The following is a 230,686-nucleotide window of genomic DNA, read 5'->3' as shown; positions in this document are numbered from 1 at the left end:
TCGGGTTTGGTTATAGCGAATCAGGAGACTCGCCACAACTCAAAACTTTTACTGTGAGGGTAAATGAAAAAGAACAAAGTTTCTACTTTCCATTAGAAACTAAACCACAATTTATCAGCTTTGATGTGGGGAATAATTATCTCAAAACTGTAACTTTGGAATATCCGATTCCCGAATTAAAAGCACAGTTAGAATTTGATCCCGATCCCCTCTCTCGCATTTATGCAGCTGAAGCTTTAGCGAAAAAAGGTAGCTTAGAAGCCACAAAAACATTATCTGCGGCTTTAAAAAACGATCCATTTTGGGGTGTGCGTGTTGAAGTTGCGAAACAACTAGCCGAAATCAAATTGGATCAAGCCTTTGATGGTTTAGTCGTTGGTTTAGAAGATAAAAGTCCTTATGTGCGTCGTGCGGTTGTCGATGCGCTAGCTACAATCAAAACCACCGAAAGCTATAAAGCTTTGAAAAGCTTAGTTCAAGATGGCGATCGCAGTTACTATGTAGAATCAGCAGCTTGTCGTGCAATTGGCGCGATCGCCTCAGTTAACCTAGACGAAAAACCCAGAGAAGAAAAGGTACTGAAACTTCTCAAGTCGGTTTTAGAAGAAAGAAGCGGCTGGAATGAAGTAGTTCGCAGTGGTGCGATCGCAGGTTTAGCAGAACTCAAAACCTCTGAAGCAGCTTTAAACTTGTTGCTGGAATATACCAAACCTGGCGTACCCCAAGCCTTACGCTTGGCGACAATTCGCGCTTTAGGTAAAATATCTGTCGGTCAAACTCCAGTCAATTTAGAACGAATTTTAGAAAGATTAGGAGAACTAGCCAAAGAAAGCTTCTTCTTAACCCAAGTCGCAGTCGTCACCGCATTAGGACAAATGGAAACACCCAAAGCCATTGGAATTTTGCGATCGCTAGCCGATCAAACTCCAGATGGACGTGTGCGTCGCTATGCGGATGAAGAAATTACGCGAGTGCAAAGCAATATTGGTACCGATAATGCGCTGCGGACTTTGCGCGAGGAACTTGATCAACTCAAACAGCAAAATCAGGAATTGAGAAGCCGCTTAGAAAATTTGGAGGCTAAATCTCAGAGTCCTGCATCGTAAATTAGCAGGTAGAATACCACACAATACTCCTCGGTTAAGGATTTACACCAAATCCGCTTAAATAACCCCTTTTTTATCGAACCGCATTCGCGTAGCGTCTCGCAGAGAAGACACAAAGAACACAAAGAGAAGAGGAGTAAGAAGATAAAGGGGTAAAGAAGCCGGATTTGGTATTACAACAGATTCTATGTTTATGAGGGACAGCAACTAATTGAAAAAAGTAATGAGTAATAAGTAAATTTCCTACTCATTACTCATTACTCATTACTCATTACTCACGATGTCCCTCACTTACTTCAAAAGTGCTGTTTTTGAATGGTGTTATTAGGAACAGAATAAGAGATATCAAGTTTTTGTTTTTTAATTTTCTTGACAGGAACTCTCACCAAATAATAAGCACCTTTACTAGCAATATGCTTGTATTCTTCTGGTTCCAAGTCCATTGCTAAAAATCTGTCTTTTTCCGCTAGCAGTAGCAAAGAATTAAGCTTGGCTGGTTGAGCATTTTGTTTGTGAATATAGTCTACAACTTCCGGTGCAGATGAGATGTAATTGACTGTTTTATGGCTGTAAAACACCACACTAGGTTTTTTGAAACCCAGCATAATTAATTCTTCTTTTGGTTGTTCTACTTGGGCAGCGATTGTAGCTAATTCTCGTAAAGGTTGCTGACGCTGCTGATCCATGACAAACAAAGTAGGCATCAAAACAACTGTAAAAAATATCACAAACCCTAATAAGTTAGCCGTGATAATCCATTGCCAACGGCGAGTTAGGGTAAACGCAGCAATAATGATGGCTACCAATAGCCAAATCATCCCCCCGATCGCTGGTAAACCCATCTGTTGAATCGACTGATACAACTCAGGTGCAGCAGGATCGTAACCTACTAACTGGGCGAGGTGAAATAATGCTGCAGCAACCGCAGATAAAAAGATGACATTGATCCAGCTACTCCACACAAAAGATTTGGCGGCGATGACAGATTTATGATTGTCGGTTTCGGGTTCTGGGATCAAGTCACTCCATAACAGCGCCACCAGAATCGCGGCGGCTGGCATTAACGGTAATACATAGCTAGGAAGTTTGGTAACAGCGATGGTGAAAAAGCCAAAAACCGCTAGAAACCAAATGCAAGCAAATAAACCTAATTGCTGAGAACGTTCTTGAGAACGCCAGTGCGATCGCTGCCAAAACTTCAGTCGAATCATTGCGGCAGGTAAGTAGACTGAGTATGGAGCAAAGCCTAATAGCACTACTAAAAAGTAAAAATACCAGGGTGCTGAATGTCCATTAACTACTTCTGTAAACCGTTCTATATTGTGATAACCAAAGAAAGAATTAATATAATTCCAGCCATTACGCCAAATCACTAGCGCATACCAGGGAACTGATAATCCTAAAATAATTAGCAACCCCACTAGGGGACGCATTTGCCGCCATACTTCTACTAAGTTGCCTTGGTAGATAACAAACGCACCGATAATTAACGCTGGTAATACAATTCCTACCGGGCCTTTAGTTAAAATTGCCCCAGCAACTAGCACATAACAAGCCCAGTACCATTTATTCTTGGGGAATTGTGAATTCTGTGCGTAACCTAAAAAGAAGCATAGCAAAGCTGATGCGATACACCCAGTCAGCAGCATATCTGAGACACCAATACGTCCCCAGGCGATCATTTCTGGAGTTAGCGCCATCACAGTTGCAGCCAACCCAGCCGTTAAGTAACGGCGAACAGGGCGGGATACTTGTTCTAATTCATCTTTTCTCGCTAGCGACCAATGTACTGTGTAAAAAGCTAAAGCGACTGTCCCCATCGCCGCCAGTGCTGATGGGATGCGCGCCGCCCATTCATTCACACCCAAAATGCCATAGGCGATCGCTTGACACCAATAAATTAACGCTGGTTTATCAAAGCGTGTCTGGGCATTAAAGAAGGGAGTGATCCAATCTCCTGTAATGAACATTTGACGGGAAGCCTCGGCAAACAGTGGTTCTGTTTCATCAACTAAGCCAATGTTGCCTAAATTCCAACCATAAGCTATCCAACCAATCACAATTAACCACAGAACCGATACAGTCACAGCCAGCGCCGGACGCGTAAGTATATTTTTGCACCACTGGCCAACAGTGTGGGGAAGGCTCAATTTCATGTTCATTTGTTATCAGTCAATGCTCAAAAGTCTACAGTCAAACAGCACTTTGTTAATAGTCGTTGACTTGGTAGATTTTGTTCTTGGGAAATGGGGAATAGGGCATGGGGCATGGGGCATGGGGCATGGGGCATGGGGCATGGGGCATGGGGCATGGGGTAATGAGTAATGAGTAATGAGTAATGAGTAATGGGTAATGAGCAATGGCTATTCTCCTCTGCTCCCTCATCTCCCTCATCCTCCTCATCCTCCTCATCCCCAGTCCCCAATCCCCAGTCCCCAATCCCCAGTCCCCAATCCCCAATCCCCAATCCCCAATCCCCAATCCCTACTTACTAAGTACTAGCCGCCATTCCTGGCTTTGAGAATTCCATACTGGTGAAGATGTTTCCCCAACTACATAAGGCCCCCAGTAGCGACGTGAACCATCTTGGGCAAAGGCTACGAGAATATCTCCCTTCTCTAGTTTTAAGTTACCGTTAGGCAGAGATAGGAGTAGGCCTTTTTCACTGCCTTCTTGAGGTTCAAAATCCCAATGGGCGGGAATATCTTGCTGAGTTTTAGACGCACCTTTAGCTGCTGACTTTCTTGCTAGTAAAGCGAGGCGCACAGGCTGATTGGTTTGATTACTCATCCGCAATTTGCCTTCTCCTGCTTTGATACTTCCAGAAGATTTTTGACTATATGCCAATAGAGAAGTATCTTTATTAGTACTATTTTCTACCGCTTCAGCAGGTAGAGTTACTGAAGCAGAAACATTAGTTGAGCTAACGGTTTCATGAGCAAAAGATGGAGAAGAATTGCTGGGTAGTTGAGGCGTTTCATTTGGTTGTGACGAAGTTGAGTTTGGATCTGTAGTTTCAAAAGAAACACTCATGCCAAAGCACCCCACCAGTAACCCTAACAGTCCCAAAGAACAAGCTAGAACAGCAGCGTTACGATACACTGACGTTTTCATATTGATAGTTATTTAGAAATAAGTATTTGTTTAGGCTTGTCCAAATCCTAGCCTATTCTCCGCAAGGGCAATTACTGTAATTGCCTACTATAGAGCCTCTTGAAAGCAAGTTATGCAATGTATCATAAATAGCATTTTCAAGAAACATACTGACAAAAATAATCACCTTGATTCTCTAACGAAAAATCAGGTGTAAGCCTGATTAATCAAGGCCATCTTTTGTTGAGAATGTGAAAAAGCACAAAAAATATAATACATCACTAGCAGATTTCTTCGGAGAAGCGCAAACAGTAATTTTTGTTTTACAAGTAGTGACAGTAACAAAGATTATGGTGACAAACCCCCAGATTTCTCTGTGGAATGTACTTCATTTTTCTTAATATTTCACACTACATATTTTAAGATAACTCTGATTGTTAAGGGGTGGAACCCTACATTCAACAATTTTTGGAAAAGTTTTACTTACCTGCAGATGACACCCTGTATAAAATTTCATCAACACTGAAAGCCCACTAGATAGTTCAATTACTGCTCAAACAAGCTTATGCTAAAACCGATATCCTCTAAAAGAGGAATATTTCATGATTTCTTGACTTTTGGCTTGTGTCCCAATTATGCAAAATACTCGTATAAATAATTTAGTTGATGCTACTACCAGGCAAATAGGGTTATGGTTTGTTAACCCTTGGCGGCGATTATCGCTACTAATAATTTGTTTTTTGTTTGGTTTCTTTCTCGGATCGGCAATTTCTACCAGTGCTGGACAAAAGGCAGAATTGGATATTTGGGTAGCAGCGGTTTTAGTTGTACTAACCGAAGTGAGTAGCAGAATCTTCTACAGTGGTAACTTTTTCTTGAGGCGATCGCTATGGGTGGAAGCACTCAACTTTCTCAAGGTTGGTTTTACTTACAGCCTGTTTCTGGAAGCGTTCAAGCTGGGATCGTGATTAGGGGATTGGGGATTGGGGATTGGGGAAAGGGGAAAGGGGAAAAGGAAAATTACCAATTACCAATTACCAATTACCAAATGACAAATGACAACTCTTTTGGAATTACGGCAGAAAATGTGGATGAGGTGATTCAAAGGCGATCGCATTTACTCAAATCTATCGAACCAGCTTTTAACGAGTTTTGCCAAACCACGCTGCAAGTGGAACCCGAGGTGATGTTACATACCTTGCGGGAGTTATGGTTACCTTTGGCAATTAACATTGCATCGCAGCGTCAAAAGTTGGGACATCCCTTAATTCAAGGAATTTTGGGCGTACAAGGAACTGGTAAAACTACTATGTCCCAAGCGTTAACTTTGATTCTGCAGGAGTTGGGATATCACACTGTCACTTTATCTTTGGATGACTTATACAAAACCTATAGCGATCGCTTACTTCTATCACAACAAGACCCCCGTTTAATTTGGCGCGGCCCTCCGGGAACTCACGATATTGATCTAGGCTTAAATTTACTCGACCAGATTCACCAATCACAAAGTCCAGTTGTGATCCCCCGGTTTGATAAATCTGCTTACAATGGTGCAGGCGATCGCACTACTCCAGAAGTCGCCGCAAATGTGGATATTTTGCTCTTTGAAGGGTGGTTTGTGGGTGTAAGACCAATTGATCCCCAAGCCTTTGATCATGCGCCAGCGCCGATTTTTACAGATGCAGATCGCACGTTTGCCAGGGATATGAATAGTCAGTTGGAGAATTATCTTCCGCTTTGGCAGAGGTTGGATAGTTTAATCGTTTTATACCCTACTGATTATCGCTCATCCTTACTATGGCGCAAACAAGCAGAACAAAAGATGATTGCATCTGGTAAATCGGGAATGAGCGAACAACAGATAGAAGAATTTGTACATTATTTTTGGCGATCGCTGCACCCGGAATTATTCATCAAGCCTTTGGTTAACTCTCCGCAATGGGTTGATTTGGTAATTGAAATCAATAGCGATCGCAGTTTTGGTAATATCTATAGTTTGTAGTGGCGTGGCAAGCCTTAAATGTTGCATTAAAAATCAATTTTATCCGCGTTTATCTGCGTTCATCTGCGGTTAATTTTTTCTAATCTAATGCACTATTTTAGCCTTGCCACGCCAGTAGGGTGCGTTATGGCTTTAGCCTAACGCACCGTCAACAATTCAAGGTACTGGAACCTTACCATCACATAATTATTGTCTTGATTGCAGCTTCTCAATTAATTCATAAAATGGTTGCCAATTATCTTCTTGCGCGATTGGTTCCCAAATAGATTCAATTACTGGTCTTAACAAAGCCGTTTTCGGATTAGCAACTGCAAGAGTTGCCGCAATTATATCTATTTGTTCAGGAGCAAAATTATTTAAAATTTTATGGTACAAAATACACCAGTTATCAAAAATTGGTGATGCTCCGTTAGCTGGTAAAATATCGGAATCATGTAAAACAAAGGCGGGATCGTTACGCCAGTTGATCGAAAAAGTCCGGGCAATTTCAGCGAAAAAGTGATGATAACCGACTTGGCTAGCTTGCAAAAATTCAATTGTCATTTCCAACAAATCATCAACTTCTGGAACTTGCAACTCATCAAAACCTAACTTTTTCAACATTAACGAGCGATATTCCGCATAATAATATTCTTCAAATTTTGCTAAACCAGAATCCAAATCAGCTTTACCAATTATTGCTTTTAAGGGTTCTTGGAGCATTTCTAGATTCAATCTACAAATACTCGGCTGATGTCCATAACAATAGCGTCGATAATAATCAAAATAAGCAGCAGTAAAATAGGGATCGTAAGTTGGAATAAAGGCATAGGGGCCATAGTCGAAGCTTTCCCCGGTAATTGACATATTGTCAGTATTTAAAACTGCATGGCAAAAACCAGCCGCCATCCACTGTGCTACAAGTTTCGCAACTCTTTTAACTAATTCTGCATAAAATAAAGTATATTTATCTGGTTCTGCAGCTAAGTGGTGATAATATTGCTCAATTACATGGTCTAATAATTTTTGGGTTAAATCTGGACGACGTAGGTAATGCGATCGCTCAAAAGTGCCAAACCGAATATGAGAACGGCTCATTCTCACCATGACAGATGAACGAGTCGGGGAAGGTTCATCACCCCGCCACAAAGGTAAACCAGTTTCAATCATGGTTAAACAGCGGGAGGTGCGTACACCCAAAGAATGCAAAGCCTCCGCAGCCAAAACTTCCCGCACTCCACCTTTGAGTGTTAGCATCCCATCGCCACCACGAGAGTAGGGAGTTCTCCCAGAACCTTTAGTGCCAAAATCGTACAATTCGCCATCTATACCCCGCACTTGTCCGTAGAGAAAGCCTCTACCATCACCCAAGCCAGAATTATATTCACCAAATTGATAGCCGTGATAACGCAACGCCAACAATGGTTGACGTTCTTGAAATTTACCAAAGGCGTTGATAAAGTCTTCATCGGTGACAGCTTGGGGATTTAACCCCAAATTAGGCAAAACTGCGTCATTACGCCAGCGCAGGATATGTTGCGGAAATTCTGCTGCTGCTACTTCGTCGTAGTAGTCGTTCCCTAGAGATTCTAAGGCGGGTTCGTATTTGAGGTGAAGAAAAGGATTGCGAGAATTGGTTTGGTTGGGAGTTTCAGCCAGAGTCATTAGCAGTAAAGCTTTGTTAATTCTTCTCTTAATACTAACTCTGGGCACTAGCATCAGCGTCAGTTCTGCAAGCAGTCCCAATTAAACAGGTTTCACCGCCAAGTTATGAGTATGCTATTTTACTTGCGGAAAACACCAAAATGAGTAAGTGATTTACCCAAATGAGAACTCATTACAGCTTTTTGAGTAAGCATTATGCCATTTTACCTAGGGAAAACACAAAAATGAGTGCGTGATTTACCACAATGAGAACTCATTACAGCTTCTTGAGTAAGCATTACGCCATTTTACTTGCGGAAAACACCAAAATGAGAAAGCAGTAAGGCATTTTGAGTAAGCATTGAGAGAAAATGAGTAGGCAAAAAGGCATTCTCAGTAAGCAAAGAGGCATTTTGCCAAATAATTTTAAAGCTTATATTAAAGATAGAGCCGTAAAAGAAATATAAGTAGAGTGAGCATGGAGCGCTAAAACCTATAGGACTCATATTTGATTTTTGAAATACACGTAGGGGAGCCAGTGCGTTGCGGAGGTTCCCTCCGTTATAGCAACTGGCGTTGTGTTGTCGCGCAGCGCAACGCACCAAAGCCCAGAATACGGTGCGTTACACTTCGTGATAACGCACCCTACACATACTTAGATTTTTTCAATAATCAAATCGGATTTCTATAGATATGGTAAGTATTACCGACTCTACAATGAAGATTAAAGATTATGTAATTTTTGCAATAATTAAAACGGATTCTGGGATTTTATGATTAAGGAACTTCTAGAAATTCAATGATTCCTCAGCCTCAAGATGCTAATTGAATATTCCAGAATCATGATTGTTCCCTAGTATTTACTTTAACCAAACAATACTGAAGAAAAAAGTGGGGAATTAGATACAGGTTATCCACTTCCCCCTTCACCTGGTGTTGCTGAAGCAACTTGGTATGAACACTAATAACTATTACAGTCTGTTGTGGAGCTACTGTGTCTCTGGTATGGATTTACTATGAAATTTTCTAGAACTCATAATTCTACCCATTTCCTACGATTTTGGCATTTCCCAGTGAGGATTGGTCAGACTAGTCATAATATGATCTTGCCATTGCCCATTAATTAATAAATAGTCCCTAGCATACCCTTCAACAACAAAACCCAGCTTTTTGAGGACATTGCCACTGCGCTGGTTGTGTGGCATATAATTTGCCATAATGCGGTGCATATTTAATTCTTGAAAGACATAGTTAGTAGCTGCTTTCAAAGCTTCTGTCATATAGCCTTTACCCTGTTCATCTTCTGAGAGGCTATAACCGACGTAGCAAAAATAAGCTGCACCTCTGACAAAATTCGTAAAATTAATCGTGCCAATAATATCTGTAAGGCTGCTTTTGGGATAAATAAATAGTTTTAGGGAGTGTCCATTAATAAATTCTAGTAAATTACCTTCAACTTGATATTGCCAATATTTGACTGTGAAAAAATCGTTAGCCCATTTGGGGTAATATGGGGTAAGATAATCTTTGTTCGTAGTAAAATATTTGAGAATTTGCGGTATATCCTCTTGAATACCGATTCTTAATAACAGGCGATCGCTCGTTATCAATGGTAGTTCTGATTTCATACAACTAGATAACTAACGTGAGTCTTATCAGGAAATTTTGCAGATGCAGAAGTTTGAATATCCCTTGTGGCTAGGGAAAAGTACAAGGGAAAAAGGGGAAAGGTTTAAATTTACCATTTTTCTTTCTCTATTAACTAAAACATCTTGATGATGTCAGCAGCTTGATGCCTAATTCATGAAATTGCACAGATAAATGTAATCTAGGTTACAGAAATCTGTGGAAGATTGTACACAATTCAATTTACCAGCAGTCAGCCTTGCTGTCTTACCCTTTTGTGCTGAAAAGCGCAAATTGATGGATTAATTAAGTTACCAAAGGTGCTGTACTCTCGCCGCTAACCCACCCTACTGGCGTGGCAAGGCTAAAATGTTGCAATAATTTTTCTTGTGGGGTGGACATCTTGTCCGCCCCGGACGGGCAAGATGCCCATCCCACAAGAGTTTTTTTCATGCAATATTTTTGGCGTGTCAGTCCACTACGCACCAATAGCACTTACATTAAGTAAACATTGCTGCCCAGATCCCCGACTTTTTCAAAAAGTCGGGGATCTAAATCTCCCTAAAGTAAGTGACATTCCACCCTACGCACTTTATCCTTTTTTGACTGTGAATCTATTGGACAAGCAGAATAATTGATAAGCTGATTTTTAATATCTACAACAGCATGGTGAAAAAGCGATCGCAACTTCAGCACAATACGCAACGTAAATTTGTGCGATCGCTTCGCCTAAATGCTGTATCTTAGGATATTCAACAAAAAGACAGCTCTTGGTAAATCCAGTCTATTAACTAAGGATAAGTGATGTCGGTGGGAAGAATACGCTACGATTGGCAGGAAGCAGAAATTGAGGCGATATATAATACGCCATTGCTAGAGCTTATTTATCAAGCTGCTAGTGTACATCGCCAATATCATAATCCCAAACAAATTCAAGTCTGTAAGCTAATCTCTATTAAAACTGGGGGTTGTCCCGAAGATTGTAACTATTGCGCCCAATCTTCCCGCTACAAAACAGAGGTAAAAGCACAAGCACTTTTAGAAAAAGAAACTGTAGTTAGCATTGCCCAAAAAGCTAAGGAAACAGGTGTTAGCCGGGTTTGCATGGGTGCAGCTTGGCGTGAGGTAAAGGATAATTCCCAATTTGAAACAGTGTTAGAAATGGTGCAAGAAGTCACCTCGATGGGTTTAGAAGTCTGTTGTACCTTAGGGATGCTAACGGCGGATCAAGCCAAGCGCTTAGAAGCAGCAGGACTCTATGCTTATAACCATAATTTAGATACTTCGCGGGAACATTACAGCACCATCATCACCACCAGGACTTACGACGATCGCCTGAATACGATTGAAAATGTCCGCCAAACCAATGTTACCGTATGTTCTGGTGGCATACTCGGCTTAGGTGAAACTGCCAGCGATCGCATCGCCATGTTACATACCTTGGCAAACCTCAGCCCTCATCCCGAATCTGTACCAATTAACATTCTCTCCCAAGTCCCAGGCACACCCTTAGAAAATCAGGCTGATGTTCCTATCTGGGATGTAGTCAGGATGATTGCAACAGCACGTATGATTATGCCAGCTTCAGATGTGCGTCTTAGCGCTGGTAGGGCGAGACTTTCCGAAGTAGAACAAGCCTTCTGCTTTATGGCTGGAGCTAATTCTATCTTCTCCAGCGATGACAACAAAATGCTCACAGTCACCACACCATGTCCAGATTACGATAGCGATCGCGAAATGCTCAACCTGCTGGGCTTAGAAATGCGTCCGCCAGCCCGAATAAAAGTTCAGGTTTGATTTTTTCCTGACAGCACAATCTGAATAAACATTAATGCCTAATAAGCTGAGTTACAGATTGTTGTAATTTCTTTACAGAAACCTCATAGAACACTATTATCATATTCTGTACGATCTAAAAAGAAGCTTCTAGTGTTACCTGCACTAGAAGCTGATGAAACGTACTAAAGCATAGTAAAGCCTTGTTGTTAAACAACAAGGCTTTACTTCCCGTTAGGAATCAAATAGCCCAAATAAGCAGCTACGCTAACTTTTGCTACTTCAATAAACACAGGCCTAGTACTTTCATCAATAAACGCGAACCCCAATAATCCAAGCATTGATACAACTACAACAAATGCCAGGATCAGATTAGATACATTACTGTCGGAATTCAGTTTTTGACTCATAGCACTCATATTCCTTAAGTAGAAAACGTCAAGATTTGCACTGAAGTGCATTATTAAAATCCCTGACACCATAAGTTTTTCGTCAATATTAACGAAATCACAGAGGTTCCAAGGTTTAATTACACAGCCAGCGTTAATCTAGTACATACAATTTTGATCTGTAACTCAGGGGTTTTCCCTATACTTACTATAAACTTTATGTTTATTTCATAAACGCTAATTTGTAAACTCAAGTAAAGTCTTCGTATCGTAAGGGTTTCAGGAATTTGAACTAATCAAGCCTTTATCTTGCGAAAGCTATACCCAGTAATGAATTAGGTGTCCTTAAGATTTTATTTACGAATCAGCTCTAATTGCTTTGCTCTTACTTCACACAAGTATTAAACTTCATGTAAATATACGGAATAAAATATTTGTATATAGATAAATTTAGTATTCGGTAAACATTAGGGTGATACTCGTAATTATCAGAAAAAGCCTGGTTACCCAGGCTTGAAAGAAAATAGGACTTACCCAAGTGTCATATTTTTCCCGCCAAAGCTGTCAAGGGTCAAATGTACAAAAAACTTTGACCATTGACTCTTGACTCATGACCCGAATATATGTACTAGTTGCCTCATTCCTAGAAAATTCTCCCTTATAGTATCTTGGCTGAACGCAGACCGAACAACAGCCCAACAGCGATACCAGTGAACACAGCCAAGAAACCGATATAAGATACAACTCCAAGCATTATTCTTTCTCCACAAGACTTTAATAAATCTATCTTAATGGAGTGGGAGTACTCCCGTTACAGTCGTTCGCCCATTCGGTATTTTTGTAGCCTGTGTTACGGCTAGGAAAGGATTTGGGACTTAGAGATCATGAGATTTAGCCGGAACGCACCGCCGTATGGATGGTGCAAGGCGGGCGCTGCCAGTATTTACGAGTTAGAAGAGAAGTAGTGATATCATATCGGCTTAAAGCACTAGAACATAGTGGATACAAAAAAGGATTGTGATAGTTTTAGAAATTACGTCAAAAATTTTTCTGGCTTTCCAGCCTATTACTTAATTATTGGCAAATATAGCAGATTGTAAGTTGGTGATGTACAGATAATTGTCAGGGCACGGCACTGCCCACCTGTGTCAACTTAAGCTAAAAGCTATATAGGGCGAGTGTTGTACAAAAACCCTCGCCCTCATCCCCTAACCCCTTCTCCCGCAGGAGAAGGGGAATTAAATCTCTTGCTCCCCTCTCCTGGTGGGAGAGGGGTTGGGGGTGAGGGCGAAACCTTGCACAAGAGCGGGTTTCACGTTAAGTTGACACCACTGGGCACTGCCATGCCCCTACCCGCATACCTTATTTATCTGAAATATGATGTAAATATTTGCTATCAGAAAAGCTCGGTAATTTACCATTTTTGTTTTTGTTTTCAAACTAAATATTTACTATATTTTGAAATTTAAACTCAAAAAATTAGCATGATGTAACCATTGATGAATACTAAAACCAATTATTGAGATAAAAGCCCATGATCAACAAAATTCGTCGCAGTCGTCATGCTAATAAAGAGTCGTTTATGCGAGATTTTTTTCACCAGCCTGGAAATGTACCTGGAACCCTCGTGATCGATGAGAATGCTTATTATCCAGAAATTATTTTAATTGATTACAACGCAAATAATTATACAAAACAAGAAATAGCATCTCCAGAAGAATGTCTACAATTTTTGGATGCAAATTCTGTATCTTGGGTTGATGTTAGAGGTTTAGGAAATATAGATATTTTACAAAGAGTTGGTCAAGTTTTTGATTTACATCCTCTAGTTTTAGAAGATGTCGTAAATATGGCAGAGCGTCCTAAAACTGAAGACTATGACGACCAATTATTAATAATTGCGCGGATGGTAGTACCGAAAAAAAATGCATTTGGATTTTTCAGTGAACAAGTGAGTTTAGTATTAGGAAAAACCTATTTACTAACAGTACAAGAAGAACCAGAACATGATTGCTTTGATGCTGTGCGATCGCGCATTGAAAAATCGAAAGGAATTATCCGCAAATCAGGAGCAGATTATTTAACTTATGCCCTATTAGATGCCATTATTGATGGCTTTTTCCCCGTATTAGAGCGCTATGGCGAACAAATAGAAGATTTAGAAGAAGAAGTAATTACTAGACCTACTCAGAAAACACTCCAGAAGATTTATAAAATCAAGCGAGAATTACTGCAACTACGTCGCGCCATCTGGCCCCAGCGTGATGTGATTAATTCTCTGATGCGTGATAGCGGAGAAAATATCAGTGATGAAGTGCGAATCTATCTGAGAGATTGTTATGACCACGCAGTGCAAGTAATTGACATGGTAGAAACCTACCGGGAACTGACTTCAGGATTAATGGATGTTTATCTGTCGGCAGTGAGTAACAAAATGAATGAAATCATGAAAATCTTGACAGTGGTTTCCTCTATTTTTATTCCCTTAACTTTTGTAGCAGGAATTTACGGGATGAACTTCAATACCGAAAAATCACCATATAATATGCCTGAACTGAATTGGTATTGGGGGTATCCACTGTGCTTGGCTGTGATGGCTGCGATCGCAGGCGGATTACTTTTCTTTTTCTGGCGGCGAGGCTGGCTAGAAAGGTCTTTAACGATTAAGCAAGACTAAATATGGTACATCAGTATGGATCGGATATACAAAATTATTACAGGGAGTCTGTATTCTAAATTATGAGAAGCGGTGACCAAAATTTAGTTGTCTTGACGCTTTATATCATCGGTGTCTCTTACATCTTTAACCTGATGATTGAATCAATTGACGACAAAATTAAATTTGAGTATCAGAAAAAAGATGTTGACGATCAACTCGCACAAAAAGAAATAGGCGATAAAGTGGGAATTTCTTTTAAACTCAATCCCTCCTATTCGTTTGACGAATTGAAAGAGTTATCGGTTAGCATTGAAAATAAATCTAGCGATTATGCTATCTATGTTGACTGGGATAATAGCTCTTTGGTTGTTGAATATAGTAAGCAATCGCGCCGAGTAATTCGCAAATCACCAGACTTAACCCGTGACTTGGCTGTACCACAAAGTCCTAGTCTAGTGGCACCCAAGAAAACACTTTCAGCAACAGTCACAGCAGAAGATGTATTTGCTCGTGATGCAACTACAGGTACTTACTCAACCAAACAACCCCTAATTAATATTAGTAGCTTGGAAAAAAGCCCTGTAAAAGCATTAAGAAAGTTGTACAACAATTTTGTTAACAGAACTATAAAATTAGATTTCTCACTACAACTAGTGCTGCGCGTATCTGAAGAACTGCGCGTTGGTCTGGCTCCAGGTCAAAACGTCCCACCCATGTACATTATTAATTGCCCTTTCACAATTAGAAAACTACCCTGGACATACGCCCTACCTTGGAATAAAAGGAAGTAACTTAAATTCAGACACACAGCTCCATCCAAGATTACACTGGATCTAAGGAGAGAGTAGGCGTAGGCGGTTGCAGATCAGTCACAAAAACTGATTTGAGGAAAGTCCGGGCTCCCGAAAGACCAAACTTGCTGGATAACGTCCAGTGCGAGCGATCGTGAGGATAGTGCCACAGAAAGATACCGCCAATTAGTCATTAGTCATTTGTCATTAGTCATTTGGAAAAACACAAAGGACAAAGGACAAAGAACAAATGACCAAATTGGTAAGGGTGCAAAGGTGCGGTAAGAGCGCACCAGCAACGTCGAGAGGCGTTGGCTCGGTAAACCCCGGTTGGGAGCAAGGCGAAAGGAACTATGGTTGGTCTTTTACCAGTTCCGCTAAAACAGAGCCGCTAGAGGCGTTTGGTAACAAACGTCCCAGATAGATAACCGCCCTCATGTAGAGAAGTTACTTGTAACATTTCTACATTCGAGAACAGAACCCGGCTTACTACCAACTCTTTCCCTTTTTAGTCATTTGGTGTTTGTCATTTGTAATTTGTCATTTGGTAATGGGTAATGGGTAATGGGTAATGGGTAATGGGTAATGGGTAATGGGTAATGGGTAATGGGCATTTCTCCCCTTGTCTCCCTTATCCCCCTCATCTCCCTTATCCCCCTCATCTCCCTTATCCCCCTCATCTCCCTCATCTCCCTCATCTCCCTTATCCCCTCTGCTCCCCCCCTCCCTGATTTAATGTCCCTCGCTTATCCACGCCGTCAGCGTCAGCTGGAAAATTTAGTTCAAAAATTAGGTCTGCCAAAAGAAGCACCTATACAATGGCATCTGTTGGACTTAGCGCTAACTCATCCTACTGTCTCAGAGTCAGCAAATTATGAACAGTTGGAATTTGTGGGTGATGCTGTGGTGCGGCTAGTCGCAGCTATTGTGTTGTGGGAACATTATCCAGATTGTCCGGTGGGGGATTTTGCCGCAATTCGTTCGGTGCTGGTGAGCGATCGCATTTTGGCTCAGTTAGCCAGAGAATATGGTTTGGAACTTTATTTATTGGTTGCTGGTAGTGCGACTGCTGATAAAGTAGGTCAAGAATCTCGGCTAGCAGATGCTTTTGAAGCTGTTCTCGGGGCATTGTACCTCAGTACCAGCAATCTCAATCTCATCCGTCCTTGGCTAGACCCTCACTTCAAACAACTAGCCGCAGAAATTCGTCTCGATCCAGCTAGGCTAAATTACAAAGCTGCTCTGCAAGAATGGACTCAGGCTCAATTTAAAGTTTTGCCAGAATATCGAGTTGTAGAAGTAACTCAACCCCACCGCAACCAAGAACGTTTCCTTGCTGAAGTGTGGTTGCATGGTAAACAATTGGGTCAAGGTAAGGGACGCTCGATTAAAGCTGCGGAACAAGCAGCAGCTAAGGTAGCATTTTTATCCATTAGTAATCCGGAACAACCCTGAACTCAATAGAGAATATCAGAGTTGATAATGCAGTTATGACTCAAGAGTCTAAACTCCAGTGTCAAAATTTTGACTCTTGGCAAATAACTAATGACTAATCAAATTACAATTGCTGTCCTCGGTGTTGGGCGTTGGGGAGTGCATTTGCTACGGAATTTTTTAGAACATCCCCAAGTACGGATTGGTGCGGTTGTAGACCCCAACCCGGAAAGATTAGCAGCCGTCAAACGGCAATATAAATTAGATGAAAATGTCTTATTAACAACTGAGTGGCAGGATATCAAGCAAGTGCCAGATTTAAAGGCAGTGGCGATCGCAACTCCAGCTACCACTCATTATCACTTGATTAAAGATGCCTTGAATCAGGGATACCATGTTTTAGCAGAAAAGCCCTTAACTCTAGATCCTGTAGAATGTCACGAACTTTGCGAGTTAGCACAGCAACGGCATTTAATATTAATGGTAGATCATACCTATTTATTTCATCCCGCCGTCGAACAAGGACAAGCTGTAGTTCAGGCGGGTAAGTTAGGTGATTTACGCTACGGCTACGCCACCCGCACCCATTTAGGGCCAGTCCGCCAAGATGTAGATGCACTATGGGATTTAGCAATTCACGATATTGCTATTTTTAACAATTGGTTAGGTCAATTACCAGTAAAAGTGCAAGCAACCGGTACAGTTTGGCTACAGGGTGACAAACCCAACCACAGCGATTCTCCCACCCTACGGGAAGCCGCTATCGCGTCTACACCCCCCTCACCTCTCTACCCAGGACTTGCTGATTTAGTCTGGGTGATGCTGACATACGCAGATGGTTTTCAAGCCTATATTCATCTCTGCTGGTTGAATACCGATAAACAAAGAAGGTTAGCGGTTGTGGGTAATCGTGGTAGCTTGATTTTCGATGAAATGTCTAGCCAATCGCCTTTAACGTTATTAAATGGGCAATTAGAATATCAAAACAATCAATTTCTGCCTCTTAATCAAAGCCAAGAGGCTTTGCAAGTAGAAAAAGGCGAACCCTTGCAACGAGTTTGCGATCGCTTTATTACTTGTATCTTCAACAATACTCCCTCTATTGTTTCCTCTGGCTGGGTTGGTGCAGAGTTGGTAGAAATTCTGGCCGCACTGACAGCCTCTCTTGAGCAAGGTGGACAACCTATGGTGTTGGGTAATGGGTAATGGATAATGGGTAATGGGTAATGGGTAATTGGGAAAAACTTTGAATTATTATCTAACTTTTGATTACAGACGCGATTAATTGTCTCTCTACGACTTTTGACTCTTACTTCATACCCAATGCCCCATGCCCCATGCCCCATGCCCAATCCCTCACCTTTCCACAACAGTGCCGTTAGCACAAGCTTCTCCCGCAGTTCGGCTAGACAAAATACTTTGTGGAGTTAACAAAGTCAGTTGGCAAGTATCTTCTAAAAGCGGTAGTTTGTCTTCGGTGTCGTCTTTTTCTGTTGTGGGAGAGTCTTCAATTTCTGTAGCGTCAAGTAGCGGTTCTGCTTGCAGGTTAATATAGCCGTTAACTTCGCTTTTTACCTCATCTGTAGTGGTGATTTCAATATCCTCTAAATTTCCTTTTTCTTCTGGAGGGGATAATAGAGAAATATCAATTAAAGGTAACGCGATCGTCACTGTTGTACCTTGATTAAGTCCCGCACTTGTGAGAGTAATGGTACCTTTCATGAGTTCGATTAAGTTGCGTGAAATCGCCAACCCTAATCCTGTACCTTCAATTTTGCGGGTACTGGCACCATCTACCATCACAAAGGGGCGAAATAGCTTGTGCTGTTGGGCGGGATCAATCCCCATGCCTGTATCGGTGACATGAATTAACACCTGAGATTGATCGTTATTTGATTGCATTTCACAAGCGATCGTAATGCTTCCTTGTTCGGTGAATTTAGTTGCATTACCAATAACATTAATTAATACTTGCTTCAGTTTTGCTGCGTCTGCTTTCACAGGAATCAGTTCGCTACCCAAATCAGTTTTTAATTGCAAGCCTCTTTGTTGCACATTTACTGATTGAATATTGATTACTTCCAGCAGTAATTTTCGCAGGTCAAGCGGTTCTGTAACTACAGAAAGTTTACCAGCTTCAATTTTAGAAATATCAAGCAAATCATTAATAATTCCTAATAAATGAATTGCTGTTTCATCGGCACGCTTGAGAAATTCCATTTCTTCTTCCCGGTTATCACACAAACCATCGTGAACCAGGCGCACACAATTGATAATAATATTTAGCGGATTTCGCAATTCATGGGAAGTTGTGGCTAAAAATTGGCTTTTAACTTGGTTAGCAGTTTTTGCTTCTTTCCATGCAATTTCTAATTCTTCTGCCCAAGCTTTCAACCTCTCAACCATTTGGTCGAGGGCTTGTGCTAGTTGATTAAACTCCCGGATTTTAAAGTTATGTGGAACTGGTTGGGCACTGTGGTGGTTATAAATATTGAGTGCGTAATCGCGTAATTCTTCTACAGGGTTGGCAAGATAAGGCGCTAAATATAAAGATGCTAATAAGCTGGCACCTATTAAACCAACTGTTAAAACAATGAGAATTAGTTTGATTTCTTCTAAACCAAACAGAGCGCTATCTGTAGTAGTAACAGCTAAAACAATCCATTTTTGTGGAGATTGTTCTTGAAGAGGATTGCTAATTATTTTATAACCAGCTAATAGTTCTTTTCCTTCTTTAAAATACAAATTTGTAGAGCCAGTTTCCCCGATCACAGTATTTTTAATTGTGTTTTGGAGTTGGGTAGCATGACCATCTTCTTGAATGTTACTGCCCACTCTTTCTGGTGCTGGGTGCGCTAAAATTGTGCCATCTTCAGCAATGACTATCATCGAACCTGTCAGCGATCCCGGCTTACTAGCAGTTTGTTGATACAATGCCGACTGAAGACTTAAGCTATAAACTAATTTACCCCCCTGATCGTAAACTGGGGCAGTAAGTAATAGTTGCAATTGATTTTTGGTATCTCTTGTACCAGTTGTGCCTAGCTTAGGCGGTAAAACTACCTTAATATCAACTCCTTGGCTAGGTACAAATGAATTTTCTTCTCCTATGGGTTTGCCGTCACAACTACTAGCAACTATTTTGTTGGTTTGCAAATTTTTTAATTGAATACAATCAATTTTGCTTGGTAGTTGTTGTGATATTTTATTCAAAAATTCTTCCGTCTCTGCTGGAGAAGGAGACTCGATAATTTTTGTTTTGCTAATAATCAGCAAACTAGTCTTGAGGGTAGCGATCGCATCTGCAATCTTCTCCCCCTTCATAACGGCACTTTCGGTTAAATTTTGTTTAGCATTTTTTAATAGGCTATTCCGCGCCTTATTTAAGGCGGCCATCTCACCTATCAATAATACTGGCACAAACACCAGCAAGATTCTTGTCAATAATATACGCCGAAAGGATGATTGACGGGACTTAGCCATCTAACGTCTCACTTCGCATCTGCAAACCAAAACAGCCAAAGATATGCAATTAAACCAGCTAGATGAGACATTGCATTAAGTTATGACTACTTTATTGACAAATTCTAAAAATAACAAAGTTTGCATCTGCAAAATGAAACCTGGTATACCAAAACCTCCGGAGGTTAGATTTAAACAAGACTTGTGTTGCATATCTCTACAATAGGGAAATCACTAAACAGCAGCTTGCATATATGAATTTTTGGTAAATAACATACAGCAAGAAAAAATTCCAAATCTCAAAACAACTAAATGGTGCAACATCGTCCTCATACCACAGTGGTTTTGGCAATGAGTGCAGATGGCAAGATAGCAGATTTTAGGCGATCGCCTGCTCGTTTCGGCTCAAAGGCTGATAAAGCACACCTGGAAAAACAAATCGCTGCCTCTGATGCCACTCTCTTCGGTGCCAGTACTCTCCGTGCATACGGTACTACATTAACCGTATCACATCCAACATTGCTGCAAAATCGAACAAAAGCGGGCAAATCTACTCAGCCAGTTCATATAGTCATTACACAATCTGGTAACCTTAATCCGGAAATTCACTTTTTTCAACAACCGGTTCCACGTTGGTTGCTCACGACTACTGCCGGGGCAAGTTTTTGGCGAGGACGCTCAGAGTTTGAGCAGATTTTAGTTTTTGAAACACCACAGGGCAAGATAGACCTTCTTGCCACGCTGCAACACCTGGTTCTTCTACATATAACACGCTTAGTGATACTGGGAGGCGGGGAATTGGTAGCTTCAATGTTGGAATTAGACTTAATAGATGAATTATGGTTAACCGTATGTCCACTGATTTTGGCTGGTGCTACCGCACCCACACCTGCGGAAAGTACTGGATTCCCTGCTAATTTAGCACCCCGCCTCGAACTTCTAGAGGTTAACCAGGTCGATCAAGAAGTGTTTTTACACTATCGCCTGCAACGACCAGCATCTTAGATTACCCTAAAAAAGATTGGGTATTGGAAATTGGGCATGGGGCATAGGGCATAGGGCATAGGGCATAGGGCATAGGGCATTGGTAATTGCTAACAGTAATTTTTCCATCTCCCTCATCTCCCTCATCTCCCTCATCTTCCTCACCCCCAGTCCCCAATCCCCAGTCCCCAGTCCCCAGTCCCCATTCCCTGAGACGATGGTAGAAAAACTGAAACCTCGCTATTCTATTGCTTGGATCAGCAAAATTGCTGAGATACCTCAAGAAGCTTGGGATGCTTTAGCATTGCCCCTCAAAACTCCGTTTTTAGAGTGGGAGTGGCTGAATAATCTGGAAACATCCCACAGTGCTACCAGAAAAACTGGTTGGTTACCAAATCACTTAACCTTATGGCGCGACAGAACCCTGATTGCTGCGGCTCCACTTTATTTAAAAGGACATAGTGCAGGGGAATTTGTCTTCGATCACCAGTGGGCAAGTTTAGCAGAACGCATTGGGGTAGATTATTACCCGAAATTGTTGGGAATGACACCTTTTACTCCAGCTGAAGGCTATCGCTTTTTAATTGCGCCTGGCGAAGATGAGGATGAAATTACAGCCATGATGGTGCATGAGATAGACTCTTTTTGCTCCCAACATCGCATCTCTGGGTGTCATTTTCTCTATGTCGATCCCAAATGGCGTGCTGTGCTAGAACGGCAAGGTTTTAGCAGTTGGTTGCATCACAGTTACATTTGGGAAAATGATGGATTTAAGAATTTTGATGATTACCTAGCTGTATTCAACGCCAATCAACGCCGCAATATTAAGCGGGAACGCAAAGCAGTGGAAAAAGCAGGTTTAATACTGCAACCACTGACGGGTGATGAAATTCCCCATTCTTTGTTTCCCTTGATGTACCAGTTCTATGCCGATACCTGTGATAAGTTCGGTTGGTGGGGTAGTAAATACCTGACAAAACGCTTTTTTGAGCAATTACATAGCAATTATCGCCATCGCGTCGTGTTTTTCGCTGCTTATAGCGAGCAAGATAATCGTCACCCCATAGGAATGTCTTTTTGTTTATATAAAGGTGATAGATTATATGGTCGCTATTGGGGCAGTTTTCAAGAGATAGATTGTCTACATTTTGATGCTTGCTATTACTCGCCAATTGAGTGGGCGATCGCTAACGATATTCAAATGTTTGATCCTGGTGCTGGTGGAAGACACAAAAAACGGCGCGGCTTTCCCGCCAAGGCAAATCAGAGTTTGCACCGCTTTTACAATGCCCGTTTAGAGCAAATTTTACTGCCTTATATTCGGGAAGTTAATCAACTCGAACAGCAAGAAATTGAAGCGATGAATGCCGAGTTACCTTTTAGTAACCGCAATTCTTAGCTATCAGAAATGGCAAAATTATGCAGAATCTACAGGAAGTGATGAACATAAGAATTACACTGGAAATGGAGTAGAAAAAAATTTGCAGAAATCTGATTTAAATAATGACTATGGATTTGATGGTAGAAGACTTGGCTGCAATTGACGATCAGCTGTCTCAGCGTCATATTGACCTTGACCCTAGCGGATATTTCATTATCTACTTGGATCGGGAGGCAAAGTTAATTTATGCCAAGCATTTTACAAATGTAATTGATGAGCATGGTTTAGCTGTAGATCCCGAAACCGGGAAGGTAATTCCGGCTAAAGGTAAAGTCCAAAGAACTCATACAACTGTATTTAGTGGGAGAACAGCTAAAGAACTTTGCGTCAAAATATTTGAAGAAACTCAGCCCTGTCCAGTCAGTTTTTTAGACCATGCAGCCTATTTAGGTAGAGAATTTGTGCGCGCTGAGGTCGCTTTAGTGACAGGGCAAGAGTACATTCAAGATTAAACTGAAATGCTCATTGTTGACCGTTAACAGTTGACGGTTAACAGTCAACAGTCAACTATTAACCATTATTTGATGGTTGATTAACTTGGTAAAGATAGTAAGTTGCCATTGGGATAACAGTAGCGGCAATTAATAGCCCTACTACCCAAGCAGTAGCATTACCTTTATCTTTGTTAGTTTCTTCTGCTGTCTTAAATGTGCCTTCTACCTGCACATTCTCAACTATTTTTGGCGGGCCGGGATCGGTTTCTCCAGAGAGAACAGCGACTAGGCGATCGCTCGCATCTAAAAACGCTTGGTTGTATTTGTTACCATCGCGTAATGGTGCCATCACGGTTTCAGAAGCGACACTCTCAGCAATAGAGTCTGTCAGCAAGGACTTGACTTTATCACCTGTAATAATGGCAGTACCATTTGTCACAGTGTCAATCACCAATAAAGTTTGATTGGCTTGCGCTTCTTTGGTGGGGAACCATTTTTCAAACAATGCTTTGGCGAAACTTTCTGGTGTTTCTCCATAGTCAAGTCGGCGGATGGTGACAATTCGGGTTTCGTATCCAGTTTTTTTCGCTAAATCCGATAAAGTGCTGCTAATCTTACCTTCATTGATCCGGCTGATTGCGTCGGCTTCATCTACAACCCAGGTGCTATTATCAGCTGCTAGGTCAGGTATTTGATATGCACCAGTAGCTAACGCCGATGGTACAACTAGAAAAGAAACTAGAGCGATCGCTATAAGTGGCAGAAGTAGCCTAATGAGGTATTTTTGAATGATGATTACTTGGTTGAGGAGCTGTTTCATTGGGTAAACCTTAAGACAGTCTTGCACCAAAAATACTACACAACCAATGTCAAAATCACCTGGTTGATAGGTTTTTACTTGGGGAAGTTTTCGCGACACCCCAAAGATAGATTTTATAAAAGAAATTTTTGTGGCTTAGTTACGGACTAGCTACCAAAAAGGAACACCGCCCTATTTAGGGATTTATCTAAATTGGGCGGAATTTGCAAACCATGACGGCATAATATCACGTAATTGACATTTATTGTTAAATAGCTAAGTTTATTTAATATTTGCGGCTCTTTACCTGCTTAATTCTCACCAAGGTAATATCTGCATTTTGCTGAGAGTGAGGATTTGTGCTTTTTTGCTATGTTCTTGAGAAAATATTAATCATAAAAATTGCGCCACAGCATTGAAGCAAAACTTGAGGAGTAATACAGAAGCGATCGCTCTTTTACTTGTTTTCCCTTAATTGCTGCACAAACTCATAATGTTCTGGTGACTTTAATCCAGCTTGCACTAACTCTAAAACCTGCGCCATCTGATTATTTAATAGTGCCTCAACTGCTAACCACAAACCTGGAAACACCTGAGAGCGAATAATTCCATCTGTATCGGGAGATAGTAATTGATAGTCGCCATCGGTGAGGTAAAACCATTCAATTTGATTTTCGTAAGATTGCCAGATTACGTACTCCAGCACCCCGTTACGGCGATAAGCCTGTTTTTTGCTACCCCGATCAATCGCGGCGCTACTGGCGGCAATTTCCACAATTAACTCAGGTGCGCCTTCAATATAGCCATCGCTACTCAATCGCGTTTGCCCACCTACAGCAGATTCAAGAAACAGTACTGCATCTGGTTGTGGTTCGTTATCTAGATCCAGGCGTACCGTGGGTTCAACGCTTAAGTCCACACCAGGAGTCAGGGATTGGTAAACTCCTAACCAAGTTAGGACTCGGCTGTGAGGTTTGCCATGCTGTTCATGTCTTAAGGGAGATGCCACGTAAACAATTCCTTCAATCAGTTCTGCTTTCTTGATGTGGGGTGCAGCTTCATAGCGCCGTTCAAATTCTGGACGAGTCAGGCGATCGCCACTTTGAAGCGGCGGTAGATTTCGTTGTGACGAATTGGATTGTATTTCGGGTGAGTACTCTCTAACCATTTGCCAATCCTCAAAGTTGCCGAATCATCCTCACTCTAGCAAAGCTGTGTATGAAGAAAAAGAGATTAATTTACACTGCTAAACTTGTAGCTAAAGGCAACTAACGTTAGCAAAAAAGCACGAGGAAAAGTTTAATGAATACTGTTGTCCTCAATCTCGAACCGATTGCTCATTTAACTGATGAGCAATTTTATCAATTGTGTATTGCTAATAAAGATTTAAGCCTAGAAATGAATGCAGCAGGAGAATTAATCATTGTGCCACCAGTAGGAGGAGAAAGCGGAAATCAAGAAGCAGACTTAATTACAGACTTAAATAATTGGAACCGTCAAGCCAAATTAGGCAAAGTTTGTAGTTCTTCAACTATTTTTATCCTGCCAAATGCTGCCAAACGTTCTCCTGATGCAGCTTGGGTAAAGTTGGAACGCTGGGAAGCTTTAACACCAGAACAGCGAAAAAAATTTCCGCCACTTGTACCTGATTTTGCCATTGAACTGCGTTCTGAAACAGATAGGCTAAAAACTCTGCAAGACAAAATGCAGGAATATATAGAAAATGGTTTGCGTTTAGGTTGGCTGATTAATCTTCAAGATGCAAGAGTAGAAATTTATCGCCTCAATCAAGCTGTAGAAATTGTACAAATGCCAGCAATTCTTTCTGGAGAAGATATATTACCTGGGTTTGATTTGCAAGTTTAGCTAATAAAAAAGGCTAAAGTATCAAGTCTAAAGTCTGAAATGAAGAAACTGATACAAGTAAGGCAATGGCATCTGTTGCAGGAGATGATTAGACTCTGGCGGCGGTTGGCGATAGAATTCCATAGCAATTGATGCTTGGCTCATCAGATAAATTTTATGACTATCATCCTCACTAACGACGACGGTATCGATGCTCCTGGAATTAAAGCACTGCTCAAAGCTGTCAAGGACAAAAATGTAATTATTGCTGCGCCAAGAGATCATCAATCTGGCTGTGGACATCAAGTTACCACAACTCGCCCCATCACCCTCCAGCGACGTTCGCAAACTGAATATGCGATCGCAGGTACTCCCGCTGATTGTGTGAGAATTGCAATATCACAAATTAGTGAAGATATTAAATTTGTGTTGTCGGGAATCAATGCTGGGGGAAACTTAGGCGTAGATGCCTATATTTCTGGTACTGTGGCGGCGGTGCGAGAAGCAGCGATGAATGGGATTGGGGGAATTGCGATTTCTCACTATCGCAAAGCCAAGCAAAATTTTGACTGGGAATTCGCGGCTAAGTTAACAGCCGAAGTTTTAGCTGACTTACTCCAGCGTCCCCTAGAACTTGGAACTTTTTGGAACGTCAATCTCCCGCATCTACAACCAGGAGAACCAGAACCAGAAGTAGTCTTTTGCCAACCCTGTACCAAAGCTTTACCAATTAACTATCGGGTTGAAGGGGATGATTTTTATTATGTCGGCGAATACGGCAAACGCGATCGCACCCCCGGTAGCGATGTCGATATTTGTTTCTCCGGGAACATTGCTGTTACCAAATTAAGGGTTTAATTTTGGGGTTTGGTAATGGGTAATTGGTAATTGGTAATGGGTAATTGGGTGTTTGAGAGAGAAGAGGGTATTCTTTGGAATTTTGAATTGTTTCATATTCCCAATCCCCATTACCCCTTATCCCCAGAGGGGGCCCCGAGTTCCCCAGTCCCCAATCCCCAGTCCCCAGTCCCCAATCCCCAATCACTCCTCATCCGAACCTTGTAACAGAATCATCAGTTTATCCAAGGTTTGTGTTAGTTGGCTGAGTTTTTGTAAGGAATCATCTTGAGATTCTGCCAAGGTTTGTACCGCATCACACAAAGCAAAAATTTGATAACCCTGTTGCTGTAGCTGCTTTCCTTGTTCTTCTACTTGTACGCTGAGAGTCTCCAATCTTTGCGCGAGACTCTCAATTGTCTCTGTTGTAGAAAGTACTGCTTCTCCGATTTGTTCAACAATCGATTCTAAGCGAGTAATTTTAACTTCCACACTTGTTGAAACCATTTATTTACCACCCCAATTTTGAGCGCCCAATACAGTCATATCCTTACGGATATTGAATAATTTAATATACGCATTAACACCAGGTATCTGCCACGTTATCAAAGATAATTGATAGTTCTTAGGTATTCACTCGGTTGTTAATTCAGGGAGAATTAACTTGATTCCGGATAGTGATAATTATGTAGTCAAATTTCACTAGATAGATTTAATCAACTTTATCCCAAAAATATAAAAAAGCAGAAGATCAGCGAGCTAATTAAAGATTAAGTAAATTTACGGTAAAAACACAAATTGTAAATACACTTAAGTATATATTCAAATAAAGGTTAGGTAATTCTACTTTTTTACCTTGGTATTAGGCGGGATCATGTACCCCACACACTCACACAGCATTGTTCACAATGCAAATTTAACAGCTTGGGAATTACAATTTATTCCTCACCCATCTTTAAAATCAAAATTTAAACGGTTTCTAGACATTTTAGGTAGCTTAGTTGGGCTATTGATTTTAGCAATTATATTTGTACCAATAGCAATTGCGATCAAACTCGATAGTCCAGGGCCAATTTTCTTTGTCCAAAAGCGCTATGGTCTGCGAGGTAAACCATTTATTATACGGAAATTCCGTTCAATGGTTACAAATGCAGAGCATTTAAAATCTTTAGTTAAAAATGAAGCAAAAGGACTCATATTTAAAAATCAAAATGATTTTAGAGTCACTAAGGTAGGACGGTTTTTAAGACGCACCAGCTTAGATGAATTGCCTCAATTTTGGAACGTTCTCATCGGTGAAATGAGTTTAGTAGGTACACGTCCACCAACCTATGATGAAGTGGCTAACTACACACCACGTCATTGGCAACGCTTAAATGTCAAACCTGGTTTAACTGGCGAATGGCAAGTCAATGGTCGTTCTCAAATCACAGATTTTGAACAAATCGTTGATTTAGATCTGCGTTACCAGCGAAATTGGCATATATTTTACGACTTATTTTTGATTGGAAAAACATTTTATGTGATTTTCCATAAAGTCGGAGCCTGCTAATTACCAGATAAAACGTAAAGTTTATCAGTCCTTCAGTAGCACCTAAAAAATCAAGTTTTTTGGGTGCTACTCGCTTTAGCTTAGGAAGGAAAACATTACAGAGTAAATTGCATTGCCTAAAAATGCCATACTAATGGCACAAACCGCTAATCCCACAAAATCAATTTTATTTAATAGCATGGGGTAAGTTTTTTTGGCACTCATGATCACTGCACATTGAGTTACAGTAACGCCCAGTATGTAAATAACTAAGGGCATTATTTCTGTATTAATGAGCGATTCAGCACCAGCATAACCGTGAAACAAGCCTGCGATCGCACCCAGCACTGAAAGTAACAGCCAATTCGGTTGAATTGACATGATTAACATAGCGCCAATAGCGATAGTGGAAGCTGCAATCCCGATTTCCGCACCTACTAAATTGGCATAGAACAGATGAATCACTGTCCCAAACACCGAGGCTGACAAAAAAGATGCAGCAATCAAAGCACCACGATTCATTCCGGCGCAGAGTAAGCCAATGGCTACAAGGCTAGCCAGACTATTCAAACTAACCACTGGATTCGCGATTCCCCAAAGCAAGCCTTCCCAGGAGTTAGAGATAGACTGATGAATCGGCAATCCGCTCAACGAACATAGTAAGCTCAGTAATATTAAAGCTGCGATCGCTCCAGCATAACGACGCTTTAAGGCTGTAGCAGATGTTGATAACTCAATTGTTAACATCAATTTATACCAAATAAATTTTTTGGTACTTTATATTGCCCAAATTTCTCTAAAAGTTAACATGGTATTTATAAACTTCTTTTCTATTTCCGTAATAATACTGGTATCGAGTATAAAAAACTAGGACTTGCTCATCAAGGGACAAATTCCCATTACCGATTACCGATTACCGATTACCGATTACCGATTACCGATTACCGATTACCGATTACCGATTACCGATTACCGATTACCGATTACCAATTACCAATTACCAATTACCAATTACCAATTACCAATTACCAATTACCAATTACCAATTACCAATTACCAATTACCAATTTTGAATCGGAAGCTTCATCAAAATCGGAATCTGAATTTGGAATTCTGTACCTTCATCTGGTGCTGAAAGGCAGAGTAAATGACCATTATGCATCTGAATAATTTGGTAACTTGCTGTCATTCCAAGGCCTGTCCCCGAACCAACAGGTTTATTAGTAAAGAAGGGATCGAAGACTTTTTTTCTGACCTCTTCGGTCATCCCACAACCATTATCAATAATCCGAATCATTATTTCATCACTATTTAAAGCTTCAGTAATAATCGTAATTTTTCCCTGATATGCATCTAAACTATTAATTTTTGTCTTTATTACTAAATTTATAGCATCGATAGCATTATTTAAAATATACATAAACACCTGATTAAGTTGCCCAGGGTAGCATTCTATTTTGGGTAAATCACCATATTGTTTAATAAGTTGTATATCTGGATTACCAGCTTTACCTTTCAAGTTACTTCTTAACAGTAGCAGTGTACTATCAAGTCCTTCATGAACATTTACTTGTTTGATTTCCGCTTCATCTAATCGTGAAAAAGTTCTTAAAGATTGAACTATTTCACTAATACGATTTGCTCCATTGGTCATAGAATACAAGACTCTCGGTAGGTCTTTTTGAATAAAATCTAAATCAATTTCATCAGTATAATCTTGAATCTCTGTTGGAGGTTGGGAATAGTTTTCTTGGTACAGTGAAATCAAATTAATCAAGCTTTCAGAATATTCATTAGCAATAATAGTATTGCCATAAATGAAATTCACTGGATTATTGATTTCATGGGCAACACCTGCAACTAATTGTCCCAGAGAAGACATTTTTTCAGTTTGTACTAATTGAGCTTGGGTATTTGCCAGTTTCTGAAGCGCAATTTGCAACTGTGCAGCTTGCTCTTGGGCTATCGCAGCATTTTCCTGAGATTGTGTCATAGCTGCTTTTAATTCAGATGTTCGTTCTTCTACTCTAATTTCTAACTCTTGTTTGGCTTTCAAAAGTGCTTCTTCTACCGATTTTCGCTCAAGAATTTCCATTTTGAGTTGAGAGTTAGCTGCTTCTAATTGAGCTGGGCTTGGTAAAGCTAATGCTTGGGGAACAATTGGTACTAAAATAATAGCTGTGTAAACCGAAACTGACGCTGTAAAAAATTTAATAGCGCCAGATAACCAATAAGTCGGATGCCATAGTGTCCACACTTCCATCACATGGGTTGTACCGCAAGAAACAATAAATGTTCCAAATAATAAAAGTATCCATTTGAAGGGGAAATCCTCTCGTTTCTGTGCAAAGTAAACAAGGGTAATAGGGATAGAATAATAAGCTATGGCAATTAAAGAATCAGATATAATGTGCAACCACACTAATTTCGGTTGCCAAAGATAACAATGACCATGTGGGATAAATAAGCCATCACCAAAAAAGCTTTGCAATAATTCCAGCATTGATGTGCTATTAAGTATAATTTGTGCTACATTTCACACAAATTATACGCGCACTAGAAACAATTGTCTTTTAGTTATATGAGGTAGGGTGTGTTGTCGCGCAGCGCAAGGCACCAAAAGCTTGCTGACAAAGCAATTTTGCGTATTAGAAAAGTTGGGAGATGTGCGTTACGCTATTTATCTTGAGATAAATGCCAAATCTTAATAATATTATCAGCACTACCACCGCTAGCAATAGTTTTACCATCAGGGCTGATTGCCACAGAATAAATATAACCAGAATCTCGCTTCAAAGTCCTAATTTCTTTTCCTGTTGCTGTATCCCATAATTTGATAGTGTTATCACTACTGCCACTGATCAGGGTAAAATTATTTGTGGTTTTACTATCTCCTATTTTGGGTACATAAACCACAGAATTTACCTTATCAGTATGACCCTTTAAAGTACGAATCGTTTCTCCTGTTACCAAATTCCATAATTTAATTGACTTATCTTTACTGCCACTAGCTAAAGTCAAACCATCAGGGCTAAAAGCTACAGAAATAATTAACTCTGAATGTCCTACAAAATTCCGAATTTCTTTTCCTGTGGCTACATTCCACAATTTAATTGTTTTGTCCCAACTGCCACTAGCAAGGGTGCTACCATCAGGACTAAAAGCCACTGCAGAAACTGCCTGTTTATGTCCTTTTAAGGTGCGAATTAGCTGACCGTTTGAGACATTCCAGAGGTTAATTGTCTTATCGATGCTGCTACTAGCTAATGTTTTACCATCCGGGCTAAAAGCTATCGATGAAATTCCATCAGTATGTGCTTTTAATGTGTGGATTACTTCCCCATTAGCAAGATTCCACAGTTTAATAGTCTTATCTGCACTACCACTAGCTAAGGTTTTACCATCAGGACTAAAAGCCACAGCCCAAATCCATTTTTTGTGTCCCTTGAGAGTTCTAATTTCCTGATTGCTGCTCAGATTCCACAACTTAATTGTATTATCATCACTGCCACTAGCTAGAGTTAAACCATCAGAGGCAAAGGCGACAGTATTAACATCACTAGCATGACCTTTAAGAGTTTGCGGTTGATCAGCATTTTCTGTAACGTTTGCTGGTTGACTAGGGTTAGCAAATCTAGTTACTTGTTGGGGACGAGATTGTAAATACCAAATTCCACCTAATCCCAGTAGTAAAATAGCAGTACTGATGAATAGTCGATGTTGAAGATAGAAGTTTTGAGTAGGGGATGCAGGTTCGATAATTGTTGGTGGTACTAGTAAAGGCTTATATGTTAAGTCTTGAATCACTTCATCGGCTGAATGATAACGCTGGTTAATTTCTGTTTTTAAAAGTTTGTCTAGCACCTGATCCACATTGACATTTAAAGCTACTCCATCCCTATCTTGATTTGCTAAATATTCGTGCCAAGAATTAACCCAACTGTAGCCTTTTTGCATCCACAGTTGCGACGGTCGAATTCCACTGAGTAAATGAAAGCAAGTTACACCCAAACTAAATAAATCGCTCGATGGATAAGCTTTCCCATCCTGCATTTGTTCAATGGGAGTATAACCATGAGAGCCAATAGTAGTGCCAATTTGAGTATGTACTGTTGCTGTTAATTGTTTTGAGGAACCGAAATCTATTAAGACTAGTCGCCCATCAATTTGACGGCGAATAATATTTTGGGGTTTGATATCCCGATGAATGACACCACGCTCATGAATAAACTTGAGCACGGGTAGTAAATCTAGCAAAAGTTCGACTATTTTACTTTTGTTGTAAATTATCCCTTGTCGTAATTCTTGGAGTAAATTATGCCCATTGATATATTGCTGTACTAAAAACAGATAATTATCTTGTTCAAAGTATGCTAAAAGTGTAGGAATTTGCGGATGTTCCCCTAATTTTTGCAGTTGTTTAGCTTCATCTTTAAATAGCTCAACAGCTTTCTTTAATGTAGAAGAATCCTGGATTTTAGGTGCAAATTGTTTAACTACACACCATTCGTTTAGCTTGTCCGCATCTTCCGCTAGATAGGTTCTACCAAATCCCCCCTCATCAGATAGTACTTTAATTACACGATAACGGCCCCTTAATAACGAGATCAATGGTTGATGACAACTTAGGCAAACTTCTTGCCTATCTTGATTTAGAGGATTGGGGCAATCGGGATTCAGACAGCAGATCATACTGGGAACCCATTTGCAGTTTGTGTATATATTAATTCATGACTAATAATTTTGCTATTAAGTTGCCAAAATTATTTTTTTGTAATCAGAAAGTAATCTATAGGTAACTTAGCAATTTAGAATTAAAAAATAAATTCTTTTTAGAGTACTACCAGCAGCATCCTCACTGTTGAATATGGTTTGTTGTGGATGAGCATATATACTCTCACTATTTCAGGGTGAAGTAATTTTGCATTTTGAATGGGATGACACCATTCAGATTTTTTGGGTTGGGCAATGATTTTTAGCCCAATTGCAGTGCCTAGCCTCAGCTTAATTGAGGCAATAAATGAGGAGTGAAAAATGCTAGAGAAAAATCATAAAAAATATCTTTTGCGATCGCACTTAGGTGTAATATTTTCCCTGAGTAGTAGCTTGTTACTAACCAGTTATTCTCTACCTATTGGTGCTTTAACAATTCCCCAATCTACAGTAAAATTTACTATCGCTAAAACACCAGATGAAAGGCAACCGGAGGCTGTAGAACAAGGAATTGAACAGATTCCTACTACTCCACCACCTGCATCTTCACAGCCTAAGCAACCTATTGATTCACCCATACCGCCACGTGTACCCCCTGCAACCACAAATTCTGCACCAGCGCCTACTTCTCAGCCTAGTCCATCTCAACCAGTAGATACCACACCAGCACCTACTCCCAAACCGAGAACTTCTCAACCAGTAGATACTGCACCCGAACCTACTCCCAAACCGAGGACTTCTCAACCAGTAGATACCACACCAGCGCCTCAACCCTCAAATAATGGTTCTACCCGTCCTAGTCCTAGTCGTTATCAACCAAGTACTCAACCATCAACAGGTAACAGGCCAAATCGCCAGCCTGCGCCAGTTTCTCCACCGAAAAATCTCAAATACAAGCCAATTAACTTTGTAGATTTCGCCTTCGGTATTTTAGGTAAAGGTGATTTCCAGTCTCAAGGTAGGTATTTTCACTTCTATCAATTTGAAGGGAGAGAAAACCAACTCATCCAAATTCGCCTAGGTGGTAGTACTGATACACGCCGTTCTAATAACTTGAGTCTCACCCCTTATATGTTTCTGCTTGACCCCGATAATAATGTTATTGTCAAACGCAGCAGCGCCCAAACAACAGGCGGGATTAAAGATGCATTTGTATTTGTGAGACTACCTGTTCAAGGCACATATACCATCGCAGTTACTAGTAGTAACCCAGGAGATACAGGCCGCTATAGTTTAGCACTGAGAAATGATAGGGCTAGCTATAATTTAGACGAATCTGGTGAACTAACCGCCCAAAGTCTTACCCTCAAGCAAAATAAAAACCCCTACAATGTATCTAAGTTTGAGGGGAAAAAAGATCAGCTAGTTAGTATTCGTGTAGATAGCGTTTTTGAAGAATTTTCTCCTTATCTAGTCTTATTAAATTCTCAAGGCAAAATTGTTGCTACGGATAATGGTAAAGATGGTAAGTATAGCGCCCTGATTGACAGAGCTAGGTTGCCTGAAGATGATACTTACTATGTCGTGGTAGTTTCTAATAATCCGCAACAACGTGGTAGATATCGCTTGACGATGTATTAGGGATTGGGGACTGGGGAACTCGGGGCCCCCTCTGGGGATAAGGGGTAATGGGGATTGGGGATTGGGGATTGGGGAACTCGGGGCCCCCTCTGGGGATAAGGGGTAATGGGTAATGGGTGAAAATATCAAACACCCGACACCCAAACCCAAGCAAAATAAGTTCTTAGGGACTTCCTGAAAATAAATTATCCAAATATAGTCCGAGAATATTTTTATTTTCCCCCTGCTCCCTGCTCCCCAGTTGTGTCAACTTAAGCTAAAAGCTATATAGGGCGGGCGTTGTACAAATACCTCGCGCCCTCATCCCCTAACCCCTTCTCCCCCGGGAGAAGGGGAACTAAATCTCTTGCTCCCGTCTCCCTGTGGGAGAGGGGCTGGGGGTGAGGGCAAAACCTTGCAACCAAGCGGGTTTCACCTTAAGTTGACACCACTGCCTGCTCCCTGCCCCCTGCCAAGAAAAGTTGGAAGTCCCTTACTGTACTACTGGCCAAACTTTGATAGTGGTGTCTTTGCTAGCACTCACAACAGTCTTGCCATCTGGGTTAAAGGCTACAGCCCAAATTTTGCTTTTATGCCCTGTTAAAGTCTGTATTTCTTGCTTTTCTGGGACATTCCACACTCTGACGGTACCATCCCAGCCACCACTGACTAGATGTTTGCTATCGGCACTGAAGGCTACAGACCAAACTCTTTTGTTATCACCTCTGAGGGTAGTGATTTCTCTTCCTGTTGAGGCATTCCATAGTTTGATTGTGCCATCCCAACTACCACTAGCTACGGTTTGACCATCTGGACTAACGGCTACGGAATTAACTACATCAGTATGACCACTGAGGGTATGTATGACTTCTCCAGTGGAAATATTCCACAGTTTGACATTCTTATCAAAATGATTGCTACTAACAACAGTATTACCATCTGGACTAAAAGCTACAGAATTAAATATGTCGCACTGTCCTTTGAGTGTGCGTATCACTTCTCCAGTAGCCACATCCCAAACTTTTAGGGTTTGATCCCAGCTAGCACTAGCCAATTTAGTACCATCTCGGCTGAAGGATATAGATTCAACAGATAAGAGATGTCCTTTGAGAGTGCGGATTTCTTTACCACTAGCCACATCCCACAACTTAATCGTCTTATCTAAGCTACCACTGGCAAGAGTTTTGCCATCTGGGCTAAACACTACGGAATTTACCCAGTTAGTATGACCTTCTAGAGTCCGAATTTCTTTGCCTGTAGCTAAATTCCACAGTTTGATCTGATTATCTGTACTTACACTAGCCAAGGTCTTACCATTGGGGCTGATAGCAACGCCTTTCACCGATCCAGAATTGCCTTTGAGAGTTAAGACATCTGATACTGGAAGTTTTGGAGAAGATGTCTCACCAGTGGCAACGGAGGGAATGTCCGAAGACACAACGCCCCCGACTCCCGAAAGCAGGAAGACTGTGGCTGTGAGGACTCGCAGTGCGGAGTTAGTTTTATTTACAGACATCGCAGATCTCCCAGTGGCATTATCCTTATGCTGCACAATATAGCAAGCATTTCGATAGAATTACTGACTGTATAAAAGAGTATTATATTGTAAGCTCAGATTTTTTACTTACGTATATACCAAATCTTTATAGTATTGTCCTCACTACCGCTAATGATGGTTTGACCATTAGAACTAAAAGTAATAGAGTTTACAGTATTTCTGTGCCCATTTAGTGTTAAGATATTCTCCCCATTAGATAGATTCCACAGTTTAATTGTGCGATCGCGGCTCCCACTAGCTAAGGTTTTACCATCTGGACTCATAGCTAGAGATGTAACTGTATTTACATGACCAGAGAGGGTGCGAATTGCTGTTCCATTAGATAAGTTCCAGAGTTTAATTGTGCGATCGCGGTTGGCACTAGCTAATATTCTGCCATCCGGACTAATAGCAAGCGATGTAATAGTTTTTCCATCCCCTACGAGGGTACGAATTGCGTAGCCTTTAGCGACATTCCACAGCTTGATAGTCTTGTCAAAACTACCGCTAGCCAAAATTTGACCATTTGGACTCATAGCAATCGATCGCACCCAAAATTCATGTCCTACCAAGGTGCGGATATGCTTACCCGTTTCCAGATTCCACAGTTTGATGGTGTTATCATCACTTCCACTAGCAAGGGTTTTACCATCGGCGCTAATTACTAAAGCATGAACCGAATCTGTATGTCCTTCCAAGGTACGGATTAATTTACCTGTGGATAAATTCCAAACTTTGATAGTGCTGTCCTCACTACCACTCACCAAAATTTTGCCATTAGGACTAATCGCCACGACATTCACCCGTTGGGAGTGGCCCTTCAAGTTGGAGACTTCCTTACCAGTGGCGAGATTCCATACTTGGATTGTGCGATCGCTATTACTTGCTAGCAACCGACCATTAGGACTAATAGCCACAGATACAATGCCATTGTCGTTGGTTTGTAAGGTATTAGCCAAGGAAATGTTCCCCAAAGCTATCTGTGGCTGATCCAAAACTGCATCGCTGCGATCGCGATGATTATGAACTTGAGTCAGGCGAGAAGATAAATTGGTTTGGAGTTTGTATAGTTGTTTATACCAAGATTCGCCAAATCCAAACAGTAGAGTTGCTGCAGATGTTAAGACCAAAAGTCTGAAGAAGTTATGTTTTTTAGGTAAACGTTGGGTTTGAGTTTTTGGGGTTTTACCAGTTAATTTAACAGAAGGCAGCAGTCGCAGTGGTTGTTTAAATGACAAATCTTTGATGACTTCATCAACTGATTGATAGCGGTGGCGGATATCTTTTTGTAACAGCTTATCCAACAGCTTATCCAATTCTGAATTCAGGGGACTACGCAAATATTGTCGCCAATTTGTCACCCAAGAATATCCATGTTCTGTCCACAATTGAAAGGGAGAAATTCCTGTTAATAAATGAAAGCAAGTAGTCCCCAAACCAAATAAATCACTAGCAGGATAAGCTTGACCATCTCTAATTTGTTCAATTGGCGAGTAACCATGAGAACCAATAGAAGTACCAGTTTTATTTTGGACTCTGGCTGTTAACTGCTTTGAGGAACCAAAATCTATTAAACATAAGCGTCTATCACTATGACGGCGAATAATATTTTCTGGCTTGAGATCGCGATGAATAACTCCGCGAGCGTGAATAAATTTCAGAATCGGGAGTAAATCATTTAAGATTTCGATAATTTCTTTATCTTTATAGGTTTTGCGTTTGTGTAACTCCGTTAACAAATTATGCCCATTAATAAACTGCTGCACTAAATATAGGCAGTGATCTTGCTCAAAATAAGCTAAAAGTGTGGGAATTTGCGGATGTTCTCCGAGTTGTTGCAGGCGTTTAGCTTCTTCTGCAAATAACTCCATCGCTTTTTTTTGTGACCAAGTTCCTTGGAACTTCGGAGCTAATTGCTTGATCACGCAACGTTCATGTAGTTTATCTACATCTTGTGATAGGTAAGTTCTACCAAATCCCCCCTCATCAGAAAGCACGCGAATAACACGGAAGCGATTTCTTAAAAGGCTGATGAGTGGGGTATTACAAGATTGGCAAAACTTATTTTCATCAGGATTTAAAGGATTTGAACAATCGGGATTTAAGCAGCAGATCATGATGTGACAGGCGCTACTGCATGACAATTTATGCTAAGTTTGACCCGCAATTTCCCTGTTGGTAGATTGGCTCTGTTGTAGTGGTGGTAGAAAATCCCTGTATTGGGAATGGGGAATTACTTAATATAGTCAGCGTTTGTAGATTATAGTCAATTTTCCTCAATTTGGGGAAAACCAAAAGAGCCAGTAGAATTATTTCTCGATTATATAATAATCTAATTTGGCAGTATTGTAAAAAAGCAAGTCAGAGAATATTTACTTGGCTATGGCAATCCGATTTGATGTCTGAAATTATGGGTTTGGGTAGGAAAACGAGAATAATTGGTATAAAGTATACGGATTTTTTCACCAATCAAATATCAGATCTATATCATTCGCTACCCAAAAATTTAAATATTACTGAAAACCCGAAATAAAAAGATGGCAGTATGGAACGAAAAGTAAATTAGCTTTAACACCTGTTCCCTTTTGCTTACTGCCTTTTACTTAACTTTATGTAAGCATTGTTTCAAATTATTGTATGCTTCTTTTTCCTTACGTTTTTCTTTCCATTCTCGAATCGCGATCGCAGTTCTTTGAATAGAAGGTAAGTACATCTGTGAAGTAGACTCTTTTGCTTTGGTTTTATTAATAACTCTAGGGGTTTGGATAGCTAAACATCCAGTTAATGCGGGTGCATACTCTTCCCACTCTAAAGCTCTTTTCAATTCTTCAACTGTTTGAAAACGCTCTTTTAAAGAAATCTTGAGCATTTTACCTAAAATTTTGGCAAAATTGCTGCTAACATTAACTTCTTGTTGCCAGCAAACTTCATCATTATTGTGATCGTAGGCAAATTCTAGAGGCCCTTTACCAGTTAGTAAATAAAGACAAGTCATACCTAGCGCATAAATGTCACTAGCATAAACAGAATGTAGAGAAAACTGTTCTGGTGGTGCAAATCCTATCGTCCCCACAAAAGTACCAGTAGCATCATCATCGCGAGAATTTCCACAAACATCAGCTAATTCTTCTTTGACTGCACCAAAATCAATCAGCACAAACCTTTGGTCATATTTGCAACGTAATAAGTTCTGAGGCTTGATATCACGATGCATGATTTGATTTTCGTGCAGATACTCTAATACTGGTAATATTTCCTTTAAAAACTGCTTAACTTCAGCTTCGTTTTTTGGCCCGTTGCGTTTCACATCGAAGGCTAAATTATAACCATGTATATACTCTTGAACTAAATAAAAGGTGCCATTAACCTCAAAGTAGTCTAACAGCATAGGTATTTGAGGATGACTACCCAATTTTGCTAAAGTTTGTGCTTCTTTTTCAAATCTCTGATAAGCTTTTTCCCAAATACTGGTATTAGTTACCTTAGGAGAAAGTTGCTTAATTACACACCAAGGTTGACCTGGTAATATTGCATTTTTTGCTAAATAGGTGATCCCAAAACCACCTCTACCTAAAATTCTGACAATTTCATAGCGATCGCGAAATAGCTCTTGAGTTCCGCACATCTGACTCAGTCGAGTTTGCTGCAATATAGACTCGTGGAAATACTTCATTTGCGGGGAAATTATATTCATCTCTCAAGAATTACTACTCTCTGCTTGCCTTTAATTTACAGATAAAGACAACTGAGCGCTAGTAGAAATACTATATCTTTGCTAAATCATGATATTTGACACTGTATAAATACAAAACAGCCCGTAAAAATTTTAAAAAGATATAATATTTTTCAAGAGAAATTAAGTGGCTTACTAGTAAGCAGTAAAACGCTGCATATTAAATGGTTATATTCCTGCTAAATAATTTAATTCACCTATTGTAAAAGACTTCACAAATGTCCAGGTGATTATGAGTTTTTAATAAAAAATGCGAAATCCACTAAATATTTACGTAATTACCGAATATAAAGGCGTATTCTATTGTTTAATAAAATACAATTTAGGACACAGTCTAGGCTCGAATAGCACTTACTTAAGTAGACGAGGTGGGGAAAGGGAAAAGGTTAAAGGGGAAGGGTAAAACACAAAACCTTTCCCCTTTACCCCTTCCCCCAACTTCTTGCTGCCAAATCCCTTTGTTTTGAAACCCTTTTGTATGCTTGAATTTCACACAATGGCGTACAAATGTACTATAATGATAGTATAGCGCCCACAAAGCCTGTTGAAGTGCAAAATGGCTCTGTAGCAGTTTTCTGGAAGATGGATTAAAAATTCTATGATGAAGCACTACATTCTCAACCTTAATCCCACTGCTAAACATGAATGGGATCGGTGTATTTTGCGCGATCCACTCACTGCAAAACGCCCAGATATTGCCAAAATAATTGCTGATGCGGTTGGTGCTGATACAGGCAGTTATTTAGTGAGTGTGAACATCGAAGTAACTGTTTTGGAACAAGCGGCTGTACCACAAGCTGAACAACTATCGCTCTCATTCTCAGAGATAAATAATCAATCGCAACTAAGAGAAGTGGCGTAATTACTGCGAAAGGCAAAGTGCTGAATTTTTACCCCTCATTTCTAATTATATATCAATCACAAATTAGCGGTGAAAGATTAAAGTTTGCTCCCAGAATTTTTCACCAATTCGCTAGTAAAGCTATAGCAATATAGCTAGATTTTCGGTCAATATTTTTGGCAAGGAAGATTATTTGATGATGCAACTGAGTTATTATCCAGATGCAATAGTTCAAGCTGCCCAAAGAGTGAATGAAATAGACTCTCAGTTAATGGCAGTTCAACAGCAAATTAACCGATTTGAAGGCAATGCTGATCGTAGCGCCTCTTTTGATATGGATTTGAAAAACGATGCTCAACGCAAAGCACGTCGTTTTGAAGTGCTGCTGGTGAATCAAGAATACCAAAAAGCAATCGACACCCAAATTAGATTAACTGGTGATAAAGCAAATGCGATCGCTCATTTGGAATATTTGCGTAACCAGTTTAGTGTCGCTAAGTTGGAAGCGAGATTAGCGATTGCTCAACAATTAACTAATTTTGAATCTCGCGAATTAGTTGGATTGTAATTAATTCAGCTAAATCCATCTAATTTGTAGTAAAAAAATGTAGCAAAAAACGTAGGTTTGGTTTTCTTGCTGCAACCAAACACTGATATCCAATTGGGTTTATAAATTCTTCGATGCGTTACGAAGTTCGTCACGCATCCTACTGGGCCAATACTTGTCGGTTAAGGGCAAAAGGGGAAGGGGAAAAGGGGCAAGATAAAACCTTTAACCCTTACCCTTTCACCTTTTCCCCAAACCAAATTTCGAGTTAAAAATCCTTAACCGAGAAGTATTGCCTACTGGGCTGACACGCCTAAAATAGTGCATAAAAAAAACTCTTGTGGGATGGGTGTCTCACGCGTCCAGGGCGGACAAGATGTCTACCCCACAAGAAAAATTATTGCCACATTTTAGCTATGTCAGTCCACTACTTTATTTATAAATTTGCTAGAAGTGATGGCGATATTTGTTCAGGAAATTTAGAGGATAATAATTGAGCAATTTGTTGATTAATATTTGTCACATCAAAACGCTGACTAGCAATATTTCTCGCATGATTCGCCATAGCAGTAATTTTATCTGTGTCTTGCAAACAGATATTAATTACTTGTGCTAATTCCTCAGCTTCGCCAGGATTAACTAAAAAACCATTAATTCCCGGTTCTACTAATTCTATTGCACCCCCAGCTTTGGCTGCGACTACAGGTGTACCGCATAGCATCGCCTCAACAATGACTCTACCAAAGGGTTCTGCAAAAGTGGAAGTATGAGCAACCAAGTTACAAGCTGCCATTAATTGCGGAATATCAGCACGAAATCCTAAAAACTTGATGCGGTTTTCTAGCCCTAATTTAGCAATTTGTTGGTGTAATTGTTGCACATAATCTTGTTCACCAAAAAGTGCATCGCCAACTAAAATTGCTGTTACTTCTTCGGGACATTTGGCAATGGCATCTATTAAAATATGTTGCCCTTTCCAAGGTGAGAGACGGCTAAAATGTCCTACTACAAATTTTCCTGTCAGCCCTAATTCTGCTTTTAATTTTTGTATATCAGACTCACAGGTTTGATAAATTTTTGAGTCAAAGCCGTTATAGACAACTGCAGTAATATCTTCCCGTCCGCCTGCTTCTATAAATGCTTTCTGACTCGCTTGAGAATTAGCAATAACTAAAGATGCAAAATAATTAGCTAAGTTAACAGCAATGCTGCGGTTAGTTTGGCTGAAATGCTCTTTTGAGAGAATATCATGCAAATGATAGACCAGAGGACGACGAGCGAAAAAACTTGCGATCGCACCAATAACTAATGCCTTTTGAGTATTGGCGTAAATAACATCATAATCTTGAGCTATCTGTACTACCTTGGCGATGAGAGGTATAAGTTGCTTAAAACTGGCTAATCCTTGCAGAAAGCTGCTAGATTTTTGCACAGAGATAGCTTGATTGGTTAAAACCTCCACCGGAATCTGATGCTCTTGGAGTAAAGTTTTAAAAGGCCCATCAGCAAATAACCCAACAAGAGAGCGATCGCGGTAAGGTTTAGCAATATCTATCAAACATAATTCTGCGCCCCCTGGCTTACCACTTTGATCTAAAAACAGAATTTTCATAATTGGTGTTTGGTGTTTGTTGATGGGTAATGGGTATTTCTCCTTCATCTCCCTCATCTTCCTTATCCCCAGTCCCCAGTCCCCAGTCCCCAGTCCCCAACCTCCTCTCACGCCAATAAAACTTCCCTCACCTGCTGGGCTATTTTTTGCCAGTTGAAATGCGTGGCTGCGTACTGGTGACAGGTTTCTCTGGAAGGGATTGGTAACTTTTGCAGTAGTGCTTGTTCTAATTTTTCAGCAATGGCTGAGGCTGCGGTGGAAGTGGTAAGTAAATCTGGTGAGAAGGATGATAGAATTTCTGGCATTCCGCCAACGGGGGTACAGATAACGGGAGTACCACAGGCTAAGGATTCTACGACTGCTAATCCAAACCCTTCAAAAGATTGGCTGGGCATGATTGTGAGATCAGCAGCTTGGTAAGCTAAGGGTAAATCCTCATCAGGTAAAAAACCTAAAAATTTAACGTTATCCTCTAGTCCTAATTCTGTAGCTTGCTGTTGTAGTGCAGCTTGGATATGACCGCGCCCTGCGATCGCTAACCACACATCAGGTATTCTGGGCTTAATAGTTGCGATCGCTTCCAATAATTTATCTACCCCCACTCGATGCACTAAGCGGCGGGATGTAAATAATATTGGACGGTTATCAGGCCAGTTTAATTTACTTCTGGCATCTTGCCGTGATAAGTTGGCTTGAAATCGCTGAATATCAACGCCACCGGGAATAACGTGAATTTTGCTCCAGGGAATTTGATATTGTTGATGGAGAAGATTGCCAAAGGCTTTGCTGAGGACAATAAAGCGATCGCAGCGTTTATAGGTGCTTTGTTCTATCAGCCAGCGCTTTAGCAAAACTTTCAACATTTGATTTGCTACTTCTTGCTGACTTTCAGAAGCCCAAGGGCCATGAAAATTAAAAGTAATTGGTACTCCTTTGGGCAAAATATCTAAAATTGGGAAGCTATATAATGCAAAATGCAAATTAATAGCATCCGGTTTGCCGATTCTAGTTTTGCGAAAATTACTACGAATTGACCATAAACGTTGCCAAATTGGAACATCAGGTTCAGCTAAGTTAGTTAATTTTATAGGCAGATTTTCTATATTTGGTAAACCAACTCCACATAATTCTACATGGTCTTGATTCGCTGCTAATTGATGAGTTAGTTCGTAAATATACCGTTCTAAGCCTCCAGGTGTTTTGGGAAACCAGCCCATTCCCAGAGTGAGAATAGATGCTGAAGCGAAATTGTCTGTGTTACCTTCCACCTATGTTACTCCTGTGTTCTGTTGAACTGGCTTCCTCGCATTTTCATACCAAGCTCAACCCTGCTTTTGAATTCAACAATAAATTGCTGTTGCTAGTACTTTTATTCGGCGCTTTAGCATATCATCAGCACTTTTCACTGCTATTGCTATGAATATTTTTCAGCCAATTTATAGCATCATCAAATTTGTTTTTAACAATTTTTTCAAAAATTGCCAAACATCAATTAAGAATAATTTAGATAGAATTTTCTGTTATAAGCGATATATTTTTCGCTGTCAAGAACTTTTTATTAGTGTTGTTATTAACTGTTTAACAGCATCAAAGATTAATATTATACTTTTATAGCTGGTATATAATGCATTCAAAATATTGCAAATATGGGGTTTTATATTTTTAATAACTAGCTATTATGTCATCTTCATCACCATCAAATAACAATACCAGGATAAATTATTGTCAGAGCTTTTGGTAAAAATTGATGCATTTAACAAAAATCTGTATTGATTTTTACTATATTTTTAACTCATAGAGTAAAGATTAATACTGATAAAATTTACCTTAAAAAAATAATGTGTTTTTTATAAATTTTTGGTGAACATAAAATTATATCTGTCAAGTTTTTGTTATTTATGTGTATATTCTTTTAAAGGAAGATTAATCATGATGATTCAATAATCTATGCTCTACAGGTAGACAAATTTAATTAACAGACCGCAAAATAAGTAAAAGAATCAATAAAAGTTAATCTTCTATTAAATACACCAGGGTTTTGACAGTTAATTTTAATTGGTGCTGACCTATAACGCCGATTCAGTATTCGGTCAATTTTAGCAAATTCTAGAGCGGGTAATAGTTCTTGTCAGGGTTGTAACAAAACATCTAGTACAAGTCGGCGTAAATAGCGCAAAGTTGGCGGTGTCGGTTTCCGTCCCGCCAAACTTTGTAAGAGAAACAGACCATCTGTAATTGCTAAAAGGCTTGTGCTATAACTATTCTTTCTTTTGATTTTGACTCCTGCGGAGTCTGACTTTTCACGGGAAGTCCTCAAGCCTCCAAAAAGCGTGGCTTTTTCCACAGGTTGATTCTCAATAACTCTAAGTTAATGAAAATAGCTAACGGAGAAATCAGGGCTTGGGAAACCATCAAAATGACCTTTTCCACATGCCGTGAAAAGTCAGCTGCGGAGTTCGCCAGTTGCTTTATGCCGACGGCACTTCCTTCAAGTCGGCAAAGCCGCCCAACGGAGTGCCTTGGGAACCCGTCCACCGCACTGGCTCACTTTTGACTTTTGCCTTGTTGTACTAGTATTACCCAACAGATAATATGCTTGGGTTGTATTCATGAATCGGGGTTATAGTAGTCTGCTAACCCAACTTTAAAAGCTGATCATCAGTCAATTTATTGGCGTTGAGCAGCCATAAAGTGCTGACTATATAACTGGGAAAGTTTTGTTATTTTATCACTAATTAAATATCTAATTATTTAGATAATCATGATTCAAAAAAGCAATGTATGAAATAGTACACTGCAGTTAGCTAATTGATTAATTTAGGTTTTAATTGCTAAGTAATAGGTTGCGATATGCTCTGCCACGCTACAAATAAAATTTTAAGCATCAGCACCAGATACCATTGGAGATTTTATGAACTTTAGCTTCGTGCAGAAAATTCAACTTATCTGCTACAATTTTGCAAATTTTATTAAAACGCTGTTTCTCCAACGTAATTCGCGACAGAGAAAAATGTTGACATTTTTACTCTGTCTCACAATGGGAGTTGTTTTCGCTTCTTTTAGCATGACAACACGTTGGACTGTGAGTGGTTCGCCAACCAGCACTTACAAAACATCGTGGATTGGTAATACTTTTGGCGGTGGAAAATATTGGGTACAAAATAATATAGATGCAATGTATGTTGCTGCTAATGGCACTGTATATACCAATAGTATTTGGGATGAAGCAGGTAGAGAAGCAGGAATATATAAAGATGGCAAGATTGTGGGTATGCTGGATGATACCCACGGTTGGAGTCGTCTGGGTGGCAAAGCTATAGCAGTTAATCACAAATATATTTACTTAGCTATAACCCAAGGTTCTATAGGTAAAACTGAGAAAGATTATCCTCCAGATGGCACAAATTGGTATTGCGTTAGAAGGTATGATTTATCTGGTAAACCTGCGCCATTTTCTGGGGGTCGTGGTTGGGATAAAAGTATGTTAATTATCAGTCAGAAAGCTGAATTGACAGGATTAGCAACTTTTAAAAAAGAATTATATATAAGTGATGCTGCGGCAAATCGGATTCGCGTTTATAGTACCGAAACGATGAAGGAATTACGCAGCTTTAGCTTTGCTAGACCTGGTGGAATAATTGTCAATAGCCAAGGTAATCTGTGGATTATTCAAAATAAAAATAGTAGTAATTCTGCCAAGATTTTGCATTATTCCCAGGATGGAAAAAAACTCCCACAAGAGATTACGAAAGTTGTCGAACCAACTGCGATCGCACTCGATCCTCAAGGCAGACTGTTAATAGCCGATAATGGGCCGCGTCAGCAAATATTGATTTATAACGTTACTGAAAAGCCAACACAGGTTGGGACTTTCGGCATTAAGGGGGGGATTTTTGCAGGTAATCCGGGGGAAGTTCAAGATTTGAAACTTTACGGGATTACAGCAGTAGGTACAGATGCAGCTGGAAATATCTACGTTAGCAATAATGGTTTCCACAGACCGGGGACTGATTTAAGGAAGTTTTCACCCTCAGGAAAAAAACTATGGCAATTGTTGGGATTGCTATTTGTGGATAATGCAGATGCAGATCCTCAAACTGATGGCGTTGATGTGTTTGCCAAGCAAGAACACTTTGTCATGGACTACAGCCAGCCGGCTGGGAAGAAATGGACTTTTAAAAATTACACTCTCAATCCCTTCAAATATCCTCAAGATCCACGTCTGCATACATCCCCAGATGGAACATTTATCAGGCGTATCAAAGGTAAGCGCTTTATGTTCCTCACAGATATGTATAGCAGCTTTTTGCAAATTTATCGTTTTGATAATAGCAACAAAAGCAAAATCGCGATCCCATCGGGAATGTTTGTAGGTACGAACGCCGAAGGTAAACAATCAATCGCTGGTAACTGGCCACCAAATCAACCAAAAAAAGGCGAATGGATTTGGCGCGATCGCAATGGTAATGGTGGCTTCGATTCAGGAGAGTATGATACTAGCGAAGATTATCCCTACTTCGGCGGCTGGTGGGTAGACAGTAAAGGCGATGTCTGGAAAACCTTGCGGACTCAAGATGGTATTGGTATTCGCCACTATCCCTTAAAAGGACTAGATGAGCATGGCAACCCCATCTATACTTATAGTTCCATGCAAAAGTACAAAACCCCCAGCCTATTTACCGATTTGCGGCGGATTGAGTATTTCCCGGATACAGATACGATGTATTTGTCAGGCTTCACCACCGATCATCCCCCAGTTGGTGATGATAGTGGGGTGGTTGGTTCTGAGATTGTCCGCTTTGATAATTGGAGTCAACAAAAAGACAATCCTACTCCCCGATGGCGCACCGTAGTACCTCATGACACCACAGGGAAGCGCGAAGTCTCTACAATGTCCATGAGTGTAGCCGGAGACTATGTATTTGCTGTGACATTAAAGACAGCAGAAGTCCATGTATACAACGCCGCCACCGGAGTACAAGTAAAACAGTTTAAACCCGGCCCAGAAGTTGCAGGTGAAAGCGGTTGGATTGATATTCCCCACGGTATCCGCGCTTTTCGCCGTTCAGATGGTGAGTATTTAGTGTTTGTAGAAGAAGACTGGAAAGGCAAAGTACTGATCTATCGCCTGCGAGGATAATCTTAATTTCCATCTTCCAAGTTTTTAGATACCCAACTTATTCAAAAAGTTGGGTATCTAGACACCGCTAAATTTCACAAATTCTTTATGAATTTATATACATAATTTTGCAATTATATATAACCCATATTTGATTTTTGAAGCTCAAGTAGTCCAAGTAGGATGCGTTAGCGATAGCGTAACGCATCAGTCCAAAAGCTTTTCTTGCGTTACTAATATAGAACTCGCCATATTTATTACAAAATTATATTCATAAGTATAAATTTTATTGCACAGTTTATATGACTCATATTTGATTTTTGAAGTTCAAGTAATGGACTGACACAGCTAATTTGATGCAATAGCAAAAATTCATCGGCTTACCCTGCGGGCGCGTCTAAATCGGCGTTTATCTGCGGTTAATTTAATCAAACCTAATGCACTATTTTAGCCTTGCCACGCCTAGGATGCGTTAGCGATAGAGTAACCATTTCAAAAACTTTTTTGCTGAGATTTTTTCAGAAATCGACTTGCATTAATATATATGTATAATTTATGTTTATTATTTTGCGTAATTGGCTATTTTGAATTATCTACAAATGAGTAACATCAAATTTTATCATTTGTATTTGATGTATTGATGTTTAAGCTAACTTCATATTTTGCTTTTTTAAAATTAAATTCTTTTTGAAAACAATAAATATGTTTAGTGACAAATAATTTGTACTTGAATTATGATTTTAGAACAACGAAAGCAACGCAGAAGGAGCGATAAATCCTCCTAAGATACGAGAGTATTGATTTAATAATCACCAAATAACCAAAACTGTAACTATGAATTACAAAACCCTAAATCTAATCAATTATTATGAGTATCAAAATTTATTTACAGCGATTACAAAAATTAATTCCGCATACTTGGCTGGAGCAAATACAAGATATTCACTCTAGCTTACTATTTCGCTGGATTGTGCGAAAAGGCAGTCAGCCAATAGCATTCACCCAGAAATCGGCTATGGTGTTTTCTCCGCACCAAGATGATGAAACATTTGGCTGTGGTGGAATGATTGCTCTGAAACGAGAACATAATATTCCCGTAGTAGTAGCTTTTCTCACAGATGGACAGGGAGCAGGTACTTCTGAAGTCAATACACCAAATAAAATTATCCAAATCCGTAAACAAGAAGCGGTCAATGCATTAGAAATTTTGGGTGTTAAATCTTCAGAAATCCATTTTTTAGAAAAGCCTGATGGCACTTTACCTTATTTAGACGAGCGCGAAAGAGCACAGACAATTACACAGGTAGCAGCGCTACTAAAGCAGTATCAACCTGAAGAAGTTTATGTTCCTCATCGTAAAGATTGTCATCGAGATCATGAAGCAACTTACCAATTAGTCAAGGCTGCGATCGCTCAAGCTGGAATCACAGTAGATTTGTTGCAATATCCAATTTGGCTATTTTGGAGAGCGCCATTATTTATTCTGCTTAAATTGCAGGATATCGCAGCAGCTTACTACCTGCCAATTGCCTCAGTCCAAGATAAAAAAACTCAAGCAATATCTTCATATTGTTCTCAAATCGAGAGTCTTCCTCGTGGATTTATTCAGCGATTTTCTGGTTCCCATGAAATCTTCTTTAAATCTGAGTCTTAATCGCTGAATACCAATATATTTTTTAATTAAAAACTACCCATTTATGGGTAGTAAACAACCACTATCCTCAGCATCAAAGACTATTTTCGTCTTTGTGCTACTTTTTTGCGCTACAAAAATCATCAATCAGCAACTAAAAATTCTGTGGAGAAAATATGCGGATACTACATATTACTAATCATGTACAACAAATTGGCAACGGAATTGTCAATGTGGCTGTAGACTTAGCTTGTTTACAAGCCAAAAATGGTCATACTGTTGCTGTCGCATCAGCTGGTGGAGAATACGAAACCTTACTAGCAAATCACGACGTGCAACACTTTCACCTTGATCAATCAAGAACACCCATCAATCTAATTAAAGCGGCTTGGCGTTATCGCCAGATTATTCAAGAGTTTCAGCCAGATATTGTTCATGCACACATGATGACAGGAGTTGTGCTAGCAGGACTGTTAAGAAACTGTGGTGAATATAGTTTAGTTTCTACTGTACACAATGAGTTTCAGCGCAGCGCTATTTTGATGGGATTAGCGGATCGAGTGATTGCAGTTAGCAATGCTGTCGCTGATTCTATGGTACGGCGTGGGATATCTAAGAGTAAGTTACGCGTAGTAGCCAACGGTACATTAAACAGTCCCCGAAATCGTAGTATTAAAGATTGTCAACCCATGTCTTTATGCCATCCAGCAATTACTACAGTAGCTGGAATGTACACCCGCAAAGGAATTGTGGAATTAATAGAAGCCTTCATCAAAATTGCTGCAGAAGTTCCGCAAGCACATTTATATTTAGTCGGAAATGGCCCCGATCGCGCTATGTTTGAGGCGATGGTGCAAAATACCCCTTTTGCCAATCGCATTCATTTTGAAGGCTTCCAGTCAGAACCGCAACGCTATATGCTGTCCTCTGATATCTTTGTCCTCGCTTCTCACTGTGAATCCTTTGGATTAGTACTGACAGAGGCGCGAGAAGCAGGTTGTGCAATTATTGCTAGCGATGTCGATGGTATTCCAGAAACTTTGGATCGCGGACAAGCCGGGTTATTAGTACCACCAAAAGATAGTCAAACTTTGGCAAATGCTTTAATGTATTTGCTCAACGATTCAGAACAACTACAAAAATTGAAATCCCAAGCGAAACAAAACCTCGAACGCTTCAGCGTCACCCGCGTTCATGAGGAAACGCTAAGTTTATACTATGAACTACTTGATAACTACAGAGTATTTAATTTGAGCCTCAGCCAAGAACTTTTAGTTAGCAAATAGCAATTTTCTTTTATTAGAGTTTTACCAATTATCTAAAATCAGCTAACAGATAATTATACAAATACATGGGTAGAGGGTTTAGCATTGCTAAACCCCTACAGAAAATGACAAAACAGGGTTATGAATGATGCAAATGAAATCATAAAAATTAGAGTCCCAAACTCTTGACGAACTTGAGACTCTTACAATTAAATTTATATGGGAATAAAGACCTAATAAGAAATTTTTTAAAATGCTCCAATTCTCGCAAATAGTACGTAGAATGTTTTGACAATTAACTGTAAATCATACATTGGACTCCATCTGGCTTGATACTGTAAATCTAAGTCAACTATTTTCTCAAAATTATTCACCTGAGAACGTCCGTTAACTTGCCATTCACCAGTTAAACCAGGTTTGACATCTAAACGCCGCCAATGTCTTTTTGTATATTTACTTACTTCATCACCTGTAGGTGGCCTTGTACCTACTAAGCTCATTTCATTGCATAACACATTCCAAAATTGCGGTAGTTCATCCAAACTACTGCTTCGTAAAAAGCGACCTACTTTAGTGACTCGGAAATCATTTTTATTTTTAAATATTAGCCCTTTAGCTTCGTTACTCACTAAAGTCTTTAATTCCTCTGCATCAATAACCATTGAGCGAAATTTATAAAGACGGAATGGTTTTCCCTGTAATCCATACCGTTCTTGAGCAAAGAAAATTGGGCCAGGACTGTCGATTTTAATTGCGATCGCAATCGGCACAAACAAAATAGCTAGAACTAACAGCCCTATCAAGCTGCCTACAATGTCTAAACAGCGTTTGAATTTAGATTGAACTGAAGGATGGGAATTAGACTCTAATTTCCAAGATAAGAAAGAGGGTGCCGGAAGAACTTTTTGTAATTGTGTTTGTTGCATTATCCTGCCTCAAGTGATGAAGGTAGAATTATTGATTTATAATCTACGATTGTGAAAATTAACTTTTTAAGAAGGAGAAAACTCAGTTTTTATTCTTTAGGGTAATACAGTACTTTATGAGGTAATTTCGGGAAATTGCTGAATGTTCATCTATTTTTATTACCTCCATATTTATCTGTACATCTGTGGGTGATTGCGGCATTCTCAATCCAAATACTTATGATTTCAGGCTAAAAAGGCAAGAGAAAATGGGGGAAAATCTTTTACCTTTTCCCTAAATTAAATTCGGACTGAAAATCTTTAACTCAGCAGTATTGGTTCTTAATTACGCTGTATCTGAATCGCCAACTTGACAACTTTCAAGACGCGAAAACAAAGCCACACATAATTCCCACCACGAAGCTGTTGCGATCGCACTATGCCATTCCCACACACCTAACAGCCTGACACGCCAAACCTGTTCTAAAAAACCGAAATAGGGTAAATGTCCTATAGGTGCATCTCCTTGCCAGACTAGATTTTCATAATCAACCCATGAGTCTTTCAAACGCCAACCAACACGATTAGCAAAATCAATGCAGGTTTCGGAAGCAGCAACTTTGGCAGATCCAATCATCAAAGCCAACAGCGGATCGGTTGCAGAAGTATCTTTAATACTCTGCCAGATACGTTGTTGAACACTAAAGCCAAAGTGCCCATAACTATAATTTACCCACAGATTATCAATAGTAGAAAGGTCTTTACAAGAAAAATTTATTACATCGCTAATTTCAAGAAAACTTTCCTCTTTTCTTCCGGATGCTTTAAGTATAAGTTTTGTAGTCTCTTGATCCGCCTCTAACCACCTTTTATTTTTAAGTAAATCGCGCAGATACGTGTAGTCAATTCCTAATGCTGAACTCAAATCATCAGGTTTGGAATTGTCAGTATTTTCTGGTTTAGTATTTAAATTTTCAACAGAAAATACAGTTTTTCCTGGTAATATTTCTATAATTCCTTGAGAACCAGATAACCAAAAATATAATTGGATATTGGTTTGTGCTAACTGCACTTGCAATTGTGTAATCCAAGCTGCGGCGGTGAGTCCCGTTGGCTGCATTCCTTGATTGAGGGTTTCTACCAAGGTATAAGCAAATACTTCACTGTCATTAGCTGGTACAGCAGCCGTAATTAAACACTGTCCTGCATCTAATCCAATTTGCAGTTCTTCTACCCAATCGCGTACTGAGACTGTCCCCAAACCCTGTTGTTCTGGACAATCTAAAATAATAATTTGTTGCGATCTACATCGGCGTAGTTGTTTTCTTAACCATGAACGCTCAATAAAAATATCTTCGGACAGTATTAATCTCGCTTCTCCTGGTTCTGTCTCGCGAATTTGCCCACGCAGATATAAAAATACTGTTGTGGCTGCTTCTGGCGTAGTAGTTTCCGCAAAAGATGGTGATAGTAAACACTTTTGGATAGCTTTGCGGACATCCGACTGAGAATTTTTGCCCCGCACAGTCCAATAATTGACTTCAAAGCTTCCCGCACTGCTCAGTATTTTACTCAAATCCAAGGAATTTTTACTTTTGGGAAGTCCTTCTACAATTAATGCTTGTCGCGGATGTTGCGAAGATTGTATTTGCTGAGGTTTTAGTCCTAAAATTACTTCTCCTACTCCTTCCACAATCCGCTTGGGTGTTTGTGAAGGATATTCAGAATGGATGGAATTGTCTCCCCGTCCTTTTTTTAGCTGATTAATCACTCGCAACTGCTGATTAGCTTTATCTATATATGTCAGTGTTTGGTGGTAAACATAGCGATAAAGTCCATCGGCTTCGATGACACCAACAGAGTCAGCAGCTTCTCCCCTTAACCCTTGAATTAAATAGTATGTGAATACACCATGCCCTAATTGCGGAAATTCCCAAGATTGCTGGCCGCGATCGCAAGATAATAAAGCATAAAATCCTTTTCTTTGGGAGGCTCGTTTTCGCAAAACTTCCACCAATTCTGGTGTCGGGTTGAGTTGGGGATCTGTTTCGCCTCTTGCACCCAACAGCGTCATCCCCCCGCTATGACAAGCATCTAATATTAGTAGTTGCTGTTGAGCAGAACAATTCTCTAACAGTTGCAACAATTCCTGCAACTTTAAACCCGTGTCAGTTAATTGTTCTTTTTGAGTATCTTGGAGACATAGCACCACCTGCTGACTCAAAGAGTCTAGCATTCCATGCCCAGAAAAATAAAATATAACTGTGTCAGTAGGTTTACTAGCCGCTGCAATTTGTTTGAGGCTGGCGCGAATATTTGCTAACTTGGGTTGCTTTTCCCCAAAATCGTGATAAATCATCACCTCTTTTTGTGGAAATCCCTGTGTTGCGGCGTTTAATGCTTCTCCTAAGCCTTGACAATCCAACGCCGAGTAATGCAAACCAGGTATTTGCTCATCCTCGTATTGGTTGACTCCCACTAGTAATAGCCAAAGTTTTGCTACCCCAGTTTCTAAAGCATGAGTTGAGTGACTAGTACGAACCCCAACTGGACACATTTAAAAAAATTAAAACCCTGTATAGTAAAGCAATTTAACTGTTGACTGATGGCAAATTATCAAGTCAACAGCTTTGATAAAAATGGTATCAGATTAAACTAGACGCGTTGCGCTTCAACTTAGTTCCGCATCCGGAAACACCAAAAAATCAATAACTAACAATTCGTAATTCGTAGTTACTAATTCGTAATTATGTTACGGTTGGGGTCTAAATCCCCAACTGTAAAAGCACGACTTATATAATTCGGGGACTCTAACTCTCAGTTTAATTACGAATTAAGAATTACGAATTAGTAATTATTTTGATGTGTAGCCTACTTTAACAAAGTGTAAAGCATTTATATACTTCCTAATGTTTTTACTCCTAAAATTTACTTAAAAATAGCAGGTAGCAAACTCGGCGCTAACCACAACCCATAACCAATAAATGCAAAGATTCCTGTAATTAATATAGTAATTACGTAGCTAATACACATCAATAAGCCATCGGATTCGATTGTGGCAATTGCTAACAGTAAAATTCCGATAGTAGGGATGGGATTAGTGAAGGGAATGGGCGAGATTAGTAATAGTGTTAGCCACGAAATGCAAAACCCATTAAACCGCCAAGCCCAAGAACTATTGGCGATTTTTGATAACCGAGGGCTGGCAATTTTCTCTACTATTCTGGTGACTCGACGTAGGTTATGTAACAAAACATGGGCGAAGCGGCGAGGAAATTTGTAGTTAGCCATTTTTTTGGGTAACCAAGGCGATCGCCTGCCTAAAACCATCTGCATTGATAATATCAAGCAAGCAGCACCAAATGGCCCAGTTAAACCCGGTGGCATCGGAAACAAAAATGGCAACACTAATAATGCAATTACCAAGCTAAAGCCCCTCTCTGAGGTTTCTGCCAAAATATCTCCTAGAGTGAGCGGTTGTTCAGCTAAGTGTTGCAACAATGATTTAATTTCTTGAGAAAATCTTAAATGCTTTTGGCTTGAGTCTATGCGAGTTTCCACAATCCCCAGCTTTATCTCAGTAAATTATTTAATATATGTATACAATGGCTCTACAAGTAATTCCGTAAAAAATTAAATTTTCTTTAATTGCACATATATTAACCTCTCAAAAATATATTACTTGTGATTAATTTAACATTCACAAATTAACTTTGTGGTGTTGGAGAGACAAAAACACTTACAGCTTTAGGGATAACACGGAAATGGGCAGGAGTATATGTAGTGATTTCCCCATCAGTATTAATAGGACGTGGTTTTCGGGTATATACTTCCATTTCTTGACCCTGATAGGCACGTACTTCTCGCCATTTTATGTGTTTTCCTTCTCGCATTGATGGCAGCAGCAGTATAATTTGCCACCAATTTTTAATTTCTAAACTGTAGAGATCCAGCCTTTGGTCGTCAATTGTCGCATCGTGAACCACTGCCATACCACCGCCATAATAGCGACCATTACCCACTGCAATCTGCACCGTCCGTACGCGAATAGATTCCCCATTCATGCGGATTTCTGCACTAAATGGTCGAGATTCCCATATTACCTGCAATGCCGTAGCTACGTAAGCGAATACACCCCAGCGACGTTTGGCTTCTTTGGTTAGTCGTTCAGTAATTTTGACACTCAGTCCCATACTCGCAACGTTAAAGAAATGCTTGCCATTCACCCACCCTAAGTCAATGCGTCGCTGTTCCCCAGAAGCAATGATTTTGCAGGCTTCAGGTAAGGAATTAGGAATTTCTAAAGTCCTAGCTAAATCATTAGCAGTTCCCAAAGGTAAGATACCTAAAGGCAACTGAGTATCAACCAAACCATCTACAGCAGCATTGAGTGTACCATCACCACCGCCCACAATTACTAAGTCAACTTGATTTCGGTAGTGTTGAATGATCTCTGTCAGCCGTTGGGGATTTTCTGTTGATTCCTCAATCAAATCCAAGCCCAATTCCTTGAGACATTGAATTGCTTCCGTAAGGCGCTTTTGCCCTTGACGAGCATGATGATTGACTAACAGCAGTGCGCGGGGACTCATGGGTATTACCTTTTATAGGTGAAATATGGCATTCTCAGCGTATAGATATTTTGCGTGAATTTCATGGTAACCCCCTGCAATAAATGTTATGAAAGTTACCAAAAACTCAAGTATTCATCGTTTTTTATGTGGTTGTCACCGTTATTTGTTTCGAGGATGTTTATTTAGCTTATCTTTATTAGCAATTGGTGTCTTCATACCTAGGAAATGGGGAACTCAGCCAAAAGATAAATGCAATTTGGACGTTTGTATTTCTAATACAGGTATTCATTCTAATATTATATTGCCAATTAAAAATGATATTTTTGATTGGCATCAGTATCTGCCCATCGATAAAATTGGTATAGATAATTTCTATGATTACAATTACTTAAGTTTTGGGTGGGGTGACCGGGAATTTTATATGTCAACTGTCACTGTGGCAGATTTAAGATTGTCTACAACTTTCAAAGCTTTATTTTTACCAACCCCTTCTGTAATCTATGTTAAAGGTTATCAATTAATACCGAACTCTCTTGAGGTTAAATGCATTAAAGTTGATAAAAATAACTACCTAAGTTTAATCCACTTTATCCAATCTACCTTTCAGTTGAATTCTCAAGGAAGAGTAGTTCGGATTGGAGATGGTCATACTACTAATGCTGGATTTTATGATGCAGTTGGTAGTTATTCAATAATCAGAAATTGTAATAATTGGACAGGAGAAGCTTTGAGAAAAGCTGATGTCAACACTCCGCTTTGGGATGGATTATCTGCTGCGATTATTTGGCATTTAAGAAGTAATTGTGAATAATACAAGAATCTAGTTTAGTTGAATTATTCAAAGAAAAAGGAAAAACTAATAAAGTAAAAATACGGTAAGTAGAAAAATCCAAAAAATCCAGATCACTTTATCTTAGAGAGATATACTGATATTCGGCAAAATACAACATTATGATTTTCTGAAATTACTTACGCAACTTCAGGCTTTTAAAGCTAAAATAAAGCGAATTTAAGTATCAGCAAAAGCTACGTACAATTAGATATCAATCTGTACTTATAGCTGATACAAAACGAAAATTAATCATAATTTCAGCTATAGTATAAGCTTCATAAAAATTGACAATATTTCTACATAGTATTTATAGTGAGTTTGAGAAAAAATTCATTTATAGATGCTTATTTCTGTTTTATGCTTGCCTAGACTAGTAATTTTAAAGCTTTGAATTATCATTTGCGATCGCTTTTGACTGCTCAATAATTTGGGAATACTGAGATGGTAATCATATAAAGCCAAATCAGTGATTCATGCAATGATGTTGACGTTATTGAAAGACTTCTATTCAATCGGTTTCATTCCCCACGGACATTGTTATCTCTGGCAAACAGGGTTGGTATGGCTAAACATCATAGGGGATGCAACAATCGCCTTAGCCTATTATTCGATTCCCTGCCTACTGGTTTACTTTATTTCCCAACGCAAAGATGTTCCTTTCAATGGAGTTTTTTTGCTGTTTGGTGGTTTTATTATTGCTTGTGGTACAGGACACCTAATGGACATTTGGACATTATGGTATCCAGACTATTGGATTGCGGCCGGACTGAAAGCCTTCACTGCTTTAATTTCTATATATACAGCATTTGCATTAGTTCATCTTATTCCCCTAGCTTTAAAACTACCCAGTCCTGCACAGTTAGAAACTGCTAATCAAGCCCTGAAAAGTGAAATTGTAGAGCGTAAGCGAATAGAGCAAGAGTTACGTATAGCAGAAGAAATTGCTACTAATTCCAGCCAAGCTAAAAGCGAATTTTTAGCTAATATGAGCCACGAACTACGCACACCCCTCAATGGCATTTTGGGTTATACACAAATTCTACAACGCACAGAATCGTTAACCGAGAAAGGATACAAAGGGGTAGAGATTATTCAGCAGTGCGGTTCCCATTTATTGACTCTAATTAATGATGTACTAGATCTCGCCAAGATTGAAGCGAGAAAGCTGGAACTGAACCCAATTGATTTTTACTTTCCCGCATTTATTGATAGCGTGACAGAAATTTGTCGTATCCGCGCAGAACAGAAAAGTATCGGGTTTCATGTGCAACTATCAGCAGATTTACCTATAGGCATTCGTGCCGATGACAAACGTCTACGTCAAGTGTTGATCAATCTACTTGGTAATGCCATTAAATTTACCGAAAAAGGTAGTGTTACTTTCAAAGTTGAGGTTAAAGCCACTAAAGAAGAATTTCAGCAATTACCAATTCACCAAATTAGATTTGAAGTAACGGATACCGGAGTGGGGATGAACCCTGAGCAACTGCAAAAAATCTTTTTGCCTTTTGAACAAGTAGGAGAACAGAAACGTCAGGTTGAAGGTACAGGGTTAGGATTAGCAATTACCCACAAAATTATGACATTGATGGGTAGTCAAATAGAACTGAAAAGTGAGTTGGGTCAAGGTAGCAGTTTTTGCTTTGATCTAGAACTACCAGAAGCTAAAGATTGGGCAAAAGCTTCGAGAGCAATTCGTCAGGGAACTGTTGTTGGCTATGAAGGGAAAAAGCGCACGATTTTAGTAGTTGATGACAAATGGCAAAATCGCTCGGTAGTAGTCAACTTACTAGAGCCAATCGGATTTATAGTCATAGAAGCTAGTAACGGTAAGGAAGCAATAGCACAAGTCAGTGCAGAACAACCAGACTTAATTATTACTGATTTAATGATGCCTGTAATGAATGGATTTGAATTCATTACTCAGTTACGGCAGGTTTCCCAATTTGGGAATACCGCTGTTATTGCCTCTTCAGCTAGTGTTTTTGAAACCGATCAATATAAAAGCATTGATGCGGGTGCCAATGCATTTTTACCAAAACCTATAGATGCTGAAATGTTGCTTGAGCTACTGCGAAAATATTTGCTATTGCAATGGATTTATGATGATGCATCCAAGGACAATATTGCCAGTGTTAACGCCACTCCAGATAATCAAGAAGATATAATTCCTCCTAATAATGAAGTCTTACATAAATTACTAGAACTAGTAAGAGATGGTGATATTGAAGGAATTATAGAAATAGCTCATCAAATTTCTATGTTTGATGAAAAATTCAATAATTTTGCCCAGAGAATTACTCACTTTGCCAGTAATTTTCAAATCAAACTTCTAGAAGAATTTGTACAACAATATCTACCTCTAACTTAAAAGGAAAATTTGATATGTGGGGGTTAGGTGTTTGGAGTTAATGATTTCTCTCCTGCTTTCTTCCAGTACCCAATCCCCAGTACCTCTAATCCCCACGACCACAGGTAATGGGGAGTTATCTATTCCCCGAATCCCAAACAGATATATATGACAACAACTTCAGAAACTGGATTTATTTTGATTGTTGATGACAACCCAACAAATCTATCCGTTCTTTCTGCTGCTTTAAGTAGTGCTGGGTTTAAATTTCGAGTAGCAGTTAATGGAGAAAGTGCGATCGCACAAGTCGAACGCAACCCCCCAGAGTTAATTTTGCTAGATGTGCAAATGCCAGGAATTGACGGATTTGAAACCTGTCGTCGCCTGAAAGCAAATCAGGATAGTCACAATATTCCGATAATTTTTACCACGGCTTTAGCAGATATAGATAGCAAAACTAAAGGATTTTCTCTAGGCGCAGTCGATTATATACCCAAACCCTTTTCCCAAGAGGAAGTAATTGCTAGAGTGCGGGTACATTTACAACTGAAACGGCTGACAGAATCATTAGAACAGCAACTTAGCGATCGCACTATTGCTTTACAACAAGCTCAGATTCAATTAGTGCAGCAAGAAAAACTATCAACATTGGGAGAGTTAATCGCCGGAGTTGCTCACGAAATCAATAATCCGATTAGCTTTATCTCCAGCAATATCGAACATTTAGAAGAACACATTGCCGCTATTACCGAAATTCTGCGACTTTATCAAGAAGAATATCTCCATCCTTCGGCAAAAATTACAGGTGCTACTGAAGAATTAGATCTAGAATTTGCCCTCAAAGATATAGTAAAAATTATCGATTCATTCAAGTTAGGTACAGATAGACTGAGAAATCTTTCTTTCTCACTTCGCAACTTCTCCCGTGCAGATGTTGATACCAAACAACCTGCGGATTTACACCAAGGGCTTGATAGTACGTTGTTGATTTTACAACATCGTTTGAAAAGTGTAGGCGATCGCCCTCGCATCGACGTTATCAAGTCTTATGGCCAGTTACCAGAGGTAGATTGTTATCCAGGGCAAATCAACCAAGTTTTCATGAATATTCTGGCCAATGCCATTGATGCCCTGGATGAAGCCATGATACATGGCAAAATGAGCGCTTCTATCCCCCAAATCCAAATTACAACAGATATAGATGCTCAAAACTGCGTCAGCATTCGGATTGCTGACAATGGTATGGGTATCCCTGACTTAATTCAAGAACGATTATTTGAACCTCTATTTACGACAAAGCCTGTGGGTAAAGGCACTGGACTAGGTTTATCAATCGCCCATCAAATTATTGTAGAAAAACACAATGGCACATTAAAAGTAAATTCTCAACTCGCTCAGGGAACTGAATTTAGTATCAAAATTCCTGTGAGGGACTAGGGATTGGGCATTGGGTATTGGGCATTGGGTATTGGGCATTGGGCATTGGGCATTGGGCATTGGGCATTGGTAATAATTTCCCCTCATCACCCTCATACCTATTCCCCATTACCCCTTATCCCCAGAGGGGGCCCCGAGTTCCCCAGTCCCCAGTCCCCAGTCCCCACTCCCCAGTCCCCAGTCCCCAGTCCCCAGTCCCCACTCCCCAGTCCCTTAGTCATCATAAATAGACAACTGACTCCCAAGACCTACCAAACTAGCTGCAATTAGATCTAGGATCGTTTTAACAAAGCTAAAAAATACAATTTTAGGAAGTAGCTTTATAGTAGTGAGTTAGCTCGACTATAGACTAATTCCCCATCCTCTTAGTTAACTTACAGGTCTGAAACTATGGAACTGACGATTGACAACGTGGAAACAGTATTGGATGAAATGCGCCCTTATTTAATATCGGATGGCGGTAACGTGGAGCTTGTAGAACTAGATGGGCCTATCGTGAAATTACGCTTGCAAGGAGCCTGCGGTTCTTGTCCTAGCTCTACCATGACTTTAAGAATGGGTATTGAACGTCGTCTGCGGGAAATGATTCCCGAAATTGCTGAAGTAGAGCAAGTTATCTAGGGATTAGGGATTGGGGACTGGGGACTGGGGAATAGGGATGAGGGAGATGGGGGAGATGAGGGTGATGAGGGTGATGAGGAGAAATTATTACCAATACCCCATGCCCAATGCCCCATGCCCCATGCCCAATGACGGCAGTTGCTACAACGGAGGAGACCTCCGCAATGCACTACCTCCCCCATGCCCCATGCCCCATTCTCAATTCTCAATGCCCAATGCCCATTACCCCATAATTCCCTATGACCCAACCTCTGTACGTTGCCTTTATTTGGCATCAACATCAGCCGCTGTACAAATCTCCTGACAGCGGCGTTTCTTTATCTTCTAGTCAACAGTACCGTTTACCTTGGGTGAGGTTACATGGCACTAAGGATTATCTAGATTTGGTGTTACTTTTGGAGCGATATCCCAAGTTGCACCAAACTGTAAATTTAGTACCATCTCTAATACTGCAACTGGAAGATTACATTGCTGGCACTGCTTTTGACCCTTATCTCACTGCCAGTTTGACACCAGTGGAACAGTTGACTCTACAACAAAGGGAATTTGTTGTTAAACATTTTTTTGATGCTAATCACCACACCTTGATTGACCCCCATCCCCGCTATGCCGAGTTGTATTACCAAAAGCAGGAAAAAGGGGAAGCTTGGTGTTTAGAGAATTGGCAACAACATGATTACAGCGATTTGCTGGCTTGGCACAATCTGGCGTGGATCGATCCGTTGTTTTGGGACGATCCAGAAATTGCCGCTTGGTTAAGTCAAGGTTGCAATTTTACTTTAAGCGATCGCCAGCGGATTTATTCTAAACAGAAGGAAATCCTCAGCCGCATTATTCCCCAACACCGCAAAATGCAAGCGGCTGGTCAGCTAGAAGTCACAACTACGCCTTACACTCACCCGATTCTGCCCTTATTAGCTGATACTAATTCTGGTCGGGTAGCTGTGCCCCAAATGAATTTACCACAGCAGCGTTTTCAGTGGGCGGAAGACATTCCCCGTCACTTAAATAAAGCCTGGGAGTTATATAAAGACCGCTTTGGGCAAGAACCGCGAGGCTTATGGCCTTCGGAACAATCAGTTAGCCCAGCTATATTACCGTATATTATCAAACAAGGCTTTAAGTGGATTTGCTCAGATGAAGCTGTTTTAGGCTGGACGCTAAAACACTTTTTCCATCGGGATGGGGCGGGGAATGTGGAGGAACCAGAATTACTCTATCGACCTTATCGCCTCCAAACTCCAGCCGGGGATGTGTCAATTGTCTTCCGCGATCATAGATTATCCGATTTGATTGGCTTTACCTATGGGGCGATGCCGGCAAAACAAGCTGTAGCAGATTTAGTCGGACACCTGCAAGCGATCGCTAAAATGCAAAGAGATCGACAAAGTGAACAACCTTGGTTAGTAACTATTGCTTTGGATGGCGAAAATTGCTGGGAATTTTATCCCCAAGATGGCAAACTCTTCCTAGAGGCTTTATATCAAACTCTGAGCAACGAACCCCATTTAAAACTCGTCACAGTTTCAGAATATTTGGAAAAGTTTCCTGCTACAGCCACTATTCCTGGAGAACAACTGCATAGCGGTTCTTGGGTTGATGGTAGCTTTACAACTTGGATTGGCGACCCTGTGAAAAACCGCGCCTGGGATTACCTGACACAAGCTAGGAATATGCTTGCTAGTCACCCAGAAGCTACAGAAGAAAATAACCCAGAAGCGTGGGAAGCTTTATATGCAGCCGAAGGTTCCGATTGGTTTTGGTGGTTTGGCGAAGGACATTCCTCAAATCAAGATGCCATTTTTGACCAGCTATTTCGCGAACACCTCTATGGCATTTACAAAGCATTAAATGAGCCGATACCGCCTTATCTCAGACAACCATTAGAAATCCACGCAGCCCGCACAGACCATACTCCCCAAGGATTTATTCATCCGATTATCGATGGTAAAGGTGATGAACAAGACTGGGACAAGGCCGGGCGCATAGAAATCGGCGGCGCACGGGGTACAATGCACAACAGCAGTACTGTTCAGAGGCTGTGGTATGGGGTAGATCACCTCAATTTCTATTTGCGGATGGATGTCAAAAGCGGTATTGTACCAGGGCAAGGTTTACCCACAGAGTTGAATTTGCTGTGGTTTTATCCCAACAAAACCATGCACAATAGCCCCATTCCTTTGGCAGAACTCCCAGATGTAGCGCCGGTTAATTACCTGTATCACCACCATTTAGAAATTAATTTACTGACGCAATCGGTACAGTTTCGCGAAGCCGGAGAAAACCTTCAATGGTATCCGCGTTTTAGCCGCGCGCAAGTAGCATTTGACCATTGTTTAGAAGTGGCAATACCTTGGGCCGATTTGCAAGTTCCACCGGATTACCCCTTGCGTCTAGTGTTTGTCTTGGCTGATGAAGGACGCTTCTGCAATTATTTACCAGAAAATGCTTTGATTCCGATTGAGGTTCCTTAATATTAGGGGCACAACAAAGAAAGACTTTCGGTGGCACTAAACCGATATCTGCGCCTAGGCTGGAATGTCACTGTTCTGTTAGGGTGTATCACCTCCTATTCGCTAGCTGTATCCCAATACTACTCGGTTAAGCGTTTTGAACTCAAAATTGATTTTGGGGAAAAGGTTAAAAGTTAAGGATTAAAGGTTTTTTCTTTTCCTTTTCCCATTCCCCTTTTTCCCCTTAACCGACAAGTATTGAGCTGTATCCCTAAAGGACTCATCTGGCGAATAGAGGGTTACACCCCTCAATTAACCGAAAAAACTAGTACAGTACGGCGGAAATAAGCAGACCATTAAATAGCCAAAACTTTGCTCTTATATGTCCACTTAAAAGGTTTAGCCATTGTTTGATTAAAGTAGTCGATAAACTTGAGGATTCGATTTTTCAAATCATCCTGACTGACGAAACTGGCTCTTCTGAGTAACTTGCGAACCAAAATACTGAACCAAATCTCAATTTGATTGAGCCAAGAGGAATGTTTAGGTGTGTAATGAAACACAATCCGGTGTGTTGGATCACTCAAAAAGCAGTGCGGGATTTCATTGATTTAAGGATGCCACTTTCTCCCTTAATACCCAGGTCAATATTCAAACCTTCAATTTGTGCAACTAAACGAACTAGAGACTCAGACTGATGAGTGTTAAGGCAGTCCATAATCAGATGCCATTTTTTAGCATCACTGTCAGTTTCAATTGTTCGGCGAACATGAAGGGCAAAATCAACTTCCGTTCTGGTATCTGAACAAGTCGGCTGGACAATTTGACCAGTGGCAACATCAAAGCTGGCAATTAAGCTTTGCGTGCCGTGACGAATATACTCAAATTCCCTTCTTTCGACTTTGCCTGGTCGCACAGGTAAGTCTTTTTCTAAGCGCTCAGTAGCTTGAATTCCTGTCATTTCATCAATGGATATTGTACGTTCTCCCTGAAGATGCCGCTCAATCGCATTGATGTATAAACCAGTAATATCTTCAACTTTTGCGTCAAATTCTTCGTCCTCAGGGGGGGGTTAACCAGTAGCGGCTCTGGTGAGGTTTAAGTTCTGCTTCTTCAAGTAATCTTCCAACATGGCGGACAGATATGCTTTCAATAATTCCAAGTTTGATGATTTCGTTCGCTAGTTCTCTTGCTGTCCAATGACTTATTGGTCTTCCATAATCGGATGGTGGGGAACAAGCTAATGCAAACAACTCGATTACTTGTTCCATACTAAACTTCGGGCGTGCGCCAACACGCTCAGAGTCTTGTAATCTCTGCTCAATTGATAATTCTTTCCCCTCAGTTTCCAACCACCGATTTCGCCATAAACGCGCCGTTTGACGATTTATGTCTAAATTTCGGGCGATTTCACGATGATTTTGACCCTCTGATCCCATGACAATTATTTTGGCTCGTAGCGCTATCTGTTGCGGCGTGTTGTGTCTGTTTATCAACTGTTGGAGTTGATCCCGCTCGCCATCGCTTAAATTTAATATTTTAGGATTTAATCTAGCCACACCTTGATTCCTTAATCCGCGCCCAAAACGGGTTTTAACCTGATTATTTATTCTCCCACCAATATGGTCTATTTATTTATGCCGTGTTGTACTAGGTTTTGCGGGTGCGATCGCATTATTTAGATTGCGTCATAAACCCTATAAAAGTTGCATTTATAAACTAATACAGTTCAGATAAGATCATTAGTGATTGGTCAGTTGTGGAAACAGCTAGCTCAATTGGGGGATTCTCCCCCAAGCCCCCGATTGGGTGACGGTTGCGTCCCCCAAACCCCCTCCAAAATTATTGTTTTTGTTGTCAATTTATTTTTTTAACCTCAGTTCGGGTTCAGGAGGTTTATTCAAGCTTAAATGCCTGAAACAACGCAAGCTCGTTGACAGATTCTAGAATCAAGCTATGGCTTAATCAGGGTTTCAGCTTATCCCGAACTCAGGTTTTTTAATTGAACTGTATTGATTTATAAACAAGTATTAAAGCAGGTTATTTTTATCAATATAAATAGCTAATTAATTTTTGGTGGCAATGATATGTAAATCAATATTTTGTTGCCGAATTAATTCCATTAATCGTTGAGTAAAAGGTCTTTTAAAGAACCTTTTCCATCTGGGTTGTTGGCTTTCACCGATGACTATTTGCGTGATGTGATAATCTGCTGCAACTTGAGCAATTGTTTGGGCGACAGTTTGACTTTTTACGTGCAAAAATTCACCCCCAAATTCACGGCACAGTTTCTCACAAGTATCGATGTGTAGGCTTTCTTCTTTAGTAAGAAAACGTTCTGGATCGGCAACAAAGACGGCGTAAAGTCGCGCATTCATATAATTGGCAATGCGTGCCCCTCGGCGCAGCAATTGCACGGAATTGGGATAGGTAGAAATACAAACTAAAACTCGTTCGTGGATATTACAAGTTTGTCCAGCAACGACAGAGGTGTTTGCTTCTTCTTCTACTGTGTCAGCGACTTCTCGTAATGCTAATTCCCTTAAAGCAATTAAGTTGCGACGCTGAAAGAAGTTTTCTAAAGATTGCTCAATTTTATTAGCTCCATAAATCTTACCTTCTCGCAAGCGCTCTTCTAGAGTTTCCGGTGTCACATCAATCACCACAACAGCATCAGCTTCCTCAAGCAGGCGATCGGGAATTCGTTCGCGCACTACTACACTGGTAATTCTGGCGACTACATCATTCAAACTTTCTAAATGTTGAATATTGACAGTAGAGTAAACATCAATTCCGGCAACTAAAATTACTTCTACATCTTGGTAGCGCTTTTCCCGTGGGGAACCTGGGATATTAGTATGAGCGAGTTCATCAACTAAAACCAGTTGGGGCGATCGCACTAAAATAGCCTCTGTATCCATTTCCTCTAAGGTAATATTCTGGCGGATACTAGCTTTGCGGGGAATTACCTCGAGTCCAGTAGCTTTCTGAGCTGTATCTTTGCGTCCGTGGGTTTCCAAAATGCCAATTACCACATCAATACCATCCTGCTTCAGCTGATGTGCTTCTTCCAACATTTTGTAAGTTTTGCCCACACCAGGAGCCATACCGATGAATATTTTATGTTTCCCCCGTCGCTGCGGGCGATTGTAAGAAGCGTCAGGGGATGAATTAGAGGAATTAAACATGAATGGGGATTGGGGAACTCGGGGCCCCCTCTGGGGATAAGGGGTAATGGGGACTGGGGACTGGGGAACTCGGGGCCCCCTCTGGGGATAAGGGGTAATGGGGATTGGGGGATGAGGAAGACAGAAAAATAACAAATTCCTATTACCAATTACCCATTATCCAATGCCCAATGCCCAATGCCCAATGCCCCATTAACTCTGAATTACAGATGCAAGCGCTTGATCGATTGCTGCTTGTACATCAGCATCTAGTTCTACACCGGATGCAGCAGCATTATCAACAATTTGATCGGGACGGCTAGCACCGATAATGGCTGAAGCTACGCGTTGATCGCGCAGTACCCAAGCTAAAGCTAACTGTGGCATACTTAAGCCTAAGTCTTGAGCGATGGGTTTGAGTTGTTGTACTGGGGAAAGGATGCGATCGCTAAATAAATCTTTGGTAAAAAACATATTCATTTTCTCGTTACCCGCACGAGAATCTGATGGTGGCGCTTCTCCTGGGCGATATTTGCCAGTAAGTATGCCCTGAGCTAGTGGTGACCACACAATCTGACTGATACCGTTATCTGCACATAATGGAAATACCTCAGCTTCCGGTTTGCGCCACAACATAGAATACTGGGGTTGACTGGAAACAAAGCGCTCAACACCAGGAAGATTTAATGCTGCTTGAATTTGCTGGGGACTCCACTCGCTAAAGCCGATGTAACGCGCCTTTCCTTGACGTACTACCTCAGTTAGTGCCGTCATTGTCTCTTCTAGGGGTGTGTTGACATCGTAGCGATGACATTGGTACAAATCAACGTAATCTGTACGTAAGCGTTTCAACGAAGCATCAATTTGTTTGTGGATTTGGGCTGCTGATAGTCCTCTGTCATCAGGTGACATAGGAAAAAATACCTTAGTAGCTAAGATATATGAGGAACGGTCAATTCCTTGTAATACTTGGCCTAAAAATGATTCAGCTCCACCAGTTGCGTAAACATTAGCAGTATCTAAAAAATTGATTCCTACTTCAAAAGCTTTGTGAATACAAGCTTCTGCGTTTTGCTGCTCTACTGCACCCCCATAAGTGAGCCATGAGCCAAGGCTAATTTCCGAAACGCGCAAATCGCTGTTACCGAGTTGGCGGTATTTCATCTGCGTTTCTCGTTTGACTATTGATCTCATCGTTATTACCTCCAAAAAGGGATTTTGAGAATTTTCCCTGTACTGATTCAGATGTGCTAGGTGTTGTTAGATCAGCATTTTTTCCCTTAATTTGGGAAAGAGGGAAATATTAAACCGTATTGCTAGAAAGCGTCAAAGCGGATGCCAGCAATCTTAAGGAAGGTAAAACGAAAGTTCATCAGCTTTAAGTAATAGAAGTAATTAAAAAATTGGTCAAAGCGCCAATAGGGGACTTCCAAATAAAAAATAACTAATACAAATCAATACCTTTGCCAATTTACGAGGGTAATTTCATGTATTAACCTCCTTTCCTCTAGGGTTGGGCAAAAACAATAAACCGTAAAAATTCCTTCTGGATTTATCGCAAGGTTTTTTTGGCGCACTAATGCAGTATCAAGGGTTTGAGCCTCTAACCTACCTTGTAAGCTCAAGGCTTATATATCGGTTATTTTGGCAAAAATGGCAAAATTTTTTTACCCTCTTATTTTGGCTAAGGTATTGACAAATCAAATAATTTTTGCAACACATCAATAATATTCTAGAGGTCAAGGCAGTGCCTTGCCCCTACAATCTGTCGTATTGTTTTTTCAAATTGGTATAATTGCTTTGGTGAGCAGAGGGAGAAACAATGACATACAAAAATAAGTAGGGGCACAATATGTTACGCCCCTACGATTATCTGTACTTCAATGCTTTGTAATTTGCGGCAATTTTTCAATATTTTTGGAATACTTTATTTAACGGTTTAATTTTTTTGGCGTTATTATTTTTTTATATCAACTCTTTGTATCAAGCATATGAAAACATTGATTTTTGCCAAATTTGACAAAATTCGGTTGCCTATCATATTCAACAATGCTAAGTTCTGTCAATTTTCCTCACTACGCTAAAAAAATCACCAGTTAAGAAAAATATTATCAGAAGAGATTTATTAAATATATATCTAGAGAAGTATTATAGATATGACAATTTTATGACATTCATGTTTCTGGGATGACATATCTAGAGTATATAAATACAGGTAAGGAGAATTATGTAATTTGAAAATACCCACCCCTAATTTCTTGCTGTTTTGTAGAAAGAGTTAGAGGTGGGTTTAGTGCTTAATTTATAATGATTTAAGCCTATTAAATCTTGATTACAACCAAGCGCGATCGTATTGTACTGGCCAAAGTTTTTCGTGTCCTAGCTGTTTGGCTGCAAGATGTGGCCAGTAAGGATTACGAAGTAATTCCCGCCCTAACAATACTATGTCCGCTACTCCTGTACTAATAATTTTGTCAGCTTGTTCAGGAGATGTAATTAAACCGACGGCTCCTGTTTCAATCTTGGCTTCTTTGCGGATACGCTCGGCAAATTGAGTCTGATAACCTGGTTTTGAGGGAATATTAATTCCTGGGATAATGCCACCAGATGAGCAGTCAATGAGATCCACACCCAAAGACTTCAACTTGTCACTTAAAGCGATACTTTGCTCTATATCCCAACCTTTATCTACCCAATCCGTAGCGGAGATTCGCACAAACAATGGATTGCTTTGCGGCCAGATTTCTCGCACTCCTTGAACAACTTCCCTTAGCAGCCGAGTTCGGTTTTCAAAACTACCGCCATAATCATCTGTGCGAGTGTTTGAAAGTGGTGAGAGAAATTGATGCAGCAAGTAGCCATGAGCTGCATGAATTTCAATAACTTTAAACCCAGCTTGCAAGGAACGTTGAGCAGCTTGGATAAAAGCATTAGTAACTTGTTGAATACCTTCTAAAGTCAAAGCTTCTGGGATGGGAGCATCTTTACTAAAAGCGATCGCACTGCTGGACACAAGAGGTCGCCACCCCTCCTGGGATTCATCTAAAAATTTTCCTCCCTTGCTGGGTTTGGCGGTGCTGGCTTTTCTCCCCGCATGAGCTAGTTGAATTCCCGCCACAGCACCAAAGTTATGAATTAATTCCACAATCTGGGCTAAATTTTCGATGTGTTCATCTGACCAGATTCCCAAATCTTGCGGACTAATACGTCCCCGCGCCTCTACTGCTGCTGCTTCTGTTAGCACCAACCCCGAACCGCCAACAGCACGAGAAGCTAGATGAATTTTGTGCCAATCATTAGCAAAACCATTCGTACTAGAATATTGGCACATAGGTGAAACAGCAATGCGGTTGCGAAATGTCACATCACGAATACTAAATGGTTCAAACAGGTGTGCCATTACTATTGATTCCTTCTCTTGCTACGTAAAAGAAATTCCGGACGGACTTACACAATAGACTCAGGTTGGCTGCAACTGCTGTAGATGTGCGAATCGGCACACTTAATTGAGTGAGCGAACCATCAACAGAAATAATTCGATAACATCAACATCATTCACTGCAAAACTCCGCAGCTATTAGTAACAAGGCAAAAACCAAATCTACCACTGATACAAATAGTGATTATTTATACATTTGAATTGGCTTTTAGCATTTGTTACCAAGCTAAAGACGCGGATTTGGTTTAAGCGAACAGTGTTATGCATTTCTTAATTAAGGAAAAGCACGCTTATTAAGGAACTCATGACTGAGTTCCATTTCTCCAAGCTATGGCAAAAGCGTAGAAAGTGAATCTACTAGATAGCCTAACTAAAATTTCTCGATTCTGGAAGGCAACTAATCTTTTAAGAATGGGGAAGGGGAAAAAGGGGAAGGGGAAAAGGGAAATAAAAAAACTTTAACCTTTAACCTTTAACCTTTAACTTTTTCCCCAAAACCAATTTTGGGTTCAAAACGCTTAACCGGGTAGTATTGGGATGGGATGCAGAGTTGAAAAACACGATATGGGCAAAAATTACTCAAAAACCCCTGATATCTTAATTATGTTAAAAAAAAGTTTATTTTTTAAAATGTCTTAAACCATAACGGTCTTGATATTTGGCAATATAATCTACATTTTGCTGTTCTAATTTTGTAAGTAATTTACTCGGAAATTCTTTAGGGGAATAAGTCGGTTGATACCACGATTGCTGATTAAAATAATCCTGTATACCTGGAGTGTCAAACCGCCGACCATGAACGGCAAATATCCAATTTCGCATAATATCTAATTCCAACCCGTCTTTACCTTGCAAATCTGCATCGGTGACGTATCTTTGAGAAAGCCAAGAGTAATTGCTGGTTGTGGTATTAGTACTTGCTGCGGTAGATGGCGTAGGGTCGGGTGTAGATGTACCTGCAATTTGTTTAAAATAAAATCTATCCGCCGATACATTGGCATTTTTACTAGCAAAAGCACAATAAGCGTTAGGATTAGCTTGTCCGTAAGTTTTGAGTTGGTCTATGCAACTGTTGCGATCGCTAAAATGACCTACATAAACTACATATAATTGCTGCCCTGATAAATTGGGATAGTCTGGTACCCAAAAGCTACCCGCTTGAGGGTAACCTTGATTATATAAAGCTTTCACTCGCAGATTTGCCGCAGGTAATTTAGCATAGGCTGAATCTGATAGGAAATAAAACGCACTAGGCTGTGCATTATTATAGACCTCTGTTTGCTGAGGCACAGGAGTATCGCTTGCAGATGCACTTGGCGATGGGGAAGTGACAGCAGGCGTAGATTGATTTAAAGATGTTGGTGTCGGTTGTGGTAAAACCTGACTAATAATTACAGCCGCACCAATTAACCCACCTGCAATTAAACCACCCATCACCAAACCATTATTGCGATTATTAGTTTCTGGTTTTGGTGGTTCAGTTTTTGGCGGTTCCGTGGGGCGAGGCGATACAGGCACAGTAGGCGGTGGTACAGTCACCACAGGCGGTTGATGGAAAACTGGTTGTGTTGGTGGAATAGGACTTGCTATACTCTGCAAAGCATCCAGCATGGTTCTAGCTGTAGGAAAGCGATCGCGTGGATGATAGGCGATCGTGCGATCAAGTATATCTGCCATCATCGGACTCAAATGAGGAGCATATTGTCGCCACATAATCTCAGCCGTCTGGGGATCTGCTTCTATTTGTTGCGGTTGTCTCCCAGTTAGCAAATAAATTGCTGTCATCCCCACACTATATAAATCGCTGGAATAAACTGGTCTTCCCGCAGCTTGTTCGCTGGACATATAGCCTGGTGTACCAATGACTATTGAACTGGTAGGTAAACCTTGAGAATTCACCACTGTTCCCATCGATTCCCGCACCGCACCAAAATCAATTAATACAGGTTTGCCGTCCCGATGCCGCACAATAATGTTATCCGGTTTAATATCGCGGTGAACAATATACTTACCGTGGACATATTCTAATACGGGTAATAAATTGAGCAATAATTCCTGTATAGCTTTTTCGCTAAATAACCCCTGCTGTTGCAATTTTGCTGTGAGGGTATCACCTTCTACCCATTCCTGAACTAGGTAAAATTGCCCTGCTGCTTCAAAATAAGCAAACAAAGTGGGGATTTGGTCAGTTGCACCACCAAGTTCTTCTAAAATCGCCGCTTCTCGCTGAAACCGTTCTTTGACTATTTGGTAAATCTGCGGATTATTTTGAATTGGTCTAAGCTGTTTGACTACACAACGGCGCTTAGAAGGCATATAGCTATCTTCTGCCAGAAAGGTTTCGCCAAACCCACCAGCACCCAAAGTGCGAATAACTTGATAGCGATCGTTCAACAGGTTCATTCTTAATTTATAATTCGTAATTCGTAATACCCTACAGAAAGCGCAAAGCACTACGTAATTCTTAATAAGACGTAGGGTGTGTTACGCCGTAGGCTAACGCACCTATAATATTCGATGGTACTTTACTATACAGCAATACAACACTCAATCTAGTTGGCATCAACAATCTTCATCACCCGAACCTTTTTGAGCGTGTAATAGCTTAGTTCTACCTAGACACAGGGCATACAGTAGCAACAGGGTGAGATGTTGGTGTAGCTTGAGGTGCATTCGTCACCAAAGCTATTTCACCATTAGCAGTTTTGACCATACCTTGCGCTTCGATAATTTCCGAAATTGCATTGTTACTTACCGGAACAACACCATCTATTGATGTAGCTGTTTGCTCCTCTAGAGTCGCTAGGGGAATGTGAATATTTGTACCCGTCAACAATTCCAATGGGCTAGGTGGTAAACTACCGCGTCCAGTAACAACAAATTTTGCTAACGGCTTTGGGTTGGGGTCTGTGGGGCAGATTTGCGAAAATTTAGTACTAGCATCAATGAATTCATTGGGTAGTTGGATTAATTCTTGCGTTGGTTGGACTTCTGGTTGCTGAATCTCAATTTGTCCTTGTACGCCTAATTCAGAACTAGCCGTAATATCATTTGTTTGCAGTGATGGTTTGAGGCGGGAGTCTATACCGAAAATATTCTGAGTAAAGATGTTAATATTACCACCCGCACCAGAAAACGCGTTAGCTGTGATATCACTGTTTTCGTTAGGTACAGCAACTATGAAAGGTGTATTTATAGTTATGTTACCGCCATTGCCGCCAGCTTGGGTAGTGCCTGCGGTGGTGGAAATCTGAGCACCACGACGCATCAGCAAAAAGTCGTTAACATTAAGTTTAATATTGCCACCATTAGCATCAGCGATCGATTCCGAAGTGATAGAGCCTCGATTATTCAGGGTAAGCCGAGATGCATTGATATTAATATTCCCAGCTGCATTTTGAATTTCTGTATTAGCTGATAGCTTTGCACCATCAGTTACAAGTAGGGAATTTGTAGAGATATTAATATCTCCGCCTTTACCTAAGGTTCCTGAAAGCCGTCCGTCTTGACTAGCCCCACTGGTAATAAAAACATCAGAACCTGCAATAGCGATAGAGTTTGCATTAATCAATATATTCCCCGCATCTCCTTGTCCTTGAGTTCTGGTATTTATTTCTTGGTTGCCAGAAACAGATAAATTAGGTGTATTGATGATGATATCACCACCTTTACCAACTGCTTCAGGTTCAACTTGGGTATAGGCACCACCCCAAAATGGTTTTAAATCTCCGCTAAAGGTAACACTATCTCGTGCATTGATGATAATGTTGCCGCCATTACCACGAGCCTCTGTATCTGCACGTAAATTAGCACCTATATCTAGCAAGAAGGAACCTGTTGTAATCTGGATATCTCCTCCATTCCCAATTCCACCTACACCTCCTCCATTGTCTTCACAAGCACAGGTCACTTCAGAGAACATATCTGATCCTTGTACTAGGGCTACTTGGTCTCTTGCCTCAATTATGATGTTACCGGAATTACCTGTTCCTGCTGTACTGGCATTGATTTGAGAACTATCTAAGCGTAAAGTGCCGGTTTTTATAACTACACCACCACTGTTGCCTACACCCCCAAAATTAACACTGCTGGAGAATATAGTTCCATCTGCATCAAAATTAGTTCTACCAAGATTAAGGTCGCCTACTCCTGTTAAGGAAACAGTATTACGGGCTTCAATGAATATTCCTCCCGAATTTCCGCGTCCAGAAATACTTGATAAAATTCTGGCTTCATCACTGGCAAATAGTGAACCTGTATTAATGCTAATACCTCCACTGTTACCTACTCCTCCAGAATCAACACTATTTAAAATCCGGCTGAAGCTTTTTCCCGATAAAGAAACTGTATCACGGGCTGTAATAGAAATTTTACCTGCATCACCTTCACCAAAGGTGCTAGAACTTATTACTGCACCATCTTTGATAAAAACATTTTCAGCAAAAATGTTAATGTCACCGCCATTACCAAATGCGCCAGATTCTACATTACTAAATAAACCACTTGGCGATTCATCAATATCTAACCCAACAAAAGAAACTGTATCTCTTGCTTGAATTGTGATATTTCCTCCATTACCTCGTCCGCGAGTAAACGAGTTTATTTGAGAACCATTAGTTAGAGAAAGTGAGCCAGTAGAGATGTTGATATTCCCAGCACTTCCCTCAGCATCAATACTCTGAATATTGTTGATAATATATGATGTAGCATCTAGAGAAATTGCATCACGACCTGTTATAAAAATATTACCAGAATTCCCCTTCCCAAAAGTGCTAGAAATTATTTCTCCACCTTCTTTTATATTAATATTTCCAGCTTCAACCTTAATATTTCCAGCACTTCCACTTGCACCATCACCTAAACTACCAAATATTCCACTATTTGCACCAGAAATTGCAAATACATCACGCACGTTAATATTTACAGTTCCACCAATACCTTGGGCACCTGCAAGAGTTCCAGATGCTCTATTGAGACTAACGCCTAAGATTCCACTATTTGTCAAAGATAATGAACTAGCAGTGATATTGATGACCCCTCCATTACCTACTGCACCAGCAAATACATTACTCAAAGAAGCACTGGGAAATCCATTACTATCTACCCCATCAAAAGTAACTGCATCTCTGGCTTGAATTGTGATATTTCCCGCATTACCTTGTCCGCGAGTAAACGAGTTTATTTGAGCGCCATTAGTTACAGAAAGCGAACCAGTAAGAATATCGATATTGCCAGCATTTCCTTCAGCATCAATAGCCTGAACATTGTTGAGAATATATGATGAATAATCTAGAAAAATTGTCTTGTCGGCTGTTATATAAATATTACCTGAATCGCCTTTACCAAAAGTGCTGGCTGAGATTTCTCCACCATCTCTTACAAAAATATTTCCAGCTTCAACTTTAATATTTCCACCACTGCCAATTGCACCAGCACCTAGACTACCAAATATTCCACTATCTGTACCGGAAATTGTAAATGCATCACGCACATTAATATTTATAGTTCCACCAATACCTTGGGCACCTGCAAGAGTTCCAGATGCTCTATTGAGACTAACGCCTAAGATTCCACTATTTGTCAAAGATAATGAACTAGCAGTGATATTGATGACCCCTCCATTACCTACTGCACCAGCTGATACATCACTAAAAGAACCACTAGGAAATCCATTACTATCTACCCCATCAAAAGTAACTGCATCTCTGGCTTGAATTGTGATATTTCCCGCATTACCTTGTCCACGAGTAAAGGAATTTATTTGAGCGCCGTTAGTTGCAGTCAGTGAACCAGTAGCGATGTCGATATTGCCAGCATTACCCACAGCATCACTACTTTGAACATTGTTGTAAATATATGATGCAGCATCTAGAGAAATTGCATTTGCTGTGATGAAAATATCACCTGAATCGCCTTTACCAAAGGTACTGGAACTTATTTCCCCACCATCTTTTATAAATAAATTTCTAGCTTCAACTTTAATATCTCCAGCACGTCCAGTTGCACCAGTACCTAAACTGCCAAAAATTGTGCTACCTGCACCGGAAAGTGTAACTGCGTCACGCACATTAATATTTACAGTACCACCAATACCTTGCCCACCTAGTAGAGTATTAGAAGCTTCACGTACAGCAACCTGTATATTTCCACCATTTGTTATAGACAAAGAACCAGAAGTAATGCCAATATTGCCACCGTTACCGACACCTCCGGTTGCAACATTACTAAATACACCACTGGGAAATCCATTACTATCTACCCCATCAAAAGTAACTGCATCTCTGGCTTGAATGGTGATATTTCCAGCATTTCCTTCTCCACGAGTAAAGGAATTTATTTGAGCGCCATCTGTTATCTCAAGAGAGCCAGTTTTAATCGTTATATTACCTGCATTACCGACTGCTTGAGATTGTACTGAGTTAAAAATTAGGCTATCTGTCCCTGCAAGGAGAATTTTTCCTGTAGCATCAACTGTAATATCTCCCGCTTGAGCGTTAGCATTTCCTAAACTTAACCCTATGCCAGCAAAAAACTCACTACCTGCTAAAATCTCGATATTTCGACCATGAGCAGCGATACTACCACCACCATCGCCAATAACGCCAACTACAGCTGCATTATTGAGCGATATGTCTCCCCGTTGTACACCATCAGGAAAACTTAAACTGAAATTATCCCCATTAGTTTGAATTCCAATGCTTCCCGCTTCTTTCAAACCGCCTAACTCGATGCGTCCACCATTTGCGATCGCCCATCCTCCATCCATGCTCACATTACCGCCGACCAAAAGCAAACTTTTGCCATCGGGAACGCGCAAACCTAATACATTCACACCTGCAGGGTCTATTCCTGCTGCTGCAACAGAATTATTTTGAATCGCTGCATTTTGATTAATTTGATTAAACAACAACGCCGAAGGATTCACAGTCAACAATGGCGGTGCTTGGGGATTAGTTGCACTAAAAATTCCCTGATTGCCAAACTGTAAAGCATTCGCAGTTGTTGCTAAAAATGAACCCCGAATATCTAAACTGGCATTATTACCAAATACAATGCCATTAGGATTAATTAAAAATAAATTTGCAATTCCATTGACACCCAAAGTCCCTAAAATATTCGATGCATTTACACCTGTCACCCGTGTCAAAATATTTTGTACACCAGAGGGATTGCCAAAATACACTCGTTGCCCATCATTAATATTAAACTCAGTAAAACTATGAAAAAGATTGCTACCCCTTTGAGCGCCACCATTAATTAAATCTGCATTTTCACCATTAATCAGCGTGTTTGGCGTAATACTAGAAGCCTCTGCACCCAGGGTATTATCAGGCGTGATTTGTGCCTTAGCTGGTGTGCTGACAATAACAAAAAGGGAAGGTATGAAAAATTTTTTGAAAAAATTTTGGATCTCAGGCATTGTGATTACCTTAAGAGATTTATAGATGCACTATCTCATGGCATTACATATATCACTATTTCTGCCTGAACATCTGCAATAATAAATCATAAAAAATCGTGAAATCCGCTTCTGTTTTCAAGAAAGAGGCTGTGCGATCGCACTCAATTCATCAATTGTGCTAGGGTGACTCTCATATCCATTCTCTATAGAAATCCGATTTGATGTCTGAAAAAATCTCAGCTTTGGTGCTGATGTCGTACTCTCGCTGCTAAAGCATCCTACGCGAACCTCAAAAATCGAATATGAGTCCTATAAAATCACGCAACAGATCCAAACGACTCAACCTTTTATATATCTAGCTTTCTTAATTACGAATTACAAATTACGAATTACAAATTAGTATAATTTCCATCTTGAATATTCTGAAAAAATACACCCCACAGTTTAACTGTAGAGTGTATTTTATAGCTATTATCCTTGATTAATTTCAGTAATTTTCTGGAACAATTAACTAGCTAACAGTAGATAGTTGCCGCTCAAAGAAAGCTTGCAAAACTCTTTCTGCTATTTGATGACTAGTTAAACCTAATTCAGTCTTAGATTCATCTGGTGTCGCATGATCTACTAAGATATCTGGTACACCGATGCGCTTCACGGGAACGACAACATCGGCATCGAGTAAAGCTTCAGCTACCGCAGAACCAAAGCCACCCATGACGCAGCCTTCTTCTAAAGTCACGACGCGACCAATTTTCTTAGCTAAAGGCAAAATTAACTCAGTATCTAATGGTTTAGCGAAACGGGCATTAACTACAGTAGCTTCAATACCATGTTCGCTGAGAATTTCCGCAGCTTGCATACTGGGGTAAACCATTGTGCCATAGCCAAGAATTAACACATCATCTCCTGTGCGGAGAATTTCGGCTTTACCGATTTCTAAAGGTTCCCAGCCTTCTTCCATCAAGGGTACGCCATGGCCGTTGCCACGGGGGAAACGCATAGCGATCGCACCTTTGGTATAGTTAATACCTGTGACTATCATCCGTTGTAGTTCGGCTTCGTCTTTGGGTGCCATCAAGACCATGTTAGGAATACAACGCAGATAAGCAATGTCATACATACCTTGATGGGTGGGGCCATCAGCACCCACAATTCCCGCCCTGTCTAAGCAGAAAAATACGGGCAAGTTTTGAATGCAGACATCGTGAATAATCTGGTCGTAAGCACGTTGCAAGAAAGTAGAGTAGATAGCAGCTACGGGGCGCATCCCTTCACTAGCAAGTGCAGCCGCTAAAGTAACGGCGTGCTGTTCGGCAATACCAACATCAATATATTGATTGGGTAATTTAGCTTGGAGTTTATCTAAGCCTGTCCCTGTAGCCATCGCCGCCGTAATCCCAATAATTTTGGGGTTTTGTTCAGCGAGTTTAACTAAAGTGTGGGCGAAGACTTTAGCATAAGCAGGGGGTTTAGGCTTGCTAGAAGGAATCGCTTTACCAGTTGTGAGATTGAAAGGATTTTGAGCATGGTAGCCAACTTGGTCTTGTTCGGCAAGTTCATAACCTTTGCCTTTGACAGTCGCCACATGCACCAAAACTGGCCCTGGGATCTGATGTGCTTGTTGGAAGGTAGCAATTAATTCTTCTAAATTATGCCCATCTACTGGCCCGATATAGGTAAAGCCGAGTTCTTCAAAAACAGCCCCAACTTTGGGAACCGCCAGTCGCTTCATCCCTTCTTTGATGCGTCCCAGTTCTGGAGATAAGGATTCGCCAACAAAGGGAATATGTTTGAATTGTTCCTCAAAATTATCCTTAATAAACTGCACAGGTGGGCTGAGGCGCATTTTATTCAGGTAGCGGGGAATTGCACCCACATTGGGCGAGATAGACATCTCGTTGTCATTGAGAACAACTAGTAGGTTAGTTTTTGGCAAGTGTCCTGCATGGTTGATGGCTTCTAAGGCCATCCCACCAGTTAAAGCACCATCACCAATTACAGCTACGGCTTTAAATTTTTCCCCCTTTAAATCACGGGCTAAAGCCATACCCAAAGCTGCGGAGATACTGGTAGAAGCATGTCCTGCACCAAAGTGATCGAACTTGCTTTCACACCGTTTGAGATAACCAGCAATTCCCTCTTTTTGTCTTAAGGTGTGGAAATTGCTGTAACGACCTGTAATTAGTTTATGGGGATAAGCTTGGTGCCCTACATCCCAAATAACTTTATCCCGATCTAAGTCCAGTGTCTGGTAAAGCCCTAAAGTTAACTCTACAACACCCAAACCTGGCCCCAGGTGTCCCCCAGTTGCTGCTACTGTTTGTAAGTGCTTATCTCGGATTTGACGCGCAATCTGTTGTAGCTGCCGAATCGATAAACCGTGCAACTGGTTAGGATGGGTGATTTCGCTCAGATGCATATTATAGGGTTTTCCTCTCTAATCTCTACTTCTGAATATTCTTTGATTTTCCCACGGTAATGTTGCTTGCAGAAGCATACTTAAAATAACTTGCTGTCTCAAAAAGTCATTCGATAATTGCCCATGTTTTACTATTAATTTCCTCATTGATAAACAACCCCATCGTTCTCAACAAGAAGTTGGGGAAGGTTGGCTCTATTTAATTTAACAAAATGTAATAAAAGTTGCTGGCAGGAATGCATTCATTACAATATTTTTTTACTAGCTTTACCGTAGAATTACTTGCTTATCCTGCTGACAAACCTTTGAAATTATTGTGAAAATAAATCAACAGCCAAATCCAATAATTTGCTAAATAGTCAGTAAATTGTTCAATTTTTTCAGTTTATATGCAACATATTTATCCAAGAAATATTTATCACGATCTATTTAAGTGGCGAAGTATCTCATGATACTGATTTTTCAGAATATTAAATATTTATGTCTTGCTATATTTCAGAATATAGTTCTGAGAAATATCAGCAAGGCGAGGTTGAATATTTACTCATTGACAAAATAGGCAACAAGTGAAGCGTAGGCGAGTGGGTAAATTTTCAGGCGATCGCAAAAATTGCTTGCCTATAGTAAATAGATCTGCTATATTCATTAATCGTGTGTTAAGGACGTATAGCTCAGTTGGTTAGAGCGCTACGTTGACATCGTAGAGGTCACTGGTTCGAATCCAGTTACGTCCATTGCTATAAAATTTTGTTAGCCTGAGAGCTACTTTTGATTAACTGTTTTTGTAAAGCAACAATCACAGCTTGAGTGCGATCGCTCACTTCTAATTTCTGTAAAATCGCATGGATATGCACTCGCACTGTTCCCGGCGCAATATATAGTGCATGAGCAATTTCTTGATTAGTTTTGCCAGCAGCTAACAATGATAGAATTTCTTGTTCGCGTACAGTTAGGGGATTTGAAGGCTTTGTGAGGCTTTCTAACTCAGATGGTGATGGTTCAGCAGTCAAAGAAGAACGAATTTCTTGGGTTGCAGTTGCATCCCACCAAGAAGCACCTGCAGCGACAGAACGCAGTGCTAACACTAATTTTTCTGCCGCTATTCCTTTGAGACAGTAGCCTTGCGCGCCTGCTTCAATTAACCGGGTAATTAGCGGCTTTTGGGAATGCGAAGTAAGAACTAAGATTGGTAGTGAGGGATTTTGCTGCTTAATTTGTCTGCAAGCTTCGATTCCGCCAATTCCTGGTAAACCCACATCTAACAGCACCACATCTAGAGGCGTTTGCTTAACTAATTCGATAGCTGTTTCACCATCTTCAGCCTCAGCGACAATCTCTAACCCTGGTTCTTGTTGCAATCGCACGCGCAAACCCAAGCGGAAGAGTTCATCGTCCTCGACAAGGAGAATTTTGATTGGGGTAGAGGACATTTCACACAGTAACAGATTGAAATGGGTAAACAGGCAGTTTGAAAGCAAACATTGCACCAGTGGGTACTTTGTTCTCTGCCCAAATTATACCTCCGTGAGCTTCAATAATTTGCCGAGATAGGTAAAGCCCCAATCCTGAACCTTTGGCTTGGCGATCGCTATGTCCTTGGTAAAATCTTTCAAATAAATAAGGAAACTCTTCTGGTGCAATACCTGCACCTGTATCCAAAATTTTGACTACTTGGTAAGAGGCTTGGGGTTCTAAAACTACTTCCACCCTTGCACCCCGCCGGGAATGATTAATTGCGTTCACTAACAGATTATTAAAAACTCTTTGGAGTTGTAGTGCATCACCTTGAACCCACAATTCACTTCGCCAATCAGAATCACCATAACTCACTGAGAGATGAACGCGGCGATTAGCAGCTAATTCGATTAAACTACTTGATGCATCCTCTGCTAAGTTGGTTAAATCTACAGGTGCTAAGTCCAGCTTTAAGCCTTCAGTATCGTTGCGATAGATATCTAATAAAGTTTCTAAAAGTTGTAGGGAAGTTTTGTGGCTGCGCGCCATTGTTGCTAAAACTTGTTGCTGGGTTGGTAATACTGGGCCAAATTTTTCTTGTTGAAAGGCTTTGATTGTTTCAATTGCACCTAGCAATGGTGTTTTTAAATCATGGGTAAGCGTTGAGGCGAAATCTTCTCGGAGTTTGACTAATTCCTCTTGCGATTCTAATTTGGCACGGGTGAGGGCGATCGCATCTTGAGAACGACGCAGGCGATCGCTTAAAATACCTGTGACAATCAAAGCCAAAACTGCGATCGCACGACTGGCAATTGTGGATGCTTTGATAACTCCACCCTCTGGTAACCAAAGATTTAAAATGGTTAAGCAGACAGCAATCAAGGTTGCTTGTAAGGTTGCAATCCCCCCAAACCATGAGTTTGTTAATAATATTGGCCCTGTATAAAGATATCCAAATACATATTCAGTTGGTGTAGAAAACTCCATCAGCATGACAGCAACAAACAGGCTTGATATGACTGTCAATCTGCTAAATTGGGAGTTATTAGATAGTAATTTCGCTGAAAATATGGAATGGGGCATGGGGCATGGGGCATGGGGCATTGGGAATTTGTCAGTTATCCTTCATTCTGAGATTTTCTACAAAACTTTGGTGTTCTGCACTTGTTAAACCTTGCTGCAAAACTTCTAAGACTCTAGCTAAATTTCCGGTTAATAATGCTGCTTTTTCTAACCATAAACCCGGAAATATTTGGGAACAAATCACACCATCGGCATTAGGTGTCAGCTGTATATATTCTCCTTCCTGTAACTTGAACCAATCAAATTCACCGTCATAAACTCGCCAAACTAAATATTCTTGCACTTGATTGCGTCGGTATACTTTTAACTTGTCGTGTAAATCTAAAGAAACACTACTAGCTGCAATTTCCACAATTAACTCTGGCGCACCTTCAATATAGTCATCATCGCTAACACGCGTTTGTCCCCCGTTGGCGATTCTTAAACAGACATCTGGTTGAGGTTCGTTATCTGCATCTAGGCGTACAGTGGAATTATCAGCGAGTTTAACGCCTGGTGTAGCCACTTTGTAAAGTCCCAACCAAGTAATAATATCAGCATGGGGTTCACCATGACCTGTAACTCGTAACGGAGATGCCATATATACAGTTCCTTCAATCAGTTCCGCTTTTTTCACTTCTGGCATAGTATGATAACGACGCTCAAATTCAGCGCGGGTAAGTTTATCACCGTTTTCCAAAGGTGGAAGGGTTGATAGAGGAATGATAATGGCGTTAGGGCGTGTAATCATATTTTGATCCACAGCAATTTAACTATTAAGTATGTCGGCGAAATTAAAGATAACTGGCTAAGGCTGTCATTCTTACAAAGTTCTGATCGGAGGAAACCTCCGCTCAGACTTTGCGCTTTGTCATTGGTCATTTGTCATTGGTAAGGATTTTAAACCTATTTACGTTTATTAACATAGTCGGGTTTATTTCCACTGACTTACTTAATTTCATTTTAAAGAGGCAAGATTTATGTCGGCAATGCCCAGCCTACATATACTTGCTGTGAATATTTTTGTTTAGTTACTTATCTAAACGCTCTAAACGCTAGATATAGAAATAATAAACGCTCCCTAAATCAAAAATAAACTTGTTTTTATATCTTCTATATCTTGTATTTCATCAAAAGCCAATTGATGATGGAAGTAAATTAACAATTTGTATGAAAAATTACGAATTAGGCATTATCAATTGGTATAACTCATGCTACAAGGATGGATTCAAATAGCATTAACGCTATTAATTGTGGTAGCAATTACTCCCTTTTTTGGGCGATATATGGCGCGTGTCTATCAAGAACAGCGCACTTTTCTTGACTCAGTTTTAAACCCAATTGAACGAATACTTTATTCTTTGGTTGGTGTTGCCACAAAAGAAGATATGACAGGATGGCAGTATGCAAGAGCTATTCTGTACAGCAATGTGGTGATGGGGTTGCTGATATTCTTCATTATTATGAGTCAAGGATGGTTGCCCTTTAATCCTAATAAGATAGGTGCGCCAACTTGGGATACAGCATTACACACAACCATATCCTTTATTACTAACACCAACCAGCAGCATTATTCTGGTGAAACTTATCTGAGCTATGCCAGTCAAATGTGGGGGCTGGGATATCATATGTTCACCTCAGCCGCCACAGGATTGGCGGTAGGAATTGCTTTTATTCGAGGGTTGACTGGTAGACCTTTGGGCAATTTCTATGTAGATTTAATTCGCACAATTACGCGGATTTTACTACCTATTTGTATTGTCGGCGGTATTGCTTTGATGGCGGCGGGTGTTCCCGAAACCTTAGCAGGGGCAGTTGTATTACCCACCTTAGAAGACCCTAACATTAGTCAGGCGATCGCACGCGGCCCGGTGGCTCATTATGAAATCATCAAGCAATTAGGAGAAAACGGCGGCGGCTTTTTCGCTATTAACTCAGCACATCCTTTTGAAAATCCCAACGGGTTTTCTAACTTAATTCAGGTTGTGGCAATGCTTTCAATTCCCACATCTCTGATTTACACATACGGTTTGTTTGCTAACAACACCAAGCAAGCTTGGTTAGTTTACGGGATGGTGGGTGTAATTTATATCGCCTTTATTATCGTCGCTGCTATTGGCGAATATAACGGTAATCCAGCAGTGAATGCACTTTTGGGCAGTACGCAACCGAACTTAGAAGGTAAAGAAGTCAGGTTTGGGTGGGCGCAGTCAGTGCTATTTGCAGTTAGTACAACCGGAACTATGTGCGGTGCTGTTAATAGTTTGCATGACTCCTTTATGCCTAACGGTGGTTTTGTCACCCTGTCGAATATGTTTCTGCAAATTATTTGGGGTGGACAAGGTACAGGCACAGCTTACTTATTTGCTTACTTGATTTTGGCTGTATTTGCTACAGGTTTAATGGTAGGACGCACACCAGAATTTCTGGGACGGAAAATCGAAAAGCGGGAAGTGGTACTGGCGAGTTTTTTGATTCTCTTAGTTCATCCCATCGCTATTATGATTCCGGCAGGAATAGCTTTAGCATTTCCCGAACAACTAGCAGGAATTAGTAACCCCGGGTTTCATGGTTTCGCCCAAGTCATTTACGAATACGCCTCCGCAGCAGCTAATAATGGTTCGGGATTTGAAGGTTTAGGAGATTCTCAACCTTCACCGTTGGCGATCGCAGCTGGTGCAAAAACTACCGCAACTGCTTTGTGGTGGAACCTAAGTACTTGCTTCAGTCTCCTGGCTGGACGCTACATCCCTATTATCGGTTTGCTGTTGTTAGCAGATAGTATGTCCCGCAAAAAGCAAGTTCCTTTCAACGTCGGCACATTACGAACTGACACCGGACTATTTACAGGCGTAACCGCAGGCGTAATTTTAATCCTCGGCGCACTGACATTCTTCCCAGTTTTAGCATTCGGCCCCATCGGTGAAGCTTTTTATTTGGGGCATGGGGGATAGGGCATTGGGCATTGGGCATGGGGCATGAAGCATTGGTTTTAAAGGTGCAACGTTCAGGCTCAAAGGTGCAACTTCCGACATCAAAGACGCAACTTTCAGGGTTAAAGGTGCAATTTCCAGGCTCAAAGGCTCAACGTTCGGGTTCCAAGGCTCAATCGTCAGGCTCAAAGGCTCAACGTTCGGGTTCCAAGGCTCAACATTCAAGTTCCAAGGCTCAATGTTTAGGTTCTAAGGCTCAATGTTTAGGTTCTAAGGCTCAATGTTCAGGTTCTAAGGCTCAATGTTCAGGTTTTAAGGCTCAATTGTCAGCCTCAAGGCAGCAAAAGACCTCATAAATTTATCACACAGTTGGTTTTACAAGTTTCTTTTCTACTCCTGTTGTCTTCCTTATCTCCTCAGTTCCCATAATTTATGACAACTAATATAGACTCATCCCCTTCACCTCGCCCGCCTCGTGTTCCCCAGGGAACGCGTGATTCGCGCAGACACACGCCTAAAGCAGATATGCGGGGGCTTTATCAAAGGGCAATTAAAGAATCATTTGTCAAACTGCATCCCCGAGTTGCTGTTAAGAACCCAGTGATGTTTGTGGTGTGGGTGGGGACAATTGTGACTTTCTTAGTTACTCTCAACCCCAGTTTATTCGGTACTTTACAGGTAGATGTCAATCAGCAACGCTTGTTAAACGGGTTAATTACCTTAATTCTGTTTTTGACAGTGGTGTTTGCTAACTTTGCGGAAGCTGTTGCGGAAGGAAGAGGTAAAGCCCAAGCAGATTCTTTAAGGTCAACACGTTCTGATACGATCGCTCGCAAAGTTCTTCCTGATGGTACGATTCAACAAGTTAATTCTACGGAATTACGCCGCAACGATTTAGTAAAAGTCATTGCTAATGACATGATTCCTGCCGATGGCGAAGTCATTCAAGGCATCGGTTCGGTGGATGAGTCGGCAATTACGGGGGAATCTGCACCTGTACTCAAGCAACCGGGTACAGATATTGCTAGTTCTGTAACTGGAGGTACACGCTTACTTTCAGATGAATTAACGATTCGCATCACTGCTGATCCCGGTCAGGGCTTTATTGACCGGATGATTTCGCTTGTGGAAGGGGCTGAAAGAACTAAAACTCCAAATGAAATTGCCTTAACAGTATTGTTAGCAGTACTTACCCAAGTCTTCTTAATTGTCGTGGCAACCATGCCGCCCTTTGTTAACTACATTGCTAACTTTATTAGTACTGTGTTTGGGGCGGAAGCCAGCAACAGTTTACGTGCAGGTGCTAGCGTTGCCATCTTAATTTCACTGTTGGTAGCTTTAATACCCACAACTATCGGTGGTTTGCTCAGTGCAATTGGGATTGCCGGGATGGATAGAGTTGCCCAATTTAACGTCATTGCTACCTCTGGACGGGCAGTAGAAGCTTGCGGTGATATTAACACCTTAGTGCTAGACAAAACTGGGACAATTACCTTGGGTAACCGCATGGCTGATGAGTTTATCCCTGTAAATAGTTACACTCTTCAAGATGTAGCCAGAGTTGCTTTAGCTGCCAGTGTATTTGATGAAACACCAGAAGGCAGATCAATTGTCTCACTAGCCGATAGTTTGGGGGTCAGGGTTGATTTCGACTCCAAACAAGCCGAAGGAGTGGAATTTTCCGCCAAAACTCGGATGAGTGGGACTAACTTACCCAATGGGAAGGAAGTCCGTAAAGGTGCAGTCGATGCGATTAAAGGCTTTGTCCGTTCTCGCGGTGGTCGAATTCCTGATGATGTCGATGCAGCTTATGAGCGAGTTTCTCGTTTAGGTGGTACACCCTTAGCAGTCTGCCAAAATGACCAAATTTTCGGCGTGATTTATCTCAAAGATATCGTCAAACCTGGCTTAAAGGAAAGGTTTGACCAACTGCGGCGCATGGGTGTGAAAACTATCATGCTGACTGGTGACAACCGCATTACGGCTAGTGTAATTGCTCAAGAAGCCGGAGTTGACGACTTTATCGCCGAAGCTACACCAGAAGACAAGATTAGCGTGATTCGTGGCGAACAGTCTCAAGGTAAGCTGGTGGCAATGACAGGTGATGGTACTAACGATGCACCTGCATTAGCCCAAGCTAACGTCGGGTTAGCCATGAACTCTGGGACTCAAGCCGCCAAAGAAGCTGCAAACATGGTGGACTTAGATTCTGACCCCACCAAGTTAATTGATTTGGTGACTATTGGTAAACAGTTGCTCATTACCCGTGGGGCGTTAACTACTTTCTCTATCGCCAACGATATCGCTAAATACTTCGCTATTATCCCCACTATCTTTGCTGCAGCAGGTATTGGCGCACTGAATATTATGGCGTTAAAAAGTGCCCAATCGGCAATTATCTCAGCGTTGATTTATAACGCTTTAATTATCCCTGTACTCATTCCCCTAGCACTTAAAGGCGTGAAGTTTCGCCCTTTAACAGCGGATCAACTCTTAAAACGCAACATTTTTATTTATGGTGTGGGCGGAATTATTGCACCTTTCATCGCCATTAAACTCATCGATGTAATTTTACCTTTGTCTTAATTACAAATTACCAATTGTTATGAAATCGCTCCAAAAATCTACCCAAATAATTGCAGATATTACCGAAATATTTTCAGACTGGCGTAAACAAAAACTGCCCTTATCCATATTTCTGGGAATGTGCTTCAACCTGGTGGTTGCGCCTGTTGTATATGCAGCCACAGGTGAGGAATTTTCTCGCACACAAGCCTGGGCTTTGGGATTGTTAGGACTAGTAACCCTGAGTCTTTCTATTTATTTATTTTTTGTGATGTTTGTACCGGAGAAATTCTAATGAGTTTTACCAGAGAAGCCAGCAGAGCAATTCGTTCTACCTTTGTACTTTGGATAATTGGCGCAATTATCTATCCATTGATGATGATTGCTGTGGGACAGATTGTATTTCCCTATCAAGCCAATGGTAGTTTAATCAAAGATAGCCAAGGTCAAGTTGTCGGTTCTGCTTTAATTGGTCAACCATTTAGTAGCGATCGCTATTTTAACTCTCGCCCCAGCACCACCAGCTACAGTACCGCCGATCCTGCAAAAGATGATGCTAAAGTCTTACAAACAGGGGTTTCCGGTGCTAGTAACCTTGCTCCCAGCAACTCCGCCTTACTAGAACGCATCAAAGGTAAAGACGATCCCGATCCCAGCAAACGGGTTGAAGGCGATTTAAACCGTTTGAAAAAAGCCGGTGTCCAACCTACCGCAGATTTAGTTTACACCTCTGGTTCTAGCCTTGACCCCCACATTACCCCTGAAGCAGCCAAAGCACAAATTGCCCGTGTCGCTAAAGCGCGAGGAATATCATCCCAAGAGTTAGAAACTTTAATTAATCAAAATACTGATGGTCGTTTTCTGGGAATTTTTGGTGAGCCTGGGGTCAATGTCTTGCAATTAAATCTCGCTTTAGATGCTTTAAAATCTGCCAGTTAAAGCCTATCAATTGTGATGGTTATACCAATTCAAATAATGTTGGCGACACATCAATATATTCTAGAGGGCAAGGCATTGCCCATACGTGTCAACTTAAGCTAAAAGCGATATAGGGTGGGCGTTGTACAAATACCTCGCGCCCTCATCCCCTAACCCCTTCTCCTGGGGGAGAAGGGGAATTAAATCTCTTGCTCCCCTCTCCCGGCGGGAGAGGGGTTGGGGGTGAGGGCGAAACCTTGCACAAGAGCGGGTTTCACGTTAAGTTGACACCAATGGGCATTGCCTTGCCCCTACAATCTGTCGCATTCTTTTTTAAAATTAGTATTAATTATTAAATGGGGACGAAAACTCAAAAATAAAGGCGACGCTGTTTTATCACAATTTAAATGCACAACAGCTTATTACTTTACATGTGATAATTTTCCATTACCCATTACCAAACCTAAAAAATATCCTTCCGCTTTTGCAATAACAAGGTAAGCAATAAATAAACGGCTGTATGTAATAATAACAATCCCCAATTTTCAGTTAAATTTTCCCATGTGGCATTGTAAACTGCTGAAGGTTTAAAGGGTTGGGGAATTGTACTACCATCAGGTAATTGGGTTGGTAATGGTACAAGGTTATTAACATTAACTAAAGTCCCATAAGCTCCCACTGACCAACGGCTGACCATCAGCCAGGACAATAATTTATTGATAGCACCTTCAGTTTTAAATAAAACTCCAGAAAAGATAATTTGTGGTAGCAGTAGTAATGGTAAAGCGCTATTCGCTTGACTACTGTTTCTCACAATTGTCGAGACAAGTAAGCCTAAACTAAAACTTGCTAATAAGGTGAGAAATGTAGTAATTGCTAATCCTAATGACCAAGAAATAATTTTGGGGTCGGGCGATTTAAAACCTAAGAGAATTACTGCTACCATTAATAGGGTTTGCACAATTGCCAAAGCTGATAAAATTGTGACCTTGGAAGCAAGATAAGCTAATAATCCTAAATTAACTAAGCGTTCTCTTAAGTAAATTGCTGACTCTTTGACTATTTCTTGCAGAGAACTGGAAAGTCCTACCCATAAAGCTGCACAAGTAAAGACAAATAATACTTGCAAGGCTAATGATGCGAGGGTGGGATCGGCTTCGTTTCCTTCCACAAAGGGGGTTTTATCTCGCAGCGCTAACATAATCAAGCTTATACCGATGGGTGCGGTGAACAGCGCTAACCCCAAATTCACGCGATCGCGTACAATTAATTGCCAGTAACGTTGCGTTAATAACAGCCACTGCTGCCAAAATGATATTTGCTTGGGAGTCGGTGCAAAGGATTTAGTTGACTGGATATTACCAAAGCTGATTTGACTAGCTATGTATTTTTGATAATAGCTAGATTGCTGGAATTGCATCGCATATTTAACTACTTCTAACTCTTGTTCGAGTTTGATATAAATATCTGCAAAGTCGTTAACACCAAAAAACTGTAATGCATCTTGGGGTGTACCAAAATAGCAGAGTCTCCCACCCAAACCGAGAAACACTATGCGATCGCATTCGGTAATGTTGGCTGTCGCATGAGTGACTAAAATGATTGTTCTCCCGCCTTGATGCGCTAAGTCTTTTAATAGCTGCATCATCTGTTTATCTAAGCCGGGATCGAGTCCGGAAGTGGGTTCATCGAGAAAGAACAATTTGGGATCGGCTAGCAATTCTACGCCAATGCTAACTCGTTTGCGTTGTCCACCACTCAAATCACTAATTAAAGCATGACGGCGATGCGTCATTTTAATCGCTGCTAAAGCCTGTTCTACCACAGTTGGCAAATTACTATCCGGTGGTAAACGCAGCTTGGCTGCATAGGTTAGCACTTCCGCCACGGTCAATTCTCGGTGAATAATATCATCTTGGGGGACATAACCAATTTGAGTGCGGTACAAATTAAAGTTTTTCTGCAAATCTACGCCGTTAATCTGCACAGCACCTTGAGTAATTTTCTCAATTCCCAACAATGTCCGCATCAAAGTTGACTTCCCCGCACCACTACCGCCAACTAAAGCCACAAACTGTCCCGGTTCAATAGCAAAAGTTAAATCATCAAGTCGCCGTTTACCTTTGGTTTCCAGAATTAAGTCATGCGCTTCTAGACGAATGCGATCGCCTTGGTCGAGAATTTCTAAATTATCATCCCGCACTACCAATGTATAAGGGCCAATGCGGATTTTCGCCCCATTTGTCAATACCACAGAACCAACGACTTGTTTACCGTTGACGAAAACTCCGTTAGTACTGTAGTCCCGCAGAATGTAGCGTCCTTGATTATCCGTATCTATGATGGCGTGGCGACGGGAAACCGTAGGCGTATCTAACTGCAAGTTAGCTTGGGGATCGCGTCCTAATAACACCGAACGCTGTTTTATCGGAATTGTATAAGTTGTTGGTGTAGTAACTGAATGTGCGTTGTTGGGGTTGAAATATCTTACCTGAATTAATTGATTTGGGTTTTGGGCAATTTGCAGTTCAACACCGTGGTTTAAGTAATAGCCTTCTGTGGGGGTAACTAGAGAATGACTGACATATAGCTTATTACTACTGGGTTGTTGTCCATCACCATCATAGATGCGGTAGTCAACGCCATCTTGTCGTAAGACTGCTTGACAACGAGACACAACATTCCACTGTTGGGGAACCACTAAATCAGCTACATTGGGATCGCGTCCCAAAATATGCTGTGGCTTTTTTAGCTCAAAGTATAAAACCTCACCTTGATTATTTAATTCTAAATAAGGATTGGTGCTGAGAACAGTCTGACTTTGTGAAGGTAGCTGTACCATAATCTTTGGGGACTGGTGACTGGGGATTGGTGATTAGGGACTGGGGATTAGGGACTGGGAATTGGGGGACAAAAAGAAGTAGGACGATAACTCACTTTTGACTCTGGACTCTTAATAAATACCAAACACCAACTGCAAGCATCAAATAACATCATCAAAAAGTGCGATGTAGTTCATGCTCTGTAATTACTATGAATCTTAAACTGATTGAATCTAATACTTATTTACTTATCAAAAATTAATTTTATTTGAAGAGAATATATTCAATTAATATATCAAAAGTTTATGATATTGAAAAGCTAATTACAAATTATACATAAACACTGACCAGCCCAAATATTATGACGTTAACACTATTGAATAATCGTTATCAAGTACTACGCGTGCTTGGTAGTGGCGGTTTTGGGGAAACTTTTTTGGCTGAAGATACTCAAATGCCCTCTAGCCGCCGTTGCGTAATTAAGCAACTGAAACCTGTAGCGAATAATCCGCAGGTTTACCAATTAATTCAGCAACGATTTCAACAGGAAGCAGCCATCTTAGAAGAATTAGGCGATCGCAGCAATCAAATTCCTAAGTTATATGCTTACTTTGTCGAGAATGGGCAATTTTATTTAGTACAGGAATATATTGAAGGTAACACTTTAACTCAAATCATTAAACAGCAAGGATTGCTGAGTGAAAGTGCAGTCAAGGATATTTTAATTAATATTTTACCAGTGCTAGAGTTTGTTCATAGCAAGCGCATTGTACATCGAGATATTAAACCAGATAATATAATTTTGCGGTTTGCAGATAGCAAACCAATTTTAATTGACTTCGGTGCAGTCAAAGTATCAATGGGTACAATTATGACTGCTTCTGGTAATTCCAGTCAGTCCATTGTCATTGGTACGCCAGGGTTTATGCCTATGGAACAATCAGTAGGCAGACCAGTTTTTTCTAGTGATTTGTATAGTTTAGCACTGACAGCTATTTATTTACTGACAGGCAAATTACCCTCAGAATTTCCTACAGATCATGGTACAGGGGACATTCTGTGGCGAAATGCTGTCCCGAATACCAGTGCAGATTTTGCGGTTGTTTTGGATAAAGCAATACAACAATCACCACGCGATCGCTATCTCAGCGCCAGAGATATGCTAGCAGCATTGCAGACTCCAGCTGCACCCACTGTACCGATTATCGCGCCCACAATCATCACTACACCAACTCCACCAGTTTCTCCTGGCTATGCAGAAATACCAACAGTCGCCGCATCGCCAGCACCGCAATATCAACCGCCAACTCCTCCCCCCTCGCCTTTGCCTTATCCCAATCCACCCTTACCTACTAGCCAAGGTTTAGGAACTTGGCAACAAGGTGTAATTATTGGTGGTGCCATAGGTATAGTTGTGGTTGGTGGTTTATGGTTAGTGCAAGGAAAATTATCTAATCAACCACAGCCAGTAGCCAGTGTTTCCCCTTCTAGTTCACCTTCTGTTTCTCCACAAATCACAGATACAGAAATCTCATCAGGTAATTCTTCAACTAAAACTAACACAGATACATCATCAGGTAATTCTTCAACGAAAACTAACACAGATACACCAGTTGTTAAACCTACTACTAAAGCAGTAATTCCTGTTCAAACAAATACCCCAATTCCCAGTCCTCAAACAACCGAAAACCCTGCAGATACAATCGAAGTATTGACAGAAGCCGAAGCCAAAAATTTAATTAATAACTGGCTACAAGCAAAAAAAGTCATGTTTGCACCTCCCTACAATTCTCAGCCAGCAGAGGAATTAACTACGGGGAAACAATATCAACAAGTTGCGGGATATAATGGCTCAATTAATTCTCTCAAAACTGACGGTCATTATTACAAATATGGCTTACAACAAATTGACAGCGTAGATGATTTCTTCGTTGAAGGCAACGAAGCCATTATTCAAGTAAAAGTTACTGAAGACCGGAAGCTTTTTGATAGAAATGGCAATATATTACCTAAAGAAACCGACTTTAAAACTAGAACAGTGCGCTATGAATTAGAACTTGTAGACCAGCGCTGGAAAATATCTGCTACTGAAATAATTACCAAATAATTATGAGATTTTTCTCTAAGTTACCTTATCTTGCCCGCATTTTAATTATTGCCACAATTGTTGCCTTTAGTATAGTAATTTGTGGGACATTAATGATGCGATTTTCAGCATCAAATCCAGCAGTTCAAGCTACCACTGCACCCCCTACACCGAGTGTAGTTACTACTCAACCAACATCACAACCAACATCAGATTTACCTGCAATACCAACAGCAGCTTTACCGACGAATTCCACTCCTCTAAAAGTAGCTAGAACTAGTTCAGTTAATCAAAAAGTCAACTCTAATCAGCTAGCTTATGGGCATTTTCCCTATACACAAGCAAATTCCAATCAAATGACGCTAGTTGGTAGTTATGCTAGTGGTGCAGATCAGCGCTTTGAATCTTTAAATATTGAAGCTGTACAAGCATTTATGAAAATGACTTATGCAGCTAGAGAAGTAGGCGTTTGGATTATTCCTGTATCTGGATTTCGCACTATCGAACAACAACAAAAGTTATTTCTACAACAAATTAAGCGCCGGGGTTCTGAAAAAGAAGCTGCAAAAATTAGCGCACCACCAGGTTACAGCGAACACCATACAGGCTTTGCTTTAGATTTAACAGATGGTAAATTTCCCAAACAAGATATTACTTTAGCATTTGAAAATACAGATGCTTATCGTTGGTTGACTAGCCACGCTAAAGAATTTGGCTTTGAATTATCGTTTCCTCGTAACAATTCTCAAGGTGTAAGTTTTGAGCCTTGGCACTGGCGATATGTAGGTTCAGCACCTGCAACTGCTGTATTTGCGAATGCTAGAAATCAACGATAATTAAAAAATATCCTATCGCTAGGGGTAGCAGAAGGAGAGAAAGAATTTGCTCAATCAGCTAAAAAATATCTCAATTACATAACTACCCTTCAAGGTATCCTTTCATCATTATTCATTCGTCATTTGTATTGGCAAAGGATCAGGAACAAACGACAAATAATTTCATGTCCGTTTGAACACTTATCATATCTTTGAAAGTTGGTAATGGGTAATGGGAAAGAAAAATACAGTTTACCAATTACCAATTACCAATTACCAATTACCAATTACCAAGGCAATCTCACTTCCTAGTTTTTTCTTTATATATATAGCTATAGAGTAATTATTATAATTTGTGAAATCTCACATCAGGGATTATTGATGGTCAACTATTCACAGTCAACCATCAAAACCGATCCTAAATTATTGTTGAGGATTGTTTACTATTCGACAACGAGATATTAAAGTTATCTTTACCTATTTGTTGTTTAGCAGAGTTTACTGTTAAATAAAATTACTTATCCGTATTATTTCTTAGTCTTTCTCAATAACCAAATAGTATTTTTTATATTTCTTAGTTATTGAATAGCTGTGATATGTGATTAAAAGCCAGTTAATCCATAATCTGGCTACTATTACCACATCACCAATCACTGCAATTACCCTGATTTTTGGTTAAAGACTGAGTAATGGAATGAAGTGTTGCTTTACTCAGTGAAAACTTTACATAAACTTGACAAAAAAATTACCAAATTCAGTAGAGAATTTAAAAAATACAACTTACGCATTGACAGTAAATACCCAATATCTCAATATGAGATGTAGGTATCAGGAATTAGAACCTTATTTTTCAACAATTTTTTAGCACTGAGTGAAATCTATCTGAAGGTTACTATCAAACGCCTGAAACTACTAAATTGGGTTCACATACAATTAAGATTTCCAATTTGGACAATGCGTAATTTTTCACGATAGTGCTTCTCCTTGGGGTGAAATGAACTCTAAATAAGCACTAAAAAATAGGAGTTAGAAGTTACACGGGTGTGTTTATACTACGTGAAAATTGCTATGGGGAATTTAGCTTAAGCTTCTCCAAATCTTTTTTCTGTCGAATCATTGCTTGTTACATCTTGGATGCAGAAATATGGTCTACAGAGCTTATAATCGCCGTCAATTTATTCAAACAGCTGCTTTCTTTTCTGCTGGTTTAGCAACCTCAGTGGTTACTTCTCGTAAAACTCTTGCTGATGAGCTTGATTACCAGGCTATTGTCATTGGTAGTGGATATGGAGGAGCCATAGCTTCTTTACGTTTAGGACAAGCTGGTGTAAAAACTCTGATTATCGAGCGAGGAAGACGCTGGCCAATTAAGAATGTTCAACCTGGTCTCAACTCACAAGACTATACTTTTGCTAATTTCGATTTAGTTAATCCCGATAAGCGCTCTACTTGGCTGAGTTCAACAACTGTGTTTGGAACTCCAACACCACAAGTATATACAGGCGTTTTTGAAACTCTTGTAGAAACAGGAATTACTGTTGTTAATGGTGCTGGCTTTGGTGGAGGTTCACTGGTTAATAATGCTATTGCTTATCAACCAAAAAAAGAGATATTCTATCGAGTTTTTAATCGAAAATTAGTTGATTATGACGAACTAGATTCTGTTTACTATCCCAGAGTCAAACAGATGCTGCAACCATCGCCAATCCCCCGTGATGTTTTAAAGACTAAATATTATGGCAAAACAAGATTCTTTATAGAAAATGCTCGTAGAGCAGGCTATAACAGTTTCTTGTTAGATTTGGCAGTAGATTGGAACAAAGTTCGGGATGAAATCAAAGGCACAAGAGTAGCTTCTGTAATTGATGGACAAAACTGGTGGGGTGTTAATAGTGGAGCTAAAAATAGCTTAGATAATAACTATCTACGACAGGCAGAATATACAGGTAATATAGATGTTCTGACTTTACATATAGTTACTGAAATTGCCGAAATTCCTGGCGAAAAGCGAGGGTATCGCATCACTTGCAATAAAATTGATGAATTTGGGAACGTGATGGGTTCTCCAGTAACTTTAACTTGTCGTTATTTATTCATGGCGGCTGGTTCTGTTGGTACTTCCAAATTATTGGTTAAAGCTAAAGCTAAAGGCACATTACCTAAATTGAATCAGTTTGTTGGTCAATTTTGGGGAACTAATGGAGACAACATCACAACCAGAACAGAGTTAGGTACTGTATCAGGTAATGGTGGAACTGCAGGTGCTGTGATTGAACAACTTAATGCTCCTGTGCCTTTTGTGGTTGAAAGTCTGGAACTAGCAATTAGTCCTGATGGTACACAAACTTGCTTGGGTCTAGGCCTAACGCCTCCAGCAGGCAGATTTGAATATAATGCAACTACAGATTCTGTCAACTTAATTTGGGATCAAAGTGCAGATGAACAAATTATTAGTAGCACAGAAACCTTGTTCCAAAATCTTGACCAATACGCTAATTTCAATGGCAATAATTTTGGCAGAAAACCCAAACATCGTGGGCACCGAGGAATGATACCACGTCAACATATATCTTCTCCAAATTATCCAACACCATCAGCAGATTCTCAAAATAATGATGCTGCTATTACTGGACATCCTTTAGGAGGATGTGTCATCGGGAAAGCTTGTGATTCCTATGGCCGAGTTTTGGGTTATAAAGGACTCTATGTTGTTGATGGTGCCCTAATTCCCGGCTCAACAGCTTGTACCAATCCTTTCTTGACCATTAGCGCCATAGCAGAACGTTGCATGGACAAGATTATTAAACGAGATATATTCAAAAGTTAAGCAGTTTTTGCACTTTTGGCCTGTTATAGCTCCAGCATAGCTGTCTTCCAATACAGTTTGGTTAAGGGGCAAAGGGAAAAGGGGGAAAGGATTGAATTCACCCTTACCCATTACCCTTTTCCCAAATCATGAGGGAGATACAAAATACTTATCCGAACCGTATTTAGCTGCCTTCTTCAATTACTGATTGGAGACAGACTCCAAGTACTGGAGAAATGATTAGCCTTCAATAGGTCTTGAGAGGAAGTCCGACATTTGCAGAGATGAGAAGAAAAGCGATCGCATATCATCTTCGCGATCGCTTTTTCCATCACTAGTAAATCAAAACATTTTTCAACACACGAAACATCTACTCGATAGTCAAATTCTACCTATGACCAATTAGCACAAACGAGGTAAAGTATACAACAAACACCCTTTTTCTGACTGGCTCACGCCAATTTATGCAAACCCTGCTGAACAATCGCTATCAAGTTATTCAAACTTTAGGAGGCGGTGGATTTGGAGAGACTTTCTTAGCAGAAGATACCCAAATGCCATCCAAGCGTCGTTGTGTAATTAAACTACTCAAACCAATTCAAAACAACCCCCAGATTTATCAACTGGTAAGAGAACGTTTTCAAAGAGAAGCCGCAATTTTAGAAGATTTGGGTGGCGCTACCGACCAAATTCCCTCTTTATATGCTTATTTTCAGTCAGAAGGGCAATTTTATGTCGTACAAGAGTTAATTGAAGGGCAAACTCTCACAGCGAAACTCAAACAGCAGGGATTATTAAGCGAAAGTTCAGTTAAGGAAATATTAGTAAATTTATTACCAGTATTAGAGTATATCCACTCAAAGCGGATCATTCACCGCGATATCAAGCCGGATAATATTATTTTGCGTGGGCGAGACAATAAACCTGTACTGATTGACTTTGGTGCAGTGCGGGAAACAATGGGAACAGTACTAAATTCCCAAGGTAATCCTACCAGTTCAATTGTAATTGGCACACCAGGATATATGCCCAGCGAGCAAGCAATGGGTAGGCCAGTGTTTTCCAGTGATTTATTTAGTTTAGGCATGACAGCAATTTATTTGCTAACCGGGAAACAACCGCAAGAATTAGAAACAGATCCGCGCACAGGGGAAATTATTTGGTCTCATCATGCTTTAAGTGTCAGTCCCACATTTGCAGGAGTGATAGATAAAGCGATCGCCTATCATCCCCGCGATCGCTTCGCCACAGCTAGAGAAATGCTCCAAGCCTTGCAAATTGGGGCAAATACCTTTCCGCCAACTGTCCCTTATGTACCACCAACAGTAGCCAATACACCAGCAGCAACTCACCCTTATGCTCAACCACCAGTAGCCAACACACCAGCACCTACTCAATATACAATCCCTGTTAGTCCAGGGGTTTCTCATCAACCCAATACAATTCCTGCTAATCCACCGCCATCTTATCAACCTAGCAATTCCAGCAATGGACAAAGAGGAGTTTTTATTGCCAGTTTAATCGCCGGTGGTTTGATTGGCGCTGCCATAATTATTGCTTTTGCGCTTCACAACAACAAACAACCCCAAATTCTAGGCGAATCAACACCCGCAGCCACGGAATCTAACACAATCCGCAATCAGCCTCAGGAAACTGCAACACCAACAACAAGCGATCGCCCATCACCAGAAGCCGCAATCCAAAATTATTACGCCAATATTAATCAAGGACAATTTCAAACTTCTTGGAATCTGCTAACCCCCAGCTTACAAAATAATCGCAAACTCCACCCTAATGGTTATCTTTCCTATATAGATTGGTGGGGAGGTAGAGTGCAAAGCGTCGATGTCACACAAGTGAGTTTAGTACAAGCGAACGCAGAAACAGCCACCGTTGATGCAAGTATGCAATACTACCTCAAAAACGGCAAAGTAACCCCAGCTTCTGTGCGCTTTTCTCTATTATGGGATGCTCAAAATAGCAGATGGGTTGTTAGTGATGCCCAGTAAATTGATTCATGGAAAGCGCCGGAAAACTCCATCCTCTTGAAGATGGAGTTTTTTATTAACGCTGTTAACCAAATTTTGTCAAGCCATGTTGACTTTTTGTAACAATCCTGTTAAATTAGTTTACATAAGTTAATAAACAAGCGATAAAAAAAACTATGTACACCACAGTTAATGAAGACGGCGTTCTCAACAACTATCCAACTGAACCCCAGGTATATTGCGCTGAATACCCAGCAATTTGGGAACAACGCAACTACCTGATACAAGGTGCAATTGCAACTATGTTTGTTTCTGCGGTTATGTGGGTTGCTTTTGCAGTTAGCTAAAATTTTTTAATTTCGGTATCGGTATATCCCATCACATTTAAATTTCTCTCTCTGACCTCAGCTACCAAGCTGGGTCTTTTTGTTGCTGTTGAGTCAATACTACTCGGTTAAGGTTTTGGGAAAAAGGTGAAAGGTTAAAGGTGAAGGGTTAAAGGTTTTTTCTTTCCCATTTCCCTTTAACCCTGAACTGACAAGTATTGAAGTCTATACCAATTTAAAAAAGAATCCAATAGCGAAACCCAACAGCAAAGCGGTGTTTTTGCAATACTGCTCGGTTAAGGATTTTAAACTCTTAATTTGGTTTGGGGAAAAGGTGAAAGGGTAAGGGTTAAAGGTTTATTTCTTGCCCCTTTTCCCCTTCCCCTTTTCCCCTTAACCGACAAGTATTGGGTGTTGTTGGGTTTCGGGCTTCAAATCGGTATTAGTTGATATCAATTTAAAAAAGAATGCGACAGATGGTAGGGGCATGGCAATGCCCATTGGTGTCAACTTAAGCTAAAAGCGATATAGGGCAGGCGTTGTACAAATACCTCGCGCCCTCATCCCCTAACCCCTTCTCCCCCTGGAGAAGGAGAACTAAATCTCTTGCTCCCTTCTCCCTGTGGGAGAGGGGCACAGGGTGAGGGCGAAACCTTGCAACCAAGAGGGTTTCACGTTAAGTTCACACGTATGGGCATTGCCATGCCCTCTAGAATATATTGATATGCCGCAAACACTATTTAAATTGGTATGACAAGGTGCGATCGCTCTATACTTTTAGCAATTTATTTACACTAACGCTAAAAGCGCCCTCCCAATTGGGAGGGCGCTTTCAATTCACAGAGAAGCTATTACTTGATTGCTCAGAAATTAGCCGTTGATAGCAGGAGCAGTTAGTGCAACAGGTGCTTGCTCGCCAGCAGCCAAGTCTAAGGGGAAGTTGTGAGCGTTACGCTCGTGCATTACTTCCATACCCAAGTTAGCGCGGTTGATGATATCAGCCCAGGTGTTAACTACACGACCTTGAGAGTCAATCACTGATTGGTTGAAGTTGAAACCGTTCAAGTTGAACGCCATTGTGCTTACGCCCAATGCGGTGAACCAGATACCGACTACTGGCCATGCAGCCAAGAAGAAGTGTAAAGAACGGCTGTTGTTGAAGGATGCGTATTGGAAGATTAAGCGACCAAAGTAACCGTGTGCAGCTACGATGTTGTAGGTTTCTTCCTCTTGACCGAACTTGTAACCGTAGTTTTGAGATTCGTTCTCGGTGGTTTCACGAACCAAGGAAGAGGTTACTAGAGAACCGTGCATTGCAGAGAACAAGCTACCGCCGAATACACCAGCCACACCTAACATGTGGAAGGGGTGCATGAGGATGTTGTGTTCTGCTTGGAACACGATCATGAAGTTGAAGGTACCAGAGATACCCAAAGGCATACCATCAGAGAAGGAACCTTGACCAATGGGGTAGATCAAGAATACTGCTGTTGCTGCTGCTACTGGTGCAGAGAATGCTAGGCATATCCAAGGACGCATACCCAAGCGGTAAGACAATTCCCACTCACGACCGAGGTAGCAGAATACACCGATTAAGAAGTGGAAAATTACCAATTGGTAAGGGCCGCCGTTGTACAACCACTCATCTAAGGAAGCTGCTTCCCAGATGGGGTAGAAGTGCAAACCAATAGCGTTGGAAGAAGGAACAACTGCACCAGAGACGATGTTGTTTCCGTAGATTAAGGAACCTGCAACAGGTTCACGGATACCATCGATGTCTACTGGAGGCGCTGCGATGAATGCGATTACGAAGCAAGCGGTTGCAGCTAGTAGGGTTGGGATCATGAGGACACCGAACCAACCGATGTATAAACGGTTATTGGTGCTGGTAATCAATTCGCAGAAGCGATCCCATACGTTAGCGCTAGAGCGCTGTTGTAAGGTTGCTGTCATTGTTTTATGATTGCGGTTATATGTTATGTATGAATTAGGCGTGTTCTTGCCTATGTGAGTAATTTACACTGCTTTACAAAAGTTAATCAAGTACTTTAACTTTTGTAAATGTAATAAAACATATTAGTTCTACTTATTTAAAAGTCAGATATCTTTCAGATCTCAGGATAGTAGTGCTTTTGGCACTAATAATTAGCTTTAATCACAATTCAGCACGATAGTAGCGAGCAGAGATGATAAGAGCGTTTCAATCCCTAATAGGGATTAGTGTTAATTGCAATAACCTGGGTATTGCGTTATCTGTGGTACCTATATCGGTGTTTCAATCCCTAATAGGGATTAGTGTTAATTGCAATAAGAAATCGTAACCCGTTAACTTTTCTAATTCATCGTTTCAATCCCTAATAGGGATTAGTGTTAATTGCAATGAGAAAGATTTTTACCAGGTATTCACAATTGGCAATTGTTTCAATCCCTAATAGGGATTAGTGTTAATTGCAATCTTAATCTGCTTTTGAAGAGTTCGCAAAAAAAAAGCTGTTGGGTTTCAATCCCTAATAGGGATTAGTGTTAATTGCAATCGGCATTGACATACTCCCCAGCCTGAAGGCATGGGGATTCTAGCTTCAGACAGCGATTGCTGGCGTAGCCAGTCTGACATCACCTAAGCCAACAGTCGATGCCCCGACTGCACAAATATTGCGACTAGCGTTTTCGTCTCTTCCATTAACTGACTGACAGGAAGGACAACGCCACTCTCTAACTGACAAATCAAGACTTTCTAGAATATGTTTACAATTAGAGCATGTCTTGCTACTTGGATACCACTGGTCGATAAAGACAACCAGTTTATTCTTCTTCTTGGCAACCCATTCTAGGATTTGCAGAAACTCACCAAACGCTAAGTCTGATATTTGCCTGCCCCAAAGACGTTGCATTCCTTTGAGATTTAAAGTCTCAAAACAGAGAATATCGAACCTATCTGTTAGCTCATGAGCTAATTTCCAGAACCAATCACGCCGACGGTTGGAAATATCTTCATGCTTGCGTACTAAATTCTTTCTGGCTCGTTCTCTGTTAGATGAGCCTTTTAGCTTTTTGGAATGCCGCGAACTTGCTTTTTTAATGGCGCTTAGGGATTGCTTGAAAAATTGGGGCGATTCAATTTTAGTGCCGTCTGAGCAAGTGAGGAATGTCTTTAACCCAAAATCAAAGCCAGCGATTTTACCCGTCTTAACTTCAACTTCTGAGCTACCCTCATCAACAACCAAAACCATAAATAACTCACCTAACGGGGTGCGTTTAATAGTTAGGGTTTTGACTGTTCCCTCAATTTCTCTGGACTTCCAAAACTGGTAAACTCGACTACCAATTTTTACCCTATTTCCACCCAAAAACTTATAACCTGCCTGCTTAAGGGTGAACGATTTGTATTTCTTGACCTTCTTAAATCCTGGTGGTCTTACTCCTTTGTTATTGTGTTTGAAAAACAATTGGTAAGCTTTCTCAATGCGTTGACAAATATCTTGTGCTGCTTGAGAACCTACTGATTGCCAAAAAGAATTACGCTTTCTTAATTTGGCGATATGAGCCTGAAGTTTTGCACAGTTTAAATGCTTGCCAAACATCCGGTAATACCTTTTATGTAGAGCAATGCAATGGTTATAAATCACTCCAGCAGCGTTGATTGTGCGCTTGAGGTGTCTATTCCTTTTGTGTTCGTACAATTTAAACTTCAGTGTTTTCATGCTAGTATTATACCATAAAACGACGGCAATATGACGGCATGAAGAAATTAACAGTTCGATGCTCTAATGAAGAGTATGAAACGCTTTTGAAATACTGCGAAGAAACAGATCGCACTCAAAATGACGTACTTAGAGAGATGATCCGGAAGTTGAAGAAAAGCCGTGCTAGAAGCACGGGGCTTTAGACCCAATTTTTTGGTAAATATGATGTGGTGGAGTTCTGCTTTAGTTTCAATCCCTAATAGGGATTAGTGTTAATTGCAATTGTACCTGCTCTGATGCCCCCAGATATTTGCGGGGGTTTCAATCCCTAATAGGGATTAGTGTTAATTGCAATTTTGCTGTATTATTGGGGTAGTGTATTATTCAAAGTTTCAATCCCTAATAGGGATTAGTGTTAATTGCAATAAGCGGCAGAAGCCGGAAAGCTAGTCTCTATTTGGTTTTCAAGGTTCAGTTTCGCGGATGGGCTAATCATAACACATAAAAATGTCAATTAATTTTTTAAAAAATGCTGAAACTAAGTCTGGGTAAGGTGCGCGGATAGTTTTAATTTAATTTTTATCCAACAGACTGTCCTATAAGGAATACAACTATTTGTTCAACGGCGAGATTTTCTACACCTACCCATCCGCGCATTGAGCTAAAAAATCTTTTGCATTTCAACTTTAACAAACGCTTTAAGCATTTGATAGGCGATCGCACTCGCAAAAATCAGCACTATTTCCACCCGATAAGCTGTTAAGCATTGAAATTGTATAGCCGTACCTCACCAAGTTGCAACTTGCTGTATTTGTCTTGTCAATGTCATAAAATTTTTGTCATAGTCTATCTGGTATACATTGGAAAGGGCAAACTCTAACGACCAGCAATTAGGCATTCACGCTTTTAAAGAGCATGACAATAACCCTTCTCAACAATCGGTATCAAGTTATCCAGGTACTCGGTGCGGGTGGTTTTGGCGAAACCTTTCTGGCAGAGGATACTCATATGCCTTCTCGCCGTCGCTGTGTAATTAAACAGCTAAAGCCCATCAGTAACGATCCGCAAACTTACCAAATCATTCAACAGCGGTTTGAGCGAGAAGCCGCAACTTTAGAGTCCCTGGGTAAAAATAGTGACCAAATTCCGGAACTTTATGCCTATTTTTCGGAAAAGGGGCAATTTTACCTGGTTCAGGAATGGATTCATGGTCAAACCTTGAGAGATATTGTTACAGCTAATGCTCACGTTAGCGAAACGGCTGTGAGGGAAATTCTGTTTAGTCTTTTACCAGTCTTAGAATATATCCACAGCAAAGGTATTATTCATCGGGATATCAAGCCAGATAACATTATTGTTCGTTCTCCTGATAACAAGCCAGTTTTGATTGATTTTGGCGCGGTTAAAGAAACTATCCGTTCTGTGGTGACTTCCCCAGGAATTCATGCAAATTCAATGGTAATTGGTACGCCAGGATATATGTCTAGCGAACAGGCTTTAGGAAGACCAGTGTATGCTACTGACATTTATGGTTTAGGCTTAACGGCAATTTATTTATTAACTGGTAAACAACCCCAAGAACTAGAAACCAATCAACAAACAGGGGAAATCCTCTGGCGAGATGATGCGCCTAATGTGTCGCCTAGTTTAGCTGCAGTATTGGAGCAGTCAGTTAAACCCAATGCTAGCGATCGCTACACCACTGCTAGTAAAATGCTTTATGCTTTGCAGTCTGCTAGCTATATTGCACCAGCCACAGTCACTAGACGGCCTACTACAGCTAACGCATCTATTGGGAAAACTCAGCCATTATACGCACCGCAACCACAAACTATTGCTCCCAGTAATTGGCAAAAACCTGCTGCAATTGTCGGGAGTTTAGTAGTGGGTGGGTTGATTGGTGGATTAATAATTTCTAAGATTACCCGTCAACCAGAAGTGGAAACGCCCATTGTGCAAAATTCCACTCCTTCGCCAGAACCCTCTGCTAGCATTACCCCACTGACTGAAACCCCCACGCCTACACCAACTTCACTCAGTGCATCACCATCACCTGTGGAAGTTGTTCCTGCACCGATTCCCCCTCTCAACCCCAGAGTCGAATCTAATCCCCCAGACACCACAACATCAATCCCAGAGCAAGAGCCTGTAAATTCTGATACTCCTGCACCAGTCGCTACAACTGCACCAGAGTCAAAAGCAGAAAATCCGCCGCCCGTAGTTGCTACACCAGAGGCGCGTTCCACACCAAAGAACAACGATGAGCCTCGTAAATCGGCTAGTAGCAATGTTAGTCAAAGTATTCCGGCATTTCCCACAGGTACTTCTAGAAGCAGCGTAGAAGCTACTCTTGGTAAACCCAAAAAAGATTTAAGAGGAGTGTGGCGCAATACTCGCGCTGTCACCTATAACGTAGTCCCAGACCAAATTGACTTAGGCTACTTATTCGACCGCAAAACCGGAGCGCTGCGCCAAACTGAAGCAGCTTTTGCCCAATCCGTAGACCCCCAAGTCATGCAGAATACTTTAAATGGAATGCTAGGTGGTCAAGCTACAGCAGAAATTAAACAGGGATTACAACAAATACAAAGCCGTCAGTCTGATAGTTTTCAATTTACCCAAGGTGGAGTCAAGGGTCAGATTGTACGGCAAGACTGTGATTTTATTTACATCAGTATTTGGGACGCAGATTTACATGATTTTGTAAGCCCTGCTTCTGCGAAACGGTGTAGCTAGTTTTTAAGAAAGGGAACAGGGAACAGGGAACAGGGAATAGAGAAAAGGTTGTGAATTAAATTTGTTGAAGTATCTCAAGTAGCCTTTATTACGAATTACGAATTACGAACTACGAATTACGAACTACGAATTACGAATTATTTTAAGCATGGCAAAATCCTCTCGTAGCTTGTCACGCTCAAATAACCCAGCCAAGCGATCGCTCCTCAAAAATGCGATCGCACATGGAAAAAACTGGATGGTTTCTCCCCAGGCGATTTCATGGCTACAGTTGGCGAAGATGGCAGGAAAAATGGCGATCGCAGCGACAATTTCTTTAGTGATTGCTCAAGGTTTGCGCTGGGAATATCCGTTTTATGCAGTGATTGCGGCGATTATTGTCATGTCATCAACTCATGGCAGCACTTTAACATTGGGGATACAGCGTTTAATCGGAACCATTATTGGTGCTTTATCTGGAGCCGTTTTTGCTGTTACATTAGGTACTCATCCCTGGTCATTAGGTTTGTGTGTATTTATCACCATCTTTGCTACTTCTTGTGGAAAATTCAACGAAGCTGCAAAGTTAGCGGGGTATGTATCTGCGATCGTCATCTTAAGTTACAATCATTCACCTTGGTTGTACGCCTGGGGTAGGTTACTCGAAACCTTGTTAGGTATTGGTGTGGCGCTATTGGTGAACAAGTTTATTTTTCCGGCTGCTGCTGGTGTACAGTTGCGAGAATGTTTATTTCAAACCTTGGTAGATTTAGAAAAGTTTTACCGATTAGTAGTTAATTGCGCCTTTACAGGAAACTACGATCGCGCTGATGCAGATGCTTTAAAAATTAGTATTATTCGTTCTTTTGGTCAAGGACGGGAACTTTGGAAAGAAGTTAGACAAGGTTTGAGCAATGAACCGCCAGAGATGCGCGTAAATCCAGCTTGGGAATTTCTCATCCGGCGAATTTGGGAGCATATTCTCACAATGGAACATACTGTACTCGCCAGACAACAGGATACATTTTGGCAAATGCTTTCACCCCAACTGACTCCCTTGGCGCAAGAAACTCAAAATGTCATGCTCGTGCTAGCAACAGCCGTAAAATCTCATCAGCCACAATTATCTATTTCAGAGATGGAAGTTGCACTGACAAATGCTACAGAGCAATTCAATCACTTGCAAACAACACAACAGTCAAATTATCCCATTGATGAGTTATTGCGGTTTTTCACCTTCTTTTACATCATGGAAGAGGTAGGGAGAAAGCTGCAAAGAATGGCAGCCACTCTTAATCAAGAATAAAACCTGCATTTCTTGCAAGCGCTGAATTAAGGCTACTCTTTACTAATTAAAAATGCTTGAATTTTATGAACAAAATTTTCTAAATCTTCTATATATTGAGATGTATCTGCCAGTTCTTGATTGTGAGCTAATTGTTCTAAATTTTCTATAGTTTGCTGGATGGCTGTAGCTCCGATATAGGAACTAGAGACTTTTAGCTGAGAAATTGTGTGTACCATTTGCGGAAAATCTCGAGATGCGATCGCAGCTTTGGTTTCCTCTAAATGAGATAGACAATCTTTAACATATATTTGTAATAAATAAAACTCAAATTCTGTATTATTGCCTGATATTTGGTTTAATACTTCCCAATCAATTGGCAGTTCAGATAAATTTTCATTTGTGGTAGTAAATGTTGCCGCAGCAGCCATTTCTTCGGCTGGTGTAAGTATCATGTGACTCCAATGCTCCAGCAATAGTGCCAATTTATCTTTAACTACAGGCTTACTTAAATAATCATCCATCCCTGCATTCAAACAAAGTTGTTTATCTTCTGCCATCGCATTAGCTGTCATGGCAATTACTATAGGTTGGGAATGACTAGCAAAGTAATTTTCTGGTAGCCGACGAATTTCTCTGGTAGTTTCCAAGCCATCAAGAATTGGCATTTGGCAGTCCATGAGAATTAAGTCATAAGGAATTTTTTCTATAAGCTGTAAAACTTCTTCGCCATTGGCAGCAACATCGGCTTCATAGCCTAAACTCTGAAGCTGCTTGAGAGCAACTTTTTGATTTACCCGATTATCTTCTGCTAGCAATAATCTTAACTTGGATTTGGTAGAGCTAGCAATTTTCTTAAGCGGTAATGGACATGAACGTTGTTCAATAGTTGATGGGCTTTCCAAGACATTTAAAATTGTATCAAGCAGTCGAGATGGCTTGACGGGTTTAATTAAATAACTCGCAAATCCGCTTCTACGAGAGTTTTCTAATTCACTCTTTTGATTACTAGAAGTGAGCAGAATTAACGGTATATCAGCAATAATAGGATTTGACTTAATTTGTTGTGCCAGAGTCATGCCATCTGTTTGAGGCATTTGCATATCTATTAAGATGACATGATAGGGGATTCTCAGTAGGGCTGCTTCCTCTAGCATTTGTAGCGCAGTTGCAGCAGAAGGTGCTCCATCTACTTGCATTCCCCAATTGCTAGCTTGATGGTGAATAATTTTGCGATTAGTAGCGTTGTCATCTACTACTAACAAGCGGCGATTTTTCAGCGATTCACGTTCTTTACCTGGTAAAGATGGCTGAGTTTGTTTAGGAAAAGGAACCTCAAACCAAAATTTTGAGCCTTTACCGAGATTGCTTTGTACACCAATTTCTCCGCCCATTAAATTTACTATTTGTTTGCAAATAGCTAATCCCAAACCAGTACCACCATATTGGCGGGTATTAGAAGCATCAACTTGGGTAAATGGTGTAAAGAGTTTGCGCTGTTCTTGTGGAGTAATACCTAATCCAGTATCGATAATTGCAAAGTAAATACTAGCTTGAGTAGCGGTTTCTGCTTTGAGTTCTGCTTGTACTACTACTTCTCCTGTAGCAGTAAACTTAATGGCATTCCCAATCAAATTCATTAAAACTTGTCGCAGACGACTAGCATCACCTTGTAGAAGCGTAGGTACATTGCGATGAATCAATGCTGCGATTTCTAATCCCTTATGATGAGCAAGGGGCGCTAACAAGTCCAAAACTTCTTCAATACATGTAGATAAATCAAAAGCGAGATTTTCTAGCAGCATTTCCCCTGCTTCAAGTTTGGATAAATCCAAAATCTCGTTGATCAAAGATAACAGTGCATCGCCACTTACACGAATTGTTTCTACAAAATCACGCTGTTCTTCATTTAAGGGAGTTTCTAACAGTAACCCAGTCATCCCTAACACAGCATTCATCGGGGTACGAATTTCATGGCTCATGTTTGCTAAAAACATACTTTTAGCTTGAGAAGCCATTTCTGCTTGTTGACGGGCAATTTCTAGCTCTTGACGCTGAAATGTTTCTGCTTCTAGTAATTGAGCTTGGGCTAATGCTACACCGATTTGGTCAGCGAGTGACTGTAACAGCTCAGTTTCCCAACTAGTCCATTGGCGGGGATAGTAACATTGATGGGTGATTAACAATCCCCAAAGTTCGCTTTTGAGAATTATGGGAACAACCAGATTAGCTTTGACAGCAAATTTTTGTAGTAATTGAATATGACAAGGTAGGATATCAGCCTTTTCTATGTCAGTGATGGCGCTAATCCTTCCCTGAGTATATTTTTCCATATAGCCATCTGCAAAACATGGGTCATCAATATTTTGTCCCATCACTACAGGTAACCCAGGAAGTACTGCTTCTTGCACTACAGTTAAAGCACCTTGTGGTTGTATTTGCAAGATTAATGCCCTGTCAGCTTTGAGCAGCTTTTGCACTTCTTTCACACTGTTTTGTAGAATCTCATTGATTTGCAGAGATTCACGAATTTTGAGAGTGAGTTCAGCAAAAAGATGCGATCGCTGACTTTGACGTTTTAATGCTTCTTCTACCTGCTTCCGGGGGCTAATATCTTGATATAACCAGAGATGGCCATAGTAATGCTCTGCAATAAAAATCGGTACGTAGTCTCGGCTAAAAATTCGCCCATCTCGCAATTGTAGTTCTTCATTTGTCACAGTTTGTTGATGCAGCAAAATTTCTGCCACACGTGTAATGAAGTGTTCTGGTTCAGTAAACAGTTGTTGAGCATCTTGAGCCGCTTTTGAGCAATTAACTCCAGTTAAAACTTCTGGTGGTGCTGCAAAGCCAAACAAGCGGCAGAATTCTTGATTGACTAAGACTATTTTCCCTGATTCATCTTCTACTAAAACCCCAGCCTGTAGATTTTGTATCAGAGCGCTGAGACGTGATGTTGTTGTCTGTAATTGCTGATTAGCAAAAATTAATTCTTGAGTACGCTGTTCAACTCGCTGTTCTAAATGTTGATTCGCTAACAAAAGAGCTTTTTCTGTTCGCTGATGCTCAGTAATGTCGTGAATTACTAAAACTACGCTTGTTTGACTTGGTTCAGCTTGTAAGGTGTTTTCCACCTGGAAGGGAGATGCAGAAATTTCTAAAATTAACTCCTGGGAATCTTTGGCAAATTCATAATAGCCTCGATGCTTAACTTGAGTTGTCAACGCCATCGAGACTGGATGAGCCGCAGTTATCAAATCTTGCCCAGCTTTTTGTAAAGGCAATATATGGGATAGCTGCTTACCTAAAATGGAAATGTTGGGTTGAGCTACCAGGCGAGCAAAAGCTACATTACACCACTCTACTCTGCCCTGGCTATCTGTCCAGACAATCGCTTCATCTACCGTCCCTAGAGCAATCTCCATTTTTCCTAGGGTGGTACGAAGCTGATTAATTTGGTTAGCTAAAGTCTCTTGATTCATATGTACATGACGCAAATTCAATTGCCCATCAAAATTGACTCAAACGCTCATTCAGCCAAGAGTGAGTGTGAATTTAATTGTGCCCAGGTTATTAACTACAATCCCAACTTTTTCGGGCAATTACAGATATTCGGTTAGCTTTCCCAAGAATAGAAATTAGCCACAAAATATGACTAAATTTGTTGTTTTTCAGTCATAATTCAATGCTAAGACTCAATTTATTGATTGTCTTGAGTGAAAGCTTTGAGTTGTCGCTGATAGTTAATCATCTCTGAAATAGCTTTTTCAAAGCGAACGGCGAAGTAGACCAATTCTGCAAAATAAAGCTACACATGCACAGCAGGAGGAGATTTATCAACCAGAATTGAGAAAAATGCTATTAAATCAGATTCTGAAAAAACTATGGGTTTTCCAGCAGACGCGTCAATTTTCCCTAGATTTGTAATTTATAGCACATTAAAACTAGTATGTTACTGAAAAATACTGACAATCTAGCTTTTCATGTGCCTGCTTTGCTAGAGACTGCAGTAGGGGTAAATGTCTTTCCTAACTAGCTGAAAATCTTAGTGATCGCCTGTGCATACCAAGGCAAAGTAGCAGGGTAAAGGGCAAAGGTTTTTGTCCCTTACCCTTTTCCCTTTCACCTTTCCCCAACCTCCACCTCACATTTTTAGGTTGGCAGACTACTAGTACAACAAGGCAAAAGTAAAAAGTGAGCCAGTGCGGTGGACGGGTTCCCAAGGCACTCCGTTGGGCGGCTTTGCCGACTTGAAGGAAGTGCCGTCGGCATAAAGCAACTGGCGAACTCCGCAGGAGTCAAAAGTAAAAAGAAAGAATAGTTATAGCACATGCCTTTTGGCAATTACAGATGGTCTGTTGATTTACGCCGACTTGTACTAGCAACCAAAAAGGTGATGAAACCTTGGTAAAAAATTGATAAAGTTACATGACAAGTACAGGCTGAGATTGATTTAGTTGTCTTGAAAGTCTGAAAATTATGGAAACACAAAATCAAGATTCAGCTTCAATGTGTTAATTAAATCAGGATTTATTCTTAGTGCTGTTGTTATCTAAACTTAATTGATAACAAAACTTAAACAAATTATCCCAGCTGGTAATGATGATTCTTTAAAGGTAAACAATGGTAATATTAGTTGTCGTAATTAATACTTTAATATCGCTGATATTACTCTGTGTGGCTTGGCGTGTATGGCAGCTAAAACAAGAGATTGGAATGATAGCAGATAGATTTACCCATTATGAACGCTGTAGCCATGCTGTACTTTATACAGCACCAGAAAAAATCTCTGCTGCCCAGCAAAATATTTATCACTTGCGACAGGGAAATCAAAGGCTAGAAGAGCAAATCCAGCAAGTGCGGCAAATTGTCAGTCTCTTGTTTCTTGGAAGACAAGTTTGGCGGCGCTCTTTTTCCAGGCTAGGTTCTACAAATGGTAAGAAAACAATCACAAAATTAAGGTAGAGCCAGAAAAACTCTCTTCTTTAGCCCCAAACTTCTAACCCCAGCGCCCCCATTCAAAGGTAAAGCAACATTTCTGCGGCACATATAGTCGCTGCAAGTTTAAATAATAAAAATTGCTTGAGTCTTGCAACAGGAGAAAACCCACCTAAAATGGGTGTAGGGAGAGAAACAATATCACAATGTCTAACAAGCGTTCTGGAGTATTTTTTGGCGGTTTGATGCTAGGGGCAACTATCGGGGCCTTGACAGGTTTGCTCGTCGCTCCACGCACAGGGCGCGAAACGCGTAAACTATTAAAAAAATCTGCCGATGCTTTACCAGAATTGGCAGAAGATTTATCAACCAGCGTGCAGATCCAAGCAGATCGTCTCTCTGCCAATGCACTACGTAATTGGGATGAAACTTTAGACCGACTACGGGAAGCGATCGCCGCAGGTCTTGATGCTAGTAACAGAGAAAGTCAACTCTCAAAGCGGCAAAACGCCGTCGAAAACAGCAGGGCTGATTCTGAACCCGAGGAAGACTCAGATTCTCTTGCCCAGCAACTAGAACGTTCATAGATAGAATAACCGTGATCGATCCCCTGTTTTGGCTGGGACTGTCCATACTCTTAGTCGCCGCTAGTCTGACTGCTGTTTTAGTGGCGGCTATACCGGCTTTGCAGGAAGTAGCACGTGCAGCGCGCAGTGCAGAAAAGCTATTTGATACTCTTTCGCGAGAGTTACCACCTACTCTCAATGCGATTCGTGCCACAGGCTTAGAAATTACTGATTTAACCGATGATGTCAGCGAAGGCGTGAAAAGCGCAGGTCAAGTGGTTAAACAAGTTGATCAAAGCTTAGAAACTGCTAGAAAGCAGGCTCAAAACATTCAAGTAGGCACACGCAGTCTTGTTGTGGGTGTAAAAACCGCCTGGAAAACCTTCACACGTCAAAAACCTGCGAAGCGATCGCTTGATCGTCTGCCAAATCCTGATAAAACATCCCTCCCATCACGAGAACGAGAAGCACTCAGACCAGAAAATCGCCGCGCCAAATCAGAAGTTTACCGCAGTAATGACGGTTACAGCGAAGCTCCTGGTTGGGAAGCTAGTTTTGATGATGAGGAGTAGTTGGGGACTGGGGACTGGGGACTGGGGACTGGGGAACTCGGGGCCCCCTCTGGGGATAAGGGGTAATGGGGACTGGGGATTGGGGACTGGGGACTGGGGAACTCGGGGCCCCCTCTGGGGATAAGGGGTAATGGGGACTGGGAAAAAGCAGGAGGCAGGGAGAGGGAGTAGGGGGAGCAATAATTAATGACAAACACCAAACACCCAACACCAATTACCGATTACCAATTACCCATGCCCAATGCCCAATGCCCAATGCCCAATGCCCAATGCCCAATGCCCAATGCCCCATGCCCCATGCCCAATGCCCCATGCCCCATGCCCAATGCCCAATGCCCTCCACCAAGTTTTGCTGCGATCGTTATAGCTTTGATCCCTAAGATTAGAGTAAAGTAAACAAGTGTAAAGAAGTATCACTTTTCCCGTACCTTTTAAAACAACTTGTTCACTTTTACCTTTGATATTTGTATAAAAACGTCCATGCAGTCTTGTTTTTGGCGACGATTTCTATTATCTATTGCTGCATTTTTCTTGGCTGGGTCAATTTGGGTGATGCATTCTCCCCCAGCGCTGGCTTATGACAATCCGGATCTGCTTCCTAAGGAAGCAACCCCAGTTGTAGACTTAGCCAAATCGCTTACGGATGTACAAGAAGAAAAGCTTGTTCACGATTTAGAGCAGTTTGAAACTGATACTGGTTGGAAACTGCGAGTATTGACTCAATATGACCGTACACCAGGCCGAGCAGTAATCAATTTTTGGGGTTTGGATGATAAAAGCATTCTGCTAGTTGCTGATGCTCGTGGTGGTAATATCCTCAGCTTTAGCGTTGGCGATGCAGTTTATGAGCTTTTACCCCGAACTTTTTGGATAGAACTACAAACACGCTTTGGCAATTTGTACTTTGTACGAGAACAAGGTGAAGACCAAGCTATTCTGCAGGCTTTAGATTCCGTTAAGGGTTGTTTACTTCAAGGTGGGTGCAAAGTTGTTCCCGGATTACCCCGGGAACAGTGGATTCTCACTTTGATTACCTCAGTTATCGGTGGAGTGGTTTGTGGATTTGCTGCTCAACCTCAGCGTGAGGGACAAATTTTTGCTTGGCAATGGGCTTTAATTTTCTCGCCTTTGTGGGGAATTTTGTTTATTGCCTTCGGGATTGGGCCTGTAGTGACACGTACTAGCGACTGGTTACCGCTATTTCGTAATATTGCTGGATTTTTGATTGGCGCTTTGGTTGCCTATCTATCTCCAATTTTCAATCGTTCTTCTTCTAATGCTGAATCTTAAGGAGAATCAGAAAACATCTAAAAACTAAAGTATCCAATATTTCTTAGGTAGGGTGCGTTAACATCAAAGCGTTCATCGTCAAGCACTATCTTGATTTTACGGCGGTGCGCGATCGCTTCCGCCACAACGCACACTACTAGATATTGGGTAGTTATGAATTGGCGGTGCTGGATGACTCAGTACTCGGAAAGCTCTGAAGCTGATAAGCTGAAAGCTGAGATCTCAGAGCTATATGGAAATGGAATGGCACGTAACTGATGCTCAAAGTTTGGCAATAATTGATAGTGAAATTGGCGATCATGTCTTTTCACCAGCGGAATATGAGATTATTCGGCGAGTTATTTACGCGACAGCCGACTTTGAGTATAAGTCTTTAATTTGGTTTTCTGAACATGCTTTGCAATCTGGCGCAGCAGCTTTAGCAGCACGTACCACGATTGTGGTAGATGTACCTTTGGTACAAGTAGGTATTAGCTACGATATCCAAAATACCTTTGCTAATCCGGTATATTGTAGTTTTGAAACAGCCACACGCCCGCAAACAGAAAAGACTCGGGTAGCTTGGGGAATAGAAACCCTAGCAAGGCGCTATCCAGAAGGTATTTTTATAGTTGGTCAATCGCAAACAGCACTAACAGCACTGATGGATCTAATCGAGACTGAGGAAATTCGCCCTGCTTTGGTAATTGCAACACCAGTGAGATTTTTGAATGTAGATGCGGCTAAAGAACGCTTACAAGAGGCTTTAGTTCCCCACATTACAATCGAAGGGCGCAAAGGTAATGCAGTGGTAGCAGCTGCGATTGTCGATGGCTTGGTAGACTTAGCTTGGCAAGCTTACGGGCAAGATGGGAATAGGGGAAGGGGAAAGGGTAATGGGTAATGGGTAATTGGTAATGGGTAATTGGTAATAATAAAAAATAACTGAAATACTAAGAACTCAGCACTCAGCACTTAATAATCGTAATCGTCGTCGTATCTCTCTTCTTCTTGACGGCGACGGCGACGCGGTCTGTCATTTGGGTCGTCACGCAAGCGGCTGCTGGTTTCGCTAAAGAAATCTTGTCGTACAAAGGGATAATCGCTTACCCACAAGTTACGGCTGGGAATGTAAATATCGCTGAACTCTTCAATTCTTCCTAAATCTCGGCGATTTGACATGACTATCATTTCGGCAATTAGACCACGTGTAATCACTTTGTAAGCAGGTTTGAGTGGTGCATTAAATTCAATGCTAAATCCTGTGTCATCTCCGACTTCTAAGTTAATTCGCTTTTCGCGGTTTTCTACAATTACTAATTCCCCTTTGCTATTAACAGTTTCCTGCTTACCGATTAACTGGTCTGTAATCCACCAATCAAGTATGCGACCCCGGAAAAAGCCACTGTATTTGTAACGGCGACATTGTACATTTCGCACACTAGCCTGAAAGACGGGATACCAAAGCCAGAAAAATGCGCCAATGATGCCTAGAAGAAATACTATTAAATCCAATTCAATCCTAAAAAAGACTTTAACCAGCAAAATCACAACTACAGCAACTACAGAAATTAATAGCCTCTGTATGAAGTTAGAAAACTTTCCCCAGTAGTACTTGTATTGCAGCCCACTGGCAATTAAGGGAATTATTTGTTCAAATTTCTGTCGAGTCAGTGGAACTAACATGAGTTGTGAATTTCTGGGGGAATGGGGAATGGGGAATGGGGAACTCGGGGCCCCCCTCTGGGGATAAGGGGGAATGGGGAATGGGGAATGGGGAATGGGGAATGGGGAATGGGGAATGGGGAGAAATAATAATGACAAACACCAAACACCCAACACCAATTACCGATTACCAATTACCGATTACCAATGCCCAATGCCCCATAATGTTGAAGTTTATATTATCTTTTCTAATCCATATACTAACGACTTTAGCTGTAAGACTTTGCGAATTGCTAGTAGTACTCCTGGCATATAACAAGCGCGATCGCTTGTATCATGTCGTAAGGTATAAATTTGCCCAGCTGCGCCAAAAATCACTTCCTGGTGGGCTATTAGTCCCGGCAAGCGCACGCTATGAATGCGAATGCCTTCTTCTGCTAAACTACCTCTGGCTCCTGCTACTTTTTCCGTTTCTTCGACAATAGCAGGGTTAAAAGTTTTACCTAGTTCTCCTAGCAATTGTGCGGTTTTGATTGCTGTTCCGCTAGGTGCATCGGCTTTTTGATTATGATGTAGTTCGATAATTTCTACATGATCGAAATATTGCGAGGCGGCGATCGCTGCTTGTTGTAGCAGTACCATACCTATGGAAAAGTTAGGAATAATCAGACAACCAGTGCTAGCTTTTTCAGCAAAGTCAGCTAAGTCTTGAATTTGTTCTACGCTTAAGCCAGTCGTACCCACAACTGGACGAATACCATAGGCGATCGCACTCCGAATATTGTCATAAACTGAATCGGGATGGGTAAAATCTACTATTACTCCTGGCGGCCCTTGTCTGTCGCCAGCTACGTACCCCAGCATTGGTTCTAATTGATTGGTAATTGGCACTTCTAGGGGTTCGCTTAAACCCGCCAACTCTCCAGCATCTTTACCCTGATGTTCAGGACTGCTGTCTATTGCACCGACTAAATTTAAGTCGGATGCTTGCGCCACAGCTTTCACTACCTCGCGGCCCATTTTGCCAGCAGCACCGTTGACAATAACAGGGATAGGAGCTTGATTCGTCATAAGTTGAGCAAAAGTTTTGTAACTAACAAAGGAATTGTAGAGACTTTGGTGATCTTGTAGCTAGTGCTGCACGGAACTCAACAGTCAAAAACTATTACAAGGTATAGGTAAAGTCTTCTACAAGCATTCCCGGAACTAAACCACCTCCAAGTTCGCGGCTTTCGTATGTTCCAACGTCAGGAATAAATTCTTGGAAATTGGTAAAATCGACTAAGTTATCTCCCCAAAAGCGATATAGGCTTTCATCAAAACGCAAGTTTTCTATGGGGGCGATAATTTCTCCGTTTTCTACCCAAAAACAGGCATAACGGGTCATCCCTGTGATTCTACCATTGGGGCGATCGCTCCAATTTAAGTAATGCAAGTTAGATACATATAAGCCTGTATCTAATTGTGGTATAATCTCTGCAAATTCTAAATTTCCTGGTGTTATTTCTGGTGCGCGTAAAGTTTCTGAACTATTAGCACCATTGGCAGTTTTTTGATATTCTTTAGCAGTTCGTGAGTTAATTAAGGTATTAACTAAAATTCCTTTTTCAATTATCGGTAACTCTGGATCTGCCATTTCTCCCCAAGCGTTAAATCTTGGGACTAACCCCAGTTGAAAGTTTTCTTTTAAGTTAAATTTTGGGGATAGGACTTTATCTTTGCGAGACAAAATAGCTAAAGCACTGTTACCTTGTTGCAAATCTGCTTCACTCACAGCACCCCAAGAAAGCATCATTGATAAATCAGCAACTGCTGCAGGTGCGAAGTAAGTTTTATATTGTCCTCGCGGTAATTCTTTAGGAGTAACAGCAAGTAATTCTAATTGTTGTTTATCTTGGCTAATTTTTTGCATATAAGCCGATTCATCCCAATTACTACCTGCAAAAGTACCTTTAACTGCTTGTCCTGTGGGAGTAAATAAAGAATAATCTAGGGTGAAAGTATCTGTGGCAAACCAATGTTTTTGTCCTTGGGAATCGCCGTAACCTTTAATGACCACTCCGCCAGCATATATACCAGTAAAATCTAATTCTGCCAATATTTGGACAATTGCAGGTACTACCTCATCAATGTCCAATAATTTTCCAGAATGAATTTCTCTACTGATGTTGTTTCCTGTTGGTAAAACTAAATATGGATCGATAGGTAATAATCCTATTTCTTGACGCAGTTCCTGTAGAGATTGATATGCTGTTTGCCAATCAATTTCCCAATTTCCTGTAAAGGGAAATTGCCGAAAACTGCTGCGTTGATTCTCCATCAATGTTAATTCAATCCAACCATCAGCGACATGACCAGTTTGCCGCACTTTGGCATGGTTAAATCTAGTGAATTGGCTTCTTTCACTGCTAAGTTTGACAGTGAATTCTTCAGTAGATTTTTTTTTGATAATTAATGTTTCAATTAGTTGATTAAAGCTGGTCTCTAAAGCCGCGAGATCATCAATTTTCATGGGAACTCAAGTAAATTGAAAAAAATATTGCTCAGAAATAGGATGCGTTATTAACGCATCCTACATTTCAACTACCACCGCCAAATACTTCAACATTCGCAAATAGACACACGGGGGAACCATGACCTACCCAAATTGCCTGATTTGGTTCACCTTTACCGCAGAAAGGTGTACCATACATTTGCCAATTTGAAGAATTACCTACTTTAGTTAAACTTTGCCAAAATTCTGGAGTTGTGGCGCGGTAGTTGGGGTTACGTAAGGTTTTGGTAAGTTTGCCGTTCTCAATTAATTTGGCATACTCACATCCAAATTGAAATTTATAACGGCGATCGTCTATTGACCAAGAACGGTTAGATTCCATGTAAACGCCAAGTTCTATGTCAGAAATAATTTCCGCAAAGGTGGCGTTTCCTGGTTCTAAATTTAAGTTAGCCATGCGATCGATTGGGGGACGATTCCATGAGGAAGCACGTGCACAAGCTACACCTGCTACACCTGCTCTGGCTTGGCTTTCTAGGCTACCTAAACCTCGTTGTAGTACGCCTTCTTTAATTACATATTCGCGTGTCGCTACAACACCAGTATCATCAAAGCCATAGCTAGCAAATTCACCAGGAACGGTGGGGTCAAAGGTAATATTCATGAGTGGCGAACCATAAACTAGGTTGCCAAAATCATTCTTAGTAACAAAGCTACCACCAGCGTAGTTACGCTCATCACCTAAAATCCGGTCAATTTCTAGAGGATGCCCGACACTTTCATGAATTTGTAGCATCATTTGATCGGGTGCTAATACTAAATTGGTGCGGGTGGTAGGACATTCCTCGGCGGTTAATAGTTCAACAGCTTGTTCACCAACTTGCCGGACTTGCTGCCATAAGGTATCTCTTTTTAATAATTCCAGTCCGCCTTGGTAACAGTTAGCGTGGGAGCCGTTGTTTGTACGCTGCTGGACGATCGCACCATCTTGGGCAGTAGCACCGTAATGATTACCAAAAGAAATAAACTTCTGATACACTTGGGAGCCATTGCTACTGACAAACCAGCTTTCTTTCTCGCTGCTGGTAATGCTAGCTGTAGCCTGGACTATTTTGTCACTGACTTTGAGGGTTTGGCAAATCCGCACCAGCAAATCGTTAATTTCACCAGGACAGAGACTATCCAACGGTTCCAAAAATGGTGAGTTATATTCCCCAACTACCTTGGGACGTTCAGTGACACGAAAATCATAGATGCGCCATTCACTAGCTACAAGTGCCTGTTTATACGCAATTTCCGCCGCAGCTTGTAAGCTAGCCAGGTCTAGAGAATTGGTAGCTGCATAACCCAAGCAGCCATTAACCAAGACTTCCAGCATTGCCCCCATTGTGGAGTATTTGCCATTAGCTTGGGGTAAACCATCACGAACATGGCGGTTAGAGGAAGTTTCTTTAACCACTCTAATACCGACCCAATCAGCAGGGACATTAATATGCGCGATCGCTTTTGTTAATTCTGACCACATAGGATTAGGGATTGGGGACTGGGGAACTCGGGGCCCCCTCTGGGGATAAGGGGTAATGGGGATTGGGGATTGGGGACTGGGATGCGATCGCTTTGATTTTGCTACAGTTCTTCAGCGACATCAGATTACACTGTCCAATCCTCTATAACTAGGTTGGGAATTTGAGAAAAGTCCTGATAATTACGTGTCACCATAATATTGTTTGTAGACAGAGCAATTGAGGCAATACGCAGGTCTTTGTTCAGTCTTTTCTTGTTGAGTTTTGGGTGTTGCTGCAACAGACTTTGATAACAAGTATTGGCGGCTTCATCAAAGTTCAAAATCACCACACTCTTGAAATAATCTGTTGTTTGCCAAAGCTTTGTGTAGACTCTCACCAAGTTATCAGCTTGAGAGGGATCGTTAAGCTTACCCATCCAACCGTTGAATATCTCTTGAACTGTAATAATCGTTATCGCTACAGAGGATGTTTGAACAACTTTTGTGATGACTGTGCGATCGCCTTCCAGGAACAGCGATACATGATCGGTATCAAGTATCCATCTGCTCATAAAGTATTGGGTGAAGATTCCTGTGCTGTTTCTTGCCTTTCTTCTCTAATTTCCTTGGTAATTTCAGCAAATAGGGGTTCATCTTGGAACATACCAGCAAATTTCATCCACGGATGAGGATTTTCGGGCAGTTGCATTTTTAAAGAAACAATTTCTGCTTTAGCCAGACGTTCTGAAAGTAGTTGACGGACTCCATCTAATGCTTGTTGGCGGGTGTCGGCTGTAATTCGACAGTCGGGAATTTCTAGTACGATCGCAGTTTCTTTGCCAGTTGTATCTTTTTCCAAAAGAATATTTAAGTCTAAGGTATGTGCTGATTGGGCAGACATATTGTTTTCAATCCTACAGTTTCTGATTGAGCATCTAACATCTTGATTGAATTGTTAGCTTCTATGCCAACGAGTACCATCCTTACTATCAATTAGAGTAATACCTTGGGCTTGCAGTTCATTGCGAATGCGATCGCCTTCGGCAAAATTCTTGGCTTTTCTGGCTGCTTGGCGTTGTGCAATTAAATCTTCAATTTCGGCATCGCTTAATCCATTACTCGCTGGCTTTTCTTCTTCTGGCTTGGCTTCTAAACCTAAGACTCCAGCTAAGGTAACAAGTGTTTGCCATTGTTGACGCAATTCTTCAGATGGTGTTGCAGTTTTGCCTTCATGGACAATAATATTTCCCTCGCGCCGCAGTTCTTTGGCTAATTCAAATATCACTGCTAACCCACCAGGAAAATTGAAGTCATCGTCTACAGCTTCTTTAAATCGCTGCACAAAGGGATTAGCTTCGGAAATATCCCCTTTCCCCTTTTCCCATTCCCCATTTCCCAACTTTTCCCCATACTCATAACCAAACAGCAATCCTTCCTTCAATGTGTGCCAGCCGTTGGTGGCGGCGGCGATCGCTTCGTCGGTAAAATCTATGGGTTTGCGATATTGGGCTTGCAGGACAAATAACCGCACCGCCATTGGTTCCACTCCTCGATCCAGGAGGTCGCGAATGGTGGTAAAGTTGCCCAAAGTCTTGGACATTTTTTCGCCATCTACCTTTACCATGCCGTTGTGCAGCCAGTAACGAGATAAAGGTTTGCCTGTTACGGCTTCTGATTGGGCAATTTCGTTTTCGTGGTGGGGGAAAATTAAGTCAGCACCACCAGCATGAATATCTATGGTATCGCCCAGGCGATCGCGCACCATTGCGGAACATTCTATATGCCAGCCGGGACGACCTGCACCCCAAGGTGATTGCCAGGATGGTTCGCCGGGTTTTGCGGCTTTCCACAAAGCAAAATCAAAGGGGTCTTTCTTTTTTTGGTATTCGGCATCTTCTATATTGACGCGATCGCTAGCACCAGCTTGCATATCTTCTAGCTTGCGCCCAGAAAGCTTACCATAATCGGTAAATTGCCTTACAGCATAGTAAACATCGCCATCGGCGGGGTAAGCATAGCCTTGATTTTCTAAATCATGAATTAGCCGTTGAATCCCGTTCATTGTATGGGTAGCGCGGGGATACTCATCAGCTTCTTTGATTCCCAGCCTCGCCATATCCTCAAAATAGGCTTTAATATAGCGTTCCGCTACCGCTTCCATTGATGAGCGTTCTTCTCTGGCTCGGTTTAAAATCTTGTCATCAATATCAGTAAAATTTTGGATGTAGCGAACTTCATAGCCGCTAAACTGGAGATATCGGCGTACTACATCCCAAACAATACAAGCTCTAGCATGACCCAAATGGCAGTAGTCGTATACCGTCACCCCGCAGTAATACATCTTAACCTGGCCTGGTTCTACTGTTTCAAAGGGTTCCTGACGACGGGTGAGGGTATTGTAAAGGGTTAGGGTCATAAGCTATTCAAAATTCTCAATTCGCAATTCAAAATGGTAAAACCTAGTTCTGCCAATCATCCTGGCTACTTATGTCTATTCAACAGCAAGCAAGGGCAAGTTAACACAGTAATTTGGCAATAAGTAGATACGTAATAATAGGGTAAAGCACTTGGGATGATAGTCCAGCATCCCTATCCTAGTGTTTTCTATACTATCTGCGCTACACTTCTAAATTTTTGAATTTTTTGTATTTGATTACAGCGCTATGCAATCAGCAGTTACTCCCGAATCTCAAGCAATGGATGCTCCGAAACAAGGCATCCCTGTAACCATTATTACAGGTTTCCTCGGTAGTGGTAAGACAACTTTACTGAATCATATTTTGACTAATCAGCAGGGTTTAAAAACGGCTGTTTTAGTCAATGAATTTGGTGAAATTGGCATCGATAACGAATTAATTGTGTCCACCGAAGAAAACATGGTGGAATTAAGTAATGGTTGTATTTGTTGCACAATTAATAGTGATTTAGTTGATGCAGTTTATAAAGTTCTAGAGCGAGAAGAAAAGTTAGATTATTTAGTTGTTGAAACAACTGGACTAGCAGATCCATTACCAGTAGCTTTAACATTTCTCGGTACAGAGTTACGGGATTTGACTAGATTAGATTCAATTATTACCGTAGTAGACGCGGCAAATTATAGCCTAGATTTATTTAATTCTCAGGCAGCATATAGTCAAATTGCCTATGGTGATGTCATTATTCTCAATAAAGCAGATTTAGTTGATGAAACTGCTTTAAATGAATTAGAAAGAAAAATTGGGGAAGTTAGAGAAGGGGCAAGAATTCTCCGGACTACACGTTCCGAAGTTCCACTTCCCTTAATTTTGAGTGTTGGTCTGTTTGAGTCTGACAAGTATTTTGACACTGTAGAAGATGAACATGATCATCACGACCATGAGCATCATGACCACGACCACGACCACGATCATGACCATTCGACTTGCGGTCATGACCATCACGACCACGATCACGACCATTCTACCTGTGGTCATGACCATCACGATCATGACCATGAACATGAGCATCATCACCATCATTCCGACCACTTAGAAAATGATGGTTTTAGCTCCATATCTTTCCAAAGTGATAAGCCTTTATCTATTAGGAAATTCCAATATTTCTTAGATAATCAGCTACCCACTAATGTCTTTCGTGCTAAGGGAATTATGTGGTTTGAGGAAAGCCCCAAACGCCATATTTTCCACTTGTGCGGTAAGCGTTTCACAATGGATGATGATGAATGGAAAGGTCAACCTAAAAACCAACTAGTTTTGATTGGTCAAAACTTAGATACCGATACTTTGCTGAGTCAACTAGAAAAGTGTCTTTGTATTCCTTCTGTGAGCCGGGGTAAGGGATTTGGAAAATAATAAAATCTGAAGAGTGAAATATGAAGGATGAAGTAATTTAATAATATTAATTGCTTCATCCTTCTTCTTTTCTATGCGCTTAATCATCCAGCGAGTGAAATCATCTCAAGTTACTGTTAACGGTGAAATTGTTGGCAAAATTGGTCGTGGGCTAAACTTACTTGTAGGTATTGCCAATACTGATACCGATGCTGAACTCGACTGGATGGTACGCAAATGTTTGGAATTGCGGTTGTTTCCTGATGAAGCAGGAGGCGACCGTTGGCAAAAATCTGTACAAGAAATTGGCGGTGAGTTGCTAGTAGTCAGCCAATTTACACTTTATGGTGATTGTCGCAAAGGTCGCCGTCCCTCCTTTGACCGTTCGGCTGTCCCTCCATTAGCCAAAGATTTATATGAAAAATTTGTTACCAAATTACGCACCAGTGGTTTAAAAGTAGAAACTGGTGAATTTGGTGCCATGATGCAAGTTGCTATCGAAAATGACGGGCCTGTAACTTTAATACTTGAGCGAGAAGCGAATTAAGTATTTATCGGTAAATAAAGAAGTTCGGTAATAGCTAGATTGCTTAGTTCTAAAATGATGAGAGAATATTAAATTAAACATTACAAAACTTTAAGTTCACTCATCATGGCGAAAATCCAGTTTTCTAGAGGTATAGACGAAGATGTAGTTCCTGATGTGCGCCTGACGCGATCGCGTACAGGTGAGAGTGGTACTGCAACATTTATTTTTGAAAATCCTAAAGCCTTAGCTCAAACCACCACCGAAGATATCACCGGGATGTACATGATCGATCAAGAAGGCGAAATCATCACCCGTGAAGTTAAGGCAAGATTTGTTAATGGTAAACCAGAAGCATTAGAAGCAGTTTACCTTATGAAATCTGCCGACGAATGGGATCGCTTTATGCGCTTCATGGAGCGATACGCCGATGAAAATGACTTGGGATTTAGTAAGTCTTAAGAGGTTTAGGGGGATGAGGGAGATGAGGGAGATGAGGGGGATGAGGAGGATGAGGGGGATGAGGGGGACAAACAAAGAAATTCCTATTATCAATTAGCCATTAGCCATTACCCATTCCCCATTGCCCCTTATCCCCAGAGGGGGCCCCGAGTTCCCCATGCCCAAACAGCGTAGCATTTTAATAAATTGGTATGACGAAACCTCACCCAGATGCACCAGGGATTGCGGTAAATTGTGCTGTTGTGACTGTCAGCGATACCCGATCCCCAGAGACAGACAAAAGCGGTCAGTTAATTCAGGAATTACTTTTGGCTGCTAATCATGCGATCGCAGCTTACAAAATTATCAAAGACGAACCAACACAAATCCAACAACAAATAGAACAGCTTGGTCAAGCTGCAAACCTAGATGTGGTGATTTTCAATGGTGGTACTGGTATTGCACCCAGAGATACCACCTATGATGCAATTGAAAAATTGCTGGAGAAGACCTTACCGGGATTTGGCGAATTATTTCGGTTCTTAAGTTACCAAGAAATTGGCTCCCGTGCGATCGCCTCTCGCGCCGTTGCTGGTGTTTACCAAAATAAATTAATCTTCTCCCTTCCTGGTTCTAGTAACGCCGTGCGCCTGGGAATGGAAAAGCTAATTGTGCCAGAACTGGTTCATTTAGTCAGCCAGGTGAGGGGATAGGGGACTGGGGACTGGTGACTGGTGGGGACTGGGGATTGGGATGAGGGAGATGAGGAAGCAGGGAAAAATACCATTACCACTGACAAATGACCAATGACAAATGACAAATGACCAATAAAAAACCCCACTAAATGCGGGGTTAGGTGATTTAATTTCAAATATTTTTCTTAAATCAGCTTGAGAATTAAGCGATCGCCATTGAGATTGTAGCTAAGAATGCGGCGATGATATAAAACACGGAGACCACTTGTAATTCTGACCAGCCTGTTAATTCTAAATGATGGTGTAGGGGTGCCATTTTGAAGAGGCGCTTACCTTTGCCATCTGGCCCTTTAGTAGCTTTGTAATAACTTACTTGCGCCATTACAGACAAGGTTTCTACAAAGAAGATACCGCTGAGAATGAACAGCATAACCAAACTGTTAGTTAGCAGCGCTACAGCAGCTAAACCGCCACCCAAAGCTAATGAACCAGTATCTCCCATAAAAACACGAGCTGGGTTGCGATTATGGGCTAGGAAACCTAAACAACCACCACTTAAAGCGGCACAGAAAATCATTAATTCTGGTGCGGTGGGTGCAATTACAGCACCAAGTGCCAAAAATGCGATCGCGGCTGTTCCACCAGCCAAGCCGTCAATACCATCGGTGAGATTTGTGGCGTTACTCTCTGCTACTAAAGCAAAGCCAGCTAGAGGCCAGAAGAGTAATCCTAGAGGAATTGAAACACCTAGCAAGGGTAAAGCAATATTTGTAATCCCTGTTGGTTGATTAAACATCAGCCACAGACAAAACAGTGATGCAAAAGCAATTTGCAGCCCAAGTTTCATCTTTGGGGATATACCCTTATTCGACTTGCGGCGGAGAATTTGCCAATCGTCTAACCAGCCAATTAACCCATAGCTGAGTGTCAATGCGGAAACAGCAAGCACTGGTGTGGCGAAATTCGACAATACACAGGCAATAATTACGCCAACGGGAATAAAGAATATACCCCCCATTGTTGGTGTACCTGCCTTTTTTAGATGTGCTTGAGGGCCATCTTCACGGATTATTTGCCCAGTTTTGAGTGCCTGTAGCAGTGGAATTACCCAGAAGCCTAAAGCCGCCGAGCATAGCGCACCCAATAGTAGTGGCAGGGTCAGAGACATACCCTGCCAAGGCAATCTATTACTTACAAAATCCAAAACCAATGCAGCCCCGCCTAGCCCTAAAGCCAAACAAGAAGCGATACCGATTCCAGAAAAGTTTAACTCTTGGTCAGGAGATAGTTTAGCGTCCACGGATATTTCCCTTCACTCCACACTTACAAAACTGAACATTCGTGGCGATTGATGCCACCCATTAACATTAATCTTCGGCAATACCGATATCGTCGTCATCATCATCAAAGTCAGCGATACCGTCTTCTCCACCAAGAAACTCTGAGATTTCTTCTTCTTCATCCTGAAAATCAGGCTCGTGAACGTCACGCGCGATAATCCGACCGCTGGATTGTAACCAGTCTATAAGAGAAGTCTCTTGTTTTAAAGGAATCACAGCAGCTCGCTGGTTGCGGGGTTCTTCACGTAATGGAGAATTCAACATATCGCACAATAAACAAATACATTCGAGTAACTAGACATTTAGAGTCTATCACTGGATACGAGATAATTTAGTTATTGATTCAACTCAAAGGTTGAATAATCCGCAATCTATCAAAAGAGATTTATTTAATTACCTTATGGTAGATGGCAGGAGTTTAATAGTAATGTAGTTAGGCTCTATACATTTGAGATTTCTATATATTTAATGCTGATTTCATCCTGATGATTTTGAGGTGATTAGCGATGATTGGAAAAACGGCTCTCTTCGATGCGATCGCTGGTACTAATCGCGGTTTACTGGCTAGTGAAAAGCAGAAACAAGCTATTTTAGCTGCGATCGCCACTTTGGAAGACCTTAATCCCACACCACTTCCTGTAGAAGCTGGTAGCTTACTTGATGGTAATTGGCGATTAATATATACCACAAGTAAGGGACTATTAAATCTGGATCGATTACCTTTCTTTAAACTCGGACAAATTTATCAGTATATCCGCGTAGAAAATACTAGCGTTTACAATATAGCCGAGATTTATGGCCTACCTTACCTTGAAGGATTGGTCAGCGTTGCCGCCAAATTTGAGCCACTCTCAGGTCGTCGCGTCCAAGTTAAATTTAATCGAAGTATCATTGGTTGGCAACGTCTATTAAGTTACAATTCCCCAGAAAATTTTATTCAAGAAATTGAAGCTGGTAGTAAATTTACGGCAATTGATACTGCGATTAACAGTGATAGACAACAAGGATGGTTGGATATCACTTATTTAGATAACGATCTCCGAATCGGTAGAGGTAATGAGGGGAGTTTATTTGTACTAAGCAAAGTGTGAGCGTTTCCTAAAGTTTTATGTGCGAACGAGACGAACTTAAGCGATAACGGGGCCTTTGTCAAGTAATATTTCACAGGTATTTATAAAAGGGACTGGGGACTGGGGACTGGGGTGATGAGGGAGATGAGGGAGATGAGGGAGATGAGGGAGATGAGGGAGATGAGGAAGATGAGGGAGAAAAGGGGATAGGGAGATATTCCTATTACCAATTACCAATTACCGATGCCCAATGCCCAATGCCCAATGCCCAATGCCCAATGCCCAATGCCCAATGCCCAATGCCCAATGCCCAATGCCCAATAGGAAAAATAACTTAACAATGCTTCTTGCTACGTCCTTCAGGTTGTAGAGTGAAATCAATTAGCCTTTATACATTGGCGATTGATAACTAAAAGGGAAAAAACTCATGGTTCAACGTGGTTCTAAAGTACGTATTCTCAGACCAGAGTCCTACTGGTTTCAAGATGTAGGTACCGTAGCGTCTATTGACCAAAGCGGTATCAAGTATTCTGTGATTGTCCGTTTTGACAAGGTCAATTATTCAGGGATCAACACCAATAATTTTGCTGAAGACGAATTATTGGAAGTTGCACCTCCAGCAGCAAAAGCTAAAAAGTAAGCACTGAAGCTACAAGGGGATTCTTTAATGGGATGATAGAGAGGAGTTCTAGGGTCACAAGCCAACCCTGAGAACTTTGGAGGTAATTTATTACTTCCTCACTCTCTACTCCCTATCCTCAACAAGCAAATAGCTTGCTTAACTCTGTTTGAATGCCTGAACTGCCTGAAGTTGAAACAGTCCGCAGGGGTCTCAATCAGTTGACCCTGAATCAAGAAATTACGGGTGGTGATGTGTTGCTAGATCGCACCATTGCCTACCCGTTTTCTGTTGGTGAATTTATTGATGGCATTAAAGGGAGTGCTATTACCAGTTGGTATCGTCGTGGTAAATACCTCCTCGCCCAACTGACTCCCGATTTCCAAGCCAAAACACAAGGAGAACACCCAAATTCTCCCTTATCCACCTCATCTCCCTCATCTCCCCCCTCCCCCGCTTGGCTAGGGGCGCATCTGCGAATGACTGGTCAATTACTATGGCTACATCGCGATGAACCATTACATAAGCACACGCGAGTCAGATTATTTTTCGGGGATCAACAGGAATTGCGCTTTGTAGATCAGCGTACTTTTGGTCAAATGTGGTGGGTTCCGCCAAATGTAGCGGTGGAAAGTATCATCACTGGTTTAGCAAAATTAGCAGTAGATCCATTTTCACCAGAATTTACGGTGGAATATTTGGCGCAAAAACTCAAAAATCGCCGCCGTCCTATCAAAACTGCTTTATTAGATCAGTCAGTTGTAGCGGGCTTAGGTAACATCTATGCTGATGAAGCGCTTTTTAAGAGTGGGATTTTACCAGAAACTTTTTGTACCGATTTGCAACCAAAGCAAATAGATCTGTTGCGGACTGCGATTATTCAAGTATTAGAAGCCAGTATCGCGGCTGGTGGTACCACTTTTAGTAATTTCCTCAATGTCAAAGGTGTTAACGGTAATTATGGCGGTGTGGCCTTAGTATACAACCGCACCGGAGAACCTTGTCGAGTTTGTGGTAATGTGATACAGCGAATTAAGTTAGCAGGGCGATCTAGTCATTTTTGCCCCGAATGTCAGCATTAGTTTAGCTAACTCTCAGCATAGAAATATATAAATAGTAGGCTTGGATTTTTGAGTATTACTGCAAGCTAAGATCCTGTATAAAACAATTAACAAAACATCGAGGGAATCTCATGGCAGTTAAAAAAGGAGATATGGTTCGCGCTATCCGCGAAAAATTAGAAAATAGTTTAGAAGCACAAGCCAGTGATTCTCGCTTTCCTGCTTACTTGTTTGATAGCAAAGGCGAAATTGTAGATGTTAAAGGTGATTACGCCTTAGTGAAGTTTGGACTAGTTCCAACACCAAATATTTGGTTACGTTTGGATCAGTTGGAAGAATTTAAATAAGGGCATTGGGCACAGGGCATTGGGCATTGGGAAGAATTTACCAATGCTCAATACCCTAAGCGATGGGGAGAACAACCTTGTCTACTTCAATGAATTTTTTTGCCACCTTCAATAAAACCTAAACTTCAGGGGTACGTTAAGTTTGTAGTAAAGGCTTTAGTCTTGGTTTTAAGCACTTAGATGCTTACTACTATTGATTGCTTATACAAAATTGCACTACCCACCCCGGCTTATGTTTTATTCATCCGATCCGTCTATTGTTTGTAGTTTTCCTCGCGTCAGCATTATTGGCGCAGGTAGAGTTGGTAGTACCCTAGCCCAACGGATTGCTGAGAAAAATCTTGCAGATGTAGTTTTATTAGATATCGTCCCTGGAATGCCTCAAGGATTGGCATTGGATTTGATGGAGTCTAGGGGCATTGAATTACATAATCGTCGGATTATTGGCACTAACGATTATATTGATACCGCAGGTTCAGAAATTGTGGTGATTACAGCCGGACTTCCCCGCAAACCAGGGATGACTAGGGATGACTTACTGATCATCAATGCCAAGATTGTAGTAGAAGCTGCCAAGAATGCGATCGCTCACTCTCCTAATGCTATTTTTATTGTCGTTACCAATCCTTTGGATGTGATGACTTATTTAGTTGGGCAAGCTACAGGTTTAACCCGCCCCAACCAGCAGGGATTTATCGCTAAACATCGTGTGATGGGCATGGCTGGCGTTTTAGACTCAGCCCGCTTTGAAACCTTCATTGCCCTAGAATTAGGAGTTTTACCAGCCGATGTCAAAGCAATGGTATTAGGTAGCCACGGTGATTTAATGGTTCCCTTACCCCGTTATGCCAATGTTAACGGCGTTCCCATTACAGAATTATTAGATACAGCCACCATAGAACGCTTAGTACAAAGAACCCGTAATGGCGGTGCAGAAATAGTGGAATTGATGCAAACAGGAGGCGCTTTTTTTGCTCCCGCTTCTGCTGTTAGCGTGATGGTGGAATCAATTTTGCTGAATCAATCGCGGTTGTTGCCCATAGCCGCATATCTTCAAGGTGAATATGGTTTAAACGACATTGTCATCGGCGTTCCCTGTCGCTTAGGTTGCGGCGGAATTGAAAGTGTATTGGAATTAAATCTCACCGATGAAGAGAAAGCTGCTTTACGTGTTTCTGCTCAATCTGTACGTTTAAATATTGACCGCGCACAGGAAATATTAGCTGCTGCAAAAATCTAATTTAATTCGTAATTTGTAATTCGTAATTAATAAGACTTACGCAACGCTGATAATGTCATTGCGACTGAAACGCAGTGTAGGGAATCAATCCCAGCGTCAGGGGAGATTACTTCGCTATGCTCGTAATGACGGAGTTCTACCAATTTGAAAAAAGAATGCGACAGATTGTAGGGGCACGGGCAATGCCACCTGTGTCAACTTAACGTAAAACCAGCTTGGTTGCAAGGTTTCGCCCTCACCCCCAGCCCCTCTCCCACAGGGTGAGGGGAGCAAGAGATTTAGTTCCCCTTCTCCTGCGGGAGAAGGGGTTAGGGGATGAGGGCGCGAGGTATTTGTACAACGCCCGCCCTATATCGCTTTTAGCTTAAGTTGACACCAATGGGGCAATGCCCTGCCCTCTATGAATATATTGATGTGTCGCAAACATTATTTGATTTGGTATTACGTTATTTTTGCGTAGTCCTGATTAAGAAATCATTTGTATAGTAAATGGCAGTAACATTTAATGCTACTGCCGTGGTTGCTATTCCATCAAGTTATTCTTTTGTTCCAATACCGACACATCAAAAGCAACATCGCAACCTTAGTTGGCTTTAGCGGCGGTATTCTTCATCCGCAGGATCGCCATAGGGGTCTTCGCTAGCTGGACGGACATCGCCGAAAAAGTTCTGGTCTGCGGGGTCGCCATAGGGGTCTTGGCTAGCTGGGATGGCGTTCCCGTAAACATCAGCGGGGTCGCCGTAGGGGTCTTGACTGGCGGGGATGGCGTTGCCGTAAACATCAGAGGGGTCGCCGTAGGGGTCTTGGCTAGCGGGGATAGCGTTACCGTAAACATCCTGGTCAGCAGGATCGCCGTAGGGATCTTCGCTAGCTGGGCGGACATCGCGATCGCGGTAATCTTCTTCAGCTTGATTATTGTTATTCCCTAAGAACAAATCCCTCGCTTTGCGGAAAAAATCATCTACCATGATCTATCTCCTGATTAATTTCGTGGTTTCCACGTGCGCGACAGGCGTTATCCTTCGGGAAATCGCTGTTAATTGCACACACGTTTCATTTATCTAAAATGCTGGAGCTTCAGTTGCACTGATCCCAGTTAAATCTCTACCTGTAGAGCGCCCGTTATAGCCTTGATAGTCGCGGTATCTCTGCGCTTCAGATTCAGGGACTCGGATTCCTTCGGAGGGTGGAGTTACCCAGTGGGCGCGATGTTCAGCATCGCGGTAGTAAACACGCCCATTCTTGGAAAGATAATATTTACCCTGCGCTCCTTCTTGTGAAGCATTTTTATGCTGGTTGTAGAGGTAGTAAAGCGCTGCTGCTCCTGCCAAAATTGCGACTTTCTGTCCTGTACCTAGCCCTTTCTTAGCTTGGGTTTGGTTTGAGATGTTGCGATCGCTCACTGTTCTACCAGCCGTATCATCAACTGGTGGGGGAACTGAAGCGTTGCGAGAACCGCCACAGCTAGTCAGCACGGGTACTATTAGTAATGCTGACAGACAAACCGCCAGCAGACGCGAAACCCATTTACGCTCTTTGTAAGTTGTGTTCATCGTTTTTTATGACCTGCATTTGCTCAAGCCGTGCTGTTGCAAAATACAGAATTAGAATTCCAAGTATTTTTTCGATTTCAGAAAAAATATTGGTAGCTCTTTCACAACAGCACAAGTAAAGCGTTTCACTGTTATAGTGATGCAGATTTGCAAGTATTCCATCCCGCCTTTGAAATAAACTGCCTTCATCCTTAAGTAATATGTTGGCAATTAACTAAGTAGCTCTGAGTTGGGAGAAGCGATCGCTATCGCTATTCGTAGGTACTTTTTTTGATGGTATTCAGAAAAACCTCTCTAACGAAAATCCACTTACAGAGTCTATCATCCTTTTCAAACATTGCGGTGCTTACAATATAGTCTCTAAAATAAATGAGCGAACACACAGATAATTGGCCTAATTATGAGCGATTTCCCTATAACTACATTGACTCTCAGGTAGAAGTAGTTATAGATGCAGATTTAAATTACTCAAAAAATCCTTTAATTATTACTGGCTACGCTTCTCTAGACAAAATTATAGACTTTCTCGACAAAAATTATGATAGATTCAGCAAAAATGCAGAGTCTTTTAACAGTATCCGTATTTTATTGGGTAATGAACCTTATCCTACAAACAAACAAGAGTTTAGCTCATCTAAGCAGTTCTCTGAAGAGATTGTGGAGTATTGGCTAGAACAGGGCATATCTATTCTTAAGTGTTATAAGGTTATTGCTGCTATCGAATTACTTAGAAGTGGTAAAGTTTATGCCAGGATTGCTAATAAAAAGCTCATTCACGCCAAGATTTACAAAGGTGATAATGCAATTACTATTGGTTCTAGCAATTTTAGTAATTTAGGTCTGAAATTTCAAATAGAAGGTAATGTAAGATTTAGAAAACAAAAAGAACCTGAAAGATTTGATGAAGCTTGCTTATTAGCAGAGAGAATTTGGGAACTAGGAAGGGACTACAAAGATGAACTGATTAAGCTACTTGAACAGCTACTTCACAAAGTTGACTGGAGGGAAGCACTAGCGAGAGCCTGTGTAGAATTGTTAGAAGGAGAATGGGCAAAAAAATATCAAACTACTAGCTATTTTAATGATGAGCTTCAACTGTGGCCATCTCAGGAAAAGGGAATTGCTCAGGCAATCTGGGTGATTGAAAATGTTGGCAGCGTACTCATAGCTGATGCCACAGGTTCGGGTAAGACTCATATGGGTTCTTACCTAATTAAATGTCTGATGAACCAAATTTGGAAGACTGGGCGAAAGCGCCGGGGCATACCAGTGTTGATTTGTCCTCCTGCTGTCAAAAATGCTTGGGAAAGTGAGTTTACTACTTGCAATCATAGTCTCAAAACAGTTTCTCATGGAAAACTAAGTAATCCAAATTCTGACGAAGATATTTCTAGCGAAGATATCGATATTCGTGCTATTCATCGTGCCCAAGTGTTAGCTGTTGATGAAGCACATAATTTTCTCAATAGAGGATCTAATAGAACTAAGGCAATATTTAGAAACATTGCCGACTATGTATTGCTATTTACCGCTACGCCTATCAACAAAAGCTCACGGGATTTGCTGGGAATCATTGAATTGCTGGGGGCTGACAACTTTGATGATGGATTATTGGAATACCTTAAACCTATATGGAATAATCGTGGCAAGTTAAATGAAAAGATGTCACCAAACCTTCGGGAGACACTAAGAGATGCGATTCAGCAATTTACTGTTAGACGCACCAAGACAATACTTAATCGCATGATCGATGAAGAACCAGAACGCTATAAAGATCGTTTTGGCAAACAGTGCCGCTACCCTGAACATCTATCTAAAAGTTTCACTTGTGGTGAAACTGACAGCGATCGCGCTATAGCTCAACAGATTCGGGATGAGACTCAAAAATTACTGGGTTTGATGTATCTCACAAAAATCCCACAACTGCCAGAATATCTTCGCAACCAAGGTAGGACTGAAGAAAATTTTATAGAGTGGCAATTGAAGAGAGCCAAGTTACAGGCCGCTTATATGATTATGGTTTGTTTGCGTTCTTCAAGGGCTGCACTGCTTGAACACATCTATGGAACTGAGTACGCTAAAAAACTATTTAAGCTTTTAGGCCAGGTCAAAAAAGAAGACACGGGTAACTCTATCAAAAAGTTGCAGGACATAGCTGGAAAACTACCAAAAAACAACTTGGAAATCGAGCTACCAGATTGGCTAGGCGATTCCAGCAAACATAAACAAGCTTGTAATGAGGAAATAAATATTTACAAAAATATTGCTAATTTATGCGAAAACCAGATGTCTGATTCGCGGCAAGAAACAAAGGCTCGCCAAATTATCAGATTACTAGATAATCATAAACTGGTGATAGCCTTTGATAGCAGTTTAATCAGTCTTCATGATATCAAGCATCACCTTGAAAAATATCAACGCGGCAAGGTCATTATCGCCACTGGAAACGATAACAAAGAGCGTGAACGCATCAATCAGATGTTTCAACTTGGATCGCAGGAATCAGGGATAATTGCTCTGTGTTCAGATGCAATGTCCGAAGGCGTTAATTTACAGCAAGCTTCAGCAGTTATCCAACTAACTATGCCTAGTGTAATGCGCTTGGCAGAGCAAAGAATAGGTCGGATCGATCGCATGGACAGTCCACATTCCACCATTGAGGTGTTATGGCCTAAAGATAGCAATGAGTTCGCCCTAAGGTCTTCTGAGAGCAAGTTTTTAGCTCGTCATAACTTGGTTTCTAATTTGTTGAGATCAAACCTACCATTGCCTGAAGACTTTTCTCCAGAAGAAGATACAAACTCATCAGATGATGTTGTGACATCGGAAGCTGATCTAGCTAATCTGAAAAATAAAATGCAAGATAGCGAAAGTCCGGAATGGAAAGATGTTTTTGACCCAGTGCGATCACTAATAGAGGGCGCTCGACCACTTGTTTCCAGAGAAAAATACAACGAAATTCGCACCAGTCAAGCAAGAACAAATTCATGTTTCAGTTTTGTTCAAGCAGAAACACATGAGGCTTGGGCTTTCTTTGCTATTGCTGGAACTGAATGGGGCGCACCACGTTGGGTTTATCTTGATGATGAAAACAACAACCCGATAACTGATTTGGATAAAATTAGTAAAAAGCTCCGAGAAAAAAATCTGTTTTCTCGCGATGAATATTCTGATAGAGAAACAGCTATTATACACCTAGAAAAATTCTTAAAAGCAGTTATCCGACATGAAAAAATGTTGCTGCCTCAAAAAAAGCAAAGAGCAATTGATGAAATGGAATTCATAATTGAAAAATACAAAATTAAAGCTGTTAAGGAAAAAAATAATGACCGAGAAATATTATGTAACAAAATTATTGACCTATTCAAAGAAGTAGAATTAGGGCAACAGCGTGTAGATTTAAGCCTTTTGGCTGAGTGGTGGATTGATCTAATTCGTCCTCACTGGTTTGAGCGTTTGAAGGAACACAGACGATCTAAACCTCTACGTCTCCAAGACATCCGCAATGATCTAATCCAAAATCCGATTTCTACAAAAGATCTCAACGAAGTATTTAAACTTCCCAAAGTTAAACCACTTGATGAGCGCATTGTAGCAGCAATAATTGGTATGTGGTGAAACTACACTTTTAACAGGTTATTTAGGACCAGTGAAAGGAGAAGATTGGAAACGCGATCGCTTTTACTACCTACGCGACTTACCCCTGTAGTTCTGTTTCCTTCGCGCTCTTTACGCCTACCCAGGGGGTGCTGCTTTGCAGTACGCGGTTTGTTTCAATACTGTGTAGAAGTAGCCCGTCGTTAGACATCGCTTTTATCCCAGCGTCAATATCCCAAGCTGATAATTAACTACTAACGGTAAAATCTTTAGCCACTCAGAACCTAGCAAAACTTCTATAATTTCGTCTCCTGCATAAACAGAAATGTCATACTCTTGCCCATCTAAGAGTACCTTACCTGAGTAAATATCAAATCTTGAGTATCCCTTAGCAGTTCGCAAACGTTCCTCACCACTGTAAACCCAATCTAGATCATTTACGTCTTGTTTATTAATAGCTAAAAAGCCTGTAAAGCCAGTATCTAACATAGCATCTACAGGCAAATTTAGCCTATCATTAGTAATCAAATCAAGTTCAAAAAATAACTGCCCCTCACTACCAAAGATTCCCTGAATCATATTCTGCCAGTAGTTCCCGTCTCATTCAGACAAAATACAAAATGTCTTTTATCTGGATACTTTTCTAATACTTTTTTGTGAGCTTGTATTCTATCTGCATCAATTAAGTAATCACCACTATCGGGTTCCACACCAACATACCAGCCATAGTGTTCTTTAATCAAATCAGGACGTACACGCTCAAAAATTACCCAACAACGTTGATCAAATGCTTCATCTTCAGCTTTGCGTATAGCAAGTTCTTCTGGCGATAAAGTCCGTTCTGGAAAAACTCGCCCTCTACGTGCTGGTTGTTTTGGCGTTAATTGAGTCATAATACCAACTATTACTAATGCCTAATTTTAATTTTAGAGTAATAAAAACCTGATTGTTTCTCAATAATACATAATCTGTAAACATAAAAATACCTCCATAATATGGAGGTATTTCTTTATTGAGGGTAACTCCCTTCAAGCTATTACCGCATGTGCAAATCAAGAAATCATGTCAATTACCTAAAAGCCTTGATATACAATTTTTTGACTTTTGGAGTACAGACGCGATTAATCGCGTCTCTGTGACTTTTGACTTCCGCACAACGGTGCTAATTGTTCCCTGCTAAGTTCAATAATTTCGCAGTCACTCCTAAGCTGTCTTCAAAAAGTGACTCATGTCCCCAACGTTGTACCTGCTGACTCAGCAATGCTTCTGCTTTTTGTTCCGACAGTGAACTGACTTGCTGGAACAAACCACCAGACTGCGCCCCACCGTGGGTTTCCATCCGCATACAACCGCCAGTTTCAGAACAAATCACTGTACCACAGTCAGCTTTGGGATTAGTAGAACTCAAGCGCAAGGCAATTAAATCACCTGCGATTTCACCCACATCAGCAACGGGAACCCCTGCTAATTCAGCTTCTACTTGCTTTTGGTCGTTGGTGACAAAGCGAATTTTACCTATCTCATAGTCTCCGCTTTCTTTTTCATAAGAAATCGGCATCCATTGCAATCGACTAGCTAGCCAACCTAAAAACAGCATTGCTTGTGTGGGGTTGCCTTTTTCATAGTCAATGTTAACTCGGTCAATTTCTTTCAACGCCGCGCAACGATTGGGTGAATCGTAAGCTTGCGCTGTTAATTCTTGCCAGGCTGACAAACGCCGCCAGTTTAAATCTGCTAAAGGTACGCCTGTTTCTACCAATTCTTGCAGACTCAGCAAATCACTTTCTGGTTCGTTGAAATTACAAGAATCAACGATGACATTATTGCAGATTGCCGCCAGCTTCTTGAATAAAGAATTGTTGGGATCTGGTGTTGCTTTCCACCACAAAAACTTAGGCAAACCACCAATCAACAAAGCTGGAATCATCCCGCCTATCCGTTCTAAGGCGCTAGCAGTTCCAGATAAAGTGATGTATTCACAACAAATGAGTGTACTAGAGGATTGCTTTTGAATTGGGCAATAAGCAGAAACTTGGGCTTTTACCCCTTCATCCTCTCCCGCAATGGGGCATAAGGCAATAATCCGGCACGGGTTCCGAATGGCAATTTCATCAGCAATTCTGGGGCTAGCTGAGTCTGCATAAGAAACAGCGCCATCTCCAGCAGATCCCCGCTGACCTTTGGCGAATTGTTCGCGCAACACAGCTAGGGTTTCAGGGTTAGCATTTCCGGTTTCAGGCAGTTCAAATTTGCGCTGTACTTCCCGTATTGCTGCTTGGGTTTGAGGCCCTAAAATACCGTCAATCGGCCCGTTGTAAAAGCCTAAAGTCGCCAAAAGATACTGGGTTTCTTCTGGTTCATAGACAACTAAAGTAAAAGTCGTGGCGCGAGTCGCCGCAGGTAGCGCACCATCATCACCAGCGATCCCATAACTTTGCCAAATTTGATTTAATTCCGCTTCAATTTCTGTGAGCGAAATATCCTTTGGTGCTTGCAGTGAAAAAATCGTAGGAGCTTGAGAAGTCATAGTCAATTTTGGATTTTGGATTTGGGATTTTGGATTTGTGATTTAAGATTTTGGATTAAGAATTTAGTAATTAGTAATAGACATTTGACCTGAGCCATAAATTATTACCTATTCCCTTGTTCCCAATCTAAAATCTAAAATCTAAAATCTAAAATTTTAGAGTCTGCGCCAGCGACGACCATCTTGATTAATCAAGAATTCCGCTTCTGCTGGTTCCCAAGTACCTGCTTCGTACCGAGGAATGGTATTTGGATCTGCGGGTGCATCCCAAACAGAAAGGGCTGGTGTCACTACCTGCCAAGCTGCTTCTACTTCATCTGCTCTGGTGAACAATGTTTGGTCGCCCATCATACAATCAAGGAAAAGGCGATCGTAAGCATCAGAAGTTGCTTGAATACCAAAGGAACCATAGCTAAAGTCCATGTCAACGGAACGGGTGCGGAATTCAGCCCCAGGCATTTTGACATCAAAACGCAGGGAAATTCCTTCGTTCGGTTGAATCCGCATAGCTAAAACATTGGCATTTCTTTGTTGTGCGGCAGATTGGAACATCCGAGAAGGAACATCCCGGAAGTGAATCGCAATCTCACTGACTTTTTTCGGCATCCGTTTGCCAGTACGCAGGTAGAAGGGTACGCCTTGCCAGCGCCAGTTATCGACTAAAAACTTCATTGCCACATAGGTGGGTGTTGTGGAGTTGGGGTCTACCCCTGGTTCTTCTCTATACCCAGGTACAGGTTGACCTTTCATCCACCCCGCACTGTATTGGCCTCTAACTGCGGCACGAGATAAGTTATTTACTTCTGCTAAACGTGTAGCTTGTAGCACCTTAACTTTTTCTGTACGGATACTATCAGCATCCATTGCGTTTGGTGCTTCCATCGCAGTTAAGCAATACAGTTGCATCAAGTGGTTTTGCAACATATCCCGCAACGCCCCAGCTTTTTCATAGTAGCCAGCGCGGTCTTCAACTCCTACGGTTTCTGCCACGGTAATTTGCACGTGGTCAACAAACTGACGGTTCCACAAAGGTTCAAAAATCGCATTGGCAAAGCGAAATACCAATAAATTTTGAACAGTTTCTTTCCCTAAATAGTGGTCAATCCGATAAACTTGGTTTTCTTTGCAGTATTTCTGCACCACTTTATTGAGGCTTTTAGCAGAAGCTAAGTCTCTACCAAAGGGTTTTTCAATGACTAGACGGTGTTTGTAGGGATCGTCTAGCATTCCTGCTCCCCCTAGTTGCTTAATCGCTTCCGGAAAGAAGTTAGGAGCGACAGAAAGGTAGAACATCCGGTTTCCCCGTGTCCCCCGTTTCTCATCTAATTCGCTCAATAAATTTTTGAGTTTTTGGTAGCTTTCGGGGTTATCTATATCTCCAGGGCAATAGAACAGACCTTGAGAGAAATCTTGCCAGAGTTCTCCTAGTTCGACATCACTATGAGCCTCTTGCATCCCCTTCTGCATTTGTTCGCGGAAGTAGTCATGGCTCCACTCACGGCGCGCCACACCCACAATGGTGGTTTCTGGGGGAATGCGCCGTTCCCGCCGCAATTTAAAAAGTGCAGGTACGAGTTTGCGCCAGGTAAGGTCACCGGAAGCGCCAAAAATAACTATAATCTGGGGTTCGGGCATCCCTTGCTGTTGCAGACCAACGCGCAGGGGATTTTCTAAGAGACTGACCATAGGAATTTGCAATTTGAGGTTTGAGATTTGGGATGTAGGAAGGGGAAAAGGGGAAGGGTGAAGGGGAAAAGGGGGATTGGTTAATCTTCCTTAGTCCCCACTCCCTAGCCCCTAGTCCCTAGTCCCTATACTGGTGACAATAGCTTGACTTTGTCTTCTAAAGAGTTCATTAAGGACTGGAAAGGCTGAACAAATTTGTCAATTCCTTCAACCAAAAGTTCGTCCATCACAGTATCGATATTGATATTGATGTCCGGATCTTTGAGGTTGGCTATCAGGTTGTAAGCTTCTTCTATACCTGTTTCAATGCGATTAGCAACATCGCAATGATCTGCACAAGCAGCAATTGTGGCAGGTGGTACGGTATTAACAGTGTCAGGCCCAATCAACTCATCGACATACATCACATCGCTGTAGTGAGGGTCTTTAGTGCTGGTGCTGGCCCAAAGTAAGCGCTGTACTTTAGCTCCTTTTGCGGCTAAGGCTTGCCAGCGATCGCTCTCAATAATCTTTTTGTATTCTTGATAAGCAATCTTAGCATTTGCGATCGCCACTTTCCCTTTCACAGCTTTCAGTTTTGCCTCGATGGCAATATCATCAACGCCTTTTTTCAACTTAGCATCAATCTTAGCGTCAATGTTGCTGTCAATGCGGCTGAGGAAGAAACTAGCGACGGAAGCTATGCGACTAATGTCTTCACCTGCTGCAGCCCGTTTTTCTAAGCCGCGAATATAAGCCCAAGCTGTCTTGATATAGCTATCTACTGAGAATAGCAATGTGATGTTGACATTCATCCCTTCAGATATCACCTGTTCCACTGCTGGTAAACCAGCTTCTGTCCCAGGGATTTTAATCATCAAATTTTCCCGCCCAATTTCTTGGAAATAGCGACGGGCTTCTTTAATGGTGGCTTCAGTATCATGGGCAATGGTTGGTGGTACTTCTATACTCACATAACCATCTAGCCCATTTGATGCTTCATATACAGGGCGCAAAATATCACAAGCATTGCGGATATCTGCAAAAGCTAGAGATTCATAAATTTTGTATGTTGGTAAGCCAGCACGAACTCCTGCTTCTATATCGGCATCATAAATCACATTACCGGCGTTGACGCCTTGCGTCTTGTCGCCAGACATCGCTTTTTCAAAAATCGCAGGGTTGGAGGTAATTCCACATATCCCTTGATTCTCTACTAAGTTCTTGAGTTCGCCGGATTGGATAATGTCACGGCTCAAGTTATCCATCCAGATACTTTGACCGTAATTTTTAATTTCCAATAAATGATTGGTTGCCATAGCTCTAGTTTGTTTCACTCCTGTAAAGATGTTTTTAAGTGAATTTGGCAAAACCCATCAAAGTTTGATGGTGACTTTTGAATTCTGGCGTTGCCAATCACTTATTGCATCGGCCACGTGAGATAATGTTTAATTCACTTGCCAAAAGTGCTATTCTGCATTCCCAATCGCCATAGTTAACTTTTATTTACTTTAGGCTGATATTCGCAGTGTCTTTGTATAAGCTTCTAACTCCTCATGCATAAAGTTAAAATCTCGAAAAAGCTGATAATGTCAGCTTTTTAACGTTTGAACTGAGAATTTTGCTCTTTAGTACTAGTGCAACACGGCGTAAATAACCAACCATCCAAAATTAACGAAACACTAATGCTGTATTCATTTTGAATTTTGAATTTTGAATTTTGAATTCCGCCTTGCGGTACTAGTGACCGTTTTGAATAAAAGACTCCACTTTAGCTACATCCTCTCTACTACCAATAATTAGAGGTGTGCGCTGATGCAGTTTTTTCGGTACTACATCCAAGATATCTACCAATCCTGTCGTCGCCCGGCCACCTGCTTGTTCAATCACATAAGCTAGGGGAGCAGTTTCATACAGCAAGCGCAACTTACCTTCTGGTTTTTGAATTGTCCCTGGATAGAGGAACACTCCACCTTGAATCAACACTCGATGAATATCGCTGACCATTGCCCCACTGTAGCGAGCCGTGTAGCCTTCTGTACGATGGACATAGCGGATATATTCCCGATAGGATTCTTCCCACTGCCAAAAATTCCCTTCATTCACGCTATACACCGCGCCGTGATTCGGAATGCGGATATTTTCTTCTGTGAGAATAAACTCACCTAAGCTGGGATCGAGGGTAAATGAGTGAACGCCCTTACCTATAGTATAGACAAGCATAGTGCTGGGGCCATAAAGGATGTATCCCGCCGCAATTTGGTTACGTCCATTGCTGAGTAGGTCTAATGCTTTGCCATCAGTATCATCGCCTTCCTGCCGCCTAATAGAAAAAATTGAACCTAAACTGAGATTAATATCAGTATTAGACGAGCCATCAATTGGGTCATAGAGTAAGGTATAGCGACCAATAGGGCAGTTTTCTGGGATATAGTAGGGCTTATCCATTTCCTCAGATGCTAGGCGACAAACTAAGCCGCTTTGCTTGAAAACTGCAATAAATACATCATTGGCATAGACATCCATCTTTTTGACGGATTCTCCCTGGACATTGACATCTCCAGTAAATCCCAAAACACCTTCCATCAATCCAGCATGGCTCATGTGACGAGCAATTAGTTTGCCTGCTAGAGCGATGCGATTCATCAGCGCACTCAAATCTTGCGCCTCTGCTGCAAAACTTTGACATTGCTGTAAAACGTGACGGGATAACGTTGTACAATCACGATCTAAAGCCCTATCTCCACCGAATTTTTTAGACAAATCTAAAGATTCAGGCGCTTGAGCCATTTTGTTGTTCTCCCTAGGATTTTGTGTTCGTTCGGCTGATGCCGTTGATGGCAACTTATCTAGTCTCTGCCTCTATCTTAGAAAGGTAATTTGATAACCCATATCTGTTTTTAGATAAACTAAAGAAATGAAGATTTATTGGCTGTTACGCCTTAGGGAATAGATTTAAGTATATTTGCTTAAATTTTTAGGCAATTTTATCTTGTAGCTACATATCTGTTCCAAATTTCAGTAGCTTACACAGCCTAGTAGTACACCAAGGCAACTTGGCGGGGGAAAGGTTAAAGGGGAAAGGTTTTTGTCCCTTACCCTTTTCCCTTTAACCTTTTCCCAACCTCCACCTAACATTTTTGGGTTGGCAGACTAATATTATTGTGCTAACTCTGGCTGGATGAAATTGTTTATTAATTTTGCAAAAATGCGAAAAACCGACCAGAGATCGGAATCTGTTTAGCGATCGCAACTAGTCGGGTCTAATTTTTAGATAGTTCTATGATGGAAAACTGCTTCTAGTAGATTTTACCTACTCAGGTATTGCGTAACTAGAAACCTATTTGCTATTATCGTATTCCATAGATTTTATATCTCTTGTTGTTTAGCCCAGCTACCTCGTCGATTATCTTCCCGTGGTTTAGCTTTATTGACCCTGAGTTGACGGCCCATCCATTCTGCACCATCTAATTCAGTAATAGCAGCATCCTCCTGGGCATCTTCAGTCATATCAACAAATGCAAAGCCCCGAAGTCTACCAGTTTCGCGGTCTGTAGGTAGAACTACCCTTTTGACCTCGCCATAATCTGTAAAAACTGCTCTTAAATCCGCCTCGGTAGCGCGGTAGGAGAGATTTCCAACGTAAATAGTCATGTGGGATCACGTAAGTTTCAACAAGGAGCGATGAGTTCAGCTAAAAAACAGATATATATAACTTGCAACTCTGGCACAGTTTCCTCTGATTCACAGATGGCGAATGTTGTAGCGCTGCAACCCTAATGGGGGGATTGTCTACAACTAAATGGGCCATGTGGCTGAACTTACTCATACGCTCATATAATAACTGATCGTGATATTTTTCAAAGTATGAGATTTTACAAACCCTCATAACATAAAATTAATAGTTATTATATATTTTTCTAATTTTATCGTATAATAGTTAATTCTTATACTAAGTATATATAAGAATTACTTAATAGTGAAGATTGTAAATTTGTCTAGTACATTGCTACGTAAGTCAACCAGCTAACAGCCTAGACTATAAACTTTTTGACTTTTGAATTGAGCACAGCGTATTAGTAGTACACCACATTAATTTTGACAGATGAATCAAAGTGGTGGACTACTAGTTGCTAATCCTAGCCTTATTTTTCAAGCTGGATTTGCATGATGCGGAAGTTTAATCAATCGTAATCTGTTGAGGCCCACCTGCTTTACCATTATGAGCCTCAGTTCCAGTTGAGGTGTAAGTGGTTGAGCCAGTTTGTTTATCTAGCCAGCTTTTCACGGGATCATCAGCAAGGTTAAGCCGAAACACCCCTGAAAAGAATCCTCCCAAAAATGAGACTGGGTGTTGGGTAAGTTCTTTGAAAATAGGTGACAATTCATCAATGAACATTAAGAGTCTCCTGGTAATAGCCTTATAAAATTATTACTTCTTTATTGATCGTAACGTGGAAATCAAAATTAGATTATTAGTAGCGTAGTATACAAAAGTCTTGAATACGCAGATACCCGACTTAATTTAGTAAGTCGGGTATCTAGATTTTCACTTCATCCTCATTTGCTGGTTATTGTGCCTTATGAGGTTGGTTGCTGTTCAGGGAACATACATTTATCTGAATCACAACCAGATGGGCCTGCTTCCGACAATTCGCCTAAATCATAGCGACTCAGCACTGCACAGAAATCATCTGTAATTCGGCGTGCTTTGACTTCTTGACTCAATTGCTCGTAGGTGGCTTTATCTATTGGTTCAAAAGGTAAGCGGGGGAAGGATTGTAAATCATCAAACCGAGCTAAAAGGGCTGCGGAAATATATCCTTCATCATTTTGAATGGCTTCGTAAATCCGCTGTCCCAAAGGCTCTACTTCATCAGAACGTAGCTCTAAAGTTGCAGATGTATTATGAGTGACATAATGCTTCTGAACTTGCATCACAAAATCTAATTGAGCTAAAACAGAGAACTTAGAAACATCAATTTGGTCGGCTCCTGGTAAATCGGCCCAAGGTACAGCTACCGGGATTTCTACTAACCATTCGCTGACACGAGGATCAAAGGGATCATTGAGCAAATGACCATTTTCATCTTTGTCAGATTGAGAAGGAATCACATTGTAACCGTAGTCAATACAAGCTAAGGCTACGGGGTCATTTTTGCGGAAAGTAATCCGGCGAATAAATCTTTGTGCTTTGGGGGGATGCCAACCGGAGCTAGCACCTGTTAATAGTGCTTTAGTACCGCTAGGCTGGACAGTTGTACAGCGATTGGGACGTTTGAGATGATGGCGATCGCAATAATCCCAAACTGCCCGATGTACAATATCCTTCCAGTAACTCAGGTATTCCGCTTCTTGGCGCTTAAATGCCAATCCTTGTTCCGTAGCAGGTCTTCCTGCTTCCCACCACCGCAACCAATCAACACCAAAAGCATGAACAAAGAAATCAAATAAGCCTGTAAAAGAAACCCCAACAATTGGGTCTAATTCTCGGCTTTTCTGATAGCGAGGTTCGAGGAATTTATGGTTTAAAAGTGAAGCGACAGAAAGCGCCCCAGCAGTGAAAGCTTCCTCTTGTTCTTTGTAATTTTTTGGGTCAAGTTGATTCAGGTGAATTTCGGACAAATTACAGTGAAAGTTACTACCGATAATTTCACCACAAGGATTTAATCCGAACCTCGCTAAACGATGTTCTATTTCTTCAATATCCAAATGCGGATAGTGTTCTTGCAACCAATCTTTTGCTTTTCCTTGTTCGTAAGCCTTTAAGAAATCAACTTTTAATGCCGATGTTGGTAGTAAATCAATGTTAGATCTAGCTACTGCTTCACCAGCCCATTGAATTGCACCTTCACCGCTGTAATATTGTTTACGAACAGCATCAATAGATTCTTCTAATGTCGGCTTGCGATGAAAAACTCGGGTATGATTGGCCATCCGGAGAGCATCACGCTCTGGATCTATTCGCCAGTTACCTTCTGCATCTTGCTGCCATAAGTTATCTTTGGCAGTAGCGCCTAGTTGATCGTCAGACTTAAACTGGCGCATCCCAGCACTGTTATGTGTCAGATAGCCATCGCAGTAAAAACAATGGGCTTCTTCCACTTCAATGTCATAAGTTTGGACGTAATCGTAGCTACCCAAACCTTTAACTGTGACGGGAATATCAAGTGAGATATCAGCCTCAGCGATGTAGCGCTCATAGTTAGCATCAACGCTGCGAGAACCTTGAAATCCCATTTCGCGCATTTCGCTATAGGTGTAAGCTTCCCGCATGATTGCGCCAGGTACAGTAAAACCATACATTTTTAACCCTTGACGCAGTTGACCCTTCAAGGAATGAGGAGCAATCAGGGCGTTATAACGCTCTTTGAGGGCTGGAAGTTTCAGGCTATATTTAACTTGCCATTCTTGCTTTTGTGGATAAGTAATGGCAATTCTACCAGCGATACCTAAACTAGATAAAACTGAGCCGACTTGTCTAATAAATGATCTATAGACTGAAGTAACTAAATGAGGGGGTCGGTTGTTAACTGCACCGTCACTATCCATTAATCCAGCTAGGTATGCAGCCCTAATATCTACTGAACCCTGCAAAATAAAACTAGGAATTACTAGGGGAACATTAGGCTGTTTAATATAACGATGGAAGTACTCAGCCAAGCGCATAGACGAACAGATTGACTTAGCTGTGTTTTCACCTTTGATAACGCCATGAGTAGCTGTCAATCCGAATAATGCTAAAGCAGCGTCAATCTTAGCTTGAATTTTTGCAGTTAGTTCGATATCTAAGCTGTTCATTGCCCATTCAACACGGCCATAGGGCTTACCATATTTATTACGACCGAGCGCAACATAGCCATCACCATGAGTAAACCCGATCAACCAAGCTACTTCGGGCGTTAAATCAGGAATAATCAACGGCTTAACGGTTTTGCTTTGAGCAGGTCTAGATTCTGTAAAATCAGCCGGAAGATGGGTAACTGTTCCAGGAAGCACCTGTATATTGTGTTGAAGGCGATCGCCTTCAGCTAAATTAGCAACTGACTTCCAAGCAATTCCTCCTTGAGCATCTGCCATAACTGCTTGTTTATGGTTTAAAGTTGCTCTGGGATAAGTAGCATTAGTTTCAATTTCGTAGATATCCTGAAATCCTTGGTCGAATTTATCAACAACTCGCCGGAATCCCAGAGGAGTCTGCACTAAGTCACCGACTTGCACATCACGAATGGGAACAAGACCTTTAGAAGTATGAACTAGAGCGTCTTCAGGTAGACAGCGACGAATGTTGCCTGCAACAATAGTGACAGCAGCCTGATCTATTAATAGACAGCACTCAACAGAATTTAATTGTCTTCCTAAAGCTTTATTGAGGATAGATGCACAATTTTGGTAAAGGATCGGCAATTTAACTGGATTAGCCACCCCACCAAAGCCATTTAAGGTTTCTCCAGCTTGGCGAACATCACTAATATCAACAAATACTTGAACTTCTCCACTAAATTTCTCATCTGTAGAAAGTTCTAATAAGGTTTGATAAGATTCCACCCAACCTTCACGGCTATCGCCAACGTAGATTGTAACTTGATTACCCTGTATAGAAATTTCCGTATACTCTCGACGCTGGTCTTTGGGAGTAGCACCAATTTCACCCTGAACTTTGACATTAAGGCGATTGCGGATTGGCGGTAACTGATTAATATATCTTGGTTCGATGATGGCTCCGGTACCACAGCCCATCATGGCTAAATCCATCATCAACCCAAAGGCTTTCCAGTCTTGAAGGTTAGTAGAAGTGCAATTGTAAGCTCCAGAAAAGTTTTTTGGCTTGGCTATCCAATCGGTACCACCAACCCATAACCAGCGTCCACTGGGTAGGGCTTTCATGTTACGCTGCATCTTGTCTAAAATCTCGGCTTCTTCACGGCTGAGTTTCCCCAATTCCACTAAGCCTTGAAGAGTGCGATCGCATACTTCATCCCAAGTTTCTCTCAAACCTGCCGGGCTGCGGCGGCTATAGGTTCTGAAAAATACAGGATTAGCTGCAGGGGCAGTTTCGGGAAACCTTGTACTCTGGCGTTTTCTTTCAAGCTCTCGAACCATAAATCCAGTCTTGTTGCGTGCTGACAGATTAAGACTATAGACTAAGTAGATTTAGGATGAAAGATTGCCAAAAGGGACAACTTGCGCTTACTTCACAACAGTACAAAATGCAACATTCGGCAATAATGTATAATATTGTTTCCGTTTTTCAGCGTCATGTCTCTTGCTCCTTGGCGAAGTGCGATCGCTCATGCTCTCCATCAAAATCGCAGTCTGGCTTATGCCCGTTACGTACAATTAGCAACAGTACGAGCAAATGGTACACCTGCCAATCGAACTATAGTTTTTCGTGGCTTTTTAGCAGATACTAATCAGCTAAAATTTATTACTGATTCTCGCAGTGAGAAAGCTGAACAGATACAGCAACAGTCTTGGGCAGAAGTCTGCTGGTACTTCCCCAATTCCAGAGAGCAATTTAGGATTACTGGTAACTTAACCTCAGTCGAAAGCGATAATTCTCAACCAGAATTAGCATTAGCACGTATTTCTACTTGGAGAGAATTAAGCGATGCAGCGCGGATACAATTTGCTTGGCCTCATCCAGGTAAAGTAAGAAATAAAGATGAACAAGCTACCTTTTCTCCACCCCCACCAGATCCCAGTCAGCCATTACCCAATTTTTGCTTACTCCTACTAGACCCTACACAAGTAGATCATTTAAAGTTACGCGGTGAGCCACAAAATCGCTGGTTGTACCATCGCCATGGGCAGCAAGAATGGTCTAGTGAAGAAATTAATCCCTAATTAAAAGGTAGGGGTACGAGAAGAAATAACTAATGACAAATGACAAATGACCAATAACCAATGACAATTGCTATATACCAGCACCATCTAAGAACTGCTGGATGGCTTTATCTCTGAGGTTACACCAAACAGTTTCTTTGGTGGGTTCCTGTTCCTCAACAGCTAAGTGACCCGCAAAAACAGGTGTTTTATCAGCAGATTGGTTACGCTGAAGAACTTGTATTTGTTCTTCTAATGCTTCAATTCGGTCTACTAAAGCACGAATTACTTCGGCTTCGGAGTCTGGTAAGTTGTTGTGTTCTAGAGGTGCAACCCGAACTCCAGAACGATAGATAATCCGGCCAGGTATACCAACAACGGTGCAATCAGAAGGTACATCACGTAGCACTACTGAACCAGCACCAATGCGAACATTATTACCAACTTGAATATTTCCTAGTACTTTTGCACCTGCGCCAACTACCACGTTTTCGCCTAAAGTTGGATGGCGTTTGCCGCTTTCTTTGCCAGTACCACCAAGGGTGACACCTTGATAAATTAGCGCATAGTCTCCCACGATCGCAGTTTCGCCAATTACTACACCCATACCGTGGTCAATAAACACGCCATGTCCAATGGTTGCACCTGGGTGAATTTCAATTCCCGTCAAAAATCGAGCTAAATGAGATATCAGCCGAGGGATAAAAGGAATACCAATAATATGCAGCCAGTGAGCCAGCCGATAAAATAGCAAAGCTTGCAAACCGGGGTAACAGAATAAAACTTCCAACCAGTTGCGAGCAGCTGGGTCACGTTCAAAGATGATGCTAAAGTCGGCACGCATTGTAGATAGCACGAGATAGTAACCTCGGAAAGCAAAACGAGCTACCTTCCCATATTATCTTTCTCGGTGTAACTCGTAACAAATTGGGTGTTTGGTAATGGGTAATTGGTAATGGGTAATAGAAATTTCTCCCTCATCTCCCTCATCTCCCTCATCTCCCTCATCATCCCCAATCCCCAATCCCTCTACGGCTGCTGCACTGTCAGAGTGTAGTTATGCTTGTCTCCAGAGTTAAAGGTACCTATCCAAATCCGATAAGTTCCGCTTTTGAAGTCGCGATCATCGATGCTGGCATCTTTACTTTTACCAGTATCATCGCCACAGCGAATTGTTGAGTCATCTGGGCCTTGGATGAGCATAGTTGTATCGTACCCACCACTATTAACTAGGAATTTGAGGCGAGCAAAGTCTTTCTCTAAGGTAATGATGTGATCTGGCTGGGGATCTGCAAAACCGATACAGGCTTTTTTCTCGCGATCGCGGTTACTAATGGCAGACAGTGAGTAAGATCCGCCTGTATATCCTTCCACAACTCCTTGCGCTGGATTAAAGCCTGCGGATAGCTTCAGTGTGCCAAAGTTTGCTGTCTGTGCTATTACGGGTTGCGCGACGATAGCAGCACCTAGAGCTAAAAGCCAGCCTAATTGAGATTTAATCCGGAGGCGAAAATCTTTCATAGTAGTCCTCCACCAAGCAATTTTATAAGTAACTATATATACTTATTGTAATCATTTTTTGGGAACATTTCCGGAGTTGTGACACATTGAAATCTGCCACAATTCATGGCTAAAAAAAGCGCCAACAGTGTGTTTTTTTAAATGAAATTTAATGTAATTTTTAATAAAATTTAAAGTTTAATTTTTTGTTATATTTAAATTTTTAATGTAGTGCCAGTTATTGAATTTTTTATTTTAGTAAAGACAAGAGTAGATAAACTTTCTGTGTTGTTTCTAAAAAGTTTATAAAACTGTTAATTATGAGGGGTCAGAACCATCATGACATCAGTAATATTTTTCCATAAGTTGCGGAGATAAATTACAGCAGATGCGATGGAATTGAAAAAAGTAATGAGTAATAAGTAGTGAGTAATAAGTAAATTTCCTACTCATTACTCATTACTCATGATTTACTTCACTCACTTCAAAAGGGCTGTAATAGTAAGCATGACCCAAACTTCTCACCAGATTAGTATGTTGGGGAGCCAGTAAGGAAACCCAACAAGGAAATATAGGTTCAGCTTTTAAAATCCATGTTGGGTTGCGCTGCGCTTAAACAAACCTAAATCTGCTCTATTTGCTGCTTGTGAGAAATGCAAGTTAAGCCAATACTGCTCGGTTAAGGATTTTCAACTCGGAATTTGGTTTGGGGAAAAGGTGAAAGGGTAAGGGTTAAAGGTTTTTTCTTGCCCCTTTTACCCTTCCCCTTTTCCCCTTAACCGACAAGTATTGCAAGTTAAGCAACTTCAGCTAAGAGGGAGTCAAGTTGACCTTTGGTATCTAACTCATAAAGGTCATCACAACCACCAATATGTTGATTGTTAATAAAAATCTGTGGTACTGTGCGCCGACTGTTAGCACGTTCTGCCATTTGACTTCTAGCAGCTTCGTTGCCATCAATTTTGTATTCTTGGAATTGTACACCTTTCCACCACAGCAGCATTTTAGCGCGAATGCAATAAGGACAAGTTTGCCAAGTATAAATTTCGACGTTGGCTTTAACTCGCTCTGGGTGTCGATTTAAAAGCGGATTGAGAAAGTCCAGCATATTTTAAGGGATGGTAAATTTATCGGGATTTTCTCTAGCTTAAAACATGACAATTCGTAATTCGTAATTCGTAATTCGTAATTTAACAGTAGTCTCTTACCGCATTGGCGCAGGAACCCATTGTTGGAAACTTTCTAAATGATTCCAGTAAGCCATATAACCAATAAATGCCCAAATTAGGGCTGCTGCGATGAGAACGGCTGCGCCAATTAAGCGCCAAGTTCGGTTAGTTTTCAAATACAGAGTAGGTGCAGCAAAAACACCGCCTAAGCCTGTAAGGATAAAACCTATTCCTGAAATTAAAGGTTGTTTTGTCAGTCCCAAATTAATAATGCGGAAACCGATAACAACTGCAACTAACCCAGCAAAGAATGCGTAAATTGCGAGTGTGAGTAAATCCCATCCCAAAGCAAGCGCGATCGCAGCACCAATAAATAAAATTCCTAATAAAATTGTGGTTTCACCAAAAGCGATGTTAAAACTACCGCGAACGGGCCAAGTAAAGCTCATGTGTAACCCTGTGGTTAATGCGATCGCTCCTGTTACCCCAAAGCCAGGAATCCAATGTTTCTGATGATCGCTAACTATCCCCCGATAGACATAATCTGCTAGTAGAAATAATCCAGCTACCATATTGATTAACATCAAAGTGATGTAGTCAATAAACATGATTTATCTCCAGAGCGTTTACTAGAAAATACCTTTGAGTTGATGTTTTGTATATTGCTCTACAGATACAGTTTTATCTTTTGACAATATTTAGCAATTGTCTCTAAGTATTGTTAGGTAATATAATGTTTCAAATATAACTTCAAAATTTAGTTAGCATTAAAACTTAACATAGAGCCTCATTAAGACTATTTTCCACGTGTATCCGCCCTTTGGTAGACTTGAAGACTGGAATAGCTAGAAAAAACGACGCGAAGTCAAGCAGTTGAGAGGGCGACTCTGTGGAAAATACACTTGGATTAGAGATTATTGAGGTAGTAGAGCAAGCCGCGATCGCATCCGCCAAGTGGATGGGTAAGGGCGAAAAGAACACTGCTGACCAAGTTGCAGTGGAAGCTATGCGGGAAAGAATGAACAAAATTTATATGCGTGGTCGCATTGTCATTGGCGAAGGCGAACGTGATGATGCTCCCATGTTATATATTGGGGAAGAGGTGGGTATCTGCACCAGTCCAGATGCTAAGGACTTCTGTAATCCAGATGAATTGATTGAAATTGACATTGCCGTTGACCCATGTGAAGGTACGAACTTGGTAGCATACGGCCAACCTGGCTCAATGGCTGTATTGGCAATTTCAGAAAAAGGTGGCTTATTTGCTGCTCCTGACTTCTACATGAAGAAGTTAGCAGCACCACCAGCAGCTAAAGGCAAGGTGGACATTAACAAGTCAGCAACGGAAAACCTCAAAATTCTCTCCGAGTGTCTAGATCGTTCTATTGAAGAACTTGTGGTAGTTGTAATGAAGCGCGAACGCCACAACGATTTAATTAAAGAAATCCGCGATGCTGGGGCGAGAGTACAACTAATTTCCGATGGTGATGTTGGTGCAGCCATTTCTTGTGGTTTTGCTGGTACTAATATCCACGCCCTAATGGGTATTGGTGCAGCACCAGAAGGAGTAATTTCTGCCGCCGCTATGCGCGCTCTAGGTGGGCATTTCCAAGGTCAGTTGATTTATGACCCTGCGATCGTCAAAACAGGCTTAATTGGCGAAAGCAAAGAAGCTAACCTAGATCGTTTGAAATCCATGAATATCAACGACCCTGATAAGGTCTATGATGCTCATGAACTCGCATCTGGTGAAACTGTACTTTTTGCTGCTAGTGGTATTACCTCTGGAAATCTGATGCAAGGTGTACGCTTCTTCAAAGGTGGAGCCAGAACTCAAAGCCTAGTTATTTCCAATCAGTCAAACACCGCTCGGTTTGTGGATACCATCCACATGTTTGAGCATCCTAAGACCGTACAATTGCGGTAAACAATTGTAGCGCGGAGTCACCGCAGTTAGGAGTGGCGAAAGCGCCACTCTGACTGAATCGCTGAGGTATTGAGTACCCAGTAGTACTCCCAGACTATAGTCTCTTGATTATTCCTCAGCACTTTTTCAGTTAGGAGTTATGAATTCTATGAACTCCTAACTGACCAATCACCACTTACCAATCACCATTTAGCAATTACTAATTAGCAGATGAATATAGCAGTGGTGGGGTTAAGCCATAAAACAGCCCCAGTAGAAATCCGGGAAAAGCTGAGTATTCCAGAACCTCAAACAGAAAGCGCGATCGCTCAACTTACCAGCTTTCCCCATATTGACGAAGTTGCTATTCTCAGCACTTGTAACCGTCTGGAAATTTACATCGTCACTGGCGAAACCGAACATGGGATTCGGGAAGTAACTCAGTTTCTGGGCGAATACAGCAAATTACCTGTAATATCTTTGCGACAACACTTATTCATGTTGTTGCATGAAGATGCTGTTATGCATATGATGCGAGTAGCTGCTGGGTTAGACAGTCTCGTACTGGGAGAAGGGCAAATTCTCGCTCAGGTGAAGAATACCCACAAACTGGGACAACAATATAACGGTATAAAAACAATTCTCAATCGATTATTTAAACAAGCCTTAACAGCAGGTAAGCGAGTTCGTACTGAAACTAGCATTGGTACTGGCGCAGTTTCTATCAGTTCGGCGGCTGTGGAATTGGCGCACATGAAGGTAGAGAATTTAGCAGCTTGTCGAGTTGCTATTCTTGGTGCTGGTAAAATGTCTCGCTTGTTGGTACAGCACCTCGTTTCTAAAGGTGCTGGGCAAATTAGTATTTTAAATCGCTCTCGTGAACGTGCCGTAGAATTGGCTAAACAATTCCCAGATCAGCCAATCGAAATTCATCCGCTATCAGAAATGATGGCAGTAATTGCCAACAGTCATTTGGTATTTACCAGCACTTCCGCTACAGACCCCATTTTGGATCGTGCGAAATTAGAAATGGTGTTAGAGCCTAACCAGTCTCTGATGCTATTTGATATTTCTGTACCCCGCAACGTCCATTCTGATGTAAATGGGCTAGAAAACGTCCAGGCGTTCAACGTGGATGATTTGAAGGCGGTTGTGGCACAAAACTATGAAAGCCGCCGCAAAATGGCTCAAGAAGCCGAGAAAATCCTGGATGAGGAAGTAGAAGCTTTTGATATTTGGTGGCGCAGTTTAGAGACTGTCTCTACCATTAGCTGTCTGCGAAATAAAGTGGAAACCATCCGCGAACAGGAATTAGAAAAAGCTTTGTCGCGCTTGGGTTCGGAATTCGCAGAAAAGCATCAAGAAGTCATCGAAGCTTTAACGAGAGGCATCGTTAACAAAATTTTACACGATCCGATGGTGCAATTGCGAGCGCAACAAGATGTAGAAGCTAGACGGCGATGTATGCAGACTCTGCAAATGTTATTTAACCTAGATGCAGAGGAACAGTTTAGCTAAGTCTACAGACATCATTGGTGCGTTAGGATTTGCTCCCACGCACCAGCAATGACTCAAGATTAGAACCTTTTGCTAGCAGTAGCTAGAGGCTTAAGGCTTTGTAGCTGTTGGGTTTGCTCCTCTAATCTTTCAGCGAGGCGATCGCATACTAACTCACATAATCGAAAACATATAGGATCGGCGATTTCATAAATGACGCTGACACCTTCTGGTGTTCTTTTAACAATACCCGCCTGAGTCAAGACTTTGAGGTGCTTCGACACATTTGCCTGTCCGAGTCCTGTTAAGGCGATAATTTCCGTAACATTTTTGGCACCCGATTTCAAACAACATAAAACTTGTAGCCGACTAACTTCAGACAAGACTTTAAAATAGTCAGCAACTGGGCTTAATGCCCCAGGAAAAACTTCTGACATAAAAAAGTAATAATACTTTATGGGTTAATTTCTACTATTATACTATATGGTAATATAATCTTTATATTCATACCTTAGTCTTAATTGAGACAGAGCAAGAATATTGGTATGATAGTAGAACAGTCAAAAAAAGAAATTATTACAATTAAATAAGTCTCAAGTTAAAGATTTTGGACTCGTAATTTAGTTGAGAAGGGTAAGGGTCAAAAGTTTTTATTTACCCTTTAAGTGTCCAACAAAAAAATATTGAGTACGATAGGAATAGAAGCAAAGTAAAATTTGCAAGTTATCACTTGGGTCAAAAGAATTTAGTATAGTCAAATAATTATAGATGCTATATTTATGCAGTTAGAAACCCAAAAGCGCTATTACACACCTGAAGAATATTTGGAACTTGAAGAAAAAGCAGACTATAAAAGCGAGTACCGGGATGGAGAAATTGTACCGATGACGGGTGGAACTACCAATCATAATAAAATTGCAGGCAACTTTTATGCTTACTTGAAGTTTGCTTTAAAAGGCAAAAATTATGATGTTTATATTGGTGATGTCCGTTTGTGGATACCCCGTTATCGGCAACATACATATCCAGATGTCATGGTAATCGAAGGAGAACCGATTTACACAGGAACTAATACAACAACAGTAATGAATCCGTTATTAATTGCAGAAGTTCTCTCTAAATCCACCAAAAACTATGACCAAGGTGATAAATTTCTTTATTATCGCTCTATTCCAGAATTCCAAGAATATATTTTAATTGACCAATATGAGTATCATGTAATGCAATATGTAAAAACTGCCGCGAGTCAATGGTCATTTACAGAAATTGAAGGTGAATCTGCAACTTTATCACTGCAAACTGTGGATTTTCAAATTGAATTGCGAGACCTTTACGAGAAAGTTAATTTTGCAGAAAATGACGAAGATTAAGAAAAATTGTAATTAATAATTGATATTGCAACCTAAATTATTATAAATAAAGGCACAAACAATGTTGTGCCTTTATAGGTGGCTGATTAAATTGAAAATTGCTGGAATAGAAAATACCTCACTACCAAACTTATAAATCCTTGTTCGGGTTACATGGATTTGTGGTAGTTATGATAGCCACTGTTTTAAATTGTTAATAGTTGCGCTCAGAATAGCTTATAACATAGGACGAGTTCTAGCTTTATAGTCCATCAAAGCGCCTTGACTAATTACAGTGCGTCCATTTCTTCTGCTAGTGGGAATTTGCCCTTTTTGCAAAGCCATATAAAGAGTACTTTGATCTACACCTAAAAATCTAGCAGCCTGTACAAATGAAGTACCCTGTTTGGGTATACTTCCGTTCCTTCTCTTTCGATTTGTGAATGATCTGAACATGGCGAAATGTGAAGAACTACTTAAGAAATCTCAACTTCTGACCGAACAAATCGCAGAATTAACAATAATTCACAATCACGACAAAATACCCCCTACTTGTTTAGAGGGAGACAACACAGCCAATTCGATTTTTCTCTAATTAGATTGGAATCGAATTCGATTATAACAAATTATGAGGAAAGAACAGTTTCAAACCCTACTGCAATTTTTCAAAGTGTTGGCAGACGAAAGTCGATTAAAAATTGTAGGTATATTAGCAAACCAAGAGTGTAGTGTTGAAGAGCTAGCAGTGCTATTGCAACTTAAAGAACCGACAGTGTCACATCACCTGTCAAAACTCAAGGAATTAAATTTAGTAACTATGCGCCCAGAGGGTAATAGCCGCTTTTACCATTTGGATAGCGAAGTTTTACAAAGTCTCAGCCAAGAAATTTTCACCCCAGAGAAAATGGCATCCTTAATAGAGGATGTAGATGTTGCAGCTTGGGAAAGCAAAGTCTTAAAGAACTATTTGGAGAGTGACAGCAAGAATCTTGAGGAAGTACCACGCCTCAAGGAAATTCCCGCTAGCCGCAAAAAGCGCTTAGTCATTCTCAAGTGGCTGGCGAGTAAATTTGAAGAGGGGGTTCAGTATCCAGAACGAGCAGTGAATGAAACTCTCCAGCTTTACCATCCTGACTACGCTACTTTGAGGCGAGAGTTAATTGGCTATAAGCTAATGACGCGAGAAGAAGGCGTTTATTGGCGGATATGAGGGATTGGGGATTGGGGAACTCGGTGCCCCCTCTGGGGATAAGGGGTAATGGGGATTGGGGATTGGGTACAAGGGGGAAGGGGGAAAAGGGGAATAAATAATGAACACCAATTACCAATTACCTATGCCCAATGCCCAATGCCCCATGCCCAATATATTATTTCCCCAAATAAGCTTCTAAAACTTGGGGATTAGTTTGAATTTCTGCGGGTGTACCGTCGGCTAAATTTTGTCCTTCAGCAAGTACCCAAACACGATCGCACAAGGACATAATTACGTCCATGTTGTGTTCGATAATTAGAAATGTCAGGCCATCTTGGCGATTCCAGTTGAGAATGCGATCGCAAATATCATCAATTAATCTGGGATTTACGCCGGCTGCTGGTTCATCTAACAAAATTAGCTTGGGATTTGTCATCAAAGCGCGCCCCATTTCTAGCAGCTTGCGTTGTCCCCCAGATAAACCACCTGCGTAGTCATGGGCTTTTTTGGCTAAACCGACTGACTCTAACAAAAACATGGCTTGTTCTTGCAGTTGCTTTTCTTCTTTGGCGACAATGTGGGGTTGCAATTGCACTTGCCAAAAATTTTCCCCGGTTTGTTTTTGCGCCGCTAGTAGCATATTTTCTAACACCGACAACCGCGAAAGAGTCCGGGCTACCTGAAAAGTGCGGACTACTCCCTGCTGGGCGATTTGGTATGGTTGCAGGTGGTGAATTGGTTCACCGTCAAAAATCACTCGTCCTTTATCTGGGCGAATGAAGTTAGAAAGTAAGTTAAAAAAGGTGGTTTTACCAGCACCATTGGGGCCAATTAAGCCTGTAATACTGCCTTTTGCTACTTCGATATTGGCATTATTCACAGCTTTAATGCCACCAAAGCTTTTAGAAAGCCCAGTAGCCGCTAATAGGGGAAGTGGGGGTGATGGGTTATTTACCAAGGGTAAGTTCCTCCTTTTTCCCTAAGATACCTTGTGGCCGCCAAATCATTAGTACCATCAAAATTAAACCAATCACCATGATGCGGAATGCGCCGAGACGGGCTTCGTCTAGGGGAATAATTTTCGGTAAAACTTCGCGGGTAATGGCATCGTAAGCAAAGTAAATCACCGTACCTAAAATTGTGCCGATATTATTCCCAGAACCGCCTAAAATTACCATAATCCAAGCGTCAAAAGTGAGCTGTGGTTGGAAATTATCGGGGTAAACAGCACTGAGTTGCCAAGCAAAGAAACCACCAGCAATCCCCGCGATCGCACCGCCTAACATTAGTGATTGTAGTTTATACCAAAAGACATTTTTTCCCAGCGCCTTGGGAATTTCCTCATCTTCGCGGATGGCTTTTAGCACTCTACCCCAAGGCGATCGCACTAACATTTCCAACCGCCAGAAGACGAATGCTAAGACTAACAGCGCCACCAGCATTAAACCTGCTTTGGGGATGTAGTTATATAAACTGATGATGCCAGAAACATAAACAGCTATTGCCAGCAGCCCCAAGATTATCCCTACAACTAAACGTGATATAAATTCCTGTTTGTTGGTTTTGCGCGTTACATTCTCAGTAGCACCAGAAATACGAGTAACATTAATCCATCGCCACAATGAAAACGCAGTCACCGCTAAAAGCAGCGTCAGCAATCCCATCATCACAAATCTGAAAAATAAATTCGGCGTTTCCGAAAAAGGAATAGGGTAACTTTGTACACCAAATGCCCCAGATATCCAAGTATCGCCCACTGGTAAATCTTGGTTATTCACCACCAACCGAATTAGTTCTCCCACCCCAATGGTGACAATCCCCAAATAATCTTCGCGCAAGCGCAGAGTAGCAAACCCAATTACCAACCCCAACAACGCCGCCACAATCGCCCCCACAATCGCCGAAACAAGTATAGGAACACCTTTGAGGCTTAATAATACTGTTGTATAAGCACCCAAGGTCATAAAAGCGATATGACCAAAATTAATTAACCCTGTAAAACCCCACTGCAAATTCAGTCCCAAACTAAACAATGCAAATGTGGCTGTAGAAATTGCTAAAAATATTAAATATTCAAACATAGATATTTAGTTATTTGTCATTTGTCATTGGTAATTGGTGTTTGTTCCCCTCATCCCCCTCTGCTCCCTCTGCTCCCTCTGCTCCCCAGTCCCCAATCCCCATTACCCCTTATCCCCAGAGGGGGCCCCGAGTTCCCCAGCCCCCAATCCCCAATTCCCCATAGTTTATAACCATTGCTGAACAAATGGGCATACTATTGTGTGGTGAGGGCTAAGAGGAGAAATATGAACTTGCTGCGAACGAGAATTCATCACTTAGTCGATCTGTTAGCGGATGAGGATCTGCCAAGTACTTGGGCTGCTGTCTACAATTTGCATTGTGATTGTTATATGCTCAAAGCGATAGAACAAGCCAAGCGATCGCAACAACCGTGGGATATATTAACCCAAGAAGAAGCGATCAGACAGTTAATGTATTTTGGAAGTGAAACTTAAGTGATTCTGGAAGTACGCTATACCAGGTCATTTCTCTTAGACCTGAAAAGTTTAGAAACATCTGCTTATGAGCGGGTGTATAATTTTGTCTTTTTTGAATTCGCTCACCATTGGCAGATGCGATCGCTCCCAGAATTTCGTCAGCTTGATGATGAGGCAATATTTCACCGCTTTACTATAGATGAATATTTAGTTGGCATCGAAGTGAGGGGCGAAATTGTCAAATTTTTGCGTGTCATCCCTATGCCAGATGTCTAAGCCCAGAGCTGAGGTCAACACTTAAAACTGTATAAGGCAAAGCAGGGATCGCTATAGCCTTACATTAAACTGGTTTGTGAAAAACACGTTAAGTTGAGATTTCCCTTATGGATGCTAAAGCACTTTGGCAACGATACCAGGATTGGTTATATTTCCACGAGGGATTAGGGCTGTATCTTGATGTTAGTCGGATGCGGTTTGATGATGCCTTTGTGGAGTCGTTGCAGCCGAAGTTTGATCAGGCGTTTGCGGATATGGCGGAACTGGAGAAAGGTGCGATCGCTAATCCGGATGAAAATCGCATGGTTGGACATTACTGGTTGCGGAATCCCGATTTAGCACCAACTCCAGAACTCACTCAAGAAATTGTCCAAACCTTAGAACAAATCGAAGCCTTTGCAGAGAAAATCCAAACAGGTGCTATTCATCCTCCTAGAGCTAATCGTTTTACCGATGTCATCTCTATAGGTATTGGTGGTTCTGCGCTTGGCCCCGAATTTGTCGCCGAAGCCCTATCCTCTGATTTTCCACCCCTGAAAATTCACTTTATCGATAATACCGATCCCGCAGGTATTGATCGCATTCTGACTCAGTTACGAAATAGCCTCGCTAGCACTTTAGTTTTGGTGATTTCCAAATCTGGAGGTACACCAGAACCACGTAACGGGATGATTGAAGTTAAAAAAGCCTACGCTGGGCAAAATTTAGACTTTGCTCAATATGCAGTTGCTATTACCAGCGCTGACAGTAACCTCGATAAAGTCGCCAAATCTGAAGGCTGGCTGGCAAGATTCCCCATGTATGATTGGGTGGGAGGACGCACCTCAGAAATGTCTGCTGTGGGTTTAGTACCAGCTGCATTGCAAGGCATTGATATTCGCGCCATGCTAGAAGGTGCGAAGGAAATGGATGATGCTACCCGTGTAGCTGATTTGAAAAATAACCCAGCAGCTTTACTGGCTTTGTCTTGGTACTATGCCGGTAATGGTAAGGGTGAAAAAGACATGGTGGTGCTGCCTTACAAAGATAGCTTGCTGTTGTTCAGCCGCTATTTGCAACAGTTGGTTATGGAATCCTTGGGTAAAGAAAAAGACTTAGATGGTAACACCGTCTACCAAGGTATCGCTGTTTATGGCAACAAAGGCTCAACCGATCAACACGCCTATGTCCAACAGTTGCGCGAAGGTGTACCCAATTTCTTTGCTACCTTAATCGAAGTTTTAGAAGATCGTAAAAGTCCCTCTCCCGAAATTGATCCTGGTGTAACATCAGGCGATTACCTTTCTGGTTTTTTGTTAGGAACCAGACAAGCGCTGTATGAAAATCAGCGTGATTCCATCACAGTTACTATTCCCCAAGTCAATGCGCGTACTGTCGGGGCGTTAATTGCTTTATATGAACGTGCTGTTGGCTTGTATGCAAGCTTAGTCAACATCAACGCTTACCATCAACCAGGGGTTGAAGCTGGTAAAAAAGCTGCCGCCGCGATTCTTGACTTGCAAAAACGTGTCCTAGAAGTACTGCAATCAACAAAATCTGCTCTAACTCTCGATGAAATTGCCGAGAAAGCAGGTGCATCTCAAGAAATTGAGTCTATTTACAAAATTCTGCGTCATCTACAAGCCAATCAACGAGGCGTAGTCTTTCAAGGTAATCTCGCACAACCCAGCAGTTTAAAAGTTTCTGTCAGCTAACAAAATATAGCTTACAAATCAATCAAACTACCTTTCCATATTGTTGAATTGACAACAATTTTTTATCTTTAAGCATCCTGGCGATTGAAGCGTAAACTTCTATTCTCAGGGTGCTTAACTGTATTTAAGGGACTTCCAAGTAAAAAAATATTCCATTGCTATTGTTCATTGTTGACTGTTGACTGTTGACTGTTGACGGTTCACAGTTAACAGTCAACGACTTAAAGGGAATAATTTATTTTTTGGAGTTCCCTAAGTAGAGGAGTGCAATTAAAGATAGCTGGTCATTGGCACTTCACAGTCAATAGTACTTAAATTTGCTATACTACTATATAGTAGTATAATGAAAATATAAAACGACATTCTAGTCTGTAGCCTTAATTACCCATTTCTATTGATATTGCAGTTTTTGTGAGCAGGATGTCAGAAAATCTGGCGTTTTAGCTCTGAGGTATTGTTACATCTATTTTGAATAATGGAGTTTAAAAAATGACAAGCGAACGAAAACGCCTTTTGATTGTTGGTGGTGTTGCTGGTGGTGCTTCTTGTGCAGCGAGGGCGCGCCGTTTATCGGAGACTGCAGAAATTATTATGTTTGAAAGAGGTCAGTATGTCTCTTTTGCTAACTGTGGACTGCCTTACTACGTTGGTGATGTGATTACTGATGAGCAAAAGCTGATCGTTGCGAATGCAGACTTATTCAAACATAGGTTTAATATCGATGTGCGATTAGAAAATGAAGTGCTGGACATAGATCAAGAAGCAGCCACAATTCAAGTAAAAAACAATAAAACAGGCGCAATTTACCAAGAATCTTACGATGCTTTAGTACTAGCACCAGGAGCAGCCTCAATTCGACCCCAACTACCAGGAATTGACTTACCGGGAATTTTTGCTGTGCGAACTATTCCTGATAGCCGTCGGATTCGAGAATGGATTGAGCAAAAGCAAGTCAAGCGCGCTGTAGTTGTGGGTGGAGGCTTTATCGGCTTAGAAATGACCGAAAATCTTCTGCATCGCGGGATAGCAGTGACTTTATTACAAAATCAATCTCAGGTGATGGCACCTCTAGATCCAGAAATGGCAGCGCCAATTCACGATCGCCTAGAAGCGCATGGTGTGAAGTTGCGTCTAGGGGATGGAGTCGTTGGGTTTGAATCTAACCCTGATGGCACCATTAACGCGATCGCAGAATCTGGAGAAATCCACACCACAGATTTGGTAATTTTAGCAATTGGTGTCCGCCCAGAAACCACACTGGCTAAGGCTGCGGGGCTAGAGATTGGTTCAAGGGGAGGGATTCGCGTTAACGAACAGATGCAAACTAGCGATCGCCGCATTTGGGCTGTGGGGGATGCAGTGGAGGTACAAGATTTTGTCACTAAAGAATGGACTTTCATTCCTTTAGCAGGCCCGGCTAACCGTCAAGGGCGAATAGCTGCCAACGCTATTTTCGGTAGAAATACTACTTTTCGAGGTGTACAAGGAACCTCAGTATGTGGCTTATTAGGATTAGCGATCGCTTCCACAGGTGCGAATGAGAAAACACTCAAGCGCTTAGGTTGGAGCTATGACAAAGTTTACCTACATCCTGGGCATCATGTTGGTTATTATCCCAACGCCAAGCCGATTAATATGAAGCTGCTGTTTTCTCCCGTCGATGGCAAAATTCTCGGAGCGCAAGCCGTGGGAGAAGATGGGGTAGAAAAGCGTATAGATGTGATCTCAATGGCAATTCAACTAGGAGCAACAGTGTATGACTTAGAAGAAGCTGAATTATGTTATGCTCCTCAGTTTGGTGCAGCCAAAGACCCAGTAAATGTGGCTGGGATGATTGCAGCTAACGATCTAAATCAAGATGCACCTTTGGCACATTGGGAATATTTAGCAAAATTAGATGGCTTACTTTTAGATGTGCGTGGGGTGAATGAGTTTGCAGCAGGCCATGTAGAAGGAGCAATTAATATTCCCCTTCCTGAATTGCGTCAGCGCATGAGTGAACTACCTGCAGAAAAAGAGATTTGGGTTTATTGCCAAGTCGGACAAAGGGGTTATTACGCTACTCGTGCTTTAAGGCTAAATGGTTTTAATGCTTATAACCTCAGTGGCGGTTTTAAAACTTATCAGGCGAGCAAAAACTAATCTATTTAGAAATAGCTTCAATGTAGGCTGATATCAATTCACATAATGTTTGCAACAGATAAAGTCCATGTAGGGAACATCGACCATCTTGTGATACATCAAATTATCTTACTGGTGCCGTGCCCTACTTATCTGTAAATACAGTTCAGTTAAGAAAATTAATTGATAACAAAACCAAAAAACTAGTTACTCAACAAAAAAACCGAACAATAATTTTGGAGGGGGTTTGGGGGACGCAACCGTCACCCAATCGGGGGTTTGGGGGATTCTCCCCCAATTGAGTTAACTGTTTCCACAAGTGACAAATCAATCTCTAATGAAACTAAACTGTATTGACTTATCTGTACTTAGCAACTGGCAATCTGCTGTAATTCGTGAGATAGAATCGGCGTTTCTTTCTGCTTTAAAGGAATTTCAATCCAAAATTCTGTGCCTTTACCTAATATTGACTCACACCTTAAAATTCCCGCGTGCTTTTCTACAACAATCTGATAACTAATAGATAAGCCTAAGCCTGTACCTTTACCTACAGGTTTAGTTGTGAAAAATGGGTCAAATAGTTTTGACTTTACATCTTTTGTTATACCTGGGCCATTATCTGCAATTCTCACAATAATCCGATTATTATTAACAAGTTCGGTACGGATTCTAATTTGGCTACGATTTTTTTGAGTATCTGAGTGAGAATGCTGATTGAGATAATTCTCTAGAGCATCAATAGAATTATTAATAATATTCATGAATACCTGATTTATTTGCCCAGGATAGCACTCTACTAAAGGTAATTCCCCATATTCTTTGATGATTTCAATACCAATCGGATGCTCTGGTTTGGCTTTCAGCCGATTCTGTAAAATTAGTAGCGTACTATCAAGACCTTCATGAAGATTAACTGCTTTCATTTCCGCTTCATCTAAGCGCGAAAAATTGCGTAAACTCAGCACAATTTCCCGAATGCGATTAGTACCAATTCTCATAGAAGAAAGTAGTTTTAATAAGTCATGAGCAATAAATTCTAAATCAACTGTTTCACAAAATTCCTGAATTTCGTGAACAGGATGAGGATAGTGTTTTTCATAAAGTTTTAGTAGTTCTAGTAACTCTTGTACATATTCATCGGCTGGGGTGAGATTACCATGAATAAAATTAACTGGATTATTAATTTCATGAGCAATCCCAGCAACTAATTGTCCTAAACTAGACATTTTTTCTTGCTGAATGAGTTGTGCTTGAGTTTGTTGCAACTTATGCAAAGTATCACTGAGTTTTTCAGCTTGAGCTTGCGCTGCTAAGGTGGCGGTACGACTTTGTGTATAAAGTTGTGCATGGTCAATGGCAATTCCTAATTGATCGGTGACAGCTTGCAACAAGTTGATTTCACTATTTTCCCAAACACGTTCGCCGCTACAATGACTACAAACAATTGCTCCTAATTCTCCCGTATTACTACTAACTGGTAGCAATAATAAAGAAGTAATACCAAACTCAGTCAAGAATTTTTCGATATGCTCTTCAATTTGGCGATCGCTATCAATATTGTGAATACAAATTAGCTCTTGATGCAGCAGATGTTTCGCTAAAAAAGAGTATTTTTTCAGCGAAATTACACTTAATATACTAGGTAATTCCGGCTGACGTGCTTCATGAGTAATAGACAAGCTAGTTTGAGAGAATTCAGGTAAGTAACGGATAAAGTAGCAACGGTCAATTTGTAGTAAACTGCGGATTTCTCTCACAGCAGTTTCCAAAATAGTATCGAGTTCCAAAGAACTACGGATTTGGCTAGCTAAACCCAGCAGTAAAGCTTCCCGACGGCTGAGAAGCTGTGCTTTTGCCCAAATTCTATCAATGGCTACAGCGATATTATTAGCTATCCAATTGAGCATATTATGAGTAGGTTGGCTCAAAGATGCACAGCTAAATAAAGCCATAATACCTACTAATTCTTCTTCCACTATTAATGGATAGGCAGAAAAGAGTAAGTTTGATGAGATATTGTCTAGATTGCCAATGTGGTAATTTGTTTGTAAGTCTTGATTTAATATTACTTGATGATTTTGATTGATTGCGTCAATAACACTGTTAACTAATAAAGTTTGATTAGGGAAATTTTGCAGGTTAGTTAAGATGCTACAGCTACTATCTGTACAAGTCACCCCCGCTTGAAATTGAATATCTTTTGTCTGTTGTTCTCCAGTCCAAATCCCCACAAAAGCAACATCTAGATATTGCGATATTGTATGTGTACACTGTTGAATAATTTTATTCAAAGTACCACTTTGAGCTAAGATTAAACTAACTTCTGCACTTAATAATGAAAGTTGCGATCGTTCTCGAATCGCTAACTCGGAAAGTTTACGCTGAGTAATATCGGTACGAATCGCGACATATTTCTCCGGTCGCCCGTCTGCAGATAGCTTTGGTACTATAGTTGTTTCTACCCAATAAAAACTACCATCCTTGGCTTTATTTTTGATTTCTCCTTGCCAGATTTTTCCTTGAGAAATAGTTTCCCATAATTGCACGAAAAATTCTTTGCTGTGATAACCAGAATTGATAATTCTGTGGTTTTTTCCTATCAGTTCTTCTCTGGAATATTGAGAGGTTTTGCAAAATTTATCATTGACATAAGTAATCCTTCCCTTGTGATCAGTAATTGCTACCAAAGAATGGGCATTTATAGCATATTTTAAATTTTCTGATTCTTGCAGAGAATTCCAGAGAACGATTTCTTGCTCTTTAGTGGCAGTAATATCACGAGCTATGGCATAAATTAACTTTTCCTCTTGGAAAGTTGTAGAATTCCATGACAACCATTTATAAGAGCCATCTGCACAAATATAGCGATTTTCAAAGCAAATTCTATCTATTCCCGTTGTCAATTTCTGTGCTTCTAAAATTGTAGATTCGCGGTCTTCTGGATGCACAAATTCAATAAATGGTTTAGCAAGTAGCTCTTGATTTGACCAGCCTAAAATTTTATGCCAAATTGGGTTAATATGTTTGAAATAACCATCAAACCCAGCAATACAAAGTAAATCTATAGAAAGAGAGAAAAATCTCGAATATTTAGCTACCGACTCTACATCTTCTAATTGAAATGGCTGTTGCATATACCAAGAACTTATAAATTTTGAAATTTTTCATTAGGTGTAAATTGAGTACATTTTCACAATTTCACCAGTCATGCCAATTACCTACTAAATTCAGCGGAAAAATTTAGCCTTCGCCTAGTAAGCACTTAGTGCTTTGGAAAAGGCCAATCTGTTTTCCAGTTAAGCTTTAACCAAAATTTCTATTTACCCAGTTTTCTATTAGATTTAGATTTCCCGAAAAGACTATAAAGTAAACGTGAATTTCACAAAATTTAAATAAGAAATATTAAGTCGGAATCGCAGTGCAATTAAAGAGAGTCGGTAAGGGCTGTCATTAGTCATTTGTGAGCCACTGGTTCCCCTGCTTGTACCGCTAACGCGGAACCCAAAGGGTTGTAAGCTTATTTAAGTTTCGTAACATAGTTGGGTTTATTTCCAGCAAATTGATATTACGTTAGCCCAACCGACAATTTATCCTTAACTGAACCGTATTGTTTCATAGGTGGCTTGAGGCAGAAAATTAGCATTACATCTGTCTTCAGTAAGGTTAAATTTCTATTTGTGTCTGCTACTTTAGATAGCAAAAAAATTATTTTACAAAATAGACTTAGTTGCCTATAAATCTCTAAAAACTGTCTTTTTGCCAGATTTTAACAATTATTTTTGGAAATTTATATACTTCTATCTTCAGTAAGGTTAAACCACAGAAATAACTTTGTTACGGTTACCTAAGTAATCAAAAATTTCAGCGGAGTTTGTAATGACATACACCCAAACCAACGATCCAACTATCAGAGAACAGGTTCAAGCTTGGCAAAAATTGGATGTGGATCAACAGCTTGCTTTGTTTTGGTTTATCTACAAAGAGATGGGTGGCTCAATTACACCAGCAGCACCCGGTGCAAGTACTGCTTCTTCAGATATTGCAGAAGGGTTATTCAATCAAGTTAAAGAATTATCTCACGAAGAACAGTTACAACTTCAGCGTGATTTAATTAACAAAGTTGACACTCAACTTTCTCGTCAATACGGTTCTTTAGGTGAAACGACAAAGTTACTCTTTTGGTATCGCTTATCTCAAGGTATGGATAACGGTACTATCATTCCTATGCCATCCGATTACAAGCTGTCTTCAGATGCTCAAGCTTTGTTAGATAGAATTAAAGGATTAGCTTTTGAGCAACAGATGACTCTTTTCCGTGATTATGTTGCACCTATGGGTGCGGAAGCGAAATCTGGTGCTGCACTTTAATTTTTGAATTCTTCCATCTGCTGTAGGATGCGTTAGCGTTAGCGTAACGCATTCTACTGGACTGACACAGCTAATTTGATGCAATAGCAAAAATTCATCAGCGTTTATCTGCGGTTAATTTAATCAAATCTAATGCCTCATTTTAGGCGTGTCAGTCCACTACCTGAATTTCAAAAATCGAATATGAGTCCTATAAACGCGATCGCACTACTGTATTCATTCAAGCATTATTATATAATCATTCGGTAATATAATCTAATAAAGCAGAATATTATATTTTTTTACCAAAATTGCCTACCTCTACTTCTAGGTTGAGTACATACGCTCAAGTGAGAAGCTGGTATTTTAGTAGCAATTATTTCACCCAACTACAGATTCAATCGCACGGATTAATTGTTGTTTAGTGAATGGCTTAGTTAAATAAACATCTGCTCCTTGTTTCATTCCCCAAATTCTATCGATGTCTTGATTTTTTGAACTACAAATAATAATTGGTAGTTTTTGGGTTGCAGGATTTTTTTTCAATTGACGACAGAATTCAAAACCACTAAGTCCTGGCATCACAACATCAGTGATAATCACATCAGGTTGGTGATTGACTGCTTGATTCAGCCCGTCTTTAGCATCATAAGCCTTGAGTACGATATAACCACTGTCTCCCAGATAACTATTAATTAATTCTAATTGAGAGGGAGTATCTTCAACAACTAAAACGGTAGGCATATAAGTAAGGATTCAGGTCTAAAATTGAGGAACTAGAGAAGGGCGAGACTGAGAATTAATAGAGTCAGCAATTAGTGCTTGTACAAAAAAATCAATAACAGACAGACTTTGACGACGACAGGTTTGAACCACCGTCAACAAATTGGCAGTATGTTGAAACCGCTCCATCGAACGGGAACCACCACTAACTTTACGTTTTGTCACAGCCAAACGCAGCGATCGCTCGGCTTGATTGTTATCAGGAGGAACTTCAGGGTTGTCAAGGAAATACCACCATTGGGAGGCTTTATCGCGCAAGGAACGTAAAAGGTTTCCTGCTGTAGCTCCGGCTAAGTTAATCCAGTCATCAAGTGTTTGTTGCAATTTAGATTTGAATTGATTGACCCAATCGTTATAACTGGCGCAGTCAAGAGTCTCAAACCATTGGGCATAATTTCCAAAAGCTTCATCAATTAAATCCACAAATGCTTCACCAATAGCTTGGTTGTGAAGACCTGGAAGTTGAATTAGTTTTTTGAAGTGACGGCGTAGATGAGCCAAACATTTCTGCTGCTCAGGCACCGCATAGCCATTGTAAACACTAAAATCATCGCTGCTGATTACCCCTGTATATTTAGCCCCTAAAATGGCTTCTAGTTCTGCTCTGGAACGAGTGTCAGCAGCAGTAAACAGGCAAAACTCAGAATTGGCAACTACCCACAACCATTCTTTAACTCCCTTGACAGACCAAGGTGTTTCATCCACATGAATGTTAGGTTGTGTCTGTTTTACCCAATTACTTAACTCAGTAATGCTTGGTTGAATCGCTGTTTGAATTCGTTCATTTGTGGTGACTAAAGTTCCCAGCCCAATTTCAATTTGACCTAACTCCCACAACATTTCTTGCTGTTTTTCATAGGGCATATGTGCATAATTATTTGCCCATCCTAAAAATGCCTGTAAAGAAATCCCTAAATCCTGTCCTGGGATGATATCTTGTGACCAGGAGGCTGTTTGTATATTGCCACAGTACTCACACTGGCACGTATGGCGTTGATACTCAACTATTTCAATGGGACGCTCCACTAGTTGCGCTACAGACTGTTTTTCTACTTTTACTGCCACAGCCGCAAACGCTTTTTGACCACAACAGACACAATCACTTGGACGTAAGATTTCACAACGATCTACTCTACCAAAACCCTTACGGGTCTTACCTTGATGCCCTGGTTGCCCACCTGGCTTTCTTTTGGGATGATTTGATTCTTCTTGCGGTGCTGCTTTTTTGTTTTCACTCTTTTTGAGGATGTCCCCTGATGGCGGCTTAGATGAGGTTTTGCTGTCTAAATCTCTGCTGACTTTTAAACGTTCTATTTCTTGCTGTAGTTCTAATACTGTTTTCTGTAATTCACCTATTACCTTGCTCTGCTCAATGATTATCTCTACCAGTTCTTGTTTCGATAACTGGTTCAAGCTTTCCCGGTCTAAATCTTGAGGCAGGTTTTGGTTCATATCTGTGATACTCCTCCTCAAGCGATCCCTTTGTCAATACTCTGCCACCTGAATCCTTACGCATATAATAAATCTGAACTCCGATCCAAAAGTAATGTAATTTTTATTTAATCAAGCCAAATGCATAAAGACAAGCTTCAATAATTCGGCACGAGTAAAAGGTTTAGTAAGATAACCAGAAGCCCCTACCAAATTTGCCTTGACTTTATCTACCAATCCTTTATTACCTGTAACAAATATAACAGGAACATGCTTAAACATAGAGTTATTCCGTATAATTCGGCACAACTCATAGCCATCAATACCTGCCATATTTAAATCTAGTAAGATTAAATCTGGTTTATGCCTAATAATTGACATGACAGCTTTGAGTGGGTCTTCAATAGTCACTACAGCAAAGTTTTCATCCTCTAAAAAACGACTAATTTCTCTGAGGATCGTGGGGCTATCATCTACAGAAATAATTTTGTAAACCTTTTTAGCGGTTGCAGTAGCAGTGGTTACTCTTTCAGGAGCTAAATTTATGTTATTTGGTAGTGTTAATTCCTGATGGTTTTCTAAAGAAGGAGAAGAAATATATGATAATTCCTCAAGAGGCTCTATATTCTCTACAGGGATATTTGGGGAGGCTTTAGCAGAAGTATTATTGACTTCTACGACTTTATTAACTAATCCCGATTCCGATGGTTCTGTTATATATTGAGTAGGAGATGAGCTGGGGCTAAATGTCTTAGGTAATTTATCAAATGGCGGATCGGCTTCATGTAATATAATTCCACCATTAACAATGTAGTGATATAAGTGTTGAGCCAGTTGGATTTCATCTTGGTTCATAATCACAGCAAGATGACGCAGGCTAAAACCCTTCATCCAGTAAGTTAAATTAGGTTGCAGATCTACAAATATTGGGTTTTGAATTGATTTGTTAATAAACAGGTAAGGACGCTGATAGGGAGAAGAAATATGAGGAGCAAAAGATTGCCAACGCTCTAATCTTGTTTGGCAACGTTCGATAATCTTTTCTACGTCAAGCCTGCAAATTTTCGGTACATGAGGCGGTAAATCACTTAATTCATAGTTTCCCATTTTGATTAACAGCAGAGATTCAATCACTTCTTTGACTAATTCTTGAATCAGTACTGCTGCTTGTGTGGAATGTAAGTGTCCCTGATTGACAAGCCAGACAATTGCTTGATAATCAGGTGGTTCGTTATCTGAATTACTCTGGTGTTGCATCAGTTGATTTGGTGAGTCAACTTCAAACATCAGACGTAATTGCACGCGAGTTTCGCTAGTAAGTAAGGGAATTTGATGGCTGAGACGACGTAAATGACGTTCTAGTCGATCGAAGGGTTCAACTGAGTGGGTAGCGTAGGTTATTTTCCCCTGTTCCAGGTAAATCGACCAAGTTACAGAGTTGCTAAATGCTCGTAAATAGGTACTGTCAGAACTTTTAGATAACTGACTTAACAAACTTTGGGGACGTAGTTTGGTGAATGAGCCAGAGAGATTCATACTTTTCGAGGTTTCCGGAAAATCAACGTGAATCAAAGTAAATTTGAAATAACAACAATGAATATGGTTTCTTAGCTTTAATTTTTCTCTTGAAACAAATTATTGCTAAGAAATATCTACATCCCTGACTGACCTTAAAAACCACAGTATAACTTGTTTGTTAAATTTTGTACCCTGAGAACAGCCTAGTATTTTTACGGTGCTTTGGCCTCACAGTTGACATATTGAACTGAGGATAATTCTGATAATGATGATGATTGCGATTCCTACGGATTTATTCTTTTCATATAAAACTACTGCTTTCTACACAAAAGCTTTAAACTTTTTTGTGGGAAAATGCTGGTATTTATTGTATTGTGAGTTTACGAGAATTATGAAGTTCACTAAATGGCTTAATGCGATTAAAGTAAACTATATGTAAAGTCTTCTGGACTCAATTGCCTATCAATTAAGGGTTTCTTGAATATGTAGATAATTGAGTAGGAAGAATCTCATTAATAATTATTAAGAGATATGCAAATAAAATCCTCAGGAATGTAGTTTTTTTTACCTAAAAACTATATACTGAGAGCTAATAAGGAAAAAATACTTTGAATTATAACATAACACACAAAGTTATGCATGATACATTAAGACTTGATGAAGTAGTAGAATTTGCGGAAAATCCTGAACCTCGATGCCCTTGTGTGCTCTTGCTAGACACATCTGGTTCGATGCAAGGAGATCCCATAGAAGCTTTAAATCAAGGCTTGCTGAGTTTAAAAGATGAATTGGTCAAAAATTCTTTAGCAGCTAGAAGAGTAGAAGTAGCTATAGTCACCTTTGATAGTACTGTGAACGTAGTACAAGACTTTGTGACTGCCGATCAATTTAACCCACCAATCCTGACAGCACAAGGATTGACCACTATGGGTTCAGGGATTCATAAAGCCTTGGACATGATTCAAGAGCGCAAATCTCAATATCGTGCTAATGGTATCGCCTACTACCGTCCTTGGGTGTTTATGATTACTGATGGTGAACCACAAGGAGAGTTAGATCAAGTCGTAGAACAAGCAAGTAAACGCTTGCAAGGCGACGAAGCCAATAAAAAAGTAGCATTTTTTACTGTAGGGGTAGAAAATGCTAACATGACACGTTTGAATCAGATAGCTGTACGTACTCCTTTAAAACTCAAGGGATTGAATTTTATTGAGATGTTTGTCTGGTTATCAGCCAGTATGTCAGCTGTGTCCCACTCACAACTTGATGAACAAGTAGCACTACCACCAATAGGTTGGGGTACTGTTTAATAAATATTGCAGCTTGATACTAACACAGCTAGCTGTTGCAAAAAATCTATGAATATGTCAAAACAGATACCTCAATGGCAGGTAGTAGCTGCATCAGTATGTGGTACTAGCCATTTAAAAAACAAACAGCTGTGTCAGGATGCTCACCACTGGCAATTATTATCGGATAATGTGTTAGTGGCAGCAGCAGCAGATGGTGCAGGTTCAGCCATCCAAGGCAAAGTCGGAGCGATGATTGCTGTAGAAACAGCTATAGAAAACATAGCTATCAAAGAAATCACTCGCGATGCTTTAGCGGATGATGGAGTCGTGCGATCGCTGTTGACAGACGCGATGTTAGCCGCTAAAAAAGCGGTAGAAGACGAAGCGGCCGCATGTAATAATCAGCTTCAGGATTTAGCAACTACCTTAATTGTGATGGTCGCCACGCCAGAAGTGGTAGCGGTGGCCCAGATTGGTGACGGCTTGGCAGTAGCCAAAGATAGTACAGGGAATCTACTGGCATTAACTATGCCCGACAGTGGTGAATATATTAACGAAACCACTTTTTTGACTTCGCCAGGAGCCTTAGAAACAGCACAAATGAAATTATGGCGTGAATCCATAGTTAATGTCAGCGTGCTCACCGATGGGCTACAAATGCTGGCTTTAAATATGGTGGTTGGCGAACCGCACAAACCATTCTTCTTTCCGTTATTCGACTTTGTCGCGAATACTCAGGATAAGACGGTGGCTAAAGAACAGTTAGTCAAGTTTTTAGGATCTGAACGGATTACACAGCGCACTGACGATGACTTAACACTCATCATCGCGGCACTCAGCAAACCGTAAACCCAGATCCGCCAGATGATTCAGCATTTTTAAGTAACCCCCGTTAACCGTAACTCTATCATGCAGGTACTACGTTGTCTTCCTAAACAGGAAATTCTGAATCTTAACGTCAGTCTAGGGCGTGGTGGTGAAGCTTGTATCTATGCAGTACCATCCCAAAGCAACTTAGTGGCTAAGGTTTATCACAAACCCACAGCCGCACACGCTTACAAACTCCAAGCAATGCTGGTTAATCCGCCAGAAAACCCCACAGCTAATTTAGGGCATATCTCTATTGCTTGGCCACAGGATGTATTACGCGCAGTAGATGGCAGCGATCGCATTGTTGGCTTTTTAATGCCGCGGATTCGTGGGATGCGTCCGATTATTGACTTTTACAATCCCAGAACCCGCCGCCAACACTGCCCATTATTCAACTACCAGTACCTGCTACGTACAGCAAGAAATCTGGCGGCAGCTTTTGCGGCTTTACATAGTAGCGGATATTGCATTGGTGATGTCAATGAGTCCAATATCCTGGTAAGTGACACAGCGCTGGTGACATTAGTCGATACAGACTCCTTCCAGGTACTCGATCCCGATACTCATGCTGTTTACCGATGCCCTGTAGGTAAACCAGAATTTACCCCACCAGAACTGCAAAACAAGATTTTCTCACAGCACGATCGCGAAGTTACTCACGATTTGTTTGGGTTAGGAGTACTGATCTTTCAACTGTTGATGGAAGGTACCCACCCATTTTCTGGTATTTTCCAAGGTGCTGGCGAACCACCCGCATACGAATCACGTATTGCTTCTGGTCATTTTACTTACAGTCAAAAGCGGAAAGTTCCTTACCTAGCTACTCCCATAGCACCAGCTTGGGATATTTTGCACCCCACCTTACAAGAACTGTTTTTACGTTGTTTTGAGGATGGACATAACGACCCACATGTCCGTCCCAGCGCCCAAACCTGGATGCTAGCCATAGCGGAAGCTGAAGAAAGCCTGATTACTTGTAGCGTTAATCCTCAGCATAGCTATAACGAACATCTACATTCATGTCCTTGGTGCGAACGTACTAAACGCTTAGGTGGACGCGATCCCTTCCCGTCACATCGCGCGATCGCTGCCAAAGAACACCTCAAACCTCGTATACCAGCTAGAAATCGCTACAATCAGCCGACCCAAAGGCCGCAACCTGTAGCCCCCTTAACAACACATCAATGGCAAGCCACATATAACAAAAAAGCTACTTTCCCCAATATCCTCAAAAATCGCAAATGGTACCCAGTAGGGTTGTGCGTACTCGGTTTTGGTTTATTAGGGTATTTAGATGTCATGGTGAAATTAACTAGCCCAGTTGTTTCCCAAAATGCTTATACCCAGCAAACTTTTCAGCCTAATCAGACAATCAAAAACAAAAACCTCAGCTTTGATGATTACTATAAACAGGGTCATGCAGCTTATAAAGTGCGAGACTATGGGCGGGCGATTGAGAACTTTAACCAAGCTTTAGAAAAAGAACCTAACAACGCCAAGGCTCATGTTAACCGAGGTAACGCCCGCTATAACATGAAAGACTATGAAGGCGCACTCAGCGACTACACCGCAGCTTTGCAACTCAACCCCAGAGAACTCAAAGCATTTGTAAATCGGGGTAATGTGCGCTATATGCTAGCTGACTATAGCAACGATCCCGATCGCGAATATACCTTAGCGATCGCTGACTTTAATAATGCGCTGCGTCTTAATAGTAAGGAAGTAGAAGCCTACATCAGACGAGGTGTTGTCCGCGCCCAAGTTGCTAAATATAGTGGCGACTCGCAACAAGATTATCAGCAAGCCATCAATGATTTTACCAAAGCCATTGATATCAATCCCTCACAACCAGAAGCTTTCTTCCAACGGGGTATTGTCCATTCGCAGATTGCTCAATATAGCAACGATTATGCGCGCGAGTACAATAAAGCGATCGTGGACTTTAACCAAGCGTTAAGCATCAACCCTAAACAGGGGAAAGTCTACCTCAAGCGAGGTATGATTCACTACGAGCTGTCACAATATGGTAGCCAAAATTCAGAGGTAAATCGGATGAAAGCAATTGATGATTTACAAACCTCTGCCAAAGTCTCTCTAGAACAAGAAGATATGGACAACTACCAACAAGCACTCAGTAGCCTCTGTATTGTTGTAGAAAATAAATGTGATGCTTTATTCCAAAGTAGCAATGTTTTGGATTCAGCAGAAACAAAGTAAATAGGGGCGCTTAGGCTAGAGTTGAGTTTGCTCGTTCATAGCGGGTGGTAAGCCGCCCGTAGATATGCTTATAAAAACTGTGGTGGAGTCAGTTAATTGCTAACCCCCACTAGGAAGCTACGCGTAGCATTTTCGTGAGAAAAAGCGGCGCGTTGCAGAATTTTTTTGTCTAGATATTGGAAATTCCTGACTGCTAGATACGTGCAGTATCTTCTTTGAGCAGGGATAATTGGTGTGTGGCACTGGCTACAAACTCACAATTATTTGAGCAAAGAATTGATGACAACTGCCAATAATTTATTTTTTTCTTAAAAAAGTAAATTCTATCACTATTCAATTAATACTCAATTATTAATAAGTATGAGAAAATCATCCATAAAATCGGGTTTAGCGATTGCTAAATCCGATTTATTTTTTGGGTTATATTGCTCACCTATGAAGTAATTAATTTTCATATTTTCTCCGTATTCATAAAGCTTTTATATAACAAAGATTTTTATTTACCTTGTCTTTACAGAAAAGCGCAAAAATCTAGTTAGATTATTTACGGAGAAAGATAAATGGTAAATAGATTTTTCTCTATTCCAGGTGCAATCGCTTCATTAGCAACGAAAAAGTTAATTATTAAACTACCTGCAAATCTTGAGGAAATTGCATGAAAGCAGTGATTTTGGCTGGTGGTCTGGGTACACGCTTAAGTGAAGAAACAAGTATCAGACCTAAGCCGATGGTGGAAATTGGTGGTAAACCAATTTTGTGGCACATCATGAAGATTTACTCTGCCCACGGCATTAATGATTTTATTATTTGTTGTGGATATAAAGGTTATGTGATTAAGGAGTACTTTGCTAATTACTTCTTGCACATGTCAGATGTCACCTTTGATATGCGTTTTAATCAGATGAATGTGCATTCTGGATATGCTGAACCCTGGCGTGTGACCTTGGTAAATACAGGGGATAACACTATGACAGGTGGACGCTTAAAGCAAGTCAGAGAACATTTGGGTAACGATACTTTTTGCTTTACCTATGGTGATGGTGTTTGTGATGTAAATATTACAGAACTAATTAAGCTGCATAAAGCACAAAATACCTTAGCCACACTCACAGCAGTACAACCTGCGGGACGTTTTGGCGCAATTTCTTTGGGACAAGAACAAACTAAAATTACTAGTTTTCGTGAAAAACCTGAAGGTGATGGTGCTTGGATTAATGGCGGTTATTTTGTTTTAGAACCCCAAGTAATCGACTTCATTGCTGATGACAGTACAGTTTGGGAAAAAGAACCATTAGAAAAATTAGCAGATATGGAACAGTTATCTGCTTACAAACATAATGGTTTCTGGCAACCAATGGACACATTACGTGATAAGAATTATCTCGAAGACTTGTGGAAGAGTGGTCAAGCACCTTGGAAAGTATGGTAGTAGAATATTTAAGAGTTGCGTAATGAATCAATTTTGGACTTTGGATTTTAGATTTATTGCCAGTCTCTTGCTGATTGTCAGTAGACTATAAATCTAGTTAATTGAAAATAGTTAAAAATTAGATTTTCCATATAAAATCCAAAATTTAAAATCTAAAATTCGCTAAACTCTTAAATTGGTTGTTTTTAAAGGTGCGATAATACTAATGTACGACTTTGCAATTATTGGTGGGGGAATCGTTGGACTTTCTACAGGGATGGCTTTAGGCAAACGCTATCCCAATGCCAGAATTTTAGTATTAGAAAAAGAAAGCAAATGGGCATTTCACCAAACAGGTAATAATAGCGGTGTAATTCACTCAGGAATTTACTATAAGCCTGGAAGTTATAAAGCTAAATTTTGCCGTGACGGTGCTAATTCAATGGTGGAATTCTGCCGAGAATATGGCATTGCTCATGAGATTTGTGGCAAAGTAATTGTGGCAACTTCAGATGCAGAAATACCACGCCTAGAAAATCTCTATACACGCGGCTTAGAAAATGGCATTCAAGTCCAAAGAATTAGTCCCGAAGAAGTTAGAGAAATTGAACCCCATGTCAGTTGTGTAGCTGGCATTAAAGTATTCTCTACAGGTATTGCTAATTACAAGCAAGTTAGCGAGAAATACGCTGAGTTAATTCAACAGCAAGGAGGTGATTTACGCCTCAACACCAAAGTAGAGAAGATTAGGCCTAGTGGGAAAAATCAGGTACTAGAAACCAACAACGGTAGTTTTGAAACTCGGTTTGTAATTAATTGCGCCGGATTGCATAGCGATCGCGTGGCTAAATTAGGTAATGTGGAACCACAAGCGAAAATCGTACCCTTCCGGGGAGAATATTACGAACTCACCCCCGAAAAACGCTACCTGGTGAAAACTCTGATTTACCCAGTACCTAATCCAGATTTTCCCTTCTTGGGTGTCCACTTTACCCGCATGATTGATGGTAGCGTTCATGCAGGCCCCAATGCCGTATTGAGCCTGAAACGCGAAGGTTATCACAAAACCGACTTTGACTTGCGAGATTTTGCTGAGGTAATGACTTATCCTGGTTTCTGGAAATTAGCCGCAAAACATGCTGATGAAGGGATTCAAGAAATTATCCGTTCCTTTAGCAAAGCCGCCTTTGTGAAGAGTTTGCAACAACTCATTCCCGAAGTGCAAGCCCAAGATTTAGTTCCTACCCATGCAGGAGTTCGCGCTCAAGCATTGATGAATGACGGTAAGCTAGTGGATGACTTCTTGATTATCCCAGGGCAAAACTCTATTCATGTTTGCAATGCGCCTTCACCAGCCGCTACTTCTTCTCTAGAAATTGGCAAAGCAATAGTGGCGCAAGTTCCTGAACCTTCACATCTAGCCGCATCGGTTATTTAACCCATCAAGGGTATCTGATATTTTGCAGCATTCTCAATAGGCATAGGGTGGGCAGTGCCCACCCTATCCACATTTCTTATTTTCGCAACATCTCTCTCTAAATTGCCTTTCTCTGAGTCTTCCTTGCTGCTGTAGTTATTGATTTCCAACTTCACCTGTGTGCTGATAGCATCCCATTTTCAATTCCCAACATCAGCTAACAAATATTTAGGTGAAAGTTATGAAAGTTATAAGAGTATGTGAGAAATGACCAGGATGGACTAAACGCAATTCTGGCAGGTAAATGGCAAGAAATTCATCCGCTATGGAATCAAATGCCGAGAATTTATGATTATTCATCCTGGAACGAAAGTCCTTTTGCTGAAGATATTTATAACGAGCTATTGCATCGTCCCTACATTATTCACTGTACAAATTATCCTAAACCTTGGTGTGCGGGATTGCGAGTGGAATGTAAACATCCTAAAAAGCATTTATTTTTTCAATATTTAGACATGACAGCTTGGTCAGGATGGCGAGATACATTTGGGAGACGCTTGGGTAGAAAATTTATGAAATTGGCCCGCATCAATACCTCAAAACTCTGAACTAATTTGAAGAAATAGGCAAAATTCAAGAAGATTTTTGTGCCTATTTAGTAATGACAAACACAAGCAAATAATCAATACAAAGGCTTCACAATAATGAAAGTATTAGTCACTGGAACAGAAGGTTATCTTGGTTCTTTATTACCTCCTCTGTTAATGGAACGAGGACATGAAGTTTTAGGAGTAGATACAGGTTTCTATAAAGCTGGCTGGCTATTCAACGGTACTGATGTGACAGCCAAAACCTTAAATAAAGATATCCGCAACATTACACTTAAAGACCTACAAGGTGTTGATGCAATAGTTCACATGGCGGAACTATCTAACGATCCCACTGGACAACTATCGCCTACCATCACCTACGACATCAATCATCACGGTTCAGTGCGCCTAGCTAAGTTAGCTAAAGAAGCGGGTATACGTCGCTTTGTATATATGTCTTCTTGTAGCGTTTACGGTGTAGCTACTGAGGGAGATGTCACAGAAGAATCTCCTGTGAATCCCCAAACAGCCTATGCAGAATGTAAAACTTTGGTAGAACGAGATGTCATGCAACTAGCTGATGATGATTTCTCTCCTACCTTTATGCGAAATGCTACAGCTTTTGGCGCTTCACCAAGAATGCGGTTTGATATTGTTTTAAACAACCTAGCTGGCTTGGCATGGACTAGCAAAGAAATCAAAATGACTAGCGATGGTACACCTTGGCGGCCGTTAGTTCATGCGCTAGATATCTGCAAAGCAATTGTTTGTGCCTTGGAAGCACCTCGTGATATTGTACACAGACAAATCTTTAACGTTGGGGATACTGCAAACAACTATCGAGTTAGAGAAATTGCAGAAATCATTGCAGATGTCTTTACAGGCTGTCAATTGTCTTTTGGCGATAACGGTGCAGACAACCGCAGCTACCGGGTATCTTTTGAGAAAATCAACACCATGCTACCCGGATTTAAGTGTGATTGGAATGCTCAATTAGGTGCCGAACAGCTATTTAAATTGTTCAGTCAAATAGATATGACTGAAGATACTTTCCTGTTCAGAGGATTTACAAGATTAAAGCAGCTAGAGTATCTAATTCGCACCCAACAAATTGACAAAGACTTTTTCTGGCAAAAAAATTAGTACCTCTGTGCGAAATTCATAATTTCAGCAGATATACACCTTAAACTGACTTATTTACAATATCCCCGACTTTTTGCATAAGTCGGGGATATGAGCAAAAATCAAAAACCTTCGCTACTAGGTTTTTGATTATCTTTGGCATGACATGAAATAACCTAATGTTTAGAGTTCTAAATTATATCTAAAAAAGGGAAATTTTCCGGAAATATCCTATCTATAGAGAATTATCTCTTACAAGAATTTATTTTTCTAATTAATGAGCTTTTAAAGAAGCCAATGAATAAATTACTAACAATTGCTATTCCTACTTATAATCGAGCGGAATTACTAGATAAACAGTTAGGTTGGTTAGCTGAAGCTATTCAAGGTTTTGAATCTGATTGTGAGATTTTAGTTTCTGATAATTGCTCTACAGATAAAACTCCAGAGGTGGTAAAAAAGTGGCAAGCTACACTCAGCCATATCACTTTTAACTCTCACCGCAATGCTGAAAATTTAGGCGTAATGAAAAATATTCTTTACTGCCTCAATGCTGCTACAACTAAATATGTTTGGACAATTGGCGATGACGATCCGATTCAAAACCAAGCTATTGCTTATGTCATCAACAAAATCAAGCAGCATGAAGATTTATCATTATTATTTCTCAACTTCTCTGGACGCAATAAAATTACTAATGAAGCAGTTCATCCACCAACAATAGTAGGTAATCGTTGGTTTGATGCTGATAGTGAAGATGGTAGTGGTGATGGTAAGGCAATATTTGAACATTGCTTTGCTAAAAGCGTTGGTGCAGTCATATTTCTCACAGCTACAATCTATCGCGCTGATTTAGTGAAAGCCGCTCTAAAACACTGGCCAAATGCTGCAAGCAATTGGATTTGTTTAGCATATTTAGCAGGTTATTGTGCCGCTAATGGCAGTGTGATTGTCACCAAAGAGACTTTTTTGGAATGTATTGTTGGTGTGAGTTATTGGCAGAAAGAGCCAAGGTCTGCACTGTTAATGCAATACAAACATATACCTGAAGTAATTTTAAAACTGGAAGAGAGCGGATATTCTAAACAATTTTGTAAAAGAATGCTTTTGCAAAATGGTAAGGAAGCAAATTTAAGAGTATTTTTCGGTGCTTTAAGAAGATGGCCTGTATCTGCTGTGAAAACAGTTGTTCCTTTTATAGCCTTGATAGGATTAGCCATGTTTGATGTCATAGCTATTAAAGAAGCGAGTATGGCAGAAACAGCAGAAATATGTACTCAACAAGTTCAAAAAAAAAGAGAATTAAACCTCTGAATTAATCTGAAATCAACAAGGATTATTATCATGTTGCAAACTATTAAACGTAAAGTATCTGCGCTGTATTCTGACTTAGCTTGTGCCTTAGCTAGATGGAAACATAGGAAAAACCTACCATCATTGCCAGAATGCGATCGCGCTATTCTTAAGGCTCTGAAAAAGGATGGAGTATATGCTACAACCCTATCTGATTTAGGGTTCGATTCTACTTCCGAATTACTCCAGGCTGCTGCTCATCAATTATCCCAGATGGAAAAAGCCAATAACAACGAGCTAGACGAAATGTGGCCCCAGATTTATACAGTTACAGACATTCCTGCAATCTCTGCTTGGGCTACAGACAAACGGCTACTCAACATTATTGAAAATTACATCGGTCTTCCTGTTAAATTTCATGGTGTGCATTTACGCAAAGATTTTCCTAGCAACCATCAATTTGGCACATTGCTTTGGCACAGCGATGCGGAAGATAGACGGATTATCAAAATCTTTCTTTCTCTGAAAGACGTAGATGAAAAAACAGGGCCTTTTGAATATATTCCCCGTTCTTTAACTTCTTTATTCAGGTGGCAATACTATTGGCTGTACTACAAGCTTTGGCAGTCAAGTTATATGGGGATTGATGATGAAATTGTCAAAAAAGCCATTCCTCAATCAGCTTGGAAATCTTGTAAAGGGCCAGCAGGTACAGTCATTTTTGCTGATACCAAAAATGTTTTACATCATGGGACTGTACGTACAGAAGAACGAGTAACATTATTTTTCTGCTATACAGCTAATCCTCCCGAAAGACCAGACCTATGTACTCAATATTGGGATGATACATATCCCAGGATAGAGTTAAATTCTGCACTAGAAACCGTTTAAGTAACCAACTAATTGTCACTAATTAGCTAGTTATTTACTCCTAAATAAAAATTAATTCTGAGGTAAATTATGATTTTCATCAAAACTTCACTGAAAGACGCATTTATTGTTGAATTAGAAAAAAAGCAAGATCACCGTGGTTTCTTCGCTCGTTCTTTTTGCGCGCAAGAGTTTGTTACCCACGGCTTAAAATCTATAGTTGCTCAATGTAACGTGTCTTATAACTACAAAAAGGGGACATTGCGCGGGATGCATTATCAACTAGCGCCAGCAGCCGAAACTAAATTAATTCGCTGTACCAAAGGCGCTATCTATGACGTAATTATTGATATGCGTCCTGACTCTCCCACCTTTTTATCTCATATTGGTGTGGAACTTACTGCCGATAATCACCGCGCTTTATATGTACCAGAACTGTTTGCCCACGGCTATCAAGCGCTGACAGATGATGCTGAGGTGGTCTATCAAGTTGGTGAATTTTACACACCAGGTTATGAGCGTGGTTTACGTTATGATGACCCATTCTTTAACATTGAATGGCCTTTAGAAGTCACAGAAATTTCTGATAAAGATTTAAATTGGCCTTTATTAAGCATGATGCCCGTTGGTGGTGCAGAAATAGAGGCTAAAGTCTAGTAGTCTGCTGACCCAAAAATGTTAGGTGGAGATTGGGTAAAGGTGAAAGGGAAAAGGGTAAGGGACAAAAACCTTTCCCCTTTACCCTTTCCCCAGCCAGTTACCTTGGCTTACTACTCAAGGTTAGGGAAAAAGGGAAAGAGGAAGAGATTTTTAACAATTATTGTGTATGTAGGAATTACAAAATGATTATTATAGACCGCGCTTTAGAAGCCCGCGCAGCTTTAGGTAGACCCATCAAAGTGGGGATGATTGGTGCAGGCTTTATGGGTAGAGGTATTGCTAACCAAATTATTAATTCTGTGCCAGGAATGGAGTTAGTTGCTATCTCCAACCGCCAACTTGATGCAGCCAAGCGAGCTTATCTAGAAGCAGGGATTGAAGATATTCAGGTGGTGACAAATATCACCGATATGGAAGATGCGATCGCTCAGGGTAAATATGCAGTTACAGAAGATGCAGAGTTACTGTGTCGTGCTGATGGGATCGAGGCTTTAATTGAAGTTACCGGTGCAGTCGAATTTGGCGCACATATCGTCATGAGTGCGATCGCACATCACAAACACGTGATTATGATGAATGCTGAACTCGATGGCACTATTGGCCCTATCCTCAAGGTCTATGCAGACAAAGCTGGCGTAATTCTCAGCGCTTGCGATGGCGATCAGCCAGGGGTAGAAATGAATCTCTACCGCTTTGTAAAAAGCATTGGTTTAACTCCCCTATTGTGCGGTAACATCAAGGGTCTGCAAGACCCCTATCGCAATCCCACCACTCAAGAAGCCTTCGCTAAACGTTGGGGTCAAAAAGCCCACATGGTAACTAGCTTTGCTGATGGGAGCAAAATTTCCTTTGAGCAAGCGATCGTCGCCAACGCCACTGGGATGAAGGTTGCGAAACGGGGAATGCTGGGTTATGACTTCACTGGTCATGTGGATGAAATGACCAATCTGTATGACGTAGACCAGCTCAAGGAATTGGGCGGTATTGTTGATTATGTTGTTGGTGCTAAACCAGGCCCAGGGGTATTTGTATTTGCAACTCACGACGACCCCAAACAACGCCACTATCTTAACTTGTACAAACTCGGTGAAGGCCCGCTTTACAGCTTCTATACTCCTTATCACCTCTGCCATTTTGAAGTTCCCCTCTCTGTAGCCCGTGCGGTTCTCTTCCAAGATGCTGTGATGGCTCCCTTGGCTGGCCCGGTAGTAGATGTAGTCACCACAGCCAAAATAGATTTGAAAGCCGGAGAAACCTTAGATGGTATCGGCTACTACATGACCTACGGACAATGCGAAAATTCTGCGATCGCACAACAGCAAAACCTCCTACCAATGGGATTAGCTGAAGGATGTCGCCTCAAACGCGATATTCCCAAGGATCAAGTGCTAACTTACGACGATATAGAATTGCCCGCAGATAGACTTTGCGATAAATTAAGAGCCGAACAAAACGCTTATTTCGCTACAGAAAAAGCTCTAGTAGCTGTCGGTTAAATTAAATGCGTGGTCAGGAATTTATTCTTAGCTTTCATTCTTAAATTCCTGACTACGTACCAACATCTTTTTCTACTATTTCTTAGCGTCCTTAGCATCCTATTTGCAAGGTGCTGGTGGAAACCTGTTTAATTTCAACTCCATCTTCTGAGATTACAAATAATTAAGCTTCTTAGAGGTTGTTTTAAAAGTGGTTCGCTGTGAATTTAAGCACTTCTCAAGTGCCACTATTCCCCTTGAAAAAGCGGATTTATCAGCATATAAGGGACTTCCAAGAAATAAATTATTCCATCTTGTGGGGCGGGCATCTTGCCTGCCACATAAACTGGGCGGACAAGATGTCCACCCCATAATAAATACTGGGATATTTTTTTATTTGCAAGTACCTAAAATTATTTGATAAATTACTAAATCATTTTAAAACATTCTCTTAATTACGAATTACGAACTACGAATTACGAATTACTATTACTTGCTGGGAAGTATTCAAGCAAACCTGAAAGAAACTGGAGATTGAACTGATGAAAATTGCTCTAGTCCATGATTACTTAACCCAGCGCGGTGGAGCAGAGCGCGTGTTTGAATTGCTTTGTAAGCGCTACCCTGAAGCTGATATTTACACCTCTGTTTACAATCATCAAAAAACTATAGATTTAAGTGAGCGTGTAGTTAATACAACTTTCTTACAAAAAATTCCCGGTGCAGCTAAATATTTTCGCTTGATGGCTCCCTTCTATTTTTCTGCTTTTCGGGCTTTAAATTTACAAGACTATGACTTAATTATCAGTAGTAGTACGAGCTTTGCAAAAGCCGTCAGAAAAAAACCCCAAGCACTACATATTTGCTTTTGTCATAATGTTACGCGTTTCTTGTGGGATACAGAAACTTATTTAAGGGAATACGGTGATTATCGCTATTTTGCACCGCTACTAGAAAAAATATTCCAAGTTATGAGAAATGTAGATTTGGAATATGCACAGGAACCCGATTTATATATTGCTAATTCCAGTATTGTGGCTCGACGCATTCAGGATATTTATAAAAAGCAAGCTATTGTCATTAATTATCCCATTGATACCAGTAATTTCATTTTCTCAGACCAGAAAGAAGAATATTATTTGGCATCTGCGAGGATGATCAGTTATAAACGTTTAGATATAATAATTGAAGCTTTTAATTGGCTAGGGTGGCGTTTATTAATCTCAGGCGATGGCCCAGAACAAGCACGGTTAAAATCCAAAGCTTTAGATAATATTGAGTTCTTAGGACACGTCAGCGATGCAAAACGTAAAGACTTATTTTCTAAAGCTAAGTCTGTGATAGTTGCGGCTTTAGAAGATTATGGATTGGTTCCAGTGGAGGCTAATGCTAGCGGTACTCCAGTTATTGCTTATGGAGCAGGTGGTGTTTTAGATACTCAAGTTCCCAGAAAAACAGGAGTCTTTTTTAAGAGACAAACACCAGAATCTTTACAAACTGCATTACTAGAAGCTGGCGAAATAACTTGGGATTACCAAAACATTCGGAATCATGCAGTAACAAATTTTTCAGAAACAGCCTTCTTTAGTAAAGTCGAACAAATTATTGACCAGGCTTGGAGAGTGCATCAATCAAGTAATTTGTTAGCTTAAGGATAATAAAAGTGGTTCAAACTAGTCTTAATCCGAGTTTCAATCCCAATCCGAATACACCTCCCGAAAATGAAGCGGGTTACGGACAGATGCTGTCCGTAATGGTACGCAGATTTCCCTGGTTTGTGCTTGTATTTTTCACTTCCGTCACTTTTGCTGGTTTTATCACTACAAAAACCAAGCCTACCTACAAAAGTTCTATGCAGTTGTTGGTAGAACCCAATTATCAAGTTAAACAAGGAACAGCAACACCAGAAAATCAATTTACTGAACCGACTATTGAAATAGACACAGCAACCCAACTCAACATTATGAAGAGTTCTGGGCTGTTGCAAAAGGCTGTTGATAAAGTTCAGCAAGACTATCCAGACTTAACTGTTGATGATGTTAAGAATGCTTTGGTTTTGAATCAAATTAAAACCAAAGAGGATAATGTCTTAACTAAAATTTTTCAGGTTGAATATAGCGATCGCGATGCCGAAAAAACCCAAAAAGTTCTGAGTGCGATTCGCCAGGTGTATTTGGAATATAACAAGCAGCAGCAAGATTCCCGGTTACAAAAAGGGCTGCAAGTTATTAGAGAACAGTTAAAAAAAGCTAGTGATGAAGTTAATGCTTCTGAAACTAATCTGCAAAGATTTCGCAGAACTCAGAATTTAATCGATCCGGAAACCCAAGCAAAAGCGCTAGAAGACGCTTTGAATAAACTTGAAGAAGAACGACGTACTACTCGTTCTCAATATCAAGAAGCTTTGGCGCGTCAACAATCTTTGCAAGCGCAACTTAACCGTACGCCACAAAATGCTTTGGTTTCTTCGCGTTTGAGTCAGTCTACTCGCTATCAAGGTTTACTCAACGAGATTCAAAAAACAGAACTGACCCTATCACAAGAACGCTTGCGGTTTACAGATGAAACTCCTAGTGTGCAAAAGTTGCAAGCACAACTAGAAGGACAGAAGGAATTATTGCAACAAGAGGTGAGCAGAACTTTAGGCGGCTTACCTGCTAGTGCTGTTGCAGATGGCGGAAATCTACTAGAACAAGGACAACTCGGACAAATTGACCTCAACCTTGCAGGTGAGCTAGTAGAAACACAAACAAATATTGTTTCTTTAGCAGCTCGCGATCAAACTTTGGCTCAGAAAGAAAACGACCTACGTTTGCAACTCAAACGCTTTCCGCCTTTGTTGGCTTATTACAATCGCATATTACCGCAACTGCAATTTAGTCGTGAAAGGTTAGAGCAGTTGTTGAGAGCAGAACAGCAAGTGCGTCAGGAACTTTCTAAAGGCGGATTTAATTGGGAAGTGGTTGAAGAACCCCAAAAGGGTACATTAATGGGCCCCAATCTGCAGCAGAACCTGTTGTTGGGTGCGGTGGTTGGCTTAATGTTAGGAGGTATTGCTACCTTTGTACGGGAAGCCTCTGACGATGCTGTTCATACTACTGCTGAGTTAGAGAAGCACGCAGCTCTACCATTGTTGGGTATTACTCCCAAGTTACCCCCTGTTAAACCTAGAGAGTCAGTAATTAAGTTGCCTTTTGGTAAACCAGAAGAGCTTGCACCTTGGACAGTTCAAGTATTACAATCTCCTCCTAGTTGGGAATCGCTAGACCTAATTTATAAAAATATTGAACTGCTCAATACTGTTACCAGTTTGAAATCATTAATGATTACCTCGGCTTTACCCGATGAGGGTAAGTCCGCTTTGGCATTAGGTTTGGCAATGAGCGCGGCGCGGTTACACAAAAAAGTACTATTGATTGATGCTAATTTGCGTGAACCAAGTCTACACAATCAACTCAATCTTCCCAACGATCAAGGGCTTTCCACTCTCCTCACCAGTGAAGGCTCTATACCTAACCAAATGAGTATTCAATACTCAGGCTCATCCTACATTGATATTCTGACAGCTGGGCCTACACCTGCTGATGCAGCTAATCTTTTGAGTTCGCCACGGATGACACAATTGATGGCAACTTTTGAAGAGAACTATGATTTGGTACTGGTAGATGGTTCTCCTGTGCTTGGATTAGTAGATGCGATGTTGACTGCATCATCTTGTCGTAGTGTTGTGATGTTGGCAAGCATTGGTAGAGTAACTCGCAGCCAAATGGCTCAAGCTACAGCGATGTTGAGCAAGTTAAATCTGATTGGAGTCGTAGCAAATGGAGCCTCCAACGCTGACAGCACATACGTACCTTATACAAAGCCACAAAGATTTGCACTGCAACAAGCAATGGAGAAATACAGCTCTTCTCGTTTGAGTGAAACAGGTTCTCGTCGGGAAAGAGGCTAAAGAATCACGCAAAAATTGGTTTTGGGGAAAAGGTTAAAGGTTAAGGGTTAAAGGTTTTCTCTTTCCCTTTTCCCATTCCCCTTTTTCCCCTTAACCGACAAGTATTGGCTAGAGTGGTGTCACTATAGGCATTTTTCATTAGCTGTCGTCTCAGCAGATTGTAGGGCACAACATTGTTGTGCCCTATTGCTTGAGAGAATTTGTAGTGAAAACTATTCTCTGTTTTACAAAAACTTAATAATTCTCTGGAAAAAGTAAATAATTTATCAAGAATGCATAAAGAATTTCTCTGACCAAGATTTATTCCAAAAGAGTCTTCTATCCTAGATATCACAGCCGTTTCAAAATAGCTAAACAGTCTGCTGAGACTGATTTTGACAGATTAATCGCATCATTAAGTTGGTGAGAGTAAAATCTTGTTTTCTCACCTGTCAAATCAGATAAATTGCAGCACAGAATTTTGATCAGCACTTGATATCAGGTCAAGAATCTACTTCTCTACATATCTCATGACCTATGACTATCTCAATAATTCCCTCTCTACAGAATCCCTACAAACTAACTGAGCAACGTCAACCAAATTCAGATTCTCCATACTGTACGCTATTGTGGCGGCGGGGTCAGTTGTTGGTGAAGTCTCCTAAATATATCAAACAGCCATATCTGCCTTCTTTAGATGACAAACAATGGTTAGTCGAGTGTTTAAAACATTCTCCAGTGAAGTTGGTGAGCATTGATGCCAAGCTAAGTGAGGATTTGTTGCGGTTTTGGGCGGAAGCTTGTGCAGCAGCTAATAAGCCAATTTTTCTACGGTTTCCCTCTGGGAATCAACCGCTAAAAAAAGCTCATCCTGTTGTCAGACTATGGAAGCAGCTTTTTGATAGGGTTTTGGCTTTTGTGTTGCTAGTCGTGCTAAGTCCAGTTATGCTGGGACTGGTTTTGTTGATGCAGATTGATTCACCAGGGCCAGTTTTTGCGCGTGAGTGGTTAGTGGGAGAGCGTGGTAAGCTTTTTCTAGCCATTAAGTTACGGACAACGGAAGCGCGCCACGTCACGCCATTGCGGCGTTGGCTGAGTAAATCTGGTTTGCACAACTTTCCGCAGTTGTTGAATGTATTGCAAGGTGACAGAGGTTTAATGCAATCGTATTGTTGGACTTTGGCAGATGTGGTGCAGTTAAGTTCCTCTACACAACGAAATCTCAATGCAGCAGAAACAATCGATTCATGGCAGGTAGAAGCTACGTTGAAGCCGGCTGAATCTTAAAACTCAGATGAAAAGCGCTGCATTATAGATTTTTGGTTTTATGAATCAACAACCCCAAAGTTACTCACAACTTTGGTGGTTAAAAATACAAATTATTTGCTGAATTTAACGAGATGCAATTATGCAAACAGCTATATGTACTGTTTTTGAAAAAGACTACCATTATGGTGTCGGGGCTTTAGCTAATTCCCTATACCATCATGGGTTTCGCGGTGTGATTTGGGCTGCTTACCGAGGGAATTTACCACCTTGGGCAAAGTCTGTGAAAGCTGGTAAGGGCTATCAAGAATTGGCGATCGCAGATGGTTGTGCTATTCGGTTTGTAAAACTAGATACCCGTAAACACTTAGGCTTTTATAAGCCTGATTTTATGAATTTATTATGGGAAAAGTACTGCCCAGATGTAGAAGCACTATTTTACTTTGACCCTGATATCGTCAATAAATGTAGTTGGGATTTTTACGAAAAGTGGGTGAGTCGGGGAATTGCGCTGTGTGGCGATTCCTGGTATCACGTCCCTGCAAATCATCCTCGACGGTTAGCATGGCAAGAATTTGCCGAGAGTAACGGCTTAGTTTGCGATCGCCAATTAGATTATCACTTTAATAGTGGCTTTATTGGTGTGAATAAAAGCTGTAAATCCATTCTTGGACTTTGGCAGAAACTGATAGAACTGGGTGAGATGGCGGGACACTCAGATTTACAAGATTTATATGGCGATCAATCTTTTGGTCATTACCCCTATCTTTATGGCGATCAGACTTACCTGAACTTAGCACTGATGGTATCGAATCTACCTCTAAGTACAGTAGGGCCTGATGGAATGGATTTTATTCCTGGCGGCACTATTATGTCTCATGCCATAGTACCAAGTGTGAAGCCCTGGCGGAAGAAATTGATTATTAGCGCTCTTCAAGGTAGCCGTCCTAGCATTACAGATAAATTGTTTTGGCGGCATAGTCAAACACCAATTCAAATGTATTCTTCTGTCAAACTTCTGCAACAAAAATTTGCCATTCTTTGTGGCTCGGCTATTGGTCGCTTCATCTATCGCCATCCTATTTAAGACCCTGCAATTAACTTAATTGTTTGGTCTGTTGTTTAATTGAAAGCTTTGTCAAAAATTTATGTATTTTAATCTTCCACAGTCAACTCGTAGATTCATCAAAACTAGTAGCTTTTGGCAAAATCATTATTTGATTCTACGAGAGTTCAAAAAATTCCCTCGACTTGCTATATTAGCGATTGTTTTATCGCTTTTTGCTGTTACATTTGAGGGGTTTGGACTGGGTTTTTTATTAGCATTTTTGCAGAGCTTAACTACTCCTGATGCTGAACCCATAAAAACTGGATTTCATTGGTTTGATGTCGTAATTTTAGATATTAATGGTTCCCCAAATGAAAGATTGTACAGAGTATCGATTTTAATTGTAGTTATAACTTGTATCCGCGCTTCGTTTAACTACCTCGCGCAACTTTGCATCCAACTGAGTGAGGTAAATTTAGTAGATAATCTCCGAAAACAGATATTTGAGCAGTTACAGGCACAAGAACTCAAATATTTTGCCAAGAAAAGTTCTGGCGAATTGATTAATAGTCTCACCAATGAAATGGAGAGGATTAGGCAGATTTTTGGCGGTGTGGCTTTTGTAATTACTAGATTATTAACAATTGCTGTCTATGCTCTATCGCTGTTTTTAATTTCTTGGCAGCTTTCTATTATTTCTGTTTTACTGTTTAGTCTCTTAGCTGTGGGGCTAACAACTCTGAATAGAAATGTACGGGAGAAGAGTTTTGGAGTTACTAAAGCTAACGATAAATTTACTGCTAGGGCGCTAGAATTTCTAGAAGGTATCCGAACTATTCATGCATTTTCTACTATCGATTTTGAACGGCGGCGATATTACAAAGCTAGTCAAAATATAGTTACTACTTGGAAATCAGTTTATTGGCTATCTTTATCAGTTAGACCAATTACTGAGAGTGCTGCCACATTAATTCTTGTGATGATGATTATTGTGGCATTGACAACTGGATTAATGAAGGTTGCTTCATTGTTAACATTCTTCTTTATCCTGTTCCGCTTGGTGCCAATGATTCAAGATTTAAATGGCGTAGTTGCTTTTTTAAATACCCAAGCAGGTGCAGTTGAAAATATTAAGCAGTTGTTGACACCAGAAGATAAAGACTATTTTCAAAATGGTAAAATTCAATTCCCTGGATTAAAACAAGGAATTGATATAGTATCTGTAGATTTTGGTTATGAGCCTAATAATTTAGTGCTACATAATATTACCCTGAGCATTGAACAGGGACAGATGATTGCCTTAGTAGGAGAAACTGGTGGTGGTAAAAGTACCCTGGCTGATTTAATTCCTAGATTTCACGATCCAGTACAAGGACAAATTCTCATTGATGGCGTTGACTTGCGAGATTTTGAAATTAACTCGCTACGTCGCAAAATGGCGATAGTCAGCCAGAAAACATTTATCTTTAATACTTCCATTCGCAACAATATTGCTTACGGTACTCCTAATGCTACCGATGAGGAAGTCCGCGAAGCAGCACGTCAAGCCCATGCACTGGAATTTATCGAAAAATTACCTGGAGGCTTCAACACAATTTTAGGTGCGGATGGCATTCAACTCTCTGGTGGACAACAACAACGAATTGCGATCGCGCGTGCTTTAGTACGCAAACCCGAAATTTTGATATTAGATGAAGCCACCAGTGCCTTAGATGCAATTACACAGCAGACTATTCAAGAGTTTTTAGAAAGTTATGCTGTAGGACGCACAGTGATTGTAATTGCTCACCGTCTCTCTACGATTGCTCAAGCTGATAAGGTTGTCGTCTTAGAAAAAGGACGCATCGTTGAACAGGGTAAGTATCAAGAATTACTTGAACTTAAAGGTCAATTGTGGAAATATCACCAGACACATTATCAGATGGGAAATAGCTGATTGGGGGATTGGGGGTTGGGGACTGGGGAACTCGGGGCCCCCTCTGGGGATAAGGGGTAATGGGGACTGGGGAACTCGGGGCCCCCTCTGGGGATAAGGGGTAATGGGGATTGGGGAACTCGGGCCCCCTCTGGGGATAAGGGGTAATGGGGATTGGGGAACTCGGGGCCCCCTCTGGGGATAAGGGGTAATGGGGATTGGGAAAATTCCAAATTCATGCATTCTGCCTTTCCTCTTCCCTTTTACAGACGCGATGAATCGCGTCTCTACAAATTTTCTTTTATAGACGCGATGAATCGTGTCTCTGCATCTCTTATTTAAACTCAACTACTGTATTAAATATTATGTCTAACAATTCTGAAGTAGTACAACCACTGGTTAGCGTAATTATTCCTACTTATAATCGACCACAGTATCTCAAACAAGCGATCGCTAGTGCAGTGAGGCAGACTTACCAAAATTTGGAAATTATTGTTTCTGATAACTGTAGCCCCGAAAATCCTCAAGGGATTGTGGAATCTTTTGGTGATACACGCATCAAATTTGTGCGACATCCAGAAAATATTGGAATGTTTGGTAATCAAATGTATGGCTTTAAGATAGCAAGTGGTAAATATGTTGCTAGCCTCCATGATGATGATTTATGGCACGAAGATTTTTTAGCTAAACTTGTGCCCATCTTAGAAGCACATGCAGAATTAATTATCGCTTTTAGCGATCAATACATCATTGATGCTTTAGGTAATATTAATTATTCTGGTACGGAAGCAAATACACGTGGTTTTAAGCGCGACACACTAGAGCAAGGAATGTATAAAGCTTTTTATAAAATGGGTTTACTTTATAAAAGTATCCCTACTGCCGCAGCTTGTGTATTTCGAGCTAATCTCATGAATTGGGATAATATTCCTGCTGAAGTTGGCGGTTTATGGGATGTATATTTAAGCTACATTTGCGCTACATCGGGTTATGCAGCTTACTATTATCCCGAAAGATTGACTTATTATCGTGCCCATGAGCAAACTGATACAATGCTTAGTGGTCATCGAAATGCTGAGGCAAAAATTCGCAAAGCTAAAAGCGAATTGTTCTGTTATCAAGTTTTCATGGAAGACCCTCGTCTTGAAGAGTTTAAGTCATATTTTCAAAAGCAATGGTTAGAAGCTAATACCACTTTGGGGATAGGTTTACTGCGAAATCAGCAAGTATTAGAAGCGCGTTCTTATTTTTGGCAAGCACTAAGCAAACAGAAGTTTAATCTGCGAACTATCGCAGCATTAACTCTGAGTTTTATTCCCCAACCTCTAGCTACGAAATTCTTCGATTTACTTAAGTTTTACATTGAGTGGGTTAGCTGCAAAAAAAATAAATTTGCTCAAAAAATTAACTCCATGAAAAAAAATATCATAAATATTAATCTACCTCAATCAATCAATTAACTGTCTGGGCATTATCTACTCTCAATATTTAGGGTTGATATCAGCCATGTTTAAAGAATCAAACCGGATTCCAATACTTGTCGCTTAAGGGAAAAAAGGGGAATGATTCAAGGGAAAGAAAAAACCTTTAACCCTTAACCTTTAACCTTTTCCCCAAAACCAATTTTGAGTTCAAAACGCTATCCCTTGTAGTATTGAACCGGATTTAGCTATTTAGGTACGTATATAAATTAATCGCCTCAGGAGGTGGTGTGTGAAAATTTGTATTGTGACTCACAAATTGAAAAAAGGTGATGGTCAAGGTCGAGTCAACTATGAAGTTGCAAAAGAAGTCATTTGTCGTGGTCATCAACTAACATTATTAGCTAGCGAAGTAGCGCCAGAACTTCAAAATCATAGTTTAGTTAATTGGGTAGAAATTCCAGTTCAACAATTCCCAACAGAATTTATTCGTAATTTGGTATTCGCCAAAAAAAGTGCAGATTGGTTAAATAAACATCGGGCTGAATTTGATTTAGTCAAAGTTAATGGTGCGATTACAACAACCTCTGCGGATGTGAACGCTGTACATTTCGTTCACAGTTCTTGGTTGCGATCGCCTGTGCATATTTCTCGCACTCGGCGCGATGCCTATGGTTTGTACCAGTGGCTTTATACTGCCTTAAATGCCCAATGGGAAAAACAGGCTTTCCAACAAGCGAAAGTGGTTGTGGCGGTATCGGAGAAGGTAGCGCAAGAATTAGTCAACATTGGCGTACCGCGATCGCAGATTCAGGTAATTGTTAATGGCGTGGATTTAACAGAGTTTACCCCTGGGATCAGCAGTCGCCAAACTTGGAATTTACCTGAAAATGTCCCACTAGCGCTATTTGCTGGCGATATTCGCACCACTAGAAAGAACTTAGACACAGTTCTCTATGCCTTAGCCAAGGTTCCTGATTTACATCTAGCGGTTGTGGGTGACACTGAAGGTAGCCCCTTTCCCCAACTAGCTGCATCTTTAGGGTTAAGTGAACGAGTACATTTTTTAGGCTATCGGCGTGATATGTCCGCCATTATGCGGGCTGTGGATTTATTTGTATTTCCTTCCCGTTATGAAGCTTGCACCCTCGTATTATTAGAAGCCCTCGCTTCTGGGCTACCAGTCATTACCGCCACCGCCACCGGAGGCGCAGAACTGGTGACACCGGAATGCGGAGTGGTTTTGTCAAATACCGATGACATTGAAGCTTTAGCCGCAGCACTGTCATCATTAATCTGCGATCGCCCTTTGATGCAGCAAATGGGTAAAGCAGCGCGTTCTCTTGCTGAACAACATAGCTGGATGACGATGGCACAAAATTACGTGGATCTATTTGAGGATTTAAAGGAAAATTCTACCTTTTTGGGCATGGGGCATGGGGCATTGGGCATGGGGAAGAGTTTTTTTGCGCCACAGGGGCGGGTGGCTATTTCTAAGCACCCACAAGAGGATCCATTTTCCTGCCGACTTTCCATGAAAAACACTGTTCTTATCCCCACTTATCGCCGTCCTCTAGATTTGTCTCGTTGCCTTTTAGCATTACAGGCGCAAACGAAACCAGTCGATCAAGTAATCGTCGTTGTTCGCGATACAGATCAAGAAACTTGGCAATTTCTCGCTGATTTTCCCACCGATAAACTGCCACTACAAACCGTTACAGTTAGCGTACCTGGGGTAGTAGCAGCCTTAAATGCTGGACTAGCCGTAGTTGAGGGAGACATTGTTTCAATTACAGATGATGATGCAGCCCCCCACACTGATTGGTTAGAGAAAATCAACGCGCATTTTGAAGCAGATAACCGCATTGCTGGCGTTGGTGGGCGTGATTGGATCTATCAACGGAACAAATTGGAAGATGGTTCTCAGCAGGTAGTTGGGAAATTGCAGTGGTTTGGACGGGTGATTGGTAATCATCACCTAGGAGTGGGAGAAGCGCGGGAAGTTGATGTTCTCAAAGGGGTGAACATGAGTTTTCGTCACGCTGCGATCGCGCAATTACATTTTGATGAAAGAATGCGTGGTACAGGCGCACAAGTCCATTTTGAAATGGCCTTTACCTTCGCCTTAAAACGCGCTGGTTGGAAGCTAATTTACGATCCCCAAATAGCAGTCGATCATTATCCTGCACAACGTTTTGATGAAGACCAACGCCATAATTTTAATGAAATTGCCTTTATTAATTTAGTCCATAATGAAACTTTAGTTTTATTAGATCATCTGCCGCCGCTACGTCGTGCAGTGTTTTTATTATGGGCAATATTCATAGGCACAAGGGATAGTTTGGGCTTTGTGCAATGGTTGAGATTCTTACCTATCCAAGGACAATTAGCAGGTAAAAAATTCCTGGCTTCTTTGCGTGGGCGCTGGTTAGGTTGGCAAACACATAAACAATTCAAAATTCAAAATCCAAACTTCAAAAGTAAATTTGTTGTGTTTTGAGTAAATTAACTCTCTTCCTTCTTATTCTTCGCGTCTTCTCTGCGAGACGCTACGCGAATGCGATTCGTTTAAAAAGTATTAATAAATATCATGCAAAGGCGCAAATAATAAATTTCAATTTTTTGTACTCAAATCAAGACCAATCCAAAATCTAAAATCCAAAATCTAAAATTGAATGCCTTCTCAACAGAAACAGATACTTTACAATCCTGTTTTGCAAGAAAACTTCTCGCCTCAAGACCGGGCTGCACAAGCTTGGATGGTAATCTTGGGTTACATATTGCTCATAGTAGTTTGTTATTTTACTGGTGCAGCAACGATGTTGCGATTAGTTTTTCCGGCAACATCTTTATTAGTAGGTTTATTTCTTTATTTCCGCCATCCCATTCTCTATATTGGGTTTACTTGGTGGATTTGGTTTCTCACACCTTTAGTTGCGCGGTTGGTAGATTATCGAGTTGGTTGGGACCCTACTCGTCAGATACTGATTGCACCTTATTTAGTGGTATTTGTCACTATTGGCACTTTTATTAAATATTTGCCTAGCAGTGTACGCCAAGGAGGTTTACCTTTTCTTTTGGCGTTTATTGGGGTATTTTATGGTTTTTTAGTGGGTCTGATTTATAATGCCCCTGTGCCTGTAGCAAGGGGTCTTTTAGATTGGCTCAGTCCGATTATTTTCGCTTTTCATTTATTTATGAACTGGCGAGATTATCCGACTTACCGAGAGCAAATGCAGCGTGTATTTCTCTGGTGTGTGTTAATTACTGGTGCTTATGGTGTCTATCAATTTGTGGTAGCGCCAGAATGGGATAGATATTGGTTAATCGAATCCAAAATGTTTACCAGTTCCGGAGATCCAGAACCCTTTGGGATGCGTGTCTGGAGTACTTTGCACTCAGTTGGGCCTTTTGGTTCTGTAATGCAAGCTGGTCTATTATTGTTATTTACCAGAACTGGATTTTTAATTTTTCCTGCTTCGGCTGTGGGTTATTTGTCCTTCTTGTTAGCACAAGCACGTACTAATTGGGGCGGTTGGTTGTTAGGCGTAATTATGATTTTGGGTTCAGTCAAAGCTAGAATTCAAATGCGCTTAATTACGATTATTGTGGTCATGGCAATATGTGTTGTTCCCTTAACCACAATTGAGCCAATTTCAGAGGTAGTGGCTACTCGGTTAGAAACTTTTTCTAATTTAGAGAATGACACCAGTTTTAAAGATAGATCGGGCAGCTACGATCGCAATTTGAGTATTGCGCTTTCTAATGTATTAGGTAACGGTTTAGGTAATATCTGGAAAGTCAATGAAAAAACCGGACAAATCGAAGTTTTTGTGATTGACAGTGGCGTTTTAGATATGTTTTTTACCTTAGGGTGGGCTGGTGCTATCTTTTATTTAGGTGGCTTAATTTTGACAATTATCAATGTTAGTAAGTACAAAGAAGGACGTTTTGATAGTTTTGTCAGTGCTGCCCGCGCAATTGGAATTAGTGGTTGTTTTCAGTTAGTCATTGGTAGTGGGATGTTGAGTGTTGCTGGCATGATTTTATGGGGATTTCTCGCTATGTCTATGGCAGCACATAAATATTATCAGCACCAAAGCAATTTGCAATATCCAATTATCAAGTATCCCGGCTCTATTCCACAAATAGGTAATTCTAATTAACTATTTTCTTCCTCGATTCTAAGGTGGCTAGATGAGAAATCAAAAGATTATCTAATTACTCAGATAATCTTTATTATTTAATAATATTCTCATCAATCATACATCCATCCTATTTCAAGTAAATAAGATATGCATGTAGGGTCAAGGCAGTGCCCATACGTGTCAACTTAAGCTAAAAGCTATATAGGGCGGGCGTTGTACAAATACCTCGCGCCCTCATCCCCTAACCCCTTCTCCCCCAGGAGAAGGAGAACTAAATCTCTTGCTCCCTTCTCCCTGCGGGAGAGGGGCTGGGGGTGAGGGCAGAAACCTTGCAACCAAGCAGGTTTCACGTTAAGTTGACACCAATGGGCAGTGCCTTGCCCTTACCATCATCTGTGCATCACCACCTTACAATCTGCTGTAGCATTGAAATTATGTTAGCTTTATAAAATACCTGGATAACTAAACTATAAATATACAGAATACATTGCATTTAAAAAATATTTGATTATTCTATTGCTGCTTTATTAGAGTGTGTTTATACTTGTAATAGCTGGATAAATAAAGCATATTCCAAATTTATAATAGTTCATGAATTTGCGATAATTTCTATAGTTCAGTAGTATTTAGCTATAGATTTAATTTCCTAAATAATTGAGAAAATCTATCGATTATCTTGGCTAGCCAGTGATAGTAATTAAAAAATTATCGGGAAGCTAAAATCTATTTATCTATAGGATTATGCATTGGTTTTTGAATACATAGATGGTGCCGATATTGCTTTGCAATAAACTTAATGGCAATAGCAATTTTATTCTAAGTTTTCACTTTATGGCGGCTATATTAACGCCAAAATTACAACCTTAAAACCTTCAGATTGTAAGTTACAGAATCTGATGAAGGAAAGCTTCCCACGACTCCAGCTTTCCTACAAATACCAAGAGTGTGGCAAAAATTCATCGGATTGCCATAGCTCCCATATCAAGTAAAAACTAGTATGAATGGATAGACATTATGAAAGTGATTGCTATTATGCCACTGGCCGAACAAAGAGGCGGCGGGGAAATGATGTTTTGGGATTTGATGCAACAAGGACGGCAAGCTGGGATTGAATGGATAGCGGTATTTTTAGAAGATGGCCCAATGGTGGAACAGGTGAGGGCATTGGGTATTGATACCAGAGTAATTGCAAGCGGCCGTTTGCGAGAAGTTCACCGGATGATCAGTGCGGTATTTCGTATCGCTATGTTGGCGAAACAAGAACGTGTAGATGCGATCGCCAATTGGATGTGGATTACTCATCTATATGGAGGATTAGCTGCGATCGCAGCTGGTGTACCTGCTATATGGTATCAGCTAGAAGTACCTAACGCTAAGTCTTGGTTGTTGCAATTGGCGACATTATTACCAGCGCAGGCAATTATCACTCTCTCGAAAGAGGGTAAGGAAGCACAGGCGAAGATTTGGCCTTATCGACCAACACACTTAGTATATCCGGGTGTGGCTTTAGACAGATTTGAGCCGGCTGTTCTCCCTTCTCCACAAGAAGCGCGGTCAAAATTGGGTTTACCGTTACACGGGCCTTTGATTGGGATTGTGGGACGTTTGCAACGATGGAAGGGAATGCATACTCTAGTAGATGCCATGCCACAAATATTGCAGAGATATCCTGATGCTAATTGTGTCATTGTTGGTGGTAAGCATGATTTAGAGGCTGATTATGAGGACTTGTTAACAGCACAAATAGCAGATTTGGGTTTAAGCGATCGCGTTTTGATGGTGGGACTACAACGCAATGTTCCTGAGTGGATGCAGGCAATGGATATTTTTATCCACGCTTCTGATAATGAGCCTTTTGGGATTGTGATTATTGAGGCTATGGCCCTCGGGAAACCGGTAGTGGCTGGCAATGCTGGCGGCCCCACAGAAATTATTACAGATGGGCTGAATGGGCTATTGACACCCTATGGTGATGCAGATGCATTAGCGATCGCAATTCTTCGCTATCTTGACGATCCAGAATTTAGCGATCATGTCGGAGTTGCAGCACGACAACGGGCCCTGGATTTTTCTACGCAACGTTACGCCCAAAATTTTATTAATACAGTTCGTTATGCTGTTTCTCATGTGTCTAAAACCATCACAACTGTGAAGACAACTCCTTCAACTTTGAATTAAAAACTGAGGGCTGATACTCATTAGTATTAACTCCGCAGAAATCATATTTTGGTGGCATTTTATAGCTTTGTTTCTTATCCTCTAAATATTTGTTGTTTGATACATAGAACCACAATGAATATTTAAAGGATGCAGAGAACTTCACTTCTGTATTCAATACTTGTAGGTTTAAGGCAAAGGGTAAAAGGAAAGAGCGAAGGAAAAACACCTTTGACTCATTCCCTTTACTCCAACCTGGTTTACCAGACTCAGCAGTCAGTGGTAATACTAGAAAACTGTATCTTTAAATATGAAATTTTTAACAAGTATATAATTTTTCTATGTCGAAAGTAACAGCCTAAAATTCAGCTTCTTGGTATTTTCATTTAATCTAAATTCCTTATATAATCAGGCTTTTAGGCTATTTTACTGGGGACAAAATTTTGTATACACATTTAGGTTAAAAAAACTAGTCACTTAACCATTTATTTATAGAAGCCTGCATTTTTAGAGCCTATTTAAAGATATTACTGAGAATTTTATTAAATTCATTACATTGTGCTTTAATAACTAAAATAAGTGTTTCCTATTTGATTCTCATGAGTTCAGCCCATCATCAAAATCTTTGATGTATCAATCTTATTTAGGTTATTTATGTTGCACAAAGAATATTTTTGTTAATTTTATGCCCAAAAAATATGGGTAATAACTGACAATATTTTTGAGATGGTGATGGATAATTAGCACAATATTAGTAGAGTGTTGTTATTAACATTCAACTAAGCTGATATTTGGCAGATATCGGTCAAATTTAATTTGCTTTTTATCAAAATATTTTCCCAAACAGGGATGAGGATCAACCTAGAATTTCCCACACCAGTACTTGCCCAGCAGAACCTTAAAGGTAAGTAAATTCAGGATATCCGCTATTATAAATCACAAATTGTTAACAATCATTTAATTAAATAATTGTAGTTATGACTAATAAAAATTCTAAATCTTCTCAGAAATCTAAAAGTTTTGAAAAGCTGGATTCCTCGGGCCAAAGTAAAGGCAAAAATCAGACTAAAGATAAATGCGAACCAGTATTGGCTGATTTATCTCTAAGTCAAAAAATATCTGATAAATCTTTATTTGTAGGTGATGAGGTTACTTTCACCCTAACGTTAAAAAATAGCGGCCCAGCCAATGCGACAGGGGTAAAAATTCAAGATTTACTACCCTCTGGTTTTAGCTTCATCAATGCTAAGGCTAGTGTCGGGAATTATGACAGCACAACTGGGATTTGGGATGTTGGTTCTATCAAGTCGGGGCGTAATGTTACCCTAACGCTGAAAGCCACAGTTTTGAATGCTGCTGATGCAGCTGCCTATACCAATGTGGCAGAAATTATTGCCGCCGATCAAAAAGATCCAGATTCGGTTGTCAATAATGGCAACCCCAAAGAAGATGACTATAGCAGTGCCACTGTATGTGTGGTTAAGCAGGCTGATTTATCTCTGAGTCAAACAATATCTGATAAATCTTTATTTGTAGGTGATGAGGTTACTTTCACCCTAACGTTAAAAAATAGCGGCCCAGCCAATGCAACAGGGGTAAAAATTCAAGATTTACTACCCTCTGGTTTTAGCTTCATCAATGCTAAGGCTAGTGTCGGGAATTATGACAGCACAACTGGGATTTGGGATGTTGGTTCCATCAAGTCGGGGCGTAATGTTACCCTGACGCTGAAAGCCACAGTTTTGAATGCTGCTGATGCAGCTGCCTATACTAATGTGGCAGAAATTATTGCCTCTGCTCAACCAGATCCAGATTCGGTTGTCAATAATGGCAACCCCAAAGAAGATGACTACAGCAGTGCCACTGTATGTGTAATTAAGCAGGCTGATTTATCTCTGAATCAAACAATATCTAATGAATCCTTACTTGTAGGTGATGAGGTCTCTTTTACCCTGACATTGAATAATAGCGGCCCAGCCAATGCGACAGGGGTAAAAATTCAAGATTTACTACCTTCTGGTTTTAGCTTCCTTGGGGCTGACGCTAGTGTGGGAACTTATGACAGTACAACTGGAATTTGGAATGTTGGTTCGATCAACTCAGGCGATAATGTTACCCTGACGCTGAAAGCTACAGTCTTGAATGCTGCTGATGCGGCTGCTTATACTAATGTGGCGGAAATTGTTGCCGCCGATCAACCAGATCCAGATTCCGTTGTCAATAATGGTGACCCTACAGAAGATGATTACAGCAGTATCCAGGCACCTGTAGCTAACCTATCTGTAGAGAAAGAATTTACCCTAGTTAATCAACAATCCTTTAGCAGTCTGAAACAATCTGTTGATTACAACCATGATGGTAAAGCAGATCAGGTGATTGCGCTACCTGGGGATGAAGTGACATTTACAATTACTGTCCGCAATAAGGGTTTTGGTGATGCTACAGGCGTGCAAATTGTCGATGATCTCAGACAGAAATTGCCCATTGGTTTAGATTTTGTCAATTTTGCTGATCTCGATGGTGGTACTAGCATTGACACAGACAATAATGCTCAAACTCTAGAGGTTTTGTTTGACAATATTGCGGCAGGAGAAACTAAAACTATTACCGTCAATGCCAAAGTTAGTACCGAAAATATTACATCTATAAATTTAACAGGTAGATTAGGCACAATTAACCCTAACACAGGTGATATCAATCCGGCTTTGCCTGAATATTATGAAACACCTTTTAATGGGGTATTTTTCCTCAATTACAATGTGCAAAAAAGCAACGGGGATGATAGGGTAGAATTTGGCTTTTTAAATATTCAAAATCAAGCCGAAGTTGTGGCAGTCAACGGTAAAACCCTAAACTCCGGGACAATTGCTGCTAGTAGTAGGTTAGATATTTCCACATATAAACTTGAAGGCACTTTAAATAACCAACAGCCATTTAGAGTGTTTTCGGTGGAGAATTTCAATAACCCCAACAATACTAACGCCTCGTTCTTCTTTAATCCCGATCCTATTAGTGGTTCTGTTAGTGTTGGCTATCCTTACCAAAATCAATCCGAATTTTTACAACCAGGCCAGATTGGGATCGCTGGATTTGAAGCAGATTGGGCAAAAAGTACAGATCCGCAATATTTAGCTAATTTAGCAGTTTGGAATGGGTTAGGGGCTGATGGCAATTTAACTACCTCTGGTGAACCCACAACTGCAGATGAACAAGCTGTAATCAATGCTTTGGCTGATTTTATCGTAGATGGTGTTTATAGTCGCGATCGCTTTAATAACGGGTCATTTACCTTTAATAACGGCACCCAAATAGAAAACCTCATCTTCCAAGCAGGTCAATATTCCCCAGGACTGATTGACTTTGTCAATATCTTAGTCACAGATACAGGTGTGATATTCACAGAAAATAACCCACAAATTAATGGGCTAGCATTACCTGATGCTCAAATTGAGAGTCTCAGCACAGTTGCAGATTCACAATTTAGCGACTTACAAGCTATTTTTGACTCCTTTAATTTCTCTGTCCCGACTGGAGTTAATATTACGATTCAAGATTCTAATGGCGATGGCAACATTAATACACGCTTGCAAGAAATAGGCGGTTACAAAAATAATTGGTTAGTCTCTAGCATTACCATTGATAGTAATGTGAATCACGTGACTTTTGCAGCTTGTGGAAGTGGGGCAAACTATGATTTTGCTTCGCAGAATTTGATTGTTGCTAATCCCAATACTACTTTTACTTTGCAAGGCAGCGAACATGATAGCAATAAAATTATTGGCACTCGCTTCAATGATGAAATTAAAGGCGGAAATTGTGCTGATAGTTTGTCTGGTTTCGATGGTAATGATGTAATTTGTGGCGGTAAAGGAGACGATTTAATTACTGGTGGTAGAGGCGATGATGATTTAAGTGGTGGTGAAGGGAAGGATAGGTTTATCTTTGGTGCTAACTTTGGTAACGATACCATCCACGATTTTTGTCGATGGGAAGATAAAATCGACCTCAAGCAGCTGATTCTGACTCAAGGTACTTTGGATAGTAATAGCGATGGTGTGGTTAATAGCTGCGATCAACTCGCCTCACTCAACAATTGCAACCTCAAGCTAGATCTAACCTCGATAAATGGTGGTACTATCACTTTCACAGGAGTCACTTCGGTTAACATCACCGATTTTATTCTTTAAGTGATAATTTTCATGCCGATTTTTCAGGGTAAGGCAAGCAAAACGCAGCTAGGGATAATGTGGTACAGATTACTAGCAATTTTCGCTAGTAGTAGTGCGATCGCCTGTACGCTAGGCTTAACGACAGGCGTAAACGCACAAATTATCCCTGACAATAGTTTAGGTAGCGATCGCTCAATTGTGACCCCGAATGTGCAACAGCAAGGCAATGTCATTGAACGTATCGATGGCGGTGCAATTCGGGGTAGTAATTTGTTTCACAGCTTCCAAGACTTCAACGTTAGCAATCAGCAACGAGTTTATTTTGCCAATCCCTCTGGTATTGAAAATATTCTAGGACGAGTTACAGGTAACCAAGCCTCGAAGATTTTCGGGACGCTGGGGGTGTTAGGTGGTGCTAACCTCTACTTAATTAATCCTAACGGTATTATTTTTGGTCAAAATGCCCGCTTAGATATCTCTGGTTCTTTTTTCGCTAGCACCAGCAGCGGTGTGTTATTTCCCAACGGGGAAAAATTTAGTACTCAAAACCCCCAATCGCCACCTTTATTAACTATCAAGCAACCTCTAGGTTTAGATAGTTGGTTACCTCCCGAAAGTACTATTACTAATTCTGGTAACTTATCTGTAGGGCAAGATTTAACTTTATTGGGTCAAAATCTTGACTTACAAGGACAATTACAAGCTGGGCGGAATTTAACTTTACAAGCTAGCGATACAGTTAAAATTCGCGATACTGTTAACAATCCCTTCATCGCCGCAGCACAACAACAACTATTAGTCCAAGGCAATAAAATAGATATCTTTGCTTTAAATAATCGCGCCAGTGGCTTGTTTGCCGGAGAAAATCTGCTGTTACGTTCAGCTAATGCAATTGGTGGAAACGCCCAATTCTATAGCAATGGTAACTTTCGCCTTGAACAATTGAATGGTACTGGCGGAGATTTATCCAGCACAGATGATCCCGTGATTCGGGCCAGTGGAGATGTGAGTTTTAATAGCTATACAGGGGCTTCCTTACATATTTTTGCAGGTGGGAGTGTCACCATTGATAGTTTAGAGATCACAGGCCCCGATACCACAAATTTTATTAATCAAACAGTCACCTTATCCGATGGCGTAACCAAAGTTCCGATTAATGGTAGTTTAATACCCACCGTTGATATTAGAGCCGGAACCACAGCTGTTAACCCACCGGGAATTACAGGAGATACCACTGGTTTTTCTCCTACTCCTAATAGTAATAGCAATCCCAGCAGTGCTAATATCACCATCAATAAAATTAATAACCAGGGAGGGTTGGTTTTTTTAACTAACCAATATCAACCCAATCCATTGTTATCTGGTGATATTACTGTGACATCTTTGCTAGGAACCTACGGCGGTGTGGCTAGGGGTGGCGATGTGGTGATTGACTCGCGGGGAAAAATTACCACTCCCAACTTTTTAGATACTTCGGGATTTGATTTTGTTAACTTTTCCTTTGCCAACCCTGGAGGCGATATCACACTGTTAGCTAAAGGTGATATTTTCATGCCATCAGGATCGCAAATTGTTTCCTACGGTTCTGCTGGGGGAAATATTACCCTCAAAAGTCAATCAGCGATTATTCAAGAACCTGCACCTCCAGTAACTTCCTATATTGAAAGTGCAAGCTATGGTTCGGGACAAGGTGGTGATGTCACATTAAATGCACCTTTGATTTCCCTGAGTAACTACGTCCAAAGTAATTTGTATGCAGGGGCAACAGGCCCTGGTGGTAAGCTGATTATTACTGCTAATTCCTTAGAAGCCAATCAAGCGCAATTATCAACTTTTACTCTCGGTGGCAACGCTGGCAATGTCATCGTTAATGCTGACAGCATCTCTTTAAATAACTCTAAACTAGGAAGCCAGACAATCAGCGCCATCGGTGGCAATGCGGGTGATGTGGAAATCAATACCAACACATTTACCGCTACCAATGGCGGGCAGGTATTTTCTCAAACTGAGCGTGTGGGCAATGGTGGTAAAATTACCGTCAGAGCTACAGATGCGATCGCTCTCACAGGCATCTCTGATGGGGGGATTTTTAGTGGTTTTAGTAACGTTGTCTTTCCTAATGCTCAAGGCAACGGTGGCATTATTGATATTCAGACTAACTCTCTATCTTTGCAACAAGGCGCGCAAATTAGAGCCTCTACAGAGGGATTTGGTGATGCAGGCAGAATTGATATCAATGCAGCTAAATCCATTCTGATTGATGGGGCAATTTTATTGTCCACTGGCAATCTTCTCCCATCACAGCTAATTCCTAGCGGTATTCTCAGCGAAGTTTTACCTGGCTCCCAAGGAACAGGTAATATTATTAACATCAAAACAGGTCAGCTATCGGTCAAAAATGGCGCTGGAATTAGCACTAGTACTGCTACTGCTTATGATGCGGGTAGTATTTTTATTAATGCTACACAATCAGTCTCCTTCGATGGTAATCCTGGTGAACCTTTTAAGCCTAGCGGTGCGTTTGTCAGCACCTTAGCAGGCGCAACCGGCAAAGGAGGAACTTTACAAATCACTGCACCCTCTTTATCGGTTACCAATGGTGCAGAATTAGAAGCATTAACTGCAGGTGGTGGTAATGCAGGTAATATCGCAGTTATTGTTAAAGATAAAGTCTTGCTGGCTGGCGCAAATACAGGGGTATTTTCCAATACCACGGCTGGTTCTACTGGGAATGGTGGCAATATTTTCATCGATCCCGAACTGGTAGAGATTCGGGATGGTGCAACTGTTTCGGTGAATAGCCAAGGCACTGGTATTGGTGGCAATATCAGGATTGAAGCCACCAGATTAACCCTAGAAAATCAAGCTGTCATTTCTGCGGAGACAGGCAGCACCAATGGCGGCAATATTAGCCTGAGTTTACCAGACTATTTGTTGTTACTGCAAAACAGCCGCATTTCCACAAATGCTGGCAATGCGGATGCTGGTGGCAATGGTGGCAATGTGATCATCGGCACAAATTTTATTGTGACTGTACCCAAAGACAATAATAATATTACAGCCAATGCTTTCTTGGGACGTGGTGGCAATGTCGATATTACCGCCACAAGTCTTTTTGGCATTGGCAATCAACAGCAAGGTACTTCTGGAAATAAGATTACTGCAAGTTCTGAGTTTGGCGTTGCCGGCACTGTATCGATTAATAACCTCGATGTTGATCCGGCTTCCGGCTTAGTGGAGTTACCAGATAAACCTAACGATCCCAGCGATCGCATTATTGCTAGTTGTGCGGCAACTGAAGGTAATTCCTTTACCATTACTGGAAGAGGCGGCTTACCAGTCGATCCCACTACAACTATTCGCGATCAAACTTTGTTATCGGATATGCGAGATTTCACCACCACACAGAACCGCAATCAAGCTAATAATTCTCCACCCCCAAATAAAGAATTTATTGTTGCCGCAACCAGCTGGAGAATGAATGCCCAAGGAGAAGTAGAATTGGTAGCGGCTATACCTCAAGAAACTTCACCCCAGCAAAGATTTAATTGTAGACATTCATAAACATTTGATTGCTGAAATTAATGGTGAATCCTTACCCGCCGATACAAGAGGATTAACGCAGATGCACACAGATAAATTGTAGGATGTAGGATGTGTTATGGCGTAGCCTAACGCATCCTATGCGAATTGCAATCATTTTATAATATGAAACATAAATTTTTAAATAAAAAAATCTCTTTGCCAAATTTTGGTTTATCTTCTAAGCGAAAAATCAAGATTTACGGACTTTTTGGACTCAGTATTATCCTGACACTACTATTAGTCACAAAGGATATTTCGGTTGTTGCTAATCAACCAAATTTACCAAATTCGCAGTCTATAACTCAACAACTAGATAATAATTTAGACTTATTACAACAAGGAAAAAATTACTATCAAAAAGGGCAATATACAGAAGCAGCCAAAATATGGGAACAGGCGCTTAAGTCTTATCAAGATAAAAAAGATTCTGTCAGTCAGGTGCAAGTGCTGAATTATTTAGCCTTGGCATATCAAGATTTAGGTAAAATCCCACAAGCTCAAACTACAATTACCGAAAGTCTGAATTTACTCAAAACTTGGAAAACCTCGGATAATCAAAGTAATTTACTGTTAGCACAAGCTTTAAATACCCAAGGGACAATTGAACTACTCCAAGGACAAACCGAAACAGCTATTGATACCTGGAAGCAAGCTACAACAATCTATGAACGCGCAGGAGATAACACAGGTAAACTTATAAGCCAAATTAATCAAGCACAGGGTTTACAAAATCTAGGACAATATCGCCGTGCCAAAACGCTGTTAGAAGAATTGATAGCAGCATTACAAAGTCAACCTGATAGTTTACTGAAAGCGCAAAGTTTAAGAAGTTTAGGTGTGGCGCTACAAACTATTGGTGATTTGAAACAATCTAAAACAGCATTAGAGAAAAGTTTGGCAATTAGTCAAAAATTAAACTCGCCCAAAGATGTGAGTGCAGTTGTATTTAGTTTAGGTAATATCGCCCAAGATTTAGCAGAATACGACGTGGCGATAGGTAATTATCAAGAAGTAGTTAATTTATCTCCTGAGATTCAAGAAAAATTATCAGCCCAATTAAATCAATTAAGCGTATTAGTTAAACTCCAAAGATGGGAAGCAGTAGAGGCGCTAATTCCCGCAATCGAAAATAATCTGGCTCAACTTGCTGCGAGTCGTCCGGCTATTTATGCGCGGATAAATTTTGCAGAAACTCTAATGACAATAGAAGAACAAATAGAAAGTGGAAAAGCAAGTTTAACCTCTAATAATCCCAAAATCGCGGAATTATTAGTAACAGCTATTCAACAATCCAGAGAAATCAAAGATTCTCGTTCTGAAGCCTATGCTTTGCAAGAATTAGGTAAACTATATCAAGACAATGACCAGTTAGCAGAAGCAAAAAAACTTACACAAAAGGCTCAAAATATTGCTCAAGAAATGAATGCGGCTGATTTGTTAGCTTTAACAGCGACACAATCAGGTGCAATAGCCAAAGCCCAAGGAGATATTGATAGTGCGATCGCAGCTTATGAAACTGCTTTTAATAACATCCAATCCCTGAGAGGCGATTTAGTTGCTATTAGTACAGATGTGCAATTTGATTTTAAAGAAAGTATTGAACCGATATATCGAGAATATGTAGGATTATTGTTAGAAAGAGGTGACAATCAAAAAAATCTCAAACAAGCACGTCAGGTAATTGAAGCGCTACAAATAGCGGAGTTAGATAACTACTTTCGAGATGCTTGTGTTGATAACTATCCTGTGAATATCGATAAAATTGACGTACAAGCGGCTGTTATTTACCCAATTATTTTAAGCGATCGCTTAGAAGTCATTCTTTCCATTCCCAAGCAACCCTTGCATCACTACACCACAAAACTGTCAAAAAAGCAAGTTGAAAATACCTTGAGACATCTTTATTCTTATATGTCCCGTGGTTATATTCGAGAAGAGAGTTTCCGCTTGTCTCAAAGACTGTATACATGGCTGATTGCACCAGCAGAAGAGAGGTTAAATAGCAATAACGTCAAAACCTTAGTATTTGTGTTGGATGGTTTATTACGCAACTTACCCATGTCTGCGCTGCACGATGGCGATCGCTACTTGATAGAAAAATATAACGTTGCTCTCAGCCCTGGGTTACAATTATTTCCCCAAGGATTGCAACGCAAAAAACTTGATATATTAGCGGCGGGATTAACAGAAGCACGTCAAGGCTTTAGTTCTTTACCTGCGGTAACAGGAGAAATTAAAGGAGTAACTAAGGAATTTCCGGCGAAAACCTTGCTTAATCAAGAGTTTACTCGCGATAAATTCAAAAAAGAACTCGATAGTCAATCATTCCCCATCGTTCATCTAGCAACTCACGGTCAATTTAGCTCTAATCCCCAGGAAACCTTCTTGCTGACATGGAGCGATCGCATTTCTATTTTAGATTTTGATCGGTTATTCCAAAAAAGAAGATTGGGAATTTTAGAACCAGTTGAACTGTTGGTGATGAGTGCTTGTCAAACAGCAACCGGTGATAATCGCGCCACTTTAGGGTTAGCTGGGTTAGCTTTGCGATCGGGTGCTAAAAGTACAATTGCTAGTTTATGGTCAGTTAATGATGACTCAACTGCTAATTTAATGAAAGAGTTTTATCAGCAGTTGAATAACCCGCAACTTAGTAAAGCTGAAGCCTTAAGACAAGCGCAAATAAAAATTATGGCTAATCCTTTATATCAACATCCCTATTTTTGGGCTTCTTTCGTTTTGGTAGGTAATTGGTTATAAAGCCATCTAGCAATTATATTGGCGTTGTAAAAAATATTGGGGTTGACTGTTGACTGTTGACTGTTGACTGTTGACGGTCATAAATTCTACATTGTAATGTTTAACAAATCTTAAACAGATTGCTATAGAAATTTAATCAGGTTTCCCATCCAAAATCTAATACCAAATCAAATAATATTTGCGACACATCAATAATATTCTAGAGGGCAGGGCAATGCCCGTGCCCCTACAATCTGTCGCATTCTTTTTTCAAATTGGTATATAAATCTAAAATTCTTATAAGATACTCATCGCTAGCTCTAGTTACTAACTACAATGTAAAATTTGTGATAGGTCAAGCTGGAAATACCTACGCATAAGTTCACTAGAAAAAGCCAAAACTTTAGTATTTTTTAATAAGATTATGGTGCAAATTTCTTCAGCCAAGTCCGAGATTGAAACTCAAGCGACTAAAGCTGCTGCTGGGTTTCATACTGATACAGTTACATCCGAAACTATCTCAGATGTGGAGTTTCTCTTCACCAGAGCAATTGAATTTCGCCAAGAAACAATTTACTTTATCATTGTAGACCGATTTAAGGATGGTGACCCTAGTAATAATCCAGGCGCTCATCCTGAACTGTATGATCCCACGAAGCAAAAGTGGGGTAAATATTGGGGTGGAGATTTGCAAGGAATTATCGATAAATTAGATTACCTAAAAAATCTCGGAGTTACAGCTATTTGGATTTCACCGCTATTTGAGCAAGTAGAAGCATTACAGTTTGAAAATGCGGCGATGCATGGCTACTGGACAAAAGATTTTAAACGCATTAATCCCAGATTCTTAGCTACTCATGACGATAATTCTCTATTTAGATGTAGCACCTTTGATACCTTAATTGCTGGCTTGCATGAGCGAGGTATGAAGCTGATTTTGGATATTGTTTGTAATCACAGTAGCCCAGATGTGAATGGAGAAAAAGGTAAACTTTACGAAGATGGTGTATTAATTGCCGATTATTATAATGATGTTAATAATTGGTATTACCATAATCCCGAAATTACTGATTGGGAAAACGAAGAACAATTACTATATTACGAAATGGCAGGATTAGCAACTTTCAATGAAAGTAATCCTGATTATCGTCATTATATTAAAACTGCAATTAAGCAATGGTTAGACCGAGGCGTTGATGCTTTACGAGTTGATACAGTCAAGCATATGCCGATTTGGTTTTGGCAAGAATTTAATAGCGATATCCAAACTCATAAACCTTCTGTATTTACTTTTGGCGAATGGGGTTTTAGCAATCCCAATAAGAGTAGCTCAATTAAATTTGCTAACGAGTCTGGAATGTCAATTTTAGACTTTGGTTTATGTGGTGCAATTCGCGAAGCCTTAGCACAAGGATTACCAGGCGGATTTCATTTAATTCAAGATATTTTGAACCTTGATTATCTCTACAATACAGCTACAGAACTGATTACCTTTATTGATAATCATGATATGCCGCGATTTCAAAGTCTCAATTCAGATCCAGCACTGTTGCGGCTAGCGATCGCATTCATTATGACTAGTCGCGGCATTCCTTGTATTTATTACGGAACTGAGCAATATCTCCATAACGATACTAATGGCGGTAACGATCCTTATAATCGTCCCATGATGGAAAAGTGGGACACAGATACAGAGCTTTACCAGGATATGCAATTATTATCTAAATTGCGGCGTTTAAACCCTGCTGTATCTCTGGGTAGCCAAAAACAGAAATATATTACCGATAATGTCTATTGTTATTTACGGAGTTATCGAGATTATCGCTGTTTTGTAGCCATGAATAAAGGTGCTGCCACTACTATTAATTTGGAGCATACAGAATTAGAAGATGGGGAATATAACTGTATTGTTACCAAGCGCCAAATTGAAGTTAAAAATGGCAAAATTTTAGGGCTAAAATTGGCTGCAAAAGAGTTAATTGTCCTCAGCTATTTAGGTGAGCGAGTCAAAGGAAAAACCATTGTGAGAGCGCAGGTAAATGGCTTAAAGACACAACCAGGCGATACAGTTGTCGTAATTGGTGATTGTCCAGAGTTAGGCGATTGGGATATTAGCAAAGCTTACGCTTTAGAATATATCAATGAAAACACTTGGTTTGGGGAAATTCCGTTTAATGAAAGCGCGGGTAAAGCCATATGTTATAAATATGCGCTTTGGCGAAAAAATCAACCACCATTGCGCGAAAATCTGGTTAGCCGTCGCTGGATTTTAAGCGATCAAGGTACTGTTAAATGGCGTGATACTTGGGCGAGTTAAGATATAGCAATATCATTAACCTACTCGCATAATGGTGCGTTAGCCTTTGGCGTAACGCACCCTACTGGAATGACACAGCTAATTTGGTGCAATAGCAAAAATTCATCGGCGTTTATCTGCGTTTATCTACGGTTCATTTCATCAAATCTAATGCCTCATTTTAGGCGTGTCAGTCCACTACTGGACTGTATTTCTATTAAGAAAGAATAAGATTACAAAATATTACTTACTAAGCACCAATATTCACAACATTTATAAAGAGAATCAATGCTCTATTTCTGATTTGGCATATAATCTTTGAAAAATTAGAGTTTTAGCAGTTTTGCTGACTCCAATTTAAATTTTATAGCCACCCAATTTCACAAAAGCCAAAAATGAAAAGTTTTGTACCACTATTACTGAGTGCGGCTTTACTTACTAACACCGTAGCTTGTAGTAAGCCAAATGATAAAGTTGCCAACAATGCTAATTCTAATCAAACTACTCAAACTACTCAAACTGCTCAAACTACTCAGACTACTAAAAACACCAGTAATACCCAAAATTCACAAATATCTGTACCAGCCGGAACCAGCTTAGATACTGTACTGCAAAAAGAGTTATCTACTGGTAAAAATAGCGATAATGAGCCTTTTACACTGCGAGTTAAAAACTCGGTTAAAGGTGTAAAACCAGACTTAAAAAATGCGGAAATTCAAGGACACATAGAAAATGTAGTTAAAGCTGCTAAAGGTAAAAAAGCTAGTCTACGTCTAGTTTTTGATGAAATTACCTTGAAAAATGGCGAAACCTATCCGATTGATGCGGCTTTAGTTAATACTCAAGTAGAAACGAAAACTAAAGGCAAATTTATCCAAAATGCTGGACTGATTCTAGGTGGAGCCGTTGCAGGCCATTTTATCGGTAAGAAAACCAATGTTAAACATGGTGGTTTAGGGGGTGCGGCAGCTGCGACTGCTTATGTTTTATCCAGCCCTGGCGGTGAAGTAGTTCTCAAACGGGGAACCAACGTCAAGCTGAAACTGAAATCTGCGCTTGCAAGCAGTCAATAATGGATGTGGGGCATAGGGCATGGGGCATGGGGCATGGTAATGGGTAATGGGTAATTGGTAATTGGTAATTGGTAATGAATGGTATTTATCTCCTTTTCCCTTTTACCTTTCCCCCTTTACCTTTCCCCCTTTACCTTTCCCCAATCCCCAATCCCCAATCCCCAATCCCTAGTCCCCAGTCCCCAATCCCCATCTAAAATATGATTTGATGTATTAATAACTTAATATTTTTTAAATTTTTATGCCGCTCCCTGTTCTGACTCAGCGCTTTCGTAGACTGTGGCAGCCAAGAAGAGGTTTAGCGATCGCACAAGCATCTGTGATCGGTATTGTCGCTGCTTTATCGGCAGTGTTTTTGAAAGTGGGATCGGGATGGTTGGGGACATGGCGAGTTCATACGACTCACTTGTTTCCGGTATGGTTGGCGTTACCTTTAGTGGGCATGAGTTTGGGGTATGTCTCTGGCTGGTTGGTAGAAAGGTTTGCGCCAGAGGCTTCAGGTAGCGGTATTCCACAAGTTAAAGCTTCGTTGGCTAATGTGCCCATAACTCTATCTTGGCGTGTGGCAGCTGTGAAGCTATTCAGCGCCATTATTGCCTTGGGTTCTGGTATGACTCTAGGACGGCAAGGCCCCACTGTGCAAGTAGGTGCAGGTTTAGCAGCTGGGATGAGTCGTTGGGTTCCCACCTCTCCAGATTACCGCCGACAGATGATTGCAGCAGGTGCGGGTGCAGGTTTGGCAGCTGCGTTTAATGCGCCGATCGCAGGTGTCTTGTTTATTGTGGAAGAGTTACTCCAAGATTTATCAGGACTAACTCTGGGAACTGCAATTATCGCCTCGTTTATTGGTGGGGTAATATCTCGTTTATTGGGTGGCGGTAGTCTAGACTTAAACCTGCATTTAACTCAATCCCAAAGTCAATTTTCCATCCCAGAAATTCCTTTTTTCCTGCTGTTGGGCATTTTAGCTGGATTGTTCGGTGCATTATTTAATCAGGGTTTAGTTTTTAGTATCAAAACTTATCGCCGATTACACATCAGTTTACCGCTCAGAGTAGCTTTAGCAGGTTTTATATCTGGTTGTGTCATCGCTATCCTTCCTGCTTCTTTTCGTGATAATACTGGGTTAAGAGAGTATTTTATTACAGGTGATGCCAATCCTTTATTAGCGGCGATCGCATTTGTGGCGCAGTTCGTTCTTACCTTGATCGCCTTTGGTTCCGGCGCACCTGGAGGTTTATTCGCACCTAGCCTAATTTTAGGTTCTTGTTTAGGGCACATCATTGGTGTATTTGAGTCCCAAATTTTAGGAGGTGGTTTACCTACTACCTACGCTTTAGCGGGAATGGGCGGATTTTTTAGCGCCGTTTCTAAAGTCCCCATCACAGCCATTGTGATTGTGTTTGAGATGACTACCGATTTCAACCTAGTGCTACCTTTAATGATTGTTTGTGTAGCATCTTACTTGGTTGCCGAGAAAGTAGTCCCTGGTTCGCTGTACGAGAAGCTTTTACTGTTAAAAGGTATCACCCTCGCTTGTAATGTTCCTGTAGAGAGCGTCATGAGAACATTAACAGCTAATAATGTGATGCAACAACGAGTAGAAACTCTGGATGTAGAAATGAGTGCAGAGGAGGCTATACAAGCATTCTCACGTTCTCATCACCGGGGATTTCCGGTAGTTGAAGAAGGCAAGCTTGTAGGCATTATTACTCAATCTGATTTACTCAAAATCCGCGATCGCAATATCCCAAATGATACGCCTCTACGGGAGATTATGACACCCAGCCCAATCACGGTCACACCAAAACACAACCTCAGTAATGTGTTGTATTTGCTGGATCGTTATCAAATTAGTCGCCTACCAGTAGTAGAAGGGCGAAAACTGATTGGCATTATTACCCGTGCAGATATTATTCGTGCAGAAGCCGACTATCTCAACTGCGAGAATGCGACACCAGGGCCGCAACCCGAACCATCTTATGTAGTTTACCAAACGCGAGCGCCCAACGTTGGCAGAGGTAGATTACTAGTCACAGTTGCTAACCCCGAAACAGCAGCGACTTTATTACAAATGGCAGCTGCGATCGCCCGCGATCGCCATTATGAAATCGAGTGTGTGCAAGTTATTTTAGTCTCGCGCCACAGTTCCCCCACCGAAACCCAAGTTAGGACAGCCAAAAGTCGCCGCTTACTCAGACAAGCAGAAGTATTAGCCAAAAAGTGGCGCATTCCTGTACATACACAAATCCGCGTCGCCCATGATGTCGCCCAAGCGATTTTAGAGACAATCAACGAACGTCACATTGACCTAATTTTGATGGGTTGGAAAGGTAACACATCTACCCCAGGTAGGATTTTTGGCACAGTTGTCGATAGCATCATTCGCCAAGCTACCTGCGATGTCATGTTAGTCAAATTAGGTAACAGTCAACAGTCAACAGTCAACAGTCAACAGTCATTCAACCGTTGGTTAGTACCTATGGCTGGTGGCCCCAATGCCAGGATGGCGATTAAATTACTTCCAGCTTTAGTGACATTAGGAGACGATCCCCTCATCCGCCTCACCAGGGTATTTAAACCATCGGAATTAGAACCAGACATGACAATTTTAGAACAGTCCATCCGCCAGCTAATTCACCACCGCAAATTATCTAGTACGGTAATTGCTTGCCCAGTTGAAGCTGATTCAGTTTCCCAAGGCGTAATTAACTTAGTAAAAACCGAGGGGTACGATGTAGTAGTTTTAGGCGCTTCCCGAGAAGGGTTATTACAGCAGGCAATTCAAGGTAATATTCCCGAAGCGATCGCTTCTGGTGTAGAAAGTACAGTCATTTTGGTGAGGGGTGCAATTACTGACATTTAAAAGCATTGGGTGCAATGTCTACACACTTTCAAAATCAGCGTTTAACTGAACTTTCTCCTGAGCATTTATAAAGAACATCAAGGCATTTGTGATTCTGAGAGGGTGACAAGGCAACTCTAAGGTAGATAGGACAAAACTTTGAAAAGATGGTGGAGACAAAAAATAGGGAGCATTTTTGTGGCTCCCCCAGAAAAATATGTTTCCTGAATCTTAGCAAAAAACCCTGCGTAGCCATCTGAATGAAAGCCAGTATCTAATACCAAATCAAATAATGTTTGCGACACATCAATATATTCTAGAGGGCAAGGCAGTGCCCAGAGGTGTAAACTTAAGCTCAAAGCTATATACGGCGGGCGTTGTACAAATCCCTCGCCCTCATCCCCTAACCCCTTCTCCCTGAGGGAGAAGGGGAATTGAATCTCTTGCTCCCCTCGCCCACAGGGAGAGGGGCTGGGGGTGAGGGCAAAACCTTGCAACCAAGCGGGTTTCACGTTAAGTTGACACGTATGAGCACTGCCTTGCCCCTACAATCTGTCGCATTCTTTTTTCAAATTAGTATAACTTTAAAATTATTGTTGTTATTGCTACAAGTTCATCGTCAAGCGAAACTCTCAGTTTTAGCGAGTGTCTTTCCCCAACCGATTCAATATGGCAGTCGCAAACGCAACCTACAACGATTTTTAAACTTGCAGCAACCTTTATAGGTAGGTTGTCACCCTTTGAGAGGAAATTTACTTATTACTCACTACTTATTACTCATTACTTTTTTCAATTAGTTGCTGTACCTCATAAATATCGAATCTGCTGTATCTGTAAATTTATCAGTACCAGGTTTATTTCATACAAAGCAAATATTTTTATAAAAATGTAAAAGTTATGAAATATAGTTATTTAGCTTTGATTGTTGGCGCTGTTACAACCCATAAAATTGAAAGCGTCTAACATACTTCCAGACCTTAACAAAACAAAAGTAGTTTATTTAAGCTTAATTATTGAATGCTTGAGACAGGCTTTTATTGTTATATTCTGCTATCTCAAAATGTTCTATGCTGAGTTTCTCAACTATTCAGTTTTTAGATGGAGTTAAAAATTATAAAACAATAATCAGTCAACATTAAATGACAGATAAGAGAGTTAACCAATGGTTAAGTAAAACCACCTATGAATTGTCAGAAAAACTCTAATTTATTCACACCAATTAATCTAAATTTAACGTGAATGTCTGAATAGATACTTGGTAGCAATTACTTAATTATCGATAAACTAATTACTTTCCAAGTTTAGATTGTATGCGCCACCAGTAAGAGGTAATGTATGGTGCAAAACTCAAAGTTAGGGTACAGATTGTCCCCTAAATCGATTCTGCGTCTATCTGTTTTTATCAGTATAGTTGCATCTTTATTGGTTGGCAGCATCAGCTTTTATGCAGTAAAACGATTGCAATATTCTGGTAATTTAGATACAAAGGTCGCAGCGAAAAAATTACCAGAAATCACAACAGTAACAGCTTTAGGAAGACTTGAGCCAAAGGGAGAGATAATTAAACTTTCTGCTACTGTTTCTACACAAGGAAGCCGAGTAGAGCAGTTGTTGATTAAGGAAGGAGATAGAGTTAAAAAAAGTCAAATCATAGCCATTTTAGACAGTCGCGATCGCCTACAAGCAGCATTAAAAGAAGCCCAAGAACAAGTCAAAGTTGCCCAGGCAAACCTCGCTAAAACCCAAGCTGGCGCGAAACCTGGTGAAATCCTAGCCCAGCAAGCTGCGATCGCACGTTTAGCAGCAGAACGCAAAGGTAATATTGCGGCACAAATCGCTACAGTTGAACGTTTCCAGGCTCAAGTTGATAATGCCGCAGCAGAAGACAACCGCTATCAGCAGTTGTATGAACAAGGTGCAATTTCCGCTTCCCAAAAAGATAGTAAGCGTCTCGCCTTAGAAAGTGCCCGTAAAAATCTCCAACAAGCCCAAGCGCAGTTGCAGCAAATTCAATCAGCAAGCCAGCAACAACTCAAAGAAGCTGCAGCTAACCTAGATCAAATTAGCGAGGTTCGCAGCGTAGATGTTGCAGCAGCTAAAGCAGAAGTAGATCGCGCCATAGCAGCCATGAATTTAGCACAAGCAAACTTACAACAAGCTTACGTGCGATCGCCTCAAGCTGGACAAGTATTCGAGATCCATAGCCGTCCGGGAGAAATAGTTTCAGATGACGGTATCGCTAACATCGGCCAAACCAACCAAATGTATGCAGTAGCCGAAGTCTACGAAAGCGATATCAGCAAAGTACATCCAGGGCAAAGAGTGCAAGTAGTGAATGAATTTCTCCCCCATGAATTGCAGGGAACCGTCGATTGGATTGGTTTACAAGTACGCCGCCAGAATGTCATCAATACCGATCCAGCTAGCAACATTGATGCCCGAGTTATTGAAGTTCATGTACGTTTAGATCCAGACTCCAGCCAGAAAGCTGCCAAGTTTACCAATATGCAAGTCAAAGTGGTAATTCAACTATCAAAGGGGCTGGGTACTGGGGACTAGGGACTCGGGATTAGGAATAAAAAAACTGTTGACTCTTGTACAGACGCGATGAATCGCGTCTCTATGAATCTTGACTTTACTCACCACTTCAATGATGGGAATTTTGCAACAACTACGACGACGAACACCTTTAGGATGGCTGCAACTGAGTCATGAAAAAAGTCGGCTGCTGGTAGCATTATCAGGCATCGCTTTTGCTGATGTTCTGATGTTTATGCAGTTTGGTTTTCAGAGTGCTTTATATGACAGTAACACCAGACTGCATCGCAGTTTACTTTCAGACATCGTTGTCATTGGTTCCCAAACCCGTAACCTGCAAAGAATATCTACCTTTTCTCGGCGGCGACTTTATCAAGCTATGGATATACCAGGGGTAAAGTCAGCTGAAGGAATTTATATCGGTACAATGATTTGGAAGAATCCCCAAACAAGACGTGACACAGAAATTTTGGTGATTGGGTTCAACCCAGATAAACCAACTTTCGATTTACCGGAAGTTAATCAACAATTACAAGCAATTAAACAACCATATACCGTATTATTCGACCGTGGCGCTAGAGGCGAATATCAACAAACGATTGCCCAACTAGAACAGGGTAAACCTGTGAAGACAGAAATTGAACGCCGAACGGTAACTATTAGTGGTTTATTCAAAGTCGGGGCTTCTTTTGGTGCTGATGGCACTTTAATGACTAGCGATGAGAACTTTCTGCGGCTATTTCCACACCAACCAGCAGCCAATATCAGTGTCGGTTTGATTCAGCTACAACCCGGTGCTGACATTCAACAAGTAGTAGCAGGATTAAAATCCCATCTAGGAAACGAAGTCAAAATCCTGACTCATGAACAATTTATTCAATTTGAAAATGATTTTTGGAGTCGCAACTCCCCAATCGGGTTTATTTTTAATCTCGGTGTCTCGATGGGTTTTTCTGTAGGGGTGATTCTGGTTTATCAAGTCCTATCTACAGATGTGAATGCCCATGTCAGAGAATATGCCACCTTTAAAGCTATGGGTTATCGCAATTTATACTTGCTATGCGTCGTGTTTGAAGAAGCAGTAATTTTGGCTTTATTAGGCTTTATTCCAGGTACAGCAGCCTCGTTAGGGCTTTACTATCTCACCCGCAACGCCACAAATTTACCAATTTACATGACTGGAATCAGAGCTTTACAAGTGCTATTACTCACCATCATCATGTGTACCATTTCCGGTGCGATCGCCACCCGCAAACTCCAATCTGCTGACCCCGCTGATATGTTTTAGCAATGGGCATGGGGCAATGGGCATAGGGCATTGGTCAATTGTTAATTGGGATTTATCCTTGTCCCCTGATCCCCCTTGTTCCCAATCCCCAGTCCCCAATCCCCAGTCCCCAGTCCCCAGTCCCCAGTCCCCACTATGCCAGTGATCTCGATCCGCAATCTCGACCACTATTTTGGTCATGGTCAACTCCGCAAGCAAGTTTTATTTAATATCAACCTGGAGATTTACAGTGGTGAAATAGTTTTCATGACTGGCCCCTCTGGTTCTGGGAAGACAACACTTCTCACCTTGGTGGGTGGGTTGCGTTCTGCCCAATTTGGTAGTTTGCAGGTTTTGGGGCGAGAACTTTGCGGTGCTAGTCACCAACAACTAGTAGAGTCACGACGACGTAATGGTTATATTTTTCAAGCGCATAATTTACACGGTAGTTTGACGGCACTCCAAAACGTCAAAATGGGTTTGGAATTCCACCAGCATATTGAATTAGCCGAAATGCATAGGCGTTCAGCTCAAATGTTAGAGCAAGTAGGCTTAGAAAATTGCTTGCATTACTACCCCGATCAATTATCAGGGGGACAAAAACAGCGAGTTGCGATCGCCCGTGCTTTAGTCAGTCATCCCCAAATTGTTCTAGCTGATGAACCGACTGCGGCGCTTGATGGTCAATCGGGGCGAGATGTCGTCAACCTGATGCAAAAATTGGCAAAGGAACAAGGCTGTACCATCCTCATGGTGACTCATGATAATCGGATTCTCGATATAGGCGATCGCATTGTGCATCTCGAAGACGGTCAATTAAAGTCAAAAGTTAAAGTTATCAATTAAATAATTCAATTTAAAGTTTTTTATCTTATAAATTATTTATTCCCACTAAAAGCTGTTGCCAGTTGCCTAGAAGTCGTAAAAATAAAGGTTTTCTTAAGCTTTGTCTATTAACTCTTAGGGCTAAACGTCAAGTATTTTAAATTTTGTAAAGCAATAAGTAAAAAGTCGTAACAGTTTGACAATAGGAAAGTGCTGTTTACAGCAATCCTGCTGACACCTGAATAAAGGTGCCAATTTGACAATGATTGAAAACCTGTTACATGCTTACACTCCTCTATTGACTTGGATAGGACTAGGACTAGTGCTATCTCGGTTTATCCCCGAGAGTTTTCTCAAATTACTGGGGTATGGGCTTTATTGGGTAGGAGTTCCCCTGCAACTTTTTGTTTTAGCACGTCACACTGATTTATCTCATGGGGGGCTAATACCTGCGATCGCCATTGGAGTATTGCTGCTGAGTCTGGTTTTCGCACTGTTATTTTGGTGGGGATTGCGAGTCAGCACCAGTCCCAAACAGCAAGCAGAAAATTCATTTGATGATCCTGTGGTGCGAGCCAGTTTAGGCAGTTTTATTTTAGCTACGATTTTAGGCAACACAGGCTTTGTCGGCTTGACACTTGCACAGGTGTTAACTGGCCCTAGCAATATGGACTGGGCAGTATTATTCAGCGTTACCAACAATGTTATAGGCACCTACGGCATTGCTGTTTTAATTGCCAGCTATTTTGGTAACAGAGAAATTAAAAACCATTGGTGGATTCAGGTGCGGGATTTGGTAACTGTCCCGAGTTTGTGGGCATTTTTTATTGGGTTAAATACTCAATTTATCAAATTGCCCCCAGTCGTTGAGTCAGGGCTAGAACAAGCTGTTTGGGTAGTGATAGCTTTTGCTTTGTTGTTGGTGGGCTTACGAATGACAGCCATCAAAATCGGCAATAGTTTGAAAATGGCTGTAGTGGCCAGTCTGCTGAAAGTTTTGATTGTGCCTTTGTTGGTGGGGTTAGGCGCTACCTATGTAGGTGTAATTGGTGAACCAAGGTTAGTACTAGTACTGATGTCTGGGACACCCACCGGGCTTTCAGTACTGATTTTGGCGGAAGTTTATGAATTAGACCGAAACTTGCTAGCCAGCAGTATTGCCTTAACTTTTGTCGGATTGCTCCTAGTACTTCCTCTGTGGCTGGCTTGGTTTAGCTAAAATTTTGTAACAGTATAAAAATAATTGTCTGCGATCGCTAGACTAAACTAGAAATACAGTTAAACTATCCGTAATTCCCTAAATTCTTCTTTCCTTGATGGCTAAACTGTGATTTATTTCAGCTAGCCAAAAGATTTAAAATAAATTTGGTTCCCGATTCTTGACAATTAGGCAATTAGAGTTTAGCCTCTGGACAATTTAAAAAGATTTATCTTTTTAGAGAATATTTACTTCTATGAGGAAACACTAGTAGTAGTAAGCTAGTCTGTTGTCCACAGAAGTTAGGTTTTTTTGTGGCTCTATGACTATCGAGAATCGCACTAATAATTCTCAAACTCAGTGGCTTGGTTTTAATATCAAAGGTCTGACACCCCATCGACGAACAGCAAATTTGCTCACGGGGATGTTTGCTGCGATTCCCGTCGCCTTGGCATTGCCTGTCGATGCTTTGCAGGTACAGGTAAATCCTAATAGTCCTAAATTGGGTGACACAATCTCAGTTGTGATTAATGTAGATAATCCCGCCAATGGTAATAATCCCACAGTGACGAGTGGCGATAAGACTTACCCTGCGTTTGAAATTGCACCTAATCAATATCGGGCTTTTATCCCCACAAGTCCCCTAGAACAGGCTGGCAAGAGAACACTCCGAGTTACCGGGGACGATCAGGTGCAAAACTTATCAGTGCAAGTGCAAAAACGCACCTTTCCTGTACAGCGAATAAATCTACCACCAGGGAAAGCTGGAGTAGAAGCCACAGAACTGGAATTAAAACGTGTAGCAGCTTTTAAAGCCTTACAAACACCCGAAAAGTACTGGAGTGGCCCTTTTTTACAGCCAAACAAAGGCCGCGTGAGTACAATTTATGGTGTTCGCCGTTACTATAATGGTAAATTTGCAGATGATTATTATCATCGTGGCGTTGACTACGCTGGTGCAGCCGGTTCACCCGTAGTTGCCCCAGCTGCGGGAAAAGTGGCTTTAGTCGGCAAAGTTTCCCAAGGTTTTCGGGTTCACGGTAATGTCATTGGCATCGATCACGGTCAAGGAGTCACCAGTATTTTCATGCACCTCAGTCGCATTAATGTCAAAGAAGGCGACATTGTTAAACCAGGCCAGCTAATTGGCGCAGTTGGTTCAACGGGTGCTTCCACTGGCCCGCATTTGCACTGGGGTCTTTATGTTAATGGTGTATCGATTGATCCTACGCCTTGGCGAACTAAGGTTGTTGAATAACAAAGATAAGATTGATCAAGACTGTACATAATTTGTATATTTTTTTGCCTATAATTAGGCAAAATGGACTAGATTGGTACCGTCCCTACCTTGCTTCGGTGGCTAAAAGATGATGAGCGTTATGAGTATTGAAAAAATTGTAGAACAAGCTCTCCAGGATGGTTATTTGACACCAGCAATGGAAGCAGAAGTTGGGCGCATCTGTGATAACGCCTCTGAACTCTCAATAGAAGAGTATATGGCGCTGGATAGATTAATGGGGGCGCTATTAACTGGAGAAGTTGTGGCGGTACCTCGCAAACAATTTATTAACGTCATGGAGGAGTTAGTCTTAACAGAAGCGATCTCCCGTGTAGCGGAAATTGAAGCTACTAGCGAAAGCTCTTTAGATGTAGGCGATATTGCCGCTTATGCCCTCAACCGCCTGCCGCCCCTATATGCGACTACGGAAGAAGGTGCTAACTACCAGCGTCAGCGCGCTAAGGCAGAACTTCAAGAACTAATTGCCCTGCAAATAGGTGAAGCGATCGGTCGTAACCTCGATCAACCCAATGACAATAGAACGCCTGTTGTGGCCAAAAGCACAGGTAATGAAGTTCTCCGCCAAGTTAGTAACCTGCTCCAAGTTTACGCACCCACTTTCGAGCAAAAAGCCCAATCTTAATGCTCAAGAGTCTCCAGTCCCAGGTCAACTGTTAATCCTCAGTTGACCTTTGATTCTGGAATATCACTGGCTTTACTTGGAGAAACCCCATTGCCCTTGTCAGATTCCCCGCTTGACGATGCACTACACCAAGGGATAAAGGCGCAATGGCTTTTCATGACTGAAATCAATCTTGAACAATCACTGATGTCCCTACCTTCACTTGCTCATACAGCAATCGGACATCAGGATTACGCATTCTTAAACAACCATGAGAAATCGCAGTTCCTAAAACATTAGTATCTGGCGTACCGTGAAAGCCAATTTCATTATGTCCATCTGACCAAAATCCAATCCATCGGTCTCCCAGAGGACTATCAGGGCCTGCTGCAAAAACTTTATTAGTAATTGGATGCCGCCATACAGGGTTATGTTGCATATGATGCACTTGAAAAGAACCTGTGGGCGTATCCCAACCCTTTTTACCCACTGCAATGGGGTAACTGGCGATGACTACATCTGAACGATAAACATAGGCACGGCGATCGCTTAAATCAACTAACACATGTTTGTCGCCAGTTTTCCACTGACTACTATTAGATGATTCTTGTTGAGCTAAAACCTGCGGTAAAAATGACTGTGGCAGAAAAGACAACAGAGAATTCTTTTTTTGTTCTGGCGATATCAGTCGCGTATTTTGGGAGCCATCAGTTGCTCTAGCTACATTTTTATTGACTGCTCCCGAATTAGTATTATGAAACTTTGTTGTCGAGGATTTGTTAGATCTAGATGTCCTCTGAGTAGATTCATCAGGAAGTACAGATGCACCAAACGCGGTAGCTCCTAGATCTTTTTGAGGTAATTTTTTCGGTTGATTCTGATTCGATGCTAGCGCCTCAAACTGTTGCCCTGTAGACATAACACGCCAATGGACAGCTAGAGATAAGATTGCTGTTCCAAAACAGAGCCACATAATTATCCGCGTTACAGTTACATTTCTTATCATTGCCACCACCTATTTTGATCCCTGACATATCCGTTGGCTAGTTAGATGTACTGAGTCATCCAATCATCAAAAATTTATAAATACTTCTTAATTTCCTTATGAATTTACAAATACCAGTGGGCACACTAAGGCTATGCGGAAGTCTTAACCAATAAATATTGAAATGCCAGACTTCACTCCTTGAAACTTTTGAGGTGCAGCAATCAATCATTAATGGTGTGGGTGGGAGGAAGACCATGTTTGAAAAACTATTGCTAGCAATCACAATCACATTTTCCCTTAATTTCTTTTTGCAAGTTCGGGTACCAGATCAACAAAAGACAGGTACCAATTATCAGCCGCATATAGAAACATCAGCAACAATTCTAGTCACAACCCCAAATAAATAAAAGTCCAAGCAGCTACAACATCTGAAAATGTGAAAATTTTGATTTTGTCCTAGCTAAAATGTTGCTGATATCAAAACCTTGCCTATTTTAGTTTTTCGAGGAAATTTTGGGGAAGAATAGTCATCCCCCTGATTCCTGAATACTTGTAAAAATACCAGGGAAGTTTGAGGCAAATAATCAGAAGGAGAATGAGGAAGCAGCGGAGCAAAGTAGATCAGCGAAGGTAGACAAACTCATAATTACCAATGCCCAATGCGCCATGCCCAATCCCAAATTTTCCTAATATGCTTTATACACTCTTCACTATTTATGTCAAGCGTATGAGGCCAGATGTCACTAACAGCACAAATGTCAGTAACATTGCTGGGTCTCTAGTTGGGAGAAGATTATCGCTAAAAATCAGGCTTTGCAAGGGTCTTGGCTGAAAAACTGCGCTCCTGATTACTAAATTTTGGCTCAAACTTATACACTTCCTTGTTCCAGTCATAAATCCGTCCCTGATTGCGGAACTTCCTGGCAATTACCAGGTCTAATAGTAAGGGATGATTTACAAGCCAGTACGATCTATGAGTCAATCGATTACTGTATCCTGGTCAACGGTTGATGCGAATTTTTCGGAAGCATCAGTGCAAGTTGACAAACTCTCTAATCACGATTTAATTTTGCGCTGTCAAGTCGGACTGCGCCCTGATCGTGCTGCGTTTGCAGAACTACTGCGCCGCTATCAAACTCAAGTCGATCGCGTGTTATATCACTTAGCACCAGATTGGGCTGACAGAGCTGATTTGGCTCAGGAAGTTTGGATTCGCGTGTATCGGAATATTAACCGACTACAAGAACCATCTAAATTTCGAGGCTGGTTAAGCCGGATTGCAACTAACTTGTTTTACGATGAGTTACGCAAACGCAAACGGGTTGTTAGCCCCTTGTCTTTGGATGCTCCCCGCTCAGTAGATGATGGCGAGATGGATTGGGAGATTGCGGGAGATACTCCTGGCCCAGAGGAAGAACTGACCACTAGAGAATTTTACGAGCAACTGCGAGAAGCGATCGCTGATTTACCTGAAGTATTCCGTACTACAATTGTTCTCAGAGAAATCGAAGGTTTGGCATACGAAGAAATTGCCGAAATCACTGGGGTTTCCTTAGGAACTGTGAAGTCAAGAATCGCCAGAGCTAGATCTAGATTGCAAGCTCAGTTGCAAAACTATCTAGATGCTTAAATTTACAGTGTCTTACCTCTGCCAAATGGCAGAACTTCAGTATTAATTAATAAAGATTAATAAGTGTGTAGAAATTTTAAAGAGACTCTGCCATTAGAAAGAAAATTGATGAATTTCTCCAAAATATTCGCTGTCTTTACCCGTGTATGAATTGGTAATAATGTTAAGATGACTACTGATTCTCAGTTTGATGACCGTTCTCGCTGGCAAATATATCAAGAGTTAGCAGATGGAATGGCTAGGCCTACCAATGAATCAACGGGTGCTATGGATGATATAGTGAAGCGCGATCGCTTCGAGTTATTAAGTGCTTACCTCGATGGCGAGGTGACAGCTGCTGAACGTCGGCAAGTAGAAGAATGGCTAGCTAACGATGCTGCCGTTAAGTGCTTGTACGCGCGATTGTTAAATCTCCGGCAAGGCTTGCGGGCAATGCCAGTTCCGGCCTGCGAACAGCCGATAGAGAAAACCGTCGAGCAAGTGATGACACGGATACGCCGACGTTCTCAGATAGTTTGGGCATTTGGCAGTGCTGCTGTTGCTGCTGTTGTTATTGGCTCACTAGCTGGAATTATTCCAGGTGGCGACACCAAAACACTACAACTGGCGCAACAACGCATAGAACCTAGACAGGAAGTTGTACCAGAACCTGCGGTTCCTGAGTCACCTTTGATGGTGGCCATCAATAACCCAGTAATCGAAATTCCCAAAGCAGCAGTTGCCTCTCCGACCAAACCAGTGCATCAAGAAGCGCCTAAACAAGGACATCTTGGGCAGGATATTAACTAAATTGCTTAATTAATTATAAATTGGCAAATCCTGACGGCAGGTCGCTGGCAGTTAAACCGCAGCCAGTCCACCAGCCATTGGCTTGCAGCATACCTCCTAGCTGCTGAACTTGCTCTGGTGACATAAAATAAACCCAAGCCAAACCCAAGGATAAGCCTTGGAGATTGTGGATCTCAATCTCCTGGCGATTGTAGAGATTTTCTGACATTTGGCGTTGCGGCTGGTAATCTTCCAGCTCATCTAGCTGACTCAAAACTTTCGAGTCGGCAAATGAAAGTAAATATCCTTGAACTTGACTGTCCCCTAGAGTCATAGCAGGATAGCCCATTGGTAGTGCAAACAGTTTACCTGGGGCTATAGCTCTTTCGACATCTACGACTTTGCCAGCACAGTATCTTTTATAATTAACTTCCCCTGGTTTGAGAGTGCCGTAAACAAAAACGCTCACAATTCCAGAAAATTTTATGTTTAATTCATTCATAGCTTATTTTACCCAACTGAAATTGTTTGCCTACCATTACAATATGGAGGCAGACATAGAACAAGATTCCAGTAGGAGCATTTTTTGGTGGATTCCCGATATAACCCCGCAGCAATTGAGGAAAAATGGCAACAAACATGGGCTGAACTGGGCTTAGATAAAACCCCTACAAATAGCGCCAAGCCAAAGTTCTACGCTTTATCCATG

General features: G+C 40.9%; 178 protein-coding genes, 1 tRNA gene, 1 other RNA gene, 3 pseudogenes and 1 CRISPR repeat array (2 of these 184 cut by a window edge). Of the genes and pseudogenes, 103 read left to right on the top strand and 80 right to left on the bottom strand.

Annotation, left to right across the window (positions count from 1 at the left end; all coding sequences use genetic code 11):
- A protein-coding gene (locus HG267_RS21040; protein WP_045873288.1) for a M1 family metallopeptidase crosses the window boundary here: on the top strand, positions 1-1,106 show its final stretch. The gene continues 1,492 nt to the left of window position 1, outside the view; the window shows 1,106 of its 2,598 coding nt (coding positions 1,493-2,598); its start codon lies off the left edge, out of view; its stop codon occupies positions 1,104-1,106.
- A 296-nt stretch (positions 1,107-1,402) separates the two neighbouring features.
- On the opposite strand, the gene HG267_RS21035 is transcribed toward HG267_RS21040, so the two are convergent.
- From HG267_RS21035 to HG267_RS21025, 3 genes are read right to left on the bottom strand one after another with little or no spacing between them, the layout of a single operon-like run.
- Positions 1,403-3,268: an ArnT family glycosyltransferase gene (locus tag HG267_RS21035; RefSeq protein WP_045873289.1), complete on the bottom strand. Its 1,866-nt coding sequence runs from the start codon at positions 3,266-3,268 to the stop codon at positions 1,403-1,405.
- Positions 3,269-3,285: 17 nt separating this feature from the next.
- The gene (locus HG267_RS21030; protein WP_096621924.1) at positions 3,286-3,573 is read right to left on the bottom strand and encodes a hypothetical protein; all 288 of its coding nucleotides are present in this window, start codon (positions 3,571-3,573) and stop codon (positions 3,286-3,288) included.
- Between the two features lie 17 nt (positions 3,574-3,590).
- Complete coding sequence (locus HG267_RS21025; protein WP_045873290.1) at positions 3,591-4,220, bottom strand: hypothetical protein; 630 nt, start codon at positions 4,218-4,220, stop codon at positions 3,591-3,593.
- A 614-nt stretch (positions 4,221-4,834) separates the two neighbouring features.
- On the opposite strand from HG267_RS21025, the gene HG267_RS21020 reads away from it, so the two are divergent.
- Positions 4,835-5,167, top strand: coding sequence for a DUF565 domain-containing protein (locus HG267_RS21020; protein WP_071989466.1), 333 nt, complete (start codon positions 4,835-4,837; stop codon positions 5,165-5,167).
- A gap of 80 nt (positions 5,168-5,247) precedes the next feature.
- Entirely contained in the window at positions 5,248-6,201 is a 954-nt protein-coding gene (locus tag HG267_RS21015; RefSeq protein ID WP_045873440.1) for a glycerate kinase, read from the top strand.
- 186 nt (positions 6,202-6,387) lie between these two features.
- Here HG267_RS21015 and HG267_RS21010 read toward each other — a convergent pair whose 3' ends face one another.
- Both HG267_RS21010 and HG267_RS21005 read right to left on the bottom strand, forming a co-directional pair.
- On the bottom strand, positions 6,388-7,845 hold the full coding sequence (locus tag HG267_RS21010) for a protein adenylyltransferase SelO (RefSeq protein ID WP_045873441.1): 1,458 nt from the start codon (positions 7,843-7,845) through the stop codon (positions 6,388-6,390).
- Between the two features lie 1,031 nt (positions 7,846-8,876).
- Positions 8,877-9,452 (bottom strand): GNAT family N-acetyltransferase, encoded by a 576-nt coding sequence (locus HG267_RS21005; RefSeq protein WP_045873291.1) that lies wholly within the window; start codon positions 9,450-9,452, stop codon positions 8,877-8,879.
- A gap of 802 nt (positions 9,453-10,254) precedes the next feature.
- Here HG267_RS21005 and bioB point away from each other — a divergent pair.
- The gene (bioB, locus tag HG267_RS21000; RefSeq protein WP_045873292.1) at positions 10,255-11,247 is read left to right on the top strand and encodes a biotin synthase BioB; all 993 of its coding nucleotides are present in this window, start codon (positions 10,255-10,257) and stop codon (positions 11,245-11,247) included.
- Positions 11,248-11,450: 203 nt separating this feature from the next.
- Here the strand turns inward: bioB and HG267_RS20995 are convergent, their stop codons facing one another.
- The gene (locus tag HG267_RS20995; protein ID WP_155539541.1) at positions 11,451-11,636 is read right to left on the bottom strand and encodes a hypothetical protein; all 186 of its coding nucleotides are present in this window, start codon (positions 11,634-11,636) and stop codon (positions 11,451-11,453) included.
- Between the two features lie 637 nt (positions 11,637-12,273).
- A complete protein-coding gene (petL, locus tag HG267_RS20990; RefSeq protein WP_071989467.1) occupies positions 12,274-12,369 on the bottom strand; it encodes a cytochrome b6-f complex subunit PetL in 96 nt (31 codons plus the stop codon).
- Positions 12,370-13,149: 780 nt separating this feature from the next.
- Between petL and corA the strand changes: the two genes are divergently transcribed.
- From corA to rnpB, 3 genes are all read left to right on the top strand, one after another.
- A complete protein-coding gene (gene corA / locus HG267_RS20985) occupies positions 13,150-14,292 on the top strand; it encodes a magnesium/cobalt transporter CorA (RefSeq protein ID WP_045873294.1) in 1,143 nt (380 codons plus the stop codon).
- Positions 14,293-14,354: 62 nt separating this feature from the next.
- Complete coding sequence (locus HG267_RS20980; RefSeq protein WP_045873295.1) at positions 14,355-15,065, top strand: hypothetical protein; 711 nt, start codon at positions 14,355-14,357, stop codon at positions 15,063-15,065.
- Between the two features lie 49 nt (positions 15,066-15,114).
- An RNA gene (gene rnpB / locus HG267_RS20975) (RNase P RNA component class A) lies at positions 15,115-15,570 on the top strand.
- 7 nt (positions 15,571-15,577) lie between these two features.
- Here rnpB and HG267_RS20970 read toward each other — a convergent pair.
- On the bottom strand, positions 15,578-15,709 hold the full coding sequence (locus HG267_RS20970) for a hypothetical protein (RefSeq protein WP_255325320.1): 132 nt from the start codon (positions 15,707-15,709) through the stop codon (positions 15,578-15,580).
- Between the two features lie 91 nt (positions 15,710-15,800).
- On the opposite strand from HG267_RS20970, the gene rnc reads away from it, so the two are divergent.
- On the top strand, positions 15,801-16,520 hold the full coding sequence (gene rnc, locus HG267_RS20965; protein WP_045873296.1) for a ribonuclease III: 720 nt from the start codon (positions 15,801-15,803) through the stop codon (positions 16,518-16,520).
- A gap of 90 nt (positions 16,521-16,610) precedes the next feature.
- The gene (locus tag HG267_RS20960) at positions 16,611-17,705 is read left to right on the top strand and encodes a Gfo/Idh/MocA family protein (protein ID WP_194007891.1); all 1,095 of its coding nucleotides are present in this window, start codon (positions 16,611-16,613) and stop codon (positions 17,703-17,705) included.
- Positions 17,706-17,855: 150 nt separating this feature from the next.
- Here HG267_RS20960 and HG267_RS20955 read toward each other — a convergent pair whose 3' ends face one another.
- A complete protein-coding gene (locus HG267_RS20955) occupies positions 17,856-19,982 on the bottom strand; it encodes a sensor histidine kinase (protein WP_045873297.1) in 2,127 nt (708 codons plus the stop codon).
- A 291-nt stretch (positions 19,983-20,273) separates the two neighbouring features.
- Between HG267_RS20955 and HG267_RS20950 the strand changes: the two genes are divergently transcribed.
- On the top strand, positions 20,274-20,966 hold the full coding sequence (locus tag HG267_RS20950; RefSeq protein ID WP_045873298.1) for a RibD family protein: 693 nt from the start codon (positions 20,274-20,276) through the stop codon (positions 20,964-20,966).
- 1 nt (position 20,967) lies between these two features.
- Here the strand turns inward: HG267_RS20950 and HG267_RS20945 are convergent, their stop codons facing one another.
- On the bottom strand, positions 20,968-21,123 hold the full coding sequence (locus HG267_RS20945; RefSeq protein ID WP_096621927.1) for a histidine kinase: 156 nt from the start codon (positions 21,121-21,123) through the stop codon (positions 20,968-20,970).
- Positions 21,124-21,162: 39 nt separating this feature from the next.
- Between HG267_RS20945 and HG267_RS20940 the strand changes: the two genes are divergently transcribed.
- Both HG267_RS20940 and HG267_RS20935 read left to right on the top strand, forming a co-directional pair.
- A complete protein-coding gene (locus HG267_RS20940; protein WP_045873299.1) occupies positions 21,163-22,344 on the top strand; it encodes a GNAT family N-acetyltransferase in 1,182 nt (393 codons plus the stop codon).
- A 110-nt stretch (positions 22,345-22,454) separates the two neighbouring features.
- Positions 22,455-22,838: a DUF4346 domain-containing protein gene (locus tag HG267_RS20935; RefSeq protein ID WP_045873300.1), complete on the top strand. Its 384-nt coding sequence runs from the start codon at positions 22,455-22,457 to the stop codon at positions 22,836-22,838.
- 58 nt (positions 22,839-22,896) lie between these two features.
- Here the strand turns inward: HG267_RS20935 and psb32 are convergent, their stop codons facing one another.
- Positions 22,897-23,640 carry a photosystem II repair protein Psb32 gene (gene psb32, locus HG267_RS20930; protein ID WP_045873443.1) on the bottom strand — a complete coding sequence of 248 codons (744 nt, stop codon included), beginning with the start codon at positions 23,638-23,640 and terminating at the stop codon, positions 22,897-22,899.
- 436 nt (positions 23,641-24,076) lie between these two features.
- Positions 24,077-24,787, bottom strand: a complete 711-nt coding sequence (locus HG267_RS20925; protein ID WP_194007944.1) for a Uma2 family endonuclease — start codon at positions 24,785-24,787, stop codon at positions 24,077-24,079.
- A gap of 134 nt (positions 24,788-24,921) precedes the next feature.
- Here HG267_RS20925 and HG267_RS20920 point away from each other — a divergent pair, with 134 nt between their 5' ends.
- Both HG267_RS20920 and surE read left to right on the top strand, forming a co-directional pair.
- The gene (locus HG267_RS20920; RefSeq protein ID WP_045873301.1) at positions 24,922-25,485 is read left to right on the top strand and encodes a Uma2 family endonuclease; all 564 of its coding nucleotides are present in this window, start codon (positions 24,922-24,924) and stop codon (positions 25,483-25,485) included.
- Positions 25,486-25,641: 156 nt separating this feature from the next.
- Complete coding sequence (surE, locus tag HG267_RS20915) at positions 25,642-26,322, top strand: 5'/3'-nucleotidase SurE (RefSeq protein WP_045873302.1); 681 nt, start codon at positions 25,642-25,644, stop codon at positions 26,320-26,322.
- Positions 26,323-26,505: 183 nt separating this feature from the next.
- On the opposite strand, the gene HG267_RS20910 is transcribed toward surE, so the two are convergent.
- Complete coding sequence (locus HG267_RS20910) at positions 26,506-26,808, bottom strand: hypothetical protein (RefSeq protein ID WP_045873304.1); 303 nt, start codon at positions 26,806-26,808, stop codon at positions 26,506-26,508.
- 367 nt (positions 26,809-27,175) lie between these two features.
- Here HG267_RS20910 and HG267_RS20905 point away from each other — a divergent pair, with 367 nt between their 5' ends.
- Positions 27,176-27,853: a sugar transferase gene (locus HG267_RS20905; protein WP_045873305.1), complete on the top strand. Its 678-nt coding sequence runs from the start codon at positions 27,176-27,178 to the stop codon at positions 27,851-27,853.
- A 75-nt stretch (positions 27,854-27,928) separates the two neighbouring features.
- Here HG267_RS20905 and HG267_RS20900 read toward each other — a convergent pair whose 3' ends face one another.
- From HG267_RS20900 to HG267_RS20890, 3 genes are all read right to left on the bottom strand, one after another.
- Positions 27,929-28,579 (bottom strand): HupE/UreJ family protein, encoded by a 651-nt coding sequence (locus HG267_RS20900; protein WP_045873306.1) that lies wholly within the window; start codon positions 28,577-28,579, stop codon positions 27,929-27,931.
- 313 nt (positions 28,580-28,892) lie between these two features.
- Positions 28,893-30,335, bottom strand: a complete 1,443-nt coding sequence (locus HG267_RS20895; RefSeq protein WP_081584112.1) for a sensor histidine kinase — start codon at positions 30,333-30,335, stop codon at positions 28,893-28,895.
- A 173-nt stretch (positions 30,336-30,508) separates the two neighbouring features.
- Positions 30,509-32,524 (bottom strand): serine/threonine-protein kinase, encoded by a 2,016-nt coding sequence (locus HG267_RS20890; protein ID WP_045873307.1) that lies wholly within the window; start codon positions 32,522-32,524, stop codon positions 30,509-30,511.
- Positions 32,525-32,866: 342 nt separating this feature from the next.
- Between HG267_RS20890 and HG267_RS20885 the strand changes: the two genes are divergently transcribed.
- Positions 32,867-34,126, top strand: coding sequence for a pre-peptidase C-terminal domain-containing protein (locus tag HG267_RS20885; RefSeq protein WP_045873308.1), 1,260 nt, complete (start codon positions 32,867-32,869; stop codon positions 34,124-34,126).
- Between the two features lie 472 nt (positions 34,127-34,598).
- Here the strand turns inward: HG267_RS20885 and HG267_RS20880 are convergent, their stop codons facing one another.
- The 3 genes from HG267_RS20880 to HG267_RS20870 all read right to left on the bottom strand — a co-directional run bounded on the left by HG267_RS20880 (position 34,599) and on the right by HG267_RS20870 (position 39,336).
- Positions 34,599-35,621 (bottom strand): WD40 repeat domain-containing protein, encoded by a 1,023-nt coding sequence (locus HG267_RS20880; protein WP_045873309.1) that lies wholly within the window; start codon positions 35,619-35,621, stop codon positions 34,599-34,601.
- Positions 35,622-35,725: 104 nt separating this feature from the next.
- Complete coding sequence (locus tag HG267_RS20875; RefSeq protein ID WP_052335356.1) at positions 35,726-37,759, bottom strand: serine/threonine-protein kinase; 2,034 nt, start codon at positions 37,757-37,759, stop codon at positions 35,726-35,728.
- 482 nt (positions 37,760-38,241) lie between these two features.
- On the bottom strand, positions 38,242-39,336 hold the full coding sequence (locus tag HG267_RS20870) for a serine/threonine-protein kinase (protein WP_045873310.1): 1,095 nt from the start codon (positions 39,334-39,336) through the stop codon (positions 38,242-38,244).
- 637 nt (positions 39,337-39,973) lie between these two features.
- On the opposite strand from HG267_RS20870, the gene HG267_RS20865 reads away from it, so the two are divergent.
- Both HG267_RS20865 and HG267_RS20860 read left to right on the top strand, forming a co-directional pair.
- Entirely contained in the window at positions 39,974-40,237 is a 264-nt protein-coding gene (locus tag HG267_RS20865) for a hypothetical protein (protein WP_045873311.1), read from the top strand.
- A 175-nt stretch (positions 40,238-40,412) separates the two neighbouring features.
- A complete protein-coding gene (locus tag HG267_RS20860) occupies positions 40,413-40,784 on the top strand; it encodes a hypothetical protein (protein WP_045873312.1) in 372 nt (123 codons plus the stop codon).
- A 415-nt stretch (positions 40,785-41,199) separates the two neighbouring features.
- Here the strand turns inward: HG267_RS20860 and HG267_RS20855 are convergent, their stop codons facing one another.
- The 3 genes from HG267_RS20855 to HG267_RS20845 form a co-directional block, all read right to left on the bottom strand.
- Positions 41,200-42,375, bottom strand: coding sequence for a glycosyltransferase family 4 protein (locus HG267_RS20855; protein ID WP_045873447.1), 1,176 nt, complete (start codon positions 42,373-42,375; stop codon positions 41,200-41,202).
- A 107-nt stretch (positions 42,376-42,482) separates the two neighbouring features.
- On the bottom strand, positions 42,483-43,592 hold the full coding sequence (locus tag HG267_RS20850) for a glycosyltransferase family 4 protein (protein WP_045873448.1): 1,110 nt from the start codon (positions 43,590-43,592) through the stop codon (positions 42,483-42,485).
- A gap of 911 nt (positions 43,593-44,503) precedes the next feature.
- Entirely contained in the window at positions 44,504-44,719 is a 216-nt protein-coding gene (locus HG267_RS20845) for a hypothetical protein (protein ID WP_045873314.1), read from the bottom strand.
- A 666-nt stretch (positions 44,720-45,385) separates the two neighbouring features.
- On the opposite strand from HG267_RS20845, the gene HG267_RS20840 reads away from it, so the two are divergent.
- The 3 genes from HG267_RS20840 to HG267_RS20830 all read left to right on the top strand — a co-directional run bounded on the left by HG267_RS20840 (position 45,386) and on the right by HG267_RS20830 (position 50,413).
- The gene (locus HG267_RS20840; RefSeq protein ID WP_228045674.1) at positions 45,386-47,515 is read left to right on the top strand and encodes a hypothetical protein; all 2,130 of its coding nucleotides are present in this window, start codon (positions 45,386-45,388) and stop codon (positions 47,513-47,515) included.
- 847 nt (positions 47,516-48,362) lie between these two features.
- Positions 48,363-49,148 (top strand): PIG-L deacetylase family protein, encoded by a 786-nt coding sequence (locus HG267_RS20835; RefSeq protein ID WP_045873316.1) that lies wholly within the window; start codon positions 48,363-48,365, stop codon positions 49,146-49,148.
- A 155-nt stretch (positions 49,149-49,303) separates the two neighbouring features.
- Positions 49,304-50,413, top strand: a complete 1,110-nt coding sequence (locus tag HG267_RS20830) for a glycosyltransferase family 4 protein (protein ID WP_045873317.1) — start codon at positions 49,304-49,306, stop codon at positions 50,411-50,413.
- 227 nt (positions 50,414-50,640) lie between these two features.
- Here the strand turns inward: HG267_RS20830 and HG267_RS20825 are convergent, their stop codons facing one another.
- From HG267_RS20825 to HG267_RS20810, 4 genes are all read right to left on the bottom strand, one after another.
- Entirely contained in the window at positions 50,641-51,318 is a 678-nt protein-coding gene (locus tag HG267_RS20825) for a sugar transferase (RefSeq protein WP_045873318.1), read from the bottom strand.
- A 325-nt stretch (positions 51,319-51,643) separates the two neighbouring features.
- A complete protein-coding gene (locus tag HG267_RS20820; RefSeq protein WP_052335357.1) occupies positions 51,644-53,854 on the bottom strand; it encodes a GUN4 domain-containing protein in 2,211 nt (736 codons plus the stop codon).
- A gap of 371 nt (positions 53,855-54,225) precedes the next feature.
- Positions 54,226-54,858: an exopolysaccharide biosynthesis protein gene (locus tag HG267_RS20815; protein WP_045873319.1), complete on the bottom strand. Its 633-nt coding sequence runs from the start codon at positions 54,856-54,858 to the stop codon at positions 54,226-54,228.
- A gap of 146 nt (positions 54,859-55,004) precedes the next feature.
- Complete coding sequence (locus tag HG267_RS20810) at positions 55,005-55,889, bottom strand: lipid kinase (RefSeq protein WP_045873320.1); 885 nt, start codon at positions 55,887-55,889, stop codon at positions 55,005-55,007.
- 88 nt (positions 55,890-55,977) lie between these two features.
- Between HG267_RS20810 and HG267_RS20805 the strand changes: the two genes are divergently transcribed.
- From HG267_RS20805 to HG267_RS20795, 3 genes are all read left to right on the top strand, one after another.
- The gene (locus HG267_RS20805) at positions 55,978-56,682 is read left to right on the top strand and encodes a TIGR02117 family protein (protein WP_081584114.1); all 705 of its coding nucleotides are present in this window, start codon (positions 55,978-55,980) and stop codon (positions 56,680-56,682) included.
- Positions 56,683-57,184: 502 nt separating this feature from the next.
- Positions 57,185-59,074 carry an ATP-binding protein gene (locus tag HG267_RS20800; protein ID WP_375539731.1) on the top strand — a complete coding sequence of 630 codons (1,890 nt, stop codon included), beginning with the start codon at positions 57,185-57,187 and terminating at the stop codon, positions 59,072-59,074.
- Between the two features lie 147 nt (positions 59,075-59,221).
- On the top strand, positions 59,222-60,490 hold the full coding sequence (locus HG267_RS20795) for a response regulator (RefSeq protein ID WP_045873321.1): 1,269 nt from the start codon (positions 59,222-59,224) through the stop codon (positions 60,488-60,490).
- Here the strand turns inward: HG267_RS20795 and HG267_RS20790 are convergent.
- Complete coding sequence (locus HG267_RS20790) at positions 60,468-60,599, bottom strand: histidine kinase (RefSeq protein ID WP_155539543.1); 132 nt, start codon at positions 60,597-60,599, stop codon at positions 60,468-60,470. The two genes, HG267_RS20795 and HG267_RS20790, sit on opposite strands and share 23 nt — an antisense overlap.
- A gap of 281 nt (positions 60,600-60,880) precedes the next feature.
- On the opposite strand from HG267_RS20790, the gene HG267_RS20785 reads away from it, so the two are divergent.
- The 3 genes from HG267_RS20785 to HG267_RS20775 are packed head-to-tail and all read left to right on the top strand — an operon-like array spanning position 60,881 to position 63,585.
- Positions 60,881-61,111, top strand: coding sequence for a NifU family protein (locus HG267_RS20785; protein WP_010995481.1), 231 nt, complete (start codon positions 60,881-60,883; stop codon positions 61,109-61,111).
- 10 nt (positions 61,112-61,121) lie between these two features.
- Positions 61,122-61,415: a hypothetical protein gene (locus tag HG267_RS20780; RefSeq protein WP_168161029.1), complete on the top strand. Its 294-nt coding sequence runs from the start codon at positions 61,122-61,124 to the stop codon at positions 61,413-61,415.
- Complete coding sequence (locus HG267_RS20775; protein ID WP_045873322.1) at positions 61,351-63,585, top strand: glycoside hydrolase; 2,235 nt, start codon at positions 61,351-61,353, stop codon at positions 63,583-63,585. The genes HG267_RS20780 and HG267_RS20775 overlap by 65 nt, the downstream gene beginning before the upstream one ends.
- Before the next feature lie 335 nt (positions 63,586-63,920).
- Here HG267_RS20775 and HG267_RS41960 read toward each other — a convergent pair whose 3' ends face one another.
- The 9 genes from HG267_RS41960 to dxs form a co-directional block, all read right to left on the bottom strand.
- Positions 63,921-64,151, bottom strand: a complete 231-nt coding sequence (locus HG267_RS41960) for a transposase (RefSeq protein WP_411863261.1) — start codon at positions 64,149-64,151, stop codon at positions 63,921-63,923.
- Positions 64,148-64,525 (bottom strand): transposase, encoded by a 378-nt coding sequence (locus HG267_RS20765; protein WP_263419960.1) that lies wholly within the window; start codon positions 64,523-64,525, stop codon positions 64,148-64,150. Before HG267_RS20765 ends, HG267_RS41960 begins: the two co-directional genes overlap by 4 nt.
- Before the next feature lie 100 nt (positions 64,526-64,625).
- On the bottom strand, positions 64,626-65,123 hold the full coding sequence (locus HG267_RS20760; RefSeq protein WP_045870251.1) for a helix-turn-helix domain-containing protein: 498 nt from the start codon (positions 65,121-65,123) through the stop codon (positions 64,626-64,628).
- A gap of 507 nt (positions 65,124-65,630) precedes the next feature.
- Entirely contained in the window at positions 65,631-66,752 is a 1,122-nt protein-coding gene (locus HG267_RS20755) for a sensor protein KdpD (RefSeq protein WP_045873323.1), read from the bottom strand.
- Positions 66,753-66,944: 192 nt separating this feature from the next.
- On the bottom strand, positions 66,945-67,925 hold the full coding sequence (locus HG267_RS20750; RefSeq protein WP_228045423.1) for an aldo/keto reductase family protein: 981 nt from the start codon (positions 67,923-67,925) through the stop codon (positions 66,945-66,947).
- Positions 67,926-69,063: 1,138 nt separating this feature from the next.
- Positions 69,064-70,131: an NADPH dehydrogenase NamA gene (gene namA, locus HG267_RS20745; RefSeq protein ID WP_045873325.1), complete on the bottom strand. Its 1,068-nt coding sequence runs from the start codon at positions 70,129-70,131 to the stop codon at positions 69,064-69,066.
- Between the two features lie 657 nt (positions 70,132-70,788).
- A complete protein-coding gene (locus tag HG267_RS20740; protein WP_045873326.1) occupies positions 70,789-72,573 on the bottom strand; it encodes a protein kinase domain-containing protein in 1,785 nt (594 codons plus the stop codon).
- Between the two features lie 208 nt (positions 72,574-72,781).
- Positions 72,782-77,590, bottom strand: coding sequence for a filamentous hemagglutinin N-terminal domain-containing protein (locus HG267_RS20735; RefSeq protein ID WP_052335358.1), 4,809 nt, complete (start codon positions 77,588-77,590; stop codon positions 72,782-72,784).
- Positions 77,591-78,083: 493 nt separating this feature from the next.
- Positions 78,084-79,991 (bottom strand): 1-deoxy-D-xylulose-5-phosphate synthase, encoded by a 1,908-nt coding sequence (gene dxs / locus HG267_RS20730; protein WP_045873327.1) that lies wholly within the window; start codon positions 79,989-79,991, stop codon positions 78,084-78,086.
- 660 nt (positions 79,992-80,651) lie between these two features.
- On the opposite strand from dxs, the gene HG267_RS20725 reads away from it, so the two are divergent.
- Positions 80,652-80,725 (top strand) — tRNA-Val (locus HG267_RS20725).
- Between the two features lie 3 nt (positions 80,726-80,728).
- On the opposite strand, the gene HG267_RS20720 is transcribed toward HG267_RS20725, so the two are convergent.
- Genes HG267_RS20720 through HG267_RS20710 form a run of 3 tightly spaced genes read right to left on the bottom strand, consistent with a single transcriptional unit; the run spans position 80,729 to position 83,259 of the window.
- Complete coding sequence (locus tag HG267_RS20720; protein ID WP_045873328.1) at positions 80,729-81,421, bottom strand: response regulator transcription factor; 693 nt, start codon at positions 81,419-81,421, stop codon at positions 80,729-80,731.
- Between the two features lies 1 nt (position 81,422).
- Positions 81,423-82,550: a sensor histidine kinase gene (locus HG267_RS20715; RefSeq protein ID WP_263419959.1), complete on the bottom strand. Its 1,128-nt coding sequence runs from the start codon at positions 82,548-82,550 to the stop codon at positions 81,423-81,425.
- Between the two features lie 10 nt (positions 82,551-82,560).
- A complete protein-coding gene (locus tag HG267_RS20710; protein WP_194007793.1) occupies positions 82,561-83,259 on the bottom strand; it encodes a Uma2 family endonuclease in 699 nt (232 codons plus the stop codon).
- A 460-nt stretch (positions 83,260-83,719) separates the two neighbouring features.
- Here HG267_RS20710 and kdpA point away from each other — a divergent pair, with 460 nt between their 5' ends.
- Positions 83,720-85,462 carry a potassium-transporting ATPase subunit KdpA gene (gene kdpA / locus HG267_RS20705; RefSeq protein ID WP_045873330.1) on the top strand — a complete coding sequence of 581 codons (1,743 nt, stop codon included), beginning with the start codon at positions 83,720-83,722 and terminating at the stop codon, positions 85,460-85,462.
- Here kdpA and HG267_RS20700 read toward each other — a convergent pair.
- Entirely contained in the window at positions 85,412-85,666 is a 255-nt protein-coding gene (locus tag HG267_RS20700; RefSeq protein WP_155539547.1) for a hypothetical protein, read from the bottom strand. The genes kdpA and HG267_RS20700 overlap by 51 nt on opposite strands.
- A 207-nt stretch (positions 85,667-85,873) precedes the next feature.
- On the opposite strand from HG267_RS20700, the gene kdpB reads away from it, so the two are divergent.
- The 3 genes from kdpB to kdpC are packed head-to-tail and all read left to right on the top strand — an operon-like array spanning position 85,874 to position 88,945.
- Positions 85,874-88,027, top strand: coding sequence for a potassium-transporting ATPase subunit KdpB (kdpB, locus tag HG267_RS20695; protein WP_071989469.1), 2,154 nt, complete (start codon positions 85,874-85,876; stop codon positions 88,025-88,027).
- A 19-nt stretch (positions 88,028-88,046) separates the two neighbouring features.
- Positions 88,047-88,301: a potassium-transporting ATPase subunit F gene (locus tag HG267_RS20690; protein WP_045873332.1), complete on the top strand. Its 255-nt coding sequence runs from the start codon at positions 88,047-88,049 to the stop codon at positions 88,299-88,301.
- Positions 88,301-88,945, top strand: coding sequence for a K(+)-transporting ATPase subunit C (gene kdpC / locus HG267_RS20685; protein WP_045873333.1), 645 nt, complete (start codon positions 88,301-88,303; stop codon positions 88,943-88,945). The genes HG267_RS20690 and kdpC overlap by 1 nt, the downstream gene beginning before the upstream one ends.
- A 442-nt stretch (positions 88,946-89,387) precedes the next feature.
- Here the strand turns inward: kdpC and HG267_RS20680 are convergent, their stop codons facing one another.
- The gene (locus tag HG267_RS20680) at positions 89,388-91,766 is read right to left on the bottom strand and encodes an ATP-binding cassette domain-containing protein (RefSeq protein ID WP_045873334.1); all 2,379 of its coding nucleotides are present in this window, start codon (positions 91,764-91,766) and stop codon (positions 89,388-89,390) included.
- A gap of 341 nt (positions 91,767-92,107) precedes the next feature.
- Between HG267_RS20680 and HG267_RS20675 the strand changes: the two genes are divergently transcribed.
- The 5 genes from HG267_RS20675 to psb34 all read left to right on the top strand — a co-directional run bounded on the left by HG267_RS20675 (position 92,108) and on the right by psb34 (position 99,788).
- Positions 92,108-93,853 (top strand): protein kinase domain-containing protein, encoded by a 1,746-nt coding sequence (locus HG267_RS20675; RefSeq protein ID WP_210403127.1) that lies wholly within the window; start codon positions 92,108-92,110, stop codon positions 93,851-93,853.
- A gap of 2 nt (positions 93,854-93,855) precedes the next feature.
- Complete coding sequence (locus HG267_RS20670) at positions 93,856-94,668, top strand: D-alanyl-D-alanine carboxypeptidase family protein (protein ID WP_045873336.1); 813 nt, start codon at positions 93,856-93,858, stop codon at positions 94,666-94,668.
- Positions 94,669-95,791: 1,123 nt separating this feature from the next.
- A complete protein-coding gene (locus HG267_RS20665; RefSeq protein ID WP_045873337.1) occupies positions 95,792-97,474 on the top strand; it encodes a GMC oxidoreductase in 1,683 nt (560 codons plus the stop codon).
- A gap of 443 nt (positions 97,475-97,917) precedes the next feature.
- Positions 97,918-99,462: a serine/threonine-protein kinase gene (locus HG267_RS20660; RefSeq protein WP_045873338.1), complete on the top strand. Its 1,545-nt coding sequence runs from the start codon at positions 97,918-97,920 to the stop codon at positions 99,460-99,462.
- 155 nt (positions 99,463-99,617) lie between these two features.
- Positions 99,618-99,788, top strand: a complete 171-nt coding sequence (psb34, locus tag HG267_RS20655; RefSeq protein WP_045873339.1) for a photosystem II assembly protein Psb34 — start codon at positions 99,618-99,620, stop codon at positions 99,786-99,788.
- A gap of 849 nt (positions 99,789-100,637) precedes the next feature.
- Here psb34 and psbA read toward each other — a convergent pair.
- Together psbA and HG267_RS20645 are read right to left on the bottom strand one after the other, a co-directional pair.
- A complete protein-coding gene (gene psbA, locus HG267_RS20650) occupies positions 100,638-101,720 on the bottom strand; it encodes a photosystem II q(b) protein (protein WP_045867858.1) in 1,083 nt (360 codons plus the stop codon).
- 244 nt (positions 101,721-101,964) lie between these two features.
- A CRISPR array of direct repeats spans positions 101,965-102,301; the repeat unit is 37 nt; unit sequence GTTTCAATCCCTAATAGGGATTAGTGTTAATTGCAAT.
- A gap of 45 nt (positions 102,302-102,346) precedes the next feature.
- Entirely contained in the window at positions 102,347-103,468 is a 1,122-nt protein-coding gene (locus HG267_RS20645; protein ID WP_045867859.1) for an RNA-guided endonuclease InsQ/TnpB family protein, read from the bottom strand.
- Positions 103,469-103,506: 38 nt separating this feature from the next.
- Here HG267_RS20645 and HG267_RS20640 point away from each other — a divergent pair, with 38 nt between their 5' ends.
- From HG267_RS20640 to HG267_RS20630, 3 genes are all read left to right on the top strand, one after another.
- A complete protein-coding gene (locus tag HG267_RS20640) occupies positions 103,507-103,653 on the top strand; it encodes a ribbon-helix-helix protein, CopG family (protein WP_045868487.1) in 147 nt (48 codons plus the stop codon).
- A 712-nt stretch (positions 103,654-104,365) separates the two neighbouring features.
- Positions 104,366-106,186: a serine/threonine-protein kinase gene (locus HG267_RS20635; RefSeq protein WP_045873341.1), complete on the top strand. Its 1,821-nt coding sequence runs from the start codon at positions 104,366-104,368 to the stop codon at positions 106,184-106,186.
- 148 nt (positions 106,187-106,334) lie between these two features.
- Complete coding sequence (locus HG267_RS20630; protein WP_045873342.1) at positions 106,335-107,471, top strand: FUSC family protein; 1,137 nt, start codon at positions 106,335-106,337, stop codon at positions 107,469-107,471.
- Positions 107,472-107,503: 32 nt separating this feature from the next.
- Here the strand turns inward: HG267_RS20630 and HG267_RS20625 are convergent, their stop codons facing one another.
- Together HG267_RS20625 and HG267_RS41955 are read right to left on the bottom strand one after the other, a co-directional pair.
- Positions 107,504-110,491, bottom strand: a complete 2,988-nt coding sequence (locus HG267_RS20625) for a response regulator (protein WP_339398416.1) — start codon at positions 110,489-110,491, stop codon at positions 107,504-107,506.
- 36 nt (positions 110,492-110,527) lie between these two features.
- Positions 110,528-110,875: pseudogene (locus HG267_RS41955) on the bottom strand (PAS domain-containing protein); the annotation flags it as partial.
- Positions 110,876-112,073: 1,198 nt separating this feature from the next.
- Here HG267_RS41955 and HG267_RS20620 point away from each other — a divergent pair.
- The 6 genes from HG267_RS20620 to HG267_RS20595 all read left to right on the top strand — a co-directional run bounded on the left by HG267_RS20620 (position 112,074) and on the right by HG267_RS20595 (position 115,699).
- The gene (locus tag HG267_RS20620) at positions 112,074-112,415 is read left to right on the top strand and encodes a hypothetical protein (protein WP_045873343.1); all 342 of its coding nucleotides are present in this window, start codon (positions 112,074-112,076) and stop codon (positions 112,413-112,415) included.
- Positions 112,416-112,594: 179 nt separating this feature from the next.
- Complete coding sequence (locus HG267_RS20615) at positions 112,595-112,975, top strand: YtxH domain-containing protein (protein WP_045873344.1); 381 nt, start codon at positions 112,595-112,597, stop codon at positions 112,973-112,975.
- 11 nt (positions 112,976-112,986) lie between these two features.
- The gene (locus HG267_RS20610) at positions 112,987-113,526 is read left to right on the top strand and encodes a hypothetical protein (RefSeq protein WP_045873345.1); all 540 of its coding nucleotides are present in this window, start codon (positions 112,987-112,989) and stop codon (positions 113,524-113,526) included.
- Between the two features lie 186 nt (positions 113,527-113,712).
- Positions 113,713-113,922, top strand: coding sequence for a hypothetical protein (locus HG267_RS20605; protein ID WP_155539549.1), 210 nt, complete (start codon positions 113,713-113,715; stop codon positions 113,920-113,922).
- An 84-nt stretch (positions 113,923-114,006) separates the two neighbouring features.
- A complete protein-coding gene (locus HG267_RS20600; RefSeq protein ID WP_045873346.1) occupies positions 114,007-114,816 on the top strand; it encodes a TPM domain-containing protein in 810 nt (269 codons plus the stop codon).
- 238 nt (positions 114,817-115,054) lie between these two features.
- On the top strand, positions 115,055-115,699 hold the full coding sequence (locus HG267_RS20595) for a precorrin-8X methylmutase (RefSeq protein WP_045873454.1): 645 nt from the start codon (positions 115,055-115,057) through the stop codon (positions 115,697-115,699).
- Positions 115,700-115,770: 71 nt separating this feature from the next.
- On the opposite strand, the gene HG267_RS20590 is transcribed toward HG267_RS20595, so the two are convergent.
- The 7 genes from HG267_RS20590 to cysS form a co-directional block, all read right to left on the bottom strand.
- The gene (locus tag HG267_RS20590) at positions 115,771-116,481 is read right to left on the bottom strand and encodes a hypothetical protein (protein ID WP_045873347.1); all 711 of its coding nucleotides are present in this window, start codon (positions 116,479-116,481) and stop codon (positions 115,771-115,773) included.
- A gap of 213 nt (positions 116,482-116,694) precedes the next feature.
- Entirely contained in the window at positions 116,695-117,531 is an 837-nt protein-coding gene (dapB, locus tag HG267_RS20585) for a 4-hydroxy-tetrahydrodipicolinate reductase (protein WP_045873348.1), read from the bottom strand.
- Positions 117,532-117,625: 94 nt separating this feature from the next.
- Positions 117,626-118,972: a TldD/PmbA family protein gene (locus HG267_RS20580; RefSeq protein WP_045873349.1), complete on the bottom strand. Its 1,347-nt coding sequence runs from the start codon at positions 118,970-118,972 to the stop codon at positions 117,626-117,628.
- 67 nt (positions 118,973-119,039) lie between these two features.
- The gene (locus HG267_RS20575; protein WP_045873350.1) at positions 119,040-120,479 is read right to left on the bottom strand and encodes a TldD/PmbA family protein; all 1,440 of its coding nucleotides are present in this window, start codon (positions 120,477-120,479) and stop codon (positions 119,040-119,042) included.
- 125 nt (positions 120,480-120,604) lie between these two features.
- Positions 120,605-121,030, bottom strand: a complete 426-nt coding sequence (locus HG267_RS20570) for a type II toxin-antitoxin system VapC family toxin (protein WP_045873351.1) — start codon at positions 121,028-121,030, stop codon at positions 120,605-120,607.
- Positions 121,027-121,359 (bottom strand): hypothetical protein, encoded by a 333-nt coding sequence (locus HG267_RS20565; protein ID WP_045873352.1) that lies wholly within the window; start codon positions 121,357-121,359, stop codon positions 121,027-121,029. Before HG267_RS20565 ends, HG267_RS20570 begins: the two co-directional genes overlap by 4 nt.
- Positions 121,360-121,413: 54 nt before the next feature.
- On the bottom strand, positions 121,414-122,874 hold the full coding sequence (cysS, locus tag HG267_RS20560) for a cysteine--tRNA ligase (protein WP_045873353.1): 1,461 nt from the start codon (positions 122,872-122,874) through the stop codon (positions 121,414-121,416).
- 247 nt (positions 122,875-123,121) lie between these two features.
- Here cysS and HG267_RS20555 point away from each other — a divergent pair, with 247 nt between their 5' ends.
- From HG267_RS20555 to HG267_RS20540, 4 genes are all read left to right on the top strand, one after another.
- A complete protein-coding gene (locus tag HG267_RS20555; RefSeq protein WP_045873354.1) occupies positions 123,122-124,288 on the top strand; it encodes a CobW family GTP-binding protein in 1,167 nt (388 codons plus the stop codon).
- Between the two features lie 73 nt (positions 124,289-124,361).
- Positions 124,362-124,814, top strand: coding sequence for a D-aminoacyl-tRNA deacylase (dtd, locus tag HG267_RS20550; protein ID WP_045873355.1), 453 nt, complete (start codon positions 124,362-124,364; stop codon positions 124,812-124,814).
- 105 nt (positions 124,815-124,919) lie between these two features.
- Positions 124,920-125,255 carry a photosystem II reaction center protein Psb28 gene (psb28, locus tag HG267_RS20545; protein WP_045873356.1) on the top strand — a complete coding sequence of 112 codons (336 nt, stop codon included), beginning with the start codon at positions 124,920-124,922 and terminating at the stop codon, positions 125,253-125,255.
- Between the two features lie 191 nt (positions 125,256-125,446).
- Positions 125,447-125,947: a molybdenum cofactor biosynthesis protein B gene (locus HG267_RS20540; protein WP_045873357.1), complete on the top strand. Its 501-nt coding sequence runs from the start codon at positions 125,447-125,449 to the stop codon at positions 125,945-125,947.
- Positions 125,948-126,131: 184 nt separating this feature from the next.
- On the opposite strand, the gene mraY is transcribed toward HG267_RS20540, so the two are convergent.
- Both mraY and HG267_RS20530 read right to left on the bottom strand, forming a co-directional pair.
- Positions 126,132-127,229 (bottom strand): phospho-N-acetylmuramoyl-pentapeptide-transferase, encoded by a 1,098-nt coding sequence (gene mraY, locus HG267_RS20535; RefSeq protein WP_045873358.1) that lies wholly within the window; start codon positions 127,227-127,229, stop codon positions 126,132-126,134.
- Positions 127,230-127,296: 67 nt separating this feature from the next.
- On the bottom strand, positions 127,297-127,533 hold the full coding sequence (locus tag HG267_RS20530; RefSeq protein ID WP_045873359.1) for a DUF3134 domain-containing protein: 237 nt from the start codon (positions 127,531-127,533) through the stop codon (positions 127,297-127,299).
- A 242-nt stretch (positions 127,534-127,775) separates the two neighbouring features.
- Here HG267_RS20530 and HG267_RS20525 point away from each other — a divergent pair, with 242 nt between their 5' ends.
- The 5 genes from HG267_RS20525 (at position 127,776) to mdh (ending at position 131,606) form a co-directional block, all read left to right on the top strand.
- Positions 127,776-128,360 (top strand): PAP/fibrillin family protein, encoded by a 585-nt coding sequence (locus tag HG267_RS20525; RefSeq protein WP_045873360.1) that lies wholly within the window; start codon positions 127,776-127,778, stop codon positions 128,358-128,360.
- A gap of 406 nt (positions 128,361-128,766) precedes the next feature.
- Complete coding sequence (locus HG267_RS20520; RefSeq protein WP_045873361.1) at positions 128,767-128,979, top strand: photosystem I reaction center subunit IV; 213 nt, start codon at positions 128,767-128,769, stop codon at positions 128,977-128,979.
- A 152-nt stretch (positions 128,980-129,131) separates the two neighbouring features.
- On the top strand, positions 129,132-130,040 hold the full coding sequence (locus tag HG267_RS20515) for a DNA-formamidopyrimidine glycosylase (protein WP_045873362.1): 909 nt from the start codon (positions 129,132-129,134) through the stop codon (positions 130,038-130,040).
- A gap of 110 nt (positions 130,041-130,150) precedes the next feature.
- Positions 130,151-130,366, top strand: a complete 216-nt coding sequence (locus HG267_RS20510) for an NAD(P)H-quinone oxidoreductase subunit O (RefSeq protein WP_045873363.1) — start codon at positions 130,151-130,153, stop codon at positions 130,364-130,366.
- 232 nt (positions 130,367-130,598) lie between these two features.
- Positions 130,599-131,606, top strand: coding sequence for a malate dehydrogenase (mdh, locus tag HG267_RS20505; RefSeq protein WP_045873364.1), 1,008 nt, complete (start codon positions 130,599-130,601; stop codon positions 131,604-131,606).
- Positions 131,607-132,199: 593 nt separating this feature from the next.
- Here mdh and HG267_RS20500 read toward each other — a convergent pair.
- Both HG267_RS20500 and HG267_RS20495 read right to left on the bottom strand, forming a co-directional pair.
- Positions 132,200-132,574 carry a hypothetical protein gene (locus HG267_RS20500; RefSeq protein WP_045873365.1) on the bottom strand — a complete coding sequence of 125 codons (375 nt, stop codon included), beginning with the start codon at positions 132,572-132,574 and terminating at the stop codon, positions 132,200-132,202.
- A gap of 93 nt (positions 132,575-132,667) precedes the next feature.
- Positions 132,668-133,159, bottom strand: a complete 492-nt coding sequence (locus HG267_RS20495) for a hypothetical protein (RefSeq protein ID WP_045873366.1) — start codon at positions 133,157-133,159, stop codon at positions 132,668-132,670.
- Between the two features lie 369 nt (positions 133,160-133,528).
- Between HG267_RS20495 and HG267_RS20490 the strand changes: the two genes are divergently transcribed.
- The gene (locus HG267_RS20490) at positions 133,529-136,777 is read left to right on the top strand and encodes an SNF2-related protein (protein WP_045873367.1); all 3,249 of its coding nucleotides are present in this window, start codon (positions 133,529-133,531) and stop codon (positions 136,775-136,777) included.
- A 195-nt stretch (positions 136,778-136,972) separates the two neighbouring features.
- On the opposite strand, the gene HG267_RS20485 is transcribed toward HG267_RS20490, so the two are convergent.
- The 9 genes from HG267_RS20485 to nrdJ form a co-directional block, all read right to left on the bottom strand.
- Complete coding sequence (locus tag HG267_RS20485; RefSeq protein ID WP_045873368.1) at positions 136,973-137,335, bottom strand: aspartyl protease; 363 nt, start codon at positions 137,333-137,335, stop codon at positions 136,973-136,975.
- On the bottom strand, positions 137,332-137,649 hold the full coding sequence (locus HG267_RS20480; RefSeq protein WP_045873369.1) for a hypothetical protein: 318 nt from the start codon (positions 137,647-137,649) through the stop codon (positions 137,332-137,334). Before HG267_RS20480 ends, HG267_RS20485 begins: the two co-directional genes overlap by 4 nt.
- Positions 137,650-137,918: 269 nt before the next feature.
- Positions 137,919-139,283, bottom strand: coding sequence for a glucose-6-phosphate dehydrogenase assembly protein OpcA (opcA, locus tag HG267_RS20475; RefSeq protein ID WP_045873370.1), 1,365 nt, complete (start codon positions 139,281-139,283; stop codon positions 137,919-137,921).
- Positions 139,284-139,439: 156 nt separating this feature from the next.
- Positions 139,440-140,969 (bottom strand): glucose-6-phosphate dehydrogenase, encoded by a 1,530-nt coding sequence (zwf, locus tag HG267_RS20470; RefSeq protein WP_045873371.1) that lies wholly within the window; start codon positions 140,967-140,969, stop codon positions 139,440-139,442.
- 125 nt (positions 140,970-141,094) lie between these two features.
- Complete coding sequence (gene tal, locus HG267_RS20465) at positions 141,095-142,267, bottom strand: transaldolase (protein WP_045873372.1); 1,173 nt, start codon at positions 142,265-142,267, stop codon at positions 141,095-141,097.
- Positions 142,268-142,688: 421 nt separating this feature from the next.
- Positions 142,689-143,738 (bottom strand): class 1 fructose-bisphosphatase, encoded by a 1,050-nt coding sequence (fbp, locus tag HG267_RS20460; protein ID WP_045873373.1) that lies wholly within the window; start codon positions 143,736-143,738, stop codon positions 142,689-142,691.
- Positions 143,739-144,317: 579 nt separating this feature from the next.
- Positions 144,318-144,602, bottom strand: coding sequence for an RNA recognition motif domain-containing protein (locus HG267_RS20455; protein ID WP_045873374.1), 285 nt, complete (start codon positions 144,600-144,602; stop codon positions 144,318-144,320).
- A 526-nt stretch (positions 144,603-145,128) separates the two neighbouring features.
- Complete coding sequence (locus HG267_RS20450; RefSeq protein WP_045873375.1) at positions 145,129-145,347, bottom strand: hypothetical protein; 219 nt, start codon at positions 145,345-145,347, stop codon at positions 145,129-145,131.
- Between the two features lie 182 nt (positions 145,348-145,529).
- Complete coding sequence (gene nrdJ, locus HG267_RS20445; protein ID WP_045873376.1) at positions 145,530-149,051, bottom strand: ribonucleoside-triphosphate reductase, adenosylcobalamin-dependent; 3,522 nt, start codon at positions 149,049-149,051, stop codon at positions 145,530-145,532.
- 156 nt (positions 149,052-149,207) lie between these two features.
- Between nrdJ and HG267_RS20440 the strand changes: the two genes are divergently transcribed.
- Complete coding sequence (locus HG267_RS20440; protein WP_045873377.1) at positions 149,208-149,795, top strand: Npun_F5749 family FMN-dependent PPOX-type flavoprotein; 588 nt, start codon at positions 149,208-149,210, stop codon at positions 149,793-149,795.
- Positions 149,796-149,865: 70 nt separating this feature from the next.
- Here HG267_RS20440 and cysE read toward each other — a convergent pair whose 3' ends face one another.
- The 5 genes from cysE to HG267_RS20415 all read right to left on the bottom strand — a co-directional run bounded on the left by cysE (position 149,866) and on the right by HG267_RS20415 (position 153,051).
- Complete coding sequence (cysE, locus tag HG267_RS20435) at positions 149,866-150,630, bottom strand: serine O-acetyltransferase (RefSeq protein ID WP_045873378.1); 765 nt, start codon at positions 150,628-150,630, stop codon at positions 149,866-149,868.
- A gap of 42 nt (positions 150,631-150,672) precedes the next feature.
- Entirely contained in the window at positions 150,673-150,798 is a 126-nt protein-coding gene (locus HG267_RS20430) for a hypothetical protein (RefSeq protein WP_255325324.1), read from the bottom strand.
- Between the two features lie 5 nt (positions 150,799-150,803).
- Positions 150,804-151,295: a hypothetical protein gene (locus HG267_RS20425; RefSeq protein ID WP_045873379.1), complete on the bottom strand. Its 492-nt coding sequence runs from the start codon at positions 151,293-151,295 to the stop codon at positions 150,804-150,806.
- A gap of 775 nt (positions 151,296-152,070) precedes the next feature.
- On the bottom strand, positions 152,071-152,382 hold the full coding sequence (gene grxC, locus HG267_RS20420; protein ID WP_045873380.1) for a glutaredoxin 3: 312 nt from the start codon (positions 152,380-152,382) through the stop codon (positions 152,071-152,073).
- Positions 152,383-152,478: 96 nt separating this feature from the next.
- Positions 152,479-153,051 (bottom strand): DUF981 family protein, encoded by a 573-nt coding sequence (locus HG267_RS20415; protein WP_045873381.1) that lies wholly within the window; start codon positions 153,049-153,051, stop codon positions 152,479-152,481.
- A gap of 281 nt (positions 153,052-153,332) precedes the next feature.
- Between HG267_RS20415 and glpX the strand changes: the two genes are divergently transcribed.
- Entirely contained in the window at positions 153,333-154,370 is a 1,038-nt protein-coding gene (gene glpX / locus HG267_RS20410; RefSeq protein WP_045873382.1) for a class II fructose-bisphosphatase, read from the top strand.
- Positions 154,371-154,580: 210 nt separating this feature from the next.
- Entirely contained in the window at positions 154,581-155,867 is a 1,287-nt protein-coding gene (locus HG267_RS20405) for a glutamyl-tRNA reductase (RefSeq protein WP_045873383.1), read from the top strand.
- Between the two features lie 59 nt (positions 155,868-155,926).
- Here HG267_RS20405 and HG267_RS20400 read toward each other — a convergent pair whose 3' ends face one another.
- Positions 155,927-156,283: an ArsR/SmtB family transcription factor gene (locus HG267_RS20400; protein ID WP_045873384.1), complete on the bottom strand. Its 357-nt coding sequence runs from the start codon at positions 156,281-156,283 to the stop codon at positions 155,927-155,929.
- A gap of 342 nt (positions 156,284-156,625) precedes the next feature.
- On the opposite strand from HG267_RS20400, the gene HG267_RS20395 reads away from it, so the two are divergent.
- Positions 156,626-157,216 (top strand): Uma2 family endonuclease, encoded by a 591-nt coding sequence (locus tag HG267_RS20395; protein WP_045873385.1) that lies wholly within the window; start codon positions 156,626-156,628, stop codon positions 157,214-157,216.
- A 216-nt stretch (positions 157,217-157,432) separates the two neighbouring features.
- On the opposite strand, the gene HG267_RS20390 is transcribed toward HG267_RS20395, so the two are convergent.
- The gene (locus tag HG267_RS20390) at positions 157,433-157,651 is read right to left on the bottom strand and encodes a helix-turn-helix domain-containing protein (RefSeq protein ID WP_045873386.1); all 219 of its coding nucleotides are present in this window, start codon (positions 157,649-157,651) and stop codon (positions 157,433-157,435) included.
- 172 nt (positions 157,652-157,823) lie between these two features.
- On the opposite strand from HG267_RS20390, the gene HG267_RS20385 reads away from it, so the two are divergent.
- Positions 157,824-158,405, top strand: coding sequence for a metalloregulator ArsR/SmtB family transcription factor (locus HG267_RS20385; protein WP_045873387.1), 582 nt, complete (start codon positions 157,824-157,826; stop codon positions 158,403-158,405).
- A gap of 157 nt (positions 158,406-158,562) precedes the next feature.
- Here HG267_RS20385 and HG267_RS20380 read toward each other — a convergent pair whose 3' ends face one another.
- Entirely contained in the window at positions 158,563-159,345 is a 783-nt protein-coding gene (locus HG267_RS20380) for an ABC transporter ATP-binding protein (RefSeq protein ID WP_045873388.1), read from the bottom strand.
- A complete protein-coding gene (locus HG267_RS20375; RefSeq protein ID WP_045873389.1) occupies positions 159,335-160,468 on the bottom strand; it encodes a branched-chain amino acid ABC transporter permease in 1,134 nt (377 codons plus the stop codon). Before HG267_RS20375 ends, HG267_RS20380 begins: the two co-directional genes overlap by 11 nt.
- A 225-nt stretch (positions 160,469-160,693) precedes the next feature.
- Between HG267_RS20375 and HG267_RS20370 the strand changes: the two genes are divergently transcribed.
- From HG267_RS20370 to HG267_RS20355, 4 genes are all read left to right on the top strand, one after another.
- The gene (locus HG267_RS20370; protein ID WP_045873390.1) at positions 160,694-160,903 is read left to right on the top strand and encodes a hypothetical protein; all 210 of its coding nucleotides are present in this window, start codon (positions 160,694-160,696) and stop codon (positions 160,901-160,903) included.
- Positions 160,904-161,161 (top strand): hypothetical protein, encoded by a 258-nt coding sequence (locus tag HG267_RS20365; RefSeq protein ID WP_045873391.1) that lies wholly within the window; start codon positions 160,904-160,906, stop codon positions 161,159-161,161.
- A gap of 107 nt (positions 161,162-161,268) precedes the next feature.
- Positions 161,269-162,855: a glucose-6-phosphate isomerase gene (locus HG267_RS20360; RefSeq protein WP_045873392.1), complete on the top strand. Its 1,587-nt coding sequence runs from the start codon at positions 161,269-161,271 to the stop codon at positions 162,853-162,855.
- 489 nt (positions 162,856-163,344) lie between these two features.
- Entirely contained in the window at positions 163,345-164,997 is a 1,653-nt protein-coding gene (locus HG267_RS20355; RefSeq protein WP_045873393.1) for an FAD-dependent oxidoreductase, read from the top strand.
- Positions 164,998-165,344: 347 nt separating this feature from the next.
- Here the strand turns inward: HG267_RS20355 and HG267_RS20350 are convergent, their stop codons facing one another.
- Positions 165,345-168,110 (bottom strand): PAS domain S-box protein, encoded by a 2,766-nt coding sequence (locus tag HG267_RS20350; RefSeq protein ID WP_045873394.1) that lies wholly within the window; start codon positions 168,108-168,110, stop codon positions 165,345-165,347.
- 742 nt (positions 168,111-168,852) lie between these two features.
- Between HG267_RS20350 and HG267_RS20345 the strand changes: the two genes are divergently transcribed.
- Entirely contained in the window at positions 168,853-169,344 is a 492-nt protein-coding gene (locus HG267_RS20345) for an orange carotenoid protein N-terminal domain-containing protein (protein WP_045873395.1), read from the top strand.
- A 360-nt stretch (positions 169,345-169,704) separates the two neighbouring features.
- Here HG267_RS20345 and HG267_RS20340 read toward each other — a convergent pair whose 3' ends face one another.
- The 3 genes from HG267_RS20340 to HG267_RS20330 all read right to left on the bottom strand — a co-directional run bounded on the left by HG267_RS20340 (position 169,705) and on the right by HG267_RS20330 (position 173,073).
- Positions 169,705-170,067 carry a response regulator transcription factor gene (locus tag HG267_RS20340; protein ID WP_045873396.1) on the bottom strand — a complete coding sequence of 121 codons (363 nt, stop codon included), beginning with the start codon at positions 170,065-170,067 and terminating at the stop codon, positions 169,705-169,707.
- Between the two features lie 18 nt (positions 170,068-170,085).
- Positions 170,086-171,558 (bottom strand): IS66 family transposase, encoded by a 1,473-nt coding sequence (gene tnpC / locus HG267_RS20335; protein WP_045868690.1) that lies wholly within the window; start codon positions 171,556-171,558, stop codon positions 170,086-170,088.
- A gap of 111 nt (positions 171,559-171,669) precedes the next feature.
- The gene (locus HG267_RS20330; protein ID WP_045873398.1) at positions 171,670-173,073 is read right to left on the bottom strand and encodes a response regulator; all 1,404 of its coding nucleotides are present in this window, start codon (positions 173,071-173,073) and stop codon (positions 171,670-171,672) included.
- A 617-nt stretch (positions 173,074-173,690) separates the two neighbouring features.
- Between HG267_RS20330 and HG267_RS20325 the strand changes: the two genes are divergently transcribed.
- The 34 genes and pseudogenes from HG267_RS20325 to HG267_RS20160 all read left to right on the top strand — a co-directional run bounded on the left by HG267_RS20325 (position 173,691) and on the right by HG267_RS20160 (position 226,612).
- Positions 173,691-174,365, top strand: coding sequence for a vWA domain-containing protein (locus tag HG267_RS20325; RefSeq protein ID WP_045873399.1), 675 nt, complete (start codon positions 173,691-173,693; stop codon positions 174,363-174,365).
- A gap of 48 nt (positions 174,366-174,413) precedes the next feature.
- On the top strand, positions 174,414-175,196 hold the full coding sequence (locus tag HG267_RS20320) for a PP2C family serine/threonine-protein phosphatase (RefSeq protein ID WP_045873400.1): 783 nt from the start codon (positions 174,414-174,416) through the stop codon (positions 175,194-175,196).
- A gap of 60 nt (positions 175,197-175,256) precedes the next feature.
- Positions 175,257-177,434 (top strand): tetratricopeptide repeat protein, encoded by a 2,178-nt coding sequence (locus tag HG267_RS20315; RefSeq protein ID WP_045873401.1) that lies wholly within the window; start codon positions 175,257-175,259, stop codon positions 177,432-177,434.
- Between the two features lie 655 nt (positions 177,435-178,089).
- Entirely contained in the window at positions 178,090-178,863 is a 774-nt protein-coding gene (gene rfbF / locus HG267_RS20310) for a glucose-1-phosphate cytidylyltransferase (protein ID WP_045873402.1), read from the top strand.
- Between the two features lie 205 nt (positions 178,864-179,068).
- Positions 179,069-180,280 carry an L-2-hydroxyglutarate oxidase gene (lhgO, locus tag HG267_RS20305; RefSeq protein ID WP_045873403.1) on the top strand — a complete coding sequence of 404 codons (1,212 nt, stop codon included), beginning with the start codon at positions 179,069-179,071 and terminating at the stop codon, positions 180,278-180,280.
- Between the two features lie 239 nt (positions 180,281-180,519).
- A complete protein-coding gene (locus tag HG267_RS20300; RefSeq protein ID WP_228045596.1) occupies positions 180,520-180,867 on the top strand; it encodes a glycosyltransferase in 348 nt (115 codons plus the stop codon).
- Positions 180,868-180,963: 96 nt separating this feature from the next.
- Positions 180,964-181,992: an NAD-dependent epimerase/dehydratase family protein gene (locus tag HG267_RS20295; protein ID WP_045873404.1), complete on the top strand. Its 1,029-nt coding sequence runs from the start codon at positions 180,964-180,966 to the stop codon at positions 181,990-181,992.
- Positions 181,993-182,268: 276 nt separating this feature from the next.
- The gene (locus HG267_RS20290) at positions 182,269-183,285 is read left to right on the top strand and encodes a glycosyltransferase family 2 protein (RefSeq protein WP_045873405.1); all 1,017 of its coding nucleotides are present in this window, start codon (positions 182,269-182,271) and stop codon (positions 183,283-183,285) included.
- A gap of 30 nt (positions 183,286-183,315) precedes the next feature.
- Positions 183,316-184,155, top strand: coding sequence for a hypothetical protein (locus HG267_RS20285; RefSeq protein WP_045873406.1), 840 nt, complete (start codon positions 183,316-183,318; stop codon positions 184,153-184,155).
- Between the two features lie 69 nt (positions 184,156-184,224).
- On the top strand, positions 184,225-184,791 hold the full coding sequence (gene rfbC / locus HG267_RS20280) for a dTDP-4-dehydrorhamnose 3,5-epimerase (protein ID WP_045873407.1): 567 nt from the start codon (positions 184,225-184,227) through the stop codon (positions 184,789-184,791).
- A 185-nt stretch (positions 184,792-184,976) separates the two neighbouring features.
- Positions 184,977-186,290 (top strand): NAD(P)H-dependent oxidoreductase, encoded by a 1,314-nt coding sequence (locus tag HG267_RS20275; protein ID WP_045873408.1) that lies wholly within the window; start codon positions 184,977-184,979, stop codon positions 186,288-186,290.
- A 521-nt stretch (positions 186,291-186,811) separates the two neighbouring features.
- Positions 186,812-187,921 (top strand): glycosyltransferase, encoded by a 1,110-nt coding sequence (locus tag HG267_RS20270; RefSeq protein WP_045873409.1) that lies wholly within the window; start codon positions 186,812-186,814, stop codon positions 187,919-187,921.
- A gap of 11 nt (positions 187,922-187,932) precedes the next feature.
- Positions 187,933-190,221, top strand: coding sequence for a GumC family protein (locus HG267_RS20265; RefSeq protein ID WP_045873410.1), 2,289 nt, complete (start codon positions 187,933-187,935; stop codon positions 190,219-190,221).
- Between the two features lie 516 nt (positions 190,222-190,737).
- Positions 190,738-191,487, top strand: coding sequence for a heterocyst development glycosyltransferase HepC (gene hepC / locus HG267_RS20260; RefSeq protein WP_045873411.1), 750 nt, complete (start codon positions 190,738-190,740; stop codon positions 191,485-191,487).
- Positions 191,488-191,608: 121 nt separating this feature from the next.
- Entirely contained in the window at positions 191,609-192,553 is a 945-nt protein-coding gene (locus HG267_RS20255; RefSeq protein WP_045873412.1) for a hypothetical protein, read from the top strand.
- 61 nt (positions 192,554-192,614) lie between these two features.
- Positions 192,615-194,450 carry a heterocyst formation ABC transporter subunit HepA gene (gene hepA / locus HG267_RS20250; RefSeq protein WP_045873413.1) on the top strand — a complete coding sequence of 612 codons (1,836 nt, stop codon included), beginning with the start codon at positions 192,615-192,617 and terminating at the stop codon, positions 194,448-194,450.
- Positions 194,451-194,794: 344 nt separating this feature from the next.
- Positions 194,795-195,889, top strand: a complete 1,095-nt coding sequence (locus HG267_RS20245) for a glycosyltransferase family 2 protein (protein WP_081584116.1) — start codon at positions 194,795-194,797, stop codon at positions 195,887-195,889.
- 253 nt (positions 195,890-196,142) lie between these two features.
- Positions 196,143-197,261: pseudogene (locus HG267_RS20240) on the top strand (glycosyltransferase family 4 protein); the annotation flags it as partial.
- A gap of 123 nt (positions 197,262-197,384) precedes the next feature.
- Positions 197,385-198,350 carry a glycosyltransferase gene (locus tag HG267_RS20235; protein WP_045873458.1) on the top strand — a complete coding sequence of 322 codons (966 nt, stop codon included), beginning with the start codon at positions 197,385-197,387 and terminating at the stop codon, positions 198,348-198,350.
- 175 nt (positions 198,351-198,525) lie between these two features.
- Complete coding sequence (locus HG267_RS20230; protein ID WP_045873415.1) at positions 198,526-200,016, top strand: glucose-6-phosphate isomerase; 1,491 nt, start codon at positions 198,526-198,528, stop codon at positions 200,014-200,016.
- Between the two features lie 996 nt (positions 200,017-201,012).
- The gene (locus HG267_RS20225; protein WP_045873416.1) at positions 201,013-202,176 is read left to right on the top strand and encodes a glycosyltransferase family 4 protein; all 1,164 of its coding nucleotides are present in this window, start codon (positions 201,013-201,015) and stop codon (positions 202,174-202,176) included.
- A 956-nt stretch (positions 202,177-203,132) separates the two neighbouring features.
- On the top strand, positions 203,133-206,342 hold the full coding sequence (locus tag HG267_RS20220) for a DUF11 domain-containing protein (RefSeq protein ID WP_045873417.1): 3,210 nt from the start codon (positions 203,133-203,135) through the stop codon (positions 206,340-206,342).
- A 12-nt stretch (positions 206,343-206,354) separates the two neighbouring features.
- On the top strand, positions 206,355-209,888 hold the full coding sequence (locus HG267_RS20215; RefSeq protein WP_081584117.1) for a filamentous hemagglutinin N-terminal domain-containing protein: 3,534 nt from the start codon (positions 206,355-206,357) through the stop codon (positions 209,886-209,888).
- A gap of 144 nt (positions 209,889-210,032) precedes the next feature.
- The gene (locus HG267_RS20210; RefSeq protein WP_052335360.1) at positions 210,033-212,669 is read left to right on the top strand and encodes a CHAT domain-containing protein; all 2,637 of its coding nucleotides are present in this window, start codon (positions 210,033-210,035) and stop codon (positions 212,667-212,669) included.
- Between the two features lie 403 nt (positions 212,670-213,072).
- Positions 213,073-214,965, top strand: a complete 1,893-nt coding sequence (locus HG267_RS20205; RefSeq protein WP_045873419.1) for an alpha-amylase family glycosyl hydrolase — start codon at positions 213,073-213,075, stop codon at positions 214,963-214,965.
- A 374-nt stretch (positions 214,966-215,339) separates the two neighbouring features.
- Entirely contained in the window at positions 215,340-216,017 is a 678-nt protein-coding gene (locus tag HG267_RS20200) for a hypothetical protein (RefSeq protein WP_045873420.1), read from the top strand.
- 241 nt (positions 216,018-216,258) lie between these two features.
- Positions 216,259-218,883 carry a chloride channel protein gene (locus HG267_RS20195; RefSeq protein ID WP_045873421.1) on the top strand — a complete coding sequence of 875 codons (2,625 nt, stop codon included), beginning with the start codon at positions 216,259-216,261 and terminating at the stop codon, positions 218,881-218,883.
- 506 nt (positions 218,884-219,389) lie between these two features.
- A pseudogene (locus HG267_RS20190) lies at positions 219,390-219,578 on the top strand (hypothetical protein); the annotation flags it as partial.
- A 619-nt stretch (positions 219,579-220,197) separates the two neighbouring features.
- Positions 220,198-221,421, top strand: coding sequence for an ABC exporter membrane fusion protein (locus tag HG267_RS20185; RefSeq protein ID WP_228045486.1), 1,224 nt, complete (start codon positions 220,198-220,200; stop codon positions 221,419-221,421).
- 91 nt (positions 221,422-221,512) lie between these two features.
- The gene (devC, locus tag HG267_RS20180) at positions 221,513-222,688 is read left to right on the top strand and encodes an ABC transporter permease DevC (protein WP_228045489.1); all 1,176 of its coding nucleotides are present in this window, start codon (positions 221,513-221,515) and stop codon (positions 222,686-222,688) included.
- 135 nt (positions 222,689-222,823) lie between these two features.
- The gene (locus HG267_RS20175) at positions 222,824-223,513 is read left to right on the top strand and encodes a DevA family ABC transporter ATP-binding protein (RefSeq protein ID WP_045873423.1); all 690 of its coding nucleotides are present in this window, start codon (positions 222,824-222,826) and stop codon (positions 223,511-223,513) included.
- Between the two features lie 241 nt (positions 223,514-223,754).
- Entirely contained in the window at positions 223,755-224,711 is a 957-nt protein-coding gene (locus HG267_RS20170) for an AEC family transporter (RefSeq protein WP_045873424.1), read from the top strand.
- 301 nt (positions 224,712-225,012) lie between these two features.
- The gene (locus HG267_RS20165; protein WP_045873425.1) at positions 225,013-225,948 is read left to right on the top strand and encodes a M23 family metallopeptidase; all 936 of its coding nucleotides are present in this window, start codon (positions 225,013-225,015) and stop codon (positions 225,946-225,948) included.
- A 121-nt stretch (positions 225,949-226,069) separates the two neighbouring features.
- Complete coding sequence (locus tag HG267_RS20160) at positions 226,070-226,612, top strand: late competence development ComFB family protein (protein WP_045873462.1); 543 nt, start codon at positions 226,070-226,072, stop codon at positions 226,610-226,612.
- 166 nt (positions 226,613-226,778) lie between these two features.
- Here HG267_RS20160 and HG267_RS20155 read toward each other — a convergent pair whose 3' ends face one another.
- Entirely contained in the window at positions 226,779-227,564 is a 786-nt protein-coding gene (locus HG267_RS20155) for a L,D-transpeptidase (protein ID WP_045873426.1), read from the bottom strand.
- A gap of 988 nt (positions 227,565-228,552) precedes the next feature.
- Here HG267_RS20155 and HG267_RS20145 point away from each other — a divergent pair.
- Positions 228,553-229,209, top strand: coding sequence for a sigma-70 family RNA polymerase sigma factor (locus HG267_RS20145; RefSeq protein WP_045873427.1), 657 nt, complete (start codon positions 228,553-228,555; stop codon positions 229,207-229,209).
- Positions 229,210-229,377: 168 nt separating this feature from the next.
- A complete protein-coding gene (locus HG267_RS20140) occupies positions 229,378-229,998 on the top strand; it encodes an anti-sigma factor family protein (RefSeq protein ID WP_045873428.1) in 621 nt (206 codons plus the stop codon).
- Between the two features lie 13 nt (positions 229,999-230,011).
- Here HG267_RS20140 and HG267_RS20135 read toward each other — a convergent pair whose 3' ends face one another.
- Positions 230,012-230,479 carry a gamma-glutamylcyclotransferase gene (locus HG267_RS20135; RefSeq protein WP_045873429.1) on the bottom strand — a complete coding sequence of 156 codons (468 nt, stop codon included), beginning with the start codon at positions 230,477-230,479 and terminating at the stop codon, positions 230,012-230,014.
- An 87-nt stretch (positions 230,480-230,566) separates the two neighbouring features.
- Between HG267_RS20135 and leuS the strand changes: the two genes are divergently transcribed.
- Positions 230,567-230,686, top strand: partial view of a leucine--tRNA ligase gene (gene leuS / locus HG267_RS20130; protein WP_045873430.1) — the 5' end (the start) only. Its footprint extends 2,508 nt past the window's final position; only the first 120 of its 2,628 coding nucleotides appear in the window; it begins with the start codon at positions 230,567-230,569; its stop codon lies beyond the right edge, outside the window.

Origin of the sequence: Tolypothrix sp. PCC 7601 (assembly GCF_025677855.1) — a bacterium.
GTDB lineage: Bacteria > Cyanobacteriota > Cyanobacteriia > Cyanobacteriales > Nostocaceae > Aulosira > Aulosira diplosiphon.
This window is presented reverse-complemented; position numbering and strand designations above follow the sequence as displayed.

Coding starts and splice junctions, on each gene's coding strand:
- HG267_RS21035 (WP_045873289.1), bottom strand. CDS start 3,268: ATGAACATGAAATTGAGCCTTCCCCACACTGTTGGCCAGTGGTGCAAA.
- HG267_RS21025 (WP_045873290.1), bottom strand. CDS start 4,220: ATGAAAACGTCAGTGTATCGTAACGCTGCTGTTCTAGCTTGTTCTTTG.
- HG267_RS21020 (WP_071989466.1), top strand. CDS start 4,835: ATGCAAAATACTCGTATAAATAATTTAGTTGATGCTACTACCAGGCAA.
- HG267_RS21015 (WP_045873440.1), top strand. CDS start 5,248: ATGACAAATGACAACTCTTTTGGAATTACGGCAGAAAATGTGGATGAG.
- HG267_RS21010 (WP_045873441.1), bottom strand. CDS start 7,845: ATGACTCTGGCTGAAACTCCCAACCAAACCAATTCTCGCAATCCTTTT.
- HG267_RS21005 (WP_045873291.1), bottom strand. CDS start 9,452: ATGAAATCAGAACTACCATTGATAACGAGCGATCGCCTGTTATTAAGA.
- bioB (WP_045873292.1), top strand. CDS start 10,255: ATGTCGGTGGGAAGAATACGCTACGATTGGCAGGAAGCAGAAATTGAG.
- HG267_RS20995 (WP_155539541.1), bottom strand. CDS start 11,636: ATGAGTCAAAAACTGAATTCCGACAGTAATGTATCTAATCTGATCCTG.
- petL (WP_071989467.1), bottom strand. CDS start 12,369: ATGCTTGGAGTTGTATCTTATATCGGTTTCTTGGCTGTGTTCACTGGT.
- corA (WP_045873294.1), top strand. CDS start 13,150: ATGATCAACAAAATTCGTCGCAGTCGTCATGCTAATAAAGAGTCGTTT.
- HG267_RS20980 (WP_045873295.1), top strand. CDS start 14,355: ATGAGAAGCGGTGACCAAAATTTAGTTGTCTTGACGCTTTATATCATC.
- HG267_RS20970 (WP_255325320.1), bottom strand. CDS start 15,709: ATGAGGGGGATAAGGGAGACAAGGGGAGAAATGCCCATTACCCATTAC.
- rnc (WP_045873296.1), top strand. CDS start 15,801: ATGTCCCTCGCTTATCCACGCCGTCAGCGTCAGCTGGAAAATTTAGTT.
- HG267_RS20960 (WP_194007891.1), top strand. CDS start 16,611: ATGACTAATCAAATTACAATTGCTGTCCTCGGTGTTGGGCGTTGGGGA.
- HG267_RS20955 (WP_045873297.1), bottom strand. CDS start 19,982: ATGGCTAAGTCCCGTCAATCATCCTTTCGGCGTATATTATTGACAAGA.
- HG267_RS20950 (WP_045873298.1), top strand. CDS start 20,274: ATGGTGCAACATCGTCCTCATACCACAGTGGTTTTGGCAATGAGTGCA.
- HG267_RS20940 (WP_045873299.1), top strand. CDS start 21,163: ATGGTAGAAAAACTGAAACCTCGCTATTCTATTGCTTGGATCAGCAAA.
- HG267_RS20935 (WP_045873300.1), top strand. CDS start 22,455: ATGGATTTGATGGTAGAAGACTTGGCTGCAATTGACGATCAGCTGTCT.
- psb32 (WP_045873443.1), bottom strand. CDS start 23,640: ATGAAACAGCTCCTCAACCAAGTAATCATCATTCAAAAATACCTCATT.
- HG267_RS20925 (WP_194007944.1), bottom strand. CDS start 24,787: ATGGTTAGAGAGTACTCACCCGAAATACAATCCAATTCGTCACAACGA.
- HG267_RS20920 (WP_045873301.1), top strand. CDS start 24,922: ATGAATACTGTTGTCCTCAATCTCGAACCGATTGCTCATTTAACTGAT.
- surE (WP_045873302.1), top strand. CDS start 25,642: ATGACTATCATCCTCACTAACGACGACGGTATCGATGCTCCTGGAATT.
- HG267_RS20910 (WP_045873304.1), bottom strand. CDS start 26,808: ATGGTTTCAACAAGTGTGGAAGTTAAAATTACTCGCTTAGAATCGATT.
- HG267_RS20905 (WP_045873305.1), top strand. CDS start 27,176: ATGTACCCCACACACTCACACAGCATTGTTCACAATGCAAATTTAACA.
- HG267_RS20900 (WP_045873306.1), bottom strand. CDS start 28,579: ATGTTAACAATTGAGTTATCAACATCTGCTACAGCCTTAAAGCGTCGT.
- HG267_RS20895 (WP_081584112.1), bottom strand. CDS start 30,335: ATGCTGGAATTATTGCAAAGCTTTTTTGGTGATGGCTTATTTATCCCA.
- HG267_RS20890 (WP_045873307.1), bottom strand. CDS start 32,524: ATGATCTGCTGTCTGAATCCCGATTGCCCCAATCCTCTAAATCAAGAT.
- HG267_RS20885 (WP_045873308.1), top strand. CDS start 32,867: ATGCTAGAGAAAAATCATAAAAAATATCTTTTGCGATCGCACTTAGGT.
- HG267_RS20880 (WP_045873309.1), bottom strand. CDS start 35,621: ATGTCTGTAAATAAAACTAACTCCGCACTGCGAGTCCTCACAGCCACA.
- HG267_RS20875 (WP_052335356.1), bottom strand. CDS start 37,759: ATGATCTGCTGCTTAAATCCCGATTGTTCAAATCCTTTAAATCCTGAT.
- HG267_RS20870 (WP_045873310.1), bottom strand. CDS start 39,336: ATGAATATAATTTCCCCGCAAATGAAGTATTTCCACGAGTCTATATTG.
- HG267_RS20865 (WP_045873311.1), top strand. CDS start 39,974: ATGATGAAGCACTACATTCTCAACCTTAATCCCACTGCTAAACATGAA.
- HG267_RS20860 (WP_045873312.1), top strand. CDS start 40,413: ATGATGCAACTGAGTTATTATCCAGATGCAATAGTTCAAGCTGCCCAA.
- HG267_RS20855 (WP_045873447.1), bottom strand. CDS start 42,375: ATGAAAATTCTGTTTTTAGATCAAAGTGGTAAGCCAGGGGGCGCAGAA.
- HG267_RS20850 (WP_045873448.1), bottom strand. CDS start 43,592: ATGGGCTGGTTTCCCAAAACACCTGGAGGCTTAGAACGGTATATTTAC.
- HG267_RS20840 (WP_228045674.1), top strand. CDS start 45,386: ATGTTGACATTTTTACTCTGTCTCACAATGGGAGTTGTTTTCGCTTCT.
- HG267_RS20835 (WP_045873316.1), top strand. CDS start 48,363: ATGAGTATCAAAATTTATTTACAGCGATTACAAAAATTAATTCCGCAT.
- HG267_RS20830 (WP_045873317.1), top strand. CDS start 49,304: ATGCGGATACTACATATTACTAATCATGTACAACAAATTGGCAACGGA.
- HG267_RS20825 (WP_045873318.1), bottom strand. CDS start 51,318: ATGCAACAAACACAATTACAAAAAGTTCTTCCGGCACCCTCTTTCTTA.
- HG267_RS20820 (WP_052335357.1), bottom strand. CDS start 53,854: ATGTGTCCAGTTGGGGTTCGTACTAGTCACTCAACTCATGCTTTAGAA.
- HG267_RS20810 (WP_045873320.1), bottom strand. CDS start 55,889: ATGAGTCCCCGCGCACTGCTGTTAGTCAATCATCATGCTCGTCAAGGG.
- HG267_RS20805 (WP_081584114.1), top strand. CDS start 55,978: ATGAAAGTTACCAAAAACTCAAGTATTCATCGTTTTTTATGTGGTTGT.
- HG267_RS20800 (WP_375539731.1), top strand. CDS start 57,185: ATGTTGACGTTATTGAAAGACTTCTATTCAATCGGTTTCATTCCCCAC.
- HG267_RS20795 (WP_045873321.1), top strand. CDS start 59,222: ATGACAACAACTTCAGAAACTGGATTTATTTTGATTGTTGATGACAAC.
- HG267_RS20790 (WP_155539543.1), bottom strand. CDS start 60,599: ATGGGGAATAGGTATGAGGGTGATGAGGGGAAATTATTACCAATGCCC.
- HG267_RS20785 (WP_010995481.1), top strand. CDS start 60,881: ATGGAACTGACGATTGACAACGTGGAAACAGTATTGGATGAAATGCGC.
- HG267_RS20775 (WP_045873322.1), top strand. CDS start 61,351: ATGACCCAACCTCTGTACGTTGCCTTTATTTGGCATCAACATCAGCCG.
- HG267_RS20765 (WP_263419960.1), bottom strand. CDS start 64,525: ATGACAGGAATTCAAGCTACTGAGCGCTTAGAAAAAGACTTACCTGTG.
- HG267_RS20755 (WP_045873323.1), bottom strand. CDS start 66,752: ATGTTTAATTCCTCTAATTCATCCCCTGACGCTTCTTACAATCGCCCG.
- HG267_RS20750 (WP_228045423.1), bottom strand. CDS start 67,925: ATGAGATCAATAGTCAAACGAGAAACGCAGATGAAATACCGCCAACTC.
- namA (WP_045873325.1), bottom strand. CDS start 70,131: ATGGCACACCTGTTTGAACCATTTAGTATTCGTGATGTGACATTTCGC.
- HG267_RS20740 (WP_045873326.1), bottom strand. CDS start 72,573: ATGAACCTGTTGAACGATCGCTATCAAGTTATTCGCACTTTGGGTGCT.
- HG267_RS20735 (WP_052335358.1), bottom strand. CDS start 77,590: ATGCCTGAGATCCAAAATTTTTTCAAAAAATTTTTCATACCTTCCCTT.
- dxs (WP_045873327.1), bottom strand. CDS start 79,991: ATGCATCTGAGCGAAATCACCCATCCTAACCAGTTGCACGGTTTATCG.
- HG267_RS20720 (WP_045873328.1), bottom strand. CDS start 81,421: ATGTCCTCTACCCCAATCAAAATTCTCCTTGTCGAGGACGATGAACTC.
- HG267_RS20715 (WP_263419959.1), bottom strand. CDS start 82,550: ATGCCCCATGCCCCATGCCCCATGCCCCATTCCATATTTTCAGCGAAA.
- HG267_RS20710 (WP_194007793.1), bottom strand. CDS start 83,259: ATGATTACACGCCCTAACGCCATTATCATTCCTCTATCAACCCTTCCA.
- kdpA (WP_045873330.1), top strand. CDS start 83,720: ATGCTACAAGGATGGATTCAAATAGCATTAACGCTATTAATTGTGGTA.
- kdpB (WP_071989469.1), top strand. CDS start 85,874: ATGACAACTAATATAGACTCATCCCCTTCACCTCGCCCGCCTCGTGTT.
- HG267_RS20690 (WP_045873332.1), top strand. CDS start 88,047: ATGAAATCGCTCCAAAAATCTACCCAAATAATTGCAGATATTACCGAA.
- kdpC (WP_045873333.1), top strand. CDS start 88,301: ATGAGTTTTACCAGAGAAGCCAGCAGAGCAATTCGTTCTACCTTTGTA.
- HG267_RS20680 (WP_045873334.1), bottom strand. CDS start 91,766: ATGGTACAGCTACCTTCACAAAGTCAGACTGTTCTCAGCACCAATCCT.
- HG267_RS20675 (WP_210403127.1), top strand. CDS start 92,108: ATGACGTTAACACTATTGAATAATCGTTATCAAGTACTACGCGTGCTT.
- HG267_RS20670 (WP_045873336.1), top strand. CDS start 93,856: ATGAGATTTTTCTCTAAGTTACCTTATCTTGCCCGCATTTTAATTATT.
- HG267_RS20665 (WP_045873337.1), top strand. CDS start 95,792: ATGGTCTACAGAGCTTATAATCGCCGTCAATTTATTCAAACAGCTGCT.
- HG267_RS20660 (WP_045873338.1), top strand. CDS start 97,918: ATGCAAACCCTGCTGAACAATCGCTATCAAGTTATTCAAACTTTAGGA.
- psb34 (WP_045873339.1), top strand. CDS start 99,618: ATGTACACCACAGTTAATGAAGACGGCGTTCTCAACAACTATCCAACT.
- psbA (WP_045867858.1), bottom strand. CDS start 101,720: ATGACAGCAACCTTACAACAGCGCTCTAGCGCTAACGTATGGGATCGC.
- HG267_RS20645 (WP_045867859.1), bottom strand. CDS start 103,468: ATGAAAACACTGAAGTTTAAATTGTACGAACACAAAAGGAATAGACAC.
- HG267_RS20640 (WP_045868487.1), top strand. CDS start 103,507: ATGAAGAAATTAACAGTTCGATGCTCTAATGAAGAGTATGAAACGCTT.
- HG267_RS20635 (WP_045873341.1), top strand. CDS start 104,366: ATGACAATAACCCTTCTCAACAATCGGTATCAAGTTATCCAGGTACTC.
- HG267_RS20630 (WP_045873342.1), top strand. CDS start 106,335: ATGGCAAAATCCTCTCGTAGCTTGTCACGCTCAAATAACCCAGCCAAG.
- HG267_RS20620 (WP_045873343.1), top strand. CDS start 112,074: ATGGTAATATTAGTTGTCGTAATTAATACTTTAATATCGCTGATATTA.
- HG267_RS20615 (WP_045873344.1), top strand. CDS start 112,595: ATGTCTAACAAGCGTTCTGGAGTATTTTTTGGCGGTTTGATGCTAGGG.
- HG267_RS20605 (WP_155539549.1), top strand. CDS start 113,713: ATGACAAACACCAAACACCCAACACCAATTACCGATTACCAATTACCC.
- HG267_RS20600 (WP_045873346.1), top strand. CDS start 114,007: ATGCAGTCTTGTTTTTGGCGACGATTTCTATTATCTATTGCTGCATTT.
- HG267_RS20595 (WP_045873454.1), top strand. CDS start 115,055: ATGGAATGGCACGTAACTGATGCTCAAAGTTTGGCAATAATTGATAGT.
- HG267_RS20590 (WP_045873347.1), bottom strand. CDS start 116,481: ATGTTAGTTCCACTGACTCGACAGAAATTTGAACAAATAATTCCCTTA.
- dapB (WP_045873348.1), bottom strand. CDS start 117,531: ATGACGAATCAAGCTCCTATCCCTGTTATTGTCAACGGTGCTGCTGGC.
- HG267_RS20580 (WP_045873349.1), bottom strand. CDS start 118,972: ATGAAAATTGATGATCTCGCGGCTTTAGAGACCAGCTTTAATCAACTA.
- HG267_RS20575 (WP_045873350.1), bottom strand. CDS start 120,479: ATGTGGTCAGAATTAACAAAAGCGATCGCGCATATTAATGTCCCTGCT.
- HG267_RS20570 (WP_045873351.1), bottom strand. CDS start 121,030: ATGAGCAGATGGATACTTGATACCGATCATGTATCGCTGTTCCTGGAA.
- HG267_RS20565 (WP_045873352.1), bottom strand. CDS start 121,359: ATGTCTGCCCAATCAGCACATACCTTAGACTTAAATATTCTTTTGGAA.
- cysS (WP_045873353.1), bottom strand. CDS start 122,874: ATGACCCTAACCCTTTACAATACCCTCACCCGTCGTCAGGAACCCTTT.
- HG267_RS20555 (WP_045873354.1), top strand. CDS start 123,122: ATGCAATCAGCAGTTACTCCCGAATCTCAAGCAATGGATGCTCCGAAA.
- dtd (WP_045873355.1), top strand. CDS start 124,362: ATGCGCTTAATCATCCAGCGAGTGAAATCATCTCAAGTTACTGTTAAC.
- psb28 (WP_045873356.1), top strand. CDS start 124,920: ATGGCGAAAATCCAGTTTTCTAGAGGTATAGACGAAGATGTAGTTCCT.
- HG267_RS20540 (WP_045873357.1), top strand. CDS start 125,447: ATGACGAAACCTCACCCAGATGCACCAGGGATTGCGGTAAATTGTGCT.
- HG267_RS20530 (WP_045873359.1), bottom strand. CDS start 127,533: ATGTTGAATTCTCCATTACGTGAAGAACCCCGCAACCAGCGAGCTGCT.
- HG267_RS20525 (WP_045873360.1), top strand. CDS start 127,776: ATGATTGGAAAAACGGCTCTCTTCGATGCGATCGCTGGTACTAATCGC.
- HG267_RS20520 (WP_045873361.1), top strand. CDS start 128,767: ATGGTTCAACGTGGTTCTAAAGTACGTATTCTCAGACCAGAGTCCTAC.
- HG267_RS20515 (WP_045873362.1), top strand. CDS start 129,132: ATGCCTGAACTGCCTGAAGTTGAAACAGTCCGCAGGGGTCTCAATCAG.
- HG267_RS20510 (WP_045873363.1), top strand. CDS start 130,151: ATGGCAGTTAAAAAAGGAGATATGGTTCGCGCTATCCGCGAAAAATTA.
- mdh (WP_045873364.1), top strand. CDS start 130,599: ATGTTTTATTCATCCGATCCGTCTATTGTTTGTAGTTTTCCTCGCGTC.
- HG267_RS20500 (WP_045873365.1), bottom strand. CDS start 132,574: ATGGTAGATGATTTTTTCCGCAAAGCGAGGGATTTGTTCTTAGGGAAT.
- HG267_RS20495 (WP_045873366.1), bottom strand. CDS start 133,159: ATGAACACAACTTACAAAGAGCGTAAATGGGTTTCGCGTCTGCTGGCG.
- HG267_RS20490 (WP_045873367.1), top strand. CDS start 133,529: ATGAGCGAACACACAGATAATTGGCCTAATTATGAGCGATTTCCCTAT.
- HG267_RS20485 (WP_045873368.1), bottom strand. CDS start 137,335: ATGATTCAGGGAATCTTTGGTAGTGAGGGGCAGTTATTTTTTGAACTT.
- HG267_RS20480 (WP_045873369.1), bottom strand. CDS start 137,649: ATGACTCAATTAACGCCAAAACAACCAGCACGTAGAGGGCGAGTTTTT.
- opcA (WP_045873370.1), bottom strand. CDS start 139,283: ATGACTTCTCAAGCTCCTACGATTTTTTCACTGCAAGCACCAAAGGAT.
- zwf (WP_045873371.1), bottom strand. CDS start 140,969: ATGGTCAGTCTCTTAGAAAATCCCCTGCGCGTTGGTCTGCAACAGCAA.
- tal (WP_045873372.1), bottom strand. CDS start 142,267: ATGGCAACCAATCATTTATTGGAAATTAAAAATTACGGTCAAAGTATC.
- fbp (WP_045873373.1), bottom strand. CDS start 143,738: ATGGCTCAAGCGCCTGAATCTTTAGATTTGTCTAAAAAATTCGGTGGA.
- HG267_RS20455 (WP_045873374.1), bottom strand. CDS start 144,602: ATGACTATTTACGTTGGAAATCTCTCCTACCGCGCTACCGAGGCGGAT.
- HG267_RS20450 (WP_045873375.1), bottom strand. CDS start 145,347: ATGTTCATTGATGAATTGTCACCTATTTTCAAAGAACTTACCCAACAC.
- nrdJ (WP_045873376.1), bottom strand. CDS start 149,051: ATGGTTCGAGAGCTTGAAAGAAAACGCCAGAGTACAAGGTTTCCCGAA.
- HG267_RS20440 (WP_045873377.1), top strand. CDS start 149,208: ATGTCTCTTGCTCCTTGGCGAAGTGCGATCGCTCATGCTCTCCATCAA.
- HG267_RS20425 (WP_045873379.1), bottom strand. CDS start 151,295: ATGAAAGATTTTCGCCTCCGGATTAAATCTCAATTAGGCTGGCTTTTA.
- grxC (WP_045873380.1), bottom strand. CDS start 152,382: ATGCTGGACTTTCTCAATCCGCTTTTAAATCGACACCCAGAGCGAGTT.
- HG267_RS20415 (WP_045873381.1), bottom strand. CDS start 153,051: ATGTTTATTGACTACATCACTTTGATGTTAATCAATATGGTAGCTGGA.
- HG267_RS20405 (WP_045873383.1), top strand. CDS start 154,581: ATGAATATAGCAGTGGTGGGGTTAAGCCATAAAACAGCCCCAGTAGAA.
- HG267_RS20400 (WP_045873384.1), bottom strand. CDS start 156,283: ATGTCAGAAGTTTTTCCTGGGGCATTAAGCCCAGTTGCTGACTATTTT.
- HG267_RS20395 (WP_045873385.1), top strand. CDS start 156,626: ATGCAGTTAGAAACCCAAAAGCGCTATTACACACCTGAAGAATATTTG.
- HG267_RS20390 (WP_045873386.1), bottom strand. CDS start 157,651: ATGTTCAGATCATTCACAAATCGAAAGAGAAGGAACGGAAGTATACCC.
- HG267_RS20385 (WP_045873387.1), top strand. CDS start 157,824: ATGAGGAAAGAACAGTTTCAAACCCTACTGCAATTTTTCAAAGTGTTG.
- HG267_RS20375 (WP_045873389.1), bottom strand. CDS start 160,468: ATGTTTGAATATTTAATATTTTTAGCAATTTCTACAGCCACATTTGCA.
- HG267_RS20370 (WP_045873390.1), top strand. CDS start 160,694: ATGAACTTGCTGCGAACGAGAATTCATCACTTAGTCGATCTGTTAGCG.
- HG267_RS20360 (WP_045873392.1), top strand. CDS start 161,269: ATGGATGCTAAAGCACTTTGGCAACGATACCAGGATTGGTTATATTTC.
- HG267_RS20355 (WP_045873393.1), top strand. CDS start 163,345: ATGACAAGCGAACGAAAACGCCTTTTGATTGTTGGTGGTGTTGCTGGT.
- HG267_RS20350 (WP_045873394.1), bottom strand. CDS start 168,110: ATGCAACAGCCATTTCAATTAGAAGATGTAGAGTCGGTAGCTAAATAT.
- HG267_RS20345 (WP_045873395.1), top strand. CDS start 168,853: ATGACATACACCCAAACCAACGATCCAACTATCAGAGAACAGGTTCAA.
- HG267_RS20340 (WP_045873396.1), bottom strand. CDS start 170,067: ATGCCTACCGTTTTAGTTGTTGAAGATACTCCCTCTCAATTAGAATTA.
- tnpC (WP_045868690.1), bottom strand. CDS start 171,558: ATGAACCAAAACCTGCCTCAAGATTTAGACCGGGAAAGCTTGAACCAG.
- HG267_RS20330 (WP_045873398.1), bottom strand. CDS start 173,073: ATGAATCTCTCTGGCTCATTCACCAAACTACGTCCCCAAAGTTTGTTA.
- HG267_RS20325 (WP_045873399.1), top strand. CDS start 173,691: ATGCATGATACATTAAGACTTGATGAAGTAGTAGAATTTGCGGAAAAT.
- HG267_RS20320 (WP_045873400.1), top strand. CDS start 174,414: ATGAATATGTCAAAACAGATACCTCAATGGCAGGTAGTAGCTGCATCA.
- HG267_RS20315 (WP_045873401.1), top strand. CDS start 175,257: ATGCAGGTACTACGTTGTCTTCCTAAACAGGAAATTCTGAATCTTAAC.
- rfbF (WP_045873402.1), top strand. CDS start 178,090: ATGAAAGCAGTGATTTTGGCTGGTGGTCTGGGTACACGCTTAAGTGAA.
- lhgO (WP_045873403.1), top strand. CDS start 179,069: ATGTACGACTTTGCAATTATTGGTGGGGGAATCGTTGGACTTTCTACA.
- HG267_RS20295 (WP_045873404.1), top strand. CDS start 180,964: ATGAAAGTATTAGTCACTGGAACAGAAGGTTATCTTGGTTCTTTATTA.
- HG267_RS20290 (WP_045873405.1), top strand. CDS start 182,269: ATGAATAAATTACTAACAATTGCTATTCCTACTTATAATCGAGCGGAA.
- HG267_RS20285 (WP_045873406.1), top strand. CDS start 183,316: ATGTTGCAAACTATTAAACGTAAAGTATCTGCGCTGTATTCTGACTTA.
- rfbC (WP_045873407.1), top strand. CDS start 184,225: ATGATTTTCATCAAAACTTCACTGAAAGACGCATTTATTGTTGAATTA.
- HG267_RS20275 (WP_045873408.1), top strand. CDS start 184,977: ATGATTATTATAGACCGCGCTTTAGAAGCCCGCGCAGCTTTAGGTAGA.
- HG267_RS20270 (WP_045873409.1), top strand. CDS start 186,812: ATGAAAATTGCTCTAGTCCATGATTACTTAACCCAGCGCGGTGGAGCA.
- hepC (WP_045873411.1), top strand. CDS start 190,738: ATGACTATCTCAATAATTCCCTCTCTACAGAATCCCTACAAACTAACT.
- HG267_RS20255 (WP_045873412.1), top strand. CDS start 191,609: ATGCAAACAGCTATATGTACTGTTTTTGAAAAAGACTACCATTATGGT.
- hepA (WP_045873413.1), top strand. CDS start 192,615: ATGTATTTTAATCTTCCACAGTCAACTCGTAGATTCATCAAAACTAGT.
- HG267_RS20245 (WP_081584116.1), top strand. CDS start 194,795: ATGTCTAACAATTCTGAAGTAGTACAACCACTGGTTAGCGTAATTATT.
- HG267_RS20235 (WP_045873458.1), top strand. CDS start 197,385: ATGAAAAACACTGTTCTTATCCCCACTTATCGCCGTCCTCTAGATTTG.
- HG267_RS20230 (WP_045873415.1), top strand. CDS start 198,526: ATGCCTTCTCAACAGAAACAGATACTTTACAATCCTGTTTTGCAAGAA.
- HG267_RS20225 (WP_045873416.1), top strand. CDS start 201,013: ATGAAAGTGATTGCTATTATGCCACTGGCCGAACAAAGAGGCGGCGGG.
- HG267_RS20220 (WP_045873417.1), top strand. CDS start 203,133: ATGACTAATAAAAATTCTAAATCTTCTCAGAAATCTAAAAGTTTTGAA.
- HG267_RS20215 (WP_081584117.1), top strand. CDS start 206,355: ATGCCGATTTTTCAGGGTAAGGCAAGCAAAACGCAGCTAGGGATAATG.
- HG267_RS20210 (WP_052335360.1), top strand. CDS start 210,033: ATGAAACATAAATTTTTAAATAAAAAAATCTCTTTGCCAAATTTTGGT.
- HG267_RS20205 (WP_045873419.1), top strand. CDS start 213,073: ATGGTGCAAATTTCTTCAGCCAAGTCCGAGATTGAAACTCAAGCGACT.
- HG267_RS20200 (WP_045873420.1), top strand. CDS start 215,340: ATGAAAAGTTTTGTACCACTATTACTGAGTGCGGCTTTACTTACTAAC.
- HG267_RS20195 (WP_045873421.1), top strand. CDS start 216,259: ATGCCGCTCCCTGTTCTGACTCAGCGCTTTCGTAGACTGTGGCAGCCA.
- HG267_RS20185 (WP_228045486.1), top strand. CDS start 220,198: ATGGTGCAAAACTCAAAGTTAGGGTACAGATTGTCCCCTAAATCGATT.
- devC (WP_228045489.1), top strand. CDS start 221,513: ATGATGGGAATTTTGCAACAACTACGACGACGAACACCTTTAGGATGG.
- HG267_RS20175 (WP_045873423.1), top strand. CDS start 222,824: ATGCCAGTGATCTCGATCCGCAATCTCGACCACTATTTTGGTCATGGT.
- HG267_RS20170 (WP_045873424.1), top strand. CDS start 223,755: ATGATTGAAAACCTGTTACATGCTTACACTCCTCTATTGACTTGGATA.
- HG267_RS20165 (WP_045873425.1), top strand. CDS start 225,013: ATGACTATCGAGAATCGCACTAATAATTCTCAAACTCAGTGGCTTGGT.
- HG267_RS20160 (WP_045873462.1), top strand. CDS start 226,070: ATGAGTATTGAAAAAATTGTAGAACAAGCTCTCCAGGATGGTTATTTG.
- HG267_RS20155 (WP_045873426.1), bottom strand. CDS start 227,564: ATGTGGCTCTGTTTTGGAACAGCAATCTTATCTCTAGCTGTCCATTGG.
- HG267_RS20145 (WP_045873427.1), top strand. CDS start 228,553: ATGAGTCAATCGATTACTGTATCCTGGTCAACGGTTGATGCGAATTTT.
- HG267_RS20140 (WP_045873428.1), top strand. CDS start 229,378: ATGACTACTGATTCTCAGTTTGATGACCGTTCTCGCTGGCAAATATAT.
- HG267_RS20135 (WP_045873429.1), bottom strand. CDS start 230,479: ATGAATGAATTAAACATAAAATTTTCTGGAATTGTGAGCGTTTTTGTT.